General features: G+C 70.2%; 212 protein-coding genes, 6 tRNA genes and 1 other RNA gene (2 of these 219 running past the window's edge). 136 read left to right on the top strand and 83 right to left on the bottom strand.

The features are described from left to right. Both AB0310_RS05710 and AB0310_RS05705 read right to left on the bottom strand, forming a co-directional pair. Positions 1 to 1,339, bottom strand: the 5' portion of a protein-coding gene (locus AB0310_RS05710) for an APC family permease (protein WP_259952238.1). The gene continues 98 nt to the left of window position 1, outside the view; the window shows 1,339 of its 1,437 coding nt (coding positions 1-1,339); its start codon is at positions 1,337 to 1,339; its stop codon lies off the left edge, out of view. A gap of 46 nt (positions 1,340 to 1,385) precedes the next feature. Then, complete coding sequence (locus tag AB0310_RS05705; protein WP_187661643.1) at positions 1,386 to 2,483, bottom strand: alcohol dehydrogenase catalytic domain-containing protein; 1,098 nt, start codon at positions 2,481 to 2,483, stop codon at positions 1,386 to 1,388. Between the two features lie 114 nt (positions 2,484 to 2,597). Here AB0310_RS05705 and AB0310_RS05700 point away from each other — a divergent pair, with 114 nt between their 5' ends. Beyond that, entirely contained in the window at positions 2,598 to 4,010 is a 1,413-nt protein-coding gene (locus tag AB0310_RS05700) for a PucR family transcriptional regulator (protein ID WP_315637672.1), read from the top strand. 64 nt (positions 4,011 to 4,074) lie between these two features. Here the strand turns inward: AB0310_RS05700 and AB0310_RS05695 are convergent, their stop codons facing one another. Beyond that, on the bottom strand, positions 4,075 to 4,590 hold the full coding sequence (locus AB0310_RS05695; protein ID WP_071329492.1) for a hypothetical protein: 516 nt from the start codon (positions 4,588 to 4,590) through the stop codon (positions 4,075 to 4,077). A 116-nt stretch (positions 4,591 to 4,706) separates the two neighbouring features. Next, positions 4,707 to 5,273: a peptide deformylase gene (def, locus tag AB0310_RS05690; protein ID WP_025103662.1), complete on the bottom strand. Its 567-nt coding sequence runs from the start codon at positions 5,271 to 5,273 to the stop codon at positions 4,707 to 4,709. A gap of 61 nt (positions 5,274 to 5,334) precedes the next feature. Here def and AB0310_RS05685 point away from each other — a divergent pair, with 61 nt between their 5' ends. Next, on the top strand, positions 5,335 to 6,375 hold the full coding sequence (locus tag AB0310_RS05685; RefSeq protein WP_366236924.1) for a DMT family transporter: 1,041 nt from the start codon (positions 5,335 to 5,337) through the stop codon (positions 6,373 to 6,375). On the opposite strand, the gene pgl is transcribed toward AB0310_RS05685, so the two are convergent. From pgl to tkt, 6 genes are read right to left on the bottom strand one after another with little or no spacing between them, the layout of a single operon-like run. Continuing rightward, positions 6,369 to 7,148, bottom strand: a complete 780-nt coding sequence (pgl, locus tag AB0310_RS05680; RefSeq protein WP_187661640.1) for a 6-phosphogluconolactonase — start codon at positions 7,146 to 7,148, stop codon at positions 6,369 to 6,371. The two genes, AB0310_RS05685 and pgl, sit on opposite strands and share 7 nt — an antisense overlap. Positions 7,149 to 7,153: 5 nt before the next feature. Then, positions 7,154 to 8,089, bottom strand: a complete 936-nt coding sequence (locus tag AB0310_RS05675) for a glucose-6-phosphate dehydrogenase assembly protein OpcA (RefSeq protein ID WP_187661639.1) — start codon at positions 8,087 to 8,089, stop codon at positions 7,154 to 7,156. Next, positions 8,086 to 9,636 (bottom strand): glucose-6-phosphate dehydrogenase, encoded by a 1,551-nt coding sequence (gene zwf / locus AB0310_RS05670; RefSeq protein ID WP_187661638.1) that lies wholly within the window; start codon positions 9,634 to 9,636, stop codon positions 8,086 to 8,088. The genes AB0310_RS05675 and zwf overlap by 4 nt, the downstream gene beginning before the upstream one ends. A 20-nt stretch (positions 9,637 to 9,656) precedes the next feature. Continuing rightward, positions 9,657 to 11,264: a glucose-6-phosphate isomerase gene (locus AB0310_RS05665; protein WP_268776209.1), complete on the bottom strand. Its 1,608-nt coding sequence runs from the start codon at positions 11,262 to 11,264 to the stop codon at positions 9,657 to 9,659. Continuing rightward, positions 11,261 to 12,373 carry a transaldolase gene (gene tal, locus AB0310_RS05660; RefSeq protein ID WP_187661636.1) on the bottom strand — a complete coding sequence of 371 codons (1,113 nt, stop codon included), beginning with the start codon at positions 12,371 to 12,373 and terminating at the stop codon, positions 11,261 to 11,263. The genes AB0310_RS05665 and tal overlap by 4 nt, the downstream gene beginning before the upstream one ends. Then, positions 12,370 to 14,466 (bottom strand): transketolase, encoded by a 2,097-nt coding sequence (gene tkt, locus AB0310_RS05655; RefSeq protein WP_268776210.1) that lies wholly within the window; start codon positions 14,464 to 14,466, stop codon positions 12,370 to 12,372. Before tkt ends, tal begins: the two co-directional genes overlap by 4 nt. 248 nt (positions 14,467 to 14,714) lie before the next feature. Here tkt and AB0310_RS05650 point away from each other — a divergent pair, with 248 nt between their 5' ends. After that, complete coding sequence (locus tag AB0310_RS05650; protein WP_187661634.1) at positions 14,715 to 15,620, top strand: heme o synthase; 906 nt, start codon at positions 14,715 to 14,717, stop codon at positions 15,618 to 15,620. Here AB0310_RS05650 and AB0310_RS05645 read toward each other — a convergent pair. Both AB0310_RS05645 and AB0310_RS05640 read right to left on the bottom strand, forming a co-directional pair. After that, positions 15,566 to 16,051: a hypothetical protein gene (locus AB0310_RS05645; RefSeq protein ID WP_366236745.1), complete on the bottom strand. Its 486-nt coding sequence runs from the start codon at positions 16,049 to 16,051 to the stop codon at positions 15,566 to 15,568. The two genes, AB0310_RS05650 and AB0310_RS05645, sit on opposite strands and share 55 nt — an antisense overlap. A gap of 68 nt (positions 16,052 to 16,119) precedes the next feature. Continuing rightward, complete coding sequence (locus AB0310_RS05640; RefSeq protein WP_292793707.1) at positions 16,120 to 17,241, bottom strand: COX15/CtaA family protein; 1,122 nt, start codon at positions 17,239 to 17,241, stop codon at positions 16,120 to 16,122. Positions 17,242 to 17,472: 231 nt separating this feature from the next. Here AB0310_RS05640 and sufB point away from each other — a divergent pair, with 231 nt between their 5' ends. From sufB to AB0310_RS05605, 7 genes are all read left to right on the top strand, one after another. Continuing rightward, the gene (gene sufB, locus AB0310_RS05635) at positions 17,473 to 18,891 is read left to right on the top strand and encodes a Fe-S cluster assembly protein SufB (RefSeq protein ID WP_136052486.1); all 1,419 of its coding nucleotides are present in this window, start codon (positions 17,473 to 17,475) and stop codon (positions 18,889 to 18,891) included. Beyond that, the gene (sufD, locus tag AB0310_RS05630; RefSeq protein WP_366236744.1) at positions 18,892 to 20,097 is read left to right on the top strand and encodes a Fe-S cluster assembly protein SufD; all 1,206 of its coding nucleotides are present in this window, start codon (positions 18,892 to 18,894) and stop codon (positions 20,095 to 20,097) included. Beyond that, the gene (locus AB0310_RS05625; protein WP_025103649.1) at positions 20,094 to 20,420 is read left to right on the top strand and encodes a non-heme iron oxygenase ferredoxin subunit; all 327 of its coding nucleotides are present in this window, start codon (positions 20,094 to 20,096) and stop codon (positions 20,418 to 20,420) included. The genes sufD and AB0310_RS05625 overlap by 4 nt, the downstream gene beginning before the upstream one ends. Before the next feature lie 3 nt (positions 20,421 to 20,423). Further along, entirely contained in the window at positions 20,424 to 21,194 is a 771-nt protein-coding gene (sufC, locus tag AB0310_RS05620; RefSeq protein WP_025103648.1) for a Fe-S cluster assembly ATPase SufC, read from the top strand. Between the two features lie 9 nt (positions 21,195 to 21,203). Further along, entirely contained in the window at positions 21,204 to 21,533 is a 330-nt protein-coding gene (locus AB0310_RS05615) for a metal-sulfur cluster assembly factor (RefSeq protein ID WP_017202280.1), read from the top strand. A gap of 94 nt (positions 21,534 to 21,627) precedes the next feature. After that, positions 21,628 to 22,782: a MalY/PatB family protein gene (locus AB0310_RS05610; protein ID WP_268776214.1), complete on the top strand. Its 1,155-nt coding sequence runs from the start codon at positions 21,628 to 21,630 to the stop codon at positions 22,780 to 22,782. Further along, on the top strand, positions 22,779 to 24,149 hold the full coding sequence (locus tag AB0310_RS05605; protein WP_292793699.1) for an MFS transporter: 1,371 nt from the start codon (positions 22,779 to 22,781) through the stop codon (positions 24,147 to 24,149). The genes AB0310_RS05610 and AB0310_RS05605 overlap by 4 nt, the downstream gene beginning before the upstream one ends. Here AB0310_RS05605 and AB0310_RS05600 read toward each other — a convergent pair. Then, the gene (locus tag AB0310_RS05600; RefSeq protein ID WP_366236743.1) at positions 24,112 to 24,696 is read right to left on the bottom strand and encodes a TetR family transcriptional regulator; all 585 of its coding nucleotides are present in this window, start codon (positions 24,694 to 24,696) and stop codon (positions 24,112 to 24,114) included. The two genes, AB0310_RS05605 and AB0310_RS05600, sit on opposite strands and share 38 nt — an antisense overlap. A 50-nt stretch (positions 24,697 to 24,746) precedes the next feature. Between AB0310_RS05600 and AB0310_RS05595 the strand changes: the two genes are divergently transcribed. Together AB0310_RS05595 and AB0310_RS05590 are read left to right on the top strand one after the other, a co-directional pair. After that, entirely contained in the window at positions 24,747 to 25,463 is a 717-nt protein-coding gene (locus tag AB0310_RS05595; protein WP_366236742.1) for an energy-coupling factor ABC transporter ATP-binding protein, read from the top strand. After that, a complete protein-coding gene (locus AB0310_RS05590; protein ID WP_366236741.1) occupies positions 25,460 to 26,053 on the top strand; it encodes a CbiQ family ECF transporter T component in 594 nt (197 codons plus the stop codon). The genes AB0310_RS05595 and AB0310_RS05590 overlap by 4 nt, the downstream gene beginning before the upstream one ends. 3 nt (positions 26,054 to 26,056) lie before the next feature. On the opposite strand, the gene AB0310_RS05585 is transcribed toward AB0310_RS05590, so the two are convergent. From AB0310_RS05585 to AB0310_RS05570, 4 genes are all read right to left on the bottom strand, one after another. Then, on the bottom strand, positions 26,057 to 27,367 hold the full coding sequence (locus AB0310_RS05585) for an acyltransferase family protein (RefSeq protein WP_366236740.1): 1,311 nt from the start codon (positions 27,365 to 27,367) through the stop codon (positions 26,057 to 26,059). A gap of 96 nt (positions 27,368 to 27,463) precedes the next feature. Continuing rightward, positions 27,464 to 28,135: a response regulator gene (locus AB0310_RS05580; protein ID WP_366236739.1), complete on the bottom strand. Its 672-nt coding sequence runs from the start codon at positions 28,133 to 28,135 to the stop codon at positions 27,464 to 27,466. After that, complete coding sequence (locus AB0310_RS05575; RefSeq protein WP_366236738.1) at positions 28,132 to 29,400, bottom strand: sensor histidine kinase; 1,269 nt, start codon at positions 29,398 to 29,400, stop codon at positions 28,132 to 28,134. Before AB0310_RS05575 ends, AB0310_RS05580 begins: the two co-directional genes overlap by 4 nt. Positions 29,401 to 29,405: 5 nt before the next feature. Continuing rightward, positions 29,406 to 30,023 carry a DedA family protein gene (locus AB0310_RS05570; RefSeq protein WP_187664168.1) on the bottom strand — a complete coding sequence of 206 codons (618 nt, stop codon included), beginning with the start codon at positions 30,021 to 30,023 and terminating at the stop codon, positions 29,406 to 29,408. 164 nt (positions 30,024 to 30,187) lie between these two features. Here AB0310_RS05570 and AB0310_RS05565 point away from each other — a divergent pair, with 164 nt between their 5' ends. From AB0310_RS05565 to AB0310_RS05555, 3 genes are all read left to right on the top strand, one after another. Then, a complete protein-coding gene (locus AB0310_RS05565) occupies positions 30,188 to 31,786 on the top strand; it encodes an ABC-F family ATP-binding cassette domain-containing protein (protein WP_187661623.1) in 1,599 nt (532 codons plus the stop codon). A gap of 22 nt (positions 31,787 to 31,808) precedes the next feature. Beyond that, positions 31,809 to 32,411, top strand: a complete 603-nt coding sequence (locus tag AB0310_RS05560; RefSeq protein WP_366236737.1) for a pyridoxine/pyridoxamine 5'-phosphate oxidase — start codon at positions 31,809 to 31,811, stop codon at positions 32,409 to 32,411. Between the two features lie 284 nt (positions 32,412 to 32,695). Then, positions 32,696 to 35,848 carry an InlB B-repeat-containing protein gene (locus tag AB0310_RS05555; RefSeq protein WP_366236736.1) on the top strand — a complete coding sequence of 1,051 codons (3,153 nt, stop codon included), beginning with the start codon at positions 32,696 to 32,698 and terminating at the stop codon, positions 35,846 to 35,848. 14 nt (positions 35,849 to 35,862) lie between these two features. On the opposite strand, the gene AB0310_RS05550 is transcribed toward AB0310_RS05555, so the two are convergent. Genes AB0310_RS05550 through AB0310_RS05535 form a run of 4 tightly spaced genes read right to left on the bottom strand, consistent with a single transcriptional unit; the run spans position 35,863 to position 37,778 of the window. Continuing rightward, complete coding sequence (locus tag AB0310_RS05550; RefSeq protein ID WP_366236735.1) at positions 35,863 to 36,672, bottom strand: SURF1 family cytochrome oxidase biogenesis protein; 810 nt, start codon at positions 36,670 to 36,672, stop codon at positions 35,863 to 35,865. Continuing rightward, positions 36,669 to 36,863: a hypothetical protein gene (locus tag AB0310_RS05545; RefSeq protein WP_363443690.1), complete on the bottom strand. Its 195-nt coding sequence runs from the start codon at positions 36,861 to 36,863 to the stop codon at positions 36,669 to 36,671. The genes AB0310_RS05550 and AB0310_RS05545 overlap by 4 nt, the downstream gene beginning before the upstream one ends. Beyond that, on the bottom strand, positions 36,860 to 37,207 hold the full coding sequence (locus AB0310_RS05540) for a DUF3099 domain-containing protein (RefSeq protein ID WP_187661618.1): 348 nt from the start codon (positions 37,205 to 37,207) through the stop codon (positions 36,860 to 36,862). Before AB0310_RS05540 ends, AB0310_RS05545 begins: the two co-directional genes overlap by 4 nt. A 52-nt stretch (positions 37,208 to 37,259) precedes the next feature. Then, on the bottom strand, positions 37,260 to 37,778 hold the full coding sequence (locus AB0310_RS05535; RefSeq protein WP_232089030.1) for a DUF4190 domain-containing protein: 519 nt from the start codon (positions 37,776 to 37,778) through the stop codon (positions 37,260 to 37,262). Positions 37,779 to 37,917: 139 nt separating this feature from the next. Between AB0310_RS05535 and AB0310_RS05530 the strand changes: the two genes are divergently transcribed. Then, positions 37,918 to 38,628, top strand: a complete 711-nt coding sequence (locus AB0310_RS05530) for a beta-ketoacyl-ACP reductase (protein ID WP_187661617.1) — start codon at positions 37,918 to 37,920, stop codon at positions 38,626 to 38,628. Positions 38,629 to 38,644: 16 nt separating this feature from the next. Here AB0310_RS05530 and AB0310_RS05525 read toward each other — a convergent pair whose 3' ends face one another. The 3 genes from AB0310_RS05525 to AB0310_RS05515 are packed head-to-tail and all read right to left on the bottom strand — an operon-like array spanning position 38,645 to position 41,305. Beyond that, complete coding sequence (locus tag AB0310_RS05525) at positions 38,645 to 39,340, bottom strand: alpha/beta fold hydrolase (RefSeq protein WP_187661616.1); 696 nt, start codon at positions 39,338 to 39,340, stop codon at positions 38,645 to 38,647. A gap of 38 nt (positions 39,341 to 39,378) precedes the next feature. After that, positions 39,379 to 40,014 carry a phosphoserine phosphatase SerB gene (gene serB / locus AB0310_RS05520; protein ID WP_187661615.1) on the bottom strand — a complete coding sequence of 212 codons (636 nt, stop codon included), beginning with the start codon at positions 40,012 to 40,014 and terminating at the stop codon, positions 39,379 to 39,381. A 49-nt stretch (positions 40,015 to 40,063) separates the two neighbouring features. After that, positions 40,064 to 41,305: a glucose-1-phosphate adenylyltransferase gene (locus AB0310_RS05515; RefSeq protein ID WP_062634342.1), complete on the bottom strand. Its 1,242-nt coding sequence runs from the start codon at positions 41,303 to 41,305 to the stop codon at positions 40,064 to 40,066. A gap of 69 nt (positions 41,306 to 41,374) precedes the next feature. Here AB0310_RS05515 and glgA point away from each other — a divergent pair, with 69 nt between their 5' ends. The 3 genes from glgA to AB0310_RS05500 all read left to right on the top strand — a co-directional run bounded on the left by glgA (position 41,375) and on the right by AB0310_RS05500 (position 43,759). Next, the gene (gene glgA, locus AB0310_RS05510) at positions 41,375 to 42,559 is read left to right on the top strand and encodes a glycogen synthase (RefSeq protein WP_187661613.1); all 1,185 of its coding nucleotides are present in this window, start codon (positions 41,375 to 41,377) and stop codon (positions 42,557 to 42,559) included. A gap of 17 nt (positions 42,560 to 42,576) precedes the next feature. Next, positions 42,577 to 43,362, top strand: a complete 786-nt coding sequence (locus tag AB0310_RS05505) for an ABC transporter ATP-binding protein (RefSeq protein WP_187661612.1) — start codon at positions 42,577 to 42,579, stop codon at positions 43,360 to 43,362. A gap of 142 nt (positions 43,363 to 43,504) precedes the next feature. Next, positions 43,505 to 43,759 (top strand): type B 50S ribosomal protein L31, encoded by a 255-nt coding sequence (locus tag AB0310_RS05500; protein WP_187661611.1) that lies wholly within the window; start codon positions 43,505 to 43,507, stop codon positions 43,757 to 43,759. Between the two features lie 65 nt (positions 43,760 to 43,824). Here AB0310_RS05500 and AB0310_RS05495 read toward each other — a convergent pair whose 3' ends face one another. From AB0310_RS05495 to AB0310_RS05485, 3 genes are read right to left on the bottom strand one after another with little or no spacing between them, the layout of a single operon-like run. Beyond that, a complete protein-coding gene (locus AB0310_RS05495) occupies positions 43,825 to 44,109 on the bottom strand; it encodes a hypothetical protein (RefSeq protein ID WP_187661610.1) in 285 nt (94 codons plus the stop codon). 53 nt (positions 44,110 to 44,162) lie between these two features. Further along, positions 44,163 to 45,419, bottom strand: a complete 1,257-nt coding sequence (locus tag AB0310_RS05490) for an alpha/beta fold hydrolase (RefSeq protein ID WP_366236734.1) — start codon at positions 45,417 to 45,419, stop codon at positions 44,163 to 44,165. Continuing rightward, entirely contained in the window at positions 45,416 to 47,419 is a 2,004-nt protein-coding gene (locus AB0310_RS05485) for a DUF262 domain-containing protein (protein WP_187661608.1), read from the bottom strand. The genes AB0310_RS05490 and AB0310_RS05485 overlap by 4 nt, the downstream gene beginning before the upstream one ends. Positions 47,420 to 47,595: 176 nt before the next feature. On the opposite strand from AB0310_RS05485, the gene AB0310_RS05480 reads away from it, so the two are divergent. Continuing rightward, positions 47,596 to 48,369: a hypothetical protein gene (locus AB0310_RS05480; protein ID WP_025103622.1), complete on the top strand. Its 774-nt coding sequence runs from the start codon at positions 47,596 to 47,598 to the stop codon at positions 48,367 to 48,369. A 215-nt stretch (positions 48,370 to 48,584) separates the two neighbouring features. After that, positions 48,585 to 49,088: a DUF3145 domain-containing protein gene (locus AB0310_RS05475; RefSeq protein ID WP_187661607.1), complete on the top strand. Its 504-nt coding sequence runs from the start codon at positions 48,585 to 48,587 to the stop codon at positions 49,086 to 49,088. 139 nt (positions 49,089 to 49,227) lie between these two features. On the opposite strand, the gene yczR is transcribed toward AB0310_RS05475, so the two are convergent. Beyond that, positions 49,228 to 50,631, bottom strand: coding sequence for a MocR-like transcription factor YczR (gene yczR / locus AB0310_RS05470; protein ID WP_363443707.1), 1,404 nt, complete (start codon positions 50,629 to 50,631; stop codon positions 49,228 to 49,230). Between the two features lie 94 nt (positions 50,632 to 50,725). On the opposite strand from yczR, the gene yczE reads away from it, so the two are divergent. After that, positions 50,726 to 51,403 (top strand): membrane protein YczE, encoded by a 678-nt coding sequence (gene yczE / locus AB0310_RS05465; protein ID WP_259952293.1) that lies wholly within the window; start codon positions 50,726 to 50,728, stop codon positions 51,401 to 51,403. An 86-nt stretch (positions 51,404 to 51,489) separates the two neighbouring features. Here the strand turns inward: yczE and AB0310_RS05460 are convergent, their stop codons facing one another. From AB0310_RS05460 to aceE, 6 genes are all read right to left on the bottom strand, one after another. Continuing rightward, positions 51,490 to 52,728, bottom strand: a complete 1,239-nt coding sequence (locus tag AB0310_RS05460) for a beta-ketoacyl-[acyl-carrier-protein] synthase family protein (RefSeq protein WP_187661604.1) — start codon at positions 52,726 to 52,728, stop codon at positions 51,490 to 51,492. 97 nt (positions 52,729 to 52,825) lie between these two features. Continuing rightward, the gene (locus tag AB0310_RS05455) at positions 52,826 to 53,074 is read right to left on the bottom strand and encodes an acyl carrier protein (protein WP_017202249.1); all 249 of its coding nucleotides are present in this window, start codon (positions 53,072 to 53,074) and stop codon (positions 52,826 to 52,828) included. A gap of 69 nt (positions 53,075 to 53,143) precedes the next feature. Next, positions 53,144 to 54,145, bottom strand: a complete 1,002-nt coding sequence (locus tag AB0310_RS05450) for a beta-ketoacyl-ACP synthase III (RefSeq protein WP_366236733.1) — start codon at positions 54,143 to 54,145, stop codon at positions 53,144 to 53,146. Then, on the bottom strand, positions 54,142 to 55,062 hold the full coding sequence (locus AB0310_RS05445; RefSeq protein ID WP_366236732.1) for an ACP S-malonyltransferase: 921 nt from the start codon (positions 55,060 to 55,062) through the stop codon (positions 54,142 to 54,144). The genes AB0310_RS05450 and AB0310_RS05445 overlap by 4 nt, the downstream gene beginning before the upstream one ends. Before the next feature lie 96 nt (positions 55,063 to 55,158). Beyond that, positions 55,159 to 56,355, bottom strand: a complete 1,197-nt coding sequence (locus tag AB0310_RS05440) for a PucR family transcriptional regulator (protein ID WP_187664166.1) — start codon at positions 56,353 to 56,355, stop codon at positions 55,159 to 55,161. Positions 56,356 to 56,386: 31 nt separating this feature from the next. Beyond that, positions 56,387 to 59,113 carry a pyruvate dehydrogenase (acetyl-transferring), homodimeric type gene (gene aceE / locus AB0310_RS05435; protein ID WP_268776235.1) on the bottom strand — a complete coding sequence of 909 codons (2,727 nt, stop codon included), beginning with the start codon at positions 59,111 to 59,113 and terminating at the stop codon, positions 56,387 to 56,389. A 153-nt stretch (positions 59,114 to 59,266) separates the two neighbouring features. Between aceE and AB0310_RS05430 the strand changes: the two genes are divergently transcribed. From AB0310_RS05430 to AB0310_RS05420, 3 genes are all read left to right on the top strand, one after another. Next, positions 59,267 to 59,339 (top strand) — tRNA-Val (locus AB0310_RS05430). A gap of 28 nt (positions 59,340 to 59,367) precedes the next feature. Beyond that, positions 59,368 to 60,255 carry a TIGR01777 family oxidoreductase gene (locus AB0310_RS05425; protein WP_366236731.1) on the top strand — a complete coding sequence of 296 codons (888 nt, stop codon included), beginning with the start codon at positions 59,368 to 59,370 and terminating at the stop codon, positions 60,253 to 60,255. Between the two features lie 64 nt (positions 60,256 to 60,319). Continuing rightward, positions 60,320 to 61,273: an L-lactate dehydrogenase gene (locus tag AB0310_RS05420; RefSeq protein ID WP_366236730.1), complete on the top strand. Its 954-nt coding sequence runs from the start codon at positions 60,320 to 60,322 to the stop codon at positions 61,271 to 61,273. Between the two features lie 31 nt (positions 61,274 to 61,304). Here the strand turns inward: AB0310_RS05420 and AB0310_RS05415 are convergent, their stop codons facing one another. Continuing rightward, positions 61,305 to 62,069: an SDR family oxidoreductase gene (locus AB0310_RS05415; RefSeq protein ID WP_366236729.1), complete on the bottom strand. Its 765-nt coding sequence runs from the start codon at positions 62,067 to 62,069 to the stop codon at positions 61,305 to 61,307. Positions 62,070 to 62,169: 100 nt separating this feature from the next. Here AB0310_RS05415 and AB0310_RS05410 point away from each other — a divergent pair, with 100 nt between their 5' ends. Beyond that, positions 62,170 to 63,006: a helix-turn-helix transcriptional regulator gene (locus AB0310_RS05410; RefSeq protein WP_366236728.1), complete on the top strand. Its 837-nt coding sequence runs from the start codon at positions 62,170 to 62,172 to the stop codon at positions 63,004 to 63,006. An 11-nt stretch (positions 63,007 to 63,017) separates the two neighbouring features. Here the strand turns inward: AB0310_RS05410 and AB0310_RS05405 are convergent, their stop codons facing one another. Further along, positions 63,018 to 63,857, bottom strand: coding sequence for an aldo/keto reductase (locus AB0310_RS05405; protein ID WP_363443734.1), 840 nt, complete (start codon positions 63,855 to 63,857; stop codon positions 63,018 to 63,020). 99 nt (positions 63,858 to 63,956) lie between these two features. Here AB0310_RS05405 and AB0310_RS05400 point away from each other — a divergent pair, with 99 nt between their 5' ends. From AB0310_RS05400 to rnpB, 4 genes are all read left to right on the top strand, one after another. Then, positions 63,957 to 64,340 (top strand): YchJ family protein, encoded by a 384-nt coding sequence (locus AB0310_RS05400; protein WP_366236727.1) that lies wholly within the window; start codon positions 63,957 to 63,959, stop codon positions 64,338 to 64,340. A 37-nt stretch (positions 64,341 to 64,377) separates the two neighbouring features. Then, positions 64,378 to 65,115 (top strand): zinc ribbon domain-containing protein, encoded by a 738-nt coding sequence (locus tag AB0310_RS05395; protein WP_259952445.1) that lies wholly within the window; start codon positions 64,378 to 64,380, stop codon positions 65,113 to 65,115. 22 nt (positions 65,116 to 65,137) lie between these two features. After that, positions 65,138 to 66,838: a bifunctional 3'-5' exonuclease/DNA polymerase gene (locus AB0310_RS05390; RefSeq protein WP_366236726.1), complete on the top strand. Its 1,701-nt coding sequence runs from the start codon at positions 65,138 to 65,140 to the stop codon at positions 66,836 to 66,838. Between the two features lie 24 nt (positions 66,839 to 66,862). Beyond that, an RNA gene (gene rnpB / locus AB0310_RS05385) (RNase P RNA component class A) lies at positions 66,863 to 67,219 on the top strand. Between the two features lie 94 nt (positions 67,220 to 67,313). On the opposite strand, the gene ppgK is transcribed toward rnpB, so the two are convergent. Beyond that, the gene (gene ppgK, locus AB0310_RS05380; protein WP_025103605.1) at positions 67,314 to 68,060 is read right to left on the bottom strand and encodes a polyphosphate--glucose phosphotransferase; all 747 of its coding nucleotides are present in this window, start codon (positions 68,058 to 68,060) and stop codon (positions 67,314 to 67,316) included. 81 nt (positions 68,061 to 68,141) lie between these two features. On the opposite strand from ppgK, the gene AB0310_RS05375 reads away from it, so the two are divergent. From AB0310_RS05375 to AB0310_RS05360, 4 genes are read left to right on the top strand one after another with little or no spacing between them, the layout of a single operon-like run. Beyond that, a complete protein-coding gene (locus tag AB0310_RS05375) occupies positions 68,142 to 68,381 on the top strand; it encodes an SPOR domain-containing protein (RefSeq protein ID WP_187661592.1) in 240 nt (79 codons plus the stop codon). Between the two features lie 2 nt (positions 68,382 to 68,383). Next, positions 68,384 to 69,721, top strand: coding sequence for a type I glutamate--ammonia ligase (gene glnA / locus AB0310_RS05370; protein ID WP_071329447.1), 1,338 nt, complete (start codon positions 68,384 to 68,386; stop codon positions 69,719 to 69,721). Positions 69,722 to 69,728: 7 nt separating this feature from the next. Beyond that, the gene (locus AB0310_RS05365) at positions 69,729 to 72,704 is read left to right on the top strand and encodes a bifunctional [glutamine synthetase] adenylyltransferase/[glutamine synthetase]-adenylyl-L-tyrosine phosphorylase (RefSeq protein WP_366236725.1); all 2,976 of its coding nucleotides are present in this window, start codon (positions 69,729 to 69,731) and stop codon (positions 72,702 to 72,704) included. Between the two features lie 48 nt (positions 72,705 to 72,752). Continuing rightward, complete coding sequence (locus AB0310_RS05360) at positions 72,753 to 73,673, top strand: diacylglycerol/lipid kinase family protein (RefSeq protein ID WP_366236724.1); 921 nt, start codon at positions 72,753 to 72,755, stop codon at positions 73,671 to 73,673. Here the strand turns inward: AB0310_RS05360 and AB0310_RS05355 are convergent, their stop codons facing one another. Together AB0310_RS05355 and AB0310_RS05350 are read right to left on the bottom strand one after the other, a co-directional pair. Beyond that, on the bottom strand, positions 73,674 to 74,822 hold the full coding sequence (locus tag AB0310_RS05355) for an AI-2E family transporter (protein ID WP_366236723.1): 1,149 nt from the start codon (positions 74,820 to 74,822) through the stop codon (positions 73,674 to 73,676). It abuts the gene before it with no gap. Positions 74,823 to 74,925: 103 nt separating this feature from the next. Further along, positions 74,926 to 76,281 carry a serine/threonine-protein kinase gene (locus AB0310_RS05350; RefSeq protein ID WP_366236722.1) on the bottom strand — a complete coding sequence of 452 codons (1,356 nt, stop codon included), beginning with the start codon at positions 76,279 to 76,281 and terminating at the stop codon, positions 74,926 to 74,928. 136 nt (positions 76,282 to 76,417) lie between these two features. On the opposite strand from AB0310_RS05350, the gene AB0310_RS05345 reads away from it, so the two are divergent. Continuing rightward, positions 76,418 to 76,810 (top strand): VOC family protein, encoded by a 393-nt coding sequence (locus AB0310_RS05345; RefSeq protein WP_259952454.1) that lies wholly within the window; start codon positions 76,418 to 76,420, stop codon positions 76,808 to 76,810. Positions 76,811 to 76,831: 21 nt separating this feature from the next. Here AB0310_RS05345 and AB0310_RS05340 read toward each other — a convergent pair whose 3' ends face one another. The 6 genes from AB0310_RS05340 to glnA (AB0310_RS05315) form a co-directional block, all read right to left on the bottom strand. Continuing rightward, a complete protein-coding gene (locus AB0310_RS05340; protein WP_366236721.1) occupies positions 76,832 to 77,116 on the bottom strand; it encodes a WXG100 family type VII secretion target in 285 nt (94 codons plus the stop codon). Next, positions 77,113 to 77,595 (bottom strand): hypothetical protein, encoded by a 483-nt coding sequence (locus AB0310_RS05335; protein ID WP_366236720.1) that lies wholly within the window; start codon positions 77,593 to 77,595, stop codon positions 77,113 to 77,115. Before AB0310_RS05335 ends, AB0310_RS05340 begins: the two co-directional genes overlap by 4 nt. 77 nt (positions 77,596 to 77,672) lie before the next feature. After that, positions 77,673 to 78,170, bottom strand: a complete 498-nt coding sequence (locus AB0310_RS05330; protein WP_363443773.1) for a hypothetical protein — start codon at positions 78,168 to 78,170, stop codon at positions 77,673 to 77,675. Positions 78,171 to 78,484: 314 nt separating this feature from the next. Next, a complete protein-coding gene (locus AB0310_RS05325) occupies positions 78,485 to 79,456 on the bottom strand; it encodes a putative T7SS-secreted protein (RefSeq protein ID WP_366236719.1) in 972 nt (323 codons plus the stop codon). Beyond that, positions 79,456 to 79,746 (bottom strand): hypothetical protein, encoded by a 291-nt coding sequence (locus AB0310_RS05320; protein WP_366236718.1) that lies wholly within the window; start codon positions 79,744 to 79,746, stop codon positions 79,456 to 79,458. The genes AB0310_RS05325 and AB0310_RS05320 overlap by 1 nt, the downstream gene beginning before the upstream one ends. 204 nt (positions 79,747 to 79,950) lie before the next feature. After that, positions 79,951 to 81,375, bottom strand: coding sequence for a type I glutamate--ammonia ligase (glnA, locus tag AB0310_RS05315; protein ID WP_187661580.1), 1,425 nt, complete (start codon positions 81,373 to 81,375; stop codon positions 79,951 to 79,953). Between the two features lie 147 nt (positions 81,376 to 81,522). On the opposite strand from glnA (AB0310_RS05315), the gene AB0310_RS05310 reads away from it, so the two are divergent. Then, complete coding sequence (locus tag AB0310_RS05310) at positions 81,523 to 81,918, top strand: RDD family protein (RefSeq protein ID WP_366236717.1); 396 nt, start codon at positions 81,523 to 81,525, stop codon at positions 81,916 to 81,918. A gap of 3 nt (positions 81,919 to 81,921) precedes the next feature. On the opposite strand, the gene AB0310_RS05305 is transcribed toward AB0310_RS05310, so the two are convergent. Next, a complete protein-coding gene (locus AB0310_RS05305) occupies positions 81,922 to 82,410 on the bottom strand; it encodes an ATP-dependent zinc protease family protein (RefSeq protein WP_187661579.1) in 489 nt (162 codons plus the stop codon). A gap of 18 nt (positions 82,411 to 82,428) precedes the next feature. Between AB0310_RS05305 and AB0310_RS05300 the strand changes: the two genes are divergently transcribed. Continuing rightward, complete coding sequence (locus AB0310_RS05300; RefSeq protein WP_060923121.1) at positions 82,429 to 83,616, top strand: RimK family alpha-L-glutamate ligase; 1,188 nt, start codon at positions 82,429 to 82,431, stop codon at positions 83,614 to 83,616. Positions 83,617 to 83,673: 57 nt separating this feature from the next. On the opposite strand, the gene AB0310_RS05295 is transcribed toward AB0310_RS05300, so the two are convergent. Further along, positions 83,674 to 84,384 (bottom strand): DUF4191 family protein, encoded by a 711-nt coding sequence (locus AB0310_RS05295; protein ID WP_071328700.1) that lies wholly within the window; start codon positions 84,382 to 84,384, stop codon positions 83,674 to 83,676. Between the two features lie 294 nt (positions 84,385 to 84,678). Between AB0310_RS05295 and AB0310_RS05290 the strand changes: the two genes are divergently transcribed. Further along, a complete protein-coding gene (locus tag AB0310_RS05290) occupies positions 84,679 to 85,968 on the top strand; it encodes a hypothetical protein (protein ID WP_366236716.1) in 1,290 nt (429 codons plus the stop codon). 13 nt (positions 85,969 to 85,981) lie between these two features. On the opposite strand, the gene sucB is transcribed toward AB0310_RS05290, so the two are convergent. The 3 genes from sucB to AB0310_RS05275 form a co-directional block, all read right to left on the bottom strand. Next, positions 85,982 to 87,763, bottom strand: a complete 1,782-nt coding sequence (gene sucB / locus AB0310_RS05285) for a 2-oxoglutarate dehydrogenase, E2 component, dihydrolipoamide succinyltransferase (protein WP_366236715.1) — start codon at positions 87,761 to 87,763, stop codon at positions 85,982 to 85,984. Positions 87,764 to 87,829: 66 nt separating this feature from the next. After that, a complete protein-coding gene (gene lpdA / locus AB0310_RS05280) occupies positions 87,830 to 89,203 on the bottom strand; it encodes a dihydrolipoyl dehydrogenase (protein ID WP_366236714.1) in 1,374 nt (457 codons plus the stop codon). Between the two features lie 5 nt (positions 89,204 to 89,208). Then, complete coding sequence (locus AB0310_RS05275; RefSeq protein ID WP_187661574.1) at positions 89,209 to 90,687, bottom strand: leucyl aminopeptidase; 1,479 nt, start codon at positions 90,685 to 90,687, stop codon at positions 89,209 to 89,211. Positions 90,688 to 90,801: 114 nt separating this feature from the next. Between AB0310_RS05275 and AB0310_RS05270 the strand changes: the two genes are divergently transcribed. The 3 genes from AB0310_RS05270 to AB0310_RS05260 all read left to right on the top strand — a co-directional run bounded on the left by AB0310_RS05270 (position 90,802) and on the right by AB0310_RS05260 (position 93,844). Then, positions 90,802 to 91,743, top strand: coding sequence for a proteasome assembly chaperone family protein (locus AB0310_RS05270; protein ID WP_187661573.1), 942 nt, complete (start codon positions 90,802 to 90,804; stop codon positions 91,741 to 91,743). Between the two features lie 167 nt (positions 91,744 to 91,910). Continuing rightward, positions 91,911 to 93,152 (top strand): RNA polymerase sigma factor, encoded by a 1,242-nt coding sequence (locus tag AB0310_RS05265; protein WP_187661572.1) that lies wholly within the window; start codon positions 91,911 to 91,913, stop codon positions 93,150 to 93,152. Beyond that, the gene (locus AB0310_RS05260; protein WP_187661571.1) at positions 93,152 to 93,844 is read left to right on the top strand and encodes a coenzyme F420-0:L-glutamate ligase; all 693 of its coding nucleotides are present in this window, start codon (positions 93,152 to 93,154) and stop codon (positions 93,842 to 93,844) included. The genes AB0310_RS05265 and AB0310_RS05260 overlap by 1 nt, the downstream gene beginning before the upstream one ends. A gap of 151 nt (positions 93,845 to 93,995) precedes the next feature. Here the strand turns inward: AB0310_RS05260 and AB0310_RS05255 are convergent, their stop codons facing one another. After that, positions 93,996 to 95,012, bottom strand: a complete 1,017-nt coding sequence (locus AB0310_RS05255; RefSeq protein ID WP_366236713.1) for a sugar-transfer associated ATP-grasp domain-containing protein — start codon at positions 95,010 to 95,012, stop codon at positions 93,996 to 93,998. A gap of 84 nt (positions 95,013 to 95,096) precedes the next feature. On the opposite strand from AB0310_RS05255, the gene AB0310_RS05250 reads away from it, so the two are divergent. Together AB0310_RS05250 and AB0310_RS05245 are read left to right on the top strand one after the other, a co-directional pair. Beyond that, a complete protein-coding gene (locus AB0310_RS05250; protein ID WP_232089028.1) occupies positions 95,097 to 95,801 on the top strand; it encodes an alanine racemase in 705 nt (234 codons plus the stop codon). 11 nt (positions 95,802 to 95,812) lie between these two features. Continuing rightward, entirely contained in the window at positions 95,813 to 96,850 is a 1,038-nt protein-coding gene (locus AB0310_RS05245; RefSeq protein ID WP_366236712.1) for an alanine racemase, read from the top strand. Positions 96,851 to 96,876: 26 nt separating this feature from the next. On the opposite strand, the gene AB0310_RS05240 is transcribed toward AB0310_RS05245, so the two are convergent. Next, positions 96,877 to 97,095, bottom strand: coding sequence for a DUF7455 domain-containing protein (locus tag AB0310_RS05240; protein WP_187661569.1), 219 nt, complete (start codon positions 97,093 to 97,095; stop codon positions 96,877 to 96,879). A gap of 181 nt (positions 97,096 to 97,276) precedes the next feature. On the opposite strand from AB0310_RS05240, the gene AB0310_RS05235 reads away from it, so the two are divergent. Further along, on the top strand, positions 97,277 to 99,388 hold the full coding sequence (locus tag AB0310_RS05235; RefSeq protein WP_370428886.1) for a DNA gyrase/topoisomerase IV subunit B: 2,112 nt from the start codon (positions 97,277 to 97,279) through the stop codon (positions 99,386 to 99,388). Between the two features lie 60 nt (positions 99,389 to 99,448). Here the strand turns inward: AB0310_RS05235 and AB0310_RS05230 are convergent, their stop codons facing one another. Next, a complete protein-coding gene (locus AB0310_RS05230) occupies positions 99,449 to 101,890 on the bottom strand; it encodes a DNA gyrase/topoisomerase IV subunit A (protein ID WP_366236711.1) in 2,442 nt (813 codons plus the stop codon). Between the two features lie 44 nt (positions 101,891 to 101,934). Between AB0310_RS05230 and AB0310_RS05225 the strand changes: the two genes are divergently transcribed. Further along, positions 101,935 to 103,056 carry an alkaline phosphatase family protein gene (locus AB0310_RS05225; RefSeq protein WP_292794109.1) on the top strand — a complete coding sequence of 374 codons (1,122 nt, stop codon included), beginning with the start codon at positions 101,935 to 101,937 and terminating at the stop codon, positions 103,054 to 103,056. 16 nt (positions 103,057 to 103,072) lie between these two features. Here the strand turns inward: AB0310_RS05225 and sepH are convergent, their stop codons facing one another. After that, positions 103,073 to 104,119 (bottom strand): septation protein SepH, encoded by a 1,047-nt coding sequence (gene sepH / locus AB0310_RS05220; RefSeq protein WP_366236710.1) that lies wholly within the window; start codon positions 104,117 to 104,119, stop codon positions 103,073 to 103,075. 199 nt (positions 104,120 to 104,318) lie between these two features. On the opposite strand from sepH, the gene AB0310_RS05215 reads away from it, so the two are divergent. After that, positions 104,319 to 104,612, top strand: a complete 294-nt coding sequence (locus AB0310_RS05215; protein ID WP_060921810.1) for a DUF4193 domain-containing protein — start codon at positions 104,319 to 104,321, stop codon at positions 104,610 to 104,612. A 73-nt stretch (positions 104,613 to 104,685) separates the two neighbouring features. On the opposite strand, the gene AB0310_RS05210 is transcribed toward AB0310_RS05215, so the two are convergent. Next, positions 104,686 to 105,159, bottom strand: coding sequence for a DUF3093 family protein (locus tag AB0310_RS05210; RefSeq protein WP_363332669.1), 474 nt, complete (start codon positions 105,157 to 105,159; stop codon positions 104,686 to 104,688). Between the two features lie 3 nt (positions 105,160 to 105,162). Between AB0310_RS05210 and dut the strand changes: the two genes are divergently transcribed. The 5 genes from dut (at position 105,163) to dxs (ending at position 112,032) form a co-directional block, all read left to right on the top strand. After that, on the top strand, positions 105,163 to 105,633 hold the full coding sequence (gene dut, locus AB0310_RS05205; RefSeq protein ID WP_060921812.1) for a dUTP diphosphatase: 471 nt from the start codon (positions 105,163 to 105,165) through the stop codon (positions 105,631 to 105,633). Next, positions 105,630 to 106,217, top strand: coding sequence for a DUF3710 domain-containing protein (locus AB0310_RS05200; protein WP_060921813.1), 588 nt, complete (start codon positions 105,630 to 105,632; stop codon positions 106,215 to 106,217). The genes dut and AB0310_RS05200 overlap by 4 nt, the downstream gene beginning before the upstream one ends. Then, positions 106,214 to 106,948 (top strand): DUF3159 domain-containing protein, encoded by a 735-nt coding sequence (locus AB0310_RS05195; RefSeq protein ID WP_366236709.1) that lies wholly within the window; start codon positions 106,214 to 106,216, stop codon positions 106,946 to 106,948. The genes AB0310_RS05200 and AB0310_RS05195 overlap by 4 nt, the downstream gene beginning before the upstream one ends. 108 nt (positions 106,949 to 107,056) lie before the next feature. After that, complete coding sequence (locus tag AB0310_RS05190) at positions 107,057 to 109,936, top strand: aconitate hydratase (protein ID WP_187661561.1); 2,880 nt, start codon at positions 107,057 to 107,059, stop codon at positions 109,934 to 109,936. 155 nt (positions 109,937 to 110,091) lie between these two features. Then, entirely contained in the window at positions 110,092 to 112,032 is a 1,941-nt protein-coding gene (gene dxs, locus AB0310_RS05185) for a 1-deoxy-D-xylulose-5-phosphate synthase (RefSeq protein WP_366236708.1), read from the top strand. Between the two features lie 30 nt (positions 112,033 to 112,062). On the opposite strand, the gene AB0310_RS05180 is transcribed toward dxs, so the two are convergent. Both AB0310_RS05180 and AB0310_RS05175 read right to left on the bottom strand, forming a co-directional pair. Continuing rightward, positions 112,063 to 113,520, bottom strand: a complete 1,458-nt coding sequence (locus AB0310_RS05180) for a glycerol-3-phosphate dehydrogenase/oxidase (protein WP_366236707.1) — start codon at positions 113,518 to 113,520, stop codon at positions 112,063 to 112,065. Continuing rightward, positions 113,517 to 114,125: a TetR/AcrR family transcriptional regulator gene (locus AB0310_RS05175; RefSeq protein WP_366236706.1), complete on the bottom strand. Its 609-nt coding sequence runs from the start codon at positions 114,123 to 114,125 to the stop codon at positions 113,517 to 113,519. The genes AB0310_RS05180 and AB0310_RS05175 overlap by 4 nt, the downstream gene beginning before the upstream one ends. Before the next feature lie 20 nt (positions 114,126 to 114,145). Here AB0310_RS05175 and AB0310_RS05170 point away from each other — a divergent pair, with 20 nt between their 5' ends. The 3 genes from AB0310_RS05170 to AB0310_RS05160 are packed head-to-tail and all read left to right on the top strand — an operon-like array spanning position 114,146 to position 118,347. Further along, the gene (locus AB0310_RS05170) at positions 114,146 to 115,777 is read left to right on the top strand and encodes an FAD-binding oxidoreductase (protein ID WP_366236705.1); all 1,632 of its coding nucleotides are present in this window, start codon (positions 114,146 to 114,148) and stop codon (positions 115,775 to 115,777) included. A 1-nt stretch (position 115,778) separates the two neighbouring features. Then, positions 115,779 to 116,693, top strand: coding sequence for a YegS/Rv2252/BmrU family lipid kinase (locus tag AB0310_RS05165; RefSeq protein WP_366236704.1), 915 nt, complete (start codon positions 115,779 to 115,781; stop codon positions 116,691 to 116,693). Beyond that, on the top strand, positions 116,683 to 118,347 hold the full coding sequence (locus AB0310_RS05160; RefSeq protein WP_366236703.1) for a GMC oxidoreductase: 1,665 nt from the start codon (positions 116,683 to 116,685) through the stop codon (positions 118,345 to 118,347). The genes AB0310_RS05165 and AB0310_RS05160 overlap by 11 nt, the downstream gene beginning before the upstream one ends. Here AB0310_RS05160 and AB0310_RS05155 read toward each other — a convergent pair whose 3' ends face one another. The 4 genes from AB0310_RS05155 to AB0310_RS05140 form a co-directional block, all read right to left on the bottom strand. Further along, complete coding sequence (locus AB0310_RS05155) at positions 118,348 to 120,489, bottom strand: 3-hydroxyacyl-CoA dehydrogenase NAD-binding domain-containing protein (RefSeq protein ID WP_187661555.1); 2,142 nt, start codon at positions 120,487 to 120,489, stop codon at positions 118,348 to 118,350. Beyond that, complete coding sequence (locus tag AB0310_RS05150; RefSeq protein WP_187661554.1) at positions 120,486 to 121,691, bottom strand: thiolase family protein; 1,206 nt, start codon at positions 121,689 to 121,691, stop codon at positions 120,486 to 120,488. The genes AB0310_RS05155 and AB0310_RS05150 overlap by 4 nt, the downstream gene beginning before the upstream one ends. Before the next feature lie 73 nt (positions 121,692 to 121,764). After that, on the bottom strand, positions 121,765 to 122,958 hold the full coding sequence (locus AB0310_RS05145; protein ID WP_268776272.1) for a ribonuclease D: 1,194 nt from the start codon (positions 122,956 to 122,958) through the stop codon (positions 121,765 to 121,767). Further along, positions 122,951 to 123,532 (bottom strand): DUF3000 domain-containing protein, encoded by a 582-nt coding sequence (locus AB0310_RS05140; protein ID WP_187661552.1) that lies wholly within the window; start codon positions 123,530 to 123,532, stop codon positions 122,951 to 122,953. The genes AB0310_RS05145 and AB0310_RS05140 overlap by 8 nt, the downstream gene beginning before the upstream one ends. A gap of 25 nt (positions 123,533 to 123,557) precedes the next feature. Between AB0310_RS05140 and AB0310_RS05135 the strand changes: the two genes are divergently transcribed. Next, positions 123,558 to 124,715 carry an alpha/beta hydrolase family protein gene (locus AB0310_RS05135; protein ID WP_187661551.1) on the top strand — a complete coding sequence of 386 codons (1,158 nt, stop codon included), beginning with the start codon at positions 123,558 to 123,560 and terminating at the stop codon, positions 124,713 to 124,715. On the opposite strand, the gene AB0310_RS05130 is transcribed toward AB0310_RS05135, so the two are convergent. Beyond that, positions 124,699 to 125,130 (bottom strand): SufE family protein, encoded by a 432-nt coding sequence (locus AB0310_RS05130; protein WP_268776273.1) that lies wholly within the window; start codon positions 125,128 to 125,130, stop codon positions 124,699 to 124,701. The two genes, AB0310_RS05135 and AB0310_RS05130, sit on opposite strands and share 17 nt — an antisense overlap. An 18-nt stretch (positions 125,131 to 125,148) precedes the next feature. Further along, positions 125,149 to 126,042 carry a sulfurtransferase gene (locus AB0310_RS05125; protein WP_025103554.1) on the bottom strand — a complete coding sequence of 298 codons (894 nt, stop codon included), beginning with the start codon at positions 126,040 to 126,042 and terminating at the stop codon, positions 125,149 to 125,151. A gap of 144 nt (positions 126,043 to 126,186) precedes the next feature. Between AB0310_RS05125 and zapE the strand changes: the two genes are divergently transcribed. The 4 genes from zapE (at position 126,187) to AB0310_RS05105 (ending at position 129,686) form a co-directional block, all read left to right on the top strand. After that, entirely contained in the window at positions 126,187 to 127,224 is a 1,038-nt protein-coding gene (gene zapE, locus AB0310_RS05120; protein WP_280565329.1) for a cell division protein ZapE, read from the top strand. A 134-nt stretch (positions 127,225 to 127,358) separates the two neighbouring features. Further along, positions 127,359 to 128,597, top strand: a complete 1,239-nt coding sequence (locus AB0310_RS05115) for an ammonium transporter (RefSeq protein WP_025103552.1) — start codon at positions 127,359 to 127,361, stop codon at positions 128,595 to 128,597. Between the two features lie 19 nt (positions 128,598 to 128,616). Next, positions 128,617 to 129,216, top strand: a complete 600-nt coding sequence (locus AB0310_RS05110; protein ID WP_366236702.1) for a type II toxin-antitoxin system PemK/MazF family toxin — start codon at positions 128,617 to 128,619, stop codon at positions 129,214 to 129,216. Positions 129,217 to 129,299: 83 nt separating this feature from the next. Next, on the top strand, positions 129,300 to 129,686 hold the full coding sequence (locus AB0310_RS05105; RefSeq protein WP_187661546.1) for an SPW repeat domain-containing protein: 387 nt from the start codon (positions 129,300 to 129,302) through the stop codon (positions 129,684 to 129,686). A gap of 60 nt (positions 129,687 to 129,746) precedes the next feature. Here AB0310_RS05105 and AB0310_RS05100 read toward each other — a convergent pair whose 3' ends face one another. Beyond that, positions 129,747 to 129,920, bottom strand: coding sequence for a hypothetical protein (locus AB0310_RS05100; protein WP_268776275.1), 174 nt, complete (start codon positions 129,918 to 129,920; stop codon positions 129,747 to 129,749). A gap of 112 nt (positions 129,921 to 130,032) precedes the next feature. After that, positions 130,033 to 130,458 carry a GIY-YIG nuclease family protein gene (locus AB0310_RS05095; protein ID WP_259963074.1) on the bottom strand — a complete coding sequence of 142 codons (426 nt, stop codon included), beginning with the start codon at positions 130,456 to 130,458 and terminating at the stop codon, positions 130,033 to 130,035. A gap of 104 nt (positions 130,459 to 130,562) precedes the next feature. Between AB0310_RS05095 and AB0310_RS05090 the strand changes: the two genes are divergently transcribed. Both AB0310_RS05090 and AB0310_RS05085 read left to right on the top strand, forming a co-directional pair. Continuing rightward, complete coding sequence (locus AB0310_RS05090; RefSeq protein WP_366236701.1) at positions 130,563 to 131,528, top strand: TIGR03885 family FMN-dependent LLM class oxidoreductase; 966 nt, start codon at positions 130,563 to 130,565, stop codon at positions 131,526 to 131,528. Continuing rightward, on the top strand, positions 131,525 to 133,189 hold the full coding sequence (locus AB0310_RS05085) for an alpha-amylase family protein (RefSeq protein ID WP_259963069.1): 1,665 nt from the start codon (positions 131,525 to 131,527) through the stop codon (positions 133,187 to 133,189). The genes AB0310_RS05090 and AB0310_RS05085 overlap by 4 nt, the downstream gene beginning before the upstream one ends. A 53-nt stretch (positions 133,190 to 133,242) precedes the next feature. Here AB0310_RS05085 and AB0310_RS05080 read toward each other — a convergent pair. Further along, a tRNA-Val gene (locus tag AB0310_RS05080) sits at positions 133,243 to 133,315 on the bottom strand. A gap of 151 nt (positions 133,316 to 133,466) precedes the next feature. Between AB0310_RS05080 and AB0310_RS05075 the strand changes: the two genes are divergently transcribed. The 4 genes from AB0310_RS05075 to AB0310_RS05060 all read left to right on the top strand — a co-directional run bounded on the left by AB0310_RS05075 (position 133,467) and on the right by AB0310_RS05060 (position 134,289). After that, positions 133,467 to 133,539 (top strand) — tRNA-Gly (locus tag AB0310_RS05075). A 52-nt stretch (positions 133,540 to 133,591) separates the two neighbouring features. Beyond that, a tRNA-Cys gene (locus tag AB0310_RS05070) sits at positions 133,592 to 133,662 on the top strand. A 27-nt stretch (positions 133,663 to 133,689) separates the two neighbouring features. Beyond that, positions 133,690 to 133,764: transfer RNA gene (locus tag AB0310_RS05065), tRNA-Val, on the top strand. 204 nt (positions 133,765 to 133,968) lie between these two features. After that, the gene (locus AB0310_RS05060; RefSeq protein WP_232089025.1) at positions 133,969 to 134,289 is read left to right on the top strand and encodes a hypothetical protein; all 321 of its coding nucleotides are present in this window, start codon (positions 133,969 to 133,971) and stop codon (positions 134,287 to 134,289) included. A 106-nt stretch (positions 134,290 to 134,395) separates the two neighbouring features. Here AB0310_RS05060 and AB0310_RS05055 read toward each other — a convergent pair whose 3' ends face one another. After that, on the bottom strand, positions 134,396 to 134,869 hold the full coding sequence (locus AB0310_RS05055) for a DUF4383 domain-containing protein (protein WP_259963067.1): 474 nt from the start codon (positions 134,867 to 134,869) through the stop codon (positions 134,396 to 134,398). Between the two features lie 190 nt (positions 134,870 to 135,059). Here AB0310_RS05055 and AB0310_RS05050 point away from each other — a divergent pair, with 190 nt between their 5' ends. Together AB0310_RS05050 and AB0310_RS05045 are read left to right on the top strand one after the other, a co-directional pair. After that, entirely contained in the window at positions 135,060 to 135,560 is a 501-nt protein-coding gene (locus AB0310_RS05050) for a DUF6098 family protein (protein WP_232089024.1), read from the top strand. Continuing rightward, positions 135,557 to 136,309 (top strand): MBL fold metallo-hydrolase, encoded by a 753-nt coding sequence (locus AB0310_RS05045; protein WP_366236700.1) that lies wholly within the window; start codon positions 135,557 to 135,559, stop codon positions 136,307 to 136,309. Before AB0310_RS05050 ends, AB0310_RS05045 begins: the two co-directional genes overlap by 4 nt. 10 nt (positions 136,310 to 136,319) lie before the next feature. On the opposite strand, the gene AB0310_RS05040 is transcribed toward AB0310_RS05045, so the two are convergent. The 6 genes from AB0310_RS05040 to AB0310_RS05015 all read right to left on the bottom strand — a co-directional run bounded on the left by AB0310_RS05040 (position 136,320) and on the right by AB0310_RS05015 (position 141,197). After that, entirely contained in the window at positions 136,320 to 137,546 is a 1,227-nt protein-coding gene (locus tag AB0310_RS05040) for a Dyp-type peroxidase (RefSeq protein ID WP_366236699.1), read from the bottom strand. Next, positions 137,546 to 138,076: a copper chaperone PCu(A)C gene (locus tag AB0310_RS05035; protein ID WP_366236698.1), complete on the bottom strand. Its 531-nt coding sequence runs from the start codon at positions 138,074 to 138,076 to the stop codon at positions 137,546 to 137,548. The genes AB0310_RS05040 and AB0310_RS05035 overlap by 1 nt, the downstream gene beginning before the upstream one ends. An 11-nt stretch (positions 138,077 to 138,087) precedes the next feature. Further along, positions 138,088 to 138,708 (bottom strand): copper resistance CopC family protein, encoded by a 621-nt coding sequence (locus tag AB0310_RS05030; RefSeq protein ID WP_366236697.1) that lies wholly within the window; start codon positions 138,706 to 138,708, stop codon positions 138,088 to 138,090. Between the two features lie 110 nt (positions 138,709 to 138,818). Then, a complete protein-coding gene (locus AB0310_RS05025; protein WP_292796246.1) occupies positions 138,819 to 139,424 on the bottom strand; it encodes a hypothetical protein in 606 nt (201 codons plus the stop codon). 49 nt (positions 139,425 to 139,473) lie between these two features. Then, positions 139,474 to 140,823, bottom strand: coding sequence for a cryptochrome/photolyase family protein (locus AB0310_RS05020; protein ID WP_366236696.1), 1,350 nt, complete (start codon positions 140,821 to 140,823; stop codon positions 139,474 to 139,476). Beyond that, the gene (locus AB0310_RS05015; RefSeq protein ID WP_366236695.1) at positions 140,820 to 141,197 is read right to left on the bottom strand and encodes a DoxX family protein; all 378 of its coding nucleotides are present in this window, start codon (positions 141,195 to 141,197) and stop codon (positions 140,820 to 140,822) included. Before AB0310_RS05015 ends, AB0310_RS05020 begins: the two co-directional genes overlap by 4 nt. Positions 141,198 to 141,247: 50 nt before the next feature. On the opposite strand from AB0310_RS05015, the gene AB0310_RS05010 reads away from it, so the two are divergent. The 3 genes from AB0310_RS05010 to AB0310_RS05000 all read left to right on the top strand — a co-directional run bounded on the left by AB0310_RS05010 (position 141,248) and on the right by AB0310_RS05000 (position 144,220). Beyond that, positions 141,248 to 141,607, top strand: coding sequence for a YnfA family protein (locus AB0310_RS05010; protein WP_366236694.1), 360 nt, complete (start codon positions 141,248 to 141,250; stop codon positions 141,605 to 141,607). A 121-nt stretch (positions 141,608 to 141,728) separates the two neighbouring features. After that, positions 141,729 to 143,669 (top strand): threonine--tRNA ligase, encoded by a 1,941-nt coding sequence (thrS, locus tag AB0310_RS05005; protein ID WP_366236923.1) that lies wholly within the window; start codon positions 141,729 to 141,731, stop codon positions 143,667 to 143,669. Further along, positions 143,666 to 144,220, top strand: coding sequence for an HIT family protein (locus tag AB0310_RS05000; protein WP_187661532.1), 555 nt, complete (start codon positions 143,666 to 143,668; stop codon positions 144,218 to 144,220). Before thrS ends, AB0310_RS05000 begins: the two co-directional genes overlap by 4 nt. A 31-nt stretch (positions 144,221 to 144,251) precedes the next feature. Here AB0310_RS05000 and pdxY read toward each other — a convergent pair whose 3' ends face one another. Together pdxY and AB0310_RS04990 are read right to left on the bottom strand one after the other, a co-directional pair. Next, entirely contained in the window at positions 144,252 to 145,103 is an 852-nt protein-coding gene (gene pdxY / locus AB0310_RS04995; RefSeq protein WP_187661531.1) for a pyridoxal kinase PdxY, read from the bottom strand. A gap of 46 nt (positions 145,104 to 145,149) precedes the next feature. After that, positions 145,150 to 146,457: an aminotransferase class I/II-fold pyridoxal phosphate-dependent enzyme gene (locus AB0310_RS04990; protein ID WP_366236693.1), complete on the bottom strand. Its 1,308-nt coding sequence runs from the start codon at positions 146,455 to 146,457 to the stop codon at positions 145,150 to 145,152. 89 nt (positions 146,458 to 146,546) lie between these two features. Between AB0310_RS04990 and pdxS the strand changes: the two genes are divergently transcribed. From pdxS to AB0310_RS04940, 10 genes are all read left to right on the top strand, one after another. Further along, positions 146,547 to 147,440 carry a pyridoxal 5'-phosphate synthase lyase subunit PdxS gene (gene pdxS / locus AB0310_RS04985; protein ID WP_366236692.1) on the top strand — a complete coding sequence of 298 codons (894 nt, stop codon included), beginning with the start codon at positions 146,547 to 146,549 and terminating at the stop codon, positions 147,438 to 147,440. Then, entirely contained in the window at positions 147,430 to 148,020 is a 591-nt protein-coding gene (pdxT, locus tag AB0310_RS04980) for a pyridoxal 5'-phosphate synthase glutaminase subunit PdxT (protein ID WP_259954519.1), read from the top strand. The genes pdxS and pdxT overlap by 11 nt, the downstream gene beginning before the upstream one ends. Before the next feature lie 173 nt (positions 148,021 to 148,193). Next, the gene (locus AB0310_RS04975) at positions 148,194 to 148,955 is read left to right on the top strand and encodes a YebC/PmpR family DNA-binding transcriptional regulator (protein WP_187661527.1); all 762 of its coding nucleotides are present in this window, start codon (positions 148,194 to 148,196) and stop codon (positions 148,953 to 148,955) included. A 45-nt stretch (positions 148,956 to 149,000) separates the two neighbouring features. Then, positions 149,001 to 149,585 carry a crossover junction endodeoxyribonuclease RuvC gene (gene ruvC, locus AB0310_RS04970; protein WP_187661526.1) on the top strand — a complete coding sequence of 195 codons (585 nt, stop codon included), beginning with the start codon at positions 149,001 to 149,003 and terminating at the stop codon, positions 149,583 to 149,585. A 9-nt stretch (positions 149,586 to 149,594) separates the two neighbouring features. Next, complete coding sequence (ruvA, locus tag AB0310_RS04965) at positions 149,595 to 150,215, top strand: Holliday junction branch migration protein RuvA (RefSeq protein ID WP_259954517.1); 621 nt, start codon at positions 149,595 to 149,597, stop codon at positions 150,213 to 150,215. Continuing rightward, on the top strand, positions 150,208 to 151,233 hold the full coding sequence (gene ruvB, locus AB0310_RS04960; protein ID WP_259954516.1) for a Holliday junction branch migration DNA helicase RuvB: 1,026 nt from the start codon (positions 150,208 to 150,210) through the stop codon (positions 151,231 to 151,233). The genes ruvA and ruvB overlap by 8 nt, the downstream gene beginning before the upstream one ends. 72 nt (positions 151,234 to 151,305) lie before the next feature. Next, positions 151,306 to 151,707 (top strand): preprotein translocase subunit YajC, encoded by a 402-nt coding sequence (locus AB0310_RS04955; RefSeq protein ID WP_327036709.1) that lies wholly within the window; start codon positions 151,306 to 151,308, stop codon positions 151,705 to 151,707. Between the two features lie 55 nt (positions 151,708 to 151,762). After that, on the top strand, positions 151,763 to 153,493 hold the full coding sequence (secD, locus tag AB0310_RS04950) for a protein translocase subunit SecD (RefSeq protein WP_187661523.1): 1,731 nt from the start codon (positions 151,763 to 151,765) through the stop codon (positions 153,491 to 153,493). Beyond that, positions 153,493 to 154,482: a protein translocase subunit SecF gene (gene secF / locus AB0310_RS04945; protein ID WP_280565377.1), complete on the top strand. Its 990-nt coding sequence runs from the start codon at positions 153,493 to 153,495 to the stop codon at positions 154,480 to 154,482. Before secD ends, secF begins: the two co-directional genes overlap by 1 nt. 64 nt (positions 154,483 to 154,546) lie before the next feature. Next, on the top strand, positions 154,547 to 156,799 hold the full coding sequence (locus AB0310_RS04940) for a RelA/SpoT family protein (protein ID WP_187661521.1): 2,253 nt from the start codon (positions 154,547 to 154,549) through the stop codon (positions 156,797 to 156,799). On the opposite strand, the gene AB0310_RS04935 is transcribed toward AB0310_RS04940, so the two are convergent. Further along, entirely contained in the window at positions 156,786 to 157,334 is a 549-nt protein-coding gene (locus AB0310_RS04935) for a type IV toxin-antitoxin system AbiEi family antitoxin (RefSeq protein ID WP_366236691.1), read from the bottom strand. The two genes, AB0310_RS04940 and AB0310_RS04935, sit on opposite strands and share 14 nt — an antisense overlap. A 59-nt stretch (positions 157,335 to 157,393) precedes the next feature. After that, on the bottom strand, positions 157,394 to 158,746 hold the full coding sequence (locus AB0310_RS04930) for a DUF349 domain-containing protein (protein WP_366236690.1): 1,353 nt from the start codon (positions 158,744 to 158,746) through the stop codon (positions 157,394 to 157,396). A gap of 279 nt (positions 158,747 to 159,025) precedes the next feature. Between AB0310_RS04930 and AB0310_RS04925 the strand changes: the two genes are divergently transcribed. Both AB0310_RS04925 and AB0310_RS04920 read left to right on the top strand, forming a co-directional pair. Continuing rightward, positions 159,026 to 160,831, top strand: coding sequence for an FAD-dependent oxidoreductase (locus AB0310_RS04925; protein WP_366236689.1), 1,806 nt, complete (start codon positions 159,026 to 159,028; stop codon positions 160,829 to 160,831). Next, a complete protein-coding gene (locus AB0310_RS04920; protein ID WP_366236688.1) occupies positions 160,828 to 161,577 on the top strand; it encodes a winged helix-turn-helix domain-containing protein in 750 nt (249 codons plus the stop codon). Before AB0310_RS04925 ends, AB0310_RS04920 begins: the two co-directional genes overlap by 4 nt. Before the next feature lie 15 nt (positions 161,578 to 161,592). On the opposite strand, the gene AB0310_RS04915 is transcribed toward AB0310_RS04920, so the two are convergent. Continuing rightward, positions 161,593 to 161,895, bottom strand: coding sequence for a hypothetical protein (locus AB0310_RS04915; RefSeq protein ID WP_187661516.1), 303 nt, complete (start codon positions 161,893 to 161,895; stop codon positions 161,593 to 161,595). 100 nt (positions 161,896 to 161,995) lie between these two features. Here AB0310_RS04915 and AB0310_RS04910 point away from each other — a divergent pair, with 100 nt between their 5' ends. From AB0310_RS04910 to aroQ, 12 genes are all read left to right on the top strand, one after another. After that, a complete protein-coding gene (locus AB0310_RS04910; RefSeq protein WP_259954509.1) occupies positions 161,996 to 163,354 on the top strand; it encodes a replication-associated recombination protein A in 1,359 nt (452 codons plus the stop codon). A gap of 181 nt (positions 163,355 to 163,535) precedes the next feature. Continuing rightward, positions 163,536 to 164,165, top strand: a complete 630-nt coding sequence (rpsD, locus tag AB0310_RS04905; protein ID WP_187661514.1) for a 30S ribosomal protein S4 — start codon at positions 163,536 to 163,538, stop codon at positions 164,163 to 164,165. A gap of 110 nt (positions 164,166 to 164,275) precedes the next feature. Next, positions 164,276 to 164,464 carry a hypothetical protein gene (locus AB0310_RS04900; protein ID WP_025103513.1) on the top strand — a complete coding sequence of 63 codons (189 nt, stop codon included), beginning with the start codon at positions 164,276 to 164,278 and terminating at the stop codon, positions 164,462 to 164,464. A 55-nt stretch (positions 164,465 to 164,519) separates the two neighbouring features. Further along, positions 164,520 to 167,180: an alanine--tRNA ligase gene (gene alaS / locus AB0310_RS04895; RefSeq protein ID WP_366236687.1), complete on the top strand. Its 2,661-nt coding sequence runs from the start codon at positions 164,520 to 164,522 to the stop codon at positions 167,178 to 167,180. Continuing rightward, positions 167,177 to 167,650, top strand: coding sequence for a Holliday junction resolvase RuvX (gene ruvX / locus AB0310_RS04890; RefSeq protein ID WP_187661512.1), 474 nt, complete (start codon positions 167,177 to 167,179; stop codon positions 167,648 to 167,650). Before alaS ends, ruvX begins: the two co-directional genes overlap by 4 nt. 2 nt (positions 167,651 to 167,652) lie before the next feature. Then, a complete protein-coding gene (gene mltG, locus AB0310_RS04885; RefSeq protein WP_268776293.1) occupies positions 167,653 to 169,194 on the top strand; it encodes an endolytic transglycosylase MltG in 1,542 nt (513 codons plus the stop codon). 4 nt (positions 169,195 to 169,198) lie between these two features. After that, the gene (locus AB0310_RS04880) at positions 169,199 to 170,011 is read left to right on the top strand and encodes a shikimate dehydrogenase (RefSeq protein WP_366236686.1); all 813 of its coding nucleotides are present in this window, start codon (positions 169,199 to 169,201) and stop codon (positions 170,009 to 170,011) included. A gap of 58 nt (positions 170,012 to 170,069) precedes the next feature. After that, positions 170,070 to 171,299 (top strand): chorismate synthase, encoded by a 1,230-nt coding sequence (gene aroC / locus AB0310_RS04875; RefSeq protein WP_259954504.1) that lies wholly within the window; start codon positions 170,070 to 170,072, stop codon positions 171,297 to 171,299. Then, positions 171,283 to 171,801 carry a shikimate kinase gene (locus tag AB0310_RS04870; RefSeq protein ID WP_366236685.1) on the top strand — a complete coding sequence of 173 codons (519 nt, stop codon included), beginning with the start codon at positions 171,283 to 171,285 and terminating at the stop codon, positions 171,799 to 171,801. Before aroC ends, AB0310_RS04870 begins: the two co-directional genes overlap by 17 nt. Then, complete coding sequence (aroB, locus tag AB0310_RS04865) at positions 171,798 to 172,886, top strand: 3-dehydroquinate synthase (RefSeq protein WP_101845666.1); 1,089 nt, start codon at positions 171,798 to 171,800, stop codon at positions 172,884 to 172,886. Before AB0310_RS04870 ends, aroB begins: the two co-directional genes overlap by 4 nt. Next, positions 172,883 to 173,407 (top strand): GNAT family N-acetyltransferase, encoded by a 525-nt coding sequence (locus AB0310_RS04860; protein WP_366236684.1) that lies wholly within the window; start codon positions 172,883 to 172,885, stop codon positions 173,405 to 173,407. The genes aroB and AB0310_RS04860 overlap by 4 nt, the downstream gene beginning before the upstream one ends. After that, positions 173,404 to 173,844 (top strand): type II 3-dehydroquinate dehydratase, encoded by a 441-nt coding sequence (gene aroQ / locus AB0310_RS04855; RefSeq protein ID WP_315636847.1) that lies wholly within the window; start codon positions 173,404 to 173,406, stop codon positions 173,842 to 173,844. The genes AB0310_RS04860 and aroQ overlap by 4 nt, the downstream gene beginning before the upstream one ends. A 10-nt stretch (positions 173,845 to 173,854) precedes the next feature. Here aroQ and AB0310_RS04850 read toward each other — a convergent pair whose 3' ends face one another. Then, complete coding sequence (locus AB0310_RS04850; RefSeq protein ID WP_187661505.1) at positions 173,855 to 174,193, bottom strand: hypothetical protein; 339 nt, start codon at positions 174,191 to 174,193, stop codon at positions 173,855 to 173,857. A 177-nt stretch (positions 174,194 to 174,370) separates the two neighbouring features. On the opposite strand from AB0310_RS04850, the gene efp reads away from it, so the two are divergent. The 33 genes from efp (at position 174,371) to AB0310_RS04685 (ending at position 212,548) form a co-directional block, all read left to right on the top strand. Beyond that, the gene (gene efp / locus AB0310_RS04845; RefSeq protein ID WP_025103502.1) at positions 174,371 to 174,931 is read left to right on the top strand and encodes an elongation factor P; all 561 of its coding nucleotides are present in this window, start codon (positions 174,371 to 174,373) and stop codon (positions 174,929 to 174,931) included. Between the two features lie 3 nt (positions 174,932 to 174,934). Then, positions 174,935 to 175,345 carry a transcription antitermination factor NusB gene (gene nusB / locus AB0310_RS04840; RefSeq protein ID WP_101845674.1) on the top strand — a complete coding sequence of 137 codons (411 nt, stop codon included), beginning with the start codon at positions 174,935 to 174,937 and terminating at the stop codon, positions 175,343 to 175,345. A 43-nt stretch (positions 175,346 to 175,388) separates the two neighbouring features. After that, entirely contained in the window at positions 175,389 to 178,349 is a 2,961-nt protein-coding gene (locus AB0310_RS04835) for a DEAD/DEAH box helicase (RefSeq protein WP_366236682.1), read from the top strand. An 80-nt stretch (positions 178,350 to 178,429) separates the two neighbouring features. Then, a complete protein-coding gene (locus tag AB0310_RS04830) occupies positions 178,430 to 180,007 on the top strand; it encodes a Rieske 2Fe-2S domain-containing protein (protein ID WP_366236681.1) in 1,578 nt (525 codons plus the stop codon). An 84-nt stretch (positions 180,008 to 180,091) separates the two neighbouring features. After that, complete coding sequence (gene pyrR / locus AB0310_RS04825; RefSeq protein WP_259954496.1) at positions 180,092 to 180,622, top strand: bifunctional pyr operon transcriptional regulator/uracil phosphoribosyltransferase PyrR; 531 nt, start codon at positions 180,092 to 180,094, stop codon at positions 180,620 to 180,622. After that, entirely contained in the window at positions 180,619 to 181,584 is a 966-nt protein-coding gene (locus AB0310_RS04820; RefSeq protein WP_062634500.1) for an aspartate carbamoyltransferase catalytic subunit, read from the top strand. The genes pyrR and AB0310_RS04820 overlap by 4 nt, the downstream gene beginning before the upstream one ends. Further along, a complete protein-coding gene (locus AB0310_RS04815) occupies positions 181,581 to 182,885 on the top strand; it encodes a dihydroorotase (protein WP_259954494.1) in 1,305 nt (434 codons plus the stop codon). The genes AB0310_RS04820 and AB0310_RS04815 overlap by 4 nt, the downstream gene beginning before the upstream one ends. Beyond that, the gene (locus tag AB0310_RS04810) at positions 182,882 to 183,394 is read left to right on the top strand and encodes a PH-like domain-containing protein (RefSeq protein WP_187661502.1); all 513 of its coding nucleotides are present in this window, start codon (positions 182,882 to 182,884) and stop codon (positions 183,392 to 183,394) included. The genes AB0310_RS04815 and AB0310_RS04810 overlap by 4 nt, the downstream gene beginning before the upstream one ends. Continuing rightward, the gene (gene carA / locus AB0310_RS04805; RefSeq protein WP_363443913.1) at positions 183,391 to 184,593 is read left to right on the top strand and encodes a glutamine-hydrolyzing carbamoyl-phosphate synthase small subunit; all 1,203 of its coding nucleotides are present in this window, start codon (positions 183,391 to 183,393) and stop codon (positions 184,591 to 184,593) included. The genes AB0310_RS04810 and carA overlap by 4 nt, the downstream gene beginning before the upstream one ends. Next, complete coding sequence (gene carB / locus AB0310_RS04800) at positions 184,593 to 187,880, top strand: carbamoyl-phosphate synthase large subunit (protein ID WP_366236680.1); 3,288 nt, start codon at positions 184,593 to 184,595, stop codon at positions 187,878 to 187,880. The genes carA and carB overlap by 1 nt, the downstream gene beginning before the upstream one ends. Further along, the gene (gene pyrF / locus AB0310_RS04795; protein ID WP_268776304.1) at positions 187,877 to 188,722 is read left to right on the top strand and encodes an orotidine-5'-phosphate decarboxylase; all 846 of its coding nucleotides are present in this window, start codon (positions 187,877 to 187,879) and stop codon (positions 188,720 to 188,722) included. Before carB ends, pyrF begins: the two co-directional genes overlap by 4 nt. Then, the gene (gmk, locus tag AB0310_RS04790) at positions 188,715 to 189,626 is read left to right on the top strand and encodes a guanylate kinase (RefSeq protein WP_259954489.1); all 912 of its coding nucleotides are present in this window, start codon (positions 188,715 to 188,717) and stop codon (positions 189,624 to 189,626) included. Before pyrF ends, gmk begins: the two co-directional genes overlap by 8 nt. A gap of 109 nt (positions 189,627 to 189,735) precedes the next feature. Further along, a complete protein-coding gene (gene rpoZ / locus AB0310_RS04785) occupies positions 189,736 to 189,990 on the top strand; it encodes a DNA-directed RNA polymerase subunit omega (protein WP_025103490.1) in 255 nt (84 codons plus the stop codon). A gap of 88 nt (positions 189,991 to 190,078) precedes the next feature. Then, positions 190,079 to 191,272: a methionine adenosyltransferase gene (metK, locus tag AB0310_RS04780; RefSeq protein ID WP_071328627.1), complete on the top strand. Its 1,194-nt coding sequence runs from the start codon at positions 190,079 to 190,081 to the stop codon at positions 191,270 to 191,272. Between the two features lie 16 nt (positions 191,273 to 191,288). Next, the gene (locus AB0310_RS04775) at positions 191,289 to 193,247 is read left to right on the top strand and encodes a primosomal protein N' family DNA-binding protein (protein WP_366236922.1); all 1,959 of its coding nucleotides are present in this window, start codon (positions 191,289 to 191,291) and stop codon (positions 193,245 to 193,247) included. Between the two features lie 18 nt (positions 193,248 to 193,265). Then, a complete protein-coding gene (locus AB0310_RS04770; protein WP_366236679.1) occupies positions 193,266 to 194,186 on the top strand; it encodes a methionyl-tRNA formyltransferase in 921 nt (306 codons plus the stop codon). A gap of 92 nt (positions 194,187 to 194,278) precedes the next feature. Continuing rightward, positions 194,279 to 195,646: an RsmB/NOP family class I SAM-dependent RNA methyltransferase gene (locus AB0310_RS04765; protein WP_280571662.1), complete on the top strand. Its 1,368-nt coding sequence runs from the start codon at positions 194,279 to 194,281 to the stop codon at positions 195,644 to 195,646. Between the two features lie 4 nt (positions 195,647 to 195,650). Then, positions 195,651 to 196,331: a ribulose-phosphate 3-epimerase gene (gene rpe, locus AB0310_RS04760; RefSeq protein ID WP_187661495.1), complete on the top strand. Its 681-nt coding sequence runs from the start codon at positions 195,651 to 195,653 to the stop codon at positions 196,329 to 196,331. Beyond that, a complete protein-coding gene (locus AB0310_RS04755) occupies positions 196,328 to 196,591 on the top strand; it encodes a phosphoribosyl-ATP diphosphatase (RefSeq protein WP_366236677.1) in 264 nt (87 codons plus the stop codon). Before rpe ends, AB0310_RS04755 begins: the two co-directional genes overlap by 4 nt. 38 nt (positions 196,592 to 196,629) lie before the next feature. Further along, positions 196,630 to 197,469 carry an ATP phosphoribosyltransferase gene (gene hisG, locus AB0310_RS04750; RefSeq protein ID WP_366236676.1) on the top strand — a complete coding sequence of 280 codons (840 nt, stop codon included), beginning with the start codon at positions 196,630 to 196,632 and terminating at the stop codon, positions 197,467 to 197,469. Beyond that, on the top strand, positions 197,469 to 198,230 hold the full coding sequence (gene hisF, locus AB0310_RS04745) for an imidazole glycerol phosphate synthase subunit HisF (RefSeq protein WP_259954835.1): 762 nt from the start codon (positions 197,469 to 197,471) through the stop codon (positions 198,228 to 198,230). The genes hisG and hisF overlap by 1 nt, the downstream gene beginning before the upstream one ends. Beyond that, on the top strand, positions 198,227 to 198,610 hold the full coding sequence (gene hisI, locus AB0310_RS04740; protein WP_187661492.1) for a phosphoribosyl-AMP cyclohydrolase: 384 nt from the start codon (positions 198,227 to 198,229) through the stop codon (positions 198,608 to 198,610). The genes hisF and hisI overlap by 4 nt, the downstream gene beginning before the upstream one ends. Further along, complete coding sequence (locus tag AB0310_RS04735; RefSeq protein WP_187661491.1) at positions 198,607 to 199,197, top strand: Trp biosynthesis-associated membrane protein; 591 nt, start codon at positions 198,607 to 198,609, stop codon at positions 199,195 to 199,197. Before hisI ends, AB0310_RS04735 begins: the two co-directional genes overlap by 4 nt. 47 nt (positions 199,198 to 199,244) lie before the next feature. After that, complete coding sequence (locus AB0310_RS04730; protein WP_071328620.1) at positions 199,245 to 199,475, top strand: HGxxPAAW family protein; 231 nt, start codon at positions 199,245 to 199,247, stop codon at positions 199,473 to 199,475. After that, complete coding sequence (gene trpC / locus AB0310_RS04725; protein ID WP_268776306.1) at positions 199,475 to 200,251, top strand: indole-3-glycerol phosphate synthase TrpC; 777 nt, start codon at positions 199,475 to 199,477, stop codon at positions 200,249 to 200,251. The genes AB0310_RS04730 and trpC overlap by 1 nt, the downstream gene beginning before the upstream one ends. Next, positions 200,248 to 201,516: a tryptophan synthase subunit beta gene (trpB, locus tag AB0310_RS04720; RefSeq protein ID WP_259954843.1), complete on the top strand. Its 1,269-nt coding sequence runs from the start codon at positions 200,248 to 200,250 to the stop codon at positions 201,514 to 201,516. Before trpC ends, trpB begins: the two co-directional genes overlap by 4 nt. After that, positions 201,513 to 202,316, top strand: coding sequence for a tryptophan synthase subunit alpha (gene trpA / locus AB0310_RS04715; RefSeq protein WP_083370860.1), 804 nt, complete (start codon positions 201,513 to 201,515; stop codon positions 202,314 to 202,316). Before trpB ends, trpA begins: the two co-directional genes overlap by 4 nt. 10 nt (positions 202,317 to 202,326) lie before the next feature. Then, the gene (lgt, locus tag AB0310_RS04710; RefSeq protein WP_259954846.1) at positions 202,327 to 203,352 is read left to right on the top strand and encodes a prolipoprotein diacylglyceryl transferase; all 1,026 of its coding nucleotides are present in this window, start codon (positions 202,327 to 202,329) and stop codon (positions 203,350 to 203,352) included. 142 nt (positions 203,353 to 203,494) lie between these two features. Beyond that, positions 203,495 to 208,018, top strand: coding sequence for a glutamate synthase large subunit (gene gltB / locus AB0310_RS04705; RefSeq protein ID WP_366236921.1), 4,524 nt, complete (start codon positions 203,495 to 203,497; stop codon positions 208,016 to 208,018). Further along, positions 208,011 to 209,477, top strand: coding sequence for a glutamate synthase subunit beta (locus tag AB0310_RS04700; protein ID WP_259954848.1), 1,467 nt, complete (start codon positions 208,011 to 208,013; stop codon positions 209,475 to 209,477). The genes gltB and AB0310_RS04700 overlap by 8 nt, the downstream gene beginning before the upstream one ends. A 56-nt stretch (positions 209,478 to 209,533) precedes the next feature. Further along, positions 209,534 to 210,982, top strand: coding sequence for a pyruvate kinase (gene pyk / locus AB0310_RS04695; RefSeq protein ID WP_136052871.1), 1,449 nt, complete (start codon positions 209,534 to 209,536; stop codon positions 210,980 to 210,982). A gap of 109 nt (positions 210,983 to 211,091) precedes the next feature. Next, positions 211,092 to 211,898 (top strand): alpha/beta fold hydrolase, encoded by an 807-nt coding sequence (locus AB0310_RS04690; protein ID WP_366236675.1) that lies wholly within the window; start codon positions 211,092 to 211,094, stop codon positions 211,896 to 211,898. Positions 211,899 to 211,900: 2 nt separating this feature from the next. Beyond that, the gene (locus AB0310_RS04685; RefSeq protein ID WP_187664154.1) at positions 211,901 to 212,548 is read left to right on the top strand and encodes an esterase/lipase family protein; all 648 of its coding nucleotides are present in this window, start codon (positions 211,901 to 211,903) and stop codon (positions 212,546 to 212,548) included. A gap of 22 nt (positions 212,549 to 212,570) precedes the next feature. Here AB0310_RS04685 and AB0310_RS04680 read toward each other — a convergent pair. Further along, positions 212,571 to 212,656, bottom strand: a tRNA-Leu gene (locus tag AB0310_RS04680). A 100-nt stretch (positions 212,657 to 212,756) separates the two neighbouring features. On the opposite strand from AB0310_RS04680, the gene AB0310_RS04675 reads away from it, so the two are divergent. Together AB0310_RS04675 and AB0310_RS04670 are read left to right on the top strand one after the other, a co-directional pair. Continuing rightward, positions 212,757 to 213,374, top strand: a complete 618-nt coding sequence (locus AB0310_RS04675) for an ANTAR domain-containing response regulator (protein ID WP_025103469.1) — start codon at positions 212,757 to 212,759, stop codon at positions 213,372 to 213,374. 9 nt (positions 213,375 to 213,383) lie between these two features. After that, positions 213,384 to 213,947, top strand: a complete 564-nt coding sequence (locus AB0310_RS04670; RefSeq protein ID WP_366236674.1) for a GNAT family N-acetyltransferase — start codon at positions 213,384 to 213,386, stop codon at positions 213,945 to 213,947. Here AB0310_RS04670 and AB0310_RS04665 read toward each other — a convergent pair. Continuing rightward, a complete protein-coding gene (locus AB0310_RS04665; protein ID WP_060921657.1) occupies positions 213,922 to 214,350 on the bottom strand; it encodes a hotdog fold thioesterase in 429 nt (142 codons plus the stop codon). The genes AB0310_RS04670 and AB0310_RS04665 overlap by 26 nt on opposite strands. A 45-nt stretch (positions 214,351 to 214,395) precedes the next feature. Here AB0310_RS04665 and polA point away from each other — a divergent pair, with 45 nt between their 5' ends. From polA to AB0310_RS04630, 7 genes are read left to right on the top strand one after another with little or no spacing between them, the layout of a single operon-like run. After that, positions 214,396 to 217,029 (top strand): DNA polymerase I, encoded by a 2,634-nt coding sequence (gene polA / locus AB0310_RS04660; protein ID WP_366236673.1) that lies wholly within the window; start codon positions 214,396 to 214,398, stop codon positions 217,027 to 217,029. Positions 217,030 to 217,068: 39 nt separating this feature from the next. Beyond that, a complete protein-coding gene (locus tag AB0310_RS04655; protein WP_366236672.1) occupies positions 217,069 to 218,745 on the top strand; it encodes a DUF885 domain-containing protein in 1,677 nt (558 codons plus the stop codon). 55 nt (positions 218,746 to 218,800) lie between these two features. Continuing rightward, positions 218,801 to 219,835, top strand: a complete 1,035-nt coding sequence (locus tag AB0310_RS04650; RefSeq protein ID WP_366236671.1) for an LLM class flavin-dependent oxidoreductase — start codon at positions 218,801 to 218,803, stop codon at positions 219,833 to 219,835. A gap of 51 nt (positions 219,836 to 219,886) precedes the next feature. Beyond that, on the top strand, positions 219,887 to 221,239 hold the full coding sequence (locus AB0310_RS04645; protein WP_366236670.1) for an MFS transporter: 1,353 nt from the start codon (positions 219,887 to 219,889) through the stop codon (positions 221,237 to 221,239). A gap of 28 nt (positions 221,240 to 221,267) precedes the next feature. Next, positions 221,268 to 222,023 (top strand): SGNH/GDSL hydrolase family protein, encoded by a 756-nt coding sequence (locus tag AB0310_RS04640; RefSeq protein ID WP_101845740.1) that lies wholly within the window; start codon positions 221,268 to 221,270, stop codon positions 222,021 to 222,023. Between the two features lie 19 nt (positions 222,024 to 222,042). After that, positions 222,043 to 222,789, top strand: coding sequence for a formylglycine-generating enzyme family protein (locus tag AB0310_RS04635; RefSeq protein WP_366236669.1), 747 nt, complete (start codon positions 222,043 to 222,045; stop codon positions 222,787 to 222,789). A gap of 52 nt (positions 222,790 to 222,841) precedes the next feature. Continuing rightward, positions 222,842 to 223,654 (top strand): arginase family protein, encoded by an 813-nt coding sequence (locus AB0310_RS04630; protein ID WP_366236668.1) that lies wholly within the window; start codon positions 222,842 to 222,844, stop codon positions 223,652 to 223,654. A gap of 15 nt (positions 223,655 to 223,669) precedes the next feature. Here the strand turns inward: AB0310_RS04630 and AB0310_RS04625 are convergent, their stop codons facing one another. Next, complete coding sequence (locus AB0310_RS04625) at positions 223,670 to 224,851, bottom strand: DUF4232 domain-containing protein (protein WP_366236667.1); 1,182 nt, start codon at positions 224,849 to 224,851, stop codon at positions 223,670 to 223,672. 18 nt (positions 224,852 to 224,869) lie between these two features. After that, positions 224,870 to 225,248: the final stretch of an MFS transporter gene (locus AB0310_RS04620; protein WP_315636870.1), read on the bottom strand. 947 nt of this gene lie beyond the right edge of the window; 379 of the gene's 1,326 nt are visible here — the last part of the coding sequence; its start codon lies beyond the right edge, outside the window — the gene reads right to left on this strand; the stop codon is at positions 224,870 to 224,872.

Here is a 225,248-nt window from a genome sequence, read left to right as displayed (position 1 = left end):
GGGCGACGGTGACGAGGAATACGTACGGGATCACGTTGTACGGGAAGGCCGGCACCGGCCACACGTTCGCGAAGAAGACGTACGCCATCGTCACGACGGCGACCGTCGCGCAGACCTTCACGAGACCGTTCCGCATCTTCGCCCGCTGGGTGTAGACCACGCACGCGATGGCGACGAGGGCGTAGGCGACCATGTAGCCGTAGGTGCCCCAGGTGTTGACCCAGACGAGGATGTCGCCCGTCGCGGCTCCCGCGACCAGCAGCACGATGTCGACCGTGATCGCCGCAGCACCGGCGAGGATGAGCACGCGGTGCGGCGTGAGGTGCTGCTCGTGCGTGCGGCCGAAGCGCTCGGCGACGACGCCTTCCTTGCCCATCACGTAGACGATGCGGCCGATCACGTTGAGCGGGGCGACGACCACGGCGAAGAACGACGCGGACACGCCGAAGGTGAGCACGGCCGCGAACCAGCCCGGCATGCCGATGAGGGCGGACATGCTCTCCAGCGGGCTCGCGGCGGTGGCGAGGTCGTCGCCGAGCACCGCGATCTGCGTGTAGGCGGCGAAGACGTAGAGCACGCCGACACCGAGGGCGCTCCACATGATCGCGCGGGGGATCGCCTTGTACGGCTCCTTGGCCTCGCGCCCCAGGGCGTCCGCGGAGGAGAAGCCCACGAAGCCCAGGATGCCGAGCACCATGCCGGACGCGATGCCCTGGAACGAGGAGCCGGTCGCGAGCACCTGCGCGGGGTCCCAGGCGGAGGGCCCCGCCCACGCGAGCGCTGCGATGAGCAGCACGAGGATGATGCCGACGGAGAGCAGCTCGAGGACGAGCGAGACCCGGGCGGAGAGCCGGATGCCGCGGATCGTGAAGAGGGTCGCCAGGCCACCGAGCAGGATCGCCAGGCCGACATCCCACCCCAGGCCCTGCGCGGGCAGGCCCAGCATGCTCAGGAACTGGCCCATGTAGCTGACCGAGCCGCTGAGGGAGGCGGCCGCGATGCCGAAGCAGCCGATCAGCAGCGTCACGCCGGCGAGGAAGGCGCCGAACGGCCCGAGACCCTTGGAGACGTAGGTGTAGAGTGAGCCGGCGGAGGCATGCTTGCGGGCGAACACCACCACGCAGTACCCGACGCACAGGATCACGATCGTGGCCAGGGCGAAGGCGTAGATGGTGCCGTTCCCGGCGCCGAGGAAGATGGCGGCGGCCGTGAAGGCGATGACGGCGCTGGGGGCGATGTTGGCGATGGCCTGGGCGGCGAGCTCGGGCCCGCTCATGACGCCGGTGCGGAGGCCGGCATCCTGCGGGGCGCCGGGCGGGGCGACGACGGTGTCTGACATGGTTCTCCTGGATTCGGGTTTCAGGGATGGGAGCCGCGCGTGGCGGTCAGGGGATGAGGAGGGTGCGGAGGGCCGAGCCGCCGTCGAGGTCGTCCAGCGCGGCGGCGGCCTCGGACAGCGGTCGGCGGCCCGAGATCAGGGGGTCGATCTTCAGCTGCCCGTCCATGTAGCGGTCCACGAGTGCGGGGACGTCGATCGACGGTCGCACCGAGCCGTAGTTCGAGCCGAGGATGCGCTGGTCGGCCTCGGCGAGGACGAGCGGCTCGAACGAGGCACGCGCCCCTGTGGGCGGCAGGCCGACGATCACGGCGGCGCCGCCGAGTCCGAGCATCTGGATGGACTGCTCGGTCGTGGAGGTGCGCCCGATCGCGTCGAAGGCGTAGTCGACGCCGTCCGGGATGAGCTCGCGCAACTGGGCCACCGCGTCGCCCTGGGAGGCGTCGATGCGATCCGTGGCGCCGAACTGCAGCGCCATCTGCGTCTTCTCCGGGCGCACGTCGATCGCGACGATACGCTCGGCGCCGGCGAGACGGGCTCCCTGGACGACGTTGAGGCCGACGCCGCCGCAGCCGATGACGGCGACGGTCGACCCCGGCTCGACGGCGGCGGTGTTGAGAACGGCGCCGACACCGGTCGCGACGGCGCAGCCGACGACGGCGATGACGTCGAGGGGCGCGTCGTCGCGGACCTTCACGGCTCCGGACGCGGGGACGACGACCTCTTCCGCGAACGACGAGACACCGAGGTAGTGGTGCAGCTGCTCGCCGTCGAGGCTCAGCCGGGAGGTGCCGTCGAAGAGGACGCCCAGCGGCGCGACCACGGTCGCGACCTTCTGGCACCGCGCCTCGTGGCCGGCGCGGCAGTACCGGCACTCGCCGCACGGCGGCACCCAGCTCAGCACGACGTGGTCGCCGACAGCGAGGGTGGTGACGCCTTCGCCGAGCTCGGTGACGACGCCGGAGCCCTCATGGCCCATGACCAGGGGAGCGGCCGCATCCCACTCGCCGCGCTTGACGTGCAGGTCGGAGTGGCAGACACCGGCAGCGGCGATGCGCACGCGCACCTCACCGGCGCGGGGCGGGGCGAGGTCGACGTCGACGAACTCGATGGGCGACTGGGGGTCGCGGAAGACAACAGCTTTCATGACATCCTTCGGGAAGTGGGGATGCGCACGATGCTAGGAGAGAGCGGAACTCCTCGGCATCCGACAGATATGTGAAGAGAACGGCTGCTCTTCGACAATCTGTATGATCGGAGGGTGGCTCGTGACGTCGCCTCGGTGGCCCGATATCTCCGCGCGGAGCTGCTGCCCGGCGCCGTTCCCGGTGCGCGGCCCGTCAACGCGGTCGTACCCCTCGACGACTTCGGTCCACCGGTGGATCCGCTCCATGCGACGCTCGTCGTGGCCGAAGAGACCGCGCTCTTCGGCGTCGCCGGCGACCGGCGCGCCGCGCTGGGGGAGGCCGTGGCGGTCACGAGCGACGACAGCCCCCGTCTTCGCGAAGCGGTGCGGGACGCGGGAATCACGGCCATCGTCGGGGTGCCGATGCCGCCGTCGCTGCTGGTCCCGACGTTGACCTCGCTCCTCGCGGTCGATCAGGCGGCGGAGGCTCGCGCCATCACCTCGGCGATGCGGGTGCTCACACTGGCGGCGCGACGCAGCGGCATCACCGGCGTCATCGCCGAGCTCGCGCACCGCATTGACGGGTGGGCGGTGCTGCTGGACCGGCATGGTGAGGTCATCACGACGGCGGGTGCCGGAAGCCTGCACATCGACGACGCGATCGCGGTCGCCGTCGGCAGGCCGGTGCGGGTGCGGCATCGCGCCCTCCAGGTGCACCCGGTCGGTCCCGGTCAGGACATCAGCGCGCAGCTCGTGACCGCTCCGCGTAACGACAGCTCCGGCCGCGGTCGGGAACTGAGCTCGCAGGCCGCGGCGCTGCTCGATCTGCTCATGCGCACGAGGGACAGCAGTCAGCTGGAGCGCCTCGGCCGCTCGATGATGTTCGAGACCGTGCGCGAGGGAGGGGAGGAGGCCACTCGTCTGCTCCGCCGCTGGGGCGTGCACGAGCGCGTGCTGGTGGGGTTCGCCCTCGCCTCCCGTACCAGCGGTGTCGACGTCGAGCATCTGCTCGGCCTCTGGCTCGACGAGCTGGGCGCGGAGCACGTCTTCACGTCGCAGCGGGGAATCGTCCAGGGCGTCGTGCGCGAGGACCATGCCGACCAGATCGCGCATCGCGCCAGGGCGTTCGCCTCGACCCTCTATCTCGGTCTCGGCCGACCGGCGGGCACCGATGCTCTCGCGCGCAGCATCGACGAGGCGCGGCACGCCTGCGAAGCCGCGCGCACCGGGGGCGAACGCGTGGTCCGCTACGAGGCCATCCCGACGGTGTCGTTCGTGCTCGGGGCGCTGGACAGCGATCAGACCGGCCGCCTCGCCCGACTGCTCGATCCGCTGCGCGCCGCCGAGAGGCCGGCCGAGCTGCTGGACACCCTCCGGGTGTTCCTCGCGACGAACGGAGCCTGGAGCGAGAGTGCGGCGCGACTCCGCATCCACCGGCAGACGCTGACGACCCGCGTCAGACGGATCGAGGATCTGATCGGACTCTCCCTGAGCGATCCGGATGACCGCGTCGCGGCGTGGCTCGCGCTGCGCGCCTCCGACGACTGACCCACGACCCGGACGACGAAGGGCCCCGCCTGATGGCGGAGCCCTTCGTGGAGATGCCGTCGGATCAGCGTGCGGCGCCCTTGAGCGATCCCTCGACCTGGCCGGCCGGGTCGATGATGATGCACTGGATCACGCGGTCGTTGGCCTGCTCCCACGAGTCCTTGCTGGGGGTGAGCGTGGTCACGTCCAGGGCGGACTCCTGGTAGGAGACGCCGACGAAGGAGGTGTACGCGTCGCCGATGCAGCCCTCGGAGGCGGCGCTGATGGCGTCCTCCGAGTAGTCGCCGTCGTCCATCTTGATCTCGTAGAAGACCTCTTCGTCGTGGGGCTCGGAGCACGGCACGACGTTCGCGTCGGTGAGCATTCCGGAGCCGGTCTCGAGCATGCAGTCGCCGAGCTTCACCGAGAAGACGTCGATGTTCGCGCTCTCGGTGACCTGGCCGGTCTCCTCGTCGCGGTCGGCGTCGGCGCGACCGCCGCCGAGGATGCTGTTGATCGCGCTGCAACCGGTGAGGGCGAGCGAGACGGCGACGGCCGAACCGGTGAGCACGAGTGCGCGACGGGTGCGCGACTTCATCATGGATTTCCCCTTCAGAGCGTGACGCGGGGCATGCTGAATATCCCCGCCGCGAACACGCTATAGTGCCCGGAGTCTATGACGCAACTTGAAGGATGCTGTGCGTGGGCTGAATGCGATCAGCCCTCGAGGTCGTCGACGCCGGGGAGCCAGCTGGCACCCGGTCGCCCCCAGCCGCGCTTGCGGGCGATCTTCTGCGTGGTCTTCCAGTCGGAGTCCGAGAGGCGGTCGATGTAGAGCACGCCGTCGAGGTGGTCGAACTCGTGCTGCATGATGCGGGCGCGCCAGCCGTCCACCTCGAGCGTGACGGGGCCACCGTCCAGGTCCGTCGCCGTCACGCGCACGCGGTCGGAACGGCGCAACGGGAACCGCTCACCGGGGAAGGACAGGCAGCCCTCGGACTCCAGCTCGGGGTCGGGAGCGCCCGGCTCCGGAGGCGTCATCCACAGCTCCGGGTTGATGAGGACACCGCGCCAGGGCTGGTCGTCGTCGTCGACGTACGAGTACGTGTAGATCCGCAGAGGCACCCCGACCTGCGGAGCGGCGAGGCCGACGCCGGGCGCGGCGTCCATGGTCTCGAACATGTCCGCGACGAGGGTGCGGATCTCGTCGGTGATGGCCTCGACGGGGGAGGCGGGGGAGTGCAGGACGGGATCGCCCATGATGCGAATCGGAAGGACAGCCACGTCACAACCCTAGTCGGCGGCACTCTCCGGGTAGGGTCGTACTGTGAGCGCAGGGGTGTGGATGGGGACGGTCGAGGACGTCGGCGACCAGCTGGTCGGAGCGTTCCAGAACCCCGGCCTGCTCCTGGGCATCCCGCTGGCCCTCGCCGGCGCGGTGTTCATGTCGCTCGGCGCGCAGTACCAGCACCGGGGCGTGGAGAAGGTCGAGCGGCTCAGCGGCTCCGACGGTGCCGCCGGCCTCAGCTTCGATCAGCTCAAGCGCCTGTTCACCCGCCCGTCCTGGGTGGTCGGCACGCTCATGCTGGGCCTCGCGATCGTCTGCCAGCTCGCCGCCCTCGTCAAGGCGCCCCTCATCGTGGTGCAGCCGCTCGGCGCCATCGCGCTGGTCATCACGACGCTGCTCAATGCCCGCATCTCAGGCCACGCCCCCACGCGGCAGTCCCTCACCGCGATCATCGCCTGTGTCGGCGGCATCTTCCTGTTCGTGTTCTTCGCCGCGATCTACGCCACGGAGAAGGAGGTCACGGACCGAGAGCTGTTCGTCATCCTCGCGATCCTGCTCGTCGTGATCATCGTGCTCGGGGCATGCTGGCTGATCCTCCGGCACCGGATGCGGGCGCTGTTCTACATCATCGGCGCCGGCATCCTCTACGGTTTCGTCGCCACCCTCGCGAAGGTCATCATCAAGCGGATCGAGGCGGGCCAGTTCGAGTGGATCACCGCGGTCTGCCTGCTCGCGCTGCTCTCGGCGGGCGCGGTGGGTGCGTACTTCGTGCAGACCGCCTACAGCTCCGGTCCCCCTGACCTCGTCATCGCGGGCCTGACGGTCGTCGACCCCATGGTGGCCGTGCTCATCGGCATGCTCGTGCTCGGCGAGGCCGCGGCGGCGCCGTGGTGGGTCTTCATCATCTTCGGAGTCGCCGGCGGCATCGCCGTCTGGGGTGTCGTCGGGCTCGCCCGGTTCCATCCGCAGGTCCTCAGCGAGAGCCAGGACCTCGGCATCACCCGGGGGAGTGATCCCGTGGCCCCGCCTGCGGCGCCGTCATCGGGCGCGCCGGAGCAGTCGGACCCGCGCGAGACGCGCGACCCCGACGCTCAGTAGGCCTGGTCGATGAGGTCGGGTGAGACCTCGGATGCCGCCGCCTCGTCGACGAAGAACACCGTCCGCTTGCGTCCCTTCGCCCCGGCTGCCGGAACGCTCGTGTAGCTGGCGCCGGCGAGAGCGAGGCCCAGCGCGGAGGCCTTGTCGGCACCGGTCAGGACCAGCCACACGCGCTTGGAGGCATTCAGCACAGGGCGGGTGAGGGTCACCCGCTCGGGCGGAGGCTTGGGGGAGTCCCGCACCGGGAGGGCCGCGGCGTCGGTCACGGTGACCTCCTCGCGGTCCGGGAAGAGCGAGGCGATGTGACCGTCGGGACCGACGCCGAGGAAGCACACCGCGAACGACGGCCACGGGTGCTCCTCGGTGCCGAAACGGGCGAGCTCGGCGGCATACGCGGCGGCGGCTTGATCGAGGTCGAGTCCGCTGTCGGAGCCGGCGACCTCGTGCACGTTCTCCGCCGGGACGTCGATGTGATCGAGCAGCGCCTCCCGGGACTGGAGAGCGTTCCGGTCCGCGTCGTCCCGAGGGACGTACCGCTCGTCGCCCCACCAGAAGTGGACGAGGGACCAGTCGATCTCGGCGGCTCGCGGATTCTCCCGGACAGCGCGCAGCACGGCGCCGCCCATCGACCCGCCCGTCAGGGCGATGTGAGCCAGCCGGCCGTTGCGCGTGCGCGCGCGGACGCGGGTGAGGAAGCGATCGGCGACCCGGAGGGCGAGGGTGGTCGGGGTGGATTCGACCACGACCCGCTTCTCTGCGGACGATCCCGGCATCGAGGTCACTCTCCTGTCTCGGGCGGACCGAGTTTCTCCCAGCCCTCCGTGATCACTCGACCGTACAGGACGTCGGGGTCGAGCCGGCGCAGCTCCTCGGCAAGGCACTCGCGCAGCGTGCGCCGCGGCAGGTGGAGGTCGTGATCGGGCTGGTCGGGCTGGGTGAGCACGGCCACGCCCGGCGACGGCCGCTCGAGCAGGATGTCGCCGGACTCGCGCGTGAGGCGCACCGACTTGATGCCCTCCTGCCAGTGCTCCGGGTCCTCGTACGACCACCGGACCGGGACGTCGAGTGCCATCTGCAGCCAGGCGGCGAGCAGCGCCGTGGACGGCGAGGCGCTCGCCCCGCGGACCTCGACGGCGGTGATGGTCTCGTACGGCGGCTGGTCCAGCACCGCGGCCAGTTGCTCGCGCCAGTGGGTCAGGCGCGTCCAGGCCAGGTCGGTGTCGCCCGGGGCGTGCGTGCGCCCGAGGAGCGCGAGCCGGTCGCGGACGTCGGGGGACGTCGCGGCGTCGGTGATCCGGCGCTGGGCGATGCGGCCGAGAGGCGACGTCGCCGGAGCGGTGGGAGCCTCATCCGGCCACCACGCCACCACCGGCGCGTCGGGGAGGAGCAGACCGGTGAGGAGGCTCTCCTCGTTGCTCGCGGCGTCGCCGTGCGCGTGCAGCACGACGACCTCGCTCGCACCGGCGTCGCCGCCCACGCGGATCTGCGCGTCCAGTCGGGACTCGCCGTCGCCGGTGGTCAGCACGATCACGCGCATCGGGTGCTCGCGCGACGCATCGTTCGCGGCATCGATGGCGGCCTCAGCGACCCCCTTGCGGGCCGAGATGACGAGGGTGAGGACGCGGCCGAGGGCGACGGCGCCGCCCTCCTCGCGCACCTTGACGAGCTGCTTCGCGACCTGGCTGACGGTCGTGTCGGGAAGGTCGATGATCACGGGCGTCTCCAGACTCGTCCGTCGCGGGCCAGCAGGTCGTCGGCCGAGGCCGGTCCCCACGAGCCGGGCGCGTACTGCTCCACCGGACCGCCCTGGGCGGCCCAGTACTTCTCCACCGGGTCGAGGATCTTCCAGGAGAGCTCGACCTCCTCATGCCGCGGGAACAGCGGCGGGTCGCCCAGGAGGACGTCGAGGATCAGACGCTCGTACGCCTCCGGGCTCGCCTCCGTGAACGCGTGGCCGTAGCCGAAGTCCATCGTCACGTCGCGGACGTTCGTCCCGTTGCCCGGCACCTTCGAGCCGAAGCGGATCGTGACGCCTTCGTCGGGCTGCACGCGGATCACGAGCGCATTCTGACCGAGCTCCGAGGCGTTGCCGCGCCCGAACAGGTGCTGCGGTGCGCGGTTGAACACCACCGCGATCTCGGTCACGCGTCGGCCCAGGCGCTTGCCCGTCCGCAGATAGAACGGCACGCCGGCCCAGCGCCGGGTGTCGATCTCCAGCTTGATCGCCGCGTAGGTCTCGGTCGTCGACTCGGGGTCCATCCCGTCCTCGTCGAGGAAGCCGGTGACCTTCTCACCGCCCTGCCAGCCTCCGGCGTACTGCCCGCGCGCGGTGGCGAGGGACAGATCCTCCGGCACGTGCACCGCGGCGAGGACCTTCTCCTTCTCTGCTCGCAGATGCTCGGCGGAGAGGCTGATGGGCTCCTCCATCGCCGTGAGCGCGAGGAGCTGGAGCAGGTGGTTCTGGATGACGTCGCGTGCGGCGCCGATCCCGTCGTAGTACCCGGCGCGACCGCCGACGCCGATGTCCTCGGCCATCGTGATCTGCACGTGATCGACGTAGTTGCGGTTCCAGATCGGCTCGTACAGCTCGTTGGCGAAGCGCAGCGCGAGGATGTTCTGCACCGTCTCCTTGCCGAGGTAGTGGTCGATGCGGAAGATCGAGTCCGCAGGGAACGCGACCTCGAGGGCGGCGTTGAGAGCGCGGGCCGACTCGAGGTCGTGCCCGAACGGCTTCTCGATGACGACGCGCCGCCAGCGCTCGTCGTCGTCCGCGTCCTCGCCCACGAGGCCCGAGTCCTTGAGCTGCTTCGCGACGAGCGGGAAGTCCTTCGGCGGGATGGAGAGGTAGTAGGCGTGGTTGCCCATGGTCCCGCGCTCCACGTCGAGCTTCTCGACGGTCTCCCGCAGCTTGCGGAAGGAGTCGGGGTTGTCGAACTCGCCGGAGACGAACCGGATGCCCTGGAGCAGCTGCGTCCAGGTCTCCTCGCGGAACGGCGTGCGGGCATGCTGCTTCACCGCGTCGTAGACGACCTGGGCGAAGTCCTGGTCCTCCCAGTCGCGGCGGGCGAAGCCCACGAGCGCGAAGCCGGGCGGCAGCAGTCCTCGGTTCGCGAGATCGTAGACCGCCGGCATGAGCTTCTTGCGGGACAGATCACCCGTCACGCCGAAGATCACGAGGGCGCTGGGCCCCGCGATCCTGTTGAGACGACGATCGTCGGGGTCGCGCAGCGGGTTGTGCCCGCGCGAGATGGGTACAGACATCGGTGGGGGCTCTCCTGCGATTACTTCTGTGCGGCTTCGAACAGGGCGAGCACGTCGTCCGAGGACTCGGTGATCGTCAGCGAGACGACGGGCCGTCCGTGCTCCGCGAGCACACCCGCGTCGCCGGCTGCCTGCGCCTGGATGAGCTGCCCGAACGTGAACGGGCGGTCGGGGATCTCGAGGTCCACGTCCGTGCGCTCCAGGATCTGCAGGAACACGCCCTGGGCGGGGCCGCCCTTGTGGTACTGGCCCGTGGAGTGCAGGAAGCGCGGTCCCCAGCCGAACGTGGTCGGGCGCCCCGAGTCGGCGGCGACGAGTTCGCGCAGACCCTGGAGCTGCGGCACCTCGAGGCGGTTGACGTACGCCTGGATGGACACGTAGCCGTCGGCGGGGAGCTGCGCCCAGAGAGCGTCCAGCACGCCTTCGACCGTTCCCGACGCGGCGAGGGCGGGGTCGGAGACCCGGACCTCGACACCGTTCTCGACGAACGCGGGAGCCGTCGGCTCCGGGCGCGCGTCGAGCAGACCTCGGGCGGCGACCTTGGCCGACTCGACGTCGGGCTGGTCGAACGGGTTGATCCCGAGGAGGTGCCCGGCGATCGCCGTGGCGTACTCCCAGACGATGAACTGCGCGCCGAGCGTGCCGCTGACGAGGATCTCGCCCTCGTGCCGTTCGTGCAGGTGGAACTCGTTGGCGTCGTCGACGAGACGCACGATCTGGAGGTCGGCGGGGACCGGGTCCAGCTCCGGCGAGACCGGGAGCAGGACGACCGGGAGGATGCCCGTGCCCTCCTTGCCCGTGGACTCGGCGATCAGCTGCTCGATCCAGTCCGGCAGCCCCTTGATGTGCGTGCCGTCGGTGATCAGACCCAGCTTGTCGCGGCGGGGGCTCGTGGCGGCGATCGCGGCTCCGAGACGGAGTGCGGGGTTGTCGGCGGAGTCCACGGCGACCTCGAGCAGCGAGGCCTCGGCCTCGTCCAGGAGCTCGTCGATGTCGACGCCGGCGAGTCCCGAGGGGACGAGGCCGAAGGCGGTCAGCGCCGAGTAGCGGCCGCCCACGTTCGGGTCGGCGTTGAAGACCCGGTAGCCGGCCTCGCGTGCCGAGGCGTCGAGCGGGGAGCCGGGGTCCGTGACCACGACGATCCGCTCGGTGGGATCGATGCCGAGGTCGCGGAAGGCGGCCTCGAAGGTCCGGCGCTGCGAGTCGGTCTCGACCGTGGAGCCCGACTTCGACGACACGACGAGGACCGTCTCCGCGAGACCCTCGTCGAGGGCGGCGAGCACCTGACCCGGGGCGGTGGAGTCGAGGATGGTGAGCGGGACGCCGGAGGTCTGCGCGATGACCTCGGGGGCGAGCGAGGAGCCGCCCATCCCGGCGAGGACCACGCGGGTGACGCCCTTCGACGCGAGCTCCTCGCGCAGCGCGACGATCTCGGCGACGAGCGGGCGGGAGACCGAGACGGCCTCGACCCAGCCGAGGCGGACCGACGCCTCGGCCTCGGCGGCCGGGCCCCAGAGCGTGGCGTCGCCACCGGTGATGCGGGAGGCGACGAGGTCGTGGACCAGGGCCGGCACGGTCTCCTCGATGGCGACGCGCGCCGCGCCCGATGCGTGGATGGCGAAGGTCATCGCTGTGCCTCCAGAGCCTCGGTGACCTGTGCGAGCAGATCGTGCCAGGAGTCGATGAACTTCGCGACCCCCTCCTCCTCGAGCACCTCGGTCACGGCGTCGAAGTCGACGCCCACCTCGGCGAGCCCGGCGAAGACCTCGCGGGCCTCCTCGTAGCCGCCGGTGATGGTGTCTCCCGTGACGACGGCGTGGTCGAACGTCGCCTCGAGGGTCTTCTCCGGCATCGTGTTGACGACGCCGTCTGCGACCAGTTCGGTCACGTACAGCGTGTCGGGGAGGTTCGGGTCCTTGACGCCGGTCGAGGCCCACAGCGGACGCTGGAGGTTCGCGCCGAGCGCGAGGAGGTCCTGTGCGCGCTTCTCGGCGAACTTCTGCTCGAACAGCTCGTAGGCGAGGCGCGCGTTCGCGAGACCGGCCTTGCTCTTGAGCGCCTCCGCCTCGGGGGAGCCGATCGCCGACAGACGCTTGTCCGTCTCGGTGTCGACGCGGGACACGAAGAACGAGGCGACCGAATGGATGCTGGACAGGTCGAAGTCGCCGCTGTGCGCGCGCTCCAGTCCCGTCAGGTAGGCGTCGATGACCTCGGCGTAGCGTTCCAGGCTGAAGATGAGCGTGACATTGACGCTGATGCCGTTCGCGATCGCCTCGGTGATCGCGGGGAGCCCCGCCTTCGTGGCCGGAATCTTGACCAGGAGGTTGGGGCGGTCGACGGTCTTCCACAGCTCCTTGGCCTGCGCCACGGTGCCGTCGGTGTCGTGGGCGAGGTCGGGGGAGACCTCGATCGAGACGCGACCGTCGACGTGGCCGGACTCCTCCCACACCGGGCGGAAGACGTCGAGCGCGGCACGGACGTCCTGGGTCGTCGCGGCGAACACGGCGTCCTCGGCGGAGGCTCCGGACGCGGCGAGCTCGGTGACCTGCGCGTCGTAGGACGTGTCGTTCTTGTCCGTGATCGCGTTCGCGAAGATGGTCGGGTTCGTGGTGACGCCCACGACGTTGCGCGACGCGATCAGCTCGGCGAGGTTGCCGGAGGAGATGCGGGTGCGCGAGAGGTCGTCGAGCCAGATGCTGACGCCGGCGGCGGCGAGCTGGGCGGTGGGGGTGCTCATGCGTTCTCCTTGATGGTCTCGCGGGCGGCCGCGACGACGGCCTCGGTGGTGATGCCGAACTTCTCGAAGAGGGTCTTGTAATCGGCGGAGGCGCCGAAGTGATCGATGCCGACCGACCGGCCGCGGTCGCCGACGATGCCGCGCCACGTGAGCACGGAACCGGCCTCGACCGAGACGCGGGCGGTGACGGACGCCGGCAGCACGCTCTCGCGGTAGGCCTCGTCCTGCTCCGCGAACCACTCCAGCGAGGGGGCGGAGACGACGCGGACGTTCACGCCCTCGCCGGCGAGCACCTCGCGGGCGTTCACCGCGAGCTGCACCTCGGAGCCGGTGGCCACGATGATGACGTCCGGCGTGCCGTTCGGCGCTTCGGCCAGGACGTAGGCGCCCTTGGCAGCCTGGGCGGCGGAGGCGAAGGTATCGCCCGAAGCCTCGCCCTCGCCGCGCGGGAACACCGGGATGTTCTGGCGGGTCAGCGCGATGCCGGCCGGGCCCTCGTGGCGCCGGAGGATCTCGAGCCACACGGCGGCCGTCTCGTTGGCGTCCGCCGGACGGACGACGGCCAGGTTCGGGATCGCGCGCAGCGTCGCGAGCTGCTCGATCGGCTGGTGCGTCGGGCCGTCCTCGCCGAGGGCGACCGAGTCGTGCGTCCAGACGAAGACGCTCGGCACGTTCATCAGCGCGGCAAGGCGCACGGCCGGACGCATGTAGTCGCTGAAGATGAGGAACGTGCCCCCGAAGGCGCGCGTGGGCCCGTGCAGCACGATGCCGTTGACGATCGCGCCCATCGCGTGCTCGCGGATGCCGAAGTGGAGCACCCGGCCGTACGGGGCGCCCGACCACTCGTGCGTCGACCACTCGGCGGGGATGAACGACGGTGCGTCCTTGATCGTCGTGAGGTTCGACTCGGCGAGGTCGGCGGAGCCGCCCCAGAGCTCGGGGAGCTGCGCCGCCAGCGCGTTGATGACCTGGCCGGACGCGGCGCGGGTGGAGACGTCCTTGCCGGCTTCGAACACCGGGAGCGCGTCCGCGATGTCGGTGGGAAGCTCGTGCGCCTCGACGCGGTCGAGCAGGGCCTTGCGCTCGGGGTTGGCGGCCGCCCAGGCGTCGAACGACTCCTGCCAGGCGGCGCGGGCCTCGGCGGCGCGCTCCGCGAGGCCGCGGGTGCGCTCCAGCACGTCATCGGCGACCACGAAGGTCTGCTCCGGGTCGAACCCGAGGACCTTCTTGGTGGCGGCGAGCTCGTCGGCGCCGAGCGCCGAGCCGTGGATCTTGCCGCTGTTCTGCTTGCCGGGTGCCGGCCAGCCGATGATGGTCTTGAGGATGATGAGCGACGGCTTGTCGGTCTCGCCCTTGGCGGCCTCGATCGCGGCGTGGAGCTCGGCGACGTCCTCGACGTATTCGCCGGTCTTCTTCCAGTCCACGGTCTGCACGTGCCAGCCGTAGGCCTCGTAGCGGGCGGCCACGTCCTCGGTGAAGGCGACGTTGGTGTCGTCCTCGATCGAGATCTGGTTGGAGTCGTAGATGGCGATGAGGTTGCCGAGCTGCTGGTGACCGGCGAGCGAGGAGGCCTCGCTGGTCACGCCCTCCTGCAGGTCGCCGTCGCCTGCGATCACGTAGACGAAGTGGTCGAACGGGCTGGTGCCGGTCGCGGCATCCGGGTCGAAGAGGCCGCGCTCGTAGCGGGCGGCGTAGGCGAAGCCCACCGCGGAGGCGAGGCCCTGGCCCAGCGGACCCGTCGTGATCTCGACGCCCTTGGTGTGGCCGTACTCGGGATGGCCGGGCGTCTTCGAACCCCACGTGCGGAGCGCCTTGAGGTCGTCGAGCTCGAGGCCGAACCCACCGAGGTAGAGCTGCACGTACTGCGTCAGCGACGAGTGGCCGACCGAGAGGATGAAGCGGTCGCGGCCGAGCCAGTCGGTGTCGGTCGGGTCATGCCGCAGCACACGCTGGTACAGCAGATAGGCGGCGGGGGCCAGACTCATCGCCGTGCCGGGATGACCGTTGCCGACCTTTTCGACCGCATCGGCCGCCAGGATCCGGGCGGTGTCCACCGCGCGTCGATCGATCTCGTCCCACTGCAATTCCGACACGTTCATGCCCTTTCCGACAGTTTCGAGGGCGCCGGTATTCCCTGGCGCATCCGCAACTTCCCTGGCGCATCCCGCATCGTCCGGGGACGGGCGGGTTTGTGCGCAGCACCGGGCGCGCGAGTGCTCTCAGCATAGCGGTGACGGTCCCGGCGGCCGGGGGCCGGAAGGCGCGGAAGGCGTCACGGCGTGTCATACACTGGAGAGGTTGTCCGGTAACGCGCGCGGAGGAGGCGATCGAGATCTCGACGATGTCTGATCAGACCGTACGGAAGTCGTCCATCGGTCGCACGGTGAGCGCCTACGTGACTCTGACGAAGCCCCGAGTCCTCGAACTCCTCCTCGTCTCGACCGTTCCGGTCATGTTCCTCGCGCAGGGTGGGCTGCCCGATCTCTGGCTGGTCCTCGCGACCGTCATCGGCGGGTCCATGAGCGCCGGTTCCGCCGGCGCGTTCAACATGTACCTCGATCGCGACATCGACGCGCACATGCACCGTACGGAGAACCGCCCGCTCGTGACCGGCGAGGTCAGCCCGCGCGGTGCCCTGATCTTCTCGTGGACGCTCGCGATCGTGTCGACCGTGTGGCTCTGGTTCACCACGAACTGGCTCACGGCGGTCCTGTCGGCCTCCGCGATCTTCTTCTACGTCGTGATCTACACGATGATCCTCAAGCGCCGTACCGAGCAGAACATCATCTGGGGCGGCATCGCGGGCTGCTTCCCGGTCCTCATCGGCTGGTCCGCCGTCACCGGATCGCTCGACTGGCCCGCCTTCATCCTGTTCCTGCTCGTCTTCCTCTGGACGCCGCCGCACTACTGGCCGCTGTCGATGAAGTACAAGGACGACTACGACGACGTCGACGTGCCCATGCTCGGCGTCACCCGTAACGCGTCGCAGGTCGGCCTGCAGGTCATCCTGTACGCGTGGGCCACGGTCGCCTGCTCGCTGCTGCTCGTGCCGATCGCCGGCATGGGCCTCGTCTACACCGTCTCCGCCCTGGTGTTCGGCGGCTGGTTCATCTACGAATCGCATCGCCTGTACAACCAGGCGGTGCGGGGGACCGAGGCGCGGCCGATGCGGGTCTTCCACGCCTCGATCACCTACCTGACGCTGCTGTTCGTCGCCGTGGCGATCGACCCGCTGCTGCCCTTCTGATCCTCGTCGGCCTGGGGCTCCGCGGACGCCGGCTCCGCATCGACCTGCGGCTCTGCGAACTCTGCGGCGGCGGCCGGGAGAGCGGGCTCCTCGCGCGGGACTGAGACCGTTTCGGCCGTCTCGTCCTGGATGATCGGCGCCTCCTGCTCGACGATCGGCGCGGCGGCGACGGGGGTGGCGACCAGCGTGCGCGCGGCGACGAGGACGAGCGACAGGAGCAGGCCCACCAGGCCCGCGCCGAGGACGACGGCGCCGACGACGACGAGCGACTGACCGACGTACACCTCGACACCGGTGGCGGTGCCGTCCATCAGGGTCGTGGTCATCGTGCCGACCTGTCCGGCGATCATCCAGCCGCCGACCCCGACCGCGGCGAGGGAGACGACGATGAGGAGCCAGAACCCGGCGCTGCGGGTGAGTGTCTTGTTCATGTCGACCACGATGGTCGATGCGGTGATGAGCGCCCGGTGCGCGCGCTATGGATCGTCTGTGCGGCAGGTCAGTCGGCAGGGGCGGGTACGACGGACGCGGTGCGCTTGAGGTGCAGCACGACGACGGTGTAAGTCGCGGCGGAGAGCGATGCCAGGACCATGTGGATGCCCACGAGCACGGGCGGAAGCCCTTCTCGCGCCTGCCAGACGCCGACGGCGACCTGCACGAGGATCGCGATGACGAGCACGAGCAGCCACCGGCGGGGCTCGAGACGAAGGACCCAGGCCGCCACCGTCAGGAAGAGCACGAGCGCGGCGAGGATGTAACCCGGCCAGGAGTGGACATGGGCGAGGACCGTGGCGTCGAAGCCGCGGCGCAGCACGTCGGCGTCGCCGGAGTGCGGGCCGGAGCCGGTCGTCAGCACGCCGAACAGGATGGTCACGGCCAGGGCGAGGCCGGTGATGTGCGTCACGATCGCGAACCAGGTGGGGACGGCCCGTTCGCGCGGTCCTTCCGGAGTCGCCAGCCGCACGAGGAACGCGGCGGTGATGCAGACGAGCAGGAGCGACGACGTGTAGTGGAACCCGACGATGAAGGGGTTCAGGCCCGTGAGCACGGTGATGCCGCCGACCAAGGCCTGCGCGACGACGCCGATCAGCACGAGCCAGGCGAGGAGGACGAGGTCCCGCCGGGCGGGCGTCGTGCGGACCGAGTGGACCGCGGCCGCGATCACCGCGATCAGGAGCACGGCGGAGGCGACGGGGAACGCCGGGAAGTCGGTGAGCGAGACCAGGGCGAAGGCGACCGCCGCCCCGGCGAGACCGCCGACAGCGAACCACAGGGCGTTGATGAGCGCCCGGCGGCCGCTGATGGTGTGCAGGACGAGCAGGACGACGGCGATCGCGATGATCCCGACGACGCCGGTCATCAGCCGGTTGCCGAACTCGATCATCCCGTGGATGCCCTGCACCTCGACGATCGGGACGAGCGACTCGGGTGTGCACAGCGGCCACTCGGTGCAGCCGAGGCCGGAGCCCGTCAGACGCACCGCACCGCCGGTGCCGATGATGATCGTCTCGCTGAGGAACGACAGCCAGGCGAAGACGGTGAGCGCGCGACCCCATACGGCGGAGCGGGGGGAGGGGGTCGCCCGCGTCGTCGAAGCGGTGGGGATGGTCGTCTCGGGCATAAGTCCTCCGGCCCGTCGAAGACGTGGCGCACGGCCCGTCCGTCAGGCGGAACCTGTAGAATCGGATTGTTGCGATGAGCGCTGACAGCGCTGAAGCATCGTCAACAGTTTAGGCGCGATGGAAGCGCCCGTGATGAGGGCCCACCAACGGCACCCGCTCCCGCAGACTCGACGGGGATCAGGTGTGTCGGGGCGGATGACACCGTTTGGGACCTGTGAGGAGAGTGTTGCATGTCGGATGTGCTGATCGACCGCCCGGAGCTCGATGGTCTGGGGGTGTACGAATTCGGCTGGCACGATGAGGATGCCGCGGGTGCCGTCGCCAAACGCGGGATCTCCGAAGAGGTCGTCCGCGGGATCTCGGCCCTCAAGAACGAGCCGGAGTGGATGCTGAAGACCCGCCTCAAGGGCTATCAGCTCTTCGGCCGCAAGCCGATGCCGACGTGGGGCGCCGACCTCAGCGACATCGACTTCGACAACATCAAGTACTTCGTCCGCTCCACCGAGAAGCAGGCGCAGAGCTGGGAAGACCTCCCCGAGGAGATCCGCGAGACGTACGAGCGCCTGGGCATCCCCGAGGCCGAGCGTCAGCGTCTCGTCGCCGGCGTCGCCGCGCAGTACGAGTCCGAGGTCGTGTATCACCAGATCCGCGAGGACCTGGAGCAGCAGGGCGTCATCTTCATGGACACCGACACCGCCCTGCGCGAGCACCCCGAGTTCTTCGAGGAGTACTTCGGCACCGTCATCCCGGCGGGCGACAACAAGTTCGCCGCGCTGAACACCGCCGTCTGGTCGGGCGGATCGTTCGTCTACGTCCCCAAGGGCGTGCACGTCGAGATCCCGCTGCAGGCCTACTTCCGCATCAACACCGAGAACATGGGCCAGTTCGAGCGGACCCTGATCATCGCCGACGAGGACAGCTACGTCCACTACATCGAGGGCTGCACGGCCCCGATCTACAAGTCGGACTCCCTGCACTCGGCCGTCGTCGAGATCATCGTGAAGAAGAACGCCCGCGTGCGCTACACGACGATCCAGAACTGGTCGAACAACGTCTACAACCTGGTCACCAAGCGCGCCGTGGCGCACGAGGGCGCGACCATGGAGTGGGTCGACGGAAACATCGGCTCCAAGGTGACGATGAAGTACCCGTCGATCTACCTGATGGGCGAGCACGCCAAGGGCGAGACCCTCTCCGTCGCGTTCGCCGGTCCCGGCCAGCACCAGGACGCCGGCGCGAAGATGATCCACATGGCGCCGTACACGCAGTCGTCGATCGTCTCGAAGTCGATCGCGCGTGGCGGTGGCCGTGCCGGCTACCGCGGCGAGGTCCGTGTCGACGCCGCTGCGCACCACTCCGCCAACACCGTCCGCTGCGACGCGCTGCTCGTGGACACGAAGTCGCGCTCCGACACCTACCCGGCGATCGACATCCGTGTCGACGACGTGCAGCTCGGGCACGAGGCCACGGTCTCGAAGGTCAGCGAGGAGCAGCTCTTCTACCTGCAGTCCCGCGGCATGCCCGAGGACGAGGCGATGGCGATGATCGTGCGCGGCTTCATCGAGCCGATCGCGCGCGAGCTGCCCATGGAGTACGCGATGGAACTGAACAAGCTCATCGAGATGGGCATGGAAGGATCGGTCGGCTAAATGGCGGCCTCGACGACAGCGCCCAGCGAGGCGCAGCACACGAACGCGCACATCGACCCGGCCGCCCAGGTGGCGGACGCGGGATTCGTCCCGGTGCAGACCCGCTCCGAGCGCCCGCACTCGTTCGACCCGGACGACTTCGGCACGCCGACCGGTCGCGAGGTGAACTGGAAGCACACGCCGGTGGCCGCGCTCACGCCGCTGTTCCGCACCGCGGAGGGCGAGGAGGGCGTGCAGTACTCCTTCACGTCCGGCGAGCAGTACGTCGGCGCACCGCTCACGGCGGGAACCGCTCCGCGCGGCGAGGTCTTCCTCGCCGAGGACATCACCGCCGCCGTCGCGTGGCAGGGCGCCTCCGAGGCGCTGCACATCCGCATCCCGCGCGAGGAGGAGGTCGCGGCGCCGATCTTCGTGTCGCTCACGGGCACCGGAGCCGACCGCCGGGCGGATGCCCACATCGTGATCGAGGCCCTCGAGCACAGCTCCGCCACGGTGGTGCTGCAGCACAAGGGCTCGGCGCAGTACGCCCAGAACGTCGAGATCATCGTCCGTGACGGGGCGAAGCTCACGGTCGTCTCCGTGCAGCAGTGGGACGATGACGCCGTGCACGCGGCCGCCCACCAGGCGCGAGTCGCGGCCGACGCCACGCTCAAGCACTTCGTCGTGAGCTTCGGCGGCGGCGTGGTGCGCGTGAACCCGAGCGTCGAGCTCGCCGGTGCCGGCTCCGAGGGCTACCTGTACGGGCTGTCCTACGCCGACTCCGGCCAGCACCTGGAGAGCCAGGTGTACCTGCACCACAAGGGCCCGCACACGACCGGCGACGTGCTCTACAAGGGCGCGCTGCAGGGCGAGAGCGCCCACAGCGTGTGGATCGGCGACGTGCTCATCGGTGCGGATGCCACCGGCACCGACTCGTACGAGGCCAACCGCAACCTGGTGCTCACGGAGGGCGCGCGCGCCGACTCCATCCCGAACCTCGAGATCGAGACGGGCGACATCGTCGGCGCCGGGCACGCGAGTGCCACCGGCCGCTTCGACGACGAGCAGCTCTTCTATCTCCAGGCTCGCGGCATCCCGGAGGACGAGGCCCGCCGCCTGGTGGTTCTCGGCTTCCTCACCGACATCGTGCTGCGCCTTGGCATCCCCGACCTGGAGTCGGAGCTGCTGGCCGCCATCGAGGCCGAGCTCGCCGAGGTGAACGCGTGACCGCGCAGCGCGTCTGCGGCGTCTCCGAGCTGGAGCAGGACACGCCGCTGCGCGTCGAGCCGGACGGTGTGCCGATCACGGTCATCAAGGACGGCGAGGGCGTCATCCACGCCATCGGCGACACCTGCACCCACGGCGACATCTCGCTGTCCGAGGGCTTCGTGGAAGGCGACACGGTGGAGTGCTGGGCTCATGGCTCGGCGTTCTCCCTGATCACCGGCAAGCCCCAGAATCTCCCCGCATATGAGCCCGTTCCGGTCTACGTCGTCGAGATCGACGGCGACGACGTGCTCATCGATCCCGCTGTGACGAAGGAAGTCTGAAGAATGTCTGTTCTCGAGATCCGCGACCTGCATGTGACGGTCGAGACCGAGGCGGGGACCACCCCGATCCTCAACGGAATCACCCTCACCATGAACACTGGTGAGACCCACGCCATCATGGGCCCCAACGGCTCCGGCAAGTCCACCCTGGCCTACACGATCGCGGGCCACCCGAAGTACACGGTCACGTCCGGCTCCATCACCTTCGACGGTGAGGACGTCCTGGCGATGAGCGTCGACGAGCGCGCCCGCGCCGGCCTGTTCCTCGCCATGCAGTACCCGGTCGAGATCCCCGGCGTGACCGTGACGAACTTCCTGCGCACCGCGAAGACCGCGCTCGACGGCGAGGCGCCCTCGATCCGGCAGTGGACCAAGGACGTCAAGGAGTCCATGGCCAACCTCCGCATGGACCCGAAGTTCGCGCAGCGCAACGTCAACGAGGGCTTCTCGGGTGGCGAGAAGAAGCGCCACGAGATCCTCCAGCTCGAGGTGCTCAAGCCGAAGTTCGCCGTGCTCGACGAGACCGACTCCGGCCTCGACGTGGACGCGCTGAAGATCGTCTCCGAGGGTGTCAACCGCGCGAAGGAGTCCACCGGTCTCGGTGTGCTGCTCATCACGCACTACACCCGGATCCTCCGCTACATCCGCCCGGACTACGTCCACGTGGTCGTCGCGGGCAAGATCGTCGAGGAGGGCGGACCCGAGCTCGCCGACCGTCTGGAGAACGAGGGCTACGACCGGTTCCTCGACCCCTCCGCTCCCATCGAGGCGTAGGCTGATCGCATGACAGCGACCCTGACGGACGAGAAGTACGACGCGGTCACCGAGGCCCTCAAGGACGTGATGGATCCTGAGCTCGGGATCAACGTCGTCGACCTCGGGCTCATCTACGACCTCGCCTGGGATGACGAGAACGACGCTCTCGTCATCCACATGACGCTGACCAGTGCGGGCTGCCCGCTCACGGATGTCCTCGAAGACCAGACGGCGCAGGCCCTGGACAACGTCGTGGACCGCTTCCGCATCAACTGGGTGTGGATGCCGCCGTGGGGACCCGAGCGGATCACGGACGACGGACGCGACATGATGCGTGCTCTCGGCTTCGCGATCTGAGCGTTCCGGTCACCTGACCACCAGACGAAGCGGGCGTGCCGGGCACGCCCGCTTCGACGTCTCCGCATCGGCGCGGAGAGAAATCGGAGGACGAATGCTGTCGGTCAAGGCCCTGCCGCTGTCGGAGCTGCGCGAGCGCACCAGCGAGAAGTGGCGGGAGTATCCCGAGGACGTGCTGCCCCTCTTCGTCGCGGAGATGGACTTCCCGCTCGCTCCGCCCATCACCGCCGCTCTGCAGCGGGCGCTGGACCTCGGGGACACCGGGTACATCGCCTCGCGGACACCGCTCGCGGAGGCCTACGCGGGTTTCGCGGAGCGCCGCTTCGGCTGGCGTCCCGACCCCGCACGGATGCGCAGCACGGCGGACGTGAGCATGGGCATCGTCGAGATCCTCCGCCGCGTCACGCAGCCGGGGGAGCGCGTCGTCGTGACGCCTCCGGTCTACCCGCCCTTCTACGACCTCGTCGCCGAGGCGGGAGCCGAGGTGCAGCGGGTGCCGCTGCGCGACACGGGGACGCGGTGGGAGCTCGACCTCGACGGGATCCGCGCCGCGTTCGAGGACGGCGCGACGGCCATCCTCCTCTGCAACCCGCACAACCCCACGGGCACCGTGCACGATCGGGAGACGCTGGCCGCGCTGGCTGACCTGGCCGAGGAGTTCGGCGCGACGGTCGTATCGGACGAGATCCATGCACCGCTCGCGCAGCCCGGCGCGGGCTTCACGCCCTTCCTCGCCACGAGCGACGCGGCAGCCCGGGTCGGCTATGCCGTCGTCAGCGCGAGCAAGGCGTTCAATCTCGCGGGACTGAAGTGCGCGCTCATGGTGACCGCCGCGGAAGAGACGTCCGCGGTCGTTCGCGACCTGCCGGTCGAGGTGGAGTGGCGGACGGGACAGTTCGGTCTGCTCGCGGCCGTCGCCGCATTCTCGGAGGAGAGCGACGCCTGGCTCGACGGCCTCCTGCGCACCCTCGACGAGAACCGCGTGCTGCTGGAAGATCTCCTCGCCCGTCACCTGCCCGCCGCCCGCTACCGCATTCCGGACGCGGGGTACCTCGCGTGGATCGACCTCTCGGCACTCGGCTGGGGCGACAATCCCGCCCGGCAGATCCTCCGCGAGGCGAAGGTCGCGCTGCACTTCGGCCCGGCCTTCGGGGAGGAAGGGGCCGGACACGTGCGGCTCAACTTCGGCACCAGCCCCGAGATCCTCACCGAGGCGATCGAGCGCATCGCCGCGCTCGTCGAGCGATGACGGCTGCGGAGCCGACCGCCACGATCTGGGACCGCAGCCGGGTCTGGGTGACTCTGGGCGCTGTCGCCCTGATCTTCCTCGCCGCGATCGAGGCCCTCGCGGTGACGACGGTCATGCCGATCGTCAGCGATGCCCTGGACGGCCAGTCGCTGTACGCCGTCGCCTTCGCGGGCACGCTCGCGACCAGCGTGATCGGGATGGTCGCGGCCGGTTCCTGGTCGGACGCGCGCGGTCCGCGCGGCGCGCTGTACGCCGCCGTCACCCTCTTCATCCTCGGCCTGCTGATCTCCGGGTTCGCGGCGACGATGCCCCAGTTCCTGATCGGACGACTGGTGCAGGGGCTCGGTGCCGGTGGCCAGACCGTCGCTCTGTACGTCGTCGTCGCGCGGCTGTATCCGCCGTACCTGCACGGGCGGGTGTTCGCGGCATTCGCGGCCGCCTGGGTGGTGCCGTCGATGATCGGGCCCTTCCTCGCGGGAGCGGTGGCGGAGTACCTCGATTGGCGATGGGCGTTCCTGGGCGTGGCGGTGCTGACCGCGATCGCGTTCTCCATGGTCGCGATCCGCTTGCGCGGTGTCGACCTCGGCCGCGGGGAGCCGCAGGACCGGCGGGCGCTGCTCACGCGCCTCTCGCTCGCCATCGTCGTCGCGGTGCTCGCGGTGGTGATCGGACTGTCCGCCGAGCTCGATCCGGCGATCGGCTGGCCGGTCGCGCTGGGAGCCGTGCTCGCGATCGGTGTCGCCGTGCTGCCCCTTCTGCCGCGACGCACGCTGCGCGCCGGCGCCGGCCTTCCCAGTGTCGTGCTCATGCGCGGCGTGGCGGCCGGCGCGTTCTTCGCCGCGGAGGCCTACATCCCGTACCTGCTCATGCGGAAGTTCGACTTCTCCGCCACCTGGGCCGGGGTCGCCCTCATGCTGGCCGCTTTCGCGTGGGCCGGTGCGTCCGCCGCGCAGGGTCGCTACGGTGAGCGGCTGGGCAACCACCGCATCACGGCTCTCAGCCTGGGAGCGTTGCTCGTGGCGATGCTCTGCGTGCTGGCCGCCGCGGCGTTCGACGCCTCGCCGATCTTCGTGATCGTCGGGTGGGCGTTCGCCGGGGGCGGCATGGGGCTGCTGTACCCGCGGCTCACCGTGCTGACCCTCGCCTACTCGGATGAGACGAACCAGGGATTCAACTCCTCGGCGCTCTCGATCTCGGACGCGACGGGTTCGGCGGTCGCGATCGCGCTGGCGGGGCTCGCCGTCGCCACTCTGGGTGGCCGGGCGGATGCGTTCGCGGTCGTGTTCGTCCTCGGTGTCGGGCTGGTGCTGCTCGCGGTGATCCCCGGGCTCAGGCTCGGGCACGCCGCGGAGTCTTCGGTGCGCTGAGCTCACCGGCGAGGGCGATCACACCGAGGTCGAACACCCGGTCCAGACCCGCCGTCACGTCGACCTCGCTGGAGGACGGGAGGGCGCCGTGACTGTCGGCGTGCATCCGCTGCTGGACGAGGGTCGCATGACCGAGCACGAAATGCAGGATCGCGGCGCCGCGGTCCTCGGCGTCCTGAGCTCCCTCCGCGCGGAGGGCCGCGACCAGAGCCTCGCGGGCCTGGGCCGAGCCCAGCTGGAGCGCGTACGTGCTGAGCACGAGCTCCGCGCCGTCCCGGTAGGCGAAGAGGGCGTCGCGGAGCGCGCGGGCAGTCGCGAGGACCCCGCCGTCTCCGGCGGGAACCCCGGCGGTGATCCGGTCGGCGAGGTCGGCGAGGAGCTCCTGCTTGTTCGCCACGTGCCAGTAGAGAGCGCTGGGCTGCACGTCGAGCCGAGCCGCGATGCGGCGCATGGAGAGGTCGGCCAGCCCCACCTCGTCGAGGAGGGCCAGGGCCGTCCGCGAGACGCTGTCCCGGTCATGACGGGCGGGATTCATCTCGGGACTCATGCTCCCACTATAGTGAACGGCGTTCAGGTGAACGGTGTTCAGGAGGATGAATGCGCAGGCGGCAGCCGGGGACGACCGCGACGCTCGCGGAGCCGGGAACGGTGCGTCTCGACGGCGTGGGCGTGACGGTCGACGGCCGCGTTCTGCTCGACGACGTGACGCTGGAACTCACCGCGCCGCGCATCGCCGTGATCGGTGCGAACGGCTCCGGGAAGTCGACGTTCGCCCGATTGCTGAACGGCCTCATGACGCCGACCACGGGAACGGTCACCGTCCACGGCCTCGACGCGCTCCGAGAGCGGACCGCCGTCCGCCGCCGGGTGGGCTTCGTCTTCACCGATCCGGACGCCCAGATCCTGATGCCGACCCCGGCCGAGGATCTCGCGCTGTCCCTCCGCGGGCGGCCCCGTGGGGACATCGCCGCCCGCGTGCAGGAGACGCTGGATCGGCACGGTCTCGGCGCCCACGCCGACATCCCGGCGTCGTCGCTCTCGGGAGGCCAGAAGCAGATGCTGGCCCTCGCTGCGGTGCTCCTCTCCGAGCCGGCACTGATCGTCGCGGACGAACCGACCACGCTCCTCGACCTGCGCAACGCCCGGCGGATCGGAGACCTCCTCCTGGCGCAGGACGCGCAGGTGCTCATCGTCACCCACGATCTCGAGCTCGCCGCGCGCTGCGACACGGCCGTCCTCTTCGACGGCGGGCGCGTCGTCGATCAGGGAGATCCCGAGGCGGTCATCGCGCGCTACCGCCGGTTGTGCGCGTGATCCCGTCCCGGCCGCTCGTACCGGGGCGCCTGTCGAGGGTGCCGGCCGGACCGAAGCTGGCGGGCCTCGCCCTCGCGGCGCTCGCGATGACCCTGTTCCCGCACGGGCCGGTCAGCATCGCCGTCTGCCTCGCGGCCGTGCTCGCGCTCTACCCGATCGGAGGTGTGCCGCTCTCCGCCGCCGTGATCGAGCTGTGGCGGCTGCGTGCGGTCCTGCTCGTGCTCGCGATCGCCCTCGCCGTCTTCGTGTCTCCCGCGGCCGCCTGGATGAGCACCGGGCGGGTCGCCGCATTGCTGCTGCTCGCCGCGCTCCTCACCCTGACCACGCGCATGTCCGACCTCCTGGAGGTGCTGCAGCGCCTCCTGCGGCCGCTGCGCCGTGTCGGGGTGGACCCCGAGGCGGTGTCGATCGCGGTGTCGCTCACCCTGACGATGGTGCCCGTCGTCGCGGGCTTCGCACAGCGGGTGCGCGATGCGGAGCGCGCCCGCGGTGTGCGACTGGGTGTGCGTGGCGTGGTGCCCCTGCTCGTCATGACGCTCCGCCACGCGGACCAGGTCGGTGATGCCCTCGCCGCCCGCGGGGTCGGCTGACGGTCACGCCACGACGGCGGGGGCGGGGACGGCGCTGCCGGAGCGGTCGGCGAGCCGCAGCGCAGCCACGAGCAGCAGCACGGCGAGCGCCGCAGTGGAGACCGTCGTACCGAGGAAGAGGAGCAGCACCACCCCCGTGAGTCCCACGGCGGTCCCCAGCACCAGGCGGCGGCGCGAGTCCGTCGCCGTCGGCGAGGGGTGGTTCTCGAAGCGATCGACGCGCACGGCGACCAGGGCGGTGAGGACGAGTGCCGTCACCAGCCACAGCGGGCGGGCTGCCCACCACTCCACGCTGTCGAGTGCGGGCAGGCTGAGCCCCCCGACGATCGCTGCCAGCGCTGTTGCTCCGGCCATCACCAACAGCACCGGCATGTGCCAGAGGTAGATGGTCATCGTGCGCCGGGTCACGAACGCGGTGAACGCGGCCACCGGGGTGTGCCGGCTGAAGCGTCCGATCCGGTCGCGGTACAGGGAGAACAGGGTCGTGTGGATGAGCCCGACCAGCAGGAGGGCGGCTGTCGGCGGGTTGATGTTGGCGATGAGGTCGGGGGAGTACACGCCCCCGAGGAAGAGTGCGACGAGGAGCCCGAGGGAGCCGGTGCCGATCGCCACGCGGACTCCGGGCCGCAGTGCATCCACGCGTCCGTCGGCGAGGAAGAACCCGAGCTGCTGCATCGTCAGCCAGACGAAGGCGAGGTTGAGGAAACCCAGGGCGTCCTTCCCGGTCGTGGCGCGCAGCACGTCGACCGCGACGGCCGCAGCGGCGAGGAGACCGATGGTCCGCAGCGGCGCGCGGTCGTGCAGCGCGACGAAGGCGGGGAGGAGGGCCTGGCACAGCAGGAAGACCCCGAGGAACCACAGGGGCTGCCCGTACCGGAAACCCGCGACCGCGATGAGATCCGGGGAGACCCCGACGACGGTGAGCACGGCGAGAGCGATGCCGACCGCGGCGATGGTGAACAGGGCCGGGCGCAGGAGCCGGTGCACCCGACCGGCCACGAAGGCGGTGGCGCTCCCGCCGCGGTCGCGGAGGCGGCGGTAGGCGAGGAGTCCGGAGAACCCTCCGATCACGAAGAAGAGCGGCATCACCTGCAGCAGCCAGCTCAGCGGCGCGATCCAGCCCGTGCCGTCGCTCGCGTTCTCGAACACCGGCCCGGACTCGGACACCGTGACCCCCACCATGACGGCGTGCAGCAGGACGACGCCGAGCACGCACAGCGCCCGGACGACGTCGATGCCGGTGTCGCGGTGGCCGGTGGGGGCGGATACGGCGGGGGCGGGGGTGCTGAGGCGTGGAGCCGCGGCGATGACCATGAGTCCTCCTGGGAACGGTGTCCTCGGAGGCTATGGACGCGGTGGTCGGCACGACATCACCCCGTGGTGCCGTCCTGACCCCTACGCAGGGGTGACTCAGGCGGAGGGTTCGACCAGACCGGTGTCGTAGGCGAGGATGACGGCGTGCACGCGGTCGCGGACACCGAGTTTCGCGAGCACTTTGCCGACGTGGGTCTTCACGGTCTGCTCGGCGATGAACAGGTCGCCCGCGATCTCCGTGTTGGAGCGGCCCTTGCCGATGAGGACGAGCACCTCGCGCTCCCGGTCGGTGAGATCGGCGAGGGCGGTCGCTGACCTGCGTGATGCCGGCCGCCGTCCGGCGAACTGTTCGATCATCCGCCGCGTCACGCTCGGGGCGAGGAGCGCATCGCCCCCCGCCACCACGCGGACGGCATGCACGAGCTCCTCCGGGAGGGCGTCCTTGAGGAGGAAGCCGCTGGCGCCGGCGGCGAGGGCGTCGTAGACGTAGTCGTCGATGTCGAACGTGGTGAGCATGAGGATCCGCGGCACGTGCGCGGCCGGGTACGACGGGCCCAGGATGCGCCGGGTGGCCTCGATGCCGTCGAGCTCCGGCATGCGGACGTCCATGAGGATGACGTCGGGGTCGAGCCGCGCGGCGAGCGTGACGGCTTCTGCGCCGTCCGCGGCCTGACCCACCACGCGGATGCCCTCATGGGCGTCCAGCAGGGCGGCGAAGCCGGCGCGGACCATCGCCTGATCGTCGGCGATGAGCACGCTGATCGTCACGAGTTCTCCTTGTCTTCCGCCGGGGCGGTCGGGGCGGCCGCTGATGCCGCGGGGGACAGGGGCAGGGTGGCGTCGACCGTCCAGCCCCCGTCGTCGGACGGGCCGGCCGCGAGGCTCCCGCCCAGCAGCTCTGCGCGCTCGCGCATTCCCCGGAGGCCGTAGCCCCCGGTGGGGTTCTCGACCGGCTGCGGGGGTGCCGCGTTGCGCACCCGGATGTGCAGTCTGCCGGCATCGGCGTGAAGGCGGACGGTGACCCGTGCTCCGGGGGCATGGCGGACGGCGTTGCTCAATGCCTCCTGCACGATGCGGAAGGCGGCGATCTGCACACCGGGTCCGGCGGCCGAGGCCGCCTCGATCCCCTCCAGCACGAGACCGACCTCCACGCCGGCGCGTCGGATGGTGTCGACGAGGGCCGGCACGTCGTCCAGTCCCTGCTGCGGTGCGAGCTCGGCATGCTGGTCCTCCGTGCGGAGCACCCCCAGCATGCGCCGCATCTCGGTGAGCGAGGAGCGAGCGGTGGCGGCGATGTCGTCGAACTCGGCCGCCGCGTCGGCATCGAGGTCCGCGATCCGGTAGCGCGCGGTCGACGCCTGCACCTGGATCACCGACATGCTGTGCGCCACGACGTCGTGCAGCTCCCTGGCGATCCGGGTGCGCTCCTCCACGAGGGCGCGCCGCGACTCCTCCAGGGCGCTGTGCTCCTTCTCCCTGGTCAGCTCGGCCGCCACCCGCACGCGGCCGGCGACGAGGACGGCGATGAGGAACATCGCGGCGGCGACCGAGGTCGTCACGATCAGGTTGGCGGTGACGCTCCCGGAGCTCGCCGGCGTCGCGACCATGTCCGGCCGCAGCAGGGGCGCCGTCAGGGATGTGAGTGCGCCGATCACGAGGGTGAGGGCGCCGAGTCGGGCTCCCTGCACGAAGGACATCACGCCCACGAAGAGGACGAACGCGAGCAGTGCCGGTACCGACCACGGCCACGGGGACTGGATCGCCCGCGCCGGCTCGACGAGGAGAGGGAGCAGGAAGGCGCCGGCGGCGAACACGACGATCGCGGTCCGCGGACGGGAGGGGACGAGCAGGGGAGGCCCGCACACGGCGGCACCGAGCAGGAAAGACAGCGGCAGCGGCGTGCCCGAGAGCACCGTCTGGAGCGGGACGAGGAGCGCGTACAGCACGAGGACCGCCGTGGTCAGCGCCACGAGGGCGCCGGTGCGACGGCTGATCCGTGACGGGCGCGGGGTGCGCTCTCGGCGGCGTGCCATGCGTCTCATCCTGCCAGGTGCGGGACCGCCGTACGGCGGCGGCGGAGCGCGGCGATCCGGTCGATGACGATGCCGACGATCAGGGCGATGACGACGCCGATGGCGGCGCTGAGCACGGGCTGGTCGTGCAGCCAGGCACCGGCGAGCAACCCGATCGCGAGGCTGAACACGCTCCAGCTGACACCGGCGATGAGGCTCAGCGGGAGGAACCGCCGCCAGGGGAACCCGAGCGCTCCGGCGGACATGTTCACGGCCACGCGACCGATCGGGATGTATCGCGCGCCGAGGATCAGCGTCGCGCTGCGGCGGTCGAGAGCATGCTGCGCGTAGGCGAACGCGGCAGCGACGCGAGGGCGGCGCATCCACGCGAACCTCGTGGTGCCGAGCCGGCGACCGATGAGGAACGCGATGTTGTCGCCGATCGCGGCGCCCAGGGCGGCGACCGCCCCGAGCAGCAGGATGTTGCCGTCGCCGGTGGACGCGGCGACGGCCGCCGCGGCGACGAGGACCGTCTCGCTCGGGACCGGAGGGAAGAACCCGTCGATCACGGTCACCGCGAAGAGCACCGCGTACAGCCACGGGGAGGCGATCGCCTGCAGGATGAGGTCGTTGAGGATGTCCACTCCAGCACCGTAGGCAGCGGGTGCGGGGCGGGTCATCACTCCCCGGTATCGCCTCGGTCACCCTGCAGAGGGATCTTGTCGGCGATCAGCGCCGTCGCAGCGGCATATACTGGGAGGCTGGCCGCTCGGCCATCACCCTCCTCCCGAACGAACGGACGTCCGCTGTGCTTGCCGTGCACGACCTCGAGATCCGCGTTGGCGCGCGCCTGCTGATGGAGAACGTCTCGTTCCGTGTGTCCGACGGCGACAAGATCGGCCTCGTCGGACGCAACGGTGCGGGCAAGACGACACTCACCAAGGTGCTCGCCGGCGACGTGCTGCCCTCCGGTGGTACCGTCACCCGCTCCGGTGAACTCGGCTACCTGCCGCAGGACCCGCGTTCGGGCAACCCGGAGGACCTCGCCCGTACCCGCATCCTCGACGCCCGCGGCCTCGGCCAGCTCAACCTCGGCATGACCGAGGCCTCGCTCGCGATGGGCTCGGACGACCCCGCGGTCGCGGCGAAGGCGATGAAGCGCTACGGGGCGCTCACCGAGAAGTTCGAGGCGCAGGGCGGCTACGCGGCCGAGGCCGAGGCGGCGTCGATCGCGCACAACCTCTCGCTGCCGGACCGCATCCTCGACCAGCCGCTGTCGACCCTCTCCGGTGGACAGCGCCGTCGTATCGAGCTCGCGCGCATCCTCTTCTCCGACGCCCAGACGATGATCCTCGACGAGCCGACCAACCACCTCGACGCGGACAGCGTCGTGTGGCTGCGGGAGTTCCTCAAGAACTACAAGGGCGGGTTGATCGTCATCAGCCACGACGTCGAGCTCGTCGGCGAAACCGTCAACCGCGTCTTCTACCTCGACGCCAACCGCCAGGTCATCGACATCTACAACATGAACTGGAAGAACTACCTGCGCCAGCGCGCCGCGGATGAGGAGCGCCGCAAGAAGGAGCGGGCCAACGCGGAGAAGAAGGCGACCACTCTCCAGCAGCAGGCGGCGCGCTTCGGAGCCAAGGCGTCCAAGGCGGCGGCCGCGCACCAGATGCTCGCCCGCGCGGAGAAGCTCCTGTCGGGCCTGGAAGACGTGCGTCAGGAGGACCGCGTCGCGAAGCTGCGGTTCCCGAAGCCGGCGCCCTGTGGCAAGACCCCGCTCATGGCGTCCGGACTGTCGAAGTCGTACGGCTCGCTGGAGATCTTCACCGACGTCGACCTCGCGATCGACCGTGGCTCCAAGGTCGTCGTGCTCGGACTCAACGGTGCGGGAAAGACGACGTTGCTGCGCATGCTCGCGGGCGTCGACCAGCCGGACACCGGCCAGCTCGAGCCCGGCCACGGCCTCAAGGTCGGGTACTACGCGCAGGAGCACGAGAACCTCGACGTCGGCCGCTCGGTGCTGGAGAACATGGTGTCGGCGGCCCCGCACATCACCGAGACCGAGGCGCGCAAGGTCCTCGGCTCGTTCCTGTTCACCGGCGACGACGTCCTCAAGCCGGCCGGCGTGCTCTCCGGCGGTGAGAAGACGCGACTGTCGCTGGCGACCCTCGTCGTGTCGTCCGCGAACCTGTTGCTGCTCGACGAGCCCACGAACAACCTCGACCCGGCCTCGCGCGAGGAGATCCTCGGGGCTCTGGCCCACTACGAGGGTGCCGTGGTGCTCGTGTCGCACGACCCCGGCGCGGTGCAGTCGCTGAACCCGGAGCGCGTCCTCATCCTGCCCGACGGCGTCGAGGACATCTGGAGCCAGGAGTACCAGGACCTCATCGAGCTCGCGTAGCCGGTCGTGGCATAGTCGGAGGATGGCCGAGCAGTCGATCCTTCCTCCCTCGGAGCTCGCGGTATGGTTGCGCGCGCAGCCGGCCCTCACCGGCACGGCTCCACCGCTGAGCCTCGCTGATCTCCCCGACGATCCGGTGCCGCTCTTCCGCGACTGGCTCCGCACGGCGGCCGCAGACGGCGTTCCGGAACCGCACGCCGCGACCCTCGCGACCGTCGACGCGGACGGCCTGCCGGACGCGCGCACGCTGATCCTCAAGGACGTGGACGCGCGTGGCTGGGCGTTCGCCGGAGCACGGTCCTCACGGAAGGCCACGCAGCTCGAGGCGCGTCCGGCCGCGGCCCTGAATCTGTGGTGGCAGCCGCAGCGACGCGCGGTGCGGGTGCGGGGAACCGTGGAGGAGGCGTCCCCGGCGGAGAGCGACGCCGACCTCGCTGCCCGCTCCGAGGACGCACGCGCCGGTCTCCAGCCGGGGGACTGGGTGCTGTGGCGTGTCGTGCCGACGCGGGTCGAGTTCTGGCAGGGCTCCCCGGATCGAAACCACACCCGGATCGTCTACCGCCGCGTCGAGGGCCGATGGCAGCACACCGCCACCGGCGCCGATCCCAGCTCCAGCGATCGATAACGCTCCGCCCCATCACTCGGACGGCACGTTTTCGACCCCGCACCGTCGTCTCGCGCGGGATCGAAAACGCGCCTCCGGTTGCTTACGAACGCCCGTTTTCGATCCCGTAGCAGCGGGGGACACCCGTGCGGGATCGGAAAGGTGCCTGGAAGCGTGCGGGGAGGAGCGTTTTCGAGCTTCGCCGGGGGAGAGGGGGCGGGGTGAGGGCGGGGGTGAGAGGGGCTGGAACCGGGGGGAACGGAGTGGCACACTGTAGCGATCTGCTCGTCGGAGGGGGACGACACATGCGCATGGCACGACGACGGGCTCTCGCGGCCACGCTGGCAGTCCTCCTCGGAGTCGGGGGCGCCGTCGTCACGGCGGCTCCGGCTCTCGCGGCCGCCCCGGTCGGCGGGCCGACGACCCCGGGCATCTGGGGGTATCACACCGTCACATTCGAGTCCCTCGGCAGCACCGTGGCTGAGGTCGCCGTCGTCTCCGGAGGACTGGCGCCTCGGCAGCCGGCGCCCACCTCCGAGGAGGGACCGTTCGACGGCTGGGTCACGGGACCTGCCGGCGCCGAGGAGCCCTTCCGGTTCGAGAGCACCGTCATCACGACGGACCTCGTCGTCCGGGCGACGTTCGCCGACACGCGGATCGTGCAGTTCCTCGCCGGTCCCGCGGGAGAGGACGCCGACCGCATCATCGATGCCGACGAGGTGCGAGACGGCGAGCCGTTGGGGGAGATCGCACCGGATGTCGCCGAGGTCCCGGACGGGCAGGTGTTCACGGGGGAGTGGTACCGGGAGGACGACCCGACCCGGACGCCCTACGATTTCGCTGCTCCTGTCACGGAGAACTTCCGGCTGGTGCCGATCCTCGTCTCCGGCTTCGCGGTGTCGTTCGTGACCGACGGCACTGCCGTGTCCCCCGAGTTCGTCGTCGAGCCCGACACCGCCTTCACAGCTGCGGATCTCGCGGCCATCACGCCGCCGACGAGGACGGGCTACACCTTCACCCAGTGGTGGGCGGATGCGGCGCGCACGCAACCCGTCGATCTCCCGCTGACGGATACCGCGACGCTCTATGCCGGCTGGCAGGGGCAGGACGTCGAATACCACGTCAGCTACTGGCTCGAGAAGCCGAACGTGGTCCCGGAGTCCTACCCGGCGCCGGTGTTCAGGGCCGCGGGAGCGACGCCGCCCGCGTGGACCGACGCGGACGGGAGGCTCAGCGACGCGCAGTTGGCGGACCCGGCGAATTTCCTCTTCCTCGACGACATCGCGTCGACAGCGACCGCGGGTTCCACCGTCGGGGGCCCGACCGTGAAGGACGACCTCCCGACGCCCATCAAGGAGCTCGTGCGCGCGCAGCTCGACCCCGCCGTCGTGCAGTCGGATCCGCTGACATTCGCCGACCTGGCGGTGAGCCAACAGGATGTCACGGTGCAGGGAGACGGATCGACGGTGGTGAACGTCTACCTGACGCGGTCGCTGTGGCGGACGGACTTCCGACTCATCGCCCCGGGAAGCTCGGCGAACGTGCCCGCGGCGTGCGCCGCGGCAGGCACCTACGACATCACCATGGACGTCGGCGGCGCCACGTACTTCGCCTCGACGGTGTCCGGTGGCGCGCAGCTCCTCGGCACGCTCTCGGTCCGCGAGAAGATCGGTTTCGACATGCAGGCCGCGGGCGTGGCGCCGGTGCCGTTGTCGCAGACGGACGGCTCCGGCCTGATCACCGTCTACGACGCCGGGACCGAGAACCAGAGCTGCGTCCTCCGCGGCTGGGGGCCGCAGCAGTTCACCCCTCTGATCTTCACCGCGGTCTACACCGGTGCCGGGGCGGACACCGGTTCCGTCGATCTCGCGAACCGCACGACGACGATGACCGGGAAGATGGCTGCCGCGCGCACCCAGAACCTCACGCAACGATTCGAGTACGCGGAAGAGCTGGACCAGGGGCAGCCCGCTCCGGACGCCGTGCTCGGGCCGGACGGCGTACCGAACGATCCGTTGCGGGTGGAGACGCTGTACGCCAACAACAAGACCGCTGTCCGTGCGTCCGTCCCCGCCGGTCACCAGGTCTTCGGTCAGTACCGCAGCGCGTGGTACTGGGCCTCGAACGGCGATCGGCAGGTCGCCAGCGTCATCGACGGCTTCACGTCGTACGTGGGCTATGGCGCGGGGACGAACACGCAGGGCAACTACTTCCAGCTCGACCAGGCGTCGGGTCATCTGTATCAGCTCAACAACAGCGGGAACGTCAACGACCGGTACCGCTACCAGTTCTACAGCCGCAACACCTACACGCTCAGCTTCGTGACCGGAGGGGGCACAGCCATCCCCGCCGTCACAGGCATCCCCTTCGAGACCGCGCTCGAGCCCTCGGCACCCGCCGACCCGACCCGTGGTCGCGATGTCTTCCTCGGCTGGTACACCGACTCCCAGTTCAACGTGCCGTTCACGTTCGACGGAGCGACGATGCCGGCCAGCAACCTCGTGCTCTACGCGCGGTGGCTGACGGATCCGCACACCGTCCGGTTCTACGACCACCCGTCCAGCCCGGAGCCCATCGACGATCTGACGCAGACGGTGGAGGACCAGGGGATGGCGTCCACTCCGGATCCGTTGCCGCCGCAACCGGACGGCCAGACCTTCCTCGGCTGGTATCAGCGGACGACAGCAGGCTTCTTCGTACCGTATGACTTCGACACGCCGGTCGGCGCCGACCTCGATCTCTACGCCCGGTGGCAGCAGCCGGAGGCCGCTCCCTTCACCCTCCGCTACGACGGGGACGGCAACACCGGCGGCACCGTACCGACGGATCCTCTCGGCTACGACGCCGGATCGAGTGCGATCGTCGTGGACGGAGCGGGGCTGACCCGGGACGACGATGTCTTCGTCGGCTGGCGCATCGCGACGATCGCGGTGGCGCGCATCATCACGAGCCCCGTAGCGGCCGACGGACTCTTCCAGGCCGGACGCACGGTGCGCTTCGCCGGACGGGACATCACGCTCACCGCCGTGTACGCCGATCCGTCTCCCTCGTTCGCCGTGACCTTCCGTGAGAACGGCGGGGCCGATGGCACCGTCGCCTGGGAAGGGCCTCCGGAGGCGTCGATCACCTATCCCGGAGCATTCGACCTGCTCTTCAGAGGGCCCGGGACCACGTTCCTCGGATGGTCGACGTCCGCGGACGCGACGGTCGCCGATCCGGCGTTCGACCGGCTCAGCATCTCGGCGCTCACCGGCGACCTCGTCCTCTACGCCGTCTGGGAGGACGCCCCCGCGCCGCCAGCGCCGACGCCGCCTCCGAACGGCTCCGGAACGGAGCCCGGTGGTGGTCATCTTCCCCGCACCGGAGGGGACCCATGGGGCACGTTGCTCCTCGGGGCCCTCCTGTTCGCCACGGGGATCGTGGCGATGACGGCCCGGCGCCGGAGGCATCGGGGCTGACAACGCAGGCGAGGTCAGCGGGCGTCGAGCAGCTCGTCCTCGACGTCCGCATCGCGGTCGCGGCGCTTCGGAGCCTTCACCGGTGCCGGTTTCCCCTCGACGTCTTCGCGGTGCTTCACGATCTCGGTCCGGATGATGTACCCGATGAAGATGAAGCCCATGATGGCGAACAGGATCCACTGGATCGCATAGGACAGGTGCGGCCCCGGGTCGTCGGTCGGGGACTCGAAACCGCCCAGCGCCGCATCCGCGGCGGGCTGCTCCTCGACCAGGCGCCCGTAGGCGCCGGTGATGACGTCGTCTCCGACGAGGTCCCCGATGGAGGGGAGGTGGATGGTGGGCACCTGGCCCTCCGGAGCCCCTCGCCCGGATGCGGGAAGCGGCTCGCCCGGGCGGAGCCGGACGGTCACCGTGACCTCACCAGAAGGCGGAGAGGGAACCGTGTCCGGGAGCTCGCCCTCGCCCGGGGGCACCCAGCCGCGGTCGACGATGAGCACACGGCCGTCCGCGTCCCGGAAGGGGACAAGAACCTCGAACGCACTCGTGCCTCCGTGCGGACGGTTGCGAACCAGGAGCTGCTCGTCGGCGAGGTACTCGCCCTGCAGGGTGACCGGCCGCCATTCGTCTGCGGGGTCGAGGTCGTCCTCGGCGACGACGTCCGCGAGGGGGACGGCGGGCGCATCGTAGTTCTGCTCCACGAGCGCGATCTGCTCGGCCCGGGACTCGTTCCGCTCGAACTGCCAGTTCGACAGGAAGACGCACGCGATCGCGAAGCCGATGGCGATGAGGACGTACACACCCCAGCGGGTCAGGCGGTTGCTCATGAGGGCACCCCGTCTCGCACCGTCACCGGGAAGTCCCGCGCGGCCAGGTAGTCATGGAGGAAGTCGACGTGCTCATCGCACGCCAGCCAGATCTTCTCGCGGTCGGCGGCATGGATGCGCGGATTGCGCCAGACGACCTGCCTCGTGGCCGCGCTCCGGCATCCGGCGCGCGAGCAGATGAGTTCGCTCATCGGTCCGTGCGGCCTTCGCGGATGGTGATGACGTCAGGGGCGATCTCCGGAGCGGGCGCCGGAGCGGGCGCCGGTGCGTCGATCTCGCGCATCGGCGACTCGGCTGCCGTCTCCGTGCTGTCGCTGCCGGCGTTGGCGAAGACCACGGCGATGTAAGGCAGGACCGCGGCGGCGAGCGCGAACACCCATGTCCACCAGCCGAACGGCTGCACGAAGAACATCAACCCGAAGCACACGATGCGGATCGTCATCGTCAGGGCGTATCGACGCACACGGTGGTCACCCTCATCCCGCGGGGACTGCGGCAGTGAGGTGACGGCCGGTACTCGACGTGCGTTCTTCACGATGGTTCCAGCCTACGCCGCCGCAGCGACATCGGCATGCCCGCGAGGAGCCTCAGTTCGCGAAGACGAAGGGCAGCGTGAAGGCGCCGAACACCACGAGGCTGATGAGCGTCGAGACGATCGTGAAGACGAGCACGCCGATCATCAGGTAGCCGAGGATGAGTCCGGCGATCGCCATGCCGCGTCCGCCGAGACCGGGAGTGCGCCGGATCTGCCCCAGTGCCATGTGGCCGGTGATCACGGCCGCGATCGAGGCGAGCATCGGCACGATCGCCCAGAACAGCACGACACCGGCGATGCCGCAGACGAGCGAGGTGATCGCGAGCCCGCTGGACGGCCGTGCGGGCGGCGCCCCGTACGGCTGCGGGGTGGTGAACTGCTGCGGGGCCGAGTACTGCTGCGGGGCCGAGTACTGCTGAGGTGGCGAGTACTGCTGAGGCGGCGAGTACTGCTGCGGTGCGACGTTGGTCGGCGGTGCCGGCGGGAATCCCGGATACGCAGGGGAGGAGCCGGGAGCCGGCGGGATGGCCGGCGGCTCACCCGACGGACCGGGGATACGGGGATCGCTCACGCTGCTGCCTTTCGTCGCCCTCAGGCTTCCAGGACGGTCTGCGTCTGTCAAACGGCCCTCGTGAACCCGGCACGGCAACGTCGCTAGGATCGATGACGGCTCGGAATCCCGAGCCTCGACCTCAGACCCAGGAGTGCCCATGAGCGCGGAGCGCGTCGTCCTCGTCACCGGAGGCAACCGCGGCATCGGCCGCGCCATCGCCGAGCGCTTCGTGAGGGAGGGATACCGGGTGGCGGTCACCGCCCGGAGCGGAGAGGGGCCGGAGGGCACCCTCACGGTGCGCGCGGATGTCACGGACGCCGCCGCACTCGACGCGGCTTTCACCGAGGTGGAGCAGCAGCTCGGCCCGGTGGAGATCGTCGTCGCCAACGCCGGCATCACCAAGGACACCCTGCTCATGCGCATGAGCGAGGATGACTTCGACAGCGTCATCGCGACCAACCTCGGCGGCACGTTCCGGGTCGTCAAGCGTGCCTCGAAGGGCATGCTGCGCGCGCGGTTCGGACGGGTGATCCTCATCTCCAGCGTCGTGGGCCTCTATGGCTCCGCGGGGCAGACGAACTATGCCGCTTCGAAGAGCGCGCTCGTCGGCTTCGCCCGATCCCTCACGCGCGAGCTCGGCGGACGCGGAATCACGGCCAACGTCGTGGCGCCCGGGTTCATCGAGACCGACATGACCGCAGAGCTCCCCGAGGAGACGCAGAAGCAGTACAAGGCGAACATCCCTGCCGGCCGGTTCGCGACGCCGGACGAGGTCGCGGGCGTCGTGACCTGGCTGGCGAGCGACGACGCCGGCTACATCTCCGGCGCTGTCATCCCGGTCGACGGCGGTCTCGGCATGGGGCACTGACCCCGGGCCCTCGCGGTCAGCGGTCGATCGCACGCACGAGGAGCTCGCCGAGACGTTCCGGCGCGGAGAACTGCGGCCAGTGTCCGGACCCGATCCGGACGACCTCGGCATCGTCGATCGCCCGGTACTCCGTCGCGTACGGGCCCCACTGGCTGATCACCTCGTCGAACGACGTCTGGTCCAGTCCTCCCATCAGCAGGGAGACCGGGATCCCATGCCGAGCGGGGTTGCGCAGCGCGAGTTCGTCAGTCGGGACCCGAGCGGGGATGCTGTGTGTGAGGAGGCTCGTCCGCGCCCTGGTCTCGTCGTCCAGGTCATGCACGTCCTCGTCGGGGAAGAAGCCCCAGCCGGGGAAGGCGACGACGCCATCCTGCACCGGGAACTCGCTGATGCCGGAGCCCGGGGGCGGCGGGACGGTGTCGACGAAGACGACCCGTGCCACGCGGTCCGGGCGTGCGTCGGCGACGCCCCAGGCGACATTGCCTCCGCCACTGTGCCCGACGACCACGACGTCGCCCTCCGTGGCGTCCACGGCGGCGACCGCGAACGCCACCCAGTCATCGATCCCGATGCCTGCTGCCGCCTCCGCGGTGGCGTCGAGTCCGGGCAAGGTCAGTGGGTGCGCGCGGTGTCCCGCCTTCTCGAGAGCGGGCACGACGTCGTCCCAGCTCGATGCGTCGAGCCAGAGACCGGGGATGAGGATGATGTCCATGACCCGACGGTAGACCCGGCCACGGACATCGTCGAGGGTCAGGGGAGCAGAGGGATGACCGTTCCGAGGTCGACAGGGCCGATGACCAGGCTCGCCGATTCCCGGACGGCGGGCTTGGCGTTGAACGCGAGCCCCAGGCCGGCGACCGCCATCATCGGGAGGTCGTTGGCGCCATCGCCGATCGCGATGGTCGCGTGCCGTGCCACGCCGAGCTCCTCCGCCCAGGTGCGCAGCCAGAAGGCCTTGGCCGCCCCGTCGACGATGTCGCCGTCCACCTCGCCCGTCAGTGCACCGTCGGCCACGGACAGACGGTTGGCACGCCAGCGGTCGACACCGAGCCCCGGCGCGACGTCGTCGAGGATCTCGTGGAACCCGCCCGAGACCACGCCGACCACCCCGCCTCGGGCGTGGACGGCGGCGGTGAGCTCGCGGACACCGGGGGTGGGCTCGACGCGGGCGCGGACCCGGGCGAACGCCTCGACGGGTACGCCCGCGAGAGCCGCCACTCGGGAGCGGAGACTGGTCGCGAAGTCGATCTCACCGCGCATCGCGGCTTCGGTGGCCGCCTGCACCTCGGCGCGGCGACCCGCTTCCTCCGCGAGGAGCTCGATCACCTCGTTCCGGATGAGCGTGGAATCGGCATCGAGGACGACGAGGAATCGCGCGGTGGTCACGCCATCGAGCCTAGCGACCGGAGTCCGGGGCTCGGCACCGCTCGACGCCTCAGCGCTCGATGAACACGCCCTTGCCGACGACCGTGATCCCCGATTCCGTGACCGTGAACCCGCGGGCGAGGTCCCGTTCGCGGTCGACCCCGACCGTCGCCCCGTCGGCGAGGACGACGTTCTTGTCGAGGATCGCCCGATGCACGCGTGCGCCCTGGCCGACGTGGACGTGATCGAACACCACGGAGTCCGTGATGGTCGACCCGCCGCCGGCGAGCGTCCACGGGCCCACGACGCTGCGCTCGAGGTGCGTGCCGGAGAGCACCGACCCCAGCGACACGATCGAGTCGATCGCGTTCCCGATCCGTCCCACGGAGTCGCGGACGAACTTCGCCGGCGGGGAGTTGACCGCCTGCGAGTGGATCGGCCACTCCATGTTGTAGAGGTTGAAGATCGGGAGGGTCGAGATCAGGTCCCGGTGCGCGTCGAAGAACGAGTCGATCGTTCCCACGTCGCGCCAGTAGGAGCGGTCGCGTGGCGACGAGCCAGGGACCTCGTTCTGCTTCATGTCGTAGTAGCCGGCCTCGCCGCGGTCGACGAAGTACGGGACGATGTCGCCACCCATGTCGTGGCTCGACGTCGGCAGCTCTCCATCCGCCTCGACCGCCGCGATGAGGGCGTCCGTGTCGAAGATGTAGTTGCCCATGGAGGCCAGGACTTCGTGCGGGGAGTCCGCAAGACCCGTGGCGTCGGTCGGCTTCTCCAGGAACTGCCGGATGCGCCCGGACTCGGGGTCGGCGTCGATGACCCCGAACTGCGACGCCAGGGCGAGGGGCTGGCGGATGCCCGCCACCGTCGCCTTCGCGCCGGACTCGATGTGCGCCTCGAGCATCTGACGGAAGTCCATCCGATAGACGTGGTCGGCGCCGATGACGACGACGATGTCCGGCTTCTCGTCGTTGATGAGGTTCATGCTCTGCAGGATCGCGTCGGCGGAGCCGGAGAACCACCGCTTGCCGAGGCGCTGCTGGGCGGGGACGGACGCGACGTAGGAGTCGAGGAGGGCCGACATCCGCCACGTCTGCGAGATGTGCCGGTCGAGACTGTGCGACTTGTACTGGGTCAGCACGACGATCTGTCTCAGCCCGGAGTTGATGAGGTTCGAGATGGCGAAGTCGATCAGGCGGTACTGCCCGCCGAACGGGACGGCAGGTTTCGCGCGGTCGGCCGTCAGCGGCATGAGTCGCTTGCCCTCGCCGCCGGCGAGGATGATCCCGAAGACCTTCTTTGGAGCGGACATGGCTCCACCATAGATGCGGTTCGGCGCGGGGAACTAGCATCTGGACAACCCGCTCGATAGCGTCTAGGCATGCGAGTCGAGATGATCACCAAGGAGTATCCGCCGGAGATCTACGGAGGCGCGGGTGTACACGTCGCCGAGCTCGTCTCCGCGCTGCGTCGTGACATCGACGTGACGGTGCGCGCGTTCGGTGCGCCGCGCGATGAGGACGGCACCTTCGCCTACCGTGCCCCGGAGAGCCTCGCCGCCGCCAACCCGGCTCTGCAGACCCTCGGCACGGACCTGGAGATCGTGTCGGCCATCGCGGGCGCCGACGTCGTGCACAGCCACACCTGGTACGCGAACTTCGCCGGCCATCTCGCCTCCCAGCTCCACGGCATCCCGCACGTGCTCACGGCGCACAGCCTCGAACCGCTCCGGCCGTGGAAGGCCGAACAGCTCGGGGGCGGCTACGCCGTCTCGAGCGGGATCGAGAAGCTCGCCTACGAGAACGCCGCCGCGGTGATCGCGGTGAGCGCCGGCATGCGCGCCGACATCCTGCGCAGCTACCCGCAGGTCGACCCCGCACGGGTCCGCGTGATCCACAACGGCATCGACGTGGAGCGGTGGCGTCCTGTGCACGACCCCGCCTTCCTCTCCTCGATCGGCATGGACCCTGACCGTCCCTCGGTGGTCTTCGTCGGCCGCATCACGCGGCAGAAGGGGCTGCCGTACCTCCTGCAGGCAGCGCGGTTGCTGCCTCCGGAGGTCCAGCTGATCCTGTGCGCCGGAGCGCCGGACACCCCGGAGATCATGGCGGAGGTGCAGGAGGGGGTGCGGCTGCTGCAGCAGACCCGCGAGGGTGTGGTGTGGATCGAGCGGATGCTGCCGCGCGATGAGCTGTCGGCGATCCTGGCCGCGGCGACCACGTTCGTCTGCCCGTCCGTCTACGAGCCCCTCGGGATCGTGAACCTCGAGGCGATGGCCTGCGGAGCGGCCGTCGTGGGGACCGCGACCGGCGGAATCCCGGAGGTCGTCGACGACGGCGTGACGGGCCGGCTGGTCCCGATCGAGCAGGTACAGGACGGCACGGGCACACCCACCGATCCCGACCGCTTCGTCGCCGATCTCGCGGCGGTCCTGACCGAGGTCACCTCGGATCCGGCGCGGGCTCAGGAGTACGGGGAGGCCGGTCGGGAGCGCGCCCGCGCGCAGTTCAGCTGGGGTGCGATCGCCGACGAGACCCGCGCGCTCTACGCAGAGCTGTCCGCCTGAGCCGATAGGCTTTCGGTATGCCGATCGCTCTGGAGTTCACCGACGTCGTCGTGCGCCGAGAGGGGCGCAACATCATCGATCACGTGACCTGGCAGGTCTCGGACGATCAGCGATGGGTGATCCTCGGGCCGAACGGGGCGGGCAAGACGACCCTGCTGCAGCTCGCCGACACCTTGATGCATCCCACCTCTGGCACCGTCACCGTCCTCGGCGAGACGCTCGGACGCGCGGACGTCTTCGAGATCCGACCCCGGATCGGGTTCGCCTCGACGGCCATGGCCAAGCGCATCCCGCGCGACGAGACGGTTCTCAACACGGTCCTCACGGCGGCGTACTCCGTGCTCGGCCGCTGGAACGAGAGCTACGAGGACATCGATGAGCGGCGCGCACTGCGGGTGCTGGGGGACTGGCGTCTCGCGCACCTCGCCGACCGCACGTTCGGCACGCTGAGCGACGGCGAGCAGAAGCGCGTGCAGATCGCCCGCGCGGTCATGACCGACCCCGAGCTGCTGCTGCTCGACGAGCCGACGGCCTCGCTCGATCTCGGGTCGCGTGAGGAGCTGCTGGCGCTGCTGGGCGGCTACGCCTCCGCTCCGACGACGCCCGCGATGCTCATGGTGACCCATCACGTCGAGGAGATCCCGGTCGGGTTCACGCACGTGCTGCTGATCCGCGACGGGGCCGTGGTGGCGGCGGGCCCGATCGCCGAGACGCTCACCGCCGATGCCCTCGGCGAGACCTTCGGCATGCCGATCGCGCTCAGCAGCGAGGACGGGCGCTACTCCGCCCGCGCCGCCTCCTGAGCTCGGTTCCGATGGGTTACTGAGCTCGGCCCCGATGGGTTACTGAGCTCGTCGAAGTACTGGTAGAATCGATCCTTGGTGCGTTCGTACCACAGACTTCCCTCGTCCCTGGCACAATCCAGGGCAGCAACAAAGGAATCCCATGAAGACTGACATTCACCCCGAGTACAAGGCTGTCGTGTTCCGCGACCTGGGTTCGGGCGAGACCTTCCTCACCCGCTCCACCGTCACGAGCGACAAGACGATCGAGCTGGACGGCGTGGAGTACCCGGTGATCGACGTCGAGATCTCCTCGGCCTCGCACCCTTTCTACACGGGCAAGCAGCGCATCATGGACTCGGCCGGTCGCGTCGAGAAGTTCAACCAGCGCTTCAAGGGCTTCGGCGGCTCCAAGTAAGGACCGCTTCACGAAGGCCCCGCGCTCCTCGGAGCACGGGGCCTTCGTCATGCCCGGTGGGGTGCTCACACGTCGATGACGATGCGTCCGTGCTGGATGCGGCCCGGCGGGTCGCCGGGGCTCGGCGCCGGGGCGGTGCGCCGGGTCTGCCGGTCGCGCTCCTGTCCCGCCTCGTGCGCCGTGGGGGACCACACGGCATCGAAGACGCCGACGAGCCCTCCGGATCCGGCCTGCTCGTACTTCTCCTCCACCGGGCGACGGGAGAGGGAGTGCCGGATGCCGACGAAGAAGAGCACCGGCCCCGCACCGAGTACGAGGGCGATCGTGGTCCATCCGAGCAGATGCTCCATGCGCCCAGGATAGATCGCCGACCATGTCGACGGTATCCGTCGCGCGGCGGATGTCAGCGGACGCGGCGTCCGTGGGCCAGGTCGATCAGGCGCGCCAGCACAGGACCGCTCCGCAGGCCGTTGTGCTCGTGCTCACTCGTCACCCACGGCGTCACACCGGGGAGCAGGCGGGCGGTCTCCAGCGAGAACTCCAGCGGCACGTACAGGTCGTTCACGTACACCGCGGCCGCTCCCGTGGCTCCGGAGTCGGCGAGAGCGACGGTGTCGTAGATCCGCGGCCAGGGGTGCTCCGCCAGGATCGACGTGACCTCGCGCCACGGCTGCAGCCCGGGGACGGTGTCCGCCCATTCGCGACGGATGTGCTCGCCCGTGAACAGCGTGGGGTCGTCGCGGAAGTCGTCAGGCTCGACGCGCTCCGCCGACCACCGCGTCGTGTGTCCGCTCGCGTAGCTCGACTCGTGGAACGCGTAGTACAGCGGATTGCGTGCGCCGAAGGGCATGGCGTGCTGGAGGTCGTAGCGGAAGGCGTTGGAAGAGGGATCGCGCTCGAGGAGGGACCAGAGCGTCTGCCAACCGTCGTCGGTGCCGAGAGCGGAGCCCACCGAGCGGAGGCGGGAACGCGATACGACCTCGCCGTCGGGGAGGACGAGTTCACCGGCGTCCGCGAGATCAATCAGGCGTCGCATGACGTCGCGGTGCTCCGGGAAGCGCCGGTAGTACCGCTCGGACGCCGTGCGCATCATGTCGTAGCAGAGGGCGTAGACCTCGTCCGGGTCGCGCTCGACCGTGCTGAGGCCTCCGGTGATGAAGACGTCGTCGAGCGAATCCGCGTGGGTCGACAGGTAGGCCAGCGTCGTGAACCCGCCGAAGGACTGCCCGAGGACGCTCCACGTCGGCACCCCCAGGTGCTCCCGCAGCGCCTCGCAGTCGCGCACGATGGCATCGGCGCGCAGGTGCGTCAGATGCTCGGCGACGGCTTCGGCGCCCCGCACGAGGTCGCCGTCGCCGACCGGGGAGGAGAGGCCGGTGCCGCGCTGGTCCAGGAGGACGAGTCGGTAGTGCGCGAGGGCCTGGTCCAGCCACGCGGGCGCTGTGGAGGAGTGGAAGGGACGCGGGGCTTCGTGCCCGGGCCCGCCTTGGAGGAACACCAGGTAGGGGAGGGCCTCGCCTCCCTCCCGTGCGACGACGCGGGCGAACACGTCGATGGTGCGGGTGTCTGCCGGGTCGTCCCAGACGAGGGGAACCGTGAGCGTGTGCTCCTCGACGGCGAGGTCGAGCAGGCGGCGGCGGATGACAGTGGTCACGGTCACATCACATTCCCGATGTAGGAGTACTTCACGAAGACCTCGGCGGCGATGCCGGACTCGTCGAGGACCCCCTGGACGGCCGTCATCATGTAGTTCGAGTCCCAGCCCATGTAGAGGTAGTGCGTGTCGTCGAGGTCATCCCAGTGCCCCTTCCACGCCTTGTCGCGGTAGATCGGGCCGCCGTGGGTCGCGCAGTAGGCGAGAGCGGCCTCGGTGGTGTCCGTCCAGGCGCGGCGGAACACGCGGTTGAACAGATGCTTGACGTCGTAGACCTCCCATCGCTCGCCGCGGTACTCGACGTAGTCGAACTCGCGCTCCCACCCCGCCGGCCAGCCGCGGCGTCGGACCGCGTCGAGGATCGGGGTGAGTCCGTCGTCGTCGATCTCGGGCAGCGCGGGTCGTGCCCACACGCGGACGAGGTCGGCCGTCAGGCCCACCGTGCGTGCGGTGATGGCCGCCGTGCCCCAGGACTCCTGCGCGGCCAGAGCGCGAGTGGCCGGCACCGCGCTGCGTGCATAGGCCTCATCGCGCTTGACCGGGAACGAGGCGCCGAACACCCGCTCCGTGAGCCCCTGCTCCAGCAGTGTGAGGTTGCCGAGGGTCGGCGCGAGGGCGCGGTGGCTGTTCTGCTCGTCTTCCGAATACTCGCTCCACGGGCGCACGCCGTCGCCGGACCAGGCGTCGCCGGGCACGGCGGGCACGATGTGCTCGACGTCGTAGCCGTCCACGTCATCGACGCCTTCGAGCCGGCCGAGCACGTAGGCCGGATACGGCAGCTCGCTGTACTTGAGCACCGCACTGACCCGTTCGTCCGACGGGGTGATGCGCGCGATGGCGCGGGCGAGGGCGTCGTGTCCGTCGCGACGCGCACGGCAGAGACGGGCGATGAGCCGCTCGGCGGGAAGGTTCACGAGCGCGCGACGAAGGAACATCGCCTGCAGCCACTCGAGCGTCTCGAGGAGCTGGGCCCGGTCGATGAGCCCGCGTGCGTGATCGCTGTACGCGCTCATGACGAGCGGGTACGAGGAACGTCCGAACGTGTTCACGTGCCGCAGCTGACGCGCGATCTCGGGGTCCGGTTCCTTCGTCGGATCGAGGAGGAGGCCGTAGATCTCCGCGTAGTGCCGCCAGGTCTCGGCGTCGGCCTGGAGGTGCGCGACGTCGACGCGCGGGAACGACTGGCGGAACGCGCTGTACACCCCGTGCTCCCCGTTCGCCGCCACCTCTCGCCCCGTCACGAGCACGAGGTAGTGGCGCCAGAACGCTCCGATCGCCTCGCCCGTGTGCTGCTCGATCGGTAGCCAGAACCGCGCCTCCACGTCCATCTGCTCGGCGTGGTTCAGGCCCATGAGGATGTAGTTGTGGATCAGCTCATGGTCCCGCAGCGGTTCGCCGGTGGAGTTCAGGCTCTCGAAGATCTGCTGCGCGTTGGCCTGCGCACCGAGCGTGATCGAGACGTGCTCCAGTCGCTGCAGCCCCTGCCAGATGAGCGGCACCTCGTCGGCATGGATCTGGCTGCGGAAGAAGGCGTAGTTGTCGTCGAAGCGCGACTCGCGATCGAGGTCGTCACGGCGGTCGAGCACGACCGACTCGTAGAGATCGGCCCAGGCATCGTGCGGCCGAAGCTTCGTGCGCTCCGGGTCGTCGGTGCGCACCAGCACGCGGGCGAGGTCGGCGGCGAGCTCCGGGTCCCGGTCGCGCACCGAGTGATGCAGCGCGGCGACGAGGAGCATGAGCGTGGTGAGGCGCTGCTGCCCGTCGATGAGGATGAGGTCGGCGTCCGGGCCGGAGCCGTCCTCGGCGGAGAGGATCGAGCCGATGAAGTGGCGATGCGCGTCGTCTTCCGCGGCCACCGCCCTGACGTCGGAGAGGAGCCGCTCGCAGCCGCCGATGTCCCAGCGGTACTGCCGCTGGTAGACGGGGACGACGATGGTCGTGCGTCCCGCCGCGAGCCATTCGATCGTGTTGACTGCCGTCGCCTCGACGTTGGTCGCGGTGCTCATGCTGGTGTCTCGTCCTCCCGTAGCGACAGGCGCCACGGACGCGCCGGGTGCCCCGCCCAGTCTATTCGCTTATCCACGGTGACCCTCCGGGGGAGGGCCAGGTCCCGCTGTTAGCCTTGCCTTATCAGGGCCTGTTAAAACGTGCTGGCCCCCGATGAAAGGAACATGACTCGATCATGGGATACATCAAGTCCGCAGCGCTGGAGGAGAAGGGCTTCGTCGTCCTCGACAGCTACGACCAGGAGGCCGACCCCAAGGAGTGGCTCGACATCGAGTACGTCGACTGGAAGTCCTCGGGCGACACCCGGTTCGCGCCCCTCGCCAGCGCCTTCGGTGACATCGAGTGCAACGGCTTCTGGAACCACAAGCCGCCGCGCACCGACAAGGACGGCGTCTGGATCGACGAGCAGACCGCCAAGGCCCCGAACCTCACGCGTCGCGCGCAGGAGCCGGGCGCGAACGTCGGTCGCTGCCGCGTCATCGAGCTGCAGCCGACCCCGTACGGCGACTGCCTCTACAACCTGCACCAGGACGACAACAACCGTCTGAACCCGGACGGCACCGGCTGGGTCGTGCGCGGGTTCTTCAACCTCACCGACGACAAGGACAGCTACTTCGTCCTGCGCGAGAACCGCACGGACCCCAGCATCGAGTACCGCATCGCCCTGCCGGCCGGTGCGCAGCTCATCGTCGACACCCAGCGCCTGTGGCACGCCGCCACGCACAACGGCACCGACCCGCGCTACTGCCTCATCACCTCGTGGACGTCCGGTCCCGAGCTCGACGCGTACATCGAGAAGTACCACGGCACCGACGACGTCCCGAACGTCGAGGTCCCGCAGGACGTGCTCGAGTTCGGCTATGCCGAGCAGGCCCGCAAGGACGCCGCCCGCGCGGCCTATTACGCCGCCAAGGGCCAGCAGGTCAAGCAGGCCATGAGCGAGGCGTGAGCGTCCCCACGCTGGGTCGCTGAGCGTCCCCACGGTGGGTCGCTGAGCTCGTCGAAGCGCCCGAAGGCCCCGGTCCGCGGACCGGGGCCTTCGTCGTCGAATCACACGCTTGTGATTTCGCGGGAACTCGGCGAGAATGGGCGCACAACCGCATACTCTCGCCACTTCGTGGTTCAGGTCGTAGGGGAAGACGCACCTGATGAAACGGAGAGATCATGGCGACGGCTTACGCACGCGGAGTGGTGTTCATCCACTCGGCGCCTCGCGCGCTCTGCCCGCACCTGGAATGGGCGGTGGGTCGCGCTATCGGGCGTGCGGTGAACTTCGATTGGACCGAGCAGCCCGTGCTGACCGGCGCCCGCCGCGCCGAGTTCTACTGGGACGGCCCCGTCGGAACCGGCGCTGCCCTCGCGACCGCGATCCGCGGCTGGGAGCACCTGCGGTTCGAAGTGACCGAGGATCCCACTCCGCGCAGTGACGGCGGTCGGTGGCTGCACACCCCCGACCTCGGGATCCACTACGCCCAGACCGACGCCGCCGGCAACATCGTCATCGGCGAGGACCGCATCCGCTACGCGATGGAGATCGCCGCGGGAAACGCCGTCGAGCTGCAGCGCGAGCTCGACGTCGCCCTGGGCTCCGCCTGGGACGAGGAGCTGGAACCCTTCCGTCACGCCAGCGACGACGCGCGCGTCGTCTGGCTCCACAAGGTCGGCTGACCGGCCGCTGAGACCAGGAGCGCGGAGGCGTGAGTATCGGATGCCGGTGAGTGATCCCGGACGCTGAGAAGACGAATCCCCGCTCCGCTCGACGAGGACCCCGCCCCGGGTGACCGGGCGGGGTCCTCGTCTGTGCCGGTCAGATCACTGCGGCGTGAGCAAGGTCGGCGGTGGCGTCCACTCCACCGCCGCGCACGTCCGCCCAGGCCTGCGCCAGGCGCGTCATCGCCTCCGCCGTCCGCTCGGGGGGAAGCGTGATCGGGACCCGGAGGCGGCGCTCCAGCACGCCGCCGGTCGTGAAGCGCGGCCCGGGTGGGAGGATGAGATCCCGTTCCCGTGCGGCGAGGGAGAGCGTGGTCGACAAGGGGGCACCGAGGTCGATCCAGGCGGAGAGGCCGCCGGGCGTCTCCGGCATGCGCATCCCCGGGATATCCGCGATCCCCGCAGCCACCGCGTCCCGCCCCGCCGTGAGGCGGCGTCGGACATGATGGGTGAGCGCCGGGACGTCGTCGAGAAGCTCCACGGCGATGCACTGCTCCAGGAGCGCTGTGCCGAGTTCGAACGAGGGACGGACGGCCAGCAGTCGAGCGATGACCGAGCGCTCGGCGCGCACCCAGCCGATGCGCATGCCTCCCCAGGCGATCTTCGACATCGACCCGACCGTGATGACGTTCGGCCCCTCGGCCGCCATGGGCACCGGAGCCCATCCGCGGTCGATGTCGAGTTCCGCCGTCGTCTCGTCCACGATCAGATGGGTGCCGGTGTTCCGGGCCGTCGTGGCGATCCGGGACCGCTCCTCCTGCGGCAGCGTCGCGCCGGTGGGGTTGTGGAAGTCCGGGATGAGGTAGGCGACGTGCGGCCGAGCCGTCAGCAGCGTGTCGGTGAGGTGCCGGGTGTCCCAGCCGTCGGTGTCGACCGGTGTGGGGACCAGACGGTAGCCGTGACGGTGCAACGCCTCGAGCGCGTGCGGAAAGGTCGGCTGCTCCACGAGGGCGCGTTCGCCCCGGCGGCCGATCGCCGTGAGGATGAGGTTGACGGCGTTCAGGGCGCCGGAGGTGATCATGATCTCGTCCGGCGTGGTGACCGCGCCGCGTTCGGTGAACCGGCGGGCCACGGCCTCACGCAGCTCGGGAAGACCCTGCAGCGAGTAGCCGCTCGTACCGCGCAGAGCAGCGAGTCGGGGGAGGGAGCGCACGGTGGCGTCGTACAGACCGGGGGTCGAGTCCATGGAGGCGATCGAGAGGTCGATCGCCTCGTCGTCCCGGCCCGGGGTGGCTGTCGACGGGCCGTGCGGGAGCGCGACGCGGGTGCTGCCGCCGTGATGCCGGGACACGTAGCCGGCGGCCTCCAGCACGCCGTACGCGCGGGTGATGGTCGACCGGGACCGTCGCAGCTCGAGGGCGAGGGCGCGCTCGCTCGGCAGTCGCTCGCCGACAGTGAGGCGACCGTCGAGGATGAGCGCTCTGATGCGGTCGGCGAGACCGGACGCCGAGGCGTCGTCGAGGTCCTGGATGCCGAGCTGCGTGACGAGACGGGATGCCATGCCTCCAGACTGCCGCAAAGTGGCCTTCCATGTGCAGGCCACTTTTCGCTCAGTGGTCGTCCTCGGAGGTGTTCGCACGGGCCACGATGGAGAGATGCTCTTCCGTGCCGTCTTCCTGCCTTTCACCGCGACCAGCCGTCGGGACCTGGTCGAGCGGCTCGCGCAGCTCGTGGGCGGGCTCTTCCTCTACGGCGTCGCTCTCGGCTTCATGGTGCGGGGCGGCATCGGCGTCGCGCCCTGGGACGTCCTGTCGCTGGGCGTCGCGGGCTGGACGGGACTCGGGTATGGGGTCGTCACGGTGCTCATCTCGATCGTCGTCCTGCTGCTGTGGATCCCGCTCCGTCAACGGGTGGGCCTCGGCACTCTGCTGAACGCCCTGCTCATCGGACCGTTCGCCGACCTCACGCTCCTCGTGCTGCCCGCGCCGCCGTCCGTATGGGTGGGGGCGCCCATGTTCGTCTTCGGACTCGTGCTGCTGGCGTTCGCCACCGGTCTCTACATCGCGGCCGACTTCGGTCCCGGACCGCGCGACGGACTCATGACCGGCCTCGTGCGAGTGACCAGGTGGCCGGTCTGGCTGGCCCGGACGGTCATCGAGGGCTCCGTGCTGCTGGTCGGCTTCCTGCTCGGCGGCCCCGTCGGCGTCGGCACCGTGCTGTTCGCATTCGGCGTCGGTCCGCTGATCGGCTGGTTCCTCCCGCGGATCGAGCGCCGCCGTCGGGAGCGTTCGCAGCGCCTTGCCGTCCGGGCGAGCGCGCCCCTGGGTCCCTGAGCCTGTCGACGGGCCAGAGCGGACCGCGCACGACGAAGGCCCCCGGGATCACATCCCGGGGGCCTTCGTCGCGCATGCGGAAGCGGTCAGTCGACGCCGCCCAGCACGAGCACGGCGTTGTGTCCGCCGAAGCCGAACGAGTTGCTGATGGCGATCTGCGGGCCGTCGCCGAGCGGAGCCGCCTCTCCGGACAGACGGAAGGGGACCTCCGGGTCCGGCTCGGTCATGTTGATCGTCGGCGGGGCCACGCGGTCCCGCAGCGCGAGGAGGGAGAAGATCGCCTCCAGCGCTCCTGTGCCGCCCAGCAGGTGTCCGGTCGACGCCTTGGTGGCCGACACCGGGATCTCGTCGATCCGGTCGCCGAAGACGTTCTTCAGCGCGACGTACTCGTTGGGGTCCCCGACCGGGGTCGAGGTCGCGTGGGCGTTGATGTGCGTCACCTGGTCGGGGGTGATGCCGGCCTCCTCGAGTGCCTGGACGACGGCACGCGCCGCACCCTTGCCCTCGGGGTCGTTGCCGGTGATGTGGTAGGCGTCGGCGGTCACACCGCCTCCGAGGATGTAGCCGTAGATCTTCGCGCCGCGGGCCTTGGCATGCTCCTCGGTCTCGAGGATGAGGGCGGCGGCACCCTCGCCCATCACGAAGCCGTCGCGGTCGATCGCGCCGGGTCGCGAGGCGTGGGCCGGGTCGTCGTTACGACGCGACAGCGCCTGCGCGGAGGCGAAGGCGGCCATCGTGATCGGGTGGATCGCCGACTCGGTGCCACCGGCGATGACGACGTCGGCCAGGCCCTCCTGAAGGTGGTGGAACGCGTGGATGATCGACTCGGTGCTGGAGGCGCAGGCACTGACCACGGTCTGCGCGTAGGCCCGGGCTTCGAACTGCAGCGACAGGTTGCCGGCGGCCGCGTTCGGCATCAGCATCGGCACGGTCAGCGGCATGACCCGGCGCGGGCCCTTCTCACGCAACGTGTCCCAGGCGTCCAGCAGCGTCCACAGGCCGCCGATGCCCGTCGCGAAGTCGACGCCGAGGCGCTCGGGAGCGACCTCTGGCGAGCCCGCGTCCGCCCAGGCCTCGCGGGCCGCGATGAGGGCGAACTGCGAAGACGGGTCAAGACGCTTCGCCTCGTGGCGGGGCAGCACCTCTTCCGGACGGACGCTCGCAGAGGCGGCGAACGTGACGGGGAGGTCGTACTCCTGCACCCAGTCGTGCTCGATCGTGCGGGCGCCGGAGGCACCGGCGAGGAGGTTGTCCCAGTTCTCCGGGGCCGTCCCGCCGATGGCGGAGGTGGCGCCGATGCCGGTGACGACGATGCGCTTGGTCATGAGGTGTGGTTCCTTGTCGAAACGAGGTCGTGCGGGGGATGGGCAGGGCCGGAGGATGCCACGCCTCGCGCGGGGCGAGGGTGGCATCCTGCCGGGATTACTCCTGGCCCGCGACGATGAAGTTGACGGCGTCGCCGACGGTCTTAAGGTTCTTGACCTCATCGTCGGGGATGGTGACGCCGAACTTCTCCTCGGCGTTGACGACGATCGTCATCATCGAGATCGAGTCGATGTCGAGGTCGTCCGTGAACGACTTCTCCAGGGCGACCTCGCTGGCGTTGATGCCGGTCTCGTCGGTGATCAGCTCTGCGAGGCCGGCGAGGACCTCATCGTTGGTGAAAGCCATGGTGGTCTTCCTCTTTCTTACGGGTTGTATTCGGAACCGTGGAACAGTCTAGGGAAGGTCGGCGCGTCTTCAGGGGAGGACGACGACCTGGGCCGCGAAGACGAGGCCGGCGCCGAAGCCGATCTGCAGGGCGAGGCCGCCGGAGAGATCCGGGTGCTCGGCCATGAGGCGGTGGCTGGCGAGGGGGATCGAGGCGGCCGACGTGTTGCCGGTGGTCTCGATGTCACGGGCGATGACGGTGGTCTCCGGAAGGCCGAGCTGCTTGGCGAACTCGTCGATGATGCGCATGTTCGCCTGGTGCGGGATGAAGGCGGCGAGGTCGGAGGCCTCGATCCCGGCCTTCTCCAGCGCCTCGCGGGCGACCTTCGCCATCTCCCAGACCGCCCAGCGGAAGACCGTCGGACCTTCCTGGCGGAGCGTCGGCCACGGCACCACGCCGTCGCGGAAGTCGGTGAGGGTGCCGTTCATGCCGACGGCGTCGGCCTTGGAGCCGTCGCTGCCCCAGACGGCAGGGGCGATGCCCGGCGTGTCGCTCGGGCCGATGAGAGCCGCGCCGGCGCCGTCGCCGAGGAGGAACGAGATGCTGCGGTCCGTGGGGTCGACGACGTCGGACAGCTTCTCCGTGCCGATCACGAGGGCGTGGCGGGCGGCACCGGCCTTGATGAGCGCGTCGGCCTGCGCCACCGCGTACGCGTAGCCGGCGCAGGCCGCGTTGATGTCGTACGCCGCAGCGGGGTTGGCGCCGACGCGGTCCGCCACGATCGCGGAGACCGACGGCGTCTGCTTCGGGTTGCTGATGGTCGCGACGATGACGAGGTCGACCTGGTCGGCCGGCACACCCGACTTCTCGATGGCCTCGGCCGCCGCCTCGGTCGCGAGGTCGATGGCGTCCGTCCCCTTGTCGGCCCGGACGCGCGTGATGATGCCGGTGCGCTGCCGGATCCACTCGTCACTCGAGTCGATGGGCCCGATGAGGTCTTCGTTGGGCACCGCGTTCTCGCCGCGAGCCGCGCCGAAGGCGTAGATGCGGGTGTAGGCGGGCCCGGCGATCTGGGCGAGGGAGGCGGTCATGCGGCTTCTCCGTTCAGCAGCGCGACGGCGGCTTCGAGGTCTTCGGGGGTCTTCACGGCGACCGTCGGCACGCCGCGCAGGCCGCGCTTGGCGAGACCGACCAGGGCGCCCGCGGGGGCGAGCTCGATGACGCCGGTCACGCCGGCGTCGGCGAAGGAGGTCATGCACAGGTCCCACCGGACGGGCGAGGAGACCTGGTCGACGAGGTAATCGAGCGCTGTCCCGCCGTCGGTCACGACGGAGCCGTCACGGTTGGTCCAGAGCGTGATCTCGGGGTCGGCCGGCTGGACGTCGGCCACGGCGTCGCGAAGAACCGAGACGGCGGATGACATGTAGTCGGTGTGGAACGCGCCGGCGACCTGGAGCGGCACCACGCGCGTGCCCTTGACCGGCTCCTCGGCGAGGGCCGCCAGGGCCGGAAGAGGGCCGGCGACGACGATCTGCCCGCCGCCGTTGAAGTTCGCCGGCGCGAGGCCGAGCTCGGCGAGTCGGGCGAGGAGCGTCTCCTCGTCACCGCCGAGGACCGCGCTCATCCCGGTCGGGGTCTGGGCCGCGGCATCCGCCATCGCCCGCCCACGGATGCCGACGAGGCGCATGCCGGTCGTGGCGTCCAGGACACCGCTGCCGACGAGAGCGGCGATCTCCCCGACGGAGTGCCCGGCGATGCCGTCCGCGCGGCGACCGGCGGCGGCCACGAGAGCGTCACCGGCGACGAGGGAGGCGGCCACGATCAGCGGCTGGGCGACGCGGGTGTCGCGGATGGTGTCCGCGTCCGACTCGGTGCCGTGCGCGCGGAGATCGACCTGCGCGGCCTCGGAGTAGGCGGCGAGACGCTCCTCCACTCCGTCGAGCTCGAGCCAGGGGGCGAGGAATCCGGGGGTCTGCGAGCCCTGTCCAGGGCAGACGACGACAATCACCCACCCAGTCTGCCAACGATCGCGGCAGAACGGTGGATGATCCATCACAAGATTGCGCGGAACCCTTGTGTGTGGCGCACAGGTTCGCCGTCTCGGTCAGCGCGGAGGGCGACGCAGAGGCGAACGGCGCCGGACCTGCTCCGCGGCTCCGATGGAGCCGAGGATGAGTGCGGTCTGCAGGATGAGCGCCTCGCGGGGCCCGGTCGCGTCCCACCCGATGACCTCGCTCACCCGCTTGAGGCGGTAGCGCACGGTATTGGGATGCACGAAGAGCTCGCGGGCCGTCGCCTCGAGGGACCGGCCGTTGTCCAGGTAGCTCCAGAGCGTCGTGACGAGGTCGGTCGAGTGCGCCTGCAACGGGCGGTAGATGCGCTCGATGAGGGTCTGCTTCGCGAGCGGATCGCCGGCGAGGGCGCGCTCGGGGAGGAGGTCGTCGGCCTCGACCGGCCGCGGTGCGCCGCGCCAGGCACGGGCGACGGCGAATCCGGCCAGGGCCGCACGAGCACTCTGGCTGGCGTCGACGAGGGCGGCGACCGCCGGGCCCAGCACGACGAAGCCCGGGCCGAACGAGGGCTCCAGACGCGTGGCGATCTCCTGGAACCCGAGCTCCTCGTCCTCGCCCTCCTGACCCTCGACGCGCGCGCGTCCGAGCACGAGGACGAGTCGCGAGCCCTGGACCCCGATGAGCACGTCGACCGCGAGCTTGCGCGCGGTGCGGCGCACCAGATCGACGTCGAACTGCGGGGGCGTGGTCCCGACGAGGACAGCGACCTCCCCGTGACCGTGCCACCCGAGCGCGGCGATCCGGCTCGGCAGCTCCTCGTCGGCCTCGCCGGTGAGGATCGAGTCGACGACGAGCGCTTCGAGCCGTGCGTCCCAGAGGCCGCGGGCCTCGGCGGCGCGGGCGTAGACGTCGGCCGCCGCGAACGCCACGTCCCGCGAGTAGAGCAGGATGGCCTCTCGGAGATCCGCGCCCTTGCCCGCGACCCGCTCCTCGGTCACCTCGACGGTGACGCGGATGAGCTGGAGCGTCTGCTGCAGACTCACACTCCGCAGCAGTTCACGGGGAGCGGCGGCGAAGATGTCCGCGGCGATCCATGGGGTGGACGTGGGGTCGTCGTACCACTGGATGAACGACGTGATGCCCGCCTGCGCCACCAGCCCGACCGCGGAGCGGCGGGCCGGTGGCATGTCGGCGTACCAGGGGAGGGTGTCCTCCAGCCGCTTGATCGTCACCGTGGCGATGTCACCGGAGATCCGGCGGAGCCAGGTGAGCGTGGCGGCCTTGTCCATGCCGGCGGCGGAGGCAGCTGTCACCGAGGGCTCAGCTTTCGCCGCCTGCGTTGCCGCTCGTGCCGGCGTTCACGTCGTGCAGGCGGTACTTCTCGATGGCCTGAGCGGAGAGGCCGCGGTCGACCTTGCCCTCCTCGGCCAGTGCCTGCAGCGTGCGCACGACGATCGACGGTCCGTCGATCTTGAAGAAGCGGCGTGCCGCGGCACGGGTGTCCGAGAACCCGAAGCCGTCGGCGCCGAGCGTGGCGAAGCGGTTCGGAACCCACGGGCGGATCTGGTCCTGCACGGCGTGCATGAAGTCGCTGACCGCGACGACGGGACCCTCGGCGCCCTGGAGCTTCTGCGTGAGGTACGCGGTGCGCGGCTCCTGCTCCGGGTGGAGGAAGTTGTGCTCGTCGGCGGCGAGGCCGTCACGGCGCAGCTCGGTCCACGAGGTGACCGACCACACGTCGGCGACGACGCCCCAGTCCTTCTTCAGCAGCTCCTGCGCCTCGAGCGCCCACGGCAGACCGACGCCGGAGGCGAAGAGCTGCGCACGGGGGCCGTCGCCCTCGCCGACGGAGACGCGGTGGATCCCGCGGACGATGCCGTCCACGTCCACGTCGGCCGGCTCGGCGGGCTGCACCATCGGCTCGTTGTACACGGTGAGGTAGTACATGACGTTCGGGTCCTCGTGCTGCCCGCCGTACATCCGCTCGAGACCGGAGCGCATGATGTGCGCGATCTCGTAGCCGTACGCGGGGTCGTAGGACACCGTCGCCGGGTTGGTGGAGGAGAGCAGGTGCGAGTGGCCGTCGGCGTGCTGGAGGCCCTCACCCGTCAGGGTCGTGCGTCCGGCGGTGGCGCCGATGATGAAGCCGCGGGCCATCTGGTCGCCGGCCGCCCACTGGGCGTCGCCGGTGCGCTGGAAACCGAACATCGAGTAGAAGATGTAGATCGGGATCAGCGGCTCGCCGTGCGTGGCGTACGAGGTGCCCGCTGCGGTGAACGCCGCGACGGCGCCGGCCTCGTTGATGCCGACGTGGACGATCTGGCCCTGCGGGCTCTCCTTGTAGGCGAGCAGCAGCTCCCGGTCGACCGAGGTGTAGTGCTGGCCGTTGGGGTTGTAGATCTTCGCGGTCGGGAAGTACGCGTCCATGCCGAACGTGCGCGCCTCGTCGGGGATGATCGGCACGATCCGGTGGCCGAACTCCTTCGAGCGCAGCAGGTCCTTCAGCAGGCGGACGAACGCCATGGTCGTGGCGATCTCCTGCGTGCCGGAGCCCTTCTTCGGCAGCGCGTAGGCGTTGTCCTCGGGCAGGGAGAGGCCCACGTGGGTCGAACGGCGCTCCGGGAGGAAGCCGCCGAGGGCCTTACGGCGCTCGAGCATGTACTGGATCGTCTCGTCCTGCGGTCCCGGGTTGTAGTACGGGGGCAGGTAGGGGTTCTCCTCGAGCTGCGCGTCCGTGATCGGGATGTGCATCGCGTCGCGGAACGTCTTGAGGTTGTCCAGCGTCATCTTCTTCATCTGGTGGGTCGCGTTGCGGCCCTCGAACTGCGGGCCGAGCCCGTAGCCCTTGACGGTCTTCGCGAGGATGACGGTCGGCTTGCCCTTGTGCTCGGTCGCGGCCTTGAAGGCGGCGTAGACCTTGCGGTAGTCGTGGCCACCGCGCTTCAGGTTCCAGATGTCGTCGTCGGAGTAGTCCTTGACCAGGGCGGCGGTGCGCTCGTCGCGGCCGAAGAAGTGCTCACGGATGTAGGCGCCGGACTCGGCCTTGTACGTCTGGTAGTCCCCGTCGGGGGTGACGTTCATGAGGTTGAGCAGCGCGCCCTCGGTGTCGCGGGCGAGCAGGTCGTCCCACTCCCGGCCCCAGACGACCTTGATGACGTTCCAGCCCGCGCCGCGGAAGAACGACTCGAGCTCCTGGACGATCTTGCCGTTGCCGCGCACCGGGCCGTCAAGGCGCTGCAGGTTGCAGTTGACGACGAAGGTGAGGTTGTCGAGACCCTCGTTCGCGGCGACCTGGAGCTGACCCCGGCTCTCGACCTCGTCCATCTCGCCGTCGCCGAGGAAGGCCCAGACGTGCGACTGCGAGGTGTCCTTGATGCCGCGGTTCTCGAGGTACTTGTTCGACATCGCCTGGTAGATGGCGTTGATCGGGCCGAGACCCATCGACACCGTCGGGAACTGCCAGTACTCCGGCATGAGGCGCGGGTGCGGGTACGACGGGATGCCGTTCGGCGCGTGCGACTTCTCCTGGCGGAAGCCGTCGAGCTGGTCCTCGGTCAGGCGACCCTCGAGGAACGAGCGGGCATAGGTGCCGGGGGAGGCGTGGCCCTGGATGAAGATCTGGTCGGCACCACCGGGGTGGTCCGCGCCCTTGAAGAAGTGGTTGAAGCCCACTTCGTAGAGCGCCGCGGAGGACGCGTAGGTCGAGATGTGACCGCCGACGCCGATGCCGGGGCGCTGGGCGCGGTGCACCGTGATGGCGGCGTTCCAGCGGATCCAGGCGCGGTAGCGGCGCTCGATCTCCTCGTCGCCGGGGAACTCGGGCTCGTTCTCCGGGGCGATGGTGTTGATGTAGTCGGTGGTCGGAACCATCGGCACGTTCAGGTGCAGTTCCTTGGAGCGCTTGAGCAGGCTGAGCATGATCTCGCGCCCGCGGCCGTGGCCCTTGGCGTCCACCAGCTCGTCGAGCGACTGCTGCCACTCACCGGTCTCTTCCGGATCGCTGTCGAGGGGGCCCTGAGAGTACGGATCCTGGTCGTGGACGGTCACGGGGGAACCTTTCGTCAAGCTGGCAGGTCATGCCAAGGAAACGGGAAGCGACACGGGCAGCCTTGTCGGCCGTGCACAACGCGCGCCGACCTCAGCCTAGCCCTCTTCCACGACACGGGTGCGCATCCGCGCCCGGATAGACTGAGCGCACCAGGGCCTTTAGCTCAGCTGGTAGAGCGCCACGTTTACACCGTGGATGTCGTCGGTTCGATCCCGGCAGGGCCCACCCGTATCGTTTGCAGCGGGGAGCGGCAATGGAGCGACGCATCGTCATCAGTGGGGCATCGGGCCTCATCGGATCCGCGCTCACCGCCGCGCTCCGCGCCGACGGGATCGACGTGAGCACCTTGGTGCGACGGGCCCCGCAGGCGGAGGGCGAGGTCGAGTGGGCGCCGGGCGACGCAGCCCTCGACCCGGATGTTCTCGCCGGCGCCGAGGCCGTCGTGGCCCTCGGTGGTGCGAGCGTCGGACGCCTGCCGTGGACGCGCGGGTATCGACGTCAACTCGTCGAATCGCGGCTCGACGCGACGAACACCCTCACCACCGCGCTGCGCGCCCTGCGCACCGACGCGCCGGCATTCCTCTCCGCCTCGGCCGTGGGGTACTACGGATCGGCGCCGGGCGAGGTGCTCACCGAGCACTCCGGACCCGGCAGCACCTTCCTCGCCGACCTCACCGTGCGGTGGGAGACCGCGGCGCGGCGCGCCGAGGACCACACGCGGGTCGCCCTGCTGCGGACGGCACCGGTGATCCATCGCCGGGGTGTGCTCCGTCCGATGATCACGCTCACGAAGCTCGGCGTCGCCGGCCCTCTGGGGACGGGCACGCAGATCTGGCCGTGGATCTCCTTGGAGGACGAGGTGCGCGGCATCCGCCATGTCCTCGATGAGAAGCTCGCGGGGCCCGTCAATCTCGCCGGACCCACGAGGGCATCAGCCAATGAGATCGGCCGCGCGCTCGCGCAGCGGATGCAGCGGCCGTTCTGGCTGCCCGCTCCCCGGTGGGCGTTGCGCCTCGCCCTCGGCGATGCCGCCGAGTCGTTGCTGCTCCCCGACGCCGATGTGCGGCCGGAAGTGCTGGAGCAGTCCGGCTTCCGGTTCACCCATCGGACCGCAGCAGAGGCGGTCGCCGCGGCGGTGTGATGACGCTGCGATTCTCCCGGCGAGACCCCTGCCGTCACAGCGCCCGCGCTGTCAGGATGGGCGCATGGAGATCATCGAGAACTCGAAGCTCACCGTCGTCGGCGCGGGAAGCGTGGGGTCCAGCGTCGCCTACGCCGCGCTCATCCGTGGCTCGGCACGCCACGTCGCCCTGTACGACATCGCGACCGAGAAGGTCGAGGCCGAGGTGCTGGACCTCGCGCACGGCACGCAGTTCACGGGCAGCAGCGACATCATTGGCGGAAGTGACATCTCCGTGGCCGCAGGTTCCCATGTCGTGGTCATCACCGCGGGAGCGAAACAGAACCCTGGACAGACGCGCACCGAGCTCGCCGGGGTGAACGCCGGCATCATCCGGCGCATGATGCCGGAGCTGCTCGCCGTCGCGCCGAACGCCGTCTACGTCATCGTCACGAACCCGTGCGACGTGCTCACGGTCATCGCGCAGCAGGAGACCGGACTGCCGCCGGAGCGCATCTTCGCGTCGGGCACCGTGCTCGACACGTCTCGGCTGCGCTGGAAGCTGGGGGAGCGGGCGGGAGTGTCCACAGCGAGCGTGCACGCCCACATCATCGGAGAGCACGGCGACACCGAGTTCCCGCTCTGGTCGCGGGCGACGATCGGCACGGTCCCGATCCTCGACTGGGAGACCCCGGACCACCCGCGCTTCACCCTGGAGGAGCTGGACGAGATCGCCGTCGACGTCCGCGACGCCGCCTACAAGGTGATCCAGGGGAAGGGCGCCACGAACTATGCGATCGGACTCTCCAGTGCGCGCATCGTGGAGGCGATCCTCCGGGACGAGCATGCGGTGATGCCGGTGAGCACGGTGCTCCACGACTTCCACGGGATCGACGGCGTCGCCCTGTCCGTTCCGTCCATCGTCAGCGCCGCGGGCGCGGTGCCGATCCGCACGACCGCGTTCTCGGATCGGGAGCTCGGACTGCTGCGGGAGTCCGCCGACGCGCTCACCGCAGTCACCGCGTCCCTGCAGGCGTGACGGCGGTGGGGCGGCCGGCCATCCACCGCGTTCACCGACCGTGCGGATCGGTGCGGTTGAGCACCGCGACGACCTCGTCGTAGTCGCCACGAGCCTCGCCGTAGCGGAGGAACTTCACCCGCTCGACCTGGATCTCGGTCGCGTCGGGCTGGGTCTCGATGAGGGACATGACCTCGTCGATGAACGCGTCGAGGGGCAGAGCAGCATCGTTCTCCGCGTGCCCGGGCATGAGATCCGTGCGCACCGCCGGCGGTTCGAGCTCCTGCACCGCGACGGTCGTCCCCGCGAGCTGGAGCCGGAGCGACTCGCTGAGCATGTGGATCGCTGCCTTGCTCGCGTTGTACGTGGGCGTGACCTTCAGGGGCGCGAAGGCGAGACCGGAGGAGACGGTCATGATGGTCGCCGCGGGCTGGGCTCGCAGGTGCTCGATGAAGGCGGCGATGAGACGGATCGGGCCGAGGATGTTCGTCGTGACGGTCTCCTCGGCGGTGGACAGGAAGCTGGCCGGCGTGGTCCAGTCCTCCGCGCGCATGATGCCCGCCATCGTGATGAGCACGTTCAGCGTCGGGTGCGCGACGAGGACCGCGGCCGCGGCCTCGTCGATGCTTCCCGGGTCCGTGGTGTCGATGCGGACGGTGCGGAGTGCGGGATGCTCGGCGGCGATCGCGGCCAGCCGGTCCTCTCGTCGCCCTCCCACGATCACGGTGTTGCCGCGCTCCTGCAGTCGGAGTGCCAGCGCCAGACCGATCCCGCTCGTCGCGCCGGGGATGAAGATGGTGTTTCCGGTGATGTCCATGACCTCAGCCTCGGCGCTGCACCGGCGCCGTTCCAGAGACGGCTGATCGGGGGATCGGCGGTCCCTGGATCCCGTCCGGTGTCCGGGGGATACTGCACGGATGGATCGCGATGCCCTGGCCGACTTCCTCCTGCGCCGTCGGGAGGCGCTCCGTCCTGCCGACGTGGGCCTGCCCGAGGGGACTCGGCGACGGACGGCCGGACTGCGCCGCGAGGAGGTCGCACAGCTGGCGACCATGTCGACGGACTACTACACGCGTCTCGAGCAGCGTCGGGGCCCGCAGCCGAGCGCGCAGATCCTCGCCGCCCTCGCCCGTGCGCTGCGGCTGTCCTCGGACGAGCGCGACTACCTCTACCGGCTCAGCGGGCTCAGCGCTCCCGATCGCGCGGTGATCACCGACTACGTCCGTCCCGGCATCCTCCGCGTGCTCGACCGTCTGCACGACACCCCGGCGTTCGTGGTCTCGGCTCTCGACGAGGTGCTGGTGCAGAACGACGCCTCGCGGGCGTTGATCGGTGACGCGAGCGCCCTGACCGGCCTCGACCGGAGCGGCATCCATCGCTGGTTCGCGCGACCGGACGAGGAGCGACGCCGGTACCGGGAGATCGATCATCCCCGGCAGTCCCGGGCACTGGTGGCGGCGCTGCGCGCGGCGTACGGAACGATGGGCGCACGGTCGCGGGCCGGGGAGATCGTGGCCGAACTGTCGGAGCGCAGCCCCGAGTTCGTGCAGCTCTGGGCGGCCCACGAGGTCGCCCGTCGCTTCGAGCAGCACAAGGTGATCGTCCACCCGGAGCTGGGGGAGATCGAGGTGGACTGTCAGGCGCTGTTCACGGAGGACGAGTCACAGGCGCTCATCGTCCTGACAGCGCAGCCGGGCAGCGAGGCCGCCGGAAAGCTGGAGTTCCTGCGCGTCCTGGGCACGCAGAGCGTCTGAGCGGTCGTGACTCAGGATTCCTCGTGCACGGCGGGGTCACCGTCGAACAGGCGCCCGTCCGCGCGTCCGAGCGCCGTGATCGCAGCGACCTCCGCGTCATCGAGCACCACGGCGGCCGCGGCGAGGTTCGCGGCCTGATGCGCCGCGGAGGATGCCTTCGGAATCGCGACGGTCTCTCTGGCCACGTGCCAGGCGAGGACGGCCTGCGCCGGGGTGATGTCGTGAGCGGCGGCCACCTCGCGGACGACGTCCTCGTCGAGGAGAGCCTGCGCGCGACCCAGCGGGCTCCAGGCCTCGGTGAGGATGCCGCGTTCGCGGTGATAGGCCAGCTGCTCCTCCTGCGGGAAGTACGGGTGCACCTCGATCTGATTCACGACCGGTCGGACCCCTGTCTCCCGCTCGATGCGCTCGAGATGCTCGGGGAGGAAGTTCGAGACGCCGATCTGGCGGACGACGCCGCGCGCCTGAGCGTCCACGAGAGCCGTCCATGCCTCGACGTACTCGTCCTGGCTCGGGTTCGGCCAGTGGATGAGGTGCAGGTCGGTCGCATCGAGGCCGAGGCGTGAGCGGCTCTCCTCGATGCTGGCTGTCGCCGTCGCGCGGGCGTGGTGCCGTCCGGGGAGCTTCGTCGTCACGATGACCTCGGAGCGGGGGATGCCTGCGGATGCGACGCCGCGCCCGACAGAGCCCTCGTTCTCGTAGTTGAAGGCCGAGTCAACGAGCCGGTATCCGGCACGGAGGGCCTGGGCGACGGCATCCGCTCCGGCGTCGCCGTTCAGGCGGTACGTCCCGAGGCCGAGAGCCGGCAGGGTGAAGCCGTTGTGGGCGCGGAAGGTGGGGACAGTGGTCATCGTTGCTCCTCCGTTGGCGTGCCTCCAGCGTAGAGCGAGTTGGAGGGTCGCGGCCCTCTGCGCGATGCTGGCAGGCATGACCCTGATCGTCGCGCTCTCATGACGGAGTCCGCCCGCTGCCCCTGTGCCTCCGGGGACATCTTCGCCGCCTGCTGCGGACCGCTCATCGATGGGGCTGCTGCGCCGACCGCCGAGCGGCTGATGCGCTCGCGGTACACGGCGTTCGTAAGGGAGGACGCCCCATACCTCCTTCGCACCTGGCACCCGGATACGCGACCGGAGACGATCGGCTTCGACACCGACCTGGAATGGCGGCGGCTGGTGATCGTGGATCGCGTGGCGGGCGGCCCTTTCGACACTGTGGGCGTGGTCGAGTTCGAGGCCTTCTGGCGTCAGGGCGGCACGCGCGGATCGCTGCACGAGCGCAGCCGCTTCGTCCGCGAGGACCGGACGTGGTTCTACGTGGAGGGCGACATCCGGTGATGCGGCGCTCGGCCCGGCAGCGACTAGATTTGAGAGCGTGAACGCCACCCCGGAGAACCAGCGCACCCTGCTCGACATCGCGGACCTCGACCGGCGCATCGCGCAGGCGGAACGAGCCCGCACCCGGCCGAGCCAGGCGGGCCGGATCGCCGAACTCGTCGCCATCCGGCAGGAGCAGCTCCGTGAGCTCACGGTTCTGACCGGTGCCAGGGATGACGCCCGCACCGAGCTCTCGCGGCTGGAGTCCGATGTCGCGCTGGCCGAGCAGCGCCGCGACCGCGATGCCCAGCGCCTCGCGGCAGCCACCAATCCGAAGGAGGCGCAGGCCCTGGAGCACGAGCTCGCTAGCCTCGCCAAGCGCCTGAGCGACCTCGAGGATGCCGAGCTCGACATCATGGGCCGGGTCGAGGAGGCCGACGCCGCCGTGGCCGCGCAGCAGGCCCTGTTGGACGCGACGACCGCGGAGGGCAGCGCTCTCACCGCCCAGGGCAAGGCCGACGTCGCTGCGGCGACCGAGCTCGGCGCCCAGCTCGCGCGCGACCGGGAGGCCGTCGCCGCCACGGTTCCCGCGCCCCTGCTCGCGGAGTATGATCGCCGCGCCGTGAACAGCGCCGGAGCCGCGCTCCTCACCCGCGGTACGTGCGAGGGGTGCCGGATGATGCTCCCCGGCACTGATCTCAACGACATCCGTCGCGCGCCCGAGGACGAGGTGGTCTCGTGCCCCGAGTGCGGCTGCATCCTCGTGCGCACTGAGGAGTCGGGACTCTCGTCGTGAGCGCATCCGGCGCGCACCGCCCGTGACGGTGCCGGCGTCGGGCCCGGAGCGACGTCTCGCGCTGATCGGCCTCGGTGCGGGGGAGTACGCCGCGATCGAGCTGGATGAGCATGACGAGGAGCAGCAGCGCACCCTCCTCCCCGCGTCCGAACTCGCCGGCTGGGTGGCTGAGGTCGAAGCCGCCGACACGCCGCGATGGATCATCCGCAGTGCGGCGGAGATCTACGCGCTGCTGCTGAACGCCGGGGTCCGGATCACGCGCAGCCACGACCTCGTCCTCTGCCATGCGATCCTGCGCGACACCGCCATGGTGAACACCCCGCTGCCCCCGGCCGCGGGCTGGGAGCGTCGCGACCCGGTCGACACCACCCCCTCCCTGTTCGACGTCCTCGATGAGGAGTCGGGCGAGGACGCGATCACGGCGGCGCTCGAGCAGTACCGCGCGCAGCGGAACGTGATGGCGGAGGCCACGGACGGCCGCCTGACGTTGCTCTGCGCTGCGGAGTCGGCCGGCGGGCTGATCGCCGAGGAGATGCGCGTCGCGGGGCTGCCCTGGGACGCGGGGGTGCATGACGCGATCCTCACCGAGACGCTGGGTGCGCGTCCGGCAGCGGGCGGGCTGCCCCGACGGATGGTGGAACGCGGCGACGAGGTGCGGGCCCTGCTCGACGACCCCACGCTGCATCTGGACAGTCAGCCGAAGCTGCTGCGGGCCCTGCACCGTGTCGGCGTGTCGGTGGAGTCCACGAGCAAGTGGGAGCTGTCCGCCCACGAGCACCCGGTGATCGAACCGCTCCTCGCCTACAAGAAGCTGTCTCGCCTGCTCAGCGCGAACGGCTGGACCTGGTTGTCGGAATGGGTCCAGGACGGCCGCTTCCGTCCGGTGTACATCCCCGGGGGCGTCGTCACCGGACGGTGGGCATCGGCCGGCGGCGGTGCACTGCAGCTGCCGCGCAACCTCCGCCCCGCCGTACGCGCGGATCCGGGCTGGGCACTCGTCGTCGCGGACGTCGCCCAGCTCGAGCCGCGGATGCTCGCGGCCATGGCGTCCGACGAGGCGATGGCGGACGCGGCGCGTGGCGGCGACCTCTACGCCGGCGTCGTCGCGTCCGGTGCCGTCGCGACGCGCGAGGAGGCGAAGTACGCGGTGCTGGGAGCGATGTACGGCGCCACCAGCGGCGACAGCGGGCGACTCGTTCCCCGGCTGCGGAAGGTGTACCCGCGCGCGATGGCGCTCGTCGACGACGCGGCGCGCGTGGGGGAGGACGGCGGCATCGTCTCGACCTGGCTCGGTCGCTCCTCGCCGCGGCCGTCCACGGAGTGGATGCGGCTGCAGGCCGACGCCACCGGCGCCGATGCCGACCCCGCCGTGGTCTCCCTCGCCCGCCGCCGCGCGCGGGAGTGGGGGCGCTTCACCCGGAACTTCATCGTCCAGGGCACCGCGGCCGAGTGGTCGCTCATCTGGCTCGCGGAGATCCGCCACCGCCTGGCGCAGCTCCCCGAGGTCTTCGGCGCCGCGGAGGCGTCAGGGCCGTTCGCCCGGGAACCGCACCTGGCGTTCTTCCTGCACGACGAGGTGATCCTGCACACGCCGCAGGAGTACGCGGAGGCCGCCGCCGACGCCGTGCGCGATGCCGCCGCCGTCGCGACGACCCGCCTGTTCGGCACCTTCCCGATCGACGTGCCCCTCGACCTGCGCATCGCGGACTCCGCGGAGAAGTGAGGCCCCGTAGACTGGACGGGCGAATGGGTCGACTGGACGGTCGCGTGGCGGGCAACCGCACCGAGGAACGTCCGGGCTCCACAGGGCAGGGCGGTGGGTAACACCCACCCGGAGTGATCCGCGAGATAGTGCCACAGAGAGCAGACCGCCCCGCGAGGGGTAAGGGTGAAAGGGTGGTGTAAGAGACCACCGGGGGCCGTGGTGACACGGCCCGCCAGGTAAACCTCGCCCGGAGCAAGGTCAGACAGAGGATGATGACGCGGCTCGCCGAGTCCTCGGGTAGACCGCTGGAGCGGCACGGCAACGTGTCGCCGAGAGAGATGGCCGTCGAAGGGGCGAAGAACCCCGGAACAGAACCCGGCGTACAGGTCGGCCCATTCGTCCCGAACGCAGAAGGCCCCGATGACTCCCGTCATCGGGGCCTTCTCTCGTTGGGTCCCTGAGCCCGTCGAAGGGCCCTGAGGCCGTCGAAGGGTCAGTCGCCGGCGAGCGAGGCCGCGCCGATGATGCCGGAGTTGTTGCGGTGGATCGCGGGGACGATCGGCGTCTTCAGGTCGAGCAGCGGCAGGAAGTCGCCCGCGTTCTTCGACACGCCGCCGCCGACCACGAACAGGTCGGGGCTGAACAGGAACTCGATGTGGGAGTAGAACGCCTGCAGGCGCTCGGCCCACTCCTCCCAGCTCAGGCCCTCGCGCTCGCGCGCCGAGGTGGCCGCATAGGTCTCGACGGACTCGTACTCGCGGAAGTTCAGGTGCCCGAGCTCCGTGTTCGGCAGCAGGACGCCGTCATACAGGAACGCGGAGCCGATCCCGGTGCCGAGCGTGGTCAGCAGCGTGAAGCCGAGCACGTCGCGGGCGGCTCCGTGGCGGGCCTCCGCGACGCCGGCGGCGTCCGCGTCATTCACGAAGACGATGTTCCGGCCGAGGCCGTCGCGGAAGAAGCGCTCGGCATCGAAGTCGATCCACTCCTTCGAGACGTTGGCGGCGGACAGCGTCTTCCCGCGCTTGACGATCGCGGGGAACGCCACGCCGAGCGGCAGGGTCGACTCGTGCACGTCCAGCGTCTTCAGGACGGTCTGGACCGCGACCAGGACGTCTTCCGGCGCCGCGCCGGCCGGAGTGGGTACCCGCACCCGATCCGAGGCCATGGTGCCGTGTTCGAGGTCGACGATTCCCGCTTTGATGCCCGTGCCGCCGATGTCGACGCCGATCGCTTTTGCCATGGCCGATAGCTTAGCGACCACGGTGCACGCCAGTAGGATCGATGACATCACCCCAACCGCTCGCGGGAAGAAGGAGCAGCCATGACCGACGGCGATCACAAGTACTGGTACAACTCCGCCACGGGCGAGGTCGAGTTCGGCATGCTCTCGCCGTCCATCGACCGCATCGGTCCGTTCGACACGGAGGCCGAGGCGCACCGCGCCCCCGAGGTGCTCAAGGAGCGGTCGCGTGCCTGGGCCGAGGAAGAGGCCGCGGAGCAGGGCTGGGACGCGAAGCCCACCAGCGGCTTCGGTGCGGAGAAGGGCCAGGGCGCAGAGTAGCCATGGACAAGCAGAGGGACTTCGTCCTCCGGACGATCGAGGAGCGCGGCGTCAAGTTCGTGCGCCTGTGGTTCACCGACGTGATCGGCACGCTCAAGTCCGTCGCCATCGCGCCGGCCGAGGTCGAGGGCGCCTTCGCCGAGGGCATCGGTTTCGACGGCTCCGCCATCGAGGGGCTGACCCGCACCTACGAGTCCGATCTGCTCGCCCAGCCCGACCCGACGACCTTCCAGACGCTGCCGTGGCGGGGGGAGATCGACCCGACCGCCCGCATGTTCTGCGACCTCACCACGCCCGACGGGCAGCCCGCGGTGGCCGACCCCCGTCACGTGCTGAAGCGCACGCTCGCGAAGGCCGCCGATGCGGGCTTCACGTTCTACACGCACCCGGAGATCGAGTTCTACCTGCTCAAGTCGTCGTCTTTCGGCCCCGAGGGGCCCGTGCCCGTCGACTCCGCGGGCTACTTCGACAACGTCCCCGGTGGCACCGCGCACGACTTCCGTCGGCGCTCCGTCCGCATGCTGGAGGACCTCGGCATCTCCGTGGAGTTCAGCCACCACGAAGGCGGCCCCGGCCAGAACGAGATCGACCTGCGCTACGCCGACGCCCTCACCACCGCGGACAACGTGATGACCTTCCGGACGGTCATCAAGGAGGTCGCGATCGAGCAAGGCGTGTACGCCACGTTCATGCCGAAGCCGCTCAGCGGTCAGCCCGGCAGCGGCATGCACACGCATATGTCGCTGTTCGAGGGCGACCAGAACGCCTTCTACGAGGAGGGTGCGAAGTACCAGCTCTCCAAGACCGGTCGGCACTTCATCGCGGGTCTGCTCAAGCACGCCAATGAGATCTCCGCGGTGACGAACCAGTTCGTCAACTCCTACAAGCGGCTCTGGGGCGGCGACGAGGCCCCGAGCTTCATCACCTGGGGCCACAACAACCGCTCCGCGCTCGTCCGCGTCCCGATGTACAAGCCGAACAAGGGCCAGTCCTCGCGCGTCGAGTACCGCGCCCTCGACTCCGCGGCGAATCCTTACCTCGCTTACGCGCTCATGCTCGCCGCCGGCCTCAAGGGCATCGAGGAGGGCTACGAGCTTCCGCCGGAGGCGGAGGACAATGTCTGGGCGCTGAGCGACGCCGAGCGTCGGGCGCTGGGATACTCGGCGCTTCCGGCCAGCCTCGACCACGCCCTGGAGTACATGGAGGCCTCCGAGCTGGTCGCGGAGACCCTCGGGGAACAGGTCTTCAACTACGTGCTCCTCAACAAGCGCAAGGAGTGGGAGGCGTATCGCGGTCAGGTCACGCCGCTGGAGCTGAAGAACAACCTCGAGCTCCTCTGAGCACGGCATGGCTCGCCCCGACGCCTCCGTCTCCCTTTCGGCCCTCGCTCGACTCGGATTCGCCGAGCTGAGCGAGGCCGCGGCGTCACTGGCAGAGCTCGAGAGCCTGCTCGACGTACCGCGGACGATGCTGCTCGAGGCGTCTGTCGCTGCAGATCCCGACGCGGCTGTCCGTGGGATGTTGCGGGTGGCACGACGCGACCCGTCCCCGCTGCGGGCCCTTGTCACCGACGAGGAGACGCGCCAACGTGTCTGGCGCGTCTTCGGTGCCTCCGTGGGGCTGGCCGAGTTCTTCCTGCGCCATCCCGAGGAGCTCGACGTGCTTGCGGCGCCCGTCGACGCGCTGCCCGCCGCGGACGTCTGGCGCGATCGGCTGCTCGCCGCCGTCGGGGCCGAGGACGGATTCGCCGGATCCGCGGAGGACGAGACGATCGTGGCCCTCCGCGTCGCGTATCGGCGGAACCTCGCGGAGATCGCGGCGTTCGACCTCGGCCATCCGCGACCCGAAGACGTCGTCGCCGAGGTCGCCGCCTCCCTTGCGGACCTCGCCGGCGCCGCCCTCGAGGCGTCGCTCGCGATCGCCCGCACGCGCCAGGCGCCGTCGGCGGGTCGCGATGCCGTCGCCACGACACAGCTGGCTGTGATCGGCATGGGCAAGGCGGGTGCCAGGGAGCTCAACTACGTCAGCGATGTCGATGTCATCTTCGTCGGGGGCACGTCCGACGAGGAGACGCTGTCCGAGCCGCAGGCGATCGACATCGCGACGCGTCTGGCCAGGGACACCATGCGCTTCCTCAGCGCCATCGAGGTCGAACCGCCACTCTGGGAGGTCGACGCGGCACTGCGCCCCGAGGGCAAGCAGGGAGCGCTCGTGCGCTCCCTCGCCTCCCACGTCGCGTACTACGACCGATGGGCGAAGAGCTGGGAGTTCCAGGCGCTGCTGAAGGCTCGTCCCCTCGCCGGCGATCCTGCACTGGGCGCCGCCTACATCGATGCCGTGCAGCCGCGCGTGTGGTCGAGCGCCGCCAGGGAGGAGTTCGTCGAGAGCGTCCAGCGGATGCGCGAGCGGGTCATGGAGCACATCGACCCGGAGGACGCCCCGTATCAGCTCAAGCTCGGGGCGGGCGGGCTGCGCGACATCGAGTTCACGGTGCAGCTCCTGCAGCTCGTGCACGGTCTCACCGATGCCTCCCTCCGCACCCGCGGCACACTCGAGAGCCTGGACGCGCTGGTCGCGGGCGGCTACATCGGCCGTGCGGATGCGGGCGCCTTCGCGCACGACTACCGCGTGCTGCGGCTCATGGAACACCGTCTCCAGCTGCGTGATCTCAGCCGCACCCACCTCATGCCGAAGACGCCCGCTGGTCTGCGCATCCTGGCGCGCAGCACGAAGCTGGCGGACACGGGGGAGGGCGTCTGGGCCCGGTGGGAGAGTGTCCGGCGCGAGGTGCGCGACATCCACACCCGCCTCTTCTACCGCCCGCTGCTGAGCGCGGTGGCCGGGCTGCCCGAGGAAGAGCGCACCCTTTCCGCGGAGCAGGCCCATGACCGGCTCGCGGCCATCGGCTTCCGCGATCCCGCCGGAGCCCTCCGACACATCGGGGCACTGACGCGCGGGATCAGTCGCAAGGCGACGATCCAGCGACACCTGATGCCCGTGATGGTGCGCTGGTTCGCCGATGGCAGCGACCCCGACTACGGTCTCCTGGCCTTCCGCCGCATCAGCGAGCGGCTGGGCGACACATCGTGGTTCCTGCGCATGCTGCGGGATTCGTCCGGCGCCGCAGAGAGCCTCACCCGGCTGCTGTCGTCGTCGCGCTACATCGGCGAGCTGCTGGAGTGGATCCCGGAGTCGGTGGCCTGGCTGGACAGCGCCGAGCGGCTGCGTCCGCGGAGCGCGCAGGCGCTGGACGAGGAGGCGCGGGCGATCCAGACGCGTCACGAGACGGTCGCCGACGCGCTGCGGGCCGTCCGCGCCCTGCGGCGTCGCGAGCTCCTGCGCACCGCCATGGCCGCGGTGCTCGACGTCGTCACCATCGAGGAGGTGGCCACCGCGCTCACCGACATCACGGATGCGACGATCCAGGCCGGCCTCCGCGCCGTTCTCCGAGAGGTCGTCCCGCCGGAGGACGCAGCGCTCGACTTCGCCGTCATCGGCATGGGGAGGTTCGGCGGTGCGGAGCTCGGCTTCGGGTCCGACGCGGACGTCCTGTACGTGTACGACGCGAACGGTGTCGACTCGGGCAGAGCGGAGAAGCTGGCGACGAGGATCGTGGCGGGACTCCGCGAGCATCTGACCGACCATCGCCTTCCACTCGACCTCGACGCGGGTCTGCGGCCGGAGGGGCGCAACGGTCCGATCGTGCGGTCCATCGACGCCTACGCGGCCTACTACCGTCGCTGGTCGCTGTCGTGGGAGGCTCAGGCGCTGCTGCGGGCTCGCGGTGTCGCCGGGAGCGCGAAGCTCATCGGGCGGTTCATGGAACTCGCGGACAGCATCCGGTACCCGGAGGCGGTCGATCTCCAGGGGCTCCGGGAGATCAAGCGGATCAAGGCCAGGGTCGAGGGGGAGCGGCTGCCGCAGGGGACCGACCCGCGTCGTCATCTCAAGCTCGGACCGGGGACTCTCAGCGACGTGGAGTGGCTCGTGCAGCTTCTCCAGCTGCAGCACGCGACCGATGTCCCCGGCCTGCGCACCACGTCGACCCTGCAGGCACTCGACGCCGCGGTCGGCGCCGGGCTCGTCGAGGAGGACGACGCGGAGCGCCTCCGGGCGGCGTGGCTGCTGTCGAGCCGACTCCGTTCAGGCATCACGTTGCTCACGGGTCAGACGAGCGACGTCCTGCCCGCTGACCGCCGTCAGCTGGATGCCCTGGCCCGTCTGCTCGGCTATCCACCCCGGTCGGCGACACCGCTCGAAGAGGACTATCTCGCCGTCACCCGGCGTGCCCGGAGAACCTTCGAGCAGCTCTTCTACGGCTAGACGGCCGGTCGAGTTGCACGATCGTCGTCCGTCGCTCAGAGTGAGCGTATGACCTCTCCTCGCATCGGCGTGATCTGGAACCCGACGAAGTCCGACCGGGATGTCCTCGGCGAGGCCGTCACCATCGCCTTCGGTGAGGAAGCCGACGTGCGCTGGGGCGAGACGACTCCGGATGACCCCGGCCGTGGCGTCGCGGCGAAAGCGGTGGAGGAGGGCTGTGCCCTCGTCATCGCGGTCGGCGGTGACGGCACGATCCGCGCGGTCGCGGAGGCTCTGGTCGGCACCGATGTCGCTCTCGGGATCGTCCCGCAGGGCACAGGCAATCTGCTCGCGCGCAACCTCGGCGTGCCGCTCGAGGGCGTGCTGCCGGCGCTCGAGCACATCCGCGATTCCGAGCCGCACCGCATCGACCTCGGCTGGGTGGAGTTCGACGGCGAGGAGCATGCCTTCTCCGTCATGGTCGGCTTCGGGGTCGACGCGCAGATGCTCGTGGAGACCAACGACGACCTCAAGGATCGCGCCGGCTGGCTCGCCTACGTCGAGGCGATGGGGCGCGCACTGGCCGGTACCGAGATGACGGACATCACGCTGCAGCTCGACGACCACGAGCCGGAGGAGGTGCGCGGTCACACGCTGCTCGTCGGCAACTGCGGCATGCTCCAGGGTGGCATCCGTCTGCTGCCCGATGCCGTCCTCGACGACGGGCTCCTCGACATGTTGCTCATCAGCTCCGACGGCGCGCTGCAGTGGCTCGACACCGTCCGCTCGGTCGTCTGGGACAACGGCATCCGTCGCATGATCGGGAACGTCGATCAGGCGGTCAGCACGGACTCCACCACCCACGTCTCAGCGGAGCGGATCCGCGTGCAGCTCTCCGCGTCGCAGATGTTCGAGATCGACGGCGAGGAGATCGGCGAGATCGACGCGTTCACCGTGCGGGTGCAGCCGGGTGCCGTCCTGGTCCGCTGATCAGGCGACGGTCACCGCCGGCGGCGTTCTCTTCCTGTCCTGATTGGGGAAGATGACCTTCTGCACGATGATGATGATGCTCGCGGCCACCGGGATGGCGACGAGAGCGCCGAGGATTCCGCCGAGCGCTCCACCGGCCACCGCGGCGATGACCACCAGTGCGCCGGGGACGTCGACAGCCTTGTTCATGATCCGCGGGGAGAGCACGTACGCCTCGATTTGCATGTAGATCAGGTAGTAGATGATCGCGATCAGCGCGGTCGTCGGCGAGACGAACAGGCAGATGAGCGAGATGATGATCGATGCCGAGAGCGTTCCGACGAGCGGGATCATCGAGCCGATGAACGCGATCAGTGCGAGCAGCGCCGGCACCGGCGCTCCGATGATGGTGAGGAAGATGAGGCTCAGGACGCCGTTGGTGAGCGCGAGGCTCGCCTGACCGATGACGTAGCGCCCGACAGCACTGGAGACGTCCTCCAGGAGCTCGCTGAAGGTGTCGCGCTGGTAGGCGGGGACGAAGCGCGCGGCCACCCGCTTCATGCTGCGCAGCGATGCCATGAAGTAGAGGGTGAGGATGAGCACGATCGTGACGCCCGTCAGGCCACCGGCGATCCCTGCGCCGACGGCGAAGACGCCGCCGCCGATGTCGAGGAAGTTGTCCGGGTTCTGCACGAAGCCGAGCACGCCGTCGACCGCGTCCTTGATCGTGCCGCCGAACTGTCCGCTCACGTCCTGGAACCAGGCGCTGTTCGTGAAGTCCTCGATCATCTTCGGACCGTCTTTGATGAGGTTCCCGATCTGCTCCACGAGGGTGGGGACGATCGCGAGGATGATCCCGGCGAAGGCGAGGAGGACCCCGATCACGACCACGGCGACCGCGGCCGGACGGGGGAGCTTGCGCTCGATGAAGCGCACGATCGGGTCAAGCCCGAGCGCCAGGAAGAGCGCGACGCCGATGTAGACCAGCACGGTGGCGAGCTGGCCGACGATGCCGCCGATCATGAGCGCGACGAGCACCCCGAGGGCACCGAGGAGACCGAACATGAAGGGGTTCGCCCTGGCGCCGGCGACCACGCTCGACGGCGACCGTCGCTGCGCGGCCACACTCGGTGCCGGATCCGGCGGTGCGATCAACTTCCTGCGACGCATGGTCCCCTCCCTCTGTCGATAGTCGACACTCGATCTTCCTCCACCAGGTCCCGTGCGCTGCTCAGCGACACCCGCCGGCTCGGCGGGCGTCGGGGGCGTCGGGTCAGTGGCTGCTGTTGCCCTTGCCGTTGTTGCCGTCGCGGCCAGGGCTCTTGCCTCGGTTCTCCTGCGCCTGCGGTGCGGCGTTCTCGGGCAGGCTCGTATGCGGCGCCGACTCGGTGACCGATGACGCCGGTGCCACCGGGGTCGCGGCCACCGGCTCCACCGCGACGGTCTCTGCCGGCGCCAGGTCGGGGGCGGTGTCGGTGGGAGCCGGTTCGAAAGGCACGACGTCCTCGACGATCCTCGACGCGCCGTCGGAGACGGCACCCGAGCTGGCGAGGGCCTGCTCGCCGTGTCCGACCAGTGCTGCGGAGGCGGTGGTCACCGCGCCGAGCACGACCACCGCGGCGATGAGGAGAGACTCGCGACGACGGCGCGTGCGCCGGGCCGGGGACGCCGCGGGGTGCGCCGACGCGACGCGACGACGGGCGCGGGCCTCGGCGCGGGTGCGGGGGAGGGCGCCTGCCGTCGGCGCCGGAAGCGGTACGGTGACGTCCGTGGCGACCTCTCCGGTCGAAGGCAGATCGACGAGCCGGCGCAGCTCGCCCTCGACCTCCAGAGCGTGCGGCCGTGCTTCGGGCTCGATCGCGGTCATCGCGGTGAGCAGCCCGACCCACTCCGACCCCAGCTCCGCGGGGATCTCGGGGGCGATGTGGAGGCGGGCGAGGGCGGATTCGACGCTGAGGGTGGGCGCGAAGCCGGGCTTACCGGTGAGCGCCTCCAACAGGACGAGCCCGAGCGCGTAGACGTCGACCGCGGGACGGATGTCGCCGTTGCGCAACTGCTCCGGTGCCATGTAGGTCAGCGTCCCGAGGACGATGCCGGGAGTGGTGACACGGGACATGTCGATGGCGCAGGCGATCCCGAAGTCGGCGAGTTTCGCGCTCCACCGGCCGTTCGTGTCGAGAGGCGGGGTGAGCAGGACGTTCGAGGGCTTGATGTCGCGGTGCACGATGCCGGCGCTGTGCACGGCGTGGAGGGCGGAGGCGATGTCCGCCCCGATCGTGGCGATCTCGCGCGCTGGGACCGTCGCGCGTGCCATGCGCTTGCTCAGAGTCGGTCCGGGCACGTACTCCATCACGAGGTACTTCGGTCGTCCGGGCTCGAGGTGCGCGTCGAGGAGGGTGACCAGGCCAGGGTGGTTGAGACCCGCGAGGAGCGCCTTCTCCGAGTGCACCCGCTCCACCGGCACGACGGCGTCGTCGGACTCGCGGAACATCTTCACCGCGACGGTGCGTTCGAGGGCGATGTCCTCCGCGCGGTACACGGTCGCCATCCCGCCCATACCGACGGCCTCTGCCAGACGGTAGCGGCCGTCCAGAAGCGCGGCGGTCGGCGGGGCTTCCTGGGTGATCACGGCGTCCTCCACTGGCGGGACCGGGTATCCCGACGATGTCTTCACCGTATCCGCGCAGAGAAAACGCTGCGTTGGGGTTGACGTGGAGGCCGACACCTGCAACTGGGGATCCATGGGGAGCTGGGAGACTGGACGGATGGCAGGGATTCACCACGTGGAGATCTGGGTCGCCGACCTCGCGTCGTCGCGAGCGGAGTGGGGGTGGCTGTTCGGTGCGGTGGGTTTCGTCCGGGCCGGCGCATGGCCCGAGGGCGAGTCCTGGGAGGCGGGTGGCGCGTATGTCACACTCACGATATCCCCGAACCTCAGCGGCAGCGCACACGATCGTCGCGCCCCGGGCGTGAACCATCTCGCCTTCGCTGCGGGCCCGCCGAGCCGAGTGGACGCGATCATCGCGGCGGCACCCGAGCACGGCTGGCGGCCTTTGTACGCGGAGCGCTACCCGCACGCCGGTGGGCCCGATCACTACGCCGGATGGCTGGAGAACTCCGCGGGGTTCAAGGCCGAGATCGTCGCCGACGAGTTCTGACGCGGGCCATGCCCAGCGCCGTTACCGCCAGAGGCGGGCGGCCGTGCTGGCGGTTGCCCTGGAGATGGCATTGGCGGTGATGAGTCGGCGGTTGGCTTCGGCGAGGGCGGCCTTCATGCCGCGGATGGCGGTGTCCCAGTCGTGGTGGGCGCGGTCGTATGCCGCCTGTGCCTCACCGGACCATGAGGATCGAAGTCGAGCGGCCTCCGCGTCGAGGGTGTCGAGCTGCTCCTGGAACTGCCGGACGGTGAGGGCGAGACGCGCGACTGTGTCGCTGATGGTGTCGTGACGGACCGCGACTCTCATCGTTCCTCCGACAGCTCCTGGCTGAGGTCGAGCTCGCGGAGGACGTACGGCTGAGCGACGGCGTCGGTGAGATAGTACGTGTAGAAGATGACTGCGGCTTCGTCAGCAGTGAACACCTCGTTCGAGAACACGCGCACGGCGCGGGTCTGACTGATCGGGATCAGCGTCGTCCCGTCGGCAGGCTCGGGACGCCCGACCGTGTACAGGTGGGTCTCGCCGTCAGGCGCGGGGAGGCGGACTTCCACGGTCATCTGATCGGCTGAACCGGTCGCCTGAATGAAGGAGTCGGTCAGAGGCTTCTGGAATCCGATGATGCTAGACGGGTCCGCGCCACGCCAGATGCTGTACGTGAACTCGCTCACGCCGTCCAAGCGGCCGAGCATGAGGCGCAAGTGATCTGCGACGGGGCGCCTGTTCTCTGTGATCCACCCCATCTGACCGCTCGTGAACTGCTGGCCGTGCGTCCTGCTTGAGGTCACCGCAGTCTCCTCTCTCCCCGAGAACGCAGCGAGCTGTGCGACCGTGTCGGCGATCGCGTCGTGACGGACCGCGACTCTCATGGCGCCTCGTCCTCGGTGGGGTCGGGGACGCTCATGTCAATCTCGCGGAGCGTGTAGGGCTGGGCGACTTCATCGGTGAGGAAGTAGGTGTAGAAGATCACCGCTGCTTCGTCGGCCGTGAACACCTCGTTGGGATACACGGTGGTGGAATGGCGTCCGTCATCCCAGTGGATGACCTCGGTGGGCTCGCCGGACATGTCCGCGCCCGGACGCCCGACGACATACTGATGCGCGGTGCCGTCCGGGTCGACATAGCGGACCTCGATCACAAGGGCTTCCGCTGTCCCGGCACACTGGATGTACTCCTCGCTGAAGGGGATGCTGTCCAGAAGGTCCGCGCCCTCCGGGGCGCGCCACAGGCTCCATGCCCATGTTGAGGACCCGTTGAGCTGACGCAGCGAGAACTGGATCTGTTCCTGGTACGGCCGGAAGTAATCGACCAGTGCGCCGCGAGTATCGTCATTGATCTGACGGATATGTGTCGGTTGACTCATTTCACGGTCTCCAGAATTACTCGAGTGATTGTGATTCTCTCCCCATTCAGGGTGGCGGTCGCTGGTCGTTCGGGGCTCACGGTGGCATCGAAGCCACGTTGGGCTGCATCGCGGCTGCCCGTGCCGCCCTTGATCTCGATGCCGGTGTACGTCCCGTCGGCGTTCTCGATGAAGCCATCGTAATAGCGAACTTGGTCTGAGGTCGCTTGGGGATTGTGGTGATACCCCTGGATGGTCGCGCGGATCTTGTTGCGGATAACGTCCTTGCCGGTGTCCTCGGCGACACGATCGAGTCCGATCTTTTCTGTGTCGACTCAGGGGCGTTGGCCGTCGCCGTTGTACTGGCCGAGCACGTTCCGTCCGCCGTGCGTGGGGTGTGGGGCGGGGCGCTCAGGAGCATTCTGAGCGGACTCGTTCGCCCACCTGCCGGCAGCGTGTCCGGCTGCGGTCAGGCCGGCCGCGGCTACGCCGGCGCCAGCCCAGGCCAGACCACCCCCAGGGACGGTGCCGACGCCGGTTACGGCGACCGCTCCGCCGCCGCCCATCATGGCCCCGCCGCCGATGACCAGGGCGGCTCCGCCGAGGAGTTCGAGGATGATGTCCGGGTGCTCCCGCAGCGTCCGCGCGGAGGCGGCGAGCATGTCCATGGTGGTCTGGAACGGTTGCACGACAGCGAGCGTGAACACCGCCTCGGTGACGGCATGCTGGGCTGCGGTCGCGGCCTCAGCCTCGGTGAGCGGCATGCGCGCTGCCTCTGCGGCCTGGTCCAACCGGACAGCGCAGTCTCGGGCGAAGACCTCCAGCGTCGCCCGGGCGTTGAACAGCACCTCTCTGGCCTGTTCATGCGCGGGACCGGACGGGTCGACGAATGGCACCTCCACCTCCGGGTGCCGAAGGCCCTGCCCGACCCGAAGCTCGCGGACGTAAGCGCGGTGCGCGGCCAGTGCCGTGGCGGCCTGCTGCTCGGCCTCGTCCCAGAGAGTGATGGCGCGCGCGGCTTCCTCCTGCGCCCACTCCAGCGCATCCGCCCAGGTGAACAGGGCGTGAGCGCCCTCGCGGAGCCCGTCGCCGGCGTTCGACCAGTGCAGCAGCTGACGGTCGAAGCGCGTCAGGTAGGCGTCGTAGGCCTCGCCCGTCCAGGTGCCCTCATCGTCGAGCGTCGCGAGCTGGTCGTGCACTCGTGCTGCAGTCGTGCCGTGTGCCTTCCACCCCTCGGCTGTCTGCCTGACCTCGCCGGGGGAGCCAGGGATGAGGGCGGTGGCGGAGCGGGTCTGCCCGAGCTCCATCACTCTTCCCAGATCATCGCGTCGACCTCGGCCTTCGCGGCATCCGTCCCCTCATCGAAGACCCGGGCCGTCGTCGCCAGACGTTCGGTGAAATCGTCGGAGACCGTCACCCGCGCTGCGAGGCCCGCAGACCAGGTTTCGGCGAACCGCTCAGAGGCTGCGACCACCCACTCGTGGCCGGCGCTCGTCAGCGGGGTGAGGTCGGTCGCCCCGACGTCTGCGATGATGCGCCGCGTCTTCGCCGCCATCGCCCGCAACACATCCGTGTCGACCTCATAATCCTGCGACATGCCGCCCTCTTCCTGCGAGCCCCCCGGCTGCGGGATCGAGCATAGGTGAAGACAGGGTCAGAGGACAGCGAAATGTCTGAATATGCGTAGGAAGTAACCCCAAATGAGTACGTGGGGGTAGGGCTGCCGTAGCCTCACGGTTCCCATGCAGCGAAAGAGCCCGCCCCCGGATGGGGACGGACTCTTTCGCGATCTGCGTTCGGCTCAGACTCCGAAGTACAGCTCGTACTCGAACGGGTGCGGGCGCTGAGCGATCGGCAGGATCTCGTTCTCGTACTTGTAGGAGATCCAGGTCTCGATGAGCTCCTCGGTGAACACGCCGCCCTCGAGGAGGAACTGGTGGTCGGCACGGAGCGCCTCGAGCGAGTCCAGCAGGGAGTTCGGCACCTGCGGGATGTTCTTGGCCTCCTCAGGCGGAAGCTCGTAGAGGTCCTTGTCGACGGGCTCGTGCGGCTCGATCCGGTTCTTGATGCCGTCGAGGCCCGCCATGAGCTGCGCGGCGAAGGCGAGGTACGGGTTGCCGGAGGCGTCGGGGGCGCGGAACTCGATGCGCTTGGCCTTCGGGTTCGAGCCCGTGATCGGGATGCGGATCGCGGCGGAGCGGTTGCCGGCCGAGTAGACCAGGTTGACCGGCGCCTCGAAGCCCTTGACCAGACGGTGGTAGCTGTTCAGCGTCGGGTTGGTGAAGGCGAGCAGCGCCGGCGCGTGGGCCAGGATGCCGCCGATGTACCACCGCGCGATGTCGCTGAGCTGACCGTAGCCGGCCTCGTCGTAGAAGAGCGGCTTGCCGTCGCTCCACAGCGACTGGTGGGTGTGCATACCCGAGCCGTTGTCGCCGTACAGCGGCTTCGGCATGAAGGTGGCGACCTTGCCCCACTCCTCGGCGGTGTTCTTGACGATGTACTTGAACTTCAGGATGTCGTCGGCCGCGTGCACCATGGTGTCGAAGCGGTAGTTGATCTCCTGCTGGCCCGCCGTGCCCACCTCATGGTGGGAGCGCTCGAGGATGAAGCCCGCATCGATGAGCTTGAGGGTGATGTCGTCGCGCAGGTCGGCCGTCTTGTCGACCGGGCTGACGGGGAAGTAGCCGCCCTTGTACGGGGTCTTGTTGGCGAGGTTCCCGCCCTCCTCCTCGCGGCCGGTGTTCCACGCGGCCTCCTCGGAGTCGACCTTGTAGAAGCTCTCGCCGGCAGTGACGGAGTAGCGCACGTCGTCGAAGATGTAGAACTCGGCCTCGGGGGCGAAGAACGCGGTGTCGGCGATGCCGGTGGAGGTGAGGTACTTCTCCGCCTTCTTCGCGACCTGACGCGGGTCCTTCGAGTAGATCTCGCCGGTGCGCGGGTTGTAGATGTCGAAGATCATCACGAGGGTGCTCGCCTCGCGGAAGGGGTCGATGTACGCCGTCGTCACATCCGGGATCAGCTGCATGTCCGACTCGTGGATGCTGGCGAAGCCACGGATGGAGGAGCCGTCGAACAGCTGTCCGTCCGTGAAGAAGGCCTCGTCGACCGTCGCCGCAGGGATGTTGAAGTGCTGCTGCACACCAGGGAGGTCGGTGAAACGGATGTCAAGGAATTTGACGTCGTTCTCCTTGATGTAGGCCAGTACCTCGGACGAATCTTTGAACATGTACGACTCCTGTGATGCGGATCGATGGCTTCGGGGCCACTTTGCACAGTACGGACGGGGGATTTCTCCACGGTATCCGCTTTGTTTCGTCCGTGTTACAGCGTGAGCAGGATCGGAGGGCATCCACAGCCTCGGTAGGCTGGAGGGGTGACGGATGCTGTGAACACGTACCCCGGTGAGCGACTCGGACTCCCGGAGTCCGGACCGGGGAGCATCGGTCGCCCTGGACGTCGGATCGGGGCCCTCGCGATCGACTGGACGGCAGCCGTCATCCTCTCCGTCGCGTTCTTCCAGTACGACCCGTTCGCCACGCTGCTCATCTTCGGCGTCGTGCAGATCCTCTTCATCCCGACCGCCGGCGGCAGCCCAGGGCACCGCATCCTCGGCATGCGCGTCGTCCGTCTCGACGGCGGATGGGTCGGTATGTGGCGCCCGATCGTGCGCACACTGCTTCTCCTCGTCGTGATCCCGGCCGTCGTGTGGGACCCGGATCAGCGCGGTCTCCACGACAAGGCTGTGGGCACGGTCCTCATCCGCGCCTGAGGCTCAGTCGCGGCCGCGGTTGCGACGGCGTGCTTCGCGGGGTGCTCTGCCGCCGAGGAACGAGCGCGCGGGGTCGACGACGTACCCGCGACGCAACGCTTCGCGGCCGATCAGCATCCGGAAACCCATCTCGTCCCGGTTGCTCAGCGTGACCTCGGCGAGAACCTCTCGGTCGACGAGACGGATCATCAGCTGCACGACGAGACGTTCCTGCGCGTGGCCGGAGGAGCTCCGGACGGCCCGCCGGTCGTGGATGGGGGACTCGACGACGACGGCATCCTCCTGGCTGTCCTGCCAGGGCTTCACACGGAACCGCACCCAGGGCTCGTCATCGCGCTCGAACTCCTGGATGTCGAACGCGTGCAGGGACGAAGTGCGGGCGCCGGTGTCGATCTTGGCTTTGATCCAGTCGACTCCGAGATCGGGCAGGCTCACCCACTCGCGCCACCCCGTAAGGGTGTTTGAATGGGTAGACCTACTCACCTGATACATCCTGGCAGGAAATCCCCCGTGAAGATCGCAGTGCTGTCCCGTGCGCCGCAGGCGTACTCCACCCAACGCCTCCGCGCGGCCGCACTGCAGCGAGGGCACAACGTGAAGGTGCTGAATACCCTGCGCTTCGCGATCGACCTGACCTCCGACGAACCCGACCTGCACTATCGTGGTCGGCAGCTCAGCGACTACGACGCGATCCTGCCACGCATCGGCAACTCGATCACGTACTTCGGTACCGCGGTGGTGCGACAGTTCGAGCAGATGGATGTCTACACCCCGAACACGGCGAACGGCATCTCGAGCGCGCGCGACAAGCTCCGGGCGAACCAGATCCTCTCCCGGCACAACATCGCGATGCCGCCGACGGCCTTCGTCCGCAACCGCGCCGACGTGCGGCCGGCGATCGAGCGCGTCGGCGGCGCTCCCGTGGTGATCAAGCTGCTCGAGGGCACCCAGGGCATCGGCGTCATCCTCGCGCCGCAGGTGAAGGTGGCTGAGGCCATCATCGAGACGCTCCACTCGACCAAGCAGAACGTGCTCATCCAGAAGTTCATCGCCGAGAGCCGGGGCCGCGACATCCGCGCGCTCGTCGTCGGGGACCGCGTCGTCGCCGCGATGCGCCGATCGGCAGCGGGGGACGAGTTCCGTTCCAACGTGCACCGTGGCGGCTCGGTCGAGGCGATCGAGCTCGACCCGGTCTACGAACGGGCTGCCGTGCGGTCGGCCCAGATCATGGGACTCCGCGTCGCCGGCGTGGACATGCTGGAGGGGGACGAGGGACCCCTGGTGATGGAGGTCAACTCCTCCCCGGGCCTGCAGGGTATCGAGACCGCGACCAAGCTCGACGTCGCGGGCGCGATCATCGACTACATCGCCGGTCAGGTCGCCTTCCCGGAGATCGACGTCCGGCAGCGCCTCACCGTCTCCACCGGCTACGGCGTCGCCGAACTCATGGTCCACGGCGCCGCCGACCTCGTCGGCAAGACACTGGGCGAGGCCGGCCTGTGGGAGCGCGATATCACGGTGCTCACCCTGCACCGCGGGGTCAGTGTTATCCCGAACCCGCGCAAGCATGTGGTCCTCGAGCCCGACGACCGCCTGTTCTGCTTCGGCAAGCTCGATGAGATGCGCTCGATGATCCCCGAGCGTCGTCGTCGCCGCGCGAAGGTGCGCCGCCTGCCCAAGCAGCCGCTCTCGGAATGAGAGAAGCGCGGCCGCCCGCGGTCAAGGCGGCCGCGCTTCGCGGTCCGGGGGAGCGGGTCAGCGCGGACGCTGCGCCCGCACCTTCGTCGGGTCGATCCCCTTCGGGATGGGAAGCGACGACAGCGACTGCGAGACCGAGTCGATGCGGCGGATGACGGCCGCCATCGTGGCCTTGTCGATGGCCTTCGGGAGCTTCTTGATGGTCTTCGCGAGGTCGGCGATGGGCACCTCGTCCTCGCCGTGCCCGACGTAGAGCACCGTGATCGGCACGCCGTGAGCGACGCGCTGCGCACGGCTGCGCTCCTCGTTCACGAGTCGGGTGAGGCGTCCGCGGGCGCCCTCGCCGACGACGACGATGCCGCCGCGGCCGACCGTCCGGTACACCGCCTCCTGCGTCTTCGGGTTGATGCCCACCGGGGTCTCGGACGCCTGCCACCGGCGACCGAGGCTCGTGCTGAGCACGTGGCCGGTCGCACCGGGCATGCCGTCGATCTTCGTGTACATGGCCGAGGTCGACAGCCGGGTCATGAGGAACAGCGCGCCGAGGACGCCGAGCATCAAGCCCGTGATGGCCCAGAGGACGAGCGTCCACACCTGGAACGGCGGGATCAGGTAGCCGGCCAGGAGGCCGAGCAGCACGCCGCCGATGAGGATCGCGGCCTGCGCCCAGGGGAGCCAGGGATAGGCCTCGCGCGTGAACCGGAAGAGGGACTTGATCTGGGAGAAGAACCCAGGACGCTTCTCGGGTTCAGGAGCACGCTTTGCCATGGAGACCAGCCTACCGAGTCCGAAGGCCGTGCGATGCCGCCGTTCGCGTGCAGCGGAGAGCGTGTGCGCGATCTCTCCTGCACAATCCGACCCGCCACGGGATCTCGTCCCCGAGCAACGAGTTCGGACGGTGCGTCCCGCGGGTCGGGTGGGATGGATCGCATGACACCAGCGCGTGAGAGTGCCCCCCGCGAGCAGCCCGTGCTTCCCCAGGCACACCGTACGATCCGACTCCTCGACTCTGCTGAGGGGCCCTTTCGCGGTGCGCTCGTCACCTCGCCGGACGGTCCGGTCGTGCGCGTCGAGGCCGAGAGCCTCGCTGGTTGGGCGGGCTGCCGATATGCGGGCACCCAGCACATCGCCGCGCCGGTGGACATGATCCGCCGCGCGGACGGACACGACGTCCTTCTGCCCTGGTGCACCGAGCGCCTGGAGGCCTACGTGGATCGGCGGCTCCGGCGGGGCGGGTTGCCATCGGGGGAGGTCAGCACGGTGGTCGTGAGTCTTCTGCGTGGACTGGCGGAGCTGGGGCCCGCGTCGGCGGTGGACATGCACGGGACATGGTGGCTCACCGACGGGGGCCGGCCGGTCTTCGTGCTGGGGCCCGGTCAGGACGCGTCGACCGCCGTCCTGGTGATCGTGGACCGGCTACGCGCGGAGTGCACCGACAAGACGATGGCCCGGGTCCTCGACCGCACCCGCGATCGCGTTCGTTCGGCCGCAGCACAGCGCCGGGTGCCCCGGCGATTGCTCGAGGACGCAGAGAGCGACCTCTTGGAGATCGCAGCACCACGACCACTGGAAGAGGCTGCAGAGGACCGGGCGGCGCCCACGGAAGCCGGTGTCTCCGGTGCGGTGCGACGAGTCCGCACCGAACCCGTCACCCGCGCACGGCTGCGGGAGCGTCGGAAGCGGGAAGAGAGTCCGGTCAAAGGGGGCTCGGTACGGGCGTTCGCCGGCCTGCTCGCCCTCCGCGATCGAGTCGTCAGCGGGGCGCGACCTCTCCTCGATCGGCGGACCATCAGGGTACGGCCGCCGGCGGGCGGAGGGGAGACGGGTTCCCGGCGCAGGCGGGTTCTCATCGTGGCCGGCGCGTGCGCGGCGGCGGTGCTCCTCGCGGGGCTGCTGTGGCCGAGCGACGGAGACGATCCCGCGGTCGGGGCAGCGGGGAGCACTCCTCCGTCCGCTGACCGTCCTGAGGGAGCGGGCCCTGCCAGGCGGACTGCGCCGACACCTGCTCCTTCACCGTCCGCGTCCGCGGCGCCGCCGAAGGCCGACGATCCGACAGGCGCTCTCCCGGCACTCCTCGCGCAGATCGTCGAGTGCGAGGCACGCGACGACGCGGTGTGCGCCGCTGCCGTCGCGGCCGGTTCCGCGGGGATCACGCCCGTCGCTGCCGAGATGGCCGGTCGGAAGGATGCGGTTCTCGTGGATCGCTATGGAGACATGGCCGTGATGGAGCTGCCGTCATCGCCCGAGAGCGGCGAAGCGAAGACCGAGAAGGCAGCCATCCTCGTGCTGGTGTGGGCAGATGAAAAATGGCTGGTCCGCGACGCATATCGCGTCGCGGACCAGCCGAAGTGAGGCGAGCCGTCGGTCAGGCGCCGAGCTGGCCGCTGAACTGCGCAGCCTCGAGGCGAGCCTTCACCGCACCGAGGAAGCGTGCCGCGTCGGCACCGTCGATGATGCGGTGGTCGTACGACAGAGCCAGGTACACGTAGGAGCGGACCGCGATCGCGTCCGTGCCGCCGACCTTGACCAGACCCGGGCGCTTGACGACCGTGCCCGTGCCGAGGATCGCCGACTGCGGCAGGAACACCACGGGCGTGTCGAACAGCGCGCCGCGCGAACCGGTGTTGGTCAGCGTGAACGTCCCGCCGGCGAGCTCGTCGGGCTTCAGCTTGTTGTCGCGGGTGCGCGCCGCGAGATCGGCGATCTCGTGGGCGATCTCGGCGATGTTCTTCGACGCAGCGTCGCGGAGCACCGGCGTGAGCAGACCGCGCTCGGTGTCGACCGCGATCGAGACGTTCTCGGACGCCGGGTAGACGATCTGCTCGCCGTCGACCGTCGCGTTGATGATCGGGAAGGCCTGCAGGGCCTCCGCCGCGGCGAGGGCGAAGAACGGCAGGAAGGACAGCTTGTCGCCGGTCTTCTCGAGGAACGACGTCTTGACGCTGTCGCGGTACTCGGCGAGAGCGGTGACGTCCACCTCGACCACCGTGGTGAGCTGGGCCGTCTGCTGCATCGACTCGACCGCACGCTTGGCGAGGACCTTGCGCAGGCGCGACATCGGCTGGGTGGTCCCGCGCAGCGGCGACACCTCCAGGGGGGCCGGAGCCGGCGTTGCAGCGGCTGCCGGTGCGGCGGTGGCGGTCTCTGCGGCCTTGAGGACGTCCTCCTTGCGGATTCGGCCTCCGACGCCGGTGCCCTTGACCGTGGCCAGGTCCACACCCTGCTGCGCAGCCAGACGGCGCACGAGCGGGGTCACGTAGAGGTTGTCGCTCTCGGTCGGCAGCGACAGCTTGGGGGCCTCCGCCTGCGCGGGCTGTGCCGGAGCAGCGGCCTGCGTGGGCGCTGCGGGGGCCTCCGCCTGCGCGGGCTGCGCCGGAGCAGCGGGAGCCTCGGGCTGTGCAGCCGGAGCCTCGGCCTGCGGAGCCGGAGCGGCGGGCGCCTCGGCCTGCGGAGCGGCAGGGGCTTCGGCCTGCGGAGCAGCGGGAGCCTCGGGCTGGGCTGCGGGAGCAGCACCGGATCCGACGCGTGCCAGCACGGCGCCGACCTCGACGGTCTCGTCCTCGCCGGCGACGATCTCCTGCAGCACCCCGGCGACCGGCGACGGGATCTCGGTGTCGACCTTGTCGGTGGAGATCTCGAGGAGCGCCTCGTCGACCTCGACCGAGTCGCCGACCTGCTTGAGCCAGCGGGTGACCGTGCCTTCGGTGACGCTCTCACCGAGCTCGGGGAGCACGATGTCGGTGGCGTCGCCGGAGGGAGCCGCAGGCGCGGACTCGGCGGGAGCGGAGTCGGCTGGTGCCGGCTGCTCGGCCGCGGGAGCCGTGGCGGGCTCCGGAGCGGCGGGGGCGGCGGCCTCAGCCGGGGCGGCTTCAGCCGCAGCAGGGGCATCGTCGGCCGGTGCCGCACCGCTGCCGTCGCCGATGCGGGCCAGCAGAGCACCGACCTCGACGGTCTCGTCCTCGGCCACGAGGATCTCCTCGATCACGCCGGTGACGGGGGAGGGGATCTCGGTGTCGACCTTGTCGGTCGAGATCTCGAGCAGGCCCTCGTCCGCCTGGACGGTGTCTCCCACCTGCTTGAGCCAGCGGGTGACCGTACCCTCTGTGACGCTCTCACCGAGAGCGGGGAGGACCACGGATGTGCTCATGACTGAGTCTCCTTCAGAAGTTGTATGACGCTTGTCTAGCTTAGTGACTCGGGCACCGGTTGGTGCTCAGAGGGCGTGCAGGGGCTTTCCGGCCAGCGCGAGGAAGGCTTCGCCGAGGGCCTCGCTCTGGGTCGGGTGGGCATGGATGAGCGGCGCGATGTCCTCGGGATGGGCCTCCCACGCGACCGCGAGCTGGCCCTCGGTGATGAGCTCGCCGACGCGATCGCCGAGGAGATGCACACCGAGGACGGGACCGTCCTTGAGGCGGACGACCTTGACGAGGCCGCCCGTGCCGATGATCTCGCTCTTCCCGTTCCCCGCGAGGTTGTACTCGTAGGAGTGGACGGCGTCGGCACCGTGCGCGGTGACCGCCGCCTCCTCCGTGAGACCGACCGAGGCGACCTCCGGGCTCGAGTAGGTGACCTTCGGGATCTGCACGTCAGGGACGTTCACGGGGGAGAGGCCCGCGATGCGCTCGGCGACCGCTATGCCCTGCTGGAACCCGCGGTGGGCGAGCTGGAGGCCGGGGACGATGTCGCCGACCGCCCACACGCCGGGGACGCCGGTGCGGAGGTCGCCGTCCACCGTCACGAACCCGCGGTCCAGGCGCACGCCGGCTTCCTCGAATCCCAGGTCGGCGGTGGCGGGGCCGCGGCCGACGGCGACGAGGAGGTAGTCGGCGGTGAACTCCTTGCCGTCCTCCAGCGTGACCGTGACGGACGAGTCGTCCTGGGTGGCGGTCTGGAAGCGCACGCCCAGGGAGTACTGGATGCCCCGGCGGCGGAACGCACGCTCGAGGCCCTTGCTCATCGCGATGTCCTCGTTCGGGACGAGGTGGGGCAGCGCCTCCACGATCGTCACCTCGGCTCCGAAGGAGCGCCACACGCTCGCGAACTCGACGCCGATCACGCCGCCGCCCAGGATGAGCACCCGCTCCGGGATCACGTCCAGGGCGAGTGCCTGCTCGCTGGTCAGGATCCGTCCGCCGATCTCCAGACCAGGCAGGGAGCGGCTGTACGAGCCGGTGGCGAGGATGACGTCGGTGCCGACATAGACATCGTCGCCGACGGTGACGCTCCGGTCCGCGTTCAGGCGGCCGAGCCCGGCGACCGTCGTGATCCCGCGCGCCTTGACGAGCCCCTCGAGGCCCTTGTACTTCTTCGCGACGATGCCCGCGCGATACGTGCGCACGCCCGCCGGGTCGATCCCGCCGAACGAAGCCGTGACGCCGACCGAGGCGGCGTCACGCACGTGGTCCGCCACCTCGGCGGCGTGCAGCAGCGCCTTCGTCGGGATGCACCCGCGGTGGAGGCACGTGCCTCCCACCTTGTCCTTCTCGATCAGTGCGACGGACTTGCCGAGCTCGCTGGCTCGCAGTGCCGCGGCGTACCCGCCGCTGCCGCCGCCCAGGACGACGATGTCGAAGGTGTGGGTTGTCATGGGTGTCATGCCTCCGGGTGGGATGCTGCTTCGGCGAAGGCGATGATCGATCGGACCATCGCCCCCGTGGGGCCCTTCTCTGTGAAGCCGTAGGGGGCGCCGGCGTGTTCACCGGATCCCGCGATGTCGAGGTGCACCCAGGGGATGCGCGGCGCGTCGTCCGCGTCCGAGGTGCGGCCGACGAAGCGCCGGAGGAAGAGACCGGCGAAGGACGCGCCGCCCATCCGATCTCCCATGTTGGCGTTGATCATGTCGGCGATGGGGGAGTCGAGCGTCTCCTCCATGTAGGCGGGCAGCGGCATGTGCCACGCGGGCTCTCCCGTGCGGGCGGCCGCGGCGAGGAACTCCGCGACCGTCTCGTCGTCGCCGAAGACGCCGGTGTGACGGTGGCCGAGGGCTGCGACGATCGCGCCGGTCAGAGTCGCGACGTCGATGATGACGTCGGGGTTCTCCCGGCTCGCGGCGACCAGACCGTCGGCGAGGACGAGGCGCCCCTCCGCGTCGGTGTTCAGCACCTCGACGGTGGTGCCGTCGAGGATGCGGATGACGTCCCCGGGGCGGAGAGCACGACCGGACGGCATGTTGTCGGTGATGCAGAGCCAGGCGGTCACGCGCACGGGGAGGCGGAGGGCCGCGATGGCGCGGAGGGCGGCGAGGGAGGTCGCGGCACCGGCCATGTCGAACTTCATGCCGACCATCGAAGCCGCCGGCTTCAGGGAGAGTCCGCCGGTGTCGAAGGTGATGCCCTTGCCGACGAGGGCGATGTGCCGCTGCGCGTCCGCCGGCGCGTAGTCGAGGCGGACGAGGCGCGGCGGCCGGTCGGATCCCTGGCCGACGCCGAGGATGCCACCGAAACCCTGTTCCGCGAGAGCACCCTCGTCGAGGATCTCCACGGTGACGTCGAGGTCCGCGACGCTGTCGGCGGCGCTCTGCGCCAGCTGCGCGGGGCTCTGCCACTCGGCGGGCACGTTCACGAGGTCCTTGATGAGAGCGACGGCCTCGCCCGTGGCGTGAGCGCGGGCGATCGTCTCGTCGTCGAGCGGGGCGTGGACGACGACCGCCGTCGCCCGCTTCTTCCTGCCGTTCTCGGCGCGGTAGTCGTCGAAGCGGTAGCCGCCGAGGACGGCACCCTCTGCGGCCGCGGCGGCGTGCTCCTCGAGACCGGCGGCGAGGCCGAGCGCGACGGTGTCGAAGCCGGTCAGGGAGCGGAGAGCCGCGCCGGCTGCGCTCCGTACGGAGGCGTCGTCGACGGTGGAGCCGACGCCGACGACGGCGAACGGGAGGGGCGTCACCTCGGGGGCGTAGACCCGAGCGAACGCACCGGCGGCGCCGGTGAAGCCGATGCCCGCCAGAGCGTCGGCGAGACCGGGGTGAGCCGCCAGCGACTCGGCCGACTCGGAGAGATCGGGGACGACGAGCACTGCGGCATCGGCAGCGCTTCCGGGGAACTGATCGGTGGTGTGCGAGAGCACGGGAAGCGTCATGCTCTCCATCCTAGGATCTCCGCCCCGGGGTCGTCGGTCCGCCGGCCGGGGTGTGTTCGCTCTCAGCGAGACACGTCAGAGCCCGGCTCCGGGTGCGGCTCGTAGCATGGAGACATGCCCTTCTCCGGAGAGATCCACGAACGCGTCGCGAACGCCCCCACGGTGCCCCACGGCCTGCCTCTCGTGATGCTGCTCACCGGTTTCACCGACGCGGGCAGTGCGGTGTCGGGGCTCATCGATCATCTGCGGGAGACGACGTCGCCGCAGCCGCTCGCGGTCTTCGACAACGATGTGCTCCTGGACTACCGCGCACGCCGCCCGGTCATCTCCTTCGACCAGGACCACCTTGCCGAGTTCCGCCCGCCCCGTCTGGAGCTCTCCCTCGCCACGGACGCGCTGGGACGCCCGTTCCTGCTGCTCACGGGCTACGAGCCCGACTTCGCGTGGAACGCCTTCGCGGAGACCGTCCTGGATCTCGCTGCGGAGTTCGAGGCCTCGGGGCTGCACTGGGTCCACTCGATCGCGATGCCCGTGCCGCACACGCGCCCCATCGGGACGACGGTGAGCGGGAACCGGCGTGACCTCGTCGTGTCGCACTCCGTGTGGCGTCCGCGCACGCAGGTCCCGGCGACCGCGGGTCACCTGCTCGAGTACCGGTTCGCGGAGCGCGGGGAGCGCGTCGTCGGCTTCGTGCTCCTCGTGCCGCACTACCTCGCGGAGACGGAGAATCCGGAGGCGGTCAGTGCAGCGGCGGAGAAGCTCATGGCCTCGACCGGCCTCGTGCTCATGCTCGACGCAGTGCAGGAGCGCCGTGAGGACTACCTCGCCCGAGTCGACGAGCAGGTCGCAGCGAACGACGAACTGCAGCAGATGGTGCACAACCTCGAGCGCCGGTACGACGCCTACATGGCCGGTCGTGACCCCGAGGACGACTCGTACGACGAGGGCGGATTCAGCGAACGCGACCTGCCCAGCGCCGACGAACTCGCGGCCGAGCTCGAGCGCTACCTCGCATCTCGGCCGTCGGGTGACGAGGACAAGCCGGGACGCGGCTGAATCTCTCGCAGCGGATCGGGCGGGAATGCGTCCTCATCGCCATACGTGTGCGATACTAGGAGTCCGACCCGTTGTCAATCAGTGTTTTCGAGCACTGGACTTGACAAGGGTCTTACTAGTGTCCGAAATGTCCCGGGGTCTCCCAGCGGCCCCGTGAAAGGCGAAACGTGACTCCTGCCACGACGAAGAACACGCGGACGAAGAAGGCCGATCAGATCACCGCGGATCCCGAGGTCGAGGACGTCGAAACGACCGAAGCGGCTCCTGCGCCCAAGCGCGCCGCGGCCAAGCGCGCCCCCGCGAAGAAGAAGAAGTCGGACGACGTCGTCGAGGAAGACGACGCCGCCGCAGCCGAGGGCTCCGAGGACGCCGCGGGCGACGAGGAGGAGGACGACGCGAAGCCGGCCTTCACCGAGCCGCTGCCGACCGGCGCGATCGTCATCTCCTCCAAGGACGACGAAGAGGTCCCGGTCTACTCGACCCAGATCACCGGTGCCACGGCCGACCCGGTCAAGGACTACCTGAAGCAGATCGGAAAGGTCGCGCTGCTGAACGCGGCCGAAGAGGTCGAGCTCGCGATGCGCATCGAGGCGGGTCTGTTCGCGGAGGAGAAGCTCTCCGCGATGTCCCCCGCCGAGAAGACGAGCCAGCTCGGACTCGACCTGCAGTGGGTCGCCCGTGACGGCCAGCGCGCGAAGAGCCACCTCCTCGGCGCGAACCTCCGTCTCGTCGTCTCCCTCGCCAAGCGCTACACCGGTCGCGGCATGCAGTTCCTGGACCTGATCCAGGAGGGCAACCTCGGTCTCATCCGCGCGGTGGAGAAGTTCGACTACACCAAGGGCTTCAAGTTCTCGACCTACGCGACCTGGTGGATCCGTCAGGCCATCACCCGCGCCATGGCCGACCAGGCCCGCACCATCCGCATCCCGGTGCACATGGTCGAGGTCATCAACAAGCTCGCCCGCGTGCAGCGGCAGATGCTGCAGGACCTCGGTCGCGAACCCACCCCGGAAGAGCTGAGCCGCGAGCTCGACATGACTCCGGAGAAGGTCGTCGAGGTGCAGAAGTACGGTCGCGAGCCGATCTCCCTGCACACCCCGCTCGGCGAAGACGGAGACAGCGAGTTCGGTGACCTCATCGAGGACACCGAGGCCGTGGTCCCCGCCGACGCCGTGGGCTTCACGATGCTGCAGCGTCAGCTCGAGCAGCTCCTCGACTCCCTCTCCGAGCGCGAAGCCGGCGTGATCCGGATGCGCTTCGGTCTGGGCGACGGTCAGCCGAAGACGCTCGACCAGATCGGTGACACGTTCGGCGTGACGCGCGAGCGCATCCGTCAGATCGAGTCCAAGACGATGGCCAAGCTGCGCCACCCGAGCCGCTCGCAGTCGCTGCGGGACTACCTCGAGTGATGCAGGCGAACGAGGGCAAGGCGCTCGAGACGAGCGTCGACGGAAAGAGCTACGCGCGGATCCCGCTGCGCACCCGCGTCGTGATGCCGGATGACGACCTCGACGCCATCATCACGGAGTACGCGAAGGATGCCGTCCAGCCGGGCGACCTGCTCTTCGTGACCGAGAAGATCGTCGCGATCACCCAGGGCCGGTCGTACCGCTTGGACGAGATCCAGCCGCGGAAGCTCGCGCTGTTCTTGTCGAAGTACGTCACCCGCACGCCGTACGGCATCGGTCTCGGCATGCCCGAGACGATGGAGATGGCGTTGCGGGAGTGCGGTACGCCGCGCATCCTCTTCGCTGCCGCCGTCTCGGCGGTCACCAAGGCCTTCGGGCGCAAGGGCGACTTCTACCGCATCGCGGGGGACAAGGCCCGCGCGATCGACGGACCGACGAAGCACACCATCCCGCCGTACAACGAGGCTGTGGTGCTCGGCCCGAAGGACCCGGACCGCGTTGCGGCGCACCTGAAGACGCTGATCGGAGGCCAGGCCGAGGTGGCGGTGGTCGACATCAACGATCTCGGCGGCAACATCCTCGGCTCCACGCTCGACAAGGCGGGGGAGCTGCGGCTGGTGAAGATCCTCGGTGACAACCCGCTCGGTCAGGGCCTCGAGTCCACGCCGCTCGGCATCGTCCGCGCGGTCTGAACAGCTCGACCCACCCCTTCACGACCGAACCGGCCCCTTGCGTGTGAACGCAAGGGGCCGGTTCGCATGTAAAGGGGTGGCCCGGCGCTTCGACGGGCTCAGCGACCCCTGCGGGGTCCCTGAGCCTGTCGAAGGGTGAGCTGTCGAAAGGTCAGAAGCCGATGACCTCGCGGTAGCGCGGCTTGTGCCCGGTACGGATGCCGGTGACGCTGGGCTTGTTCTCGTAGACGCCCGCGCCCCAGTTCCCCTCGACGAGCACGGGGCCGTCCGGGGTCACGACGACGTCCCATCCGACGTACTGCACCTGCGGCACGACCCGCGCGACCTGTTCGATGAAGGCGCGCACCTCGTCCATGTAGGGCAGCTGGAAGTCGGCGATGCGGAAGCCCGAGTCCGGGTGGGTCTCGTGCACGTGCCCGTGCGAGTCATAGCCGGCCCCCACGGCGTGCCCGTTCTCATCGAGCATCGTGTAGAAGCCGCCGAAGGTCATCTGATCGCTCACCGCGCCGCGGCCGAACTTCTGGGCCATTGCGAGGATGTGCGCCTTCTCCCCGTCGAAGAAGGCGGTGATGCGGGTGGTGTTCACGGTTCCGGGGCACACGGCCGCCAGGTCGTCATGCTGGCGGATGACCTCTTCGATCAGCAGCTCGCCGCGGTCGAGGAGACCGCGGTGGAACTCGGTCCAGTCCGTGATGTCGGCGGCGTGATATCGGTGCACACCGGTCCCGGCCTGGCCGACCGGCTCCTTCGTGACGATCGTTCCGAGGCGCTCCGTGAGGGCACGGACCTCGTCGGCGTTGCCCTCCTCGACCACCATCCACTCGCGATGCAGATGTGCGGAGAACTTCCGGTTGAACTCGATCTTGTCCTGGAAGATCCAGCGGAAGTCGGGGTGGTCGTACTTCTGCGAGAGCTGGTTGGACACCGGATGCGTCATGTACGTCTCGCGCTCGGCACGGTTGAGCATCGCGAAGTCGTAGTCGATGTAGTCCTGGAAGCCCACGTTGTGGCGGGCCGCCGACCAGAGCATGTCGGCGACGATCGTGGGAACGGGACGGTGGTGCTGTGCCGAGGCCTCCTTCGCCCGTTCGAACACCGAACCGACGTCGATGCGGCGGGCACGGCCGAGGAGATAGCGGATGCGGGGCGCGAGAGAAAGACGAGACATGGAGCTCCGGGTCTAGGGATCGACGTCCCAGTCTACGCGGGGAGCCCCCAGGCTCCTGGGAGCGCGGAAGCTAGGCTGGAGGACGTGTGTGACACGAGTTCGAGTGCGCTTCCGCAGGCGATGATCTCCCGTTCGGCCCTTGCTGCCGGCGCGTCCGCGGCGATCCGGGCCGGGGGCCGCCGTGCCGATCTCCGCCGCGACGCATGGGGGCATGGACTGCTCGCCGTGGCCCACGCGGTGACAGCCGCGGGCGTCGAGGAGGTCCTCGTGGACTCGCCAGGCGAAGTCGAGGCCCTGCGCCTCGAAGGCATCAGCGCCACGACCGTCGGTACGCCCGACGTCGACCCCGTCCTCCTCTACGGGCTGCCGTCCGCGGAGGGAATCCCGGCGACACCTCCGGTCATGCGCCTGGTCGGCCGGGTCATGTCCACCAAGCGCCTGCGCGCGGGGGAGGCTGTCTCCTACGGCTACACCTTCCGGGCCGCAGCGGACACGGAGGTCGCGCTCGTGACGGGCGGCTACGCGCAGGGTGTCGTCCGCTCTCTCGGCAATCACGCCGACGTGGAGATCGCCGGCGCGCTGCGTCCCATCGTCGGACGAGTCGCCATGGACGTCTGTGTGATCGACCTCCAGGGCGCCGCGGCCGAGGTGGGAGACACGGTGACGTTCTTCGGCGGGACCGGCCCCGCATCCGACGCGATCGCCCGCTGGGCCGAGGTCACCGGGATGACGCCCGCGGAGCTCGTGGCCGTCCCCGGTGCTCACGCCGTGCGCGGATGGGAGGCATGATGGGTGGGCCGATGCGACCAGAACTCCGCCTGGACAGCGCCGTCTTCCGCGCGAACATCGCGGCCGTGCGCGACCGACTGGGCGACTCCACGTTGATGCTGGTGCTCAAGGACGACGCGTACGGCCACGGACTCCGCTGGGCGGTGGAGACCGCGCTCGAGGTGGGGGTGACGACGTTCGGCAGCTACGACGTGCGCGGGGGCCTCGACGTCCGGCGCCTCGCAGGCGGGACCGCGTCCGTGTTCGCCTGGGCGACCTCGACCGACGAGGAGATCGACGAGGCGCTCCTGCAGGACATCGAGCTCGGCGTCGGCACCATCGAGTACCTGCGCCGCATCGTCACGCGGGCCGACGTGCTCGGTGTGCGTGCCCGGGTGCATCTCAAGATCGACACCGGCCTCCATCGCAATGGCGTGCGTCCGGAGGACTGGGCGGCGGCCGTTGCCGAGGCGAGGGCGGCCGAGAGCGCGGGCACCCTCGCGCTCGTGGGCGTGTGGAGTCACATCGCGGAGGCGAGCGACGCCGAGGACGACGAGGCCCAGTCCGTGTTCCTCGATGCCGTGCAGCACACCGGCCTGTCCGGAGCTGTGCCGGCGGCCCTGCACCTCACGGCGTCGGCGGCATCCTGGTGGCGTCCGGAACTGCGCGGCACGGTGTCACGGATCGGGGCGTTCTGCTACGGCATCCGTTCGGCGGACGGCCCGGATCTCGACGGTGTGCAGCCGGCGGCACGTCTCGTGGCCCCGGTAATCCGGGTCGACGGCGACGCCGCGGTCGTGGCCGTCGGCAGTCTCGACGGCCTGCCCTCGACGCTGGCCGGCATGACGGTCGGTACCCCGGCCGGCCCCCGCGTGGCGCCCGAGATCGACCTGGCGACGACGACCGTCGAGGGCTGGCCGGGGATGGCTGTCGGCGACGAGGTGACGATCTTCGGGCCGGGCGCGCAGGGGGAGGAGACAGCGACGACCCTCGCCGAGCGGATCGAGACGGTGGGCGAGGAGATCCTCACCCGCCTCGGTCCGCGGATTCGGCGGAGGGTCGTGGAGTGAACCGGCTCGGCCGGTTCAGGCGCTGATCAGACCGTCTCGACGAGACGAGCGGTCTCGTCGTGCCAGCTCGTGGCCACGCTGCGCAGCTTCTCTTCGTACTTGCGGCCGTGGTGGGCGCAGAAGAGCAGCTCGGAGCCGTTGACCTCGGCGGCGATGTAGGCCTGTGCTCCACACGAGTCACAGCGGTCCATCGCAGTCAGGCGGTACTCGACAGCGGAGGTCTCACGTTCGGTCGTTGCATTCATCTCGGGGCCTCCTCGGGTGTCGGCGTCCTTGTTGGTCGTGCTCAATACAACCACGCTGCACCTGGGGGCATGCCCGGTCGACGGCGTGTTTCGCTCAGCGCGTACGCGCACACGCGCGAACGCGGTGCCGCGGGGAGTGTCTGCGAGGGGCGGGACCGTCCCGCGAATAGACTCGGAGATTGTGAATGCCGAGTACTCCGCCCATCATCTCCAGGTGCTCGAAGGACTCGAAGCGGTCCGCAAGCGCCCCGGCATGTACATCGGCTCGAACGGTTCGCCCGGGCTCATGCACTGCCTCTGGGAGATCATCGACAACTCCGTCGACGAGGCGGTCGCCGGCAACGGATCCCGCATCGACGTCATCCTCCACGATGACGGCAGCGTCGAGGTGCACGACCGCGGTCGCGGCATCCCCGTCGACGTGGAGCCCCGGACCGGTCTGACCGGCGTCGAGGTCGTCTACACCAAGCTGCACGCCGGAGGGAAGTTCGGCGGCGGCTCCTACGCGGCGTCGGGCGGTCTCCACGGCGTCGGCGCCTCGGTGGTGAACGCGCTCTCCGAGCGCCTCGACGTCGAGGTCGACCGCGGCGGTAAGACCTACGCGATGTCCTTCCACCGCGGCGAGCCCGGCATCTTCCAGGACTCGGGGGAGAAGCGGCCCGATGCGCCCTTCACCCCGTTCGAGGAGAACAGTGAGCTGCGCGTCGTCGGCAAGGCGCCGCGCGGGGTCACCGGTACGCGTGTGCGCTACTGGGCCGACCGTCAGATCTTCACCAAGGACGCCGCCTTCCAGCTCGCCGAGCTCGAGACCCGCGCGCGGCAGACCGCCTTCCTGGTCCCCGGCCTCGAGATCGTGGTCCGCGACGAGCGCGCCGCGAGCGCAGTGGTGGGGGAGGACGGCACCCCGGCCGGCCCCGTGGAGACCTCGTACCTCTACGAGGGCGGCATCTCCGAGTTCGTGGAGTACCTGGCGGTCGACCCGCCGGTGACCGACACCTGGCGCATCCAGGGAGAGGGCACGTTCACCGAGACCGTCCCGGTCCTGCAGCCCGACGGCCACATGGTGGCGACCGAGGTCGAGCGCGTATGCGCCGTCGACATCGCCCTGCGCTGGGGCACCGGCTATGACACCCGCATCCGCTCCTTCGTGAACATCATCTCCACGCCGAAGGGCGGCACGCATCAGCAGGGCTTCGAGCAGGAGCTGCTGAAGGTGCTCCGCAGCCAGGTCGAGCAGAACGCGCGTCGGCTCAAAGTCGGCAACGACAAGCTCGAGAAGGACGACGTCCTCGCCGGCCTCACCGCCGTCCTCACGGTCAACGTGCCGGAGCCGCAGTTCGAGGGTCAGACGAAGGAGGTGCTCGGCACGCCCGCGGTCCGCCAGATCGTCGCGCAGGTGATGCGCAAGGACCTCCAGCAGCGTTTCACCTCCACCAAGCGCGACGACAAGAGCCAGGCCACGCAGCTGCTCGACAAGATCGTCTCCGAGATGAAGGCGCGTGTGTCCGCACGCGCCCACAAGGAGACGCAGCGCCGCAAGAACGCGCTCGAATCGTCCACCCTGCCGACCAAGCTCGTCGACTGCCGGACGAACGACGTGGAGCGCAGCGAGCTCTTCATCGTCGAGGGCGACTCGGCCCTCGGCACGGCCAAGAACGCCCGCAACAGCGAGTTCCAGGCGCTGCTGCCCATCCGCGGGAAGATCCTCAACGTGCAGAAGGCGTCGGTCGGCGACATGCTGTCCAACGCCGAGTGCGCGTCCATCATCCAGGTGATCGGCGCGGGCTCCGGGCGGACCTTCGACATCGACGCGGCGCGCTACGGGAAGATCATCCTCATGAGCGACGCCGATGTCGACGGAGCGCACATCCGCACGCTCCTGCTCACGCTGTTCTTCCGCTACATGCGGCCGCTCATCGAGCATGGACGCGTGTTCGCCGCCGTGCCGCCGCTGCACCGGATCATCGTCATCAACCCGGGCTCGAAGCCGAACGAGACCATCTACACCTACAGCGAGCAGGAGCTGCACGCCCTGCTCGCCAAGCTCCGCAAGGCCGGCAAGCGCTGGCACGAGCCGATCCAGCGGTACAAGGGTCTCGGGGAGATGGACGCGGAGCAGCTCGCGAACACGACGATGGACCGTTCCGGTCGCCTGCTCCGCCGGGTACGGATGGAGGATGCCGAGGCCGCGGGCCGCGTCTTCGAGCTGCTCATGGGCAACGAGGTCGCCCCGCGGCGGGAGTTCATCATCGACTCCGCGGACCAGCTCTCGCGCGAAGCCATCGACGCCTGAGGGCGGCGGGGACGAAGAAGGGGACCCGGCGAGGCCGGGTCCCCTTTCTTGGCGGACGGGTCAGACGAGGGTCCGGCCGATGCTGCCGATGACGCCGTCGATCGGCTGGCCGGAGGCATCGCGGCGCGCTCCGGGCTCGGGGAGCTTGCGCACCGCGCCGGTGGGGTCTACGGCCAGAGCCGGGCGGGGGCCGACCCAGGCGACCGTGAGGCGGTCCTCGCCCTTCAGGAAGGCGTGGGCGCGGACGCCACCGGTCGCGCGGCCCTTGGACGGGTACTCGGTGAACGCCGAGACCTTCGCGCGGCCCGGATCGGTGCCGGGCAGGATGCTCTCCGCGCCGGAGACCGTGGCGACGACGGCGTCGGTGTCCGGGCTGACGGCACCGAAGAAGAGGACCGCGGCGCCGGAGCCGAGCTTGATGCCCGCCATGCCGCCGGCGGGTGCTCCTTGCGGGCGGACCGCCGAGGCCGAGAACCGCAGAAGCTGGGCGTCGGTCGTCAGGAACACGAGGTCGGCGTCGTCCGCCGCGTCGGCCGCACCGACGACCGAGTCTCCGCTCTTGAGGCCGATGACCTCCAGGTCCGGGCGCACCGGCAGGGTCGACGGCACGATCCGCTTGACGATGCCCTGCGCGGTGCCGAGGGCGACCGGGGTGTCGCTGTCGAATCGGATGAACCCGACGATGCGCTCGCCCTTGGTCGTGACCCCCAGGTAGTCGCGCAGCGGAGTCCCCGCGGCGAGCTGTACGGAGGTGCCGGGCACCGAGGGCAGATCGACGGGGGAGAAGCGGACGACGCGTCCCGTGCTCGTGAGCGCACCGACCTCACCGCGAACCGTCGTCTCGACGGTCGCGAGGATGGCGTCGTGCTTGCTCCGCCGGGCAGGGGCGGTGAGCTCCTGTCCTTCGCCGAGGTCCACGCGCACGGCGCGTCCCGTCGTCGAGAGGACCACGGTGGTCGGAGCGTCGGCGATCTGCAGATCCACCGCGCCCTTCGTCGCGCGGGGCTTCGGCGGGGCCGCGTTCATCAGCAGGGTGCGGCGCGGCGTCCCGTAGGCCTCGGCCACGGCGTCCAGCTCCTGGGCGACGGCGGCACGCAGCAGCGCCGGGCTGGCGAGCAGCTCCCGCAGCGACGCGATCTCCGCGAGGAGGGCGTCCCGCTCCGCCTCAAGCTCGATGCGCGAGAACTTCGTCAGGCGGCGCAGCCGCAGCTCGAGGATGTACTCGGCCTGCGGCTCGCTGAGGTCGAACACGGACCGGAGCCGGGTGCGTGCCTGCTCGGTGTCGTCGGACGACCGGATGACCTGGATGACCTCGTCGATGTCGAGGATCGCGATGAGCAGCCCCTCCACCAGGTGCAGGCGCTCCTCCCGACGGGCGAGACGGTACCGGCTGCGGCGCGTGATGACCTCGATGCGGTGGCCGACGTAGACGCTGAGCATCTCCTTGAGGCCGAGCGTTCGGGGCTGGCCGTCGACGAGCGCGACGTTGTTGATGCTGAAGGAATCCTCCAGCGGCGTGAGCCGGTACAGCTGCTCCAGGACGGCGTTCGGGTCGAATCCGGTCTTGATGCCGATGGCGACGCGGAGGCCGTGGTTGCGGTCGGTGAGGTCGGTGACGTCGCTGATGCCCTGGAGCTTCTTCGCCTGCACTGCGTCGCGGATCTTCTCGATCAGACGCTCCGGGCCGACCATGTACGGGAGCTCGGAGACGATGATGCCCGTACGTCGGGGACCCAGCGGCTCGATCGACGTGCGTCCGCGGACCTTGAGGGCGCCGCGACCGGTCGTGTAGGCGTCCTTCACGCCGTCGAGCCCCATGAGGATCCCGCCCGATGGGAAGTCCGGGCCGGGGACGTACTCCATGAGGTCCTCGGTGGTGGCGTCCGGGTGCTCGAGCAGATGGGTCGCCGCGGCGACGACCTCGATGAGGTTGTGCGGCGCCATGTTGGTCGCCATGCCCACGGCGATACCGCTGGCGCCGTTGACGAGCAGGTTCGGGAAGGCCGCAGGCAGCACCGCGGGCTGCTGGAACTGGCCGTCGTAGTTCGGGATGAAGTCGACGACGTCCTCGTCGAGGTTCTCGGTGAGCGACAGCGCGGGGGCGGCGAGGCGCGCCTCCGTGTATCGCGCGGCAGCCGGGCCGTCGTCCAGGGATCCGAAGTTGCCGTGACCGTCGACGAGCGGCACCCGCAACGCCCACTCCTGGGCGAGGCGGACGAGGGCATCGTAGATCGCGGAGTCGCCGTGCGGATGCAGCTTCCCCATGACCTCGCCCACGACGCGGGCGCTCTTGACGTGGCCGCGGTCCGGCCGCAATCCCATCTCCGCCATCTGGAAGAGGATGCGGCGCTGCACCGGCTTCAGGCCGTCCCTGGCATCGGGGAGCGCACGCGAGTAGATGACGGAATACGCGTACTCGAGGAAGGAGCCCTGCATCTCGTTGGAGAGATCGATGTCCTGGATGCGTTCCTCGACAGGCTCGGGCGGCGGGGTTTTCGGCATGGACTTCCTGAGGGCGTACGGGAGCCTGTGTCAGACTGGCTCGGATGTCCTTCATGCTACCGTCCGCGCCGCCGGGCGCCCGGAGCGTCGTCGGGGTGGCGGACGACCTGTGCGCCGCTCTCCGCGGCGAATCCGCCACGCTGCCCCGCGCCGACGCGGTGGTGCTGGTCGTGATCGACGGCCTCGGTGCGATCAGCCTTCGCGGGCATGCCGGTCACGCGCGGTCGCTGACCGCGTCGATGACGAAGAAGGATATCGCGCAGACGGTCTTCCCGACGACGACGGCCGCCGCGCTGACGAGCCTCACCACCGGCGTGTGGCCGGGAGAACACGGCCTCGTCGGGTACCGGGTCAGGGACCCGAAACGGGATGTCCTCGTGAATCAGCTGAGCGGGTGGGAGACGGACGGCCTCGACCCGCTCACGTGGCAGGCGGCGCCCACGGTCTTCGAGCGCGCGGCAGTCGCCGGGCGGGAGACCTTCGCGGTCGGACTCGCGACCTACGCGCACAGCGGCTTCACCCGCGCCACGCTGAGGGGGGCGACGTTCGTGCCCGCTGCGACGCCGGAGGAACGCGTCGAGGTCGCGTACACGCTGGCCGAGGAGCATCCGGGATCGCTCGTCTACTGCTACCTTCCCGAGGTCGACAAGGCGGGGCACAAGCACGGTGTCGCCTCTGCCGAGTGGGTGGCTGCGCTGGAGCGGATCGACGGCGCGCTGTCGCTTCGCGTCCCCCCGCGGGTCGGCGTGGTCGTGACCTCTGACCACGGCATGGTCGACGTCCCGTTCCACCGGCAGGTGGTGCTCGAGGAGCAGCATCTCGGGGGCATCCGTCATGTCGGTGGGGAACCCCGCATGCTGCACCTCTACCGCGAGCCGGACGCCGATGCGGCGCTGGTGACGACGCGTCTGCGCAGCGATCTCGAGGGCGCGGCCGATGTCGTCACCCGAGAGGAGGCGGTCCGGGCGGGCCTCTTCGGTCCGGTCGTGCGCGATGAGGTCCTCGATCGCATCGGCGACGTGCTGGTCATCGCCACCGGAGTGGGCGCGCTCTACGACGGCACCGCCGAGGACCAGCGCAACCGAGGGATGGTGGGACAGCACGGAGCGCTCACGCCTGACGAGACCCGGGTACCGTTCCTGCGGTTCGGGGCCTTCGCCTCCTGACGGGGCCCCGGAACGATCACTCGTCGGTGCGCGCTCCGAAGACGATCTCGTCCCACGACGGCATCGCGTTGCGGCGCCGTCGGCGTCCGCTGCCCTCGCTGTCGCCCGACCCGGGCTGACGCGGTGCGGGTTCCGGAGCCTCGGGCTCGTCGTCCGGCTCCTCGAGCGCGGCGAACAGGGCGATCGGGTCGGAATCCTCCTGGATCTCCTCGACCTCGTGCTCGATCGGCGACGGCTCCCGCTGCCCGCGGCGACGACGCAGGGCCTCGAGGAGGTCCGCGGTCTCCGGGCTCGTCGAGGCGGAGTCGGGAGCGCGGTTGATCGCCGCGTCCTGGACCGCCGGTGCCGAACGCTCGGGCTGCGCCGGCTCGTCTGCCTCCGCGGCGGGCGTCGGGACGAGGCGGGGACCGAAGGCACCCGAATCGAAACGGCTGTCGTCCTTGTAGGGCGAGGTGGCACGGTCGGCCTCCACCGCGCGCAGGCGGGGGATGAGTCCCTCCGGGAGCGAACCCTGGCGGGAGAGCTGCGTGGCATCGGCGTTCAGGGGCGAGAGGGCGCTGCGTCGCGGGTCGAAGCTCCAGCGCGCGTCGTGCTCGACGTCGTTGGCGGAGAACTCGAGCTTGATGATCCAGCCGGACTCCTCCTTCCAGCTGGCCCAGCGCTCGGACGATGCGGACACCTCGGCGAGCTTGGCGCGGACCGCAGCTCCGAAGGTGGGCTGCGCGTCCGGCTCGACCTCGCTGCCGATGAGGACGGGCACGGCGAGGGCCTGGCCGATGATGTGCTCGCGCTCGGCGAGGACCGGGCCCTCGAACCGGGCGACGTCGTCGACGCTGATCCCGAGGAGCTCGGCGACCTCCGCGGCGGTGAGACCGGCGCGGATCTGCGCCTGGATATCCCGCGGGCTCGCGGCGAGTTTCTGTGCGGCCGGCTCGGCCTGGCGGGTCGCGCGGCGGATCTCCCGCTGCAGCACCGCGTCGATGGGCAGCGCGAACCGCTCGCCCGCCTCGGTCGCGAGGACGAGCACTCCTGCTTCTGTGCCGACGATGGTGACGTTTTCCATGCGAATGCCCCTCTGATGGGTGTGCGTTCATGGTGTCACGCCGGACGGGCCGGGACAGGGAATACGGCGGGCGTGCCGTGAGTTTGCCCTGTCGCATGGGAGGGCATTTGCGAAACGCCCGCCGGTCATGCAAACTATGGCCGCCGATTACCCGACGGCGCACCCGCCCACTCGCACCATGAAAGTGGAGATTCACCGCATGGCAACCGATTACGACGCTCCCCGAAAGAGTGAAGACGACTCCGAGTCGATCGAAGCCCTCAAGGAGCGTGTGCCGGACAAGCTGTCCGGCACGACCGGAGACGAGGACTCCGACAACCCGTCGAGCTTCGACCTCCCTGGCGCGGACCTCTCCGACCTCGAGCTGGATGTCGTCGTGCTGCCCGCGCAGCAGGACGAGTTCACCTGCATGAGCTGCTTCCTCGTGAAGCACCGCTCGCAGCTCGACCACGAGGGACCCGACGGCCCCATCTGCAAGGAGTGCGCTGCCTGAGCAGCCCTCCGAGCGACGCCCCACGCGCCCCCGACCATCCCGGTCAGGGGCGCGCTGTCGTCTGCGGGGGCGGTCAGTCCCGTGCGGCGCGGATGGCCGCGGCGAGGCGGTCGGGGGTGCGGGTCGAGATCGTCCAGGCCACGACGGGGTCGGCCTCATCGGTGTTCGGCACCACGACGACTCCGTCGATGCCGCCGCGGATGAGGTGCCACCCGCGAGCCGGGAGCTCGGGTCCTCTGGCGCTGCGCGCCTCCTCGCCGGTCAGTGCCGTCGGCTCGCCGAGATAGCGCACGTCGATGTGGGCGCGTCCGGCTCGGAGGACGCCGTCCTGCACCGACACCACCGGAGCGAGGGCGAGGGCCGCCACCACGAGGAGCGCCGAGACCGCCGCTCCGAGGAGCAGCGCGAAGGTCGAGCCGACCGGCACGAAGATCAGGGACACCATCGGTCCCGCCAGGGCGATCGTGACCAGCAGCCACAGGCTGGGGGCCAGTCGTTCGTGGTAGCGGGGACGTGCGTCCGTTGCGGGGTTCTGCATTAGCCTCATGGGGTGACCGATTCCGTTGATGTCCCCATTATCGCCGCAGTGGTCCCCGGCTATGCGCATCCGGGCGACGCCGGAGCCGATCTCGTCGCCGCCGAGGCCGTGCGGTTGGAGCCGGGGGAGCGGGCTCTCGTGCCCACGGGCGTGCGCATCGCGCTGCCCGACGGCTATGCGGCCTTCGTGGTGCCCCGCAGCGGTCTCGCGGCGAAGCATGGCATCTCGATCGTGAACTCGCCCGGCACCGTCGACGCCGGCTACCGGGGAGAGATCAAGGTGAGCCTGATCAACACGGACATCCACAGCGCGTACGATGTCGCCGTCGGCGATCGCATCGCGCAGCTCATCGTGATGCCCGTCACTCGGGCCCGGTTCCTTCCGGTGGACGAGCTGCCGGACAGCGTTCGCGGCGCCGGCGGGTTCGGATCGACCGGCTATCAGGCACAGACCCCCGAGAACGAAGCAGGACAGGCGAAATGACCGACAGCAACGACACCCCCTCCAAGTCGGCGCCGGAGAACCGCGCCACCGAGGGCCCGTTCGACGACTCCGAGGCGAACCCCGTCCGCCCCTACATCGACCTCGGCGGGATCAAGATCCTGCCGCGCGAGGGCCTGAACCTGCGGCTCGAGGTGGAGGAGCAGAGCAAGCGCATCGTGGCGGTCGGGCTCGACTACGCCGAGTCCTCTCTCCAGGTGCAGCCGTTCGCGGCTCCGCGCAGCGGCGGTCTCTGGGATGAGACGCGGGTCCAGCTGCGCGACCAGGTCAAGGCGCAGGGCGGCCGCGTCGAGGAGCGGGAAGGACCGCTCGGCAAGGAGCTCCTCGCCGAGGTCCCCGCGACGGCCAGCGAGGGCTCCGGCCTGCGTCTCGCGCGCTTCATCGGCATCGACGGTCCCCGTTGGTTCCTGCGCGGCGTGATCGGCGGCGCGGCGGCGTCCGACCCCGAGGCCGCGGCGAAGGTCGAGGACCTGTTCCGCTCGATCGTCGTCGTGCGCGGGGGAGCGCCCATGCCGCCGCGCGACCTCATCCCGCTGAAGATGCCGGCGACGCCGGGCTCCGCGTGACCACGCCGGACCCCGAGGAGTCGCGCACGCAGAGCGCGTCGGAGATCCTCGGAGCAGCCCTCGGCGGTGCGGCGCGCAAGGCTGGGCTCGATCCGTCCGAGAACGCGCAGACGCACAAGGTCGTCTGGTCGGCCATGGGCGGCTGGCGCGGGATCCTGGAGTCGGTGCTGCCGAGCCTCGCGTTCGTGATCCTGTTCACCCTCCGGCCGGAACCCCTGCTGCTGCCCCTCGGAGTGTCGGTCGGTCTGGCCGCCGTGTTCACCCTCGTCCGGCTGGTGCAGAAGTCGCCGCCGTCGGCCGCCCTCGGCGGACTGATCGCCGCCGTGGCCGCCGCCGGGCTCGCGCTTTGGACCGGGCGCGCACAGGACAACTTCGTGCCCGGCTTGATAACGAACGCTGCCTACGGCACTGCGATCCTCGTGTCTGCGCTCATCGGCTGGTCTTTGATCGGTCTTGCCGTCGGATTCCTCATGGGGGAGGGGACGGCATGGCGCGCAGACAGGCGGAAGCGCCGCGCGTTCTTCTGGCTCGCAATTGCTTGGGCCGCCTTGTTCTTCGCCCGTCTTGCGGTGCAGCTTCCGTTGTACCTGGCCGAGCAGACGACGGCGCTCGGAACCCTCAAGCTCGTGATGGGACTGCCGTTGTTCGCGCCGCTGATCGCCGTGACCTGGCTGGTCGTCCGTGCGCTCTATCCCCGCGCGTCGTCGCACGACGACCCCGCGGCGGCGTGATAGATTTATCTCGACATCAAGATAAATCACGGGCTTTCGCCGGTGACCTGCGCGGAGCAGACTGGTTAGGTCCCCCTTGCTAGCCGCGCGGCCGCACCGGCGAGCAAGATGGAGGCGCCTGTCGCTCCCATCCGAATAGAAGGAGACGGATTCGTGTCCACGGTGAACAGCTTCGGTGCCAAGAGCACCCTGACGGTCGGCAGCACCGACTACGAGATCTTCCGCATCGACACGGTGCCCGGTTTCGACAAGCTCCCCTTCAGCCTCAAGGTCCTCCTGGAGAACCTGCTTCGCACCGAGGACGGCGCGAACGTCACGAAGGCGCAGATCGAGGCGCTCGGGTCGTGGGACGCCAACGCGGAGCCCAACACCGAGATCCAGTTCACGCCGGCGCGCGTGGTCATGCAGGACTTCACCGGTGTGCCCTGCATCGTCGACCTCGCCACCATGCGCGAGGCCGTGACGGCGCTCGGGGGAGACCCGAACAAGATCAACCCGCTCTCGCCGGCCGAGATGGTCATCGACCACTCCGTCATCGCCGACCTGTTCGGCACCGAGAACGCGCTCGAGCGCAACGTCGAGATCGAGTACGAGCGCAACGGCGAGCGGTACCAGTTCCTCCGCTGGGGCCAGACCGCGTTCCAGGACTTCAAGGTCGTGCCCCCCGGCACCGGCATCGTCCACCAGGTGAACATCGAGCACCTCGCGAAGGTCATTTACGACCGCACCAACGGCGGCGTCCTCCAGGCCTACCCCGACACCTGTGTCGGCACCGACTCGCACACCACGATGGTCAACGGCCTGGGCGTGCTCGGCTGGGGCGTCGGCGGCATCGAGGCCGAGGCCGCGATGCTCGGCCAGCCCGTGTCGATGCTCATCCCGCGCGTCGTCGGCTTCAAGCTCTCCGGTGAGATCCCCGCCGGTGTGACGGCGACCGACGTGGTGCTCACCATCACCGACATGCTGCGCAAGCACGGCGTCGTCGGCAAGTTCGTCGAGTTCTACGGCGAGGGCGTCGCCTCCGTGCCGCTCGCGAACCGCGCGACGATCGGCAACATGTCGCCCGAATTCGGCTCGACCGCCGCGATCTTCCCGATCGACGACGTCACCCTCGACTACCTGCGTCTCACCGGCCGCAGCGACGAGGCCGTCGCGCTCGTCGAGGCCTACGCCAAGGAGCAGAAGCTCTGGCACGACGCCTCTCACGAGCCCGTCTTCAGCGAGTACATGGAGCTCGACCTCAGCACGGTCGTCCCGTCCATCGCCGGTCCGAAGCGCCCGCAGGACCGCATCCTCCTCTCCGAGGCGAAGACGCAGTTCGAGCAGGACATCCTGAACTACGCCACGGCCTCGACCAGCGACGACATCGTCGACCTCGAGTCCAAGCACTCCTTCCCGGCGTCCGACCCCGGACAGGTCCCGGGGGAGGAGGAGCCGACCACGCGTCCGGTGCACATCAGCAGCGGTGCGCCGGCCAACGTGTCGAACCCCGTGCCGGTCACGACTCCCGAGGGCGAGCAGTACACCCTCGACAACGGCGCCGTCACGCTGGCCGCCATCACGTCGTGCACCAACACGTCCAACCCGTCGGTCATGATCGCCGCCGGTCTCCTCGCCCGCAAGGCGCGGGAGAAGGGCCTCAAGCAGAAGCCGTGGGTGAAGACCACGCTCGGCCCGGGGTCGAAGGTCGTCACGGACTACTACGAGAAGTCCGGCCTGGACAAGGACCTCGAGGGCCTCGGCTTCTACACGGTCGGCTACGGCTGCACCATCTGCATCGGAAACTCCGGTCCGCTGATCGAAGAGGTCTCCGAGGCGATCAACTCGCACGACCTCGCCGTGACGGCCGTCCTCTCGGGCAACCGCAACTTCGAGGGCCGCATCAGCCCGGACGTGAAGATGAACTACCTGGCGAGCCCGCCGCTGGTCATCGCGTACGCCCTCGCCGGCTCGATGCACTTCGACTTCGAGACCGACGCGCTCGGCACGGACGCGGACGGCAACGACGTGTTCCTCAAGGACATCTGGCCCTCGCCGGACGAGGTGCAGGAGATCGTCGACTCGTCGATCTCGCGCGACCAGTTCATCAAGCAGTACGCCACCGTGTTCGACGGTGACGAGCGCTGGCGCAACCTGCCCACGCCGGACGACGACACGTTCCAGTGGGACGAGGACTCGACCTACGTGCGCAAGGCCCCGTACTTCGACGGCATGACGATGGAGCTCACCCCGGTGAAGGACATCGAAGGTGCCCGGGTCATGGCGACGCTCGGCGACTCGGTCACCACCGACCACATCTCGCCCGCCGGAAACATCAAGCCGGGCACGCCCGCGGCCCAGTACCTCACGGAGCACGGCGTCGACCGCAAGGACTTCAACTCCTTCGGCTCGCGTCGCGGCAACCACGAGGTCATGATCCGCGGCACCTTCGCGAACATCCGCCTGAAGAACCTCATGGTCTCGGCCGTGAACGACGGACAGGTCGTCGAGGGCGGTTACACCCGCGACTTCACCCAGCCGGACGGCCCGCAGTCGTACATCTACGACGCGTGCATGAACTACGCCGAGCAGGGGACCCCGCTCGTCGTGTTCGGAGGCAAGGAGTACGGCTCCGGCTCGTCGCGCGACTGGGCGGCCAAGGGCACCAGCCTCCTGGGCGTCAAGGCCGTGATCACGGAGAGCTTCGAGCGCATCCACCGCTCCAACCTCATCGGCATGGGCGTCGTCCCGCTGCAGTTCCCCGCCGGCGAGAGCTGGGAGTCGCTGGGCCTCGACGGCACCGAGATCGTCTCGATCACGGGGCTCGAGGAGCTCAACAACGGCGTCACCCCGAAGACGGTCAAGGTCACCGCCACCCCGAGCGAGCACTCGCCCGAGGGCAAGCAGCCGGTCGAGTTCGACGCGGTCGTCCGCATCGACACCCCCGGTGAGGCGGACTACTACCGCAACGGCGGCATCCTGCAGTACGTGCTGCGCTCGCTCGTCTGAGACGCATCGATGAAGGGGCCCGTGTCCACCGACACGGGCCCCTTCGGCGTGTCAAGGGTCCCCCGCCCTCGGGGGATTCCCGGCTCCGAGCGGTAGGATCGGGAAGACGTCCGCACCCGTTCGGACGCTCCGTCGAGGCCTGTGAGGAGGCGCAGATGCCCATTCTTCCGAGCATCTCTGGACCGCGCGATCTTGATCGGCTCTCTCCGGAGCAACTGGAAGAACTCGCCTCGGAGATCCGCGCGTTCCTCGTCGAGAACGTCTCGCAGACGGGCGGTCACCTCGGGCCGAACCTCGGCGTGGTGGAGCTGACGATCGCCCTGCACCGCGTGTTCTCCTCTCCGGACGACCCCTTCATCTTCGACACCGGCCACCAGTCGTACGTCCACAAGATCCTCACCGGTCGCCAGGACTTCTCGAAGCTGCGCGTCCGGGAGGGGCTTGCCGGCTACCCGCAACGCGCGGAGAGCCCGCACGACGTCGTCGAGTCGTCCCACGCCTCCAGCTCCCTGAGCTGGGCCGACGGCGTGTCGCGGGCACTCACCGCCACCGGCCGCGCGGACCGACACGTCGTCGCGGTTGTCGGCGACGGCGCGCTGACCGGCGGTATGACATGGGAGGCGCTGAACAACATCTCCGACGACAACGACCGCAACCTCGTCATCGTCGTGAACGACAACGGCCGCTCGTACGCGCCGACCATCGGCGGCATGTCGCGCTTCCTCAACCGGGTCCGCACCGCCGCGGCCTACAAGGACCTCCACCACAAGTCCGATCGCCTCTTCCGCGCGTTCGGGCCGGTGGGACGCGCAGTGTTCCGCGGTGTGCGCGGCGGCACGCACGGCTTCCTCTCGCGGTTCACGAACAACGAGGCGCTGTACTCCAACCTCGACATCAAGTACCTCGGCCCGGTCGACGGTCACGATCTGCCGGCGCTGCTGGAGACGCTGGAACTCGCGAAGTCCTACGGTGCACCGGTCATCGTGCACGCGATCACCGAGAAGGGTCGCGGCTACCAGCCGGCCCGCGACGACGAGGCCGACCAGTTCCACGCGGTCGGCAAGATCGACCCGACGACGGGGGAGACCCTGTCCTCAGGCGGCCGAGGGTGGACCGATGTCTTCTCCGACGCTCTCGTGAAGGTCGGGGAGCGACGCTCGGACGTGATCGCCATCACCGCCGCCATGCTCCGGCCCACCGGTCTCGCCCCCTTCGCGGAGCGCTTCCCCGACCGGGTCTACGACGTCGGCATCGCCGAGCAGCACGCGGTGGCCTCGGCCGCCGGACTCGCCTACGGCGGTCTGCACCCGGTCCTCGCCGTCTACGCCACGTTCATGGGACGCGCGTTCGATCAGGTGCTCATGGACGTCGCGTTGCACCGGGCGGGCGTCACGTTCGTGCTCGATCGCGCCGGCGTCACCGGCCCGGACGGACCGAGTCACCACGGCATGTGGGATCTGGCGATGCTGCAGATCGTCCCGCACATCCGCATCGCCGCCCCCCGCGACGGCGCGCGGCTGACCGAGGCACTGGACGAAGCGGTCGCCGTGGAGGACGCCCCGACCGTCATCCGCTTCCCGAAGGGGGATGTCTCCGCCGACCTCCCGGCGCTCGAGCGCCTCGAGGACGGCGTGGACGTGCTCGCACGGGGCGAGGGCGAGGACGTCCTCATCGTCGCGATCGGACCCTTCGCCGCCCTGGCCGTCGACGTGGCTGACCGGCTGCGCGCCCAGGGCATCGGCGCCACCGTGATCGACCCGCGCTGGGCGATCCCCGTGCAACCGTCGGTCGTCGAGCTCGCGGCGCAGCATCGACTGGTGATCACGCTGGAGGACGGCATCCGCGTGGGCGGCATCGGCACGCGCGTGCGGCAGGTGCTCCGCGAGGCGGGCATCGACACGGCTGTCGACGAGCTGGGTCTTCCCGACGAGTTCATCGACCACGCGTCGCGCGACCAGATCCTCGCCGATGCCGGTCTCACGGCCTCGAAGATCGCTCAGGACGTCGTGGCGCAGGTGCTCGGTACGCGCATCCCGAAGGCCCGCCACGCCGGGGAGACCGGAGCGATCGAGCTCCCACTCCACGAGCGCCACTGACGGACGTTCCCTGGAGCGGGCTTCCGTCGGTCAGGGGATGTCGGCGAGAGTCTCGGCGACGATCCGTTCCACGGTCGGGAGAGCTCTGGCGCGTTCGTCGGGGACCAGCCCGATCCGAGTGCGACGATCGAGCACATCGGCCGCGGTGAGAGCGCCCTGCGACCGGACAGCGTGCTCGACGACCGGTCGGGAGAGGGCGATGCCGTCCGCAACGGCGTCCTGCGAGCCGTTGTCCGGGGCGGGATCGTCGATAAGTCGCAGGGTCGCGGTGCCGCTGGGTCCGACCCGGAGGCCGCGCTGTCGCACCGCCAGATCCACCGCGTCCTCCGCCATGCGTCGGTAGGTCGTGAGCTTGCCGCCGAGCACGGAGACCACCCCGGACTCGGAGGTGCGGACGAGATGCCGGCGGGAGACGTCCGCCGTCTCGGCCGCTCCGGTGTCGACCAGTGGACGCAGCCCCGCGAACGCCCCGCGGACGCGGTCCCGCGCCAACGGCACCGCGAGCAGGCGGTTCAGTGTCTCCAGGAGGAAGTCGATCTCGGTCTCGGTGGGCTCGGCGACGGAGGGGATGGGGCCGGGCGCATCCACGTCGGTGAGTCCGACGATGACACGCCCACCGCGCTGCGGCAGGGCGAACACGTAGCGGCTGATGGAGCCTTCGAGCGGGATGGTGAGCGCAGCGGTCGGATGCCCGAGGTCGGCGGCGTCGAGGACGATGTGGGTGCCGCGGCTCGGGCGCAGCGTGAGGCCGTCGTCCAGAGTCGCCGCCCAGACTCCGGTGGCGTTGACGACCGCCCGTGCACGGATCTCGATGCGTTCCCCGGTGAGCATGTCCGTCGCCGTGGCCCCGTCGGCATGCAGCCGCTCGGCGCGCACCCTGGTCAGGATCCGCGCGCCGAGACCGGCCGCCGTCCGGGCGACGGCCACGACGAGGGCGGCGTCATCGGACAGCTGGCCGTCATACGTGACCATGCCCCCGCGGAGTCCCCAGGGGTTGAGCGCGGGGAATAGGCGCAGCGCCCTCGCCGTCCCGACGGCGTGCGGTCCCGGCAGCACCTTCCCGCTCGTGCGCGCTTGCAGGCGGAGGAGGTCACCCATGGCCATCCCCGCCGCTCCGGCCCCGCGCTGGCGGCCGCTGACGCCGGGCGCGAAAGGGAGAAGCTGCCCGAGCGGACGGATGAGGTGGGGCGCGATCACCGTCATCAGCAGATGCCGTTCGCGTGCGCTCTCGCGTGCCGTCGCCACGTCCCCCGTCGCGAGATACCGCAGCCCGCCGTGGACGAGTTTCGAGCTGAACCGGCTCGTCCCGAACGCGAGGTCCTCCGCCTCGATCAGGGTCACGCGGAGTCCGCGCGATGCGGCGTCCAGGGCCACGCCCGTTCCGGTGATCCCTCCGCCGACGACGAGGAGGTCGCAGGTGTCGTCGGCCGCGGCGTCGAGTTCGCGTCGACGGTGGCCCGCATGGAGGGCGGTCGAGGCAGGGGTCATGGCCGCAGGTGACCGTCCAGCGCGGCGCGGAGCTCGCGCTCCCAGGCCCGCTCGTCGATGAGGTCGGCCACCGTCGCGTGCGACAGCACAGCGGACTGGGCGATCAGGAGCAGCATGACGGCGATCTCGCCGGGGGCGCCCCCGCGCACCGATCCGTCGGCCTGGCCGGCTGCGATAGCGTCGGACAGCCACCGCAGGATGAGTCGCTGGCTGGACCCCACGCGGTGCAGGGTGTAGCGGGTGAACGCTTCGGGCTCCTCGTCGAGGAGATGGGCGTACACCGGGTCGGCGCGGAACAGCGAGGTGAACCGCAGCACGTCCTCGACGAGAGCGTCTCGCGAGTTGGCTCGCTCGGGGAACCCGTCGAGGAGGTCGGCGACCCGCCGCAGGAGCGCGGAACGGACGACATCGTCGGCATCCCGCCACGTCCGGTAGATGGTGGGCCGGCTAAGGCCGGAACGCCGTGCGAGGGCGGCGATCGTCACCCCGTGCACGCCGCCGCGGACGAGCAGGTCATCGGCCGCGTCGAGCACGCGCCGCTGCGTGGCGTCCCACGCCGGGGCGAGGGAGTCCGAGGGAAGAGTGGGAGAGTGACGTTCTTCCATGATGTGTCACACTGTAACGCATGGAGCAGCGGAACGGCAGCGGAGCCGACAGACCCGAGATGCGCTGGAACGGGTGGGGCGACCCGAGTCGGGCGAAGGATCTCCCGCTCGCCGTCCGCGGGCTGCTGCCGTTGCTGTTGGGCCGCGTGCGGCGCCCTCCGCAGCCGCCCGCGCTGGAGGACGTGCGCGTCCGGCCCTCCCGGCTGACGGCGGACGATGTCGCTGCACTCGAAGATTCCGTGGGCGCCGATGCGGTCGACGTCTCGACCGCGGGACGGCTCCGGCATGCGGGAGGACGTTCCACGCCCGATCTCCTGCGTCGACGGGCTCTCGAGCAGGATGCGCCCGATGCCGTCGTGTCTCCTGCGGACCATGACGCCGTCCGTGCGTGTCTCGCTCTGGCGGGGGAGCGGGGGCTCGCCCTGATCCCCTTCGGCGGGGGAACGAGCGTCGTGGGGGCGCTGGACCCGGAGCCCGGCCCGCATCGCGCCGTGCTCAGCCTGGATCTGCGCCGGCTCTCCGGCCTGCTCCACCTCGACACGCTGAGCGGCGAGGCGACCCTTGCGGCGGGGACGACCGGACCCGATGCCGAAGCGCAGCTCTCCGCACACGGCTTGGAGTTGGGCCACTTCCCGCAGAGCTTCCGTTACGCCACGATCGGAGGGTTCGCGGCTGCACGGTCGTCCGGACAGAACTCCGCGGGCAACGGGCGGTTCGAGGCGATGGTGACGGGGATCCGGGTCGCGACACCGACGGGAGACCTCGACCTCGGACGCGCGCCGGGGTCGGCGGCCGGCCCCGATCTTCTCCGCCTCTTCCTCGGCTCCGAGGGGATCTTCGGCGTCATCACCGAGGTCCGGGTCCGCGTGCACCCGGTGCCGACGGTGCGGATCTTCGAGTCGTGGACCTTCCCCGACTTCGCCGGCGGTGCCGATGCGCTCCGCCGCGTCGTGCAGCAGGGGGCAGGTCCCACGGTCATCCGTCTCTCCGACGAGGCCGAGACCGCCGTGAGCCTCGCCCAGGTCGGCCGGATCGGGAAGGCCCTCGCGAAGGGGGCGAGCGTCGTGACGGTGTTCGAGGGCGACGAGGCCGCGGCGCGCCGGGACCGGACCGCGGCGATCCTCGCCGCGGCGGGCGGTCGCTCTGCGGGCACCGGCGATGCGGAGGAGTGGGCGGCGGGACGATTCGACGGACCCTACCTGCGCGATGCGCTGCTCGACGCTGGGGTGTTCTGCGAGACGCTGGAGACGGCGACCACCTGGTCGAACCTGCGCACTCTGAAGGAGGCCGTCGAGGCGGCGCTGCGGTACGGTTTCGACGCGGTCGACGCGCGTTCGTACGTCATGTGCCACGTCTCGCACGTGTATCCGACGGGCGCCTCCCTCTACTTCACGGTGCTCGCCGGACTGCGACGCGAACCGTTGGGCGCGTGGGCCGAGGTGAAGGGCAGGGTGAACGACGCGATCCTCGCGAACGGCGGGACGATCAGCCATCATCACGCCGTGGGTCGCGATCACGCCCCCTGGCTCGCGCAGGAGATCGGTGAGACCGGCGTGCGGATCCTCACCGCCGTCAAGCGGGAGCTGGACCCTCGCGGCATCATGAATCCAGGTGCCGTGCTCGTCGATGTCCCGACGAGGGCGACCGTCTGAGATGGGGCACATCGCGGTGCTGTCGAATCCGCTCTCCGGCAAGGGCCGCGGGCAGCGGGCCACCGAGGAGGCGCTCGATCACCTGCGACAGCGGGGCGCGGATGTCCGCGTCTACGCCGGAGGGTCGCCCGCGGAGACGAGGCGGCTCGCGATGCTCGCGCTGGACGCGGCACCGGACGGGCTCGTCCTGGTGGGCGGCGACGGCACCCTCTCGGGCATCCTCGACGTGGTGTGCGCCGCAGGCGTCCCGGTCACGGTGGTCCCCGCCGGCACCGGGAACGACCTGGCGCGAGCGCTCGGGCTGCCGCGCACGGACGTGGCGGCGGCTGTCGAGCTCGCCCTGACCGGCCTGCCCCGGCCCATCGATATCGGCGAGGTGCGGACATCGACGGGCACGTCGCTGTTCCTCACCGTGGCGGCGCTGGGGTTCGACGCCCGCGTGAGCGATCGCACCAATCGCCTCCGCTGGCCGTCCGGCGCACTGCGGTACTACCTCGCGCTGCTCATCGAGCTCGTCCGGCTGCGTCCGCTCGACTTCACGATCCGCGCCGATGACGGCCCGGCGATCCCCGCCCGCGGCACTCTGGTGGCGGTCGGGAACACGGCCAGCTACGGCGGGGGGATGCCGGTCTGCGTGGGCGCCGTTCCGGATGACGGTACCCTCGACGTGGTCGCCGTGGGGCCCCTGGGCCGCCTCCGCCTGGTGCGCCTGTTCCCCGTGCTCCTGCGCGGGACGCATCTCGCGCGCCCGGAGGTGCACCACCTCCGGGCGCGCACGGTCACCGTCGCCGCGCCCGGTCTCGTGGCCTACGCGGACGGCGAGCGCGTGGGGGAGGAGACCTGCACGATCTCGGTCCGCGCGGCGGCGCTGACCGTCATGACCGACGCGGCGAGGGGGGACGCACATGTTCGATGAGGACGTCGTGATCGTCGGGTCGGGGTTCGGCGGCTCCGTCGCCGCACTCCGGCTCACCGAGAAGGGCTACCGCGTCCGCGTGTTCGAGGCCGGGCGACGATTCGCCGATGAGGACTTCGCGAAGACGAGCTGGGACGTGCGTCGCTATCTCTGGGCCCCGGCGGTCCGGTGCTTCGGAGTGCAGCGCATCCATCGGCTTCCGCACGTGATGATCCTCGCCGGCGCGGGCGTCGGCGGCGGGTCGCTCAACTACGCGAACACGCTGTACGAGCCGGGCGCGGCGTTCTTCGCCGACCCGCAGTGGTCGTCGATCCGGGACTGGAGCGCGGCTCTGGCCCCGCACTACGCCACGGCCACGCGCATGCTCGGCGTGGTGGAGCACTATCCTCACGACGGACCCGTCGAGCGGATCATGGCCGGTGCCGCCGAGGACCTCGGGGTGGGCGCCACCTTCCGCCGGGCACCCGTCGGCGTGTGGTTCGGCGTACCCGGTGAGCGAGTCGCTGACCCGTTCTTCGGCGGTGAGGGCCCCGAGCGCACGGGCTGTACGCTCTGCGGCAACTGCATGGTCGGCTGCCGCGTCGGTGCCAAGAACACCCTGATGAAGAACTACCTCGCCCTCGCCGAGCGCCGCGGAGCGGTCATCGAGCCGCTGCGTACCGTGACCGAGGTGCGGGAGCTCCCGAACGGCGGATTCTCCGTCACGACGCGACGCAGCGGCTCCTGGTTCCGACGGCGTCCTCAGACCGTCACGGCACGGGAGGTCGTCCTGGCGGCGGGCACCTGGGGCACCCAGCAGCTCCTCCATCGGATGAAGGCCGCCGGCGCGCTGCCGCACGTCTCCGACGCCGTCGGCCGGCTCACCCGCACCAACTCAGAGGCCCTGGACGGCGCCGTCGCCGTCCGGGTGCCCGAGCGGGTGGAGCTGGCGCGGGGCGTGGCGATCACCACATCGTTCCACGTGGATGACCGCACCCATGTCGAGAACGTCCGCTACGGTCCCGGGTCGAATCTCATGGGAGCACTCGCCACCGTGCTGGTCCCGGGCGACCGCGCGCTTCCGGGCCGCCTGGTCGCGCTCGTGGGCCAGGTGCTGCGCCGCCCCGCCCGGGCCCTGCGCCTCGCGTCCCTCCGGCGGTGGAGCGAGCGCGGGATCATCGCACTCGTCATGCAGACCGCCGACAACTCGCTCACGCTGTCGCTGCGGCGCCGCTTCGGACGGACGAGACTGACGAGCGCGCAGGGTCACGGCGCGCCGAACCCCAGCCACCTCCCCGAGGCGCATCGCGCGGCCCGTGCCATCGCCGCGCGTCTGGAGCGCGAGGGTGGGGTTCCCGCCGAGGCGCGCGGTTCGTGGCCGGAGGTCTTCGGGATCCCGCTCACGGCACACTTCCTCGGCGGAGCCGTGATCTCCGGATCACCGGAGGAGGGTGTCGTGGACGAGTACCAGCGCGTCTGGGGACACCCGGGGTTGCACGTCGTCGACGGGGCCGCTGTGCCCGCCAATCCGGGGGTGAACCCGTCCCTGACCATCACCGCGCTCGCGGAGCATGCCCTGTCGCACTGGCCGCGCCGCGGCGAGCCGGATGCCCGTCCGGCACCGGGGACGACACAGGGGGCCACGCCTACGGCGCGACCCCCTGCGGAGACGTGATCAGCGGCTTTCGATGCCGCGGATCTGCGGGGTGTGGAAGGAACCGCCGAACGCGCGCTCGGACGCCCCCTCGCGATCGAGATACGGCGAGGCCCCACCGTCGATGAACGGCCAGCCTGCCCCGAGGATGAGGCACAGGTCGATGTCCTCGACCTCCGGGACCACGCCCTCGTCGAGCATCAGCTTGATCTCGGTCGCGAGCCCGTCCTGCACGCGCTGCAGGATCGTGGCCGCCGATGCCGGGCTCTTGCCGACGGCGGGCGCCAGGACCTTCTCGGCCTGCTTCGTCCAGCCGACCACACGGCCGCCCTTGTCCTTCTCGACGACCTGGTCGAGCTCGGCGAGGGCGTGGAAGTTCTCGTTGGCGTAGAACCGGTCGGGGAATGCGCGCACCATCGTGTCCTGCACGTGCGCGGCCACCTTCCAGCCGACGAGGTCGATGAGCTGGAAGGGCCCCATCGGCAGGCCGAGCGGCGCGAACGCCTTCTCGACGTCGGCGATCGGAGTGCCCTCGTAGACGGCGCGCGCCGCCTCGCCCATGACCTTCGCGAGCAGGCGGTTCACCACGAAGCCCGGGGCGTCGGCGGTGAGCACCGCGTTCTTGCCCAGGTTCTTGGCGACGACGAATGCGGTGGACAGTGCGGTGTCCGCGGTCATCGGCGTCTTCACGATCTCGATCAGCGGCATGACCGCGACCGGGTTGAAGAAGTGGAAGCCGACGAGCCGTTCGGGGTGGGCGAGCTTCGCGCCGATCTCCTCGACCGACAGCGACGAGGTGTTCGTGGCGAGCACCGCGTCCTCCGCGATGATCTTCTCGATCTCGCCGAAGACCTGCTGCTTGACGCCGACCTCCTCGAAGACCGCCTCGATCACGAAGTCGCAGTCCGCGTAGAGAGCCTTGTCGGTGGTGCCCGTGACGAGCCCGCGCAGCTTGTTCGCGGTGTCCGCGTCCACGCGGCCCTTGGCCTCCAGCTTGCCGATCTCCTCGTGGATGTAGGCGACGCCCTTGTCCACGCGTGCCTGGTCCAGGTCGGTGATCAGCACCGGCACCTGGAGCTTGCGCACGAACAGCAGCGCGAACTGGCTGGCCATGAGACCCGCGCCGATGATGCCGACCTTGGTGACCTTCTTCGCGAGCTGCTTGTCCGGTGCGCCGACCGGACGCTTCGCACGCTTCTGCACGAGGTCGAAGGCGTACATCGACGCGGCGAACTGGTCCCCGGTCACGAGTTCCGCCAGCGCCTCGTCCTCGCGGGCGAAGCCCTCCGCCTTGGTGCCGCTCTTCGCCTTGTCGAGCAGCTCGAGAGCCGCGTAGGGCGACTTCGGCACGGTGCCGATCTTGGACTCCAGCATGCCGCGTGCCATCTTGATGGCGATCGGCCACTTGGTGAGCCGCTCGATCTTGCCAGGCTCGTTCTTGCGCACGACCTTCTTGCCGCCGAGGACCGCGTCGGCCCACGCGAGCGAGTTCTCGAGGTAGTTCGCGGCGGGGAAGATGGCGTCGAAGATGCCGAGGTCGAAGGCCTGCTGCGGCTTCAGCATGCGGTTCTGCTTGAGCGGGTTGGAGATGACCACCTCGAGGGCGTTCTCGATGCCGATAAGGTTCGGCAGCAGGTACGCCCCGCCCCAGCCGGGGATGATGCCGAGGAAGACCTCGGGGAGCGCCACGGCCGCCGCCGATGCGTCGACCGTGCGGTACGTGGAGTTCAGCGCGATCTCCAGGCCACCGCCCAGTGCGAGTCCGTTCACGAACGCGAACGACGGCACGCCGAGCTCGCTCAGCTTCCCGAGCACCTTGTGGCCGAGCTGGGCGATCAGACGTGCGTTGTCCCGGGAGCCGACCTTGCTGATGTCCGAGAGGTCGGCACCGGCGGCCATGATGTACTGCTTGCCGGTGATGCCGACCGCCTGGATCTCGCCGGCCGCCGCGCGGCTCTTCAGGCCGTCGAGTGTCGCGCCGAGTTCGGTGAGGGTGGCCGGACCGAGGGTGTTCGGGCGGGTGTGGTCCCGACCGTTGTCCAGCGTGATCAGGGCGAGGACCTTGCCCGACGCGAGGCGGATGTCACGCACGGGGGAGTGCGTGATGACCTCTCCCTCGGTGAGCGCCTGGATGGGCGAGAAGTCGACGTCGTCGTAGCTCACTTCTTCTTCTTTCCGTCGTAGTGCGGGTTCTCCCAGATGACCGATCCGCCCTGACCGAGACCGACGCACATCGCCGTCAGGCCGTAGCGCACGTCGGGGCGCTCGGCGAACTGCGCCGCGAGCTGGATCATGAGGCGGACGCCGGATGCGGCCAGCGGGTGGCCCACGGCGATCGCGCCGCCCCACGGGTTCACGCGGGGGTCGTCGTCGTCGATGCCGAAGTGGTCGAGCAGGGAGATGACCTGGATGGCGAAGGCCTCGTTGAGCTCGAAGAGTCCGATGTCGGAGATGTCGAGACCGGCCTTCTTGAGCGCCTTCTCGGTCGACGGGATCGGGCCGATGCCCATGATCTCGGGCTGCACACCGGCGAAGGCGAACGAGACCATGCGCATCTTGGGCGCGAGTCCGAGCTCCTTGACGGCGCCGCCGCCGGCGAGCAGCGACATCGTCGCGCCGTCGGTGAGCGGCGAGGACGTCCCTGCGGTCACGCGACCGTGCGGACGGAACGGCGTCTTGAGGCCGGCGAGGTCCTCCATCGTGGTCTGCGGACGGCGGCCCTCGTCCTCGGTGGCCAGACCCCAGGCGCCGTCGGCGCCCTTGATCGCGACCGACACGAGGTCCGGCTGGATCTTGCCGGCGTCGTAGGCGGCCTGCACCTTCTGCTGGCTGCGCATGCCATAGCGGTCGGAGCGCTCCTTGGTGAGGTGCGGGAAGCGGTCGAAGATGCGCTCCGCGGTGACGCCCATGTTGAGAGCGCCCGGGTCGACCATCTTCTCCGCCACGAAGCGCGGGTTGGGGTCGGCGTTCGCGCCGATCGGGTGGTGGCCCATGTGCTCGACGCCGCCCGCGAGGGCGAGGTCGTACATGCCCACGCCGATCGAAGCGCCCATGGTGGTCACGCTCGTCATCGCGCCGGCGCACATGCGCTCGACCGCCAGTCCGGGGACGGTCTGAGGCAGTCCGGCGAGGATCGCCACCGACCGTCCGAGGGTGAGCCCCTGGTCGCCGGTCTGGCTCGTCGCGGCGATCGCGACATCGTCGATGCGGTCCGCCGGCACGGCCGCGTTGCGCTCCATCAGGCCGATGGTCGCCTTGACGGCGAGGTCATCCGCGCGGGTGTTCCAGTACATGCCCTTTTCGCCGGCGCGCCCGAAGGGGGTGCGCACTCCATCGACGAAGAAGACGTCCGAGATCTCGGCCACTCTGCCTCCAAGTTAGTGCGGTGGCCTCAGTCTATGAACGGCCGGAAACCGGGAGGAATCGGTTGGATCGAACCTACGAAGCGGTCGCGGACGTGGTGTCGGGCGATTGCGTCGCCTCTACAAAGGCGTCGGCGATCTTCTGTGCAGTCTGTTCAACCTGCCAGGGGCGTGCCCCGAGTGCGGAGAGGGCGGCGCCGATCTCTTCCGCGGTGGCGCCCGGGCCGTCCCACGCGACCCGGCGCAGGTACTCGGGCGTGAGGAGGTTCTCGGTGGGCATGCCCAGCTCCTCCGCGACCGCCTCGACGGCGGGACGGGCGGCCTTCAGCCGGGCGTCGGCCTCCGGGTTGCGGTCGCCCCAGGCGCGGGGCGGGGGGAGCGCGTCGCTCGGCACGCGTTCGCGCGGCAGCGTCTCCGCGGCACGGCCGTCGACGATCGCCTGCCACCAGCGGTCGAGCTGGGTGCGGCTCGCGCGGCCCTGGAACTCCTTGACTCCCGCGAGGGCCTGCTTGGAGGCGGGGTTGGCGAGGACCGCGGCGACGAGGGAACGGTCGGGCACGAGGCGCCCGGGGGAGATGTCCTGCTGCTGCGCATACATCTCGCGGGCCTCCCACAGGGCGCGGGCGACGGCGAGGTTGCGGGCACCACGGACCTGGTGGAGTCCGCTCAGTCGCCGCCAGGGGTCTTCGCGCGGGGCCTTCGGGGCGCGCGCCAGGGTGGCGGCGAACTCCTGAGCGGCGAAGGCGGTCTTGCCCTGTTCCTCGAGCTCGGCGACGAGAGCGTCGCGGACGTCGACGAGATGCAGCACGTCGAGCGCGGCATAGTCCAGCCAGGAGTCGGGCAGCGGACGGGTCGACCAGTCGGCGGCCGAGTGCTCCTTCTTCAGGGTGATGCCGAGCGTGTCCTCGACGACGGCGGCCAGACCCACCCGGTCATGACCGAGCAGGCGGGAGGCGAGCTCGGTGTCGAAGATCTCCTTCGGCTCCAGGTGCAGCTCGCGCAGAGAGGGCAGATCCTGGCTGGCGGCATGGAGCACCCACTCGACGTCGCCGATGGCCTCCTGCAGCGGGGCGAAGTCGCCGATCGCGGGCGGGTCGAACAGGAACACCCCGGCCTCGCGCCGGAAGACCTGCACCAGATAGGCCCGCTGCGAGTAGCGGAAGCCGGACGCCCGCTCGACATCGACGGCGACCGGGCCGGTGCCGGCGGCGAGCGCAGCACAGGCTGCACGGAACTCCTCGGTTTCGGAGATCACGGAGTATTCAGTCACGTACAGCCTTTCGCGCGCCGATCACGGCGATGCCCTCGGAACCCGGCGGAAGCCCCGCCAGCATTCCGACCAGCTCGGCCCATGCTTCGACGTGCGGTCGGAACGGGCCCTCCGGAGTCCAGGACGCCCGCAATTCTATCTGTGCGCCGTCTCCCTCGTCGGCGAGGCCGCCGAATCCCTTCGACAGCGTCTTCGTCGACGTGCCGGACGGCGAGTGGTAGATCGCCTCCCGGGAGTCCAGGGCGTCCACGAGCCACGACCACGTGACGTCGGCGAGCAGCGGATCCGTGCCGATCTCGGTCTCGAGCGGAGCCTGGGCGAAGATCACGATGCGCCAGGCGCCTCCCCAGGCGTCCGGCTCGTCCGGATCGTGCAGCAGGATGAACCGTCCGGTCCCGTATATCGAGTCGCCGTCCTCGCCCGGGCGGACGTCGGCGGAGAGCGCGATCGCGAAGGGCGCGAGGTTCTGCGGCGTGGGGATCTCGCGGACCGCGATGTCGTCGCGGAACGCGGTCGCGCGCAGTTCGGCGACGGCGGCGTCGAAGGGCGTCCCGGCCTCGGGGTGTGCGGTCACGGCAACAGGCTAGAGTCGGAAGGCGATGAAGAGTCTCAGGCACGCCGTTGCGATCGTTGTCCCCGCGCTCCTCGCCCTGGGCGCGACCGTCGGGATCCTCGTGATCGCGGTGGCACGCCGGGTCGTGACCCCGTTGCGAAGCCGCGTCCAGGACACGGAGATCCTCGCGATCGACACCGGGGCGCAGACCATCGAACTCCGCCGCACCCTCGACACCGAGCTGCCGGGGCGATACGGCCTCTTCACCACGGGCACGTACGGCTACGTCAAACTCGGGGCGGTTCTCAGCGCGGACAGCACGACCGTGCGCCGCAAGCTCCTCACGAAGATCGAACCCGGTGCCAGGGTGGACCGCGGCGCGTCCTTCAGCGGCAGCTACTACATGTCGCCGAGTGAGCTGCACCTGCGATGGGAGAACGTGCTCATCGGCTCGCCGGCCGGGCCGTGCCCTGCGTGGTTCTTCCCGGGGGACTCCTCGACCTGGGTCATACAGGTGCACGGTCGCGGCACGACCCGCGCCGAGTGCCTCCGTGCCGTGCCGGTGATGCACGCGGCGGGGCTGCCCACGCTCGTCGTGTCGTACCGCAACGACGGCGAGGCGCCGCGGACCAAGGCGGGCGCCTATGCGCTCGGCGCATCCGAGTGGCGCGATGTCGACGCCGGGATCGCCTATGCGCTGCGTCACGGCGCCGAGCGGATCGTGCTGATGGGCTGGTCAATGGGCGGGGCGGTATCCTTGCAGGCTGCGGTCAACTCCGGCCATCGGGATCGCATCGCTGGCATCATCCTGGAGTCGCCGGTCGTCGACTGGCGCACGGTCCTCCGTTTCCAGGCTCAGGTCGCCCGGGTGCGCGCACCGCTGCCCGCGCTGGCGATGGGAGCGCTGCAGCTGCCGCTCACGGCGAAGCTCAGCGGTGCGGACGAGCCCATCCTGTTCGACCGTCTGGACATGGTCGCTCGGGCTGATGAGCTACGGGCGCCGATTCTCATCCTGCACAGCGACGACGACGGCTTCGTCCCGGCGGACGCCTCGCACGCACTGCAGGAGGCGCGGCCGGACCTGGTCACCATGCCGCGCTTCACCGTCGCCCGGCACACCAAGCTCTGGAACTACGACGAGAAGGGCTGGACCACGGCCATCTCGGAATGGCTCGCGGCACAGGGGCTCAGCGCTTCTGCCTGACCTGGTTCTTGGCCCGCATCAGCATGCCGGTCATGCCGCCGATCCGCAGCGGTGACACGGCCTTGGTGAGCCCGATCGACTGCGGGTAGTCCTCGGGGATCGCCAGCACCTCGTCCGCCGTCAGTCCGGTGATGCCCTGCACGAGGATGCTCGCGAAGCCCCGGGTCGTCGGGGCCTCCTCAGGGGCGGTCGCATGCATGGTCACGACGTCGTCGTGGACTTCCACGTAGATGTAGACCGGCGACTGGCATTCCGCGACGCGCTCGCCCATCTCCGGATGCGCCGCGACCTCATCGGAAACGGCGGGCAGCTCGTCGGCGTACTCCAGGAGCAGCAGCAGGCGATCCGATTCCGGGGTCTCCAGGAATCCGTCGCGGATCTCGGCGAGGGTCTCGGGCAGGGCGGAGGCGTTCATCCCCGCCATTCTCCCACCTCAGACGGTGCCGGGCTCCGTGCCCGTGACGATCGGGACGCGCACCGCGCTGCCCCACTCCGTCCACGAGCCGTCGTAGTTGCGGACGTTCTCGAAGCCGAGGAGGTGCTTGAGCACGAACCACGTGTGGCTCGAGCGCTCCCCGATGCGGCAGTAGGCCACGACGTCGTCACCGTCCTGCAGCCCGGCGCCGTCCCGGTAGATGGCGTCGAGCTCGGCGCGGCTCTTGAAGCCGCCGTCCTCGGCGACCGCCTTCGCCCACGGCACGCTCTGCGCGGTGGGGATGTGGCCGGCTCGCAGAGTCCCCTCCTCCGGGTAGGCGGGAGCGGTGGTCCGCTCTCCGCTGTACTCCTCCGGGGAGCGGACGTCGATGAGCGGGTTGCCGAGGTGCGCGAGCACGTCTTCCTTGTACGCGCGGATGGCCGTGTCGTCCCGCTCCACCACCGGGTACTCCGTGGCGGGACGGTTCGTCGCCTCGCGGGTCAGCTCGCGGCCCTCCGCAATCCAGCGATCACGGCCGCCGTCGAGGAGACGGACGTCCTCGTGACCGAAGAGCGAGAAGACCCACAGCGCGTACGCCGCCCACCAGTTGTTCTTGTCGCCGTAGATCACGACCGTGTCGTCGCGGGCGATGCCCTTGCGGCTCAGCAGCTCGGCGAAGCCCTCGCCGTCGACGTAGTCCCGCACGACCGGGTCGTTGAGCTCCGTGTGCCAGTCCACCTTCACCGCTCCGGGAATGTGGCCCGTCTCGTAGAGGAGCACGTCCTCGTCCGACTCGACGACCACGAGGCCGGGCTCTCCCAGGTGGGCGGCGAGCCACTCGGTCGTCACCAGGCGGCCGGGCTCGGCGTACTCGGCGAACTTGGGGGAGGAGGAGTCGAACTCGATGGCCATGGGGTCTCCGTAGCGGTGAGCGGGCGAGCGGGCGGTGCGGACGGCGTAGTGTGGATCCGTCCCTTCGACGATAGATCCTCCGCGCGCCCCCGGGACCCGATCCGTAAGACTTCGACACAGGCCCTTGCCTGATTCAGGACCGTGATGACCGACCCGACCACCCGCACCGGAACCGTCCACCTCACCGAGCGCACGCCGACGGTCAGCGGACCCGAGATGCTCGCGAGCCTGGTGCCGCCGCCGCAGTTCGACGACGCCACGTTCGACAGCTACCGGGCGGATCCCGCCTACCCGTCGCAGGAGGAGGCGAAGCAGACGCTGCTGCGTTTCGCGGGACGCGGTGCTCCCGTCAAGCGGGGCGGTCTGTTCAGTCGGGCGAAGAAGGAGCCGGAACTGAAGCCCGGGGTCTACCTCGACGGCGGCTTCGGCGTGGGCAAGACCCACCTGCTCGCGTCGATCTACCACGCGATGCCCGCCCGGCGGAAGTACTTCGGCTCGTTCATCGAGTACACCGCTCTGGTGGGGGCACTCGGCTACAAGAACACCGTGGACCTCCTCAAGGGCGCCGATCTGCTCTGCATCGACGAGTTCGAGCTCGACGATCCGGGCGACACGATGGTCATGACGCGCCTTCTGGGTGAACTCGTGCCCACCGGCACTCGGCTCGCGGCCACCTCGAACACGCCGCCGAACGCGCTCGGCGAGGGGCGCTTCGCCGCGCAGGACTTCCTCCGCGAGATCCACGCGATGTCGGACAGCTTCCAGACGCTGCGCATCGACGGCGTCGACTTCCGGCAGCGGGCGATCGACGGTCACGCCGTGGCGCTGGAAGACGCGGCGTACAACGCGGCGGTCGAGGCGGCCGCGGCGGACGGCGCTGTGTCGGACGATGCGTTCGACGACCTCATCCGGCATCTCGCCCAGGTGCACCCCTCGCGCTACATCAGGCTCATCGACGGGCTGCACCGCGTGGGGCTGCGCGGCGTGCGTCAGCTCACCGACCAGTCGGAGGCGTTGCGGTTCGTGGCCTTCGTCGACCGGGTCTACGACGCGCAGATCCCGATCCTCGCGACGGGTGTCGGGCTCGACGCCGTGTTCTCCGACGAGATGCTCGCCGGTGGCTACCGCAAGAAGTACCTGCGCGCCATCTCCCGGCTGAACGCGCTCACGCATTCTGCGTAAGCCTGCAGGCCTGCGTAACGCGATGTTCACACCCGGAGCCGTGCTGTAACAGCGGAGAAACAAACCTCACGCATGGGCGAAATCGCCCATGGTCACACTGAAGCTCTCAATTACTTCGGATGTGAGGTTTTCCTATGGATGCTCCCGGCAACATCTCGTGGGCGATCACCGCGACGGCACTGGTGCTGCTCATGACGCCCGGCGTCGCCTTCTTCTACGGCGGTCTCGTCAAGGCGAAGAGCGTCGTCAGCATGATGATGATGAGCTTCGGCTCGATCGGACTCGTCGCCGTGCTGTGGATTCTCTTCGGCTTCTCCATGAGCGCCGTCGACAGCCCCACGGCCTTCGCGGGCAACCCGTTCGCGGACATCGGGCTGTCCAGCCTCGCCTCGGGTGAGGGCTCGAACGTCGCCCTGCTCAGCGTCGCGTACGGCGCCACCTTCGCGATCATCACCGTCGCCCTGATCTCCGGGGCGATCGCCGATCGGGCGAAGTTCGGCAGCTGGCTGATCTTCGCCGGCGTCTTCGCCACGGTCGGCTACTTCCCGGTCGCGGCCTGGGTCTGGGGCGGCGGTTGGATCATGAACCTCGGCACGACCCTGTTCGGCGAGGACAGCGGCATCGGCGTGATCGACTATGCGGGCGGCACGGCGGTGCACATCAACGCGGGTGCCGCGGCGCTGGCCCTCGCCCTCGTGCTCGGCAAGCGCATCGGCTTCCAGAAGGGCATCCTCAAGCCGCACAACGTGCCGCTGACGCTGCTCGGCGCCGCACTGCTGTGGTTCGGCTGGTTCGGCTTCAACGCCGGTGCGGAGTGGCTCGCCGAGGACATGGGCGGCGTCGGCCTCATCGGCCTGAACACGCTCGGTGCGACCGCGGCCGCGATCCTCGGCTGGATCCTCATCGAGCGCATCAAGGACGGCAAGCCCACCTCCGTCGGCGCCGCCTCCGGCGCGGTGGCGGGTCTCGTGGCGATCACCCCGGCATGCGCCAACCTCACCCCCGGATGGTCCCTCCTGCTCGGCGCGGTGGCCGGCATCGTCTGCGCCCTCGCGGTGGAGCTGAAGTTCCGCCTCGGCTTCGACGACTCGCTCGACGTGGTCGGCATCCACCTCGTCGGCGGCCTCATCGGCACCGTGTACCTCGGCTTCTTCGCCACCGGCACCGGCCTCTTCGTCGGTGGCGACGCCCGTCAGCTCGCCGTGCAGGTGATCGCCGCCGCGGGCGTGCTGATCTACTCCTTCGTGGTCGCGTGGGTCATCGGCTTCGTGATCCAGAAGACGATCGGGTTCCGCATCACGAACGAGGACGAGATCGCCGGTGTCGACCAGGTCGTGCACGGCGAGGAGGGCTACGCTCTCGCGAACGCGTGACGACGGTTAGGGTGACCGTGTGGGCACGACCAGCAACGGCATCCTGAAGGCACTCGCGGACCTGCTGCGCCGAGCAGTGGGCTCCCCCCGGGCGTCGCGGACCTCTCCCGGTCCGCGGCGCCCGGACGCGCGTCTGCGGACGGCCGAGGAGCGCGAGCGGCGATCCGCGAAGACGCCGGACGCCGGAGTCGAGCCGGGGCAGGTCCGCGGTACCGAGACCGTGCGGCTCAATCCCGGGCGTATGCCGGCCGTCCGCGTGGCCTACGCGCCGCACCGGGACGGCGCTCCCGACGCCGGCGAGGTCGTCTGGACCTGGGTGCCGTACGAGGAGAACGACGGTCGAGGCAAGGACCGGCCGGTGCTGGTGATCGGGCGGCAGTCCTCCGAGCGGGTCTACGCGGTACGGATGACCAGCAGGCCCCACGACGGCGAGCGCGACTACCTCTCGATCGGGAGCGGCGAGTGGGACGGGCAGGGCCGCGAATCGTGGGTGGACATCGAACAGCTCTACAGCGTCCATGAGCGTGGTCTGCGCCGTGAGGCGGCGGCCCTGGATCGTGGCCGGTACGCACGGGTCGCGGCAGCGCTCCAGCGGCGGTGCGGATGGGCGCAGAGCTGACCCGGCAGCCGCACTCCCATCCGATGGGCGCAGGGCTCCGAACCTTCTGATGAGTCGCCGCCGGCGGCACCCAAGGAGGAATCATGCGTTTCATCCCGACCAAGGTCCACGGAATTCTCGACTACGTCGTCGGGATCGCTCTGATCGCCGCGCCCTGGCTGTTCGGCTTCGCCGGTATGGGCGGAGCCCCGGTCGTCATCCCGATCGTGCTCGGCGTGGGCCTCATCGTCTACAGCCTCTTCACGAAGTACGAGTGGGGTCCGTTCGGTCTGATCCCCATGCCCGTGCACCTCGTCTTCGACATCGTCGCCAGCCTCTTCCTCGCGCTGTCGCCGTGGCTGTTCGGGTTCGCAGGCGAGGCGCTGAACGTCTGGCTGCCGCACGTCGTGGTGGGTGCTGCTGTCATCGTCGTCGTGCTGTTCTCGCAGCCGCAGCCGCAGAGCACCCGCGGACGGGCTGCGACCGCCTGACCCGCACACGACGAGGGGCGACCGGATATCGATCCGGTCGCCCCTCGTCGTCCGCGCGGACTAGGCCTCGTCGTCGGACTCGGCCTGATGCTCCTGCTGCTGCTCGGTGTCGACCTGTGCGGGAGGCAGGTCCTGCAGGAACTGGCGGTCGCTGTTCGGGTCGCCGCTCCCGTCTCCGGCGAGCGGATCCTGCGCGCTGACGTCGTCGGCGGGGATGTTCTCTCGTCCGTTCATGTCCGGTCCTCTCACGCGGGGCGCCGGGTGCGCCCGTTCACAGGTGAGTCTGCCTCCTGCCGGCGCAGCGGGGGATCCCCTGGTGCGATCCTGTGCGCAGTGATAGGCGCGTTCACCCTCGGAGCGCGGCGCTGAGCCAGCGCGCGTATTGATGCCAGGGGTCGCCGTGCCGCTGCAGCGCCGCGATGTGGGCGCGGATCTCCGGTGTCAGGGTGAACCACTCACCGCCTTCGCGAGCGGAGGCGAACTGCCGGTGCCGCTGCTGTTCGCGCACCCGATCGCCGTGCTCGAAGGCGAGAAGCTCGTCGTGACGGATGCTCGCGAGACGGCGCCGCGGCTGTCTGCTCGTGCCGATCTTCACGCGGTTGTCGTAGCGGAGGTAGTACACGACGTCGATCCGCGGGAACGGCAGATCGGGGTCGGGGGAGTCCCCGTAGCGCCAGCCGCAGAGCGCGCAGTGCCACGCGTCGTCCGTTCGCAGCCCAGCGAGACCACCGCAGAGGGGACAGGGGCCGGGGAGAAGTCGGGGTTTCGGCACCCGGGCAGCCTACGTCCGCCCTCGGACATCGGCCGCCACCTGCCAGCACCCGGCGCTCCTGTCAACCACTGCCGCCGGGCGTCGTCCCTTGCCAGACTCGGCCTATGGTCTTCATCGGATTCCACGCCTCCCATGAGCAGATCCCACCCAGCGCGCTGCTGGACGCGGTCGTCAGCGCGGAGTGGGCAGGCTTCGACGGGGCGATGTGCTCCGACCACCTCGCCCCGTGGCTCCCCGATCAGGGGGAGTCGGGATTCGCGTTCAGCTGGATCGCCGCGGCGCTGGCCCGTACGAGATTCCCCATCGGCATGGTCAACGCGCCAGGACAGCGGTACCACCCCGCGATCGTCGCGCAGGCCTTCGGAACGCTGGAGGAGATGTTCCCCGGACGGTTCTGGGCCGCGCTCGGCAGCGGCGAGGCGATGAACGAGCACGTGACCGGCGACGTCTGGCCGGCCAAGGACGTCCGCAACGCGCGGCTGTACGAGAGCGTGGATGTGATCCGACGGCTGCTCGCCGGCGAGGAGGTCGATCACGACGGTCTCGTGCGCGTGCACCGCGCCCGCGTCTGGACCCGGCCGGCGCAGCCGCCGCCGCTCTTCGCCACCGCCGTCAGTCCGGAGACGGCGGAGTGGGCGGCCGGCTGGGCGGACGGCCTCGCGACGGTCGCCCAGGAGCCCTCCACGCTGCGGAGGGTGGTGGAGGCCTACCGCTCGGCCGGGGGAGAAGGGCCGTGCATCCTGCAGACGCACGTGAGCTGGGGCGAGGACGACGCCGAGGCATACGCGATCGCGAAGGAGCAGTGGCGGCAGGGCGTGGTCACTCCGCCGCTCGCGTGGAACATCGAGCAGCCGGAGGATTTCGACGCCGCGGTGGGCGAGGTCGATGAAGCGCGGCTGCGCGCGGCCGTCCTCGTCGACCACGACGCCCGGTCGCTCGCGGGACGGGTGGCGGAGCTCGTCGACATCGGCTTCGACCGGATCTACCTGCATCACGTCGGACGGGAGCAGACCCGGTTCCTGAAGGCGGCCGCCGCCGAGATCCTGCCCGCCCTGAGGGAGCGCACATGAAGATCACCGATACGAGCGACCTCTGGTGGAAGACGGCCGTCGTCTACTGCCTCGATGTGGAGACCTTCCTGGACTCGGACGGCGACGGCGTCGGCGACCTCCGCGGCCTCGCGCAGCGGATCGACTACCTCTCACAGCTGGGCGTGACGTGCCTGTGGCTCATGCCCTTCTACCCTTCGCCGGACCTTGACGACGGGTACGACGTCAGCGACTTCTACGGCGTGGACCCGCGTCTCGGCACCCACGGCGACCTCGTGGAGGTGATCCGCACGGCCCGTGACCGCGGCATCCGTGTGATCGTCGACCTGGTCGTCAATCACACCTCGGACCGTCATCCGTGGTTCCGCGCGGCGCTCCGCAGCGTCGACTCGCCCTATCGCGATTACTACGTGTGGCGCGACGACGCGCCTCCGAAGGGACAGAAGAACCCGGTCTTCCCCGGGCAGGCCGACGGGATCTGGACCAAGGACGAGAAGTCCGGGCAGTGGTACCAGCACAGCTTCTACGAGCACCAACCCGACCTCAACATCGCCAACCCCGTGGTCCGGGACGAGATCGCGAAGGTCATCGGGTTCTGGCTGCAGCTCGGCGTCTCGGGCTTCCGTGTGGATGCCGTGCCGTTCCTCCTCGAGGTTCCGAAGACGGCGGACATCCCCGATCCGCACGAGCTGCTGCGCGACATGCGGCGTTTCCTGCAGCGTCGTTCCAGCGAGGCGATCCTGCTCGGCGAGGTCAATCTGCCGTACGAGGAGCAGCGCGCGTACTTCGGGGGCACCGACGGCGACGAGCTGACCATGCAGTTCGACTTCGTGGCGATGCAGTCGCTGTATCTGTCCCTCGCCCGTCGTGATCCCGCGCCGCTCGTCGCCGCACTCACCGCGCGCCCGGTCCTCGGACCGGAGGTGCAATGGGCGAACTTCCTCCGGAACCACGATGAGCTCACTCTCGACAAGCTGACCGATGCCGAGCGTCAGGAGGTCTTCGAGGCGTTCGCGCCAGACGAGCGGCAGCGCGTGTTCGGCCGCGGGATCACGCGGCGCCTGCCGCCGATGCTGGAAGGCGACCCGCGGAGGATCCGGATGGCGTACAGCCTGCTCTTCACGCTCCCCGGCACCCCCGTTCTGTTCTACGGCGAAGAGATCGGGATGGGCGAGAACATCGCCGTCGAGGGGCGGCAGGCCGTGCGTACGCCGATGCAGTGGTCGGCGGATCGCAACGGGGGCTTCTCCGACGCGCGCCCCTCCCGGCTCGTCGCGCCGCCGCCGACCGACGGGTATGCGCCCACGCACGTGAATGCCGCCGCCCAGCTCGAGGACCATGGCTCGCTGCTGCACTTCCTCCGCGAACTGACCGCGCTCTACCGGGTATCGCCGGAGCTCGGGTGGGGGTCGTTCACCGTCATCGAGCAGCCGCAGGACGCCCTGCTGGTGCACTCCCTGGAGGCCGACGTCGGGCGCACGATCGCCGTGCACAACTTCGCGGAACGTCCGGCGACGACGCGGTTCCGACTGGGGGAGGAGCCCGCGGGCACGACCCTGGTCGACCTCCTCGACGCGCGGCGCGTGCCCCTCGACGACGACGGAGAGGTGGAGTTGGAGCTTCCGGCCTACGGCTACCGGTGGCTGCGGGTCTCCCGCCCGGGAGACGGCAGGATCCTGTGACGGGCGGAAACGCCGAAGGCCCCGGATGACCGGGGCCTTCGGAGGGGATTCGGTGGGCGATACCGGACTCGAACCGATGACCTCTTCCGTGTGAAGGAAGCGCGCTACCAACTGCGCCAATCGCCCATACCCGTGGGGTACGTCAACCGATACTACCCGACCGTCAGGCGCTCCGATGACCAGTCCGGGAGACACGCGCGAGATTCGCTGCGGGTTTGGCGGAGCGCGGATCATCGGCTAATGTTTCATAAGTGCCCGGGACAACCGGGAACGAAATGCGGATGTAGCGCAGTTGGTAGCGCACAACCTTGCCAAGGTTGGGGTCGCGAGTTCGAGTCTCGTCATCCGCTCGAGTGCAGTAGATCTTCTCGAAGATCGGCGGCACGTGGGGTCAATCCACACGGTGGCGTGGCCGAGCGGCTAGGCACCGGCCTGCAAAGCCGTTTACACGGGTTCGAATCCCGTCGCCACCTCACGGGAAAACTGAATAGCCCCAACGGGCGCGATTGGCGCAGCGGTAGCGCGCTTCCCTGACACGGAAGAGGTCACTGGTTCGATCCCAGTATCGCGCACCACCTGAAACCCCCGGTTCGCCGGGGGTTTTTTGTTGCCCCCAGCTCTCCTCCCTGCGCGCGAGGTCGCATATCCGCGCGAGGTCGCAGCCCGATCGCGGAGCTCCGCGACCTCGGTGCGAATCTGCGTGTCGATGCCGTCGACATCGACTTCGAAGATGTGTTCGAATATCGATATCCTGGACGGGGCCGGAGGAAGGAGCCGGTGTGGGGAACTCGGGTCGCGCGCTCTCTGCGTACAACGACATGCGGTCGCAGCATCAGGCCATCGAGGCCGCCGCGCGCCGGGGCCCCCTGCAGTCCCTGTCCGATCGCGAGCTCGCCTTGCGAGAGTCCGCCGTCACCGTCTATCCGCACGCGCTCCAGCGGCGGGTGCGGGCGTGGGTGCGGTTCGGCCCGGAGGCGATCCGCGTGGAGGCGAAGGTCGTCCGCTCCACCCCGCTCGCAGCGGGCATCGAGTTCCGTGCCGGTGACCGCACGTACCGCTGCTGGGTCTGGGGGAACGCCGTGCAACCCGTGGACGGGTGACCGGGCCGCGGACACCGCTCGCACTCCGGCTCCACGCCGGACGCGACAGACGGGACGCCCCCTCCGTCATGCGAGGAGGGGACGTCCCGACCGGGTGGGGTGAGCGTCAGACGCGCGCCGTGCCCGCGCCGTTCTGCGGGACGCGCGGCTCTCGACTGACGAAGATGCCCAGCAGCACCATGCCGATCGCGAGACCGAGGTGGAGCCAGTTGTCGGCGTTGTTCACCGGCAGGAAGTTCAGCTGCTCGTTGCCGACCGCGATGAGGCCGTACAGCCAGACGACGAGGTACGCGAGCCCGCCGATGATGAGGTAGAGACGGGACGCGCGCGGCGACGCGGCGAGCGCGATGCCCGCGACCGCGAACAGCAGGTGCACGACGTTGTGCAGCACGGACACCTGGAACACGCCGAGGAGCAGGGCCTCGGACGCTGCTCCGGCGCCGTGCAGGTGCTCGGCCGAGTGGGTGACGCCTGGGATGAAACCGGCGATGCCCACGATGAGGAAGACGATGCCGATGATCAGCGCCGTCTTCTGGATCGGTGTGCCGGCGTAGCGGGTGGTGCGGGTGGTGTCGCTCATGATCCCCTCCAGGGTGTGGTGCGGTTGCCCGACCGTAGGACTTCCTGTGCGCGCGCTGAGAGGGCATTGACGCATCAGGAGTCACGCGGTAACTTCATGCGCCCGTTCCCGGACGCCGCTGCGACGTGGGCGAGAACCGCGGATTGTCAATCCCCCTCGGCAGGAGGGGACCGCTTCGTACGCTCAGGCCATGACCGATGCCGCTCTGGACCGCACCTGCGGCCTCGCCTCGACATCCGATCGCGACGCCGCGACCGGATTGCGACGCATCGACCATCTGGCGCAACTGGCCGCCGTCGTCCGTGCATGCCCCGGTCTGCACGTCCGTTACTCCGAGGGCCCGGATGCGGATGCCCGTCGTTCCAGCGTCGACACGGAGAGCGGCCTCGAGCTGCCCGGTCTCTCCGTGAACCCGCTGGACGCCGAACGCTGGTGGACGCGTCCGCTGGAGGACTGGCTCGCGCGCCAGCTCTGTCAGTACCGGCACCTAGCCGATAAGGACCCGCAGCGCATCGCCTGGATCCTCCGTGGCGAGCACTGCGGCCGGGGGCCCGACTGCGAGCCGCTGCTCCGAGAGGTGGAGCCCATCGCCGTCATCGGCGAACACGTCCTGCTCGAGGCCAGGGAACGGTACGAGCGCAATTTCGATGCGGGGCGCGGACCCGCCGACGACGAGGAGGATCGGGAATGAGCAGAGGGCGGCAGTGGACGGAGGTGGTTCCCGGCTTCTTCGGCATCAGTGTGGCGGACGTGAACTGCTACCTCGTGCAGACCGCGGACGGGCTCACGCTGTTCGACGCGGGACTGCCGCGCAGCAGGGGCGTGCTGCGCGACCTGCTCGGCCACCTCGGGGCGAAGGAGACCGACATCGATGCGGTCGTCCTGACGCACGGGCACTTCGACCACGTCGGTGTCGCGCGCGGGCTCCACGAGGAGGGGGTCTCGGTGTTCGTCCACCCTCGCGACGCACAACTGGCCCGTCACCCCTACAGCTACCGTCCGGCCTCACCTCGCGTCCCCTACGTGCTCACCCATCCGCGGGGGATCCCCACCACCACCCGGATGGCTCTTGCCGGAGCGCTCAACGTCCGCGGCGTCGACGCGCAGCCTCGCGTGACGCACGAGCATCCGATCGACGCCCCCGGGACCCCGATCGCCCTGTGGACTCCGGGGCACACGGAAGGGCACTGCGCGTACCTGTTCGAGGAGTCCGGGGTGCTCATTGCCGGCGACGCCCTCGTGACGCTCGACCCGTACACCGGCGAGACCGGTCCGCAGATCGTCGCCAGGGCGGCCACGGCCGATACCGCGGAGGCGATGGAGTCGCTGGATACCCTGGCACGGACGAGCGCGCGGGTCGTCCTGACGGGCCACGGAGAACCCGTCCTTGATGGCGTGGGGCCCGCCGTCGCCGCCGCGCGGCGACGCGGACCCCACTGACTCCTCGGCCTCAGTCGAGGAGCGTCTCCCCGATGTAGCCGCCTTCCGCACATCCCGGAGGGACGGCGAACACGGCGGATCCGATCGGGACCGTCCACTCGTTGAGCAGGTCGAGCTCGTCGAGCCGCTGCTGCATGGGGACGAACTGCCGCGCGACGTCGGCCTGGAACGCGGCGAAGAGCAGCCCGGATTCGGAGACGCCGTCTCCGGCCGGGCGCTCGTCGTAGTTGTACGCCCGTCGGAAGATGCGCTCCGTCCCGTCTCCGCGAGCGCGCCGGATGTGCGCGAACGCCGGGATGACGGGGAACCCGATGGCCGTCGTCGCGTCGAAGTCCGGCTCGTCGAACTCCGACGTCCCCGTGAGCGGCGCGCCCTCGCGCAGGGTCCTCCCGACGGAGGCCTCGCGTCCCCCGCGATCCAGACGGTCCCAGGCGTCGAGGTCCATGCGGATGCGCCGGAGCACCATGCCTGTGCCGCCGGCCAGCCAGCCGTCATCACTCCAGACCACGCGCTCGAAGTCGTCGGTCCCCGGCTGCGGGTTGCTCGTGCCGTCGACCTGTCCGAAGAGATTGCGCATGGTCGTCCCCGGTCGCTCGGTGCCGTGTGCGCGGCGGAAGCCCTGCTGGATCCACCGGACGGTCGCGAAGCCGCGCGCGTCCTTCAGGAGCATGCGCTGCGCGTGTGCGACGGTCAGGGGGTCGTCAGCGGCGATCTGGAGGAGCAGGTCTCCGTCCGAGAACTCCGGCTGCAGGCGGTCCACCCGGAAGGCGGGAAGCGGCGCGAGCCACGAGGGGGTGCTGCCGCCGGCCCGTGCCACGAGCGCCGGACCGAAGCCGAATGTGATCGTCAACCGGGCAGGGGCGACGACGAGCTCCGGCTCCGAGTCCGCGAGCGCCGACCGTCCCTGGGTGAGCCTCGCCGCATCGTCCGTGAGGATCCGCAGGAGCCGGCGGAGCGCGTCGCGGTCGACCTCCGGGCGCAGATCGAGCGCCACGAACGAGCCGTGCGCCTGCGCCGCGGTGTCGATCCCGGCTTGATGGACGCCGTGGAACGGGACGGTGAGGGAGCCGTTGAGCGGTGCGGGGGCCGCGGGAGCCTCCGTGTCCGCTCGCGTGAGGGCGACATCCGCCCCGACCGCGACGGCGGCCCCGACACCGGCGACAGCCCCTCCGAGGAGGAACTGCCGCCGAGTCGAGCCGGTGCGGCCGGCGCGGGCGCCCGAGACGCGCGCGGACATCAGTGGTCCATGCCCTCGTGGTCGTCGGCGCCGTCGTAGTTCTCGTTCGCGCCGGAGTAGTCCTTCACCGGCGCGGCGAACTCGAACGTGGAGTCGTCCGACAGGGTGACGGTGAACGCGACCTCGTCACCGGCTTTCAGAGGCTCGGAGAGGTCCATCATCATGATGTGATTCCCCCCGGGCTCGAGGGCGAGGGTGCCGCCGGCGGGGACGACGAAGCCCCCGGCGACCTCCCGCATGACCATCTCCCCGGCCTCGTTCTCCACGGTCTCGTGCAGTTCGATCATCGGCGAGGCGGCGGAGGTGACCGACGTCACCGTCACGTCCGCCGCGCCCTCGTTGACGAGTACGCCGAAGCCCGCGGACATGCCGTCATCGGCCGACTTGACCCAGGCGTCGTCGATCCGGAGGACTTCACCGGCGGGGGCGCTGGTCGGCGTCTCGGCTGTGGGCGCGGTGCACCCGGTGAGCGCGACGAGCGAGAGGACGATCGCCGCGCCGAGGCGGGGAAGAGAAGTGCGAGTGTTCATGATGATGCCTTTCAGGAGTTCGCTGCCGTGTCGTCGCCGAATTCCGGCGGCACGGCGGCCGCGCGACGGCGGCGGAGGATGAGGAGGACGGCGAAGGCGGCGACGGCGAGTGCCGCTCCCGCCCCGCCGACGAGCAGGACCCGGATCGGGTCGCCCGTCTCGTCTGCGTTCTGATCCGATGCGGTCGACGAGTCGTCCGGGGCGGAGGCGGTCGGCTCAGGATTCCCTGTCGACTCCAGCGGGACGGCGTCGCCGACGGCGAAGGGGATGACCCCCGCGATCGGATGCCCGTCCTCGGAGACGACCTGCCAACGCACCTGGTACCCGCCGTCCGGGATGTCCGGCAGGAGGGCAGCGGTGACATTCCGGCCACGCACCTCCACCTCGCCGGTCGCCCAGTCCTCGCCCTCCGCGTCGACGACGAGGACGACGGCCCCGGCGGTCGACTCGTCGAGGACGAGGAGCTCGCCCGAGAACGTCATGGTGACGCTCGAGGGCGCAGCATCGAGATGCTCCCCGTCGCCGGGGTCGCTCTCGAGGAGTTGGTCATGGGCGGTCGCCGGCGCTGCCGTCGCGAGGATCGCGACAGCCGCCAGCACCGCCCCGGCCGCGAATCTGCGGACAGGGGACATGGAAGAGCCTCTCTTCAGACGTCGCCGAGCGACGTGGGTACCTGCGTTCGGACGCGCGTCACCGGGACAGCGCGAGGACGCACCGCACGGCGCGAAGCCGTGGGCGCGGATCAGAGCGCGGGAAGAGAGGGCGGTGCGCGCCCGAGAAGCGGGGTGAGGAGCCGAAGATCATGGGCCGTCCGGACGAGGAAGACCCCGGCCAGGCGACACGGAGAGGTGGCGGAGCGCGGGGCGAGCGTCACGTCCGCACGCCGACGCACCCAGCGGATCAATCGGACGGCGAGATCACGCACGGTGAGGAGCAGCCGCTCGCCGCGGTGGAGCGCCGTCACCGTGAGGAGGGCGGCGAGGGCGTGCCCGAGCCACATCGCGGCGTCCGCGGTCGCGACGACCGCAGCGCCCTCGGCTGCGGGGAGCACGAGCGGTGCGCCGTGCACGTGCCGGATCGCCACGCCGGACGGAGTGACCGTGCCGAGCACGAAGAGCACGTGGAAGAGGAACTGGCTCACAGCCACCGAGAGGGTGAGTCGGGTGAGGGAGAGCGTCCGTCCGGCGAGCAGCACGCTCACCATGAAGGCGAACAGCCAGGGCACGAGGATACCCAAGGGGCCGGGCATCTCTCCGCCGCCGCTCACGTGACCCGCGAGAGCCACGAAGATCGCGAGCGACGAGGTCGCGAAGCCCCGCACGACGGCGGGCTTGCGGGACGGGCTCACGGCCACCAGTCTGCCATGTGCCGGAGTCCGTGACGGGCCGGGGCGCGCGTCAGCCCCGTGGTGCTCCGGTGCGCTTCACGACGTCGTAGGCGGCGAGCGCAGCCTTGCGCGTCTCGCCGAGGTCGACGATCGGCTCGGTGGGGGCGTCCGCAGCCCAGCGCCCGATGTAGTGCCCTTCGCCGTCGAACTTCTTGGCCTGCAGCTCGGGGTTGAACACGCGGAAGTACGGGGCGGCGTCGGCGCCGGAACCCGCGACCCACTGCCAGTTGAACGGATTGCTCGCGTCATCGGCGTCCACCAACGTGTCCCAGAACCACTCCTCGCCGAGGCGCCAGTCGATGAGGAGGTTCTTGACGAGGAACGATGCCGTGACCATCCGCACCCGGTTGTGCATGTACCCGGTGTGCCAGAGCTCGCGCATGCCCGCGTCGACGAGGGGAACTCCGGTTTCGCCGTGCTGCCAGAGCTCCAGACGTGCGGGATCCAGCGGAGGCCACGGGAACGCGTCGAACTCCCGCCGCAGGTTCTTCGTCGCGAGGTCGGGGAAGTGGAACAGCGTGTGCCAGGCGAACTCGCGCCAGCCCAGCTCCGAGAGGAATCCGCCCGCCCCGTCGACCTCGATCGCCTCATGCCACACGGTGAACGGACTGAGCTCGCCCCAGCGCAGTCGCGGAGACAGCCGGGAAGTGGCACCGGCAGCCGGGGCGTCGCGAGCGTGGTCGTACGTGCGGATGTCGTCGGCGAGGAAGTGCTGCAACCGGCGGCGCGCGGCGGGCTCCCCGGGCTCCCATGTCTCGCGGAGCCCGCCCGCCCAGTCCGGGGCGGTCGGTAGCAGCCCCCAGTCGTCCAGCGCATCGGAGGAGAGCCGCTTCCCGGCGCCGGGGAGCTCGCGGGGTTCGGGGAGCGGAGCGCGCGGGGCCGGAAGGGCCAGACAGGCCCGCCAGAACGGCGTGAAGACCGAATAGTGCGTGCCGCTCCCGGTGGTGACCGTCCACGGCTCGTGCAGGAGCGACCCCGCGAAAGACGCCACCTGGAGACCGTCGTCGCGCAGCGTCGCCTTCAGCCCCGCGTCGATCTCGCGCCCGGCCGCCCCGTAGCGGCGGTTCCAGAAGACCGCTCCGGCGCCCGACTCGGCGACCAGCTCCCGCACGATCCGGTCGGCAGGCCCGCGCCGCAGCACCAGCGTCGTCCCCTTCTCCTGCAGCCGCGCGGCGAGCGAGGCCAGCGAATGGTGCAGCCACCAACGCGCGGCACCGCCCAGCCGACGGATGCCGGGGGACTCCTCATCGAGGACGAAGAGCGCGATGATCGGTTCGTCGCGGTCGACGGCAGCACGCAGCGCGGGGTTGTCGGCCAGGCGGAGATCGTCGCGGAACCAGACGATCGAGGGCGAGGTCATCGGGTCGCCCACAGGGCCCAGGCGATCAGCAGAGGCTGCAGGAACAGGCGGCCGAACCGCCGCCGCTCCGTGTCGAGCCCGGGCGTCGATCTCCCGGTGCGCCACTGATGCCAGTTGCCGGGGAAGACCGCGGCGAAGAATCCCGCCGTCGCCCACCCCATCTTGCGGCGTTCCCGCGGCAGAGCCACCAGGCCCGCCGCGAGCGCGACCTCGGCCGCACCCGACGCCAGGACGATCGTGTCCTTGGCCATCCGGGTCAAGCGGGTCGCCCAGTCGGGCACGACGACCCGGAACCCGCGTGTCTGGGTGAAGTGCAGCACGCCCATCGTCCCGAGGGCGAGAGCAAGGAGCCAGCGGGCGATCGTCCGTGTCATGCGCCCACGCTACCGTCCCCGTCGGACGCCGTGCCTGTCACACTGAGGCGATGACCGTGCTGCGCATCACCGTCCTCTTCCTCCTCGCCGCCATCGCCGAGATCGGCGGTGCCTGGCTCATCTGGCAGGCGGTGAAGGAGGACAGGGGGTGGCTGTTCGCCGTCCTCGGGGTGACGGCCCTCGGTGCCTACGGGTTCATCGCGGCGCTGCAGCCGGACGCGAACTTCGGCCGCGTCCTGGCCGCCTACGGCGGGATCTTCATCGCAGGCTCCCTCGCCTGGGGCGTCATCGTCGACGGATTCCGCCCCACCTCGTGGGACGTGATCGGATCCGTGGTGGCGCTGGCCGGGGCGGCGATCATCATCTTCGCACCGGCGGCCGCGGATCCGCTGTCGGAGACCGCCGCGTGACGGTCGGCGACCGGCGAGCGGACGAGTAGCCTAGATCCAGACCCAGATGGAGTGATCAGTGCCTGAAAACGCCCAGCCGACCGACGGCTTCGCCCTGTTCTCTGACCGAAACGTCGTCGCCATGCGCGTCGGCGGCGTCCTGAAGGACCTCGCTGCGACGGTCACCGACACCGACGACGTCGAGCCCGTCACGATCGACAGCCCCGACGGCCTGAACATCCTGCGTCACTCGACCGCGCATGTGCTCGCGCAGGCGGTGCAGCGGATCAACCCGCAGGCGAACCTCGGCATCGGTCCGCCCATCACCGACGGCTTCTACTACGACTTCGGCGTCGACACCCCGTTCACGCCCGAGGACATCAAGGCGATCTCCAAGGAGATGCAGCGCATCGTCCGCGAGGGCCAGCGCTTCGTCCGTCGCGTCGTGACCGACGAGGAGGCTCGTGCGGAGCTCGCGGACGAGCCGTTCAAGCTCGAGCTCATCGGGCTCAAGGGCCCGTCGACGGCCTCCGAGGGCGAGATCGCCGAGGGGGCATCCGTCGAGGTGGGCGAGGGTGAGCTCACGATCTACGACAACACCACCCGCGATGGCGAGGTCGTCTGGAAGGACCTCTGCCGCGGTCCGCACCTGCCCAACACGCGCATGATCGGCAATGGCTGGGACCTCACCCGCATCGCCGCCGCGTACTGGCGGGGGAGCGAGAAGAACCCGCAGCTCCAGCGCATCTACGGCACCGCATGGCCGACGAAGGACGAGCTGCGCGCCTACCAGGAGCGCATCGCCGAGGCCGAGCGTCGCGACCACCGCAAGCTCGGCGCCGAGATGGACCTGTTCTCGTTCCCGGACGAGATCGGCTCGGGACTGGCCGTGTTCCATCCCAAGGGCGGCATCATCCGCTACGAGATCGAGGAGAACCTGCGCAAGCACCTGCTGCGCAACGGCTACGACCTCGTCAACAGCCCGCACATCACGAAGAAGGATCTCTTCATGACGTCCGGGCACCTGCAGACCTATGCGGACGGCATGTTCCCCCCGATGCACCTCGACGAGGTCGTCGACGACGAGGGCAACGTCACCCGCCAGGGCCAGGACTACTACCTGAAGCCGATGAACTGCCCGTTCCACAACCTCATCTTCCGTTCGCGCGGGCGCTCCTACCGGGAGCTGCCGCTGCGTCTGGCCGAGTTCGGCACGGTCTACCGCTACGAGAAGAGCGGCACGCTGTCGGGGCTCACCCGCGTGCGCGGTCTGACCCAGGACGACGCGCACATCTACGTCGCCCAGGACCAGGTGAAGGAGGAGCTCACCACCAACCTGAACCTCGTGCTCGACCTGCTCCGCGACTACGGCCTCAACGACTTCTACCTCGAGCTCTCGACGAACGAGGAGGGCAACCCGAAGTTCCTCGGCGAGCCCGAGCAGTGGGCGACGGCGATCGACACGCTGCGCGAGGTCGCGATCGAGTCGGGTCTCGAGCTCGTGGCCGACCCGGGCGGCGCCGCCTTCTACGGCCCGAAGATCTCGGTGCAGGCCCGCGACGCCATCGGCCGCACCTGGCAGATGTCGACCATCCAGCTCGACTTCAACCAGCCCGACCGCTTCGAGCTGGAGTACACCGGTCCCGACGGGCAGAAGCACCGGCCTGTGATGATCCACCGGGCGCTCCTCGGCTCCGTCGAGCGCTTCTTCGCGATCCTCCTCGAGCACTACGCCGGCGACTTCCCGCTCTGGCTCGCGCCCAGCCAGGTCGTGGGAGTGCCGGTGGCCGAGCAGTACGGCGACTACCTGGACGACGTCATCGCGCAGCTCCGGGCGGCGGGCGTGCGGGCCGACGTCGACCACTCCGACGACCGGATGCAGAAGAAGATCCGGAATCACACCACCGCGAAGGTGCCGCTGATCCTCATCGTGGGGGAGCAGGATCGTGCCGCGGGGACGGTGTCGTTCCGCTTCCGCGACGGCACGCAGGAGAACGGCGTGCCGGTCGCCGACGCGGTGCGCCGGATCAGCGCCGCCATCGCCTCGCACGCGCTGGTGTTGAAGGCGGGAGACCTCGCATGACGGACGGTGAGGCGGACCTCGAGGACGCCTCCCGTCTCGTCGGGGTGCCCGACGAGTTCCAGCGGCTGTGGACCCCGCACCGGATGGCGTACATCCAGGCCGGGCCGGAGCCGCTACGCGAGGAATGCCCGTTCTGCGAGGCACCGAAGTACCCGGATGCCGAGCGGCTCATCGTGGCGCGCGGGGAGACCGCGTACGTGCTGCTGAACCTCTTCCCGTACAACTCGGGTCACCTGCTCGTCTGCCCGTACCGGCACATCGCCACCTACGACCAGGCGACGGCCGAGGAGGTCGCCGAGATCGGCGCTCTCACCCAGACCGCGATGCGCGTGCTCCGCGAGGTCTCCGGCTGCGACGGCTTCAACCTCGGCATGAACCAGGGAGCGGTGGCTGGAGCGGGCGTGGACGCGCATCTGCACCAGCACGTGGTGCCGCGGTGGCGCTCGGACGCGAACTTCTTCCCGATCATCGCCAAGACGAAGGCGCTCCCGCAGCTCCTCGGCGAGGTGCGGGAGGCCGTCGCCGAGGCGTGGCCCCCCGCCGACCGCTGAGCCGTCGCGTCGGGGTCCCCGTTCCGGGGACTCAGCGCACCTGGCGTGCGGTGAACTGCATCCGCGGGTTCGCGTAGAACTCCTGCGCCTCGACGAGCTGCAGCTCGCGCTCGCCCGAGTCGAGCGTGGCCTGCAGCAGGTCGTAGACGCTGGAGGCGGTGCGCTCCAGAGCGGTCTGCGCGCTGCCGGTCGCGACGTAGTGCGCGGTGAACAGCGCCGCCGTCACGTCGCCGGAGCCGTTCGCCTTCATCGGCAGGTGCGGGGTCTGCACGAGCCACGCGCCCGCGTCGTCCACGGCGAGCATCTCGATCGTGCCCTCTTCGCGGTCCGGCCGCTCGACGCTCGTGACGAGCACCGTGCGCGGCCCCATCGCCCGCGCGAGGTCGACCGACGCGAGGGTCGACTCGAGCGTGTCGGGCTCGGTCTCGGTGAGGAAGCCCAGCTCGAACTGGTTCGGCGTGATGATGTCGGCCACCGGCACCACGCGTTCGCGGAGCAGGATCGGGATGGCCGGAGCCACGAAGCAGCCGGACTTCGCGTTGCCCATGACCGGGTCGCACGCGTACAGCGCCGTGGGGTTCGCGGCCTTCACCCGGGCGACCGCGTCGATGATGACGTCGCCGATGCCCTCGCTGCCCTGGTAGCCGCTGAGCACGGCGTCGATGGAACCGAACACGCCGCGCTCCTCGATGCCGGTGATGACCTCGCCCACATCGGCGGGGTCGATCAGCGGGCCGCGCCAGGCGCCGTACCCGGTGTGGTTCGAGAAGGTGACGGTGTAGACCGGCAGCACCTCGACGCCGATGCGCTGGAGCGGGAAGACAGCCGCTGAATTGCCGACGTGACCGTATGCGACGGCGGACTGGATGGACAGGATCTTCATACCCGGTCCCTTTCATTCTGGGCGGGCCGGTGCCCGCGTCGGGTGGTCATCGTCCGGCGGCGATGAGGTCGGCGATGAGGGTCTCCGTGTCGTCCTCGGAGAGGTCGTGCACGGTCAGGCGGAGGTGGCGCGAAGGCTCGGCGCGCTCGTCCAGCGCGAAGTCGTCGCCGGTGCGCGCGAGCCAGCCCCGGCGCATGAGGTGGTCGGCGATGGCGCGCGCCGGCTTGGCGAAGCCGACCCACAGGCTCAGGCCGTCCGGGTCCGCGGCGTCGATCCCCTCCGCGCGCAGGCGTTCCGCGAAGGCGGCGTTCCGCGCGGCATAGTGCCGACCTGCTTCCGCGATCTCCTCGCGCACGGCGGGGTCGGTGAGCTGGGCGAGCGTGAGGCGCTGCAGCAGGTGGCTCACCCAGGTGGTGCCGGGGCTGAGCCGCATCGCCAGGCGCTCAGCGGTCTCGGGATCGGTCGCCGCGAGGGCCAGGCACATGTCAGGGCCCAGGAACTTCGACACCGAGCGCACCAGGGCGAACCGTCGGTGCTCCGGGCCGATCAGCGACTCGTACGGGCGCTGCGAGAGCAGGGAGAAGTGGTCGTCCTCGATCACGAGCACGTACGGGTGGTCGGCGAGCACCTCACGCAGCGCCTGGGCCCGGGCGGAGGAGAGGCTGACGCCCGTCGGGTTCTGTGCCCGCGGGGTGCAGATGACGGCGCGGACACCCGCGTCCAGAGCGGCACGGAGGCCGTCGACCGTCATGCCCTCCTCGTCCACCGGTACCGTGACGGCCCGGTACCCGCCGAGCCGCACGGTATGGATGCTCGCGAGGAAGCAGGGGTCCTCGAGGGCCACCGCGTCGTCCCGCATCAGGGCCTGGGCGAGCAGCCGTTCGACGGCATCCACGGCCCCGCTGGTGACGGTGACGCGGAAGTCCTGCCCTGGAAGGTCGGCGCCCATCCACTCCCGTGCCCACGCTTCGAGACCGCGGTCGATCACCGGCTCGCCGTAGAGCACGGGGCGGCGGCCGATCGTGCCGAGCGCCTGCGACGGGTCGGGGATCCGAGAAGGGTCGGGGTTGCCCGTGCCGATGTCGCGGAGCACGGTGTCCGGCGCGTAGCCCTCCTGCGGCACGACGTCGACGCCGGCGAGCACGGTGCCCGCGCGCCCTCGCGAATGCACGAGTCCCGCCTGCGCGAGCTGGCGGTAGGCGGCGACCGCGGTGTTCCGGTTGACACCGAGTGTCGCCGCGAGCTCGCGCACCGGAGGAAGGACCTCGCCGGGGCGGAGCGTGCCGCGGTCCCGGAGGGCGCGCACGCTGTCCGCGATCTCGGCCGCGGTGGTTCCCCTTATCTGCTCGCTCATGATCCTCCTCCGAGATTCTAGGTGGAGCGGACAGTGCTACCTTTGATCTAGATCAAAAACCATTTCGGATCATCCGACAGGAGACCCCCATGACCGAGCAGCCCACCACCGGATCCGCACGCGTGAAGCGCGGTCTCGCCGAGATGCTCAAGGGCGGCGTCATCATGGACGTCGTCACCGCCGAGCAGGCGAAGATCGCCGAGGACGCCGGCGCCGTCGCCGTGATGGCACTGGAGCGGGTCCCCGCGGACATCCGCGCGCAGGGCGGCGTCTCGCGGATGAGCGACCCGGACATGATCGACAGCGTCATCGACGCGGTGTCCATCCCCGTCATGGCGAAGGCGCGGATCGGGCACTTCGTCGAGGCGCAGGTGCTGCAGGAGCTCGGCGTCGACTACATCGACGAGTCCGAGGTGCTCTCGCCCGCCGACTACGTGAACCACATCGACAAGTTCGGCTTCACCGTGCCGTTCGTCTGTGGGGCCACGAACCTGGGGGAGGCGCTGCGCCGCATCAACGAGGGCGCGGCGATGATCCGCTCCAAGGGCGAGGCCGGCACGGGTGACGTGTCCGAGGCGATGAAGCACATCCGGAAGATCCGGGGAGAGATCGCCGCGCTGACCGCGCTGCCGAAGGACGAACTGTTCGTGGCGGCGAAGGAGTTGCAGGCGCCCTATGAGCTCGTCGCGGAGATCGCCGAGACCGGGAGGCTCCCCGTGGTGCTGTTCGTTGCCGGTGGGGTCGCGACCCCGGCCGACGCGGCGATGATGATGCAGCTCGGCGCCGACGGCGTGTTCGTCGGCTCCGGCATCTTCAAGTCCGGCAATCCCGCCGAGCGGGCGAAGGCCATCGTGAAGGCCACCACGTTCTTCGACGACCCGAAGGTGATCGCCGAGGTGTCCCGCGGGTTGGGCGAGGCGATGGTCGGCATCAATGTGAGCGACCTGCCCGCGCCGCACCGCCTCGCCGAGCGTGGCTGGTAGTCCGCGCGTCGGCGTCCTCGCGCTCCAGGGGGACGTGCGGGAGCATGCCGTGCTCCTCGAGGCCCTCGGCGCCGACGTCGCTCTGGTCCGTCGGCCCGAGGAACTCGCCCGGGTCGACGGCCTCGTGATCCCTGGCGGCGAATCGACCGTGATCGACAAGCTGGCGCGGCTGTTCGGGCTGCAGCAGCCGATCCGTGACGCGATCGCCGGCGGGATGCCGGTGCTCGGCACCTGCGCGGGGCTGATCCTGCTGGCCGATGAGGTCATCGACGCGATCGACGGGCAGCAGAGCTTCGGCGGACTCGATGCGGTCGTGCGGCGCAACGCGTTCGGGCGGCAGGCCGAGTCGTTCGAGGCGGAGCTGACGGTGCCCGCGTTCCACGAGCCGGTGACCGCAGCCTTCATCCGCGGACCTGTCGTGGAGGCGGTGGGGCCGCGGGCCTCGGTGCTCGCGACGCTGCCGGACGGCCGTGTGGTCGCCGTGGAGCAGGACGGGCTGCTCGGCCTGAGCTTCCACCCGGAGATCTCGAACGAGACGCGGTTCCACCGGCGCTTCCTGGATCGGATCTCCCGCCGTTGACTTCGCGACTGCGAGTTCAGGCCTGCGCGGGAGAACAGGCGCCTCCGCGCGCAGATGCCTGAACTCGCGCGAACGCCTGTGCCAGCGGAACCGGAGCGGTGCCGCGGCACGTTTCGATAGACTGGACGACGCCCTGGGCGGCGTTCCGGGGCGCAGACGACGAGCGGAGACTTATGTCCGGGCATTCCAAGTGGGCCACGACCAAGCACAAGAAGGCCGTCATCGACGCGCGCCGTGCGAAGTCCTGGGCCAAGCTCATCAAGAACATCGAGGTCGCGGCCAAGCTGGGCGGCGCCGATCTGCAGGGCAACCCGACGCTCTTCGACGCGGTGCTCAAGGCGAAGAAGACCTCCGTCCCCAAGGACAACATCGACCGCGCCATCAAGCGCGGTGCCGGCATCGGCGGCGAGGCCGTCGAGTACACCTCGATCATGTACGAGGGCTACGGGCCCAACGGCGTCGCGCTCATGATCGAGTGTCTGACCGACAACAAGAACCGCGCCGCGGCCGAGGTGCGCACGGCACTCAGCCGCAACGGCGGCACCCTCGCCGACCCGGGCAGTGTCGCGTACAACTTCAGCCGCAAGGGCGTCATCGTCGTCGGTTCCGAGGGCACCACCGAGGATGACGTCATGATGGCGGCGCTGGAGGCCGGCGCCGAGGAGATCGAGCCGCACGCCGAGGGCTTCGAGGTCATCACCGAGGCGAGCGACCTGGTGGCCGTCCGCTCGGCCCTGCAGGACGCCGGGATCGACTACGAGTCGGCGGACGTCGAGTTCGTGCCGAACCTCAAGGTCGAGATCGACGCCGAGACCGCCCGCAAGGTGTTCCGCCTCATCGATGCGCTCGAGGACAGCGAGGACGTGCAGAACGTCTTCAGCAACTTCGATCTGTCGGCCGAGGTCCAGGCGGAGCTCGAGAACGACGACGCGTAGGCGCGGCGCGAGCCGGCGACGGCGCACGCGGCCTAGCCTGATCGGGTGACCACTTCGCTGCGCGTGCTCGGCATCGACCCCGGACTGACCCGGTGCGGTGTCGGGATCGTCGATGTCGACCGTGCCCGCCGCGGCACGCTGGTCCACGTGGGGGTGATCCGCTCCGCCCCGGATGCGGAGATCGGCGACCGCCTCGCCGTCGTCGCGGCGGGCATCCGCGCCGCGATCGCCGAGCACCGACCCGATGCGGTCGCGGTCGAGAGGGTGTTCGCGCAGCAGAACACGCATACGGTCATGGGCACCGCGCAGGCGAGCGGTGTCGCGCTCCTGATCGCCGCAGAGGCGGGCCTGCCGGCGGCGACCCACACGCCGAGCGAGGTCAAGGCCGCCGTCACCGGGTACGGCTCCGCCGACAAGCGTCAGGTCCAGGCGATGATCGCGCGGATCCTGCGGTTGGATGCCCCTCCGCAGCCGGCCGACGCCGCCGATGCCCTGGCGATCGCCCTCTGTCACGCCTGGCGCCGCGGCGCCCCGGTGTCGAGCCGCGCGGGCGGCGGCCTGACCCCCGCGCAGCGCGCATGGGCCGACGCGGAGCGTGTCGCTCGAACATATCTACGAGCCGGCTCCTAGACTGAGAGGATGATCTCCTCTCTGCACGGCACCGTGCTGCACACGACGCCGGACCAGGTCATCATCGACGTCGGCGGCGTGGGCTTCGCGGTCGCGGTCCCGGCCGATGTCGCCCACACCGCGACGGTGGGGGAGAAGCTCCTGCTGCACACGAGCCTCATCGTGCGGGAGGACTCGCTGTCCCTGTTCGGGTTCGCCGACCGCGGAGAGCTGGAGATCTTCAGCCTGCTGCTCAGCGTCACCGGGGTCGGTCCGAAGTCGGCGCTCGGCGTGCTGTCGCACCTCACCGCCGACCAGATCGCCGAGGCGGTGACCGCGGAGGACGACGCTCCGTTCCGTCGGGTCTCCGGCATCGGCCCGAAGACGGCCAAGCTCATCGTCGTGCAGCTCGCCGGCAAGGTGCAGCCCGTGGCTGCGCCGTCGGCTCCTGCGGCGGCCGGAGGCGGGGACATCGTCACCCAGGTGACGGTGGCGCTCGTCGGGCTCGGCTGGTCGGAGAAGGTCGCAGCCGAGGCGGCGACCCAGACGGCGACGGATGCGACGGACACCGAGCGCGCGTCGGTCGCCCTCCTCCTGCGGCGTACGCTCGCGCTGCTCGGACCCGCGCAGGCAGGCCAGGGCCGTGGCTGACGCCCTCGATCCGACCGAGCCGACGGACGAGTCCGAACTCGCCATCGAGGGCGCCCTCCGCCCCTCGAGCCTCGACGAGTTCGTGGGGCAGCAGAAGGTGCGGGGACAGCTGCAGCTCCTCCTGGAGGCGGCCCGCATCCAATCGCGCCCTGCGGACCACATCCTGCTCGCCGGCCCTCCCGGACTCGGCAAGACGACGCTGGCGATGATCGTGGCGCACGAGAGCGAGCGTCCGCTGCGCATGTCCAGCGGGCCTGCGATCCAGCACGCCGGGGATCTGGCGGCGCTGCTGTCGAGCCTCGTGCCCGGCGAGGTCCTCTTCATTGACGAGATCCATCGCATGGCCCGGTCGGCGGAGGAGATGCTGTACCTCGCCATGGAGGACTACCGGATCGACATCATGGTCGGGAAGGGCGCGGGGGCGACCAGCATCCCGCTGGAGCTGTCTCCGTTCACCCTGGTCGGTGCCACCACGCGTTCCGGGCTGCTGCCCAATCCGCTGCGGGACCGGTTCGGTTTCACCGGGCACCTCGAGTTCTACGATGAGGGGGAGCTGGAGCGGGTGATCGGCCGTTCCGCTGCGGTGCTCGGCGTCGACCTCCCGACGGACTCGCTCTCCGAGATCGCGCGACGCTCCCGCGGGACCCCGCGCATCGCGAACCGGCTGCTGCGCCGCGTGCGCGACTATGCGCTCGTGCACGGTGGCGGCGAGGCGACGCTCAGCGGCGTGCGGGCGGCCCTCGACCTCTACGACGTGGACGCGATCGGACTGGACCGTCTGGACCGCGCGGTGCTGGAGGCCCTGGTGCGTCGGTTCCGCGGCGGACCGGTCGGCCTGAGCACGCTCGCGGTGGCGGTGGGAGAGGAGCCGGAGACCGTCGAGAGCGTGGTCGAGCCCTATCTCGTCCGGATCGGCTTCCTGGGCAGGACGCCCCGAGGGCGGGTCGCGACGCCGGAGGCCTACGACCACCTCGGTGTGGCGCACCCGGACGGGATGCTGAAGTTGGATGACCTATAATCGCTGAAGACTTCCCCGATACCGCTGTGCGCCCAAAGGCTGGTGCGTGCACCTGAGAAAGGCGCCATCCCCATGCCCATGGAATTTGTCCTCTTCGGACTCCTCGCCGTCCTGCTGATCTTCATGATCTTCAACACGCGCAAGCGCACCCGGCAGATGAAGGCCGAGCAGGAGGAGAAGGCGACCAAGACGGTGCCCGGCGCCAAGGTCCTGCTGCAGGGCGGCATCTACGGCACCATCGTCGCGTACGACGCCGAAGACCTCGATTCCCCGGCCCTCGTGGAGATCGCGCCCGGCACCGTCATCGAGGTGCACAGCCAGGCCATCCTCCGTGTCGTGGAGCCCAAGGACGCCATCGTCGACGCGCCTCTCGCCGGCGCGGACGACCACATCGTCGACGAGACCGCCGCTCCCGCGCTGGAGACGCCGGAGGAGACCCGCGCCCGCCTCGAGCGGGACGCCGACGACAAGTAGCACGCGGGCCGTCACGGCCTCCCGGATCCCCGTCCTTCCAGAAAGCTGAACACACGTGGCTTCATCCTCTCCCGTCCGCCACGCCTGGCGGGTCCTCCTCGGCCTGCTCCTCGTGACGGGCGTGCTCTTCGGCATCAACGCGCTGGGTGTGTACGTCTTCAAGCAGAGCTCGTGGACACCCGAGCTCGCGCTCGATCTGCAGGGCGGCACCCAGATCGTCCTGAGCGCCGAGACCGAGGACGGAGCCGCGCCGACGCAGGAGCAGCTCGATCAGGCCGCGGCGATCATCCGTCAGCGTGTCGACGCCTCCGGCGTCGCCGAGGCCGACATCACCACCGAGGGCGGGCGCAACATCGTCGTCCAGATCCCCGGTGAGGCTGACGAGCAGACGCGGCAGCGCATCCAGTCCAGCGCTCAGCTCGAGTTCCGTCCCGTGCTCTACACCACGGCGGCGAGCACCGAGTTCGTCGGCGAGGACGGCAACTCCACGCCGTACCCGAGCCCGGACCCGTCGCTGAACGCGGAGCCCACGGCGGAGCCCACGGACGCCAGCGACCTCTCGTGGGTCACCGACAAGCTCGCGGCGGAGTTCCAGGCGTACGACTGCGCCAACCCCGCCAACGACCCGTCGAAGGCCCCGAAGGACGAGCCGGTGATCGCCTGCTCGCCCGATGACACGGCCAAGTTCATCCTGGGCCCGGCTGAGCTGGACGGCCGCGCGATCACCGACGCCACCGCGGGACGCGACCCGCGCTCCGGTGCCTGGATCGTGCAGCTCACCATGAACGGCGAGGGCGCGGACGCCTTCGGCCAGGTCAGCACCCGCCTCAACCAGAACCGCATCGACGGACTGTCGCCGCGCGACCAGTTCGCATTCGTGCTCGACGGCGAGGTCATCAGCGCACCGCGCATGAACGGCGTCATCCTCGACGGCCGTCCCAGCATCTCGGGCAGCTTCACGCAGGAGAGCGCGACGACCCTGGCCGACCAGCTCAAGTTCGGAGCCCTTCCGCTCAGCTTCGAGGTGCAGAGCTCGGACACGATCTCCGCGACCCTCGGCACCCAGCAGCTCCAGATCGGTTTGATCGCGGGCCTCATCGGTCTCGCGCTCGTGGCGGTGTACTCGCTGCTGTCCTACCGCGCACTCGGGACGGTGATCATCGCGTCGATCGCGGTGATGGCGGTGCTCACGTACATCGTCATCTGCATCCTGGCGTGGCGGATCGGCTTCCGGCTGTCGCTCGCCGGCGTCGCCGGCCTGATCGTGTCGATCGGCTTCACCGCGGACTCCTTCATCGTCTACTTCGAGCGCATCCGAGACGAACTGCGCGACGGCAAGTCCATCACCGGTGCCGTCGAGGACGGCTGGGGTCGGGCGAAGCGGACGATCTACATCTCCAAGTCCATCAACGTCCTGGCCGCCGTGGTGCTGTACATCCTCGCCGACTCGACGGTGAAGGGCTTCGCGTTCACCCTCGGCCTCACGACGGTCATCGACGTGCTGATCTTCGTCATCTTCACCCACCCGGTCATGCAGCTGCTCGCTCGTACGCGGTTCTTCGGCGGCGGGCACAAGCTCTCCGGCCTCGACCCCGAGGCCCTGGGTGCCGTGTACCGGAGCCGCTCGCAGTACCGCGAGGTCGCCACGGCGTCCGCGGGGCGCGGGGCGAAGAACGCGCGCTCGCGCGGAGAGGCGGACCGCCGGCAGACCATCGCCGAGCGCAAGCGGGCGGAGGCCCTCGCCGCCGAGAGACAGACCACGGCCGGAAGAGAGGGAGACAACTGATGCCTTCCATGAATGAGTTCGGCAACAACCTCTACACGGGCAAGACCTCCTTCCCGTTCGTCGGCCGCCGCCGCCTCTGGTTCATCATCGCGATCGCTCTGGTCGTCGGCTCGGCCCTCGTGCCGCTGTTCCGCCCGATCCAGTTCTCGATCGAGTTCACCGGCGGCTCGCAGTTCACGGTCGCCGCGCCCGACACCACGGATCAGGACACCGCGACCGAAGCGGTGCAGTCGGTGGTTCCCGGCGCCGCCACCAAGGTCGTCATCGTCAACGACCAGGACGTCCGGGTGCAGACCGATCAGATGACGGAGGCGGAGACACAGCAGGTGGCGCGCGCCCTCGCCGACGCCTACGGCGTCGAGCCCGATGCGGTCGCCTCCTCGTTCATCGGCCCGGCCTGGGGCGAGAGCGTCACCCGGCAGTCGCTGTGGGGCCTGGCGATCTTCCTCGCGCTGACCTTCCTCATCCTCGCCATCTACTTCCGCACCTGGAAGATGTCGGCGGCGGCGATCATCGGTCTGCTCGACGTGCTCGTGATCACGGTCGGCGTGTACGCCCTCGCCGGGTTCGAGATCTCGCCGGCGGCCGTCATCGGCTTCCTGACGATCCTCGCGTACTCCCTGTACGACACCACTGTCGTGTTCGACAAGATCAGGGAGAACACCACGGAGGACGGGGAGAAGACGTCGCGGCTGTTCGGGGAGTCGGTCAACCTCGCGGTGAACCAGACCCTCATCCGGTCGATCAACACCTCCGTGGTGGCGGCGCTGCCGGTCGGTGCGATCCTCTTCATCGGCGCCTTCTGGCTCGGTGCCGAGACGCTGACCGACATCTCGCTGTCGATCTTCGTGGGCATCCTCGTGGCGACGTACTCGACGCTCTTCGTGGCCGCGCCGCTGTACTCGCTGTTCCGTGAGAACGAGCCGCAGATCAAGGAGCGCGACGCCCGTATCCGTGCCGCACGGACCAAAGCGGCTGTCGACGCCTGACGCCCCGCCGCGGGGCCGACCCCCGCTCAGCGCGCGTAGGATTGTCTGATTCGGAGGTGAGTGGATGGCGGAGCCGCAGACGGCATCGCAGGGTTCGAGTCTGCGACGGCTGGTGCCCCGCATCTTCTCGCGCGCGTCCCGGATCAACGATCTCGACAATCTGATCCGCACCGTCAGGGCCAACCACCCGAAGGGCGACTTCGCCGTCATCTCCCGCGCCTATGCCGTGGCGAAGGAGAAGCACGAGGGACAGAAGCGGCAGAGCGGCGAGCCGTACATCACGCACCCGCTCGCCGTCGCGCAGATCCTCGCGGAGCTCGGTCTCGGACCGCGCGCGATCGCCGCCGCCCTGCTGCACGACACCGTCGAGGACACCGGTTACGCGCTCACCGATCTGACCGCCGAGTTCGGCGACGAGGTCGCGATGCTCGTCGACGGCGTCACCAAGCTCGACAAGGTCAAGTACGGCGAGAGCGCGCAGGCCGAGACCGTCCGCAAGATGATCGTCGCGATGTCGAAGGACATCCGTGTCCTGCTCATCAAGCTCGCCGACCGGCTTCATAACGCGCGCACCTGGGGCTTCGTCCCGCCGGAGAAGGCGGCGAAGAAGGCCAAGGAGACGCTGGAGATCTACGCGCCGCTGGCCAATCGCCTCGGCATCCAGGCGATCAAGTCGGAGCTCGAAGACCTGTCCTTCGCGGTCCTCCACCCGAAGATCTACAACGAGATCCACAGCCTCATCGCCCAGCGCACCCCGCAGCGCGAGAAGTACCTGAGCCAGGTCATCGAGGAGATCGACGAAGACCTCCGCGACCTGCGCATCCGCGGCAAGGTCGTCGGCCGGCCCAAGCAGCTGTACTCGGTGTATCAGAAGATGGTCATCCGCGGTCGCGAGTTCGACGACATCTACGACCTGATCGGGATCCGTGTCCTCGTCTCGTCCGTGCGCGACTGCTACGCCGTGCTCGGGGCCATCCACGCCCGCTGGACGCCGCTGCCCGGCCGGTTCAAGGACTACATCGCCACCCCGAAGTTCAACCTCTACCAATCGCTGCACACGACCGTGATCGGCCCGGCCGGTCGCACGGTCGAGATCCAGATCCGCACGCACGAGATGCACCACCAGGCGGAGTACGGCGTCGCCGCGCACTGGATGTACAAGGAGCGGATGAACGGCGGAGGCAAGGCCGAGGTCCGCGCCTCCGACACCGACATGGCGTGGCTCGCGCACATCTCCGACTGGCAGGCCGAGACCGCAGACCCCGGGGAGTTCCTCGACTCCCTGCGGTTCGAGATCGGCGCCAAGGAGGTCTACGTCTTCACTCCGAAGGGGCGCGTGATCGGTCTCCCAGCCGGCGCCACCCCGGTGGACTTCGCCTACGCCGTGCACACCGAGATCGGGCACCGCACCATGGGCGCCAAGGTCAACGGACGCCTGGTGCCGCTGGAGTCGGAGCTGAAGAGCGGCGACGTCGTGGAGGTCTTCACCTCCAAGAATCCGGACGCGGGGCCGAGCCAGGACTGGCTCGGGTTCGTCAAGAGCACCCGTGCCAGGAACAAGATCCGCGGCTGGTTCACGAAGGAGCGCCGCGAAGAGGCCATCGAGCAGGGCAAGGAGGCGATCGCCCGCGCGATGCGCCGGCAGAACCTCCCGCTGCAGCGTCTGATGAGCCAGGACTCATTCACCGAGGTCGCTCACCAGATGCACTACGAGGACGTCTCGGGTCTCTATGCCGCTGTCGGCGAGGGCCACGTCTCTACCCAGTCGGTGCTGGAGAAGGTCACCGCGCTCGTCGCCACCGACGAGCCGACCACCGGGGCGATCGACCTTCCGGGAAGCGTCCAGACGCGAGAGTCGCGGGGCGGCGACTCCGGTGTGCTGGTGCGCGGCGCGAACGACATCCTCGTCAAGCTCGCGAAGTGCTGCACTCCGGTGCCCGGTGATCCCATCGTCGGCTTCGTCACCCGGGGGAGCGGTGTCTCCGTGCACCGGGCGGACTGCGTGAACGTGAAGGCTCTCAGCGGCGAGCAGGACCGCTTCGTCGAGGTCTCCTGGGCGCCGACGAAGAAGAGCGTGTTCCGTGTGCAGATCCAGGTGGAGGCCCTGGACCGCTCCGGCCTCCTCTCGGACGTCACGCGGGTGCTCAGCGAGCATCACGTGAACATCCTGTCGGCGACCGTGTCGACGACGGATGAGCGCCTGGCACTCAGTCGGTTCGTGTTCGAGATGGGTGACGCCGTGCACCTGGACCGCGTCCTGAACGCGGTGCGCCGGATCGACGCCGTCTACGACGTGTACCGCGTCACGTCCTCCTGACGAGCCGCTCCAACGCCGCGACACCACTGACGCTGCCGGGCACTCGGTGCCGGGCCCGGAGGTCGGCGATGGCGCCGTCGAGCGCGGTCGGGTCGACCTGGGCGAGGGCCTGCATCCACGGGAGCACACGGGGATCGCGGTGCAGCGCCGTGGCGAGGTCGCCCATCGTGCGCACCGGCGACGTCACGAAGATCCCGCCGAGGCGGGCCAGGTCCGCCGCGGGGACCAAGGTGTCGTGGAACGACACTCTGGGCTGCACCCGCGGGCGCACCCGGCGCTCCACGCAGCGTCGCACGTGGTGGATCGACGGCGGGGCATCGCGGGCGCCGTGGATCCAGGCGGCACTGGGCCCGCAGGCCGCTGCGCCCTCCTGGACGAGCGCGGCGATGCTCTGCGCCCGCACATCGGGGGACTCCGGCAGATCAGCCGGGATGTAGGCGTCACCGACCTCGACGACATGGCCGTCGATCCGGGCGGCACTGAGCTCGCCCACGCTCAGGCGCGCGCCGGGCAGATACAGCAGAGCGGGGTGCATGCCGCCAGTGTGGCGTGATGCACCCCGCTCATGCGGAGATCAGTGAACCTGTGGAGAGCTCAGCCGCCGAGGGCGTTGAGCCAGGCGCGACGGGCCTCGAGGGCGTCCGCTGCCTCCTTGACGGCCTTGCTGTCCCCGGCCTTCTCGGCGGCGGCCAGTTCGGCCTCGAGCTTCTCGATGGCCTCGTGGAGCTGCGAGCTCATGTCGTTCGCCCGCGCCTTGGTCTCGGGGTTGTTCTTCTTCCAGTCGACGTCCTCGCGCGCCTTGAGTGCCTGCTCGATGACGCGGAGCTTGTCGTCGAGTGCGCGCTCGTTGTCGCGCGGGAAGATGCGTCCGACCTCGTCCCACTCGCGCTGGATACGCGTGAGCAGGGCGCGGGCGCGCTTGATGTTCGGCTCGTCGGCGACCGCCTTCGCCTGCTCGAGCAGCGCCTGCCGGGCCTCGATCTTCGGAGCCGAGTCGGCCTCCTCCGCAGCGGCCTGCTCGGCACGGGCGGCGTAGAGAGCGTCTCCGGCGGCCTTGAACCGCGCCCACAGGGCGTCGTCGGCCTTGCGTCCGGCGCGACCGGCCGTCTTCCACTCGTCCAGGAGGGAGCGGTAGGCGGGGATGCCGTCGACCCCGCGCGGGGCCAGGGCCTCGGCGCGCTCGACCAGTCGGGACTTCGCGTCGCGCGCCGCCTTGTGCGCATCGTCGAGCTCGGAGTAGAACGCCCGGCGGTGCTTGTCGACGACGGCCCTGGCATCGCGGAACCGCTTCCAGAGCTGCTGCGAGACGCCCTTCGACAGGCGCGGACCGTTCTGCTGCTGCGCCTGCCAGGACTCGAACAGCTCGTTGAGCTCGGCGGTCACCTGCTTCCACTGGACCTTGCTCAGGTCGCGGGCGGCGATGGCTTCGGCACGCTCGACGAGGGCGGTGCGCTCGGCGACGGCCTGCTCGACGAGCTCCTTCGCCTGCTGCGCCTCCTGAGCGGTGGCCTCGGACAGCGACGCGACCAGTGCGGTGAGGCGGTCGCGGAGGCCGGCGAGGTCGCCGACGGCCGCGGCATCCGTAGCCTCGTCGATGAGGTGGGCGGCCTGCTTGGACAGGTCGCTCGCCGAGGCGCCGCCGGCCTGGTGACGCTGCTCGAGGGCGACGACCTTGAAGGCGATGTCGTCGTACTTGCGGACGAAGTAGGCCAGGGCCTCGTCGGGAGTGCCGTCCGGGTACTGACCGACGACGCGCCAGGACTCGCCCTCGCGCACCTCGACAGTGCCGTCTTCGGAGACCCGGCCCCATTCGCCGGCGGAGGAGACCGGGGTCGGCTTCGCCGCGGCCGGCGCGACGGCGGCCGGTGTCGGCGCCTTTCGCGGCAGCGGCACGGCGGGCGGGGTGGGAACGGGCGGGGTCGGCTTCGCGGGCTCGTTGGCAGACACGGTGATTCTCCTTGCGCGGTCACGCCGCGGGAGGCGGAAAGGACGAGGCTCAGCCTAGTACGCCCTCTTCCATCCGCGAGACCCCGTCTTCCCGCCGAGACCCCGTGCTTCGTGCGCGAACGAGGCGGGGTCTCGACGGCGACCCGGGGTCTCGACGAAGTGGGACGTTACCGTTTCGTGAGCAGAACGTTCGACGCAGGAAACACTCCGCGTCATCTCCGGGTAACACGGCGCTCCTATCGTCGCGACCACGACAGTCCCCAGGTCGACAGGAGTTCCATGGACGACAACGCAGCGCGCACAGCGGAGATCGTCGTCGTGGGGGCGGGCGTTGCGGCGCACCGCTTCGTCGCGCGGATGCTGGAGGATCCGGAGCGGGACGTGCGGATCACGGTGTTCGGAGACGAGGGGCGGCTGCCTTATGACCGCTCCGGGCTGGCGCGGGTGGTCGCGGGCGACGCGGCATCGGGCATCGATCTCGACCGGGCGCCGTTCCGCGACGATCGGGTGCGGTTGATCGACGACGACCGGGTGCTGCGTATCGACAGGGCGGGACGCCGCGTGCGGACCCGTTCGCGCCGCTGGTACGACTACGACGCGCTCGTCCTGGCGACCGGGACCCACGCCCGCCCGCTCGAGGTGCCAGGCATCCGCGCTCGTGGGGCCTTCACCTTCCGCGCGATGGAAGACGCACAGACCCTGCGCGCGTTCCTGGCCATCCGCAGGACGGAGCTGCCACGTGCCCTCCGAGCGGTGGTGGTCGGCGGAGACGAGTCCGGGGTCGACGTTGCGCTCGCTCTGGACGAGGCCGGAGTGCAGACGACCCTCGTCGCCACCGCGGATCGGCTGCTTCCCTCCGTGCTGTCGGCGCCGGCTGCGGCGGCGCTGCGGCGGGTCATGGAGGCACGCGGGATCACCGTGCGGACCCGGACGCGGCTGACGCGCGTCGATCCCGACGAGGCCGGTGCCGTCACCGCGGTCGAGTTCCAGGACGGGACCTTCGCCCGGGCGGATCTCGTCGTGACGACCGGTGCACGGGCCAGAGACGAACTCGCGCGCAACGCCGGTCTCCCGGTGCGCCAGGGCGGAGGCGTGATCGTGGATGCCGCCGGACAGACAGAGGATGAGCGGATCCTCGCCATCGGGGACGTCGCGGTGGGAGTCGGTCAGCTCGAGCGGGGCGTCGAAGCCGCATGCTCCTCCGCGGACCGTGCGGTCGCCGCCCTGTGCGGCGCTCCGCTCACGGACCGAGGACCGCGGCGCTGGTACGGACGGCCCGGTGGCATCGACCTCGCCGTCCTGCGGATCGACGACGTCCGTGGGTCGGCCTTCGCCGTCCCGCTGTCCGCCCTCGACGGACGCCGTTTCGGAGAGATCCTGCTCTCCGCAGATGCGCGTCAGGTGTACGGAACGACGACGATCGGCGAAGCGGGTGAGGCACGGCTGGCGCGGTTCTCGCGCGATGACACCGATCGGCGCGCGGAGGTTCGCGTGCTTCTGGCTTCGGCAGCGTCCGACGACCGCGCGGACGAATGCGGCCACGGTCTCCTGACGCTCCCGCTGGACGCGCTGAGTGTCGAGCTGGATCGCCGGGGGATCCGGACGTTCGCCGATGCCCTGGCCGCAGCGGGGGAGAGCCGTGACTGCGGACCCTGCCTCCGCCGTCTGGCGGTTGCGCTGCTGCAGCGTGACCCCGCCCCTGCCGACACCCCCGACCGCCGACCGGGCGTCCGCCTCCGTGGTTCGGCCGCCGCTTCCGTCGTCGAGGTCGAGGTCGGGAGGGAGATCGACGCTGCGCTCCTCCTCGTGATCGGCCGCCTGGCCCAGCGTCACGACGCCACGATCGGTCTCGGCGAGGCGACGATCACCGTCGGGGGGATCCGGCGCGGCGACCTCCCGCGAGTGCTGGCGGGCCTCCGGGCCGCAGGCGCGGTGATCCGGACCTCGGAGCCGGAAGCCGGCGGGCGCCACCCGATGACGCCGCTGGTCGGACCCGCGGACGGGGGAACCCGCCGGCGTCGAGACCTGGACCGCAGCGGCACAGGGACGGCGGCGGGAGTGCGGTCCGCAGAGGGGGCGAGATGAGCGCGCCGACCCGCGTGGCCCCGGCACTCGTGGGTTCCCGCATCGCGGTCGCCGAGGTGGCACGGCCGGTGCGGCCCGAGCCCGTCGACGCCGACGCGCTCCTGCACGCCCTCACCGGCAGCGGGTCGGAGGTCGTGCGGATCGTGTCACTGCGGGACGATCAGGCGATCCCCGCCGGCACGAAGCGAACGGCGCACCGCATCGCGACCGGCCAGGTCGACGCTGTGCTGTTCCCCGCCGCCGAAGGCGTGCCAGGCCTCCTGGCGATCTTCGAGCGCCTCGGCATGCTCGATGTGGTGCGTGCTCGCGCGCGGGCTTCGCGGTTGCTCCTGGCGACCGCCGACCCCACAGCGACGGCTCAGCTGGCGGAGCTCGGACTGGCCGCGTCCACAGCGTGCGGGCCGACGGCGGAAGACCTCGCCCGCACGGTCATCGATCACTTCGCCCGCGCGGGGCGCGAACGGCGGACGGACGTCGGCGACGTGGCGGTACGCAGCGGGGGCATTCTCATCGACGGCGTGTTCGTCCCGCTCTCCCGCGGAGCCGTGAGCGTCATGGAAGCGCTGTTCGTGGCCAACGGGCGGGTGCTCAGCCGGACGGAGATCGGGCAGGTGCTCCCGGGCGGGCGGCGGAGTCCTCGAGCCGTCGAGGTCGCTGTGGCGCGGCTCCGCGAGGCCCTCGGCGACGTCGACCTCGTGCAGACCGTGGTCAAGCGCGGCTATCGACTCGCGGTGCTCGACGACTGATCGTGCCGGATCGGTTCACTCCGAGGGAGTGGCGGGCGCGGTCGGAGCCTCCGTCGGGGTATCGGTCGGCGCCGGGGACGGTTCGATCGAGGAGGTGGGCGAGGGCGACGGCGTCGGTTCCGGAGCGGTCACCTGCGCATGCACGACCTGGCTGACGATCGCGCCCACGACGATGAGGGCGCCGACGGTGATCGCGATGGCGTTGTCCCGGGTCCGTCGGCGGATCTGGTCCTGGTGCCAGCGGGTGCGAGCGGTGTGCAGCCGAGCGCGCTCCGCCTCGGTGCGTGTCTGCGCCTTCTTGGAACCGCGTGCAGCCATGCCCTGCTTCTCCCGTCCGACGCCGGTCCACGACGTCGCCTGAGAGCCTACCGGGGCGCCGGCCTCGCCTCGTGTCCCCGGCCGCCGTTAGCCTGGAGGAATGTCCTCTCCCTCCGCCCTGCTCTCCGGGCAGACACCGCTCGCCGTGCGCATGCGTCCGGTGTCGCTGGACGAGGTCGCGGGACAGCGCCACCTGCTGCGGGCCGGGTCGCCCATCGTCGCCCTCGCCGATCCGGAGGCCAGCTCGCCCGGTGCGGTGTCTATCATCCTCTGGGGCCCGCCCGGCACCGGGAAGACCACGCTCGCCCAGGCCATCGCCCGGTCCTCCGGCCGCCGGTTCGTCGAGCTCTCGGCCATCACCGCCGGCGTGAAGGACGTGCGGGAGGTCATGCAGGAGGCGATCACGCAGCGCGACCTCTACGGGCAGACGACGATCCTCTTCCTCGACGAGATCCACCGCTTCACCAAGGCCCAGCAGGACGCCCTGCTGCCCGGCGTGGAGAACGGCTGGGTCATCCTCATCGCCGCCACCACGGAGAACCCCTCGTTCTCGGTGATCTCGCCTCTGCTGTCCCGGTCGCTGCTGCTCACCCTGCAGCCGCTCACCGATGACGACATCGGCGTGCTCGTGGATCGGGCGGTGTCGGACGCCCGCGGACTCGGAGGCGCGGTCGCGCTCACCGACGAGGCGCGGTCGGCCCTCATCCGCCTCGCGTCGGGGGACGCCCGTCGCGCCCTCACGGGGCTGGAGGCCGCCGCCGCGGTGGCGCTCTCGCACGCGGCGACGGCCGACGACGACAGCGAGGACCAGGAGTCGACCGTCCCCGAGGTCACCGCCGACGATGTGGCGCAGGCCGTCGACAAGGCTCTGCTCCGCTACGACCGGCAGGGCGACGAGCACTATGACGTCATCAGCGCCTTCATCAAGTCGATCCGAGGCTCCGACCCGGACGCCGCGCTGCACTACCTCGCCCGCATGATCGAGGCGGGGGAGGACCCGCGGTTCATCGCCCGGCGGCTCGTCATCTCCGCGTCCGAGGACGTCGGGCTCGCCGACCCCCAGGCGCTCGGCATCGCCGTGGCCGCCGCCGACGCCGTGGCCTTCATCGGGATGCCGGAGGGACGCATCCCGCTCGCGGAGGCCACCGTGTACCTGGCCACGACCGCGAAGTCGAACGCGGCGTATGTCGGCATCGACGCGGCCATCGCCGACATCCGGGCCGGAGGGTTCGGGCGCGTGCCGCTGCACCTCCGCGACGCCCACTACCCGGGCGCCAAGCGCCTGGGCCACGGCCGCGGCTATCGCTACGCGCACGACAGCGAGTTCGGGATCGTGCCGCAGCAGTACCTGCCGGACGAGCTCGACGGACGCCACTACTACGAGCCGAAGAACCTGGGCGCGGAGCGCGACATCAGTGCACGGCTGGAGCGCATCCGCCGGATCCTCGGCGACCGGTGATCCGCGGGCCTCGGGTGTCTGCCGTCGTCTGTTAGACTTGAGCGGCTCGAAACCGTGTTTTCGGGCATCTCCTCGTTCACACCCCACCTCGACGGCACCCCGGCGTGCGCCCCGAGGAAGAACGCGGTGATACGTCCGTCGGACGTGAAATCCACGTCCACGTCATCGGAAGGATAACTTCGTGGTCACGAAGTCCCAGGACCGCCGCAAGGTGCGTCTCAGCCGCGCCCTCGGCGTGGCACTCACCCCCAAGGCCGCCCGCTACCTCGAGAAGCGTCCCTACGCTCCGGGCGAGCACGGCCGCACCAAGCGCAAGGCCGACAGCGACTACGCCGTCCGTCTGCGTGAGAAGCAGCGTCTGCGCGAGCAGTACGGCATCCGCGAGAAGCAGCTGCGTATCGCGTTCAACGAGGCCCGTCGCCAGGACGGTCTGACCGGTGAGAACCTCGTCGAGCTCCTCGAGATGCGTCTCGACGCGCTCGTGGTCCGTTCGGGCTTCGCCCGCACCACGGCGCAGGCTCGCCAGCTCGTCGTGCACCGTCACATCCTCGTCGACGGCCAGCTCGTCGACCGCCCGTCGTTCCGCGTGAAGCCGGGTCAGCTCATCCACGTCAAGCCCAAGAGCGAGGGCCTCGAGCCCTTCCAGGTGGCAGCCGCCGGCGGTCACGCCGAGGTCCTGCCCGCCGTTCCGGGTTACCTCGAGGTCGAGCTCGACAAGCTCCAGGCCCGCCTGGTCCGTCGTCCGAAGCGCGCCGAGGTCCCCGTGACCTGTGAAGTGCAGCTCGTCGTCGAGTACTACGCGGCTCGCTGATCCAGCGGAAGAGCATCAGGCAGGAGGCGTCGGGGTTCCCGACGCCTCCTGTCGTTTCCGCCTACGATGGAGAGACCGCGCCTTCGCGGCTCTAGGGCAAGGATGACGACATGAAGAATGTGCTGTGGTTCCTGATCGGCGTGATCGGCGGCTTCGTCGCGGCTCACTTCATGAACAAGGACCCGCGGGGCCACGACATCCTGGCCGACGTCGACGCCCGCCTCAACGGCCTCGCCGCGATCCTCAGCGACGCGTATCGCGCGCAGGAGGCTCGGTTGACCGAGCCGGGCGAGAACTGACCCCCCGCATCTGCGCCTCGGCGCGCCCCCTCACGCAAGGACATCCGGCACTCCTATGAAAACTGCGGAAATCGCGCAGCGCTACCTCTCCTACTTCGAGAAGAACGACCACCTCATCGTCCCCTCGGCATCCCTGGTCAGCGACGACCCCTCGCTGCTGTTCACGGTCGCCGGCATGGTCCCGATGATCCCGTACCTCACGGGCGTGGTCCCGGCGCCGCATCCGCGCATCGCCGACCTGCAGAAGTGCATCCGGACCAACGACATCGAGGAGGTCGGGCGCACCGCGCGTCACGGCACGTTCTTCCAGATGCTCGGCAACTGGTCGTTCGGCGACTACTTCAAGGAAGGCGCGATCCGCTACGCCTGGGAGCTGCTCACGAGCTCGGAGGCCGACGGCGGCCTCGGCTTCGACGAGAAGGATCTCTGGGTCACCGTGTACGAGACCGACGACGAGGCCGAGGCGATCTGGCGCGACATCATCGGACTCAAGCCGGAGCGCATCCAGCGCCTCGGCCGCGCGGACAACTACTGGAACACCGGGCAGCCCGGTCCCGGGGGCCCTGACTCCGAGATCTTCTTCGACCGCGGCCCGGCCTACGGCAAGGACGGCGGCCCCGCTGTCGACGACTCGCGGTTCCTCGAGATCTGGAACCTCGTGTTCATGCAGGACTTCATCGAGAACATCCGCGGCAAGACCGAGTTCGACATCGTCGGCGAACTGCCGATGAAGAACATCGACACCGGCATGGGACTGGAGCGCGTCGCGTTCCTCAAGCAGGGCGTCGAGAACATGTACGAGACCGACCAGGTGCGTCCGGTGCTCGACCGTGCCGTCGAACTCTCGGGCCGTCGCTACGGCGCCGTGCACGAGGACGACGTCCGCTTCCGGGTGATCGCGGATCACGTGCGCTCCTCGCTCATGCTCCTCTCCGATGGCGTGCGTCCGTCGAACGAGGGCCGCGGCTACATCCTGCGGCGCCTCATGCGCCGGACCGTGCGCGCCATGCGGCTCCTCGGTGTCGACGACCCCGCGTTCCCCGAGCTGTTCGCCGCCTCCCGCGACGCGATGAAGTCGGCGTACCCGGAGCTGGAGCGGGACTGGTCCGTGCTCTCCTCGGCGGCCTTCGCCGAGGAGGAGACCTTCCGGCGCACCCTGGCGCAGGGATCGACCATCCTCGACCTCGCGCTCGACGAGACGAAGAAGGGCGGCGGGAAGACCCTCAGCGGTTCCGAGGCGTTCCTGCTGCACGACACCTACGGCTTCCCGATCGACCTCACCCTGGAGGTCGCCGAAGAGGCCGGGCTGGACGTGGACCGTGCCGCGTTCGACTCCCTCATGCAGGAGCAGCGTCAGCGCGCGAAGGACGACGCCCGCAACCGCAAGCGCCAGCTCGCGGATGTCTCGGTGTACCGCGACCTGCGCGCGCTGGGCGAGACGGGCTTCGACGGCTACACGGCCCTCGAGGTGGAGTCCCGCGTGCTCGGTCTGCTCGTCGACGGTGCGCCGGTGCGCAGCGCCGCCGAGGGCCAGATCGCCGAGGTCGTGCTCGCCGAGACGACGCTGTACGCCGAGTCCGGCGGCCAGGTCGCGGACAAGGGCACCATCGTGGGCCCCGGCTACGAGCTCGAGGTGCTCGACGTGCAGCGTCCGGTCCCCGGGCTGATCAGCCACACGGTGGAGGTCTCCCGCGGCACGGTCGCGGTCGATGACATCGCGACGACGATCGTCGACGCCGCCAATCGGCGCGCCGCCCGTCAGGCGCACTCCGCCACCCACCTCGTGCATGCCGCCCTCCGGGACACGCTCGGCCCGACCGCCACGCAGTCGGGCTCGCTCAACCGCGCCGGCTACATGCGGTTCGACTTCGCCTGGTCGCAGGCACTGTCGACGGACACCCGCACGGAGATCGAGGAGATCACGAACCGCGCCGTGCAGGACGCCCTCGAGGTGACCACCCGCATCGTGACGCTCGACGAGGCCAAGGAAGCGGGCGCCATGGCGCTCTTCGGCGAGAAGTACGGCGACGTCGTGCGGATGGTCGACATCGGCGGCCCGTGGTCGCGCGAGCTCTGCGCCGGCACGCACGTGTCGACCAGTGCGGAGATCGGTCTGGTCAGCGTGGTGGGGGAGTCGTCGGTCGGCGCCTCCAACCGCCGGATCGAGGCTCTCGTCGGCGCGGATGCGTTCCGGGAGCTCGCGGCGGAGCGCGCTCTCGTCTCGCAGCTCACCGCCTCTCTGAAGACCCCGCGCGAGCAGCTCCCGGAGCGGATCGCCGATCTCGCCGCGAGCCTCAAGGCCGCGGAGAAGCGCATCGCGCAGTTCGAGGCGAAGGAGCGAGCGGGACGCATCCCCGCCATCGCCGAGGCCGCTACGCGCGTCGGGGACTTCCGCGTGGCGGCACAGTCGCTGGGTGATGTCGCGTCTGCGGACGATGTCCGCGAGCTCGTCAACGGCGTGCGCGACCGGCTCGGCTCCGACCCCGCGGTCGTCGCGCTCGGTGCGGTCGTCAACGGTCGCCCTGTCGTCGTCGTCGCCACGAACGAGGCCGCGCGCGGTGCCGGGGCGAAGGCGGGTGCGCTCGCGAAGCGCGCCGCCGGTGTGCTCGGCGGAGGCGGCGGTGGGCGCGACGACGTCGCCCAGGGCGGCGGTATCGACGCAGCGGCGCTGCCCGCCGCGCTCGAGGCCGTCTCCCAGGAGCTGCGGGGCGCGTGAGCGGTTATCGCCGCGGGGTCCGGCTCGGCATCGACGTCGGCCGGGCCCGCGTGGGCGTGGCCCGGTCCGATCCGGACGGCATGCTGGCCGTCCCCGTCGAGACCGTGCCGCGCGACGAGCACTCGCTGACGCGCATCGCGGAGCTGGCTGCGGAGTACGAGCCGCTGGAGATCGTGGTCGGACTTCCGGTGAACATGCAGGGCGCGGACACGCCGTCGACGGTCGATGCGCGGGAGTTCGCGGCCGCACTCCAGGGGCGCAGTGGCGTGCCGGTCCGCCTCGTGGACGAGCGTCTGAGCACCGTCTCCGCGCATGCGGCGTTGCGGAGTTCTGGGCGATCACAGAAGAACTCTCGTAGCATTGTGGATCAGGTCGCCGCCGTGGTGCTGCTGCAGCAGGCGATCGACACGGAGAAGAGCACCGGAAACCCGGCCGGTGCCCCGGTCCCCGTTGACGAGGAGCCCGCCTGAACATGTCCGAACGCGAGAGCCGTGCGCCCGAGCACGAGCAGAGCACCCGGTTGGGGGATCTGTTCGAGAACCTCCCCGCTCCGTCCCCGCAGGTCCCGACCGCCGCGGATGACACGCCGGCACCCGGATCCCGCCGCGCGGCGAGGGAGGCCGCGGCCCGCGAGCAGGAGGCTCCGGCCGCCCCGGACGCGACGGCTGCGCCCGATGCCGACGTGCCGGCCCGCCCGGTCTCGGCGTCGGCGGCGACCACCGCGGATGCGGCCGTGACCGACCACCGGCCGCAGGCGAATGCCGCAGACGCCGAAGCGGTCGTGACCCGCGCGATGCCCGTCGCCGCGACGAGCGCGGACGAGGCCCCCGCCCCGGGCCCGCGCCGGTCGACCGGCACCGAAGACCCCGCACCGGCGCTGGGCGGAGGACTCGACGAGATCTTCGCCGCTCAGGACGACGGCCGCGATCACGGCGCTCCGACCAAGAAGAAGCGCCGCAAGGGCTGCCTCATCGCCCTGATCATCGTCCTGGTGATCCTCGGCGGCATCGCCGCCGGCGGCGTCTGGGTCGCGAACACCTTCGGCGACCGCATCGCCGACGCCATGGGGTGGGGCGAGCCGAAAGACTGGGAGCCCGGCCAGGCGACCGGTGAGGTGTACGTCACGATCAAGCAGGGCGACACGGGCGGCCCCGTGTCGACGGCGCTGTACGAAGCCGGCGTCACGAAGACCGAGGACGTCTTCTACGACTACCTCATCGACGAGAACATCGCGGTGACCTTCTATCCCGGCGTCTACCGCCTGCAGAAGAAGATGACGGCGGAGGATGCCCTCGCCGCGCTCCGCAACGAGGAGAACAAGCTCGAGAACACCGTCTCCATGCCGGAGGGCGGGACGATCGAATCGGCCCTGCCGTCCATGGCCGAGACTCTCGGGATGCCGCTGGCCGACCTCGAGGCAGCCGTCGCCGATCCGTCCGCGTACGGGGTGGAGGCGCAGAGCCTGGAGGGGTGGCTGTTCCCCGCGGTGTACACGTTCGACCCCGAGGCCACCGCGACGCAGGTCATCCAGCGCATGGTCGACCGGACGCGCGAATCGCTCGCCGCCGCCGGCGTCCCGGACGAGGACGCGCAGCGGATCCTCACGATCGCCTCGATCATCCAGCGCGAAGGCCGCACGGACGACTTCGCCAAGGTGTCCCGCGTGATCCAGAACCGCCTCGACGACGACATGCTGCTCCAGATGGACTCGACGGCGCAGTACGGGTATGGCTCCCTGCACGAGGGCGTGGTCTCGAGCTCGGCCGAGGCTCTGGAAGACCCCAACGAGTGGAACACCTACGTGAACAAGGGGCTTCCGGCCACGCCGATCGCGAGCCCGAACGATGCCGCGATCGATGCCGCGATGCACCCCGCGGACGGGCCGTGGATCTACTTCGTCACCGTCAACCTCGAGACCGGCGAGACGCAGTTCTCGGAGACTCTCGCGGAGCACGAGCAGGGCGTGGAGAAGTGGCGGGACTGGTGCCGCGCGAACCCCGACGCCGGTTGCTGACGCGGTGAACCGGAGACGGCTGGCGGTCTGGGGCGACCCGATCGGGCACTCACGGTCGCCGGAGCTGCACGCTGCGGCCTACGCGGTGCTCGGACTGGGCTGGGAGTACGGGCGCCGTCAGGTCGGCGAGGAGGGCTTCACGGACGCGGTCGAGGCCCTCGACGACACCTGGCGCGGCCTGTCCCTGACGATGCCGCTCAAGGAGGAGGCGTACCGATACGCCGCCACCCGGGATGCCCACGCGGAGCTGACCGGCGCGGTCAACACGCTCCTGCTCTCGGAGACCCCGGCGGGATTCAACACCGACGTCGGCGGGATCGTCGATGCCCTCGGTGATGCCGGGATCCGCGAGATCGGAACGGCACGGATCCTGGGCGCCGGAGCGACGGCAGCCTCGGCCCTCGTCGCCCTCGCCGACCTCGGGGCGACGCGGGTCGAGGTCGCCGCCCGTCGGCCGGAACGCGCCGCGGGGCTCGTCCGGATCGGGGAGCGACGCGGCGTCGTGGTCACCCCACGATCGCTCGACGAGGCGGACGGCGCCGTCGACCTCACGGTGGCGACGCTGCCCTCCGGTACAACGTTGCCGCCGGAGAGTGCCGCCCGCCTGGCCGAGACCGGCGGCACGCTGTTCGACGCCGCCTACGCGCCCTGGCCGTCCACCCTGGCGGCGGCATGGGGCGCAGCGCCGGCGGTCTCCGGACTCGGAATGCTGCTGCATCAGGCGGTCCGGCAGATCCGGATCTTCCTGCACGGCGACCCGGTTTCGCCGCTGCCGGACGAGGACGCGGTCCTCGCCGCGATGCGTGCCACCCTCTGACCGCCGCCCGACGAAACGCGGCACGGCGCGGGGGGAAACGCATGGGAGACTAGAGCACATGCTCCGCGTGCTCACGGCCGGCGAATCGCACGGCCCAGAACTCATCGCCGTAATGGAGGGTCTGCCCTCCGGCGTCCCGGTGTCGTCCGAGGCCATCCAGGCCGACCTCGCCCGCCGCAAGCTCGGCTATGGACGCGGCTCCCGGATGAAGTTCGAACAGGACGAGCTCACCATCTCCGGCGGTGTCCGGCACGGGAAGACGCTGGGCAGCCCCATCGCCCTGCGCATCGGCAACACCGAGTGGCCGAAGTGGATCGAGGTCATGAACCCGGAGCCGGTGGAGCTCACCGATCGCTCGCGCGGTCGTGGCGCCCCGCTGACCCGGCCGCGTCCGGGCCACGCCGACCTCGTGGGCATGCAGAAGTACGACTTCGACGAGGCCCGTCCGATCCTCGAGCGTGCGAGCGCCCGGGAGACCGCCGCCCGCGTGGCGCTCGGTGCCGTCGCCCGCTCCTTCCTCGGCGAGCTCGGCATCCGACTCGTCAGCCACACGCTCTCGATCGGGCCGGTGCGTGTGCCGGATGGCGCGGCGCTGCCGACCCCGGACGACGTGGACGCCCTGGACGCCGACCCGCTGCGGTGCTTCGACCCCGCGACCTCCGCACTGATGGTCGCGGAGGTGGACGACGCCAAGAAGGACGGCGACACGCTCGGCGGCATCGTCGAGGTCCTCGCCTACGGCCTGCCGCCGGGCCTCGGCTCCCACGTGCACTGGGACCGTCGCCTGGACGCCCGACTGGCCCAGGCACTCATGAGCATCCAGGCGATCAAGGGCGTGGAGGTCGGCGACGGCTTCGAGACCACACGTCGCCGGGGTTCGGCCGCCCATGACGAGCTCTTCGTCACCGCCGACGGCATCGCCCGCGGCACGGACCGCGCCGGCGGCACCGAGGGTGGCATGTCCACGGGGACCGTCCTGCGCGTGCGGGCGGGCATGAAGCCGATCGCGACCGTGCCGCACGCGCTGCGCACGATCGACATCGCGACCGGCGACCAGGCGACCGCGCACCACCAGCGTTCCGACGTCTGCGCCGTGCCCGCGGCGGGCGTCGTTGCGGAGGCCATGGTCGCCATCGAGCTGGCCCGCGCCGTGTTGGAGAAGTTCGGCGGCGACAGCATCCGTGAGACGCGCCGCAACCTGGAGGGATACCTCGACGGCATCCCCGCGGAGCTGCGCACGGCCCCCGCGTCCGAGGCGGCGCTCATCGCGCATGACGAACGAGGCTGAGCCGCTGACGCTGGTCCTCGTCGGACCGATGGCGGCAGGCAAGACCAGTGTCGGGCGACGGGTCGCGCGGCGTCTGGGGGTCGCCTTCATCGACACCGACAAGCGCATCGTCGCCGCGCACGGCCCGATCCCGGAGATCTTCGCCACGCACGGCGAGGCGCACTTCCGGGAGCTCGAGCGCGCGGCGGTCCGTGAGGCTCTCGCCGAGGGCGGCGTGATCTCCCTCGGCGGCGGCGCGGTCACGGACCCGGAGACGCGCGCGCTGCTGCGTGCGCACCCCGTGGTCTTCCTCTCCGTGAGCGAGGCAGCGGTGGCCGACCGACTGCGCGGCGGGACGCGCCCGCTGCTGGCGGGCGAGGACCCGGTCGAGAAGTGGAAGCGCATCTTCGCGGAACGGCGAGGATGGTATGACGAGGTGGCGTCGACCACGTTCGACACCTCACGGCGTCCGATGCAGCGCATCGCGGACGAGATCGTGGCATGGAGGAGAGAACAGCGATGAGCACGACGACCATCAGCGTCACCGGGAACGACGCCTACGACATCACGATCGGACGGGGGATCCTCGACCAGGTGTCGGCGGCTCTCGCGCCGGGCGTCCGCAAGATCCTCGTCGTGCACCCGCCGACTCTCGCGGCCCGCGCCGCCGAACTCCGCGACCGACTCCTCGCCGACACCGCCGATGGCCCGCGGGAGGTGCTGCTCGCCGAGATCCCGGATGCCGAGCAGGGCAAGCGCATCGAGGTGGCCGCGTTCTGCTGGCAGGTCATGGGTCAGGCGGACTTCACGCGCACGGACGCCGTCGTCGGCTACGGCGGGGGAGCGGTGACCGACCTCGCCGGCTTCGTCGCGGCGACCTGGCTGCGCGGCATCCAGATCGTCCAGGTGCCCACCACGGTGCTCGGCCTCGTGGACGCCGCCGTGGGCGGAAAGACCGGCGTCAACACCGCGGAGGGCAAGAACCTCGTGGGCGCCTTCTGGGCGCCGCGCGCGGTGATCGGTGACCTCGACGAACTGGGCAGCCTGAGTCCGAACGAGGCCACCGCGGGGTTCGCGGAGGTCGTCAAGGCCGGCTTCATCTGGGCACCGGAGATCCTCGACATCATCGAGGCCGATCCCGCCCGCGCGGTCGACACCACGACGGAGGAGTTCCGGCGGTCCGTCGAACTCGCGATCGACATGAAGGCGCAGGTCGTCTCGGACGACTTCCGCGAGGCCGGACAGCGGGAGATCCTGAACTACGGCCACACCCTCGGCCACGCGATCGAGCATGCCGAGCGGTATCGCTGGCGGCACGGGGCTGCCATCTCGATCGGCATGCTGTATGCCGCGGAGCTGTCCCGGCTGGCGGGGCGCCTCTCGGACGCCGCGGCGGAGCGCCACCGCACGATCCTCGAGTCGCTGGGCCTGCCCACCTCGTACCGTGCCGGAGCCTGGCCGCAGCTGCTCGCCACGATGCAGCGCGACAAGAAGAGCCGCGGCGGCATGCTCCGCTTCATCCTGCTGGACGACATCGCCAAGCCCACCGTGCTCCAGGCGCCGGACGAGTCGCTGCTCTTCGCCGCGTATCAGGAGATCGGCGCATGAGCATCGCCGTCCGGCGCATCACGCCCGAGGACTGGCGGGAGGTGAAGGCGCTGCGGCTGCAGGCCCTCGCCGACCCCGCCGCGCCGATGGCCTTCCTCGACACCGTCGAGCACGCCGCCGCACAGCCCGACCGCTTCTGGCAGGAGCGCGCGGCGAACGCCTCGGGTGACGCGGCCGCGGCGCAGTTCGTCGCGATCGCCGACGACGGCACCTGGACCGGGACGATCACGCTGCTCCCGCATCGCGAGCAGCATGACGCCGGCTTGGTCGTGGGGGTCTACGTGGCGGATGCGCACCGCGGTGCGGGCGTCATCGATGCGCTCCTCGACGCCGCGGCCGCCTGGGCACGCGATCGCGGGCTGCGTGCGCTCGTGCTCGAGGTGCACGTGGACAACTCCCGGGCGCAGGCCGTCTACCGTCGAGCCGGCTTCGTCCGGACCGGCGAGATCGAGACCTCGGGTTTCGGGCGGGAGTGGGTCATGCGCCGCGAACTGGGCGACACGGGGAGCGTGCCCGCATGACGGCTCCGCGTCGGCTGCTGCTCGTCAACGGCCCCAACCTGAACCTCCTCGGCACTCGCGAACCCGAGGTGTACGGCACGGCGACCCTCGCCGACGTCGAGCGGATCACCGCCGAGGCCGCCGCGGCGTTCGGGTTCGAGGTACGGGCGCTGCAGAGCAACCACGAGGGCGTGCTCATCGACGCGATCCACGACGCGCGGGCGGACTGCGCGGGCATCGTCATCAACCCGGGCGGCCTCACCCATACGTCGGTGGCCCTGCGCGACGCGCTCACCGGCGTCGCGTTGCCCTTCGCCGAGGTGCACATCTCCGACGTGTACGCCCGCGAGGAGTTCCGTCACCACTCGTACCTGCACGACGTCGCCGCGGTCCGTGTCGTCGGACACGGCGTCGACGGCTACCCGGAGGCCGTGCGGGAGCTCGTCGCGCACCTCTGATCGGGCGGGATCAGGGCAGGCCGACGAGCAGGACGCAGACGGTGATGCCCACGAGCGTCAGCAGAGCCATGGCGAGGAAGCAGCCGGCCAGCGCACGGAGCCGAGGACGCACAGGCGCCACGGTGAGGCGGATGACGACCATCGCCACCAGACCCAAAACCAGGACGATCGCCGTGATGAGGCCGACCGTTCCCGCCGCCCCGCCGCTGCGGACGATCCCGATCAGGGGGACGAGGCTGACCGCGGTGAAGATCGCGGCGACGATGAGCCACACCGCCCCGGACGACGTCCGCAGTGCCGGCTGATTCGCCATCCTGGTCGGGTCGCGGTCGCGGTCGTTCTCGCTCATGTCGATTGCTCCTGTCCCGCTCCAGGCTGCCCGGGGGCGGTCGTCGTCGTCACGGGGCTTCCCCTCGCACCCAGGAGCGTCTATCGTGCCCACGCGGCGGCTGGCGCCGGGCATCCCGTAGAATCGACTGTCGGCCGACCCCGGCCCCCACGGACTCAGGAACGGAACTCCTCGCACATGGCATCCACCGCAGACATCAAGAACGGCGTCGTCCTCAGCATCGACGGGCAGCTCTGGAGCGTCATCGAGTTCCAGCACGTCAAGCCCGGCAAGGGCGGCGCGTTCGTCCGCACGAAGCTGAAGAACGTCGTCTCGGGCAAGACCGTGGACCGCACGTACAACGCCGGTGCGAAGATCGACATCGAGAACGTCGACCGTCGCGACTACACCTACCTCTACACCGACGGTGACGGGTTCGTGTTCATGGACCAGACCGACTTCGACCAGATCACGCTGCCGGCCGCCACGGTCGGCGACGCGAAGAACTTCCTGCTCGAGAACCAGCAGGTCACCATCGCCCTCAACAACGGCAACCCCCTCTACATCGACCTCCCGGCGTCGGTCATCCTCGAGGTGACCTACACCGAGCCCGGCCTGCAGGGCGACCGCTCGTCCGCCGGCACCAAGCCCGCGACGCTCGAGACCGGCTACGAGATCCAGGTCCCGCTGTTCCTGGAGACCGGCACCAAGGTCAAGGTCGACACCCGCACGGGCGAGTACCTCGGCCGCGAGAAGTAAGGCGTGAGCGCCCGCACGAAGGCGCGCAAGCGCGCGCTCGACATCCTGTTCTCCGCCGACGTCCGCGGCGACGACGTCGCGGTGGCCCTCGCCGCCGAGGCGAAGCGTGCGGCGAACGAGCCCGCGCGCGAGGCGTCGTGGCTGTACGCCCGGGAGATCGTCGACGGCATCATCGACCAGCGCGACGAGATCGACGAGCAGATCACGACGCACAGCCGTGACTGGAAGCTCGAGCGGATGCCCGCCGTCGACCGCGCCCTGCTGCGCATCGGCGCGTGGGAGATCCTCTACAACGACGAGGTGCCGACCGCGGTCGCGATCGACGAGGCGGTGGAGCTCGCGAAGGAGTTCTCCACCGATGAGTCGGGCGCGTTTGTGCACGGCGTGCTCGCCCGCGTCGCCCGCTCGGCCTGAGCGCCGCAGCGGCGGTGTCGGCGATGGCGGGCAGGATCATCCCATGATCCGCCCGCCCGCCTCCGCCTCGGGTGCCCCGGGAGACGGGGCGCGGGACTGGCGCGCGCTGTTCGAGGGCGGCGCCGCTCCGGCGGCGACGCCCCCGCTGGCCCTCGGGTTCGAGCTGCGCGTCCGCGACGCCCGAGGAGCGAATCCGTGGGCGTCCCGGCCGCAGCGCACCGCGACTCCGCGTGATGTCGCGAAGGCGACCGGAGAGATCCTCCTCGGCATCCGTCCGCTGGAGCGGAGCGCGGCGACGGGGTCCTGGGTGCTCGGCTCGGCCACCTGGGACGCGGTACGCCGCGCGCCGGACCAGTACGGTCGGGAACGGTCGCGGTGGTTCGCCGATCTCCTCAGCATCGCGCGCGACACGCTGCTCTCCGGCACGGCCGGGGACTGGCTCGTCGCCGACCTGATCGAGTCGCGGCTCCTCTGGGGGCACCTGCGGTCCGCGGCCGGACTCGGCATCCCGCTCGTGGCGGCGCAGCGGTCGACGACGCTCGTCCTCGCGGATACCGCTGAGCTGACGGCGGCGGTGTCCCGCGGCGACGACGGCGGCCTCGTGGTCCGGCCGGTCGTGACGGTGGACGGGCGCGAGACGCCGCCCGGCAGCATCAGGCCCCTCGGGCGCTCCGGCGTGTACGAGGTCGCGCAGAGCGGGTCGCGCCTCCAGGTGACGCTCGCTGAGCTTCCGCTCGCAGGGCCGGCGCAGTCGCTGCTCCGGGCCCGGACGCTCGTCGTCCCCGCGGAGGAGGAGACGGCCTTCCTCCAGGATGCCTATCCGCTCCTCGCGCGTCGCCTCCCCGTCCGCGCGGTCGGCCGCGTCTCGCTGCCGGACCTCCCGCCGCCCCGTGCCGTGCTGCGGGTGGCGTTCCGTCGCGGCGACACCGTGGAGTACGCCGTCGAGTGGGACTATCGCGGCTTCGGGCGGGTGCCGTTCACGCCGGGTCCGGAGGCCGTGCGCGATCCGGAGGCCGAGGCCGGGGTGACGGAGCGGATCCGGAACGTCTGGCAGGAGCACGGCGTCGCGTTCGCCCCCGCGGGGGCATTCCACGACGTGGAGGCCGCGGAGTTCATGACCCGCGTCGTCCCGGCGCTGGAGGCGGAGGGTGTCGAGGTGGAGGTGTCCGGCCGCCGCAAGACGTATCGCGAGCTCGCCGGCGAGCCGGAGATCACCGTCTCGACCGTGGAGAGCACCGACCCGGACTGGTTCGACCTCGGCGTGATCGTCCGCATCGACGGTCGGAACATCCCGTTCGAGCCGCTCTTCACCGCCCTGAGCGCGGGGAGACGGAAGCTCCTGCTCGTCGACGGCAGCTACTTCTCCCTGAACCACCCGGCGCTCGACCGTCTGCGTGACCTGCTCGACGAGGCCGGAGACCTCGACGAGTGGGAGACGGGCCCACGGATCAGTCGTCATCAGACGGATCTGTGGGAGGAGTTCGAGGACCTGGCGGACGAAGCCCTTCCCGCGGTGAGCTGGCGCGCCACGGCCGAGGGACTGCGCAGCGCCACTGCGGTGCCGGCGGTGCCGATCCCGCCGGGGCTCACCGCACACCTTCGGCCGTATCAGAAGGAAGGCCTCGACTGGCTCGCGTTCCTCTGGACGCACCGCCTCGGCGGCATCCTCGCCGATGACATGGGGCTCGGGAAGACCGTCCAGCTGCTCGCGCTCATCCTGCATGCCAGGGCGGCGGGGGAGGAGCGCCCCTTCCTCGTCGTGGTCCCGACGTCCGTGCTGGCCACGTGGCGCACCGAAGCCGCGCGATTCGCTCCCGGCCTCCGCGTGGTCACCCGGGACTCCACGGCCGGGCCGTCGGCGAGTGTCGCGGCTCGCGAGGCCGACGTCGTGCTGACGACCTACGCCGTCGCCCGGCTCGATGAAGAGGGGTTCGCGGGCGTCGCCTGGGCCGGATTGTTCCTCGACGAGGCCCAGTTCGTGAAGAATCCGGCGACGAAACTGCACCGTGCCGTCGCCCGCTTCCCAGCCGACGTCACCATCGCGGTCACGGGCACGCCGCTGGAGAACAGCCTGGAGGAGCTCTGGGCGCTGCTGAAGCTCACGGCGCCCGGCCTGTTCGCCTCGGCGCGGAAGTTCCGCGAGCACTACATCCAGCCGATCGAGCAGGGGAAGGTCCCGGAGAACGCGGAGGGCGGACCCTACCGGCAGCGCCGCCTCGCGCAGCTTCGACGGCGCATCCGTCCCCTCGTGCTCCGCCGCACCAAGGAGCTCGTCGCCCCCGATCTTCCGCCGAAGCAGGAGCAGGTGCTGGAGGTCGAGCTGAGCGCGGGGCATCGCGAGCTCTACGAGACGGTGCTGCAACGCGAGCGGCAGAAGGTGCTCGGCCTGCTGGAGGATCTCGATCGGAACCGCTTCATCGTGTTCCGGTCGCTGACTCTGCTGCGCATGCTGAGCCTCGCTCCGGCGCTGATCGACCCGGCCGATGCGCGCCTCGGCTCCCGCAAGCTCGACGAGCTCCTGCAACGGATCGTCGAGCTGCAGGCGGAGGGGCACCGCGCGCTCGTGTTCAGCCAGTTCACGTCCTTCCTCGACATGGCGGCGGGGCGTCTGGACGCCGCCGGCATGCCGTACGCGCACCTCGACGGCTCGACGCGGCATCGCGAGCGGGTGGTCACGGACTTCGCGGAGGGGGAGCAGCCCGTCTTCCTCATCAGCCTGAAGGCCGGCGGATTCGGACTCACCCTGACCGAGGCCGACTACGTCTTCCTCCTCGACCCGTGGTGGAATCCCGCCGCCGAGGCGCAGGCCGTCGACCGCACGCACCGCATCGGCCAGCGCAGCCAGGTGTTCGTCTACCGCATGATCGCGACCGGCACGATCGAGGAGAAGGTCCTCGCGCTGCAACGCCGCAAGGCGCGGCTGTTCACGGCCGTGCTCGACGACGACGCGCTCTTCGCCCAGGCGCTCACCGCCGACGACATCCGCGGTCTCTTCGACGACTAGACCGTTTTCCCCGGCCCGTCCCGCCGGGTGCTCAGGGAGCCGTCGGTACAATCGAACGGTTCATCTTCGAGAGGAATGCAATGCGGATCACGGGACTCGGCCACGCCGGCATGTTCATCGAGACGGTGGGCGGCAACATCATCTGCGACCCGGTGCTCGGCCCGTCCTTCTTCGGGTCCTGGTTCCCGTTCCCGGACAACCGCGCGCTCGACTGGGAGCGGTACGGACGGGAAGCCGACTTCCTCTACATCTCGCACCGGCACCGCGACCACTTCGACCCGGCGCTGCTGGAGCGGTACATCCGCAAGGACATCGAGGTGCTCCTGCCGGAGTACCCGATCGACGACCTGGAGCAGGACATCCGGGCGCTCGGCTACACGAACATCACCTACGCCCCCGCCGGCGAGATCATCGAGCGCGGGGCGCTCAAGATGATGATCACCCCGCTGCGCGCTCCGAGCGACGGCCCGATCGGTGATTCGTCGCTCAGCGTGGACGACGGCACGGGGTCGATGCTGAACCAGAACGACTCGCACCCGCTCGATCTCGACAAGCTGCTGCACTTCGGGAAGCCCGACGCCTACTTCACCCAGGTCTCCGGAGCGATCTGGTGGCCCATGGTCTACGACCTGCCGCTGGACGCCAAGCAGAACTTCGCCCGTCTCAAGCGCGAGGCGCAGAACAAGCGGGCGATGTACTACATCGAGAAGGTCGACGCGCCGCATGTCTTCCCGATGGCGGGGCCGCCCATGTTCCTCCGCGACGACCTCTTCGACTTCAACGGGATGGGCCGCAACGGCGAATCCATCTTCACGGACCAGAAGCAGTTCATCGCGCACATGAAGGAGCTGGCGCCGAAGTACGACGGGCAGCTCTTCGTCCCCGGCACGCTCGTCACGATCGACGGCGGTGCGGTGACCACCGAGCAGACGCTCTACACCGAGGCCGAGCTCGCCCACATCTTCGACGAGAAGTGGGAGTACCTGGAGGAGCAGCGCGCGAGCCGCCAGCAGGAGATCCGCGACGAGGAGGCGTCTCGCGCCGAGATCATCCCGCCCGACGAGATGCTGGCGGCGATCAAGGAGTGGTGGGAGCCGCTGCTGAAGAAGTCGCGCACCATCCGCCTCGGTGTCGGCGGGCACGTCCGCTTCCGGATCGGGGAGCTGGACATGGTGGTCGACTTCCCGCGCGCCAAGGTCCGCGAGTACGCGGGCGAGGAGTGCGTGTACTGGTACACGATCCCGGCCGACCTCGTCTCGACGAACATCCGCGACCACGAGATCGACTGGTCGAACTCGATCTTCCTGTCGATGCAGTTCTCGGTCGGGCGCAGCGGCAAGTTCAACGAGTTCCTCACCACCTTCCTCAAGTGCCTCTCGGTCGACCGGATCGAGTACGTCGAGAACTGGTACCAGGAGCAGACCGACCAGACCGAGGATGCGGAGATAGGCGACTGGGTCGTCCAGCGCCGCTGCCCGCACCTTCGTGCCGACCTCACCAAGACGGGGAAGGTCGACGAGGACGGCATCCTGACGTGCAGCATGCACGACTGGAAGTGGGACCTGAAGACCGGGCGCTGCCTCTCCACGAGCGGCCACCCGATCCGTTCCTCGAAAATCGACGACGTGACGGATCCCGTGCTCCGCGAGGCGAGCTGACCGGGGGGACCATCGCGGGTCCGATAGACTGGGGGCACTAGCAACCTTTAACACCGTCCTGTGAGGCGGAGAAGGGAGCGGCTGATGAGTGTGCGCACTGTGCTGCACCAAGCCGACATCTCACGAGCGCTGACCCGGATCGCGCACGAGATCCTCGAGTCCAATCGCGGGGCCGACGGCCTCGTCCTGCTGGGCATCCCGACCCGCGGTGTCACGCTGGGTCACCGGCTCGCCGCCCTGATCAGCGAGATCGCCCAGGTCTCCGTCCCGGTCGGCTCCCTCGACGTGACGCTCTTCCGCGACGACCTCGCCAAGCACCCGACGCGGTCGCCGCAGCCGACGGAGATCCCCCCGGGCGGCATCGACGGGAAGACGGTCGTCCTCGTCGACGACGTCCTGTTCTCCGGCCGGAGCATCCGCGCCGCGCTCGACGCCCTGCAGTCGATCGGCCGTCCCGCCGTCGTGCGGCTCGCGATCCTCATCGACCGCGGACACCGGGAGCTTCCCATCCGCCCGGACTTCGTGGGCAAGAACATCCCCTCCGCGCGCACCGAGCGCGTCAACGTGCGCCTGTTCGAGAACGACGGCGCCGAGGAGGTGACGATCGGCGAATGAGGCACCTCCTCGACACCCGCACGCTCGACAGAGCCACCGCCCTGCGCATCCTCGACGTCGCCGAGGACATGGCTGACACGCAGTCCCGCGAGGTCAAGAAGCTCCCCACGCTCCGTGGCAAGACGGTCGTGAACCTCTTCTTCGAGGACTCCACGCGCACCCGTATCTCCTTCGAGGCCGCGGCGAAGCGTTTGTCCGCCGACGTCATCAACTTCGCCGCGAAGGGCTCCAGCGTCTCGAAGGGCGAGAGCCTGAAGGACACCGCGCAGACGCTCGAGGCCATTGGCGCCGACGCGGTCGTCGTGCGTCACCCCGGCTCCGGCGCCCCGCAGACCCTGGCCACGAGTGGCTGGATCTCCGCCGGGGTCGTGAACGCCGGCGACGGTACGCACGAGCATCCCACCCAGGCCCTCCTCGACGCCTTCACCATCCGCAAGCGCCGGTTCGGAGCGGACAGCCGCGGACGCGATCTGTCCGGTCTCCGAGTGACGATCGTCGGCGACGTGCTGCACTCGCGGGTGGCGCGCTCCAACGTCTGGCTGCTCACGACGCTCGGCGCCGAGGTCACGCTCGTCTCGCCGCCGACCCTGGTTCCGCAGAACGTGTCCTTGTGGCCGGTCCGCGTGGTCTACGACCTGGACGAAGCCCTCGCGGAGGGGCCCGACGCCGTGATGATGCTGCGCATCCAGCTCGAGCGGATGAACGCGGCGTATTTCCCGACTGAGCGGGAGTATTCGCGCCGGTGGGGCCTGGACGCACGGCGCGTGGCGGCTCTGCCGGGCGGTAGCATTGTCCTGCACCCCGGACCCATGAACCGGGGACTGGAGATCTCCTCCGAAGCTGCCGATTCCCCCCGTTCGACGGTGCTGGAACAGGTGTCGAACGGGGTCTCCGTGCGCATGGCGGTGCTGTACCTGCTGCTGGCAGGGGAACGAGACGACGAACGAGGGGGAGACCTGTGAGCGAGACCCTCGTCATCACCGGTGCACAGCTGCTCGGCGCGACGAGCGCCGACATCATCATCGAGGACGGCGTGATCGCCGAGGTCGGGACGGGGCTCACCCGCACCGGCGCGCGCGTGATCGACGCCGCGGGCCTGGTCGCGCTGCCGGGTCTCGTCGATCTGCACACCCATCTGCGCGAACCCGGGTTCGAAGCCTCCGAGACGATCCTCACCGGCACCAGAGCGGCCGCCGCCGGCGGGTTCACCGCCGTGTTCGCGATGCCGAACACCTCCCCGGTCGCCGACACGGCGGGCGTGGTCGAGCAGGAGCTCGCCCTCGGCGAGGCGGCCGGTTACGCGACCGTGCAGCCGATCGGCGCCGTCACTGTGGGCCAGAAGGGCGAGCGCCTCGCGGAACTCGGCGCCATGGCCACCTCGCGTGCCCAGGTGCGGGTCTTCAGCGACGACGGCTTCTGCGTCTGGGACCCGCTGATCATGCGCCGGGCTCTGGAGTACGTGAAGTCCTTCGACGGCGTCATCGCCCAGCATGCGCAGGACCCGCGGCTCACCGAGGGCGCCCAGATGAACGAGGGCACCGTCTCGGCCGAGCTCGGGCTGGCCGGGTGGCCGGCGGTCGCCGAGGAATCGATCATCGCCCGTGACGTGCTCCTCGCCGAGCACGTCGGCTCGCGGCTGCACGTGTGTCATCTCTCGACGGCCGGCTCGGTCGACATCATCCGCTGGGCCAAGAAGCGAGGCGTCGACGTCACGGCGGAGGTCACGCCGCACCACCTGCTGCTCACCGACGAACTCGTCCGCGGCTACGACGCGCGGTTCAAGGTCAACCCGCCGCTGCGCCGCGAGGAGGACGTCCTCGCGGTTCGGGAGGGTCTCGCCGACGGCACGATCGACATCGTCGCGACCGACCACGCACCGCACCCCAGCGAGCACAAGGCGTGCGAGTGGCAGGCCGCCGCGAACGGCATGGTCGGTCTGGAGAGCGCCCTGCGCGTCGTGCACCAGTCGATGGTGCAGACCGGTCTGCTCGGCTGGGCCGACGTCGCCCGCGTCATGAGCTCGACGCCCGCCCGCATCGGCCGGCTCTCCGGCCACGGCACGCCGCTCGCAGCCGGGCAGCCCGCGCACATCACGCTGTACGACCCCGCGGTCGACGGTGTGTTCACCGCCGCGGACCTGCACGGGCGCAGCGTGAACTCGCCCTACCTGGGCCGCGCACTGCCCGGGCGCGTGGAGTACACGGTGCACGGCGGCGTCCTCACGGTCGACGGCGGCACCGTCGTCGAGGAGCTCGGCGCATGAGCGCACGGGACCTCGCGGTCGCGATCATCATCGCCGTCGCGCTGCTCATCCTGCTGTCGATGCTGTTCGCCTGGCGACGACGAGTGCGGCGCGATGCCGCGTACACGGCCCCGCTCGGGGTGCCGGAGCACGCGGAGGTGACGCGCCGCGACGAGGTGCTCTACGTGTCCACCACTCGGCACGAGCAGCCCCTCGAACGGCTCGCGATCACCCCGCTGGCGTTCCGTGCACGCGGCGAGCTGGCCGTGACCGACCGCGGCATCGCGCTGGCCCTGGACGGTGCCCCCACCGTCTTCCTCGCCGCCGACCGCCTGGTCTCCGTCGACCGCGCGACCGTCACCATCGATCGCGTCGTGGAGCCCGGCGGGCTCGTGCGCATCGCGTGGCACGTCGACGACGCGACCGTCGTCGACAGCTATGTGCGCCTCACCGGCGGCGACCTCCCGACCCTCATCTCCGACCTGCAGCGGCTCATCCCCGCCGCCCCTGACACAGGAGCCACGTCATGACCCTCTCGACTTCCTCCCCGCAGGCCTCCGCGGCCCGCCTCCCCGATCCCGCCGTCCTCGTGCTCGAGGACGGCACCCGACACCGCGGACGCGCCTACGGCGCGCGCGGACGCACCCTCGGCGAGGTCGTGTTCGCCACCGGCATGTCGGGATACCAGGAGACCATCACCGACCCGTCCTACGCCGGACAGATCGTCCTGCAGACGGCCCCGCACATCGGCAACACCGGCATGAACGACGAGGACACCGAGTCCCGCCGCATCTGGGTCGCCGGCTACATCGTGCGCGACCCCTCGCGCGTCGTCTCGAACTGGCGTGCGAACGCGTCCCTCGACGAGGTCCTCGTCGAGGACGGCATCGTCGGCATCAGTGGCATCGACACGCGTGCGGTCACCCGTCACATCCGCTCCGCCGGCTCCATGCGCGGCGGCATCTTCTCGGGTGCGGACGCGGAGCTCGACCCGGAGGAGCAGCTGCGCATCGTCCGCGAGGCTCCGGAGATGACCGGCCTCAACCTCTCTGCCCAGGTGTCCGTCGAGAACGCGACCGTGACCCCGGCGGTGGGGGAGCGCATCGGCAACCTCGCCGTGCTCGACCTGGGTGTGAAGCAGGCCACGATCGACAACCTCGCCGCCCGCGGCTTCGACGTGCACGTCCTCCCGCAGGACGTGAGCATCGACGAGATCCGGGCGATCGAGCCTGTCGCCGTCTTCTACTCGAACGGCCCCGGGGACCCCGCGGCGTCGGGTGACCACGTCGAACTGCTGCGCGCGGTCCTCGACGACGGTCTGCCCTTCTTCGGTATCTGCTTCGGCAACCAGCTCCTCGGCCGCGCCCTGGGTCTCGGCACGTACAAGCTGCCGTTCGGCCACCGCGGCATCAACCAGCCGGTGCTGGACAAGCAGACGGGAAAGGTGGAGATCACCGCGCACAACCACGGCTTCGCCGTCGAGGCGCCCCTGGAGGGCTCGTTCGACAGCCCGCACGGCTACGGCAAGGTCGAGGTCAGCCACGTCGGCCTCAACGACAACGTCGTGGAGGGCCTGCGCGCCCTCGACATCCCCGCCTTCTCGGTGCAGTACCACCCCGAGGCCGCGGCCGGACCGCACGACGCCAACTACCTCTTCGACCGCTTCCGCGACATGGTCATCGCGACCCTTCGACCCGCTCAGGGACCCACCCAGGGAGATGCAAAGTAATGCCCAAGCGCGACGACATCCGCTCCGTCCTCGTCATCGGCTCCGGCCCGATCGTCATCGGCCAGGCCTGCGAGTTCGACTACTCCGGCACCCAGGCGTGCCGCGTCCTCCGCGAGGAGGGCATCCGGGTCATCCTCGTCAACTCGAACCCGGCGACGATCATGACCGACCCCGACTTCGCCGACGCGACGTACATCGAGCCGATCACCCCCGCGGTGATCGAGACGATCATCGCGAAGGAGAAGCCCGACGCGATCCTGCCGACGCTCGGCGGTCAGACGGCGCTGAACGCCGCGATGGCGCTGCACGAGCAGGGCATCCTCGAGAAGTACGACGTCGAGCTCATCGGCGCGAAGGTGGACGCCATCAAGAAGGGCGAGGACCGTCAGGTCTTCAAGGAGCTCGTCCTCGAAGCGGGCGCGGACGTCGCCAAGAGCGTCATCGCGCACACCATGGACGACCTCCTCGCCGGTGCCGAGCAGCTCGGCTACCCGCTCGTGGTGCGCCCCTCCTTCACGATGGGCGGGCTGGGCTCCGGCTTCGCCTACGACGAGGAGGACCTGCGCCGTATCGGCGGTGCCGGCCTGCGCGACTCGCCGACGACCGAGGTGCTCCTGGAGGAGTCGATCCTCGGCTGGAAGGAGTACGAGCTCGAGCTCATGCGCGACACCGCCGACAACACGGTCGTCGTCTGCTCCATCGAGAACGTCGACCCGGTCGGCGTGCACACGGGCGACTCGATCACCGTGGCCCCGGCGCTGACCCTCACCGACCGCGAGTACCAGAAGCTCCGCGACATCGGCATCGACATCATCCGTGCGGTGGGCGTGGACACGGGTGGCTGCAACATCCAGTTCGCGGTCAACCCGGAGAACGGGCGCATCATCGTCATCGAGATGAACCCGCGTGTGTCCCGGTCGAGCGCCCTGGCGTCGAAGGCCACCGGCTTCCCGATCGCCAAGCTCGCGGCCAAGCTCGCCCTCGGGTACCGCCTCGACGAGATCCCGAACGACATCACCGGCGTGACCCCGGCGAGCTTCGAGCCGACGCTCGACTACGTCGTCGTCAAGGTCCCGCGCTTCGCGTTCGAGAAGTTCCCGGCCGCCGACGCCACGCTCACCACGACCATGAAGTCGGTCGGCGAGGCGATGGCGATCGGCCGCAACTACGCCACCGCACTGCAAAAGGCGCTGCGGTCGCTCGAGAAGCGGGGCTCCAGCTTCCACTGGGGCGAGGAGTCGCGCAGCGTCGAGGAACTGCTCGAGATCGCGAAGACGCCGACCGACGGCCGGATCGTCACCCTGCAGCAGGCGCTGCGCAAGGGCGCGACCATCGAGCAGGCGTTCGAGGCCACGGCCATCGACCCCTGGTTCCTCGACCAGATCGTCCTGATCAACGAGGTCGCCGAGGTCGTGCGCACCGCCGGCGAGCTGGACGACGCGACGCTGCGCTACGCCAAGGAGCACGGTTTCTCCGACGCGCAGATCGCCCAGCTCCGCGGCGAGAGCGAGGCCGAGATCCGCGGCGTGCGCCACGGCCTGGGAATCCGCCCCGTCTACAAGACGGTCGACACCTGCGCGGGGGAGTTCCCCGCGCTGACGCCGTACCACTACTCGAGCTACGACGCCGAGACCGAGGTCGCGCCGTCGGACCGCACCAAGGTCGTCATCATCGGCTCCGGCCCGAACCGCATCGGTCAGGGCGTCGAGTTCGACTACTCCTGCGTGCACGCCTCGTTCGCGCTGTCGGACGCGGGCTTCGAGACCGTGATGATCAACTGCAACCCGGAGACCGTGTCGACCGACTACGACACGTCCGACCGGCTGTACTTCGAGCCGCTGACGCTCGAGGACGTCCTGGAGGTCCTGGACGCGGAGGCGGCGAGCGGCACCATCCTCGGCGTCGTCTGCCAGCTCGGTGGCCAGACCCCGCTCGGGCTCGCGAAGGGCATCGAGGCGGCCGGCTACACGGTCCTGGGGACGAGCCCGGAGGCCATCGACCTGGCCGAGGAGCGCGAGCTGTTCTCGCGACTGCTCGACGAGGCCGGGCTGCTGGCGCCGCGCAACGGCACGGCGATCGACGTGGAGGGCGCGGTGCGCATCGCCGAGGAGATCGGCTACCCCGTGCTCGTGCGCCCGAGCTTCGTGCTCGGCGGTCGCGGCATGGAGATCGTCTACGGCACCGATGCGCTGCGCGACTACTTCGTGCGGACGGCCGGCGAGGTCGTGATCGAGGAGGGCAAGCCGCTCCTGGTCGACCGGTTCCTCGACGACGCGATCGAGCTCGATGTGGACGCCCTGTACGACGGCACCGACCTCTTCATCGGCGGCGTCATGGAGCACCTGGAGGAAGCCGGCATCCACTCCGGCGACTCGAGCTGCACGCTGCCGCCGGTCTCGCTCGGTCGCAGCGACGTGGACCGCGTCCGCGAGGCCACCCTCGCCATCGCACAGGGCGTCGGCGTGCGCGGTCTGCTGAACGTGCAGTTCGCGATCAGCGCCGGCGTGCTCTACGTCATCGAGGCGAATCCCCGGGCGAGCCGCACGGTACCGTTCGTCTCGAAGGCGCTGGGCATCCCGATGGCGAAGGCCGCCAGCCGCATCATGGCCGGCTCGACGATCGCCGAGCTCCGCGCCGAGGGGATGCTGCCCGAGCAGGACGGCTCGCGCGTCCCGCTGGACGCCCCGGTCTCGGTCAAGGAGGCCGTGCTGCCCTTCAAGCGGTTCCGCACCGCCGACGGCAAGACCGTCGACTCGGTCCTCGGCCCGGAGATGCGCTCGACCGGCGAGGTCATGGGCATCGACCGGGACTTCCCGACCGCGTTCGCGAAGTCCCAGGCCGCGGCCTACGGCGGCATGCCGACGTCGGGAACCGTGTTCATCTCGGTCGCCGACTCCGACAAGCGTGCGGTGATCCTCCCGGCGCACCGCCTCCAGCAGCTCGGCTTCACGATCGTGGCGACCGAGGGCACGGCGGAGATCCTGTCGCGCAACGGCATCGCCGTCACGGTGGTCGAGAAGTACAGCGAGACGCAGGAGTCCGGAGCCCGGAACATCGTCGACCTCATCAACGACGGGGAGATCGACATCGTCGTGAACACCCCGTCGGGTGGTGCCGCTCGCGCGGACGGCTACGAGATCCGCGCCGCCGCGGTGGCCGCGGACAAGGCGCTCTTCACGACCATCGCCGTGCTCGGTGCGGCGGTGAGCGGGATGGACGCCGCGCACGAGGGCTTCCAGGTCAAGAGCCTGCAGGAGTACGCGCAGGACCGGATGGCCGCGGTATGACGGAACGCTTCGGCGAGCGGGCCCGCGTCGCCCTGGAGGCGCACGGCCCGCTCTGTGTCGGCATCGACCCCCACGCCGCTCTGCTGGCGGCGTGGGGGCTGACCGCCGATGCTGCCGGAGTCCGGGAGTTCGGGCTCCGTACCGTCGAGGCGGCCGCCGGTCGCGCCGGTCTCGTGAAGCCGCAGGTGTCGTTCTTCGAGCGGTACGGCGCGGCCGGGTTCGCGGCCCTCGAGGAGGTGCTGGCGGCCGCGCGCGCGGCCGGACTGCTGGTGATCGCCGACGCCAAGCGCGGCGACATCGGGTCGACGATGGCGGATTACGCTCAGGCCTGGCTCCCCGCGGGCGCGCCGCTGGAGGCGGATGCCTTGACGGTGAACCCGTACCTCGGCGTCGGTGCGCTGGAGGGTGCGTTCGCCCTCGCGGAGGAGCACGGCAAGGGGCTCTTCGTCCTCGCCGCGACCAGCAACCCTGAGGCGACCGTGCTGCAGCGCGCGACGACCGCGGACGGCGAGACCGTGTCCGCGGCCGTGATCGCCGAGGTGTCGCGCCGGAACGCCACCGGGACGCCCGAGGGGGAGTGGGGGAGCTTCGGCTTCGTCATCGGTGCCACAGTGGACGCGGTGGAAGCGGGGCTGACTCCGTTCGCGCCCGTCGCCCCGATCCTCGCCCCCGGCTTCGGCGCACAGGGCGCCACTCCCGTGGATCTCGTCCGCCGCTTCGGCTCCCAGGCCGGCTCGGTGATCGCGAGCGAGAGCCGCAGCCTCCTCTCCGCGGGCCCGGCGGCCCTCGCCGAGACGATCGCCGACCGTGCCGCCCAGTATCGAGAGGTCAGCCGTGGCTGAGGAACGCCGCACCGTCCCCGAGGTCGACAGGGCCGCCGCCGCACGTCGAGCGGTCGAGCGACGACGCGCCAGGGCCTCGCTCAAGCGCGACCTCACCATGCGCGTCGTCACCCCGCAGGCCGTGCTGCATCGCGCGACGGAGGACCCCGACTCGGTCGAGGGCTCCATGCGCATCACCGACTTCCTCCTCGCCCTCCCCGCGATCGGCGCGGGCAAGCGCGACCGGGTGCTGGAGCAGCTCCACATCTCGCCGGTCAAGCGCCTCGGCGGACTCGGCGCCCGTCAACGCCGAGTGCTGGAGGAGTGGCTCGACGAGCGCTTCCCCGTTCCGACCCCCCGTGGGGCACGCAGCCGGCTCCTCGTCCTCGCCGGCCCCACGGCGGTGGGCAAGGGGACCGTCGCCGCGCACATCCGCGAGAACAACCCGGAGATCCACCTGTCCGTCTCGGCGACCACCCGGCCGCCGCGCCCGGGCGAGATCGACGGTGTGCACTACTACTTCGTGGACGACGCCGAGTTCGACCGCCTGGTCGCCGACGGCGAGCTGCTGGAGTATGCGGTGGTCCACAACCGCTCGCGCTACGGCACCCCGCGCGCCCCGATCGACGCCGCACTGGCGGAGGGGAAGACCGTCCTGCTGGAGATCGACCTGCAGGGCGCGCGCCAGGTGCGCGATGCGGAGCCGTCCGCGACGCTGATCTTCCTCCTGCCGCCGAGCTGGGACGAGCTGGTGCACAGGCTGGTCGGCCGCGGCACCGAGGACGCCGAGGAACGGGCCCGGCGGCTGCGCACCGCGAAGGTCGAGCTGGCGGCGCAGAACGAGTTCGACCACCTCATCGTGAACGAGGACGTCGCCACCGCCGCCCGCGAGGTCGTAGACTTGTCTACAAGCTCTGCGCGCTGACCTGATTCCAGGGTCGAGCACCACGCCGGTCCCTGAGCTCGTCGAAGGGTCGCGCGCCCGCAGCATCGTCTTCGCGGCGAATCCCGTCGCCTGATCAGGAGGTCCACCCATGGCCGGACGCAACAACGGCATCATCGATCCCCCCATCGACAACCTGCTGGAGCGCGTCGACTCCAAGTACGAGCTCGTCATCTACGCCGCCAAGCGCGCCCGTCAGATCAACGACTACTACTCCGACCTGCACGAGGGCAACCTCTTCGACAACGTGGGCCCGCTCGTCGACTCCTCGGTCGAGGACAAGCCGCTCACCATCGCCCTGCACGAGATCAACGAGGACAAGCTCCGCCTGCGTCACGCGGAGTGACTCGACGACCGCGCCGCCGCGACGTCGGTGGCGCGGTCCAGAATGGGTGCCACACCCTCCCACCGTCCGTCCCCGTTCTGGAGCATCGATGAGCGCGCTGCGTCTGTTCACGTCCGAGTCCGTCACCGAAGGGCATCCGGACAAGATCTGCGACCAGATCTCGGACAGCATCCTCGATGGACTGCTCGCGAAGGACCCGGGCTCCCGGGTCGCGGTCGAGACGCTCGTCACGACCGGGCTCGTGCACGTCGCCGGGGAGATCCGCACGGACGCCTACGTCGACATCCCGACGATCGTCCGGCAGGTCGTGAACGGCATCGGCTACACGTCCTCCGACACCGGCTTCGACGGCGACTCGTGCGGCGTCAGCGTCTCGGTGGGGGAGCAGTCCACCGACATCGCCCACGGTGTCGACAACGCGCAGGAGCACCGCGACGGCTCGTCCGTGGATCCGCTCGACGGTCTCGGCGCCGGAGACCAGGGCATCATGTTCGGGTTCGCCACCAACGAGACCCCGCAGCTCATGCCGATGGCCGCATGGACCGCGCACCGCATCGCCGAACGGCTGACGGAGGTGCGCCGCAGCGGGCTGCTGCCCTTCCTGCGCCCCGACGGCAAGACGCAGGTCACCCTCGGCTATGACGGCTTCACCCCGAAGACCGTCGACGCCGTCGTGCTGTCCACGCAGCACAACCCGGACATCGCCCAGGACGACCTGAAGGCGCAGATCCGCGAGCACGTCATCGATCCGGTCCTCGCCACGACCGGCCTCGACCTCGACGACGTCACCTACTACATCAACCCCGCGGGGCCCTTCGTCACGGGCGGCCCGAAGGGGGATGCCGGGCTCACCGGACGCAAGATCATCATCGACACCTACGGGGGAGCCGCACGGCACGGCGGCGGCGCCTTCAGCGGCAAGGACCCGTCGAAGGTCGACCGGTCGGGCGCGTACGCGACCCGCTGGGTCGCCAAGAACGCGGTCGCCGCTGGTCTGGCCGACCGCCTCGAGGTGCAGGTCGCCTACGCGATCGGTGTCGCGCGCCCCGTCGGTCTGTACGTGGAGACCTTCGGCACGGGGCGCGTGTCCGACGAGGTCATCACGCGGGCCATCGACGAGGTGTTCGATCTGCGGCCGCAGGCCATCATCGAGCAGCTCGACCTGCTGCGGCCGATCTACGCCCAGACGGCGGCCTACGGGCACTTCGGTCGGGAGCTGCCGGACTTCACCTGGGAGCGGACGGACCGGGCCGAGGAGCTGCGGCGCGCTGCCGGGCTCTGACGAGGCCGCGGTGCTGATCTCTCCGGAGAGCCGGCGCATCGCCCGGGTGCTCCTGGAATCCCCGCTGCCGCAGCTCGACCGCCTGTTCGACTACGCCCTTCCTCCCGAGCTCGGTGACGTCGAGCCCGGGGTCCGGGTGCGTGTCCCCCTGCGGACCGCCGGCCGCGTGGTCGACGGGTTCGTGGTGGAACTGGACGTGGAGGGCGACGCCGATCGGCCGCTCTCCGAGGTCGAGAGCATCGTGTCGAGCGTCCCCGTGCTGCCGGATCGTCTGTACCGACTGGCTCGGCGGGTCGCCGATCGCGCGGCGGGGTCGGCGTCCGACGTGCTGCGGCTGGTCATCCCGAAGCGGCAGGTGCGCGTCGAGAAGGCCTGGACCGCCGATTCTCCGACGCCGCTCCTCGGACCCGAGGCGCGCGACGCGGCCGCGTCCGTGGTCGGACTGTACGACGGATTGCAGGCGGTGCTCGACGAGAGCGGTCGTGCGGCGGTCGAGGCCATCCCGCAGCTCACCGATGACGCACCGGGCTGGGCACGGATGCTCGCCGCCGCCGCTGCGACGACGCTCGCGGCCGGGAAGTCGAGCATCCTCGTCGTCCCGGACCACCGCGACCTCGATCGGCTCCTGGCGGCCCTCGACGGGTTCGTCCCCCCGGAGGCGATCGCGCGGCACGACTCCCGACAGACCAACCCGGACCGCTACCGCTCCTTCCTCCGCACGCTCGAGGACGCGCCCTGCATCGTCGTCGGGAACAGGTCCGCGGTGTACGCCCCCGTCGTCGCCGGTCTCGTGGCGGTGTGGGACGACGGCGACAGCCTGCTGGGCGAGCCGCTCGCTCCCTACGTCCACGCCCGGGATGCGGCGCTGCTGCGGCAGGAGGCGGAGGGATCGGCTCTGCTCTTCGCCGGTCATACGCGGACGACCGAGGTGGAGCGGCTCGTGGCGCGCGGCTGGCTGCAGGACATACGCGCCGCCCGGCGCGTGCTGCCGCGTGTGGTGCTCAGCACACCCCAGGAGATGGAGCAGCCGACGCCGCAGCGCATGCCGTCGTCGGCCTTCCTCGCCGCCCGGAACGCGGCCGCGGAGGGACCCGTGCTCATCCAGGTCTCGCGCCCCGGCTTCGCCCCGTCCCTCGTCTGCGCTGACTGCCGGGCCCCCGCCCGATGCCCCCACTGCGGCGGTCCGCTCGGCGCCCGCCATCGCGGCGCGGTCCCCGTGTGCGGGTGGTGCGGACGCGGTGCCAGGGCGTGGACCTGCCCGGTGTGCTCCTCGACCCGTCTCCGACTCGCCTCGTCCGGCAGCGAACGGACCGCCGATGAGCTGGGCCGCGCGTTCCCCGGCGTCCGCGTCATCGTCGCGGACGGCAGCCACCCCGTCGAGCGCGTCGACGCGCGTCCGGCGCTGGTGGTGGCCACCCGCGGCGCCGAGCCGCTCGCGGAGGGCGGCTACCGTGCCGTCGTCCTGCTCGACGGGCCGCGCATGCTGCAGGCGCCGGATCTGCGCATCGGCGAAGCCTGCCTGCGGTGGTGGTCGAACGCGGCCGCTCTGGCCGCTCCCGGCGCTCCCGTCCACCTCGTCGGTGTGGACGGCGCCGTCGCCAGGGCCCTGGCGACCTGGAACCACGCCGCCTACGCGCGCACCGAGCTGGAGCAGCGAGCGCCGCTGCACATGCCGCCGACCGCCCGCGTCGCGCTCGTGGAGGGATCCGCCGCCGCGGTCGCCCGTGCTCTGGAGGCGCTCTCCGAGCTCTCGCTGCCCGGGGACGCGGTACTCGGTCCCGTCCCCGTCGAATCGGACGACGTCCCCCCGCGGGTCCGGGCTCTCGTACGCTTCGGCTACGGCGCGGGAAGCCGCGTCGCGACCACCCTCCGGGCGGCCGTCGTGGCGGAGGCCGTGAGCGGTCGCCGCGGTCGGACCAAGGCCGCCCGCAGCACGCTCTCGGTCCGCCTCGATATCCTCGATCCAGAACTCTGACCCTTCCGGAGAACCTTCATGCGCCTCGTCTTCGCCGGCACTCCCGCCGCCGCGGTCCCCACTCTGCGTCGCCTCGCCGCCGAGCACGACATCGCCGCCGTCGTGACGCGCCCCGACGCTCCCCTCGGGCGCAAGCGTGTGCTCACTCCCTCGCCCGTCGCCCAGGCCGCGGCCGAACTCGGCCTTCCCGTCATCCACGCCGCGCGCCTCGACGAGGCGGTGACGGAGGAGATCGCTGCCCTGTGCCCCGAGCTCGGCGTGATCGTCGCGTACGGCGGGCTCGTCCGCGAGCCTCTGCTGTCCACGCCGGAGGCCGGGTGGATCAACCTGCACTTCTCGCTCCTGCCGGCCTGGCGCGGCGCCGCGCCGGTGCAGCGCGCCCTGATCGCCGGAGATCCGGTCCTCGGCGCGAGCGTCTTCCAGCTCGTCCCGGAGCTCGATGCCGGCGACGTGTTCGCGACGCGCGCCGTCGAACTGCCGGGCACATCGACGGCGGGGGAGGCACTGGAGGCCCTGGCCCTCGACGGCGCGGCTCTCACCGCGGACGTGGTCGCGGCGATCGCGGACGGGACTGCCCACGCGGTGCCGCAGAAGGGCGAGCCGACGTTCGCCGCCAAGCTGACGCTCGAGGACGGTCTCCTCGACTTCCGCGAGCCGTTCGACGTCGTGTACGCCCGGTTCCGCGGGGTCACTCCGGAGCCGGGGGCGCACACGACGATCGACGGCCAGCGGCTCAAGATCCTCGAGGCACGACCCGCGGGTGCCGAGGGGGAGGATCTGCCACCGGGTGCCGTGGCGGGCACGCGAGCGGAGGTCCTGATCGGGACGGCCACCTCACCGCTCGCCGTCACCCGGCTGCAACCCGCGGGTAAGGGACCCATGAACGCCGCCGACTGGTGGCGGGGCCTGCAGGGCGCGACCCCGGTGGCCGGCTCGTGAACGACCGGCGACGCCCCGGCAGCGGCCCGCAGCGCGAGGACCGGACGCGGAACGGCCGCGGCCCCGACCGGACGGTCCAGCCGGCACGCCGCGTGGCGTACGACGTGATCAGGGCGGTGTCGGACTCCGACGCCTACGCGAACCTGCTGCTGCCGACCGCGATCGCCGAGGCCGGGCTGAGCCCGCAGGACGCGGCGCTGGCGACGGAACTGACCTACGGCACACTCCGTCGCCGCGGCACGTACGACGCGATCATCGCCGCGGCCGCGGATCGCCCGGCCGACGCGATCGACCCCGCGGTGCTCGACGCGCTCCGGCTCGCCGTGCACCAGCTCCTCGCGACGCGGGTGGCCCCGCACGCGGCCGTGAACGAGTCGGTGAACCTCGTCGCGCTCGACGCCGGTCGCGGGGCGTCCAGCTTCGCGAACGCGGTGCTCCGGCGGATCGCCCGGGAGTCGCCCCAGGAGTGGCTCGCGCGCATCGAGGCGGCGGCACGGTCGGACGACGAACGGCTGGCGCTCCGTGCTGCGCACCCGGTGTGGATCATCCGGGCGCTGCGTCGCGCCCTCGCCGCCGAGGGGCGTGTCGAGGAACTGGACGCCCTGCTGGAGGCCGACAACGTCTCGCCCGAGGTCACGCTCGTCGCCCTCCCCGGGCTCGCGGAGCCGCAGGAGCCTCGTCGGCCCTACGCCGCCACGGCATTCGCGTCTCCGGGGGGCGATCCGCGTCTCGCGCTGACCGCCTCCGAGGGCGCGGTCCGCGTGCAGGACGAAGGGTCGCAGCTCGTCGCGCTCGCGCTGACCGCGGCGACCCCGGTCCGCCAGGGGGAGCGGTGGCTCGACCTGTGCGCGGGCCCTGGCGGGAAGACCGCTCTGCTCGCGGCCGTCGCCCGGGAGAACGACGCGGTGCTGGAGGCCAACGAGGTCGTGCCCACCAGGGCCCGACTCGTGCGCAACGCCCTGCGAGCCGTCCCGGGCGACGTCACCGTCCACGAGCGCGACGGCCGGGAGCTGGCCGCCGAGCGGCCCGGCGCGTTCGACCGGATCCTGGTCGACGCCCCCTGCACCGGCCTCGGCGCCCTCCGTCGGCGCCCGGAGGCCCGGTGGCGCAAGTCCCCGGCGGACGTCGCCGAGCTCGTGCCGCTGCAGGTCGGTCTGCTGACGGCGGCCGTGGAGGCTCTGGCTCCCGGAGGCATCGTCGCGTACGTCACCTGCTCGCCCCACCTCGCGGAGACGACGGCGGTGGTCGAGGAGGTGCGGCGCCTGCGTCCTGAGCTCGTCGAACTCGACGCCCGCGCCGTGCTGCGCGGCGTGGCCCAGTCGCCGATCGACCTCGCCGACGACGGCCGCTCGCAGACCGGCAGCGCACAGCTCTGGCCGCATCGCCACGGCACCGACGCGATGTTCCTCGCACTCCTGCAGCGCCCCGGCGATGCGACAGAAGCCCCGAAGGAAGGTTGAGACCATGGATCTGCCCCGCGCCCCGCGCATCAACCCCAGCATCCTCGCCGCGGACTTCGTCAACATGCAGGCGGAACTCGCGCGCATCGCGACGGCCGACTTCGCGCACGTCGATGTCATGGACAACCACTTCGTCCCGAACCTCACGTTCGGTCCGCAGATGGTCCAGCGCATCCAGGAGACCAGCCCGGTCCCGCTGGACGTGCATCTCATGATCACGGATCCGGATCGCTGGGCCCCCGGCTACGCCGAACTCGGTGCCGCGAGCGTGACCTTCCACCTGGAGGCGGCGGGGGAGCCGGTGGCGCTCGCGCGTCGACTGCGCGACATCGGCGCCCGTGCGGGGGTGGCGGTCAAGCCCGCGACGCCCGTCGAGGGACTCTTCGAGCTGCTGGACGAGTTCGACCAGATCCTCGTGATGACCGTGGAGCCCGGCTTCGGAGGCCAGGGATTCATGCCGGAGACCATGCCGAAGCTGCAGGCGCTGTCCGCGGAGGCCCGGCGGCGCGGTTCGTCCGTCTGGCTCCAGGTCGACGGCGGGATCTCCGACGCGACGATCGCCCAGGCTGCCGAAGCGGGGGCGGACACCTTCGTCGCGGGCTCCGCGGTCTACGGTGCGGACGACGTGGAGGCGGCTGTCACCCGGCTCAGGGACCTCGCGCGAGCCGGTAGCCTGGAGGGGTGAAGACTTTCGACGAGCTGTTCGCCGAGCTCAGCGTCAAGGCCGAGACCCGCCCCGAGGGATCGGGCACCGTCGCGGAGCTCGACGGCGGCGTGCATGCGATCGGCAAGAAGATCGTCGAAGAGGCCGCCGAGGTCTGGATGGCGGCGGAGTACGAGTCGGACGCCGCCGCAGCCGAGGAGATCTCGCAGCTCCTCTACCACCTGCAGGTGATGATGCTCGCGAAGGGCCTCACGCTGCTGGACGTCTATCGACATCTGTGATGCGCTCCGGTCCCACTCCTTCGAACTGAAAGCCGTTCATGCTGCGCATCGCCGTTCCCAACAAGGGCTCGCTCTCCGAGACCGCCGCCGAGATGCTCGCGGAGGCGGGCTACGCCGGCCGCCGCGACCCCAAGACCCTGCATGTCATCGACGCCGAGAACGACGTCGAGTTCTTCTTCCTCCGCCCCCGTGACATCGCCACGTACGTGGCCTCCGGTGCCCTCGATGTCGGCATCACCGGTCGCGACCTCCTCCTGGATGTGCAGCAGCCGGCGCGCGAGATCGAGCAGCTCGGATTCGGGGCGTCCACGTTCCGCTTCGCCGGTCCTCCCGGACGCTTCACCTCGGTCCACGACCTCGACGGCGTCCGCGTCGCCTCCGCCTACCCGGGTCTGGTGGGCTCCTTCCTCCGCGACCAGGGTGTGAACGCCGAGCTCGTGCAGCTCGACGGCGCGGTCGAGTCCGCGGTGCGCCTCGGCGTCGCCGATGCGGTCGCCGACGTCGTGTCCACCGGCACCACCCTGCGGCAGGCGGGGCTGGAGATCTTCGGCCCCGTGATCCTGGAGTCCGAGGCCGTGCTCATCAGCCGTCCCGGTGAGGCCGACGGGGTGGACACGCTGCTGCGCCGGCTCCGCGGCGTTATGGTCGCGCGCCGTTACGTGCTCCTCGACTACGACCTCCCCACCGAGCTGGTCGATCAGGCCGTGGCCATCGCACCCGGTCGGGAGTCCGCGACCATCTCGCCGCTCCGCGACCCGTCCTGGGTGGCCGTCCGCGTGATGATCCCGCGGCGCCGCGTCAATCAGGTGATGGACGATCTCTACGCCCTCGGTGCCCGGGCCATCCTCGTCACGGCGATCCACGCGGCGAGGCTCTGATGACCCTCGCGAGTCGCGTCATCCCGTGCCTGGACGTCGCCGACGGCCGCGTCGTCAAGGGCGTCAACTTCGAGAACCTCCGCGACATGGGTGATCCGGTGGAGCTCGCCCGTCACTACGCGGCCCAGGGCGCCGACGAGATCACGTTCCTCGACGTCACCGCGACGGTGGATGCGCGGGCGACGACCTACGACGTCGTGCAGCGCACCGCAGAGCAGGTCTTCGTTCCGCTGACGGTGGGCGGCGGCGTGCGCAGCGTCGACGACGTCGCGCGGCTCCTCTCGGTCGGTGCGGACAAGGTCGGCGTGAACTCCGCGGCGATCGCCCGTCCCGAGCTCATCGGCGAGATCGCGGATCGCTTCGGCGCCCAGGTGCTCGTGCTCTCGCTCGACGTCAAGCGCGCCGACACGACGCGATCCGGCTTCGTCGTCACCACGCACGGCGGCCGTACGCAGACCACGCTGGATGCGCTCGACTGGGCGCGCGAGGCGTCCGAGCGCGGCGCGGGGGAGCTGCTCGTGAACTCGATCGACGCCGACGGGACCCGCGACGGCTTCGATCTCGAGCTCGTCCGCCTCATGCGCGAGGTGGCGCCGATCCCGGTGATCGCCTCCGGCGGTGCGGGGCGGGCGACCGACTTCGCGCCGGCCATCAAGGCGGGGGCGGACGCGGTGCTCGCGGCCAGCGTGTTCCACACCGGAGCCCTGACCGTCGGTGACGTGAAGGATGCGCTGCGCGCGGAAGGAGTGCTCGTCCGATGACCGACACGCCGAAGCAGGACGAGGTCTCCATCGACGACCGCATCGCCCAGGTCGCGTTCAACGCGGACGGGCTCGCCCCGATCATCGTGCAGCAGTGGGATTCGCTCGAGGTGCTCATGCTCGCCTGGGTGGACGCCGAGGCCCTGCGCCGCACGCTCACCTCGGGCCGCGCGACCTACTGGTCCCGCTCCCGCCAGGAGTACTGGCGCAAGGGTGACACCTCCGGGCATATCCAGGTCGTGCGGGAGGCCCGCCTCGACTGCGACGGTGACGCGCTCCTGCTCCTCGTCGACCAGACCGGCCCCGCGTGCCACACCGGAACGCGGACGTGCTTCGACACCACCGACCTGGACGCCGTCGACGGGGCGGCGGCCTCGTGAGCATCGCGCAGCGCGGCCGCTCCCTCTCCGTGACGGGCTTCCTGCTGGCCGGCGCCATCGGGATCATCTCCTCCACGCAGACCTGGTTCACCGTGCAGCGGGCGGACGCGGGGGAGGACATCCTCGTCCCCGGCGCCTCCGCTCTCGTGCTGCTCGCGCCGCTGAGCCTCGCCGTGCTCGCGCTGGGTGCGGCTCTCGCGATCGCCGGCCGGGCCGTGCGTCTCGTCTTCGGGGTGCTGGCCGCCGCGGCCGCCGTGTTCCTGGGCTGGTCCACGCTGCAGGTCCTCCTCGGCGACGCGTACGGCGCGGTGGCCGCGACCGTCACCGAGACGACGGGACTCGCCGGAAGCGGAGCGGTCCACGAGGTCGCGGCGAGCATCATCCCGTCCGTCTGGCCGTACCTCGCCCTCGGCGGCTGGGTGATCCTGCTCGCCGCCGCCGTCCTCGTGCTGACCACCTGGCGGCGCTGGAAGGTCGGCGGCCGTCGCTACCGCACCGACGCGCCGACCGATGCGCCGCACGACGGCCCCGTCGACGCGGTCGATTCCTGGGACGAGCTGTCCCGGGGGTCCGACCCGACGCGCTGACCCCGATAGACTGAACCCAGATCCCCACGTCGTCCCCGGAGGAGAACATGACCAACCCGATCGCTGACCCCGGCCACGGACACTCGCCTGCGGCCTGGACCGCCGTCGTGATCATGCTCGTCGGCTTCGCCGCCGCGACCGTCGCGTTCTGCTTCGAGCAGCCGACCCTGGTGTGGATCTCCGCCGCGCTGATCCCGATCGGGGCGATCGTCGGCTGGGTGCTCGCGAAGGCGGGCTACGGCGTGAAGGGTCCCAAGTACGCTCCGAAGGCGCACTAGTGGTCCTCGCCGACCTGACGGCCGGCGCTGTCGCAGACGCCGAGCGTCGTTCTGAGTCCCGCCCGCTCGCGGTCGTCGAGCGTGACGCTCTTTCGCGCCCCGCGGCGAAGGACGCACTGTCGTTCCTCGCTCCCGCCGATCGGGTGAAGATCATCGCCGAGGTGAAGCGGGCGAGCCCGTCCCGCGGCCCCCTCGCCGAGATCCCGGATCCCGCGCACCAGGCCGCGCTCTACGAGACCGGCGGCGCCTCCGCGATCAGCGTCCTCACCGAGGGACGTCGTTTCGGAGGCAGCCTCGCCGATCTGGAGGCGGTCACCGCCCGGGTCTCGCTCCCCGTGCTGCGCAAGGACTTCATCGCCACCCGTTACCAGGTGCTGGAGGCCCGCGCCGCCGGCGCCGACCTCGTCCTGCTCATCGTCGCCGGCCTGGAGCCGGACATCCTGCGCGACCTGTACGGGTTCATCCTCGAGCTCGGCATGACTCCGCTCGTCGAGACCCACTCGGCGGAGGAGCTGGAGGCCGCGATCGACCTCGGCGCCGATCTGATCGGCGTGAACGCCCGCAACCTCAAGACCCTCGAACTCGACCGCGATCTGTTCGGTCGGCTCGTGGACCGCATCCCGGATTCGGCGATCAAGATCGCGGAGTCCGCGGTGCTCACGCCCGCCGACGTCGCGCACTACCGTTCGGCCGGCGCCGACGTCGTGCTGATCGGCGAGGCCCTGGTGACCGGAGACCCGGTGGCCACTCTCGAGAGCTTCCTGGAGGCGAAGTGAGTCTGCGCGACCAGCACGGTCCGTTCTTCGGCGATTTCGGCGGGCGGTACATGCCGGAATCCCTGGTCGCCGCGATCGACGAGCTGACGGTCGCCTACGAGGAGGCCATCGCCGACCCGGAGTTCCGAGCCGAGCTGGCCCATCTGCTGTCCTCCTACGCCGGGCGCCCCTCCGCGCTCACCGAGGTGCCGCGGTTCGCCGAGCACGCGGGCGGCGCGCGGGTCTTCCTCAAGCGCGAGGACCTCAACCACACGGGTTCGCACAAGATCAACAACGTGTTGGGCCAGGCCCTGCTCACCAAGCGCCTCGGCAAGACACGGGTCATCGCCGAGACCGGGGCCGGGCAGCACGGCGTCGCGACGGCGACGGCCGCCGCCCTGTTCGGGCTCGACTGCACCATCTACATGGGCGAGGTCGACACCGAGCGTCAGGCGCTCAACGTCGCCCGGATGCGCCTGCTGGGCGCCGAGGTCGTCGCGGTGACCTCGGGGTCGCGCACGTTGAAGGATGCGATCAACGACGCCTACCGCGACTGGGTCGCCTCGGTCGAGACGACCAACTACATCTTCGGGACGGCCGCGGGACCGCACCCGTTCCCCGCGATGGTGCGCGACTTCCAGAAGATCATCGGCGAAGAGGCCCGTGCCCAGATCCTCGACGAGGTCGGCCGGCTCCCTGATGCCGTCGTCGCCTGCGTCGGCGGCGGGTCCAACGCGATCGGCATGTTCGACGCGTTCCTGGACGACGAGGGCGTGCGGCTGTACGGCGTGGAGGCTGCCGGCGACGGTGTCGACACCGACAAGCACGCGGCGTCGATCGAGCGCGGCCGCCCCGGCGTGCTGCACGGCGCGAAGACGTACGTGCTGCAGGACGAGGACGGCCAGACCGTCGAATCGCACTCCATCTCCGCCGGTCTCGACTACCCGGGCGTGGGTCCAGAGCACTCCTGGCTGGCCGACATCGGTCGGGCCGAGTACATCCCGGCGACGGACGACGAGGCGATGCAGGCTCTGCGGCTGCTGAGCCGGACCGAGGGGATCATCCCCGCGATCGAGTCGGCTCATGCCCTCGCCGGTGCGCTGCGGATCGGCCGCGAGCTCGGCCCCGACGGCCTGATCGCGATCTGCCTCTCGGGCCGTGGCGACAAGGACATGGACACCGCCGCCCGGTACTTCGAGCTCTACGACGAGGAAGCCCTCGCGCACGACGTGTCCGAGGAGAGCGCCGCCGAGGACGCGGCCTCGAAGGGAGAGCCGCAGCTGTGAGCCGCGTCGAACAGGCCATCCAGCGCGCGCACGACGCCGGCCGCAGCGCCTTCGTCGGCTACCTGCCCGTCGGTTTTCCCGACCTGGAGACGAGCATCCAGGCGGCGATCGCCCTCGCCGAGAACGGCGTGGACATCATCGAGCTCGGGCCTCCCTACAGCGATCCCGTCATGGACGGCGCGATCATCCAGGAGGCGACGACCAAGGCCCTCGCCGCGGGCTTCCGGATGAAGGACCTCTTCACCGCCATCCGCGCGATCACCGCCGCGACCGACGTCCCGGTCCTCGTGATGACCTACTGGAACCCGGTGCTGCAGTACGGGGTGGACCGCTATGCCGAGGACCTGCTCGCCGCGGGCGGCGCCGGCCTCATCACTCCGGACATCACCCCGGAAGCGGCCGGCGAGTGGATCGCGGCCAGCGAGCGCCTCGGTCTCGACCGGGTCTTCCTCGCGGCTCCGACCTCGTCGGACGAGCGGCTCGATCTCGTCGTGCGGTCCTCGACGGGCTTCGTCTACACCGTCTCCACCATGGGCATCACGGGGGAGCGGGCCGAGCTCGACCGCGCAGCCCGTACCCTCGTGTCGCGACTGCGCGACCACGGCGCCCGCCGCGCCTGCGTGGGCATCGGCATCTCGACCCCGGAGCAGATCGCCGGCGTCTCCGAGTACGCCGACGGCGCCATCGTCGGCACCGCCCTTGTCCGCGCCCTCCGCGACGGCGGCGTCCCCGCCCTCGCCGAAGTCACCCGAACCCTGGCCGCCGGCACCGCGTCGGCGCGCTTCGTCTCAGAGAAGTAGGATCGCACTCATGTCCTCCGCGCTCCACAGCACCGCCGCCGGCGTGCTCGCCAGCATCCCGAGCCCGCCCGTGTCGTACTTCGATCTCGGCCCGCTCCGGATCCACTTCTACGCGCTCTGCATCATCGCCGGCATCATCGTTGCCGTGCTGATGACGAACCACCGCCTCACCAAGCGCGGGGCGGAGCCGTGGGTGGTCATCGACATCGCGATCCTGGCGGTGCCGCTCGCGATCATCGGCGCGCGCATCTTCCACGTGCTCACCCACCCGAATTTCTACTTCGGCGAAGGCAAGAACACCTGGAACCCCTTCGAGCCCGGTTCCGTCTGGGCGATCTGGGAGGGCGGCATCGCCATCTTCGGTGCGCTCATCGGCGGCGCCGTCGGGGCGTACCTCGGCTGCCGGTGGACCGGCATCCGCTTCTGGACGTTCGCGGACGCGCTGGCTCCCGGCCTGCTGCTCGCCCAGGCGATGGGCCGGTTCGGCAACTGGTTCAACCACGAGCTCTTCGGCCTGCCCACCTCGCTGCCGTGGGGCCTGGAGATCGAGTCGACGAACTCGGCCTTCCCTCCCGGGCTTCCCGAGGGCACCCTGTTCCACCCGACGTTCCTCTACGAGGTCATCTGGAACGGGCTCGGCGTCCTCGTGCTCCTGTGGCTCGGTCGCAAGCTGTTCTTCCAGTGGGGTCGCCTCTTCGCGATCTACCTGATCTGGTACAGCGCCGGACGCATCCTGTGGGAGTCGATCCGGATCGACCCGAGCGAGATCATCCTCGGCCTGCGCAGCAACGTCTGGGCCGCCATCATCGGCGTCGTCGTCGGACTCGTCATCCTGGTCGTGCAGACCCGCCGTCACCCCGGTCTCGAGCCCTCGCCGTACCAGCCGGGCCGCGGACGGAAGGACGTGGACGCTGATGTACAATCGCAGGACAATCCCTCTGATTTCGTGGACGTGAGCGAGCCTCCGGCCGAAGAAGTCGCCGCCGGAGCCACTGCCACAAGCGCTGCTCCCTCGAGCGGGGACGGCTCCCGATAACGCCGACTCGCGGCGGGAGAACCATTGCACTGAACGAGCGGGCCGACGACGTCCCCGGGTTTCACTGAAGATCTGAGGACGGTAACTGGTGTACTTCCAGCCCCCTTACGGCGCCTCCGGCGCATACCCCCCGAAGCAGGGCATGTACAACCCGGCGTTCGAGAAGGACGCCTGCGGCCTGGCCATGGTCGCAACGCTGCGCGGCGAAGCCGGGCACGACATCATCGCGCTGGCCCTCGAGGCCCTGCGCAACCTGGAGCACCGCGGGGCCATCGGGTCCGACGCGGGCACCGGGGACGGAGCCGGCATCCTCACCCAGATGCCGGACGACTTCCTCCGCGCGGTCACCGGCTTCGAACTGCCGCCCGTGGGGGAGTACGCGGCCGGGCTGGCCTTCCTGCCTCGCGATTCGAGCGAGCGCCGCCAGCAGAAGGCCGGGATCGAGAAGATCGCCCGCGCGGAGGGCCTCCGCGTCCTCGGCTGGCGCGAGGTCCCCACGGCCAACGAGAACCTCGGCAAGCTCGCCGACGAGGCCCGCCCCGCCTTCGAGCAGCTCTTCGTGAGCGCCGGCGGCGCCACCCTGGCCGATGCGCCGCTGACCGGCATCGCGCTCGACCGCGTCGCCTATCGCCTGCGCAAGCGCGCGGGCCACGAGCTCGGCGCCTACTTCGTCTCCCTGTCCAGCCGCACGCTCGGCTACAAGGGCATGGTCACCACGCTGCAGCTCGAGCCGTTCTACCCGGATCTGCAGGACGAGCGCTTCGCCTCCGAGCTCGCCGTCGTGCACTCACGGTATTCCACCAACACCTTCCCGTCCTGGCCGCTCGCGCAGCCGCTGCGGATGCTCGCCCACAACGGCGAGATCAACACGGTCGGCGGCAACCGCAACTGGATGCGCGCCCGCCAGTCGCAGCTCGAGTCCGAGCTTCTCGGCGACATCTCGCCCCTGCTGCCCATCTGCACCGACGGCGCCAGCGACTCGGCGTCGTTCGACGAGGTGCTGGAGCTGCTGACCCTCACCGGCCGCAGCCTTCCGCACGCGATCATGATGATGGTGCCGGAGGCCTACGAGAAGCAGGCCGACATCTCGCCGGAGCTGCGCGCGTTCTACGAGTACCACTCCAACCAGATGGAGCCGTGGGACGGCCCGGCCGCCCTCATCTTCACCGACGGCACCCTGGTCGGCGCGACGCTGGACCGCAACGGCCTGCGCCCCGGCCGCTGGACGGAGACCACCGACGGCCTCGTGGTCATCGGCTCCGAGACCGGCGTCCTGCACTTCGAGCCGGAGCGCATCAAGCGCCGCGGCCGGCTCCAGCCCGGCAAGATGTTCCTCGTCGACACCGCCCAGCGTCGGATCGTCGAAGACGAGGAGATCAAGCACGACCTCGCGACGATGCACCCCTGGCAGGAGTGGCTCGACGCGGGTTCCGTCCGTCTGGCCGACCTTCCGGAACGCGAGCACATCGTGCACCCGCCGGCATCCATCACGCGCCGGCAGCGCACCTTCGGGTACACGGAGGAGGAGGTCCGCATCCTCCTCACCCCGATGGGCCAGACGGGGGTCGAGCCGCTGGGTGCCATGGGGTCGGACACGCCGATCGCCGTCCTCAGCAAGCGCCCGCGCTTGCTCTTCGACTACTTCACGCAGCAGTTCGCGCAGGTGACCAACCCGCCGCTGGACTCGATCCGCGAAGAGGTCGTCACGAGCCTCAAGCTCGGCCTCGGTCCCGAGGTCAACCTCCTGACCTGGGGGCCCGAGCACACCCGCACGGTGTCGCTCGACTTCCCGGTCATCGACAACGACGAGCTCGCGAAGATCCGTCACATCGACAAGGCCCTGCCCGGGCGCTCGAGTGCCACCATCCGCGGCCTCTACCACTTCGACGCCGGACCCCACACCCTCGCGGAGCGTCTCACCGAGATGTGCGCCGAGGTGGATCAGGCCATCGAGGACGGCGCGGAGTTCATCATCCTGTCCGACCGAGACTCGAACAAGGACCTCGTCCCGATCCCCTCGCTGCTCATGGTGTCGGCGATCCATCACCACCTCATCCGGCGCGAGAACCGGATGAAGGTCGGTCTGATCGTCGAGGCCGGCGATGTGCGCGAGGTGCACCACGTCGCGACCCTCATCGGCTACGGTGCCTCCGCGATCAACCCGTACCTCGCCATGGAGACGGTCGAGCACCTCGTGCGCACCGGCTACATCACGGGCATCTCCCCGGAGAAGGCGGTCAAGAACCTCATCTACGCGCTCGGCAAGGGCGTGCTGAAGATCATGTCGAAGATGGGCATCTCCACTGTGTCGTCCTACGCGGGCGCGCAGGTGTTCGAGGCCGTGGGCCTCAGCCCGGAGTTCATCGACGCCTACTTCACGCGCACCGAGTCGAAGCTGGGCGGTATCGGGATCGAGGAGATCTTCGCCGAGAACCAGGCCCGCCACGACTACGCCTACCCGGAGGACGCCGCGGCCCGCGCCCACGAGCGACTGTGGACCGGCGGCGAGTACCAGTGGCGTCGCGACGGCTCTCCGCACCTCTTCAACCCGGAGACGGTGTTCAAGCTGCAGCACTCCACGCGGACCCGCCGTTACGACATCTTCCGCGAGTACACGAAGCTCGTCGACGACCAGGCGGCGGAGCTGAAGACGCTGCGCGGCCTGTTCTCGCTGCGGACCGGCACGCGCAAGCCCGTGCCGCTGGACGAGGTGGAGCCCGTCTCGGCGATCGTCAAGCGCTTCTCCACGGGGGCGATGAGCTACGGCTCCATCTCCAAGGAGGCGCACGAGACGCTCGCGATCGCGATGAACCGGATCGGCGGCAAGTCGAACACGGGGGAGGGCGGGGAAGACCCCGACCGTCTCGTCGACCCCGAGCGGCGCAGCGCGATCAAGCAGGTGGCCTCCGGTCGATTCGGCGTCACGAGCCTCTACCTCACCGAGGCCGACGACATCCAGATCAAGCTCGCCCAGGGCGCCAAGCCCGGTGAGGGCGGTCAGCTCCCGCCGACCAAGGTGTACCCGTGGGTCGCGCGCACCCGACACGCCACGGCGGGCGTCGGGCTCATCTCGCCGCCTCCGCATCACGACATCTACTCGATCGAAGACCTCAAGCAGCTCATCTTCGACCTGAAGCGGGCGAACCCCGAGGCGCGCATCCACACGAAGCTCGTCAGCCAGTCCGGCATCGGCGCGGTCTCGGCCGGTGTCGCCAAGGCGCTCAGCGACGTCATCCTCGTGTCCGGTCACGACGGCGGCACGGGCGCGAGCCCGCTGAACTCGCTGAAGCACGCCGGAACACCGTGGGAGCTCGGCCTCGCCGAGACGCAGCAGACGCTCATGCTCAACGGCATGCGCGACCGCGTGGTCGTGCAGGTCGACGGTCAGCTCAAGACCGGTCGAGATGTCATCATCGGCGCCCTGCTCGGTGCCGAGGAGTTCGGCTTCGCCACCGCGCCCCTCGTCGTCAGCGGCTGCATCATGATGCGCGTCTGCCACCTCGACACCTGCCCGGTGGGCGTCGCGACGCAGAACCCCGTCCTGCGCGACCGCTTCACTGGCAAGCCCGAGTTCGTCGTCAACTTCATGGAGTTCATCGCGGAGGAGGTGCGCGAGCTGCTCGCGGAGCTCGGCTACCGCTCGATCGACGAGATCGTGGGCCGCACCGAGCTGCTGGAGACCAACGCGGCGATCGCGCACTGGAAGGCCGAAGGGCTCGACCTCAGCCCCGTGCTGGAGGGCCCGGCGTTCCCGGCCGGCGAACCGCGTCGCAGCGGGCGCGCCCAGGACCACGAGCTCGACAAGCACTTCGACGTGCAGCTCATCGACATCGCGAAGGCGGCGCTGCTGAACGGCGACCCCGTCGTGGTGGAGCTCCCGATCGCCAACACGGAGCGCGCGGTCGGGACGATGCTCGGGCATCAGGTGACCTCGCGTCACGGCGCCACCGGCCTGCCGAAGGAGACGATCGACGTCACCCTCACCGGCACCGCGGGGCAGTCGCTCGGCGCGTTCCTGCCGCCGGGGATCATCCTCCGGCTGGAGGGCGACGCCAACGATTACGTGGGCAAGGGCCTCTCCGGTGGGGACATCACGATCCGGCCGCCGCGCGGCTCCGCGATCGCCCCGCACGAGAACGTCATCGCGGGCAACGTGATCGGCTACGGCGCCACATCGGGGACCATGTTCATCTCGGGCGTGGTGGGCGAGCGCTTCCTCGTCCGCAACTCCGGCGCGACCGCTGTGGTCGAGGGCGTCGGCGACCACGCTCTCGAGTACATGACCGGTGGCCTCGCGGTCATCCTCGGGTCGACCGGCCGGAACTTCGGCGCCGGGATGTCCGGGGGAGTGGCCTACGTGCACGCCCTGGACACCGGCAAGGTCAACGCGCAGTCGCTCGGCAGCGGCGAACTCCGGCTCGAGCCGCTGGACCGCGCCGACCTCGAAGTGCTCCGCGGCCTGCTCGTGGAACACGTGGAGCGCACGGCGTCTCCGCGCGCCGCCGCTCTGCTGGAGGATTTCGACGCGAGCGCGGCGGAGTTCGTGAAGGTGCTCCCGCGGGACTACGCCGCCGTGCGCAGCATGCGCGAGGAGGCACTGGCCGAGGGAATCGACCCCGACGGCGACATCGTCTGGAACCGCATCCTGGAGGTGACCGGTGGCTGACCCCAAAGGCTTTCTGAAGGTGACCGAGCGGGAACTTCCCGCTCGCCGTCCGGTGCCCGTGCGCATCATGGACTGGAAAGAGGTGTACGAGCCCGGCGACAAAGCCGTGCTCCGTCGCCAGGCCGGCCGGTGCATGGACTGCGGCGTGCCGTTCTGCCACTCCGGCTGCCCGCTGGGCAACCTCATCCCGGAATGGAACGACCTCACCTGGCGCGGGGAGGGGCGTGCGGCGATCGAGCGTCTGCACGCGACGAACAACTTCCCGGAGTTCACCGGACGCCTGTGCCCGGCCCCGTGCGAGAGCTCGTGCGTCCTCGGCATCAACCAGCCGGCCGTGACGATCAAGCAGATCGAGGTCTCCATCATCGACGAGGCCTTCGCCAAGGGCTGGGTCGAGCCGGAGCCGCCGGAGCGCCTGACGGGCAAGACCGTGGCCGTCGTGGGCTCCGGCCCCGCCGGTCTCGCGGCCGCCCAGCAGCTCACGCGCGCGGGGCACACCGTCGCCGTCTTCGAGCGCGACGACCGCATCGGCGGCCTGCTCCGCTACGGCATCCCGGACTTCAAGATGGAGAAGAGCCAGCTCGAGGCCCGCCTCCGCCAGATGCAGGAGGAGGGCACGCGCTTCCGCGCCGGCGTCGAGATCGGCAAGGACATCTCGTGGGCCGACCTGCGCGCCCGGTACGACGCGGTCGTGATCGCCACCGGCGCCACCGTCCCGCGCGACCTGCCGATCCCCGGTCGCGACCTCGACGGTGTGCACTTCGCGATGGAGTACCTCGTCGAGTCGAACCACGCGGTGGCCGGCGACTCCGTCCCCGGCCAGATCACCGCCGAGGGCAAGCACGTCATCGTCATCGGCGGCGGCGACACCGGGGCCGACTGCATCGGCACCGCGCACCGCCAGGGCGCCCTGAGCGTGACCAACCTCGCCATCGGCAAGCAGCCGAGCGAGACGCGGCCGGATCACCAGCCCTGGCCGATGATGCCGACGATCTTCGAGGTGGCCTCGGCTCACGAGGAGGGTGGGGAGCGGATGTTCCTCGCGTCGACCGTGGAGTTCCTGTCGAACGACGTCGGCGAGGTCCGCGCGCTGCGCGTGGCCGAGACCGAGTACATCGACGGCCGCCGCGTGCCCAAGAGCGGCACGGAGCGCGAGATCCCCGCGGACCTGGTGCTCATCGCGATGGGCTTCACCGGGCCGGAGCAGGACGGCTACACCGAGGACACCCGGCCGGAGGTCACCGAGCGCGGCGCCTTCCGTCGTGCCGCGAGCTACGAGTCGTCGATCCCCGGTGTGTTCGTGGCGGGTGACGCGGGTCGCGGTCAGTCGCTCATCGTCTGGGCGATCGCGGAGGGCCGAGCGGCGGCGGCGAACGTCGACCGCTTCCTCATGGGCACCACCGTGCTGCCGGAGCCGGTGCGCCCCAGCGATGTCGCGATCGGCCTCCAGCCCGCGTAGGCTGAGGCCGGCAGTGTCGCCTGTACGTAATCCCCCACTTCTACCCTGGAGACATGTTGAGACGCGCGAAAATCGTCGCCACCCTGGGCCCCGCCACTTCCACGTATGAGACGGTGCGCGCACTGATCGATGCGGGTGTGGACGTCGCCCGACTGAACCTCAGCCACGGTGACTACTCCGTGCACGAGAACAACTACGCGAACGTGCGTCGCGCGGCGGAGGACTCCGGTCGCGCCGTCGCCATCCTCGTCGACCTCCAGGGCCCGAAGATCCGTCTGGGCCGCTTCGAGGACGGACCGTACGAGCTCGCCAAGGGCGACATCTTCAAGATCACCACCGAGGACATCATCGGCAACAAGGAGATCTGCGGCACGACGTTCAAGGGCCTTCCCCAGGACGTCAAGCCCGGCGACTTCCTGTTGATCGACGACGGCAAGGTCCGGGTCGAGGTCGTCGAGACCGACGGCGTCACCGTCACCACGCGCGTCGTCGTCGCGGGCGCCGTCTCGAACAACAAGGGCATCAACCTGCCCGGTGTCGCCGTGAACGTCCCCGCGCTGAGCGAGAAGGACGAGGACGACCTCCGCTGGGGCCTCCGGACGGGTGCCGACCTCATCGCGCTCTCGTTCGTCCGCAACGCCTCCGACGTGACCCGCGTGCACGAGATCATGGCCGAGGAGGGCGTCCGCGTCCCCGTGATCGCCAAAATCGAGAAGCCGCAGGCCGTGGATGCGCTCGAGGAGATCGTCGACGCGTTCGACGGCATCATGGTCGCCCGCGGCGACCTCGGCGTGGAGCTGCCCCTCGAGGCCGTCCCGATCGTACAGAAGCGCGCCGTCGAGCTGGCCCGTCGCAACGCGAAGCCCGTGATCGTGGCGACGCAGATGCTCGAGTCGATGATCAACAGCCCGGTGCCGACCCGTGCCGAGACCTCCGATGTCGCCAACGCCGTCCTCGACGGTGCCGACGCGGTCATGCTCTCCGGCGAGACCAGCGTGGGCGACTACCCGGTCGTCGTCGTCGAGACGATGGCCCGGATCATCGAGTCGACGGAGGAGCACGGTCTGGAGCGCATCCTGCCGCTCACCACGAAGCCCCGCACGCAGGGCGGTGCCATCACCCTCGCCGCCCTCGAGGTCGCGGAGTTCGTGGACGCCAAGTTCCTCTGCGTCTTCACGCAGTCGGGCGACTCGGCGCGCCGCCTGTCCCGCCTGCGCTCCCGCATCCCCATGCTGGCCTTCACGCCGGAGCCCGGCATCCGTCGTCGTATGGCGCTGACCTGGGGCCTGCGCTCCACGCTCGTCGACATGGTGCAGCACACCGACCTCATGTACCACCAGGTGGACGAGTACCTCCTCGAGAACGGCCTCGCCGTCGAGGGGGACAAGGTCGTCGTCATCTCCGGTTCCCCTCCCGGGATCATCGGTTCCACGAACGACCTGCGCGTGCACAAGGTCGGCGACGCGCTCCGTGGCGCGGCACCGATCTACAAGGCAGGCGTCTGACGCAGACGTTCCGAGAGGGGCGGGGCTTCGGCCTCGCCCCTCTCTGTCATCTCCGGGCCGGGGCGTCAAGCCTCTCGGCCGTGACCGCCGCCTCGGCTAGCGTGCTGCCATGGTCCTCCGTCGCCTCCTCGTCACCTCCGGGCTGACGTTCCGCATCCTGGAGAGTCCGCGGCCGGCCGGCAGCACGGCCCCGACCGTGGTCCTCGTGCACGGGATCGGGATGTCGCACCGGTATCTGTCGCGGCTGCACGCCGTGCTCGCCGACACGACCCGGGTGGTCTCCGTCGATCTTCCGGGCTTCGGCGGCCTGCCCAAACCGCGGTTCGACGTCTCCATCCCGCAGATGGCCGCGGGTCTCGCCCAGGTGGTGGCGAGCCTCGACGACGATCGCGTCGTGCTCGTCGGACACTCGATGGGCGTGCAGTGGGCCGTGGAGACGGCGCTCCGGCATCCCGAGTACGTCCGCACGGTCGTCACGATCGGCCCCGTCGCGGACGACGCCCACCGGACGCTCGGTGCACAGGCGCGCGCGCTGGCCATCGACACGTTCGGCGAGACCCCCGCGATCAACACCGTCGTCTTCACCGACTACCTGCGCTGCGGCGTGCGCTGGTACCTCCGTCAGGTCCGCCACATGCTCGCGTATCCCCTGGAGGAGAAGATCGCGGGGCTCACCATGCCAGTGCTCATCATCCGGGGGAGCGACGATCCGATCGCAGGACGCGGGTGGTGCCGGCGCCTGCGTGACGCGGCGGCCGTGTCGAGGCTGGTGGAGATCCCCGGTCACCACCATGTCGCGCAGCAGTCCGCGCCCCGTGCGGTGGCTTCCGCGATCCTGACCCATACGACGGGTGCGTGGCCGACGGCGGTGCCGGCCGCAGCCGCCCGGCGGGGGAGGGCGCCATCGACGTCCTGAGGATGCTGGGCTGGTGGGCTGCGGACTACGCGTACGCCGGGTTCTGGCAGGTCCGATCGTTCTTCGGCCGCGACCAGGCGGACGACTTCGCCACCGGAGACCGCGCCCCGATCGTCGTCCTCGCCGGCGTCTACGAGACCTGGCGCTTCCTGGAGCCGCTCATCGTCGCGCTGCACGAGCGGGGCCATCCGGTCCACGTCGTGGACGCGCTGCGCCGCAACCAGTTCCCGGTGCAGGATGAGGCCGACCAGGTGGCCGACTACCTGCGAGCGCACGACCTCTCCGGCGTCTTCCTCGTCGCCCACAGCAAGGGCGGTCTCGCCGGGAAGCTGGTGATGACCGGCCCCGAGGGCGGGCGGATCCGTGGGATGCTCGCCATCGCGACACCCTTCGGGGGCTCACGATATGCGCGGTTGCTGCCCGGTCGGGTGCTGCGGGCGTTCTCGCCGGACGACCCTTCGATCGTCGCCCTGGGGCGGGAGCTCGACGTCAACGCCCGCATCGTCTCGATCTACGCCGCGTTCGATCCGCACATCCCCGAGGGGAGCGAGCTCGCCGGGGCCAAGAACGTGGTGCTGGAGACGGGAGGGCACTTCCGGATCCTCGCCCACCCCCGCGTGATGGCCGAACTCGCCGCCCTCGCCGAGTGACGGGGCGAGCGGTTCGCGATGCTGGTGCCGGCGGTGGGACTCGAACCCACACGCCCTTTCGGACAAAGCATTTTGAGTGCTCCGCGTCTGCCATTCCGCCACGCCGGCCCGTGTCTCGCGACTTCGACTGTAGCGCAGACGGCGGACGCTTCCTCGCGTGCCCGCTGTCTTCAGCCGGTGGTGAGGACCTCTCCGTTAGGATGGAGGGGTGACCGAGCAAGAACAGGCTGAGCAGCCCACGGCATCCGCACCCCGACGCGTCGTCGTCGCCGAAGACGAATCGCTGATCCGTCTCGACATCGTCGAGATCCTCCGCGACAACGGCTTCGATGTCGTCGGCGAGGCCGGCGACGGCGAGACGGCGGTGGCCCTCGCCACCGAGCTGCGTCCCGACCTCGTCATCATGGACGTGAAGATGCCCCAGCTCGACGGCATCAGCGCCGCCGAGAAGCTGCACAAGGGCAACATCGCCCCCGTCGTGCTGCTGACCGCGTTCAGCCAGAAGGAGCTCGTGGAGCGGGCGAGCGAGGCCGGAGCCCTGGCCTACGTCGTGAAGCCCTTCACCCCGAACGACCTCCTTCCCGCGATCGAGATCGCTCTGGCCCGCCACGAGCAGATCATCACTCTCGAGGCCGAGGTCGCCGACATGGTCGAGCGCTTCGAGACCCGCAAGCTCGTCGACCGGGCCAAGGGGCTCCTCAACGAGAAGATGGGCCTGAGCGAGCCCGAGGCGTTCCGCTGGATCCAGAAGGCGTCGATGGATCGCCGGCTGACGATGCAGGACGTCGCCAAGGCGATCATCGAGCAGCTCGCTCCCAAGAAGTAAGGCACTCCGGTGCTCCGGCTGGACGCAGAGCACGTTCTGCGGCCGGTCCGTGCCGGGGACGGAGCCGCACTCGCGCGTGCGTACCGGGCGAACAGGGAGCATCTCGCCCCCTGGGAACCGGTGCGCTCTGAGGCGTTCTTCACCGAGGAGTGGCAGGAGCAGAACGCCCAGCAGTGCGTCGCCGAAGCCGCGCTCGGCCGGAGCTCCCGGTTCGTGATCCTCTCGGACGACGGCGAGATCCGCGGCCGGATGAACCTGAACACCATCGTGCGCGGCGCGTTCTGGAGCGCTGATCTCGGCTACTGGATCGATTCCACCCGGCTGCGCCGCGGCCTCGCAGGTCGCGCGGTGGCCCTCATCGCGGAGCACGCGCGGGACGAGCTGCGGCTGCACCGGCTCCAGGCCTCGACGCTGCTGCACAACGTGGCCTCCCAGCGCGTCCTCACCGGCAACGGCTTCGAGCACATCGGCATCGCCCCGAAGTACCTGCGGATCGCGGGGGAGTGGCAGGACCACATCCTGTTCCAGCTGCTGCTGGAGGAGCCGCTCAGCGCCCGGCGGGAGCGTCCTTGATCATGTTGGTGATGCGGATCGTGGAGCAGCGCCGGCCCTGATCGTCGGTCACGACGATCTCGTGCACCGTGATGCTCCGGCCCAGGTGCACGGGCGTGCAGACCCCGGTGACGACGCCCGAGGTGGCCGACCGGGTGTGCGTGGCGTTGATGTCGACCCCGACCGCCAGGCGGCCCGCTCCCGCGTGCAGATTGGCCGCCATCGAGCCGAGCGATTCGCCGAGGACCACGTAGGCGCCGCCGTGCATGAGGCCGACGGGCTGGGTGTTGCCCTCCACCGGCATCGTCGCCACGCACCGGTCGACGCCGAACTCGACGAACTCCATACCCATCTTCTCGGCCAGGGCTCCCATGCCGCGGGCGGCCGCCCACTCGAGTCCTTCGCTGGTGGCGACCTCGCTCATGCATCCTCCTCTGCGGGTGTCCGTGCTCCTCGTTAGGCTGACAGGGTGACGGACTCCGCAAAGCCTACCCTCATGGTCGTCGACGGCCACTCGCTCGCCTACCGGGCCTTCTTCGCCCTCCCGGTGGACAACTTCACCACCAAGGACAACCAGCACACGAACGCCATCTACGGGTTCCTGTCCATGCTGGTCAACCTCATCAAGGCCGAGCAGCCCACCCACCTCGCGATCGCGTTCGACACCTCCCGCCACTCGTTCCGCACCGACGAGTACCCGGAGTACAAGGCCACCCGATCCGAGACGCCGCAGGAGTTCAAGGGCCAGATCCCGCTGCTGCAGGACTGCCTCGCCGCGATGTCTATCCCGGTGCTGACGCAGGAGGGCATCGAGGCCGACGACATCCTGGCCACCCTCTCCACTCAGGGGGCGGCCCAGGGCTACGACGTGCTCGTGGTCTCCGGAGACCGCGACACCATCCAGCTCGTCACCGACGACGTCACGCTGCTGTATCCGTCCGTGCAGGGTGTCTCGCAGCTCAAGCGCTATGACCCGACGACGGTGCAGGAGCGCTACGGCGTCCGTCCCGAGCAGTACCCCGACATCGCCGCCCTCGTCGGTGAGACCAGCGACAACCTCCCCGGTGTGCCGAAGGTGGGGGAGAAGACGGCCGTCAAGTGGCTCACGCAGTTCGGCTCCCTCGACGAGCTGCTCGAGCGTGCCGGCGAGATCAAGGGCGTGGTCGGCGGCAACCTCCGCGATCACATCGAAGACGTCCGCCGCAACCGCAAGCTCAACCGCCTGCTCACCGACGTGGAGCTGCCGGTGGCACCGGCCGATCTCGCGGTCGCCCCGATCGATGCCGAGGCCGTCCGCGACATCTTCGCCCGACTCGAGTTCCGCACGCTGCTGCCGCGAGTCTTCGAGGCCCTCGGTGCGGGCGAGGTGGCCGAAGACCCGGCCTCCGTCGTCGAGATGCCGGCGCCGGCACAGGTGTCCGCCTCCGATCTGGCCACCTGGGCCGCGGCTCAGAGCGGAGATATCGCTCTCCGGGTCGTGGTGCAGTCCGGCGCACCCGTGCGCGTCGGCGTCGCCACCGGGAGCGAGCTGCGCGAGCTCGACTGGTCGGAGGAGGCGGCCGCGGCGCTGCGCACGTGGCTGGAGTCCGACGCGCCGAAGGTGCTGCACGACGCCAAGCCGCAGGTGAAGGCGCTGCTCCGTCACGGGATCCGTCTCGGCGGGCTCGCCTACGACACGAGCCTCGCCGGCTGGCTGCTGCGTCCGAGCTTCCCGGACAAGACGCTGTCCGACCTCGTCCAGCGCTACCTGGGGGAGAAGCTCCCCGAGGCCGATCCGTCGCAGCTCGTGCCGGAGACCGAGGGTGCCACCCCGTCGCAGGAGGCGTGGTTCATCCTCCGCGTGGCCGAGGCCCTGCGGAACGATCTGCCCGAGCCGGTCGACGCCGTGCTCCGCGACATCGAACTGCCGACGCTCCGCACCCTCGCCGACATGGAGCTCGCCGGCGTCGCCGTCTCGCACGAGGTTCTGTCGACGTTCTCGGCCGAGCTCGCGACACGCGCGGATGCGCTGGCCCAGGAGGCGTTCTCGGTCGTCGGCCGCGAGTTCAACCTCGGGTCGCCGAAGCAGCTCCAGGAGGTGCTGTTCGAAGACCTGCAGCTTCCGAAGACGCGCAAGACGAAGACCGGGTACTCGACCGATGCCGCGGTGCTCGCCGACCTCCAGGAGTCGCACCCGCACCCCTTCCTGAGCCTGCTGCTGCAGCACCGAGAGGCGACGAAGCTGCGGCAGATCATCGAGTCCCTCGACACCGCGATCCGCGAGGACAATCGGGTGCACACGACCTATGTGCAGACCGGCAGTCAGACCGGGCGCCTGTCCAGCACCGACCCGAACCTCCAGAACATCCCGGTCCGCACCGAGGAGTCACGGCGCATCCGCAGCGCCTTCGAGGTCGGCGAGGGGTACGAGACCCTGCTCACCGCCGACTACTCGCAGATCGAGATGCGGATCATGGCGCACCTCTCGGGTGATGAGGGGTTGATCGAGGCCTTCAACAGCGGTGAAGACCTGCACCGTTTCGTCGGCGCCCGCGTGTTCGGCGTCGATCCGTCCGAGGTCACGCCGGCGATGCGCACCAAGGTGAAGGCGATGTCGTACGGCCTCGTCTACGGGCTCTCCGCGTTCGGGCTGTCCAAGCAGCTGCGCATCGAGCAGTCGGAGGCCAAGCAGCTCATGGTGGAGTACTTCGCACGGTTCGGTGCGGTCCGCGACTACCTGCGGGCCTCGGTGATGAAGGCCAAGGAGGTCGGCTACACCGAGACGATCTTCGGACGTCGGCGGCCGTTCCCCGATCTCGCGAGCCCCAACCGCGTGCTGCGCGAGAACGCCGAGCGGGCCGCGCTCAACGCCCCGATCCAGGGCAGCGCGGCCGACATCATGAAGATCGCGCTGTTCCACATCCACGACGACCTCCACGCCGCGAAGCTGGAGTCGCGGGTGCTGCTGCAGATCCACGACGAACTCGTCGTCGAGGTCGCTGCGGGGGAGTGGGACGCGGTGGAGCAGATCGTCCGCACGCGGATGGGTGACGCCGCGCAGCTCTCCGTGCCGCTCGACGTGCAGGTCGGCCGCGGTCGGGACTGGAACGAAGCCGCGCACTGATCCCGGCGGCCGGAGGGGGCGGGGATTAGGCTGGAAGGCATGACTTCCGCACCCCGCACCCCCTCCGCCATCGACAGGGTCGCCGATGAATGGGTCGACACGATCGCCGTGCTGGCGCCGACTCTCGGCACGTACATCGGCCGCTCCGAGGTCAACGACCGATTCGGTGACCTGAGTCCGGAAGGTCACGAGGAGATCGCCGCGGCGACGCGGGCCACACTGGACAAGCTGGCCGCGCTGGAGCCGGTCGACGCGATCGACGAGGTCACCAAGACCGATCTCAGCGCCGAGCTGCGCCTCGACCTCGAGTTGCACGACGCGAAGTGGCACCTGCGTGATCTGAACGTCATCGCATCCGCCGCGCAGGACGTCCGCTCCGCCTTCGACCTGATGCCCACCGCGACGGTCGAGGACTGGGAGGTCGTCTCCACCCGACTCTCTGCCGTGCCGGGGGCGCTGCGCGGGTACATCGAGACGCTCCGTCTGGGCATCGCCGAGGGCGTCACTCCCGCCCGTCGCCAGGTCGCGGAGGTCGCGACGCAGATCGACCGCTACATCGCCGACGACGGCTTCTTCGCGGCGTTCGTCGCGCACGCCGATCCCGAGGAAGGTCAGCTTCCCGCCTCGCTCGCCCGCACGCTGGCGGACAATTCCGCGGCTGCCCGGGTCGCCTACGGCGAGCTGCGGCGCTTCCTGGCCGAGGAGCTGGCCCCCGAAGCCGGTGAGACGGACGCCGTGGGGCGCGAGCTCTACGCCCTCAACTCCCGGCGTTTCCTCGGCGCGACCATCGACCTCGACGAGACCTACGAGTGGGGCCGGGAAGAGCTCGCCCGCATGGTGGCCGAGCAGACGGCGATCGCGAACGAGATCCTTCCCGGAGCCTCCGTCGAGGAGGCCGTCGCGCATCTGGAGTCGGACCCCGCCCGCAAGCTCGTCGGCACCGAGGCGCTCCAGCGGTGGATGCAGGAGACCAGCGATCGCGCGGTCGCCGAGCTGGGTGCCTCGCACTTCGACATCCCGGAGGCGATCCGCACGCTGGAGTGCATGATCGCGCCGACGCAGGAGGGCGGGATCTACTACACCGGTCCCACCGACGACTTCTCGCGCCCGGGCCGCATGTGGTGGTCGGTCCCCGAGGGCGTCACCGAGTTCGACACGTGGCGCGAGCTCACCACCGTGTACCACGAGGGTGTGCCGGGGCATCACCTGCAGATCGCCCAGGCCGTCTACAACCGCGCCGAGCTCAACTCCTGGCGGCGGCTGCTCGCCGGCACGTCGGGGCACGCGGAGGGCTGGGCGCTGTACGCGGAGCGGCTGATGGAGCAGCTCGGTTACCTCGATGACCCGGCGGATCGCCTCGGCATGCTGGATGGGCAGCGGATGCGGGCGGCGCGCGTGGTCCTCGACATCGGCGTGCACCTCGGCAAGCCCCGACTCGAGGGCGAGGGCGTCTGGGATGCCGAGTACGCGCTCGACTTCCTCCGCCGCAACGTGAACATGTCGGACCAGTTCGTGCAGTTCGAGGTCAACCGGTACCTCGGCTGGCCGGGTCAGGCGCCGTCGTACAAGGTCGGTCAGCGCATCTGGGAGCAGGTCCGCGACGCCGTGCAGCAGGCGGAGGGCGACGCGTTCAGCTTCAAGGGCTTCCACAAGCGCGCCCTCGATCTCGGCGGCGTCGGACTCGACACCCTGCGCAGCGCGCTGCTCCCTCGGTGACGGGAATGCCGGCCCGAGTCCGCGTGTTCCATTCACCTGAATAGGAAGGTGTGACATGGACATCGAATTCGGGCTGGACACGTTCGGCGACATCACCCGGGACCAGGACGGCGAGCTGCTCAGCGGCGCGCCGACCATCCGGAACGTCGTCGCGCAGGCGGAGCTGGCCGACACCGTCGGCGTCGACTTCTTCGGGGTGGGGGAGCACCACCGGCGCGAGTTCGCGGTCTCGTCCCCGGAGATGGTGCTCGCGGCGATCGCGGCGCGCACTGAGCGCATCCGGCTGGGCACCGCCGTGACCGTGCTGTCCTCGGACGACCCGGTGCGTGTGTTCGAACGCTTCTCGACCCTCGACGCCCTGTCCGGCGGCCGGGCGGAGGTCGTCCTCGGGCGCGGTTCGTTCATCGAGTCCTTCCCGCTGTTCGGCTACGACCTGCGCGACTACGACCGGCTCTTCGAGGAGAAGCTCGAGCTGTTCGTCGAGCTCCTCAAGGAAGAGCCCGTCACGTGGTCCGGCTCGCTGCGGCCGTCTCTCGACAACGCGGACGTCTTCCCGAAGACCGAGAAGGGCCTGCGCACGTGGGTCGGCGTGGGTGGCAGCCCGGAGTCCGTCGTGCGTGTCGCGCGTCACGGTCTCGGCCTGATGCTGGCGATCATCGGCGGCCCGGCCGGACGGTTCAAGCCGTTCGTCGACCTCTACCACCGCTCGGTCGCCTCCTTCGGGACGACCGCCCACCCGGTGGCCGTGCACTCTCCCGGTCACATCGCGCCCACCGACGCGGAGGCGTGGGACGAGGCCTACCCGGGCTTCGAGGCGATGAACAACACCATCGGTCGCGAGCGTGGCTGGCCGCCTTACAGCCGCGCGCGCTTTCAGAACGACATCGGTCCGGAGGGCTCGCTCTATGCCGGTTCGCCGGAGCGCGTCGCGGCGAAGATCGCCGACACGATCACGACCCTCGGGCTCGGCCGCTTCGACCTCAAGTACGCGACCGGCACCCTGTCGCACGAGTCGATGATGCGCAGCATCGAGCTGTACGGCACCGAGGTGATCCCTCGGGTGCGGAAGCTCCTCGCCGACCGCGACTGAGCGGGCGTCATCTCGCGGCTCGGCGGGACGGGCGGCCCTACGATGAGAATCATGGCCGATACCGCCCTGCCGAGCCGCACCTCGCTCGCCGAGCGCCTCGACGTCCTCCCGTTCACCCGCCGGCACCTGCGCCTGCTCACGGGCTCCGGCGTCGGCTGGGCGCTCGACGCGATGGACGTCGGACTCATCTCCTTCATCATCGCGGCGCTCTCACAGCAGTGGGATCTCACGAAGGGGGAGGCCGGCTGGATCGCCTCGCTCGGCTTCGTCGGCATGGCGGTCGGCGCGACCCTCGGCGGTCTTCTCGCTGACCGCTTCGGCCGCCGGCAGGTGTTCGCCCTCACGCTGCTCATCTACGGCGTGGCCACCGGAGCGAGTGCGCTGGTCGGATCAGTGGCGGCGCTGCTCGTGCTGCGGTTCTTCGTCGGCCTCGGCCTGGGAGCGGAGTTGCCGGTCGCCTCGACCTACGTGAGCGAGTTCGCGCCCGCGCGCATCCGGGGACGGCTGATCGTCATCCTCGAAGCCTTCTGGGCTGTGGGCTGGACGGCGTCTGCCGTCATCGGGTTCTTCGTCATCCCCGCCTCTGAGGCAGGCTGGCGGTGGGCCTTCGCGCTCGGCGCGATCCCCGCGGTCTACGCCCTCGTCGTGCGGTGGGGTCTGCCCGAGTCGCCGCGCTGGCTGGCGTCCCGCGGACGAATCGCGGAAGCCGACCGCATCGTCGCCGCGTTCGAGGCCGATGCCGGTGTCGAGCACACCCCGCAGATCCGGAAGGAGCCGGCGTCGCGGGCGATCGCGATGACGGCGCGTGCCCGGCTCGCTGCGCTCTGGAGCGTCGAGTTCCGGATGCGGACCGCCTGCCTCTGGCTGGTGTGGCTTGCCGTCAACTTCGCCTACTACGGGGCGTTCATCTGGATCCCGAGCATCCTCGTCGACGCGGGATTCGACCTCGTCCGCTCGTTCGGCTTCACCCTCATCATCACGCTCGCGCAACTCCCGGGCTATGGCGTGGCCGCCTGGCTCATCGAAGTGTGGGGCCGCCGGGTCACGCTCTCGGTCTTCCTGCTGGGGGCGACCGCCTCGGCCGTGGTCTTCGGCACCGCCACGACCGTGCCGATGATCATCGGCGCAGGCATGGCCCTGTCGTTCTTCACCCTCGGTGCGTGGGGCGCGCTGTACGCGGTGACGCCGGAGATCTACCCGACCTCGCTGCGCGGCACGGGGGCCGGCTGGGCCGCCGGGGTGGGCCGCATCGCCTCCATCGTGGCGCCCCTCGCCGTTCCCGTCCTCCTCGGTGCCGGCGGCGCGCCCCTGCTGTTCGTCGTGTTCGCGGCCTGCTTCCTCGTCGCCGCCGCGGCGGCCTGGGGTCTCGTCGATCGGAGCGGAGCGGCGTTGGACGACCGGTGACGTCCGGGACCGGGAATAGGCTGGGCGCGTGGCTGATGTACGTTTCGTCGCGATAGGCGACTCCTTCACCGAAGGCGTGGGCGATGTGCTCCCCGATGGGCGCGAGCGCGGCTGGGCCGACATCGCCGCGCAGGGATGGGCGGATGCTGCGGGGCACCCCATCCAGTACGCGAACCTCGCGATCCGGGGGAAGCTGGCGTGGCCGATCGTCGAGGAGCAGCTCGAGCCCGCGTTGGCTCTGCGTCCCACGCACCTGTCGTTCAACGGCGGGGGCAACGACATGCTGCGGCCGCGGACAGACGTCGAGCACATCGCCGACGCGTTCAGCCGCGTGCTGCGGCGGTGCGACGAGGAGGGTGTGACGATGATCCTGCTCTCCGGTGCCAACCCCAGCGGGCAGCTTCCGATGGGATCGCTCGTGCAACGCCGCGGCGATCTGCTCTCCGAGGCGGTCCTGCGGCGCATCGAGGACCGGCCCGACGTCATCCGTGCCCTCAACTGGCCGGACACGGAGCTGTCGAAACCCGCGTACTGGTCGGAGGACCGGCTGCACATGAACGCGGCGGGCCACCACCGCGTCGCGGCCCGCGTGCTGCACGGGCTCGGCTTCGAGCCGCCGGCAGCCTGGTGGGCGCCGCTCGACCGCTGGACTGCAGGGCCCGGGGGCCTGGCGTACTACCGGGAGTTCGTCGGCCCGTGGGTGCGACGGCGCGTGACGAGGACCTCATCCGGGGACGGCCGCGCAGCGAAGTATCCGACCTGGGTCGAGCGAACCCCGGCATGAGCGCCGCCACGCCCCGCGGATGAGCGACATCGAACTCGTCCGTCTCCCCGCCGGGACTGTCACGCTGCACGACGCCCGGCGCCGCACCCGCCGGACCGTCGAACTCGAGCCGTTCGCCCTCGCCGCCTTCCCGGTGACGGAGGAACAGGTCACCGAAGTCCTGGGCACACCATCACGGCATCCTCGTCGCCCGGTCGCCGACGTGAGCTGGCTGCGGGCCATCCACTTCTGCAACGCCGCCTCGGAGTGGGAGGGACTCGATCCCGTGTACCACTTCGAGGGTGAGGACGTGGCCTGGGACACCACAGCGGACGGCTACCGCCTTCCGACCGAGGCCGAGTGGGAGTACGCCTGCCGAGCAGGCTCCACCGGGCCACACTATGCGCCGCTGGCGGAGGCCGCCTGGACCGCGGCCGACGGAGTGGGCACGCCGCAGGACGTGGGCGGGAAGCTCCCGAACCTGCACGGGCTCTTCGACACGCTCGGCAACGTGTGGGAGTGGTGCTGGGATCTCCTCGACCCCGCGCGGTACGACGACTATCGGGTCTTTCGCGGCGGAGGATTCGCCGACGACGCCTGGAGCGTGCGCGCGTCCGTTCGCCGCGGGGGAGCGCCGCGCATGCACCATGAGGACGTCGGTTTCCGCGTTGCTCGGGGCGCCTTCGACACCGAGGAGGAGGCGCAGGGCTGGTCGGCGGCCGCGGACCGGGAGCGGGCCTTCGTCGACGGCGGTCTGCCCTCGGGCTGGACCCCACGCCGACGGTAGCCCGCACCGGGCGGTTTTGGTCGCCCACTCTGCGCGGTGGGAGACTGAAGGGATGACCACGCCGTTCGCGCTCATCCTCAACCAGGGTCGCGTCGCCGACCGCACGGACGGAGCCCTCGTCGGGGCACGCCGCGTCGCCGACGCGCTGTCCGCGCTCCTGCAGCGGGAGCCCGTCGTGGTCGGTACCCCGGAGCCGGGCCGGATGGACGACTGGTCGGTCGCGCTGCCCGAAGCTGCGGAGACGCTCACGGGTCTGCGTGACGCGGTGCAGAAGGCGATCGCCGCGGATGCGACGCCGCTCCTCGTGACGAACACCTGTGCGGCGAGCCTCGGAACGCTGCCGAGTGTCGCCGAGCACCACCCCGACGCAGTGGTGCTGTGGATCGACGCGCACGGCGACTTCAACACGCCAGACACCACCGACTCCGGCTACCTCGGCGGCATGGTTCTCGCCGCCGCCTGCGGGCTGTGGGACAGCGGCCACGGGGCGGGCATCGACCCCAAGCAGGTCATCGTCGTGGGCGGTCGCGACATCGATCCCGCCGAGGGGGAGCTGCTCGCCGGTGCAGGAGTGACCGTCCTCAGCCCCGCGGAGAGCACCCCGGAGCGGCTCAGCGCGCTCATCGCCGGGCGACCGGTGCGGATCCATGTCGACTGGGACGTCTTGGAGCCCGGTTACATCCCTGCGGCCTATCGCGTCGGCGACGGTCTGCTGCCGCACCAGGTGGCCGCGCTGTTCGCCGCGATCCCGTCGGCGGACGTCCGCGGCGTGGAACTCGCCGAGTTCGAGGCGGGCGACGCGGAGGTGCCCGAGCGCGTCAGCGTCGAGTTGATCGTGGAGACCGTCCAGCACCTCCTGCGCTGACGGCGCGGAGTGCCGTCACGGCGTGGCGGGTGCGGCGCCGAGGTGCCACGCGGTGATCTCGACCTCGGAGCCTGACACGATGTCGAGCTCGACCGGCCACGAGCCGCGGTCATACCCAGGGAGCAGGGCGGCGTGTAGCGCACGTGCCACGAGAGCGCCGTCCGTGGCATTGGCGTCCCATCCGATCACCGCGGTCGCCTCGCCCTGGGGCGGCACGGTGACGGGCGCGGAGCCGGAGTCGGTCGCCAGGAAGGACGAACCGGGCCGCACCTCGACGTCGAGCGCATGGCCGTTCTGATCCGCGAACGCGATGTCGGGATACCCCTCGACCACGCACGGCTCCTCGCTGACGTTCATCAGACGGATGCTCTGGGCACGGTGCCCCGTGGCCCCGTCGGCGGTTCCGAGTAGCAGCATGGCCCGGTCGGGGGTGCAGGCGTCCGCGGGGAGCTGCGGTGTCGACGCCCCCGGGGCCCGCTCCGGCACCGGATCGCCCACGGCCGCTGGATCGACGAAGGCTCCGGACTCGTCGGTGGTGCCCTGCAGCGCGGCGTTCTCCTCGACGATCTGGCGCTGCCACGCGGCATCGGCCAGGCTCCCGATGATCATGAGTGCGACCACGCTCGCGAGGGCGAGACCGAGGGGGCGCGGGGACCATCGCCGCGCTGGTTCCTCGCTGGCTCTGCGCGAGAACGCCCAGGCGGGGATCCATCCCCAGGCGAGTCCCCAGTAGGCGGTGTCTGGAGCGGACTCCACGACCGCCGCGGTCAGACCGTGCACGCCGGAGAGAGGGAGGAAGGACAGCACCCGGGTGACGTCGTCGCACAGCCCGACGGCCGTACCGGCGAGGACGGCGCCGAACCAGAGCACGAGGAACGCGGGAGCCCGGCCGACGCCCTGCGCGCCGCGTGCCACGACCCAGACGACGCTGCACAGGACGGCCGCCGTCATGGCCAGCACCGGGACGCCCCACGCGCCGGGGAGCAGCCAGGCGTGACTCTGCAGCGGGCCGATACCGACGAAGCTCAGCACTCGCGTCAGCACGATGTCGGAACCGGTCAGTCGGGCGATGGCGCCGGAGACGATCCACAGTGCGCCGAGGAGCAGCCCGGCGAGCAGCCCCGCCGTCGACGGCGGCCTCGTGCGACCGTCTCGGGCGCTCGGGAGGGCGGCGGTCGACGGGGGAGCGGAGGCCATGCCTCATCCTAGGGGCGCTCAGCGACGCCGGTCGGGATCCAGCCCCATGCGGATCCGCGTCCGCTTGCGTTCGATCAGGATGAACACGACTCCGAGGACCCAGAGCGGGATCAGGGTGAGGAACGCGACACGGAACGCGTCGAGCGTGTAGGTGTCCGGGGTGCCGGCGCCCTGGGCGTCGAGGAGGAGACCGATCACGAACACGGCGATCAGGGCAGCGATGAAGCCGCCCGCGTTCGTCACGCCGGTGGCCGTGCTGAGGCGATGCACGGGGTTGTGCGTGCGGGCGTGGTCGAAGGCGATCATCGACGCGGGGCCGCCGGTCGCCAGAGCGACCGCCAGGACCCAGAGCAGCCAGTCCGGGGCGGGGCCGGGGAGGGCGATGACCGCGATCCAG

This window comes from Microbacterium meiriae (genome assembly GCF_040702565.1).
Lineage (GTDB): Bacteria > Actinomycetota > Actinomycetes > Actinomycetales > Microbacteriaceae > Microbacterium > Microbacterium meiriae.
The sequence above is the reverse complement of the archived record's forward strand: the minus strand, read 5'-3'. Positions and strand labels throughout refer to the sequence as shown.

What these genes read in the sequence shown, in the direction of transcription:
- AB0310_RS05180 (WP_366236707.1), bottom strand. Translation starts at nt 113,520, where the DNA reads ATGACCCCTGCCTCGACCGCCCTCCATGCGGGCCACCGTCGACGCGAA.
- AB0310_RS05550 (WP_366236735.1), bottom strand. Translation starts at nt 36,672, where the DNA reads ATGAGCAACCGCCTGACCCGCTGGGGTGTGTACGTCCTCATCGCCATC.
- AB0310_RS05695 (WP_071329492.1), bottom strand. Translation starts at nt 4,590, where the DNA reads ATGATGAAGTCGCGCACCCGTCGCGCACTCGTGCTCACCGGTTCGGCC.
- ruvA (WP_259954517.1), top strand. Translation starts at nt 149,595, where the DNA reads ATGATCTCCTCTCTGCACGGCACCGTGCTGCACACGACGCCGGACCAG.
- tal (WP_187661636.1), bottom strand. Translation starts at nt 12,373, where the DNA reads ATGAGCACCCCCACCGCCCAGCTCGCCGCCGCCGGCGTCAGCATCTGG.
- AB0310_RS05455 (WP_017202249.1), bottom strand. Translation starts at nt 53,074, where the DNA reads ATGGCTTTCACCAACGATGAGGTCCTCGCCGGCCTCGCAGAGCTGATC.
- AB0310_RS05050 (WP_232089024.1), top strand. Translation starts at nt 135,060, where the DNA reads ATGACCGATGCCGCTCTGGACCGCACCTGCGGCCTCGCCTCGACATCC.
- AB0310_RS05600 (WP_366236743.1), bottom strand. Translation starts at nt 24,696, where the DNA reads ATGAGTCCCGAGATGAATCCCGCCCGTCATGACCGGGACAGCGTCTCG.
- alaS (WP_366236687.1), top strand. Translation starts at nt 164,520, where the DNA reads ATGAAAACTGCGGAAATCGCGCAGCGCTACCTCTCCTACTTCGAGAAG.
- AB0310_RS05460 (WP_187661604.1), bottom strand. Translation starts at nt 52,728, where the DNA reads ATGACCAAGCGCATCGTCGTCACCGGCATCGGCGCCACCTCCGCCATC.
- AB0310_RS05010 (WP_366236694.1), top strand. Translation starts at nt 141,248, where the DNA reads ATGACCGTGCTGCGCATCACCGTCCTCTTCCTCCTCGCCGCCATCGCC.
- AB0310_RS05505 (WP_187661612.1), top strand. Translation starts at nt 42,577, where the DNA reads ATGCCGATCGCTCTGGAGTTCACCGACGTCGTCGTGCGCCGAGAGGGG.
- AB0310_RS05425 (WP_366236731.1), top strand. Translation starts at nt 59,368, where the DNA reads ATGGAGCGACGCATCGTCATCAGTGGGGCATCGGGCCTCATCGGATCC.
- AB0310_RS05275 (WP_187661574.1), bottom strand. Translation starts at nt 90,687, where the DNA reads ATGACGCTTCCCGTGCTCTCGCACACCACCGATCAGTTCCCCGGAAGC.
- aroQ (WP_315636847.1), top strand. Translation starts at nt 173,404, where the DNA reads ATGACGGCTCCGCGTCGGCTGCTGCTCGTCAACGGCCCCAACCTGAAC.
- AB0310_RS05090 (WP_366236701.1), top strand. Translation starts at nt 130,563, where the DNA reads ATGGTCTTCATCGGATTCCACGCCTCCCATGAGCAGATCCCACCCAGC.
- AB0310_RS04830 (WP_366236681.1), top strand. Translation starts at nt 178,430, where the DNA reads ATGCGGATCACGGGACTCGGCCACGCCGGCATGTTCATCGAGACGGTG.
- AB0310_RS05100 (WP_268776275.1), bottom strand. Translation starts at nt 129,920, where the DNA reads ATGAACGGACGAGAGAACATCCCCGCCGACGACGTCAGCGCGCAGGAT.
- rpe (WP_187661495.1), top strand. Translation starts at nt 195,651, where the DNA reads ATGGATCTGCCCCGCGCCCCGCGCATCAACCCCAGCATCCTCGCCGCG.
- AB0310_RS05415 (WP_366236729.1), bottom strand. Translation starts at nt 62,069, where the DNA reads ATGGACATCACCGGAAACACCATCTTCATCCCCGGCGCGACGAGCGGG.
- thrS (WP_366236923.1), top strand. Translation starts at nt 141,729, where the DNA reads ATGCGCGTCGGCGGCGTCCTGAAGGACCTCGCTGCGACGGTCACCGAC.
- lpdA (WP_366236714.1), bottom strand. Translation starts at nt 89,203, where the DNA reads ATGACAACCCACACCTTCGACATCGTCGTCCTGGGCGGCGGCAGCGGC.
- AB0310_RS05125 (WP_025103554.1), bottom strand. Translation starts at nt 126,042, where the DNA reads ATGGCCATCGAGTTCGACTCCTCCTCCCCCAAGTTCGCCGAGTACGCC.
- AB0310_RS05500 (WP_187661611.1), top strand. Translation starts at nt 43,505, where the DNA reads ATGAAGACTGACATTCACCCCGAGTACAAGGCTGTCGTGTTCCGCGAC.
- AB0310_RS05015 (WP_366236695.1), bottom strand. Translation starts at nt 141,197, where the DNA reads ATGACACGGACGATCGCCCGCTGGCTCCTTGCTCTCGCCCTCGGGACG.
- pdxS (WP_366236692.1), top strand. Translation starts at nt 146,547, where the DNA reads ATGACCGAGCAGCCCACCACCGGATCCGCACGCGTGAAGCGCGGTCTC.
- AB0310_RS04635 (WP_366236669.1), top strand. Translation starts at nt 222,043, where the DNA reads ATGAGCGACATCGAACTCGTCCGTCTCCCCGCCGGGACTGTCACGCTG.
- aroB (WP_101845666.1), top strand. Translation starts at nt 171,798, where the DNA reads ATGAGCACGACGACCATCAGCGTCACCGGGAACGACGCCTACGACATC.
- AB0310_RS05325 (WP_366236719.1), bottom strand. Translation starts at nt 79,456, where the DNA reads ATGGAGCTCGGGCAGACCCGCTCCGCCACCGCCCTCATCCCTGGCTCC.
- aroC (WP_259954504.1), top strand. Translation starts at nt 170,070, where the DNA reads ATGCTCCGCGTGCTCACGGCCGGCGAATCGCACGGCCCAGAACTCATC.
- AB0310_RS05575 (WP_366236738.1), bottom strand. Translation starts at nt 29,400, where the DNA reads ATGGCACGCCGCCGAGAGCGCACCCCGCGCCCGTCACGGATCAGCCGT.
- sucB (WP_366236715.1), bottom strand. Translation starts at nt 87,763, where the DNA reads ATGAGCACATCCGTGGTCCTCCCCGCTCTCGGTGAGAGCGTCACAGAG.
- sepH (WP_366236710.1), bottom strand. Translation starts at nt 104,119, where the DNA reads ATGGAAAACGTCACCATCGTCGGCACAGAAGCAGGAGTGCTCGTCCTC.
- sufB (WP_136052486.1), top strand. Translation starts at nt 17,473, where the DNA reads ATGTCGGATGTGCTGATCGACCGCCCGGAGCTCGATGGTCTGGGGGTG.
- AB0310_RS05420 (WP_366236730.1), top strand. Translation starts at nt 60,320, where the DNA reads ATGGAGATCATCGAGAACTCGAAGCTCACCGTCGTCGGCGCGGGAAGC.
- efp (WP_025103502.1), top strand. Translation starts at nt 174,371, where the DNA reads ATGGCATCCACCGCAGACATCAAGAACGGCGTCGTCCTCAGCATCGAC.
- AB0310_RS05045 (WP_366236700.1), top strand. Translation starts at nt 135,557, where the DNA reads ATGAGCAGAGGGCGGCAGTGGACGGAGGTGGTTCCCGGCTTCTTCGGC.
- lgt (WP_259954846.1), top strand. Translation starts at nt 202,327, where the DNA reads ATGTCCTCCGCGCTCCACAGCACCGCCGCCGGCGTGCTCGCCAGCATC.
- AB0310_RS05475 (WP_187661607.1), top strand. Translation starts at nt 48,585, where the DNA reads ATGGCGACGGCTTACGCACGCGGAGTGGTGTTCATCCACTCGGCGCCT.
- zwf (WP_187661638.1), bottom strand. Translation starts at nt 9,636, where the DNA reads ATGTCTGTACCCATCTCGCGCGGGCACAACCCGCTGCGCGACCCCGAC.
- pyrR (WP_259954496.1), top strand. Translation starts at nt 180,092, where the DNA reads ATGAGTGTGCGCACTGTGCTGCACCAAGCCGACATCTCACGAGCGCTG.
- AB0310_RS05230 (WP_366236711.1), bottom strand. Translation starts at nt 101,890, where the DNA reads ATGCCGAAAACCCCGCCGCCCGAGCCTGTCGAGGAACGCATCCAGGAC.
- AB0310_RS04925 (WP_366236689.1), top strand. Translation starts at nt 159,026, where the DNA reads ATGGACGACAACGCAGCGCGCACAGCGGAGATCGTCGTCGTGGGGGCG.
- AB0310_RS05355 (WP_366236723.1), bottom strand. Translation starts at nt 74,822, where the DNA reads ATGCGTCGCAGGAAGTTGATCGCACCGCCGGATCCGGCACCGAGTGTG.
- carA (WP_363443913.1), top strand. Translation starts at nt 183,391, where the DNA reads ATGACCCTCTCGACTTCCTCCCCGCAGGCCTCCGCGGCCCGCCTCCCC.
- AB0310_RS04655 (WP_366236672.1), top strand. Translation starts at nt 217,069, where the DNA reads ATGACTTCCGCACCCCGCACCCCCTCCGCCATCGACAGGGTCGCCGAT.
- AB0310_RS05260 (WP_187661571.1), top strand. Translation starts at nt 93,152, where the DNA reads ATGCAGGCGAACGAGGGCAAGGCGCTCGAGACGAGCGTCGACGGAAAG.
- AB0310_RS05525 (WP_187661616.1), bottom strand. Translation starts at nt 39,340, where the DNA reads ATGGACATCATCCTCATCCCCGGTCTCTGGCTCGACGCATCGAGCTGG.
- AB0310_RS05650 (WP_187661634.1), top strand. Translation starts at nt 14,715, where the DNA reads ATGTCTGATCAGACCGTACGGAAGTCGTCCATCGGTCGCACGGTGAGC.
- AB0310_RS05040 (WP_366236699.1), bottom strand. Translation starts at nt 137,546, where the DNA reads ATGTCCGCGCGCGTCTCGGGCGCCCGCGCCGGCCGCACCGGCTCGACT.
- AB0310_RS05165 (WP_366236704.1), top strand. Translation starts at nt 115,779, where the DNA reads ATGGGGCACATCGCGGTGCTGTCGAATCCGCTCTCCGGCAAGGGCCGC.
- sufD (WP_366236744.1), top strand. Translation starts at nt 18,892, where the DNA reads ATGGCGGCCTCGACGACAGCGCCCAGCGAGGCGCAGCACACGAACGCG.
- AB0310_RS04975 (WP_187661527.1), top strand. Translation starts at nt 148,194, where the DNA reads ATGTCCGGGCATTCCAAGTGGGCCACGACCAAGCACAAGAAGGCCGTC.
- AB0310_RS04940 (WP_187661521.1), top strand. Translation starts at nt 154,547, where the DNA reads ATGGCGGAGCCGCAGACGGCATCGCAGGGTTCGAGTCTGCGACGGCTG.
- AB0310_RS05035 (WP_366236698.1), bottom strand. Translation starts at nt 138,076, where the DNA reads ATGAACACTCGCACTTCTCTTCCCCGCCTCGGCGCGGCGATCGTCCTC.
- AB0310_RS05085 (WP_259963069.1), top strand. Translation starts at nt 131,525, where the DNA reads ATGAAGATCACCGATACGAGCGACCTCTGGTGGAAGACGGCCGTCGTC.
- gltB (WP_366236921.1), top strand. Translation starts at nt 203,495, where the DNA reads ATGTACAACCCGGCGTTCGAGAAGGACGCCTGCGGCCTGGCCATGGTC.
- pyrF (WP_268776304.1), top strand. Translation starts at nt 187,877, where the DNA reads ATGACGGAACGCTTCGGCGAGCGGGCCCGCGTCGCCCTGGAGGCGCAC.
- hisF (WP_259954835.1), top strand. Translation starts at nt 197,469, where the DNA reads ATGACCCTCGCGAGTCGCGTCATCCCGTGCCTGGACGTCGCCGACGGC.
- hisI (WP_187661492.1), top strand. Translation starts at nt 198,227, where the DNA reads ATGACCGACACGCCGAAGCAGGACGAGGTCTCCATCGACGACCGCATC.
- AB0310_RS04625 (WP_366236667.1), bottom strand. Translation starts at nt 224,851, where the DNA reads ATGGCCTCCGCTCCCCCGTCGACCGCCGCCCTCCCGAGCGCCCGAGAC.
- glnA (WP_071329447.1), top strand. Translation starts at nt 68,384, where the DNA reads ATGGACAAGCAGAGGGACTTCGTCCTCCGGACGATCGAGGAGCGCGGC.
- AB0310_RS05020 (WP_366236696.1), bottom strand. Translation starts at nt 140,823, where the DNA reads ATGACCTCGCCCTCGATCGTCTGGTTCCGCGACGATCTCCGCCTGGCC.
- AB0310_RS05295 (WP_071328700.1), bottom strand. Translation starts at nt 84,384, where the DNA reads ATGGCAAAGCGTGCTCCTGAACCCGAGAAGCGTCCTGGGTTCTTCTCC.
- AB0310_RS04685 (WP_187664154.1), top strand. Translation starts at nt 211,901, where the DNA reads ATGCTGGGCTGGTGGGCTGCGGACTACGCGTACGCCGGGTTCTGGCAG.
- AB0310_RS05210 (WP_363332669.1), bottom strand. Translation starts at nt 105,159, where the DNA reads ATGAGGCTAATGCAGAACCCCGCAACGGACGCACGTCCCCGCTACCAC.
- AB0310_RS05440 (WP_187664166.1), bottom strand. Translation starts at nt 56,355, where the DNA reads ATGGACAAGGCCGCCACGCTCACCTGGCTCCGCCGGATCTCCGGTGAC.
- AB0310_RS05340 (WP_366236721.1), bottom strand. Translation starts at nt 77,116, where the DNA reads ATGAGAGTCGCGGTCCGTCACGACACCATCAGCGACACAGTCGCGCGT.
- carB (WP_366236680.1), top strand. Translation starts at nt 184,593, where the DNA reads ATGCCCAAGCGCGACGACATCCGCTCCGTCCTCGTCATCGGCTCCGGC.
- AB0310_RS04920 (WP_366236688.1), top strand. Translation starts at nt 160,828, where the DNA reads ATGAGCGCGCCGACCCGCGTGGCCCCGGCACTCGTGGGTTCCCGCATC.
- AB0310_RS05410 (WP_366236728.1), top strand. Translation starts at nt 62,170, where the DNA reads ATGGATCGCGATGCCCTGGCCGACTTCCTCCTGCGCCGTCGGGAGGCG.
- AB0310_RS05605 (WP_292793699.1), top strand. Translation starts at nt 22,779, where the DNA reads ATGACGGCTGCGGAGCCGACCGCCACGATCTGGGACCGCAGCCGGGTC.
- AB0310_RS05530 (WP_187661617.1), top strand. Translation starts at nt 37,918, where the DNA reads ATGAGCGCGGAGCGCGTCGTCCTCGTCACCGGAGGCAACCGCGGCATC.
- AB0310_RS05375 (WP_187661592.1), top strand. Translation starts at nt 68,142, where the DNA reads ATGACCGACGGCGATCACAAGTACTGGTACAACTCCGCCACGGGCGAG.
- AB0310_RS05330 (WP_363443773.1), bottom strand. Translation starts at nt 78,170, where the DNA reads ATGAGTCAACCGACACATATCCGTCAGATCAATGACGATACTCGCGGC.
- secF (WP_280565377.1), top strand. Translation starts at nt 153,493, where the DNA reads ATGCCTTCCATGAATGAGTTCGGCAACAACCTCTACACGGGCAAGACC.
- AB0310_RS05400 (WP_366236727.1), top strand. Translation starts at nt 63,957, where the DNA reads ATGACGGAGTCCGCCCGCTGCCCCTGTGCCTCCGGGGACATCTTCGCC.
- AB0310_RS05360 (WP_366236724.1), top strand. Translation starts at nt 72,753, where the DNA reads ATGACCTCTCCTCGCATCGGCGTGATCTGGAACCCGACGAAGTCCGAC.
- AB0310_RS04630 (WP_366236668.1), top strand. Translation starts at nt 222,842, where the DNA reads ATGACCACGCCGTTCGCGCTCATCCTCAACCAGGGTCGCGTCGCCGAC.
- AB0310_RS05175 (WP_366236706.1), bottom strand. Translation starts at nt 114,125, where the DNA reads ATGGAAGAACGTCACTCTCCCACTCTTCCCTCGGACTCCCTCGCCCCG.
- AB0310_RS05685 (WP_366236924.1), top strand. Translation starts at nt 5,335, where the DNA reads ATGGGGACGGTCGAGGACGTCGGCGACCAGCTGGTCGGAGCGTTCCAG.
- AB0310_RS04810 (WP_187661502.1), top strand. Translation starts at nt 182,882, where the DNA reads ATGAGCGCACGGGACCTCGCGGTCGCGATCATCATCGCCGTCGCGCTG.
- AB0310_RS04665 (WP_060921657.1), bottom strand. Translation starts at nt 214,350, where the DNA reads ATGAGCGAGGTCGCCACCAGCGAAGGACTCGAGTGGGCGGCCGCCCGC.
- AB0310_RS05030 (WP_366236697.1), bottom strand. Translation starts at nt 138,708, where the DNA reads ATGTCCCCTGTCCGCAGATTCGCGGCCGGGGCGGTGCTGGCGGCTGTC.
- yczE (WP_259952293.1), top strand. Translation starts at nt 50,726, where the DNA reads ATGCTCTTCCGTGCCGTCTTCCTGCCTTTCACCGCGACCAGCCGTCGG.
- AB0310_RS05240 (WP_187661569.1), bottom strand. Translation starts at nt 97,095, where the DNA reads ATGAATGCAACGACCGAACGTGAGACCTCCGCTGTCGAGTACCGCCTG.
- AB0310_RS04915 (WP_187661516.1), bottom strand. Translation starts at nt 161,895, where the DNA reads ATGGCTGCACGCGGTTCCAAGAAGGCGCAGACACGCACCGAGGCGGAG.
- rpoZ (WP_025103490.1), top strand. Translation starts at nt 189,736, where the DNA reads ATGGCCGGACGCAACAACGGCATCATCGATCCCCCCATCGACAACCTG.
- AB0310_RS05170 (WP_366236705.1), top strand. Translation starts at nt 114,146, where the DNA reads ATGGAGCAGCGGAACGGCAGCGGAGCCGACAGACCCGAGATGCGCTGG.
- AB0310_RS04820 (WP_062634500.1), top strand. Translation starts at nt 180,619, where the DNA reads ATGAGGCACCTCCTCGACACCCGCACGCTCGACAGAGCCACCGCCCTG.
- AB0310_RS04850 (WP_187661505.1), bottom strand. Translation starts at nt 174,193, where the DNA reads ATGAGCGAGAACGACCGCGACCGCGACCCGACCAGGATGGCGAATCAG.
- AB0310_RS05320 (WP_366236718.1), bottom strand. Translation starts at nt 79,746, where the DNA reads ATGTCGCAGGATTATGAGGTCGACACGGATGTGTTGCGGGCGATGGCG.
- metK (WP_071328627.1), top strand. Translation starts at nt 190,079, where the DNA reads ATGAGCGCGCTGCGTCTGTTCACGTCCGAGTCCGTCACCGAAGGGCAT.
- AB0310_RS04955 (WP_327036709.1), top strand. Translation starts at nt 151,306, where the DNA reads ATGCCCATGGAATTTGTCCTCTTCGGACTCCTCGCCGTCCTGCTGATC.
- AB0310_RS04935 (WP_366236691.1), bottom strand. Translation starts at nt 157,334, where the DNA reads ATGCACCCCGCTCTGCTGTATCTGCCCGGCGCGCGCCTGAGCGTGGGC.
- AB0310_RS05595 (WP_366236742.1), top strand. Translation starts at nt 24,747, where the DNA reads ATGCGCAGGCGGCAGCCGGGGACGACCGCGACGCTCGCGGAGCCGGGA.
- ppgK (WP_025103605.1), bottom strand. Translation starts at nt 68,060, where the DNA reads ATGGCAAAAGCGATCGGCGTCGACATCGGCGGCACGGGCATCAAAGCG.
- AB0310_RS05515 (WP_062634342.1), bottom strand. Translation starts at nt 41,305, where the DNA reads ATGTCCGCTCCAAAGAAGGTCTTCGGGATCATCCTCGCCGGCGGCGAG.
- AB0310_RS05305 (WP_187661579.1), bottom strand. Translation starts at nt 82,410, where the DNA reads ATGTATCAGGTGAGTAGGTCTACCCATTCAAACACCCTTACGGGGTGG.
- AB0310_RS05160 (WP_366236703.1), top strand. Translation starts at nt 116,683, where the DNA reads ATGTTCGATGAGGACGTCGTGATCGTCGGGTCGGGGTTCGGCGGCTCC.
- AB0310_RS05480 (WP_025103622.1), top strand. Translation starts at nt 47,596, where the DNA reads ATGGGATACATCAAGTCCGCAGCGCTGGAGGAGAAGGGCTTCGTCGTC.
- AB0310_RS05000 (WP_187661532.1), top strand. Translation starts at nt 143,666, where the DNA reads ATGACGGACGGTGAGGCGGACCTCGAGGACGCCTCCCGTCTCGTCGGG.
- mltG (WP_268776293.1), top strand. Translation starts at nt 167,653, where the DNA reads ATGTCCGAACGCGAGAGCCGTGCGCCCGAGCACGAGCAGAGCACCCGG.
- pgl (WP_187661640.1), bottom strand. Translation starts at nt 7,148, where the DNA reads ATGCCGGGATCGTCCGCAGAGAAGCGGGTCGTGGTCGAATCCACCCCG.
- hisG (WP_366236676.1), top strand. Translation starts at nt 196,630, where the DNA reads ATGCTGCGCATCGCCGTTCCCAACAAGGGCTCGCTCTCCGAGACCGCC.
- AB0310_RS05270 (WP_187661573.1), top strand. Translation starts at nt 90,802, where the DNA reads ATGCCCTTCTCCGGAGAGATCCACGAACGCGTCGCGAACGCCCCCACG.
- AB0310_RS04900 (WP_025103513.1), top strand. Translation starts at nt 164,276, where the DNA reads ATGAAGAATGTGCTGTGGTTCCTGATCGGCGTGATCGGCGGCTTCGTC.
- AB0310_RS05545 (WP_363443690.1), bottom strand. Translation starts at nt 36,863, where the DNA reads ATGAGCGAACTCATCTGCTCGCGCGCCGGATGCCGGAGCGCGGCCACG.
- AB0310_RS05225 (WP_292794109.1), top strand. Translation starts at nt 101,935, where the DNA reads ATGTCCTTCATGCTACCGTCCGCGCCGCCGGGCGCCCGGAGCGTCGTC.
- dxs (WP_366236708.1), top strand. Translation starts at nt 110,092, where the DNA reads ATGCCCATTCTTCCGAGCATCTCTGGACCGCGCGATCTTGATCGGCTC.
- AB0310_RS05200 (WP_060921813.1), top strand. Translation starts at nt 105,630, where the DNA reads ATGACCGACAGCAACGACACCCCCTCCAAGTCGGCGCCGGAGAACCGC.
- AB0310_RS05450 (WP_366236733.1), bottom strand. Translation starts at nt 54,145, where the DNA reads ATGACCGCCTCCCTCGCCCAGATCGCCGGGCCCGCCTACACCCGCATC.
- AB0310_RS05485 (WP_187661608.1), bottom strand. Translation starts at nt 47,419, where the DNA reads ATGAGCACCGCGACCAACGTCGAGGCGACGGCAGTCAACACGATCGAA.
- AB0310_RS05255 (WP_366236713.1), bottom strand. Translation starts at nt 95,012, where the DNA reads ATGTCTCGTCTTTCTCTCGCGCCCCGCATCCGCTATCTCCTCGGCCGT.
- AB0310_RS04650 (WP_366236671.1), top strand. Translation starts at nt 218,801, where the DNA reads ATGGACATCGAATTCGGGCTGGACACGTTCGGCGACATCACCCGGGAC.
- AB0310_RS04770 (WP_366236679.1), top strand. Translation starts at nt 193,266, where the DNA reads ATGCGCCTCGTCTTCGCCGGCACTCCCGCCGCCGCGGTCCCCACTCTG.
- AB0310_RS05705 (WP_187661643.1), bottom strand. Translation starts at nt 2,483, where the DNA reads ATGAAAGCTGTTGTCTTCCGCGACCCCCAGTCGCCCATCGAGTTCGTC.
- AB0310_RS05135 (WP_187661551.1), top strand. Translation starts at nt 123,558, where the DNA reads ATGAAGAGTCTCAGGCACGCCGTTGCGATCGTTGTCCCCGCGCTCCTC.
- AB0310_RS05615 (WP_017202280.1), top strand. Translation starts at nt 21,204, where the DNA reads ATGACAGCGACCCTGACGGACGAGAAGTACGACGCGGTCACCGAGGCC.
- AB0310_RS04835 (WP_366236682.1), top strand. Translation starts at nt 175,389, where the DNA reads ATGATCCGCCCGCCCGCCTCCGCCTCGGGTGCCCCGGGAGACGGGGCG.
- AB0310_RS05215 (WP_060921810.1), top strand. Translation starts at nt 104,319, where the DNA reads ATGGCAACCGATTACGACGCTCCCCGAAAGAGTGAAGACGACTCCGAG.
- AB0310_RS05365 (WP_366236725.1), top strand. Translation starts at nt 69,729, where the DNA reads ATGGCTCGCCCCGACGCCTCCGTCTCCCTTTCGGCCCTCGCTCGACTC.
- AB0310_RS05115 (WP_025103552.1), top strand. Translation starts at nt 127,359, where the DNA reads ATGGATGCTCCCGGCAACATCTCGTGGGCGATCACCGCGACGGCACTG.
- AB0310_RS05645 (WP_366236745.1), bottom strand. Translation starts at nt 16,051, where the DNA reads ATGAACAAGACACTCACCCGCAGCGCCGGGTTCTGGCTCCTCATCGTC.
- AB0310_RS05665 (WP_268776209.1), bottom strand. Translation starts at nt 11,264, where the DNA reads ATGACCTTCGCCATCCACGCATCGGGCGCGGCGCGCGTCGCCATCGAG.
- AB0310_RS04870 (WP_366236685.1), top strand. Translation starts at nt 171,283, where the DNA reads ATGACGAACGAGGCTGAGCCGCTGACGCTGGTCCTCGTCGGACCGATG.
- sufC (WP_025103648.1), top strand. Translation starts at nt 20,424, where the DNA reads ATGTCTGTTCTCGAGATCCGCGACCTGCATGTGACGGTCGAGACCGAG.
- pdxY (WP_187661531.1), bottom strand. Translation starts at nt 145,103, where the DNA reads ATGAAGATCCTGTCCATCCAGTCCGCCGTCGCATACGGTCACGTCGGC.
- glnA (WP_187661580.1), bottom strand. Translation starts at nt 81,375, where the DNA reads ATGTTCAAAGATTCGTCCGAGGTACTGGCCTACATCAAGGAGAACGAC.
- AB0310_RS05640 (WP_292793707.1), bottom strand. Translation starts at nt 17,241, where the DNA reads ATGCCCGAGACGACCATCCCCACCGCTTCGACGACGCGGGCGACCCCC.
- yczR (WP_363443707.1), bottom strand. Translation starts at nt 50,631, where the DNA reads ATGGCATCCCGTCTCGTCACGCAGCTCGGCATCCAGGACCTCGACGAC.
- AB0310_RS05560 (WP_366236737.1), top strand. Translation starts at nt 31,809, where the DNA reads ATGGCCGAGCAGTCGATCCTTCCTCCCTCGGAGCTCGCGGTATGGTTG.
- AB0310_RS05245 (WP_366236712.1), top strand. Translation starts at nt 95,813, where the DNA reads ATGCGACCAGAACTCCGCCTGGACAGCGCCGTCTTCCGCGCGAACATC.
- AB0310_RS04990 (WP_366236693.1), bottom strand. Translation starts at nt 146,457, where the DNA reads ATGAGCGAGCAGATAAGGGGAACCACCGCGGCCGAGATCGCGGACAGC.
- AB0310_RS05130 (WP_268776273.1), bottom strand. Translation starts at nt 125,130, where the DNA reads ATGAACGCCTCCGCCCTGCCCGAGACCCTCGCCGAGATCCGCGACGGA.
- glgA (WP_187661613.1), top strand. Translation starts at nt 41,375, where the DNA reads ATGCGAGTCGAGATGATCACCAAGGAGTATCCGCCGGAGATCTACGGA.
- AB0310_RS04860 (WP_366236684.1), top strand. Translation starts at nt 172,883, where the DNA reads ATGAGCATCGCCGTCCGGCGCATCACGCCCGAGGACTGGCGGGAGGTG.
- AB0310_RS05610 (WP_268776214.1), top strand. Translation starts at nt 21,628, where the DNA reads ATGCTGTCGGTCAAGGCCCTGCCGCTGTCGGAGCTGCGCGAGCGCACC.
- AB0310_RS04730 (WP_071328620.1), top strand. Translation starts at nt 199,245, where the DNA reads ATGACCAACCCGATCGCTGACCCCGGCCACGGACACTCGCCTGCGGCC.
- AB0310_RS04645 (WP_366236670.1), top strand. Translation starts at nt 219,887, where the DNA reads ATGGCCGATACCGCCCTGCCGAGCCGCACCTCGCTCGCCGAGCGCCTC.
- AB0310_RS05555 (WP_366236736.1), top strand. Translation starts at nt 32,696, where the DNA reads ATGCGCATGGCACGACGACGGGCTCTCGCGGCCACGCTGGCAGTCCTC.
- AB0310_RS04910 (WP_259954509.1), top strand. Translation starts at nt 161,996, where the DNA reads ATGTCCTCTCCCTCCGCCCTGCTCTCCGGGCAGACACCGCTCGCCGTG.
- AB0310_RS05105 (WP_187661546.1), top strand. Translation starts at nt 129,300, where the DNA reads ATGCGTTTCATCCCGACCAAGGTCCACGGAATTCTCGACTACGTCGTC.
- AB0310_RS05405 (WP_363443734.1), bottom strand. Translation starts at nt 63,857, where the DNA reads ATGACCACTGTCCCCACCTTCCGCGCCCACAACGGCTTCACCCTGCCG.
- AB0310_RS04690 (WP_366236675.1), top strand. Translation starts at nt 211,092, where the DNA reads ATGGTCCTCCGTCGCCTCCTCGTCACCTCCGGGCTGACGTTCCGCATC.
- zapE (WP_280565329.1), top strand. Translation starts at nt 126,187, where the DNA reads ATGACCGACCCGACCACCCGCACCGGAACCGTCCACCTCACCGAGCGC.
- AB0310_RS05585 (WP_366236740.1), bottom strand. Translation starts at nt 27,367, where the DNA reads ATGGTCATCGCCGCGGCTCCACGCCTCAGCACCCCCGCCCCCGCCGTA.
- AB0310_RS05495 (WP_187661610.1), bottom strand. Translation starts at nt 44,109, where the DNA reads ATGGAGCATCTGCTCGGATGGACCACGATCGCCCTCGTACTCGGTGCG.
- AB0310_RS05345 (WP_259952454.1), top strand. Translation starts at nt 76,418, where the DNA reads ATGGCAGGGATTCACCACGTGGAGATCTGGGTCGCCGACCTCGCGTCG.
- AB0310_RS05190 (WP_187661561.1), top strand. Translation starts at nt 107,057, where the DNA reads ATGGAGGCGCCTGTCGCTCCCATCCGAATAGAAGGAGACGGATTCGTG.
- AB0310_RS05055 (WP_259963067.1), bottom strand. Translation starts at nt 134,869, where the DNA reads ATGAGCGACACCACCCGCACCACCCGCTACGCCGGCACACCGATCCAG.